210 protein-coding genes, 5 pseudogenes and 1 riboswitch (1 of these 216 cut by a window edge) are annotated in these 227,471 nt (G+C 73.5%); of the genes and pseudogenes, 117 read left to right on the forward strand and 98 right to left on the reverse strand.

Annotated features, from left to right (window positions below; translation table 11 throughout):
• The 3 genes in view from ACWIX7_RS19810 to ppk2 are tightly spaced (at most 46 nt apart) and all read right to left on the reverse strand, a layout consistent with a single transcriptional unit that may run on beyond the window.
• Positions 1-469, reverse strand: the beginning of a protein-coding gene (locus tag ACWIX7_RS19810) for a GMC family oxidoreductase (protein WP_448618122.1). The gene continues 1,154 nt to the left of window position 1, outside the view; only the first 469 of its 1,623 coding nucleotides appear in the window; the start codon lies at positions 467-469; the stop codon falls past the left edge of the window.
• Positions 466-1,977: an aldehyde dehydrogenase family protein gene (locus ACWIX7_RS19815; protein ID WP_448618123.1), complete on the reverse strand. Its 1,512-nt coding sequence runs from the start codon at positions 1,975-1,977 to the stop codon at positions 466-468. The genes ACWIX7_RS19810 and ACWIX7_RS19815 overlap by 4 nt, the downstream gene beginning before the upstream one ends.
• 46 nt (positions 1,978-2,023) lie before the next feature.
• Positions 2,024-2,956, reverse strand: coding sequence for a polyphosphate kinase 2 (gene ppk2 / locus ACWIX7_RS19820; protein WP_448618124.1), 933 nt, complete (start codon positions 2,954-2,956; stop codon positions 2,024-2,026).
• A gap of 41 nt (positions 2,957-2,997) precedes the next feature.
• On the opposite strand from ppk2, the gene ACWIX7_RS19825 reads away from it, so the two are divergent.
• Positions 2,998-5,982 carry a sacsin N-terminal ATP-binding-like domain-containing protein gene (locus tag ACWIX7_RS19825; RefSeq protein ID WP_448618125.1) on the forward strand — a complete coding sequence of 995 codons (2,985 nt, stop codon included), beginning with the start codon at positions 2,998-3,000 and terminating at the stop codon, positions 5,980-5,982.
• A gap of 82 nt (positions 5,983-6,064) precedes the next feature.
• Here ACWIX7_RS19825 and ACWIX7_RS19830 read toward each other — a convergent pair whose 3' ends face one another.
• Complete coding sequence (locus ACWIX7_RS19830; RefSeq protein WP_448618126.1) at positions 6,065-6,430, reverse strand: hypothetical protein; 366 nt, start codon at positions 6,428-6,430, stop codon at positions 6,065-6,067.
• A 209-nt stretch (positions 6,431-6,639) separates the two neighbouring features.
• Entirely contained in the window at positions 6,640-6,933 is a 294-nt protein-coding gene (locus ACWIX7_RS19835; RefSeq protein ID WP_448618127.1) for a hypothetical protein, read from the reverse strand.
• Between the two features lie 228 nt (positions 6,934-7,161).
• On the opposite strand from ACWIX7_RS19835, the gene ACWIX7_RS19840 reads away from it, so the two are divergent.
• From ACWIX7_RS19840 to ACWIX7_RS19870, 7 genes are all read left to right on the forward strand, one after another.
• Complete coding sequence (locus ACWIX7_RS19840) at positions 7,162-7,527, forward strand: STAS domain-containing protein (protein ID WP_448618128.1); 366 nt, start codon at positions 7,162-7,164, stop codon at positions 7,525-7,527.
• Positions 7,528-7,900: 373 nt separating this feature from the next.
• Entirely contained in the window at positions 7,901-8,689 is a 789-nt protein-coding gene (locus ACWIX7_RS19845) for an ABC transporter ATP-binding protein (protein WP_448618129.1), read from the forward strand.
• Positions 8,677-9,543 carry an ABC transporter ATP-binding protein gene (locus tag ACWIX7_RS19850; RefSeq protein WP_448618130.1) on the forward strand — a complete coding sequence of 289 codons (867 nt, stop codon included), beginning with the start codon at positions 8,677-8,679 and terminating at the stop codon, positions 9,541-9,543. The genes ACWIX7_RS19845 and ACWIX7_RS19850 overlap by 13 nt, the downstream gene beginning before the upstream one ends.
• Positions 9,540-10,430 (forward strand): branched-chain amino acid ABC transporter permease, encoded by an 891-nt coding sequence (locus tag ACWIX7_RS19855; protein WP_448618131.1) that lies wholly within the window; start codon positions 9,540-9,542, stop codon positions 10,428-10,430. The genes ACWIX7_RS19850 and ACWIX7_RS19855 overlap by 4 nt, the downstream gene beginning before the upstream one ends.
• Positions 10,423-11,676 (forward strand): branched-chain amino acid ABC transporter permease, encoded by a 1,254-nt coding sequence (locus ACWIX7_RS19860; RefSeq protein ID WP_448618132.1) that lies wholly within the window; start codon positions 10,423-10,425, stop codon positions 11,674-11,676. The genes ACWIX7_RS19855 and ACWIX7_RS19860 overlap by 8 nt, the downstream gene beginning before the upstream one ends.
• Positions 11,673-12,923 (forward strand): ABC transporter substrate-binding protein, encoded by a 1,251-nt coding sequence (locus ACWIX7_RS19865; RefSeq protein WP_448618133.1) that lies wholly within the window; start codon positions 11,673-11,675, stop codon positions 12,921-12,923. The genes ACWIX7_RS19860 and ACWIX7_RS19865 overlap by 4 nt, the downstream gene beginning before the upstream one ends.
• Positions 12,924-13,182: 259 nt before the next feature.
• Positions 13,183-13,491 carry a hypothetical protein gene (locus ACWIX7_RS19870; protein WP_448618134.1) on the forward strand — a complete coding sequence of 103 codons (309 nt, stop codon included), beginning with the start codon at positions 13,183-13,185 and terminating at the stop codon, positions 13,489-13,491.
• Between the two features lie 15 nt (positions 13,492-13,506).
• Here the strand turns inward: ACWIX7_RS19870 and ACWIX7_RS19875 are convergent, their stop codons facing one another.
• A complete protein-coding gene (locus ACWIX7_RS19875) occupies positions 13,507-14,661 on the reverse strand; it encodes an MFS transporter (RefSeq protein WP_448618135.1) in 1,155 nt (384 codons plus the stop codon).
• Between the two features lie 121 nt (positions 14,662-14,782).
• On the opposite strand from ACWIX7_RS19875, the gene ACWIX7_RS19880 reads away from it, so the two are divergent.
• On the forward strand, positions 14,783-15,994 hold the full coding sequence (locus tag ACWIX7_RS19880; RefSeq protein ID WP_448618136.1) for an acetyl-CoA C-acetyltransferase: 1,212 nt from the start codon (positions 14,783-14,785) through the stop codon (positions 15,992-15,994).
• A gap of 153 nt (positions 15,995-16,147) precedes the next feature.
• Positions 16,148-16,918 (forward strand): 3-oxoacyl-ACP reductase FabG, encoded by a 771-nt coding sequence (fabG, locus tag ACWIX7_RS19885; RefSeq protein ID WP_448618137.1) that lies wholly within the window; start codon positions 16,148-16,150, stop codon positions 16,916-16,918.
• Positions 16,919-16,923: 5 nt separating this feature from the next.
• Here the strand turns inward: fabG and ACWIX7_RS19890 are convergent, their stop codons facing one another.
• From ACWIX7_RS19890 to ACWIX7_RS19905, 4 genes are all read right to left on the reverse strand, one after another.
• Positions 16,924-18,279 carry a DUF2254 domain-containing protein gene (locus ACWIX7_RS19890; RefSeq protein ID WP_448618138.1) on the reverse strand — a complete coding sequence of 452 codons (1,356 nt, stop codon included), beginning with the start codon at positions 18,277-18,279 and terminating at the stop codon, positions 16,924-16,926.
• A gap of 10 nt (positions 18,280-18,289) precedes the next feature.
• On the reverse strand, positions 18,290-19,060 hold the full coding sequence (locus ACWIX7_RS19895) for a DUF1206 domain-containing protein (protein WP_448618139.1): 771 nt from the start codon (positions 19,058-19,060) through the stop codon (positions 18,290-18,292).
• Between the two features lie 177 nt (positions 19,061-19,237).
• On the reverse strand, positions 19,238-20,077 hold the full coding sequence (locus tag ACWIX7_RS19900) for a DUF1206 domain-containing protein (protein ID WP_448618140.1): 840 nt from the start codon (positions 20,075-20,077) through the stop codon (positions 19,238-19,240).
• Positions 20,078-20,297: 220 nt separating this feature from the next.
• Positions 20,298-21,206, reverse strand: coding sequence for a DUF1206 domain-containing protein (locus ACWIX7_RS19905; RefSeq protein WP_448618141.1), 909 nt, complete (start codon positions 21,204-21,206; stop codon positions 20,298-20,300).
• 60 nt (positions 21,207-21,266) lie between these two features.
• On the opposite strand from ACWIX7_RS19905, the gene ACWIX7_RS19910 reads away from it, so the two are divergent.
• The 4 genes from ACWIX7_RS19910 to ACWIX7_RS19925 all read left to right on the forward strand — a co-directional run bounded on the left by ACWIX7_RS19910 (position 21,267) and on the right by ACWIX7_RS19925 (position 25,242).
• Entirely contained in the window at positions 21,267-21,890 is a 624-nt protein-coding gene (locus tag ACWIX7_RS19910) for a hypothetical protein (protein ID WP_448618142.1), read from the forward strand.
• Positions 21,891-21,963: 73 nt separating this feature from the next.
• On the forward strand, positions 21,964-23,589 hold the full coding sequence (locus ACWIX7_RS19915; protein ID WP_448618143.1) for an SIR2 family protein: 1,626 nt from the start codon (positions 21,964-21,966) through the stop codon (positions 23,587-23,589).
• A 116-nt stretch (positions 23,590-23,705) separates the two neighbouring features.
• Positions 23,706-24,941 carry a cytochrome P450 gene (locus ACWIX7_RS19920; RefSeq protein ID WP_448618144.1) on the forward strand — a complete coding sequence of 412 codons (1,236 nt, stop codon included), beginning with the start codon at positions 23,706-23,708 and terminating at the stop codon, positions 24,939-24,941.
• Between the two features lie 100 nt (positions 24,942-25,041).
• Positions 25,042-25,242, forward strand: a complete 201-nt coding sequence (locus ACWIX7_RS19925; protein ID WP_448618145.1) for a hypothetical protein — start codon at positions 25,042-25,044, stop codon at positions 25,240-25,242.
• Between the two features lie 64 nt (positions 25,243-25,306).
• Here the strand turns inward: ACWIX7_RS19925 and ACWIX7_RS19930 are convergent, their stop codons facing one another.
• From ACWIX7_RS19930 to larA, 3 genes are all read right to left on the reverse strand, one after another.
• Positions 25,307-27,625 (reverse strand): HelD family protein, encoded by a 2,319-nt coding sequence (locus tag ACWIX7_RS19930; RefSeq protein ID WP_448618146.1) that lies wholly within the window; start codon positions 27,623-27,625, stop codon positions 25,307-25,309.
• A gap of 113 nt (positions 27,626-27,738) precedes the next feature.
• On the reverse strand, positions 27,739-28,461 hold the full coding sequence (locus tag ACWIX7_RS19935) for an alpha/beta fold hydrolase (RefSeq protein WP_448618147.1): 723 nt from the start codon (positions 28,459-28,461) through the stop codon (positions 27,739-27,741).
• 29 nt (positions 28,462-28,490) lie between these two features.
• Entirely contained in the window at positions 28,491-29,774 is a 1,284-nt protein-coding gene (gene larA, locus ACWIX7_RS19940; RefSeq protein WP_448618148.1) for a nickel-dependent lactate racemase, read from the reverse strand.
• A 167-nt stretch (positions 29,775-29,941) separates the two neighbouring features.
• Here larA and ACWIX7_RS19945 point away from each other — a divergent pair, with 167 nt between their 5' ends.
• From ACWIX7_RS19945 to ACWIX7_RS19960, 4 genes are all read left to right on the forward strand, one after another.
• A complete protein-coding gene (locus tag ACWIX7_RS19945; protein WP_448618149.1) occupies positions 29,942-30,751 on the forward strand; it encodes an ATPase in 810 nt (269 codons plus the stop codon).
• A complete protein-coding gene (larB, locus tag ACWIX7_RS19950) occupies positions 30,748-31,458 on the forward strand; it encodes a nickel pincer cofactor biosynthesis protein LarB (protein ID WP_448618150.1) in 711 nt (236 codons plus the stop codon). The genes ACWIX7_RS19945 and larB overlap by 4 nt, the downstream gene beginning before the upstream one ends.
• Positions 31,455-32,636, forward strand: coding sequence for a nickel pincer cofactor biosynthesis protein LarC (gene larC / locus ACWIX7_RS19955; RefSeq protein WP_448618151.1), 1,182 nt, complete (start codon positions 31,455-31,457; stop codon positions 32,634-32,636). Before larB ends, larC begins: the two co-directional genes overlap by 4 nt.
• Positions 32,637-32,728: 92 nt before the next feature.
• On the forward strand, positions 32,729-32,896 hold the full coding sequence (locus tag ACWIX7_RS19960) for a hypothetical protein (RefSeq protein ID WP_448618152.1): 168 nt from the start codon (positions 32,729-32,731) through the stop codon (positions 32,894-32,896).
• On the opposite strand, the pseudogene ACWIX7_RS19965 reads toward ACWIX7_RS19960, so the two are convergent.
• Positions 32,893-33,782, reverse strand: a pseudogene (locus ACWIX7_RS19965) (IS5 family transposase). The gene ACWIX7_RS19960 and the pseudogene ACWIX7_RS19965 overlap by 4 nt on opposite strands.
• Positions 33,783-33,948: 166 nt before the next feature.
• Positions 33,949-34,686, reverse strand: coding sequence for a hemerythrin domain-containing protein (locus ACWIX7_RS19970; protein WP_448618153.1), 738 nt, complete (start codon positions 34,684-34,686; stop codon positions 33,949-33,951).
• 156 nt (positions 34,687-34,842) lie between these two features.
• On the opposite strand from ACWIX7_RS19970, the gene ACWIX7_RS19975 reads away from it, so the two are divergent.
• From ACWIX7_RS19975 to ACWIX7_RS19995, 5 genes are all read left to right on the forward strand, one after another.
• A complete protein-coding gene (locus tag ACWIX7_RS19975; RefSeq protein WP_448618154.1) occupies positions 34,843-35,637 on the forward strand; it encodes an alpha/beta fold hydrolase in 795 nt (264 codons plus the stop codon).
• 7 nt (positions 35,638-35,644) lie between these two features.
• Positions 35,645-37,918, forward strand: a complete 2,274-nt coding sequence (locus ACWIX7_RS19980) for a SpoIIE family protein phosphatase (RefSeq protein ID WP_448618155.1) — start codon at positions 35,645-35,647, stop codon at positions 37,916-37,918.
• Between the two features lie 74 nt (positions 37,919-37,992).
• A complete protein-coding gene (locus ACWIX7_RS19985; RefSeq protein WP_448618156.1) occupies positions 37,993-38,355 on the forward strand; it encodes a hypothetical protein in 363 nt (120 codons plus the stop codon).
• Positions 38,356-38,445: 90 nt separating this feature from the next.
• The gene (locus tag ACWIX7_RS19990; protein WP_448618157.1) at positions 38,446-39,612 is read left to right on the forward strand and encodes an acyl-CoA dehydrogenase family protein; all 1,167 of its coding nucleotides are present in this window, start codon (positions 38,446-38,448) and stop codon (positions 39,610-39,612) included.
• Entirely contained in the window at positions 39,609-40,694 is a 1,086-nt protein-coding gene (locus tag ACWIX7_RS19995; RefSeq protein WP_448618158.1) for an acyl-CoA dehydrogenase family protein, read from the forward strand. The genes ACWIX7_RS19990 and ACWIX7_RS19995 overlap by 4 nt, the downstream gene beginning before the upstream one ends.
• Before the next feature lie 203 nt (positions 40,695-40,897).
• On the opposite strand, the gene ACWIX7_RS20000 is transcribed toward ACWIX7_RS19995, so the two are convergent.
• Both ACWIX7_RS20000 and ACWIX7_RS20005 read right to left on the reverse strand, forming a co-directional pair.
• A complete protein-coding gene (locus ACWIX7_RS20000; RefSeq protein WP_448618159.1) occupies positions 40,898-41,518 on the reverse strand; it encodes a hypothetical protein in 621 nt (206 codons plus the stop codon).
• A gap of 112 nt (positions 41,519-41,630) precedes the next feature.
• Positions 41,631-42,251, reverse strand: coding sequence for an antibiotic biosynthesis monooxygenase (locus ACWIX7_RS20005; protein ID WP_448618160.1), 621 nt, complete (start codon positions 42,249-42,251; stop codon positions 41,631-41,633).
• Between the two features lie 399 nt (positions 42,252-42,650).
• Between ACWIX7_RS20005 and ACWIX7_RS20010 the strand changes: the two genes are divergently transcribed.
• Together ACWIX7_RS20010 and ACWIX7_RS20015 are read left to right on the forward strand one after the other, a co-directional pair.
• A complete protein-coding gene (locus ACWIX7_RS20010) occupies positions 42,651-44,117 on the forward strand; it encodes an aldehyde dehydrogenase family protein (RefSeq protein ID WP_448618161.1) in 1,467 nt (488 codons plus the stop codon).
• 33 nt (positions 44,118-44,150) lie between these two features.
• Entirely contained in the window at positions 44,151-45,794 is a 1,644-nt protein-coding gene (locus ACWIX7_RS20015; RefSeq protein ID WP_448618162.1) for an APC family permease, read from the forward strand.
• 312 nt (positions 45,795-46,106) lie between these two features.
• Here ACWIX7_RS20015 and ACWIX7_RS20020 read toward each other — a convergent pair whose 3' ends face one another.
• Positions 46,107-47,228, reverse strand: a complete 1,122-nt coding sequence (locus ACWIX7_RS20020; protein ID WP_448618163.1) for a methylenetetrahydrofolate reductase — start codon at positions 47,226-47,228, stop codon at positions 46,107-46,109.
• A 74-nt stretch (positions 47,229-47,302) separates the two neighbouring features.
• Positions 47,303-48,394: an S-(hydroxymethyl)mycothiol dehydrogenase gene (locus ACWIX7_RS20025; protein ID WP_448618164.1), complete on the reverse strand. Its 1,092-nt coding sequence runs from the start codon at positions 48,392-48,394 to the stop codon at positions 47,303-47,305.
• A 240-nt stretch (positions 48,395-48,634) separates the two neighbouring features.
• Between ACWIX7_RS20025 and glyA the strand changes: the two genes are divergently transcribed.
• The 9 genes from glyA (at position 48,635) to folP (ending at position 60,089) form a co-directional block, all read left to right on the forward strand.
• Positions 48,635-49,963, forward strand: a complete 1,329-nt coding sequence (gene glyA / locus ACWIX7_RS20030) for a serine hydroxymethyltransferase (RefSeq protein ID WP_448618165.1) — start codon at positions 48,635-48,637, stop codon at positions 49,961-49,963.
• Positions 49,960-51,192 (forward strand): sarcosine oxidase subunit beta family protein, encoded by a 1,233-nt coding sequence (locus tag ACWIX7_RS20035; protein ID WP_448618166.1) that lies wholly within the window; start codon positions 49,960-49,962, stop codon positions 51,190-51,192. The genes glyA and ACWIX7_RS20035 overlap by 4 nt, the downstream gene beginning before the upstream one ends.
• Before the next feature lie 15 nt (positions 51,193-51,207).
• Positions 51,208-51,519 carry a sarcosine oxidase subunit delta gene (locus tag ACWIX7_RS20040; RefSeq protein ID WP_448618167.1) on the forward strand — a complete coding sequence of 104 codons (312 nt, stop codon included), beginning with the start codon at positions 51,208-51,210 and terminating at the stop codon, positions 51,517-51,519.
• On the forward strand, positions 51,516-54,386 hold the full coding sequence (locus ACWIX7_RS20045) for a 2Fe-2S iron-sulfur cluster-binding protein (RefSeq protein ID WP_448618168.1): 2,871 nt from the start codon (positions 51,516-51,518) through the stop codon (positions 54,384-54,386). Before ACWIX7_RS20040 ends, ACWIX7_RS20045 begins: the two co-directional genes overlap by 4 nt.
• The gene (locus ACWIX7_RS20050; RefSeq protein ID WP_448618169.1) at positions 54,379-54,963 is read left to right on the forward strand and encodes a sarcosine oxidase subunit gamma; all 585 of its coding nucleotides are present in this window, start codon (positions 54,379-54,381) and stop codon (positions 54,961-54,963) included. The genes ACWIX7_RS20045 and ACWIX7_RS20050 overlap by 8 nt, the downstream gene beginning before the upstream one ends.
• 52 nt (positions 54,964-55,015) lie before the next feature.
• Positions 55,016-57,484 carry a GcvT family protein gene (locus ACWIX7_RS20055; protein WP_448618170.1) on the forward strand — a complete coding sequence of 823 codons (2,469 nt, stop codon included), beginning with the start codon at positions 55,016-55,018 and terminating at the stop codon, positions 57,482-57,484.
• Positions 57,485-57,578: 94 nt separating this feature from the next.
• Entirely contained in the window at positions 57,579-58,199 is a 621-nt protein-coding gene (locus ACWIX7_RS20060; RefSeq protein ID WP_448618171.1) for a cyclodeaminase/cyclohydrolase family protein, read from the forward strand.
• Positions 58,196-59,035: a bifunctional 5,10-methylenetetrahydrofolate dehydrogenase/5,10-methenyltetrahydrofolate cyclohydrolase gene (locus tag ACWIX7_RS20065; RefSeq protein WP_448618172.1), complete on the forward strand. Its 840-nt coding sequence runs from the start codon at positions 58,196-58,198 to the stop codon at positions 59,033-59,035. The genes ACWIX7_RS20060 and ACWIX7_RS20065 overlap by 4 nt, the downstream gene beginning before the upstream one ends.
• 181 nt (positions 59,036-59,216) lie before the next feature.
• Positions 59,217-60,089, forward strand: coding sequence for a dihydropteroate synthase (gene folP, locus ACWIX7_RS20070; protein ID WP_448618173.1), 873 nt, complete (start codon positions 59,217-59,219; stop codon positions 60,087-60,089).
• 154 nt (positions 60,090-60,243) lie between these two features.
• On the opposite strand, the gene ACWIX7_RS20075 is transcribed toward folP, so the two are convergent.
• On the reverse strand, positions 60,244-60,912 hold the full coding sequence (locus ACWIX7_RS20075; RefSeq protein ID WP_448618174.1) for a GntR family transcriptional regulator: 669 nt from the start codon (positions 60,910-60,912) through the stop codon (positions 60,244-60,246).
• Between the two features lie 144 nt (positions 60,913-61,056).
• On the opposite strand from ACWIX7_RS20075, the gene ACWIX7_RS20080 reads away from it, so the two are divergent.
• The 6 genes from ACWIX7_RS20080 to ppsA all read left to right on the forward strand — a co-directional run bounded on the left by ACWIX7_RS20080 (position 61,057) and on the right by ppsA (position 70,537).
• Positions 61,057-62,430 carry an L-serine ammonia-lyase gene (locus ACWIX7_RS20080; protein WP_448618175.1) on the forward strand — a complete coding sequence of 458 codons (1,374 nt, stop codon included), beginning with the start codon at positions 61,057-61,059 and terminating at the stop codon, positions 62,428-62,430.
• A gap of 10 nt (positions 62,431-62,440) precedes the next feature.
• Positions 62,441-63,289 carry a formyltetrahydrofolate deformylase gene (gene purU / locus ACWIX7_RS20085; RefSeq protein ID WP_448618176.1) on the forward strand — a complete coding sequence of 283 codons (849 nt, stop codon included), beginning with the start codon at positions 62,441-62,443 and terminating at the stop codon, positions 63,287-63,289.
• A gap of 19 nt (positions 63,290-63,308) precedes the next feature.
• Positions 63,309-64,682: a bifunctional folylpolyglutamate synthase/dihydrofolate synthase gene (locus tag ACWIX7_RS20090; RefSeq protein WP_448618177.1), complete on the forward strand. Its 1,374-nt coding sequence runs from the start codon at positions 63,309-63,311 to the stop codon at positions 64,680-64,682.
• Entirely contained in the window at positions 64,679-66,556 is a 1,878-nt protein-coding gene (gene pabB, locus ACWIX7_RS20095; RefSeq protein ID WP_448618178.1) for an aminodeoxychorismate synthase component I, read from the forward strand. Before ACWIX7_RS20090 ends, pabB begins: the two co-directional genes overlap by 4 nt.
• 688 nt (positions 66,557-67,244) lie before the next feature.
• Positions 67,245-68,102 carry a pyruvate, water dikinase regulatory protein gene (locus ACWIX7_RS20100; RefSeq protein WP_448618179.1) on the forward strand — a complete coding sequence of 286 codons (858 nt, stop codon included), beginning with the start codon at positions 67,245-67,247 and terminating at the stop codon, positions 68,100-68,102.
• A gap of 2 nt (positions 68,103-68,104) precedes the next feature.
• The gene (ppsA, locus tag ACWIX7_RS20105) at positions 68,105-70,537 is read left to right on the forward strand and encodes a phosphoenolpyruvate synthase (protein ID WP_448618180.1); all 2,433 of its coding nucleotides are present in this window, start codon (positions 68,105-68,107) and stop codon (positions 70,535-70,537) included.
• Positions 70,538-70,679: 142 nt separating this feature from the next.
• On the opposite strand, the gene ACWIX7_RS20110 is transcribed toward ppsA, so the two are convergent.
• Complete coding sequence (locus ACWIX7_RS20110) at positions 70,680-70,910, reverse strand: tyrosine-type recombinase/integrase (protein WP_448622172.1); 231 nt, start codon at positions 70,908-70,910, stop codon at positions 70,680-70,682.
• A gap of 727 nt (positions 70,911-71,637) precedes the next feature.
• Between ACWIX7_RS20110 and ACWIX7_RS20115 the strand changes: the two genes are divergently transcribed.
• Positions 71,638-73,476, forward strand: coding sequence for a BCCT family transporter (locus ACWIX7_RS20115; protein ID WP_448618181.1), 1,839 nt, complete (start codon positions 71,638-71,640; stop codon positions 73,474-73,476).
• 804 nt (positions 73,477-74,280) lie between these two features.
• On the opposite strand, the gene ACWIX7_RS20120 is transcribed toward ACWIX7_RS20115, so the two are convergent.
• Both ACWIX7_RS20120 and ACWIX7_RS20125 read right to left on the reverse strand, forming a co-directional pair.
• The gene (locus ACWIX7_RS20120; protein WP_448618182.1) at positions 74,281-75,453 is read right to left on the reverse strand and encodes an NAD(P)/FAD-dependent oxidoreductase; all 1,173 of its coding nucleotides are present in this window, start codon (positions 75,451-75,453) and stop codon (positions 74,281-74,283) included.
• Positions 75,450-75,770, reverse strand: a complete 321-nt coding sequence (locus ACWIX7_RS20125; RefSeq protein ID WP_448618183.1) for a bifunctional 3-phenylpropionate/cinnamic acid dioxygenase ferredoxin subunit — start codon at positions 75,768-75,770, stop codon at positions 75,450-75,452. Before ACWIX7_RS20125 ends, ACWIX7_RS20120 begins: the two co-directional genes overlap by 4 nt.
• Positions 75,771-75,901: 131 nt before the next feature.
• Between ACWIX7_RS20125 and ACWIX7_RS20130 the strand changes: the two genes are divergently transcribed.
• The 4 genes from ACWIX7_RS20130 (at position 75,902) to ACWIX7_RS20145 (ending at position 79,892) form a co-directional block, all read left to right on the forward strand.
• Positions 75,902-76,693: an IclR family transcriptional regulator gene (locus tag ACWIX7_RS20130; protein ID WP_448618184.1), complete on the forward strand. Its 792-nt coding sequence runs from the start codon at positions 75,902-75,904 to the stop codon at positions 76,691-76,693.
• A gap of 357 nt (positions 76,694-77,050) precedes the next feature.
• Entirely contained in the window at positions 77,051-78,172 is a 1,122-nt protein-coding gene (locus ACWIX7_RS20135) for an aromatic ring-hydroxylating oxygenase subunit alpha (protein WP_448618185.1), read from the forward strand.
• Between the two features lie 363 nt (positions 78,173-78,535).
• Entirely contained in the window at positions 78,536-79,048 is a 513-nt protein-coding gene (locus ACWIX7_RS20140) for a universal stress protein (RefSeq protein WP_448618186.1), read from the forward strand.
• Between the two features lie 103 nt (positions 79,049-79,151).
• Positions 79,152-79,892 carry an alanyl-tRNA editing protein gene (locus ACWIX7_RS20145; RefSeq protein ID WP_448618187.1) on the forward strand — a complete coding sequence of 247 codons (741 nt, stop codon included), beginning with the start codon at positions 79,152-79,154 and terminating at the stop codon, positions 79,890-79,892.
• A gap of 56 nt (positions 79,893-79,948) precedes the next feature.
• Here the strand turns inward: ACWIX7_RS20145 and sbnA are convergent, their stop codons facing one another.
• The 3 genes from sbnA to ACWIX7_RS20160 all read right to left on the reverse strand — a co-directional run bounded on the left by sbnA (position 79,949) and on the right by ACWIX7_RS20160 (position 82,779).
• On the reverse strand, positions 79,949-81,010 hold the full coding sequence (gene sbnA, locus ACWIX7_RS20150) for a 2,3-diaminopropionate biosynthesis protein SbnA (protein WP_448618188.1): 1,062 nt from the start codon (positions 81,008-81,010) through the stop codon (positions 79,949-79,951).
• Positions 81,011-81,330: 320 nt separating this feature from the next.
• On the reverse strand, positions 81,331-82,098 hold the full coding sequence (locus ACWIX7_RS20155) for a hypothetical protein (RefSeq protein WP_448618189.1): 768 nt from the start codon (positions 82,096-82,098) through the stop codon (positions 81,331-81,333).
• A gap of 126 nt (positions 82,099-82,224) precedes the next feature.
• Positions 82,225-82,779 (reverse strand): hypothetical protein, encoded by a 555-nt coding sequence (locus ACWIX7_RS20160; protein ID WP_448618190.1) that lies wholly within the window; start codon positions 82,777-82,779, stop codon positions 82,225-82,227.
• Between the two features lie 24 nt (positions 82,780-82,803).
• Here ACWIX7_RS20160 and ACWIX7_RS20165 point away from each other — a divergent pair, with 24 nt between their 5' ends.
• Entirely contained in the window at positions 82,804-83,187 is a 384-nt protein-coding gene (locus ACWIX7_RS20165) for a hypothetical protein (RefSeq protein ID WP_448618191.1), read from the forward strand.
• Between the two features lie 418 nt (positions 83,188-83,605).
• A complete protein-coding gene (locus tag ACWIX7_RS20170; protein WP_448618192.1) occupies positions 83,606-84,337 on the forward strand; it encodes an excalibur calcium-binding domain-containing protein in 732 nt (243 codons plus the stop codon).
• A 42-nt stretch (positions 84,338-84,379) separates the two neighbouring features.
• Here the strand turns inward: ACWIX7_RS20170 and ACWIX7_RS20175 are convergent, their stop codons facing one another.
• Positions 84,380-85,435, reverse strand: a complete 1,056-nt coding sequence (locus tag ACWIX7_RS20175) for a hypothetical protein (protein ID WP_448618193.1) — start codon at positions 85,433-85,435, stop codon at positions 84,380-84,382.
• Between the two features lie 74 nt (positions 85,436-85,509).
• On the opposite strand from ACWIX7_RS20175, the gene ACWIX7_RS20180 reads away from it, so the two are divergent.
• Entirely contained in the window at positions 85,510-86,766 is a 1,257-nt protein-coding gene (locus ACWIX7_RS20180) for an IS110 family transposase (protein WP_448617358.1), read from the forward strand.
• Positions 86,767-86,790: 24 nt separating this feature from the next.
• On the opposite strand, the gene ACWIX7_RS20185 is transcribed toward ACWIX7_RS20180, so the two are convergent.
• Genes ACWIX7_RS20185 through ACWIX7_RS20195 form a run of 3 tightly spaced genes read right to left on the reverse strand, consistent with a single transcriptional unit; the run spans position 86,791 to position 88,452 of the window.
• Positions 86,791-86,958 carry a hypothetical protein gene (locus tag ACWIX7_RS20185; RefSeq protein ID WP_448618194.1) on the reverse strand — a complete coding sequence of 56 codons (168 nt, stop codon included), beginning with the start codon at positions 86,956-86,958 and terminating at the stop codon, positions 86,791-86,793.
• Entirely contained in the window at positions 86,955-87,992 is a 1,038-nt protein-coding gene (locus ACWIX7_RS20190; protein ID WP_448618195.1) for a glutathione S-transferase family protein, read from the reverse strand. Before ACWIX7_RS20190 ends, ACWIX7_RS20185 begins: the two co-directional genes overlap by 4 nt.
• Before the next feature lie 37 nt (positions 87,993-88,029).
• Positions 88,030-88,452 carry a DUF1810 domain-containing protein gene (locus ACWIX7_RS20195; RefSeq protein ID WP_448618196.1) on the reverse strand — a complete coding sequence of 141 codons (423 nt, stop codon included), beginning with the start codon at positions 88,450-88,452 and terminating at the stop codon, positions 88,030-88,032.
• Positions 88,453-88,562: 110 nt separating this feature from the next.
• On the opposite strand from ACWIX7_RS20195, the gene ACWIX7_RS20200 reads away from it, so the two are divergent.
• Positions 88,563-90,017 carry an AAA family ATPase gene (locus ACWIX7_RS20200; RefSeq protein ID WP_448618197.1) on the forward strand — a complete coding sequence of 485 codons (1,455 nt, stop codon included), beginning with the start codon at positions 88,563-88,565 and terminating at the stop codon, positions 90,015-90,017.
• Between the two features lie 6 nt (positions 90,018-90,023).
• Here the strand turns inward: ACWIX7_RS20200 and ACWIX7_RS20205 are convergent, their stop codons facing one another.
• Positions 90,024-91,904 carry a S9 family peptidase gene (locus tag ACWIX7_RS20205; RefSeq protein ID WP_448618198.1) on the reverse strand — a complete coding sequence of 627 codons (1,881 nt, stop codon included), beginning with the start codon at positions 91,902-91,904 and terminating at the stop codon, positions 90,024-90,026.
• Between the two features lie 437 nt (positions 91,905-92,341).
• On the opposite strand from ACWIX7_RS20205, the gene ACWIX7_RS20210 reads away from it, so the two are divergent.
• On the forward strand, positions 92,342-93,553 hold the full coding sequence (locus ACWIX7_RS20210) for a CaiB/BaiF CoA transferase family protein (RefSeq protein ID WP_448618199.1): 1,212 nt from the start codon (positions 92,342-92,344) through the stop codon (positions 93,551-93,553).
• Here ACWIX7_RS20210 and ACWIX7_RS20215 read toward each other — a convergent pair.
• From ACWIX7_RS20215 to ACWIX7_RS20225, 3 genes are read right to left on the reverse strand one after another with little or no spacing between them, the layout of a single operon-like run.
• Positions 93,525-94,805, reverse strand: coding sequence for an MFS transporter (locus ACWIX7_RS20215; RefSeq protein WP_448618200.1), 1,281 nt, complete (start codon positions 94,803-94,805; stop codon positions 93,525-93,527). The genes ACWIX7_RS20210 and ACWIX7_RS20215 overlap by 29 nt on opposite strands.
• A 16-nt stretch (positions 94,806-94,821) precedes the next feature.
• Entirely contained in the window at positions 94,822-95,580 is a 759-nt protein-coding gene (locus tag ACWIX7_RS20220) for an SDR family NAD(P)-dependent oxidoreductase (RefSeq protein WP_448618201.1), read from the reverse strand.
• A gap of 28 nt (positions 95,581-95,608) precedes the next feature.
• Positions 95,609-96,370 (reverse strand): GntR family transcriptional regulator, encoded by a 762-nt coding sequence (locus ACWIX7_RS20225; protein ID WP_448618202.1) that lies wholly within the window; start codon positions 96,368-96,370, stop codon positions 95,609-95,611.
• Positions 96,371-96,545: 175 nt separating this feature from the next.
• Between ACWIX7_RS20225 and ACWIX7_RS20230 the strand changes: the two genes are divergently transcribed.
• The 8 genes from ACWIX7_RS20230 to ACWIX7_RS20265 are packed head-to-tail and all read left to right on the forward strand — an operon-like array spanning position 96,546 to position 106,320.
• Positions 96,546-97,553: a TAXI family TRAP transporter solute-binding subunit gene (locus ACWIX7_RS20230; protein ID WP_448618203.1), complete on the forward strand. Its 1,008-nt coding sequence runs from the start codon at positions 96,546-96,548 to the stop codon at positions 97,551-97,553.
• Positions 97,554-97,585: 32 nt separating this feature from the next.
• Positions 97,586-98,161, forward strand: a complete 576-nt coding sequence (locus ACWIX7_RS20235) for a hypothetical protein (RefSeq protein WP_448618204.1) — start codon at positions 97,586-97,588, stop codon at positions 98,159-98,161.
• Positions 98,158-100,422, forward strand: coding sequence for a TRAP transporter permease (locus tag ACWIX7_RS20240; RefSeq protein WP_448618205.1), 2,265 nt, complete (start codon positions 98,158-98,160; stop codon positions 100,420-100,422). Before ACWIX7_RS20235 ends, ACWIX7_RS20240 begins: the two co-directional genes overlap by 4 nt.
• Positions 100,419-101,270, forward strand: coding sequence for a DUF6282 family protein (locus ACWIX7_RS20245; RefSeq protein WP_448618206.1), 852 nt, complete (start codon positions 100,419-100,421; stop codon positions 101,268-101,270). Before ACWIX7_RS20240 ends, ACWIX7_RS20245 begins: the two co-directional genes overlap by 4 nt.
• Entirely contained in the window at positions 101,267-103,438 is a 2,172-nt protein-coding gene (locus ACWIX7_RS20250; protein WP_448618207.1) for an Ldh family oxidoreductase, read from the forward strand. Before ACWIX7_RS20245 ends, ACWIX7_RS20250 begins: the two co-directional genes overlap by 4 nt.
• Positions 103,431-104,765 carry an MFS transporter gene (locus ACWIX7_RS20255; protein ID WP_448618208.1) on the forward strand — a complete coding sequence of 445 codons (1,335 nt, stop codon included), beginning with the start codon at positions 103,431-103,433 and terminating at the stop codon, positions 104,763-104,765. The genes ACWIX7_RS20250 and ACWIX7_RS20255 overlap by 8 nt, the downstream gene beginning before the upstream one ends.
• On the forward strand, positions 104,762-105,445 hold the full coding sequence (locus ACWIX7_RS20260; RefSeq protein ID WP_448618209.1) for an RraA family protein: 684 nt from the start codon (positions 104,762-104,764) through the stop codon (positions 105,443-105,445). Before ACWIX7_RS20255 ends, ACWIX7_RS20260 begins: the two co-directional genes overlap by 4 nt.
• Positions 105,442-106,320 carry a DUF1932 domain-containing protein gene (locus tag ACWIX7_RS20265; protein ID WP_448618210.1) on the forward strand — a complete coding sequence of 293 codons (879 nt, stop codon included), beginning with the start codon at positions 105,442-105,444 and terminating at the stop codon, positions 106,318-106,320. The genes ACWIX7_RS20260 and ACWIX7_RS20265 overlap by 4 nt, the downstream gene beginning before the upstream one ends.
• 136 nt (positions 106,321-106,456) lie before the next feature.
• Here ACWIX7_RS20265 and ACWIX7_RS20270 read toward each other — a convergent pair.
• The 3 genes and pseudogenes from ACWIX7_RS20270 to ACWIX7_RS20280 form a co-directional block, all read right to left on the reverse strand.
• Positions 106,457-106,726: pseudogene (locus ACWIX7_RS20270) on the reverse strand (rolling circle replication-associated protein); the annotation flags it as partial.
• 700 nt (positions 106,727-107,426) lie between these two features.
• Positions 107,427-108,371: a GTP pyrophosphokinase gene (locus tag ACWIX7_RS20275; protein WP_448622173.1), complete on the reverse strand. Its 945-nt coding sequence runs from the start codon at positions 108,369-108,371 to the stop codon at positions 107,427-107,429.
• Between the two features lie 702 nt (positions 108,372-109,073).
• Positions 109,074-109,736 (reverse strand): DUF222 domain-containing protein, encoded by a 663-nt coding sequence (locus tag ACWIX7_RS20280; RefSeq protein WP_448622174.1) that lies wholly within the window; start codon positions 109,734-109,736, stop codon positions 109,074-109,076.
• Positions 109,737-110,272: 536 nt separating this feature from the next.
• On the opposite strand from ACWIX7_RS20280, the gene ACWIX7_RS20285 reads away from it, so the two are divergent.
• The 5 genes from ACWIX7_RS20285 (at position 110,273) to ACWIX7_RS20305 (ending at position 113,275) form a co-directional block, all read left to right on the forward strand.
• On the forward strand, positions 110,273-110,710 hold the full coding sequence (locus tag ACWIX7_RS20285) for a hypothetical protein (RefSeq protein ID WP_448618211.1): 438 nt from the start codon (positions 110,273-110,275) through the stop codon (positions 110,708-110,710).
• A gap of 92 nt (positions 110,711-110,802) precedes the next feature.
• A complete protein-coding gene (locus ACWIX7_RS20290) occupies positions 110,803-111,498 on the forward strand; it encodes an MBL fold metallo-hydrolase (protein WP_448618212.1) in 696 nt (231 codons plus the stop codon).
• 164 nt (positions 111,499-111,662) lie between these two features.
• Complete coding sequence (locus tag ACWIX7_RS20295; RefSeq protein WP_448618213.1) at positions 111,663-111,998, forward strand: hypothetical protein; 336 nt, start codon at positions 111,663-111,665, stop codon at positions 111,996-111,998.
• The gene (locus ACWIX7_RS20300; protein ID WP_448618214.1) at positions 111,988-112,863 is read left to right on the forward strand and encodes a sigma-70 family RNA polymerase sigma factor; all 876 of its coding nucleotides are present in this window, start codon (positions 111,988-111,990) and stop codon (positions 112,861-112,863) included. Before ACWIX7_RS20295 ends, ACWIX7_RS20300 begins: the two co-directional genes overlap by 11 nt.
• A gap of 40 nt (positions 112,864-112,903) precedes the next feature.
• Complete coding sequence (locus tag ACWIX7_RS20305; protein ID WP_448618215.1) at positions 112,904-113,275, forward strand: DoxX family protein; 372 nt, start codon at positions 112,904-112,906, stop codon at positions 113,273-113,275.
• 54 nt (positions 113,276-113,329) lie between these two features.
• On the opposite strand, the gene ACWIX7_RS20310 is transcribed toward ACWIX7_RS20305, so the two are convergent.
• On the reverse strand, positions 113,330-114,556 hold the full coding sequence (locus ACWIX7_RS20310) for an MFS transporter (RefSeq protein WP_448618216.1): 1,227 nt from the start codon (positions 114,554-114,556) through the stop codon (positions 113,330-113,332).
• A 24-nt stretch (positions 114,557-114,580) separates the two neighbouring features.
• On the reverse strand, positions 114,581-115,792 hold the full coding sequence (lhgO, locus tag ACWIX7_RS20315; protein ID WP_448618217.1) for an L-2-hydroxyglutarate oxidase: 1,212 nt from the start codon (positions 115,790-115,792) through the stop codon (positions 114,581-114,583).
• Between the two features lie 142 nt (positions 115,793-115,934).
• Here lhgO and ACWIX7_RS20320 point away from each other — a divergent pair, with 142 nt between their 5' ends.
• The 4 genes from ACWIX7_RS20320 (at position 115,935) to ACWIX7_RS20335 (ending at position 119,340) form a co-directional block, all read left to right on the forward strand.
• A complete protein-coding gene (locus tag ACWIX7_RS20320) occupies positions 115,935-116,822 on the forward strand; it encodes a dihydrodipicolinate synthase family protein (RefSeq protein WP_448618218.1) in 888 nt (295 codons plus the stop codon).
• Between the two features lie 72 nt (positions 116,823-116,894).
• Positions 116,895-117,749: a fumarylacetoacetate hydrolase family protein gene (locus ACWIX7_RS20325; RefSeq protein ID WP_448618219.1), complete on the forward strand. Its 855-nt coding sequence runs from the start codon at positions 116,895-116,897 to the stop codon at positions 117,747-117,749.
• Between the two features lie 29 nt (positions 117,750-117,778).
• Positions 117,779-118,567, forward strand: a complete 789-nt coding sequence (locus tag ACWIX7_RS20330; protein WP_448618220.1) for an SDR family oxidoreductase — start codon at positions 117,779-117,781, stop codon at positions 118,565-118,567.
• Positions 118,567-119,340, forward strand: a complete 774-nt coding sequence (locus ACWIX7_RS20335; RefSeq protein WP_448618221.1) for a fumarylacetoacetate hydrolase family protein — start codon at positions 118,567-118,569, stop codon at positions 119,338-119,340. The genes ACWIX7_RS20330 and ACWIX7_RS20335 overlap by 1 nt, the downstream gene beginning before the upstream one ends.
• Positions 119,341-119,512: 172 nt before the next feature.
• Here the strand turns inward: ACWIX7_RS20335 and ACWIX7_RS20340 are convergent, their stop codons facing one another.
• Entirely contained in the window at positions 119,513-120,187 is a 675-nt protein-coding gene (locus ACWIX7_RS20340) for a TetR/AcrR family transcriptional regulator (RefSeq protein ID WP_448618222.1), read from the reverse strand.
• Between the two features lie 93 nt (positions 120,188-120,280).
• Between ACWIX7_RS20340 and ACWIX7_RS20345 the strand changes: the two genes are divergently transcribed.
• The 7 genes and pseudogenes from ACWIX7_RS20345 to ACWIX7_RS20375 all read left to right on the forward strand — a co-directional run bounded on the left by ACWIX7_RS20345 (position 120,281) and on the right by ACWIX7_RS20375 (position 128,959).
• Complete coding sequence (locus tag ACWIX7_RS20345; RefSeq protein WP_448618223.1) at positions 120,281-122,425, forward strand: acetate--CoA ligase family protein; 2,145 nt, start codon at positions 120,281-120,283, stop codon at positions 122,423-122,425.
• 51 nt (positions 122,426-122,476) lie between these two features.
• Positions 122,477-123,214, forward strand: a complete 738-nt coding sequence (locus ACWIX7_RS20350; protein WP_448618224.1) for an enoyl-CoA hydratase-related protein — start codon at positions 122,477-122,479, stop codon at positions 123,212-123,214.
• Positions 123,215-123,277: 63 nt separating this feature from the next.
• Positions 123,278-124,432: an acyl-CoA dehydrogenase family protein gene (locus ACWIX7_RS20355; RefSeq protein WP_448618225.1), complete on the forward strand. Its 1,155-nt coding sequence runs from the start codon at positions 123,278-123,280 to the stop codon at positions 124,430-124,432.
• Positions 124,429-125,493: an acyl-CoA dehydrogenase family protein gene (locus ACWIX7_RS20360; RefSeq protein WP_448618226.1), complete on the forward strand. Its 1,065-nt coding sequence runs from the start codon at positions 124,429-124,431 to the stop codon at positions 125,491-125,493. The genes ACWIX7_RS20355 and ACWIX7_RS20360 overlap by 4 nt, the downstream gene beginning before the upstream one ends.
• A pseudogene (locus ACWIX7_RS20365) lies at positions 125,490-126,905 on the forward strand (UGSC family (seleno)protein). Before ACWIX7_RS20360 ends, ACWIX7_RS20365 begins: the two are co-directional and overlap by 4 nt.
• Complete coding sequence (locus ACWIX7_RS20370; RefSeq protein WP_448618227.1) at positions 126,902-127,930, forward strand: hypothetical protein; 1,029 nt, start codon at positions 126,902-126,904, stop codon at positions 127,928-127,930. Before ACWIX7_RS20365 ends, ACWIX7_RS20370 begins: the two are co-directional and overlap by 4 nt.
• A 24-nt stretch (positions 127,931-127,954) precedes the next feature.
• On the forward strand, positions 127,955-128,959 hold the full coding sequence (locus ACWIX7_RS20375) for a hypothetical protein (RefSeq protein WP_448618228.1): 1,005 nt from the start codon (positions 127,955-127,957) through the stop codon (positions 128,957-128,959).
• A gap of 268 nt (positions 128,960-129,227) precedes the next feature.
• Here the strand turns inward: ACWIX7_RS20375 and ACWIX7_RS20380 are convergent, their stop codons facing one another.
• The 3 genes from ACWIX7_RS20380 to ACWIX7_RS20390 all read right to left on the reverse strand — a co-directional run bounded on the left by ACWIX7_RS20380 (position 129,228) and on the right by ACWIX7_RS20390 (position 131,681).
• Entirely contained in the window at positions 129,228-130,328 is a 1,101-nt protein-coding gene (locus tag ACWIX7_RS20380; RefSeq protein ID WP_448618229.1) for a transglycosylase domain-containing protein, read from the reverse strand.
• A gap of 68 nt (positions 130,329-130,396) precedes the next feature.
• On the reverse strand, positions 130,397-131,257 hold the full coding sequence (locus ACWIX7_RS20385) for a class F sortase (RefSeq protein WP_448618230.1): 861 nt from the start codon (positions 131,255-131,257) through the stop codon (positions 130,397-130,399).
• 10 nt (positions 131,258-131,267) lie between these two features.
• The gene (locus ACWIX7_RS20390) at positions 131,268-131,681 is read right to left on the reverse strand and encodes an excalibur calcium-binding domain-containing protein (protein ID WP_448618231.1); all 414 of its coding nucleotides are present in this window, start codon (positions 131,679-131,681) and stop codon (positions 131,268-131,270) included.
• Positions 131,682-131,847: 166 nt separating this feature from the next.
• Here ACWIX7_RS20390 and ACWIX7_RS20395 point away from each other — a divergent pair, with 166 nt between their 5' ends.
• On the forward strand, positions 131,848-132,432 hold the full coding sequence (locus tag ACWIX7_RS20395) for a TIGR03086 family metal-binding protein (protein ID WP_448618232.1): 585 nt from the start codon (positions 131,848-131,850) through the stop codon (positions 132,430-132,432).
• An 88-nt stretch (positions 132,433-132,520) separates the two neighbouring features.
• On the opposite strand, the gene ACWIX7_RS20400 is transcribed toward ACWIX7_RS20395, so the two are convergent.
• Positions 132,521-133,303 carry an alpha/beta fold hydrolase gene (locus ACWIX7_RS20400; protein WP_448618233.1) on the reverse strand — a complete coding sequence of 261 codons (783 nt, stop codon included), beginning with the start codon at positions 133,301-133,303 and terminating at the stop codon, positions 132,521-132,523.
• A gap of 105 nt (positions 133,304-133,408) precedes the next feature.
• Here ACWIX7_RS20400 and ACWIX7_RS20405 point away from each other — a divergent pair, with 105 nt between their 5' ends.
• Positions 133,409-133,789, forward strand: a complete 381-nt coding sequence (locus ACWIX7_RS20405) for a hypothetical protein (protein WP_091218309.1) — start codon at positions 133,409-133,411, stop codon at positions 133,787-133,789.
• A gap of 161 nt (positions 133,790-133,950) precedes the next feature.
• Here ACWIX7_RS20405 and ACWIX7_RS20410 read toward each other — a convergent pair whose 3' ends face one another.
• Positions 133,951-135,066, reverse strand: coding sequence for a YncE family protein (locus ACWIX7_RS20410; RefSeq protein ID WP_448618234.1), 1,116 nt, complete (start codon positions 135,064-135,066; stop codon positions 133,951-133,953).
• 224 nt (positions 135,067-135,290) lie between these two features.
• Here ACWIX7_RS20410 and ACWIX7_RS20415 point away from each other — a divergent pair, with 224 nt between their 5' ends.
• Complete coding sequence (locus tag ACWIX7_RS20415) at positions 135,291-136,658, forward strand: DUF4407 domain-containing protein (RefSeq protein WP_448618235.1); 1,368 nt, start codon at positions 135,291-135,293, stop codon at positions 136,656-136,658.
• Positions 136,659-136,837: 179 nt separating this feature from the next.
• Here the strand turns inward: ACWIX7_RS20415 and ACWIX7_RS20420 are convergent, their stop codons facing one another.
• Positions 136,838-137,119: a type II toxin-antitoxin system Phd/YefM family antitoxin gene (locus tag ACWIX7_RS20420; RefSeq protein WP_448618236.1), complete on the reverse strand. Its 282-nt coding sequence runs from the start codon at positions 137,117-137,119 to the stop codon at positions 136,838-136,840.
• Positions 137,120-137,537: 418 nt separating this feature from the next.
• Between ACWIX7_RS20420 and ACWIX7_RS20425 the strand changes: the two genes are divergently transcribed.
• The gene (locus ACWIX7_RS20425) at positions 137,538-138,197 is read left to right on the forward strand and encodes a hypothetical protein (RefSeq protein ID WP_448618237.1); all 660 of its coding nucleotides are present in this window, start codon (positions 137,538-137,540) and stop codon (positions 138,195-138,197) included.
• Positions 138,198-138,206: 9 nt separating this feature from the next.
• On the opposite strand, the gene ACWIX7_RS20430 is transcribed toward ACWIX7_RS20425, so the two are convergent.
• Positions 138,207-138,638 carry a helix-turn-helix domain-containing protein gene (locus ACWIX7_RS20430; protein WP_448618238.1) on the reverse strand — a complete coding sequence of 144 codons (432 nt, stop codon included), beginning with the start codon at positions 138,636-138,638 and terminating at the stop codon, positions 138,207-138,209.
• A gap of 1,208 nt (positions 138,639-139,846) precedes the next feature.
• Between ACWIX7_RS20430 and ACWIX7_RS20435 the strand changes: the two genes are divergently transcribed.
• A complete protein-coding gene (locus ACWIX7_RS20435) occupies positions 139,847-140,293 on the forward strand; it encodes a hypothetical protein (protein ID WP_448618239.1) in 447 nt (148 codons plus the stop codon).
• Between the two features lie 7 nt (positions 140,294-140,300).
• Here the strand turns inward: ACWIX7_RS20435 and ACWIX7_RS20440 are convergent, their stop codons facing one another.
• From ACWIX7_RS20440 to ACWIX7_RS20490, 11 genes are all read right to left on the reverse strand, one after another.
• Positions 140,301-140,597 (reverse strand): hypothetical protein, encoded by a 297-nt coding sequence (locus ACWIX7_RS20440; RefSeq protein WP_448618240.1) that lies wholly within the window; start codon positions 140,595-140,597, stop codon positions 140,301-140,303.
• 8 nt (positions 140,598-140,605) lie between these two features.
• Complete coding sequence (locus ACWIX7_RS20445; protein WP_448618241.1) at positions 140,606-141,439, reverse strand: ATP-binding protein; 834 nt, start codon at positions 141,437-141,439, stop codon at positions 140,606-140,608.
• A gap of 157 nt (positions 141,440-141,596) precedes the next feature.
• Complete coding sequence (locus ACWIX7_RS20450; protein ID WP_448618242.1) at positions 141,597-142,679, reverse strand: CapA family protein; 1,083 nt, start codon at positions 142,677-142,679, stop codon at positions 141,597-141,599.
• A gap of 10 nt (positions 142,680-142,689) precedes the next feature.
• Positions 142,690-144,033: an ABC1 kinase family protein gene (locus tag ACWIX7_RS20455; protein WP_448618243.1), complete on the reverse strand. Its 1,344-nt coding sequence runs from the start codon at positions 144,031-144,033 to the stop codon at positions 142,690-142,692.
• Between the two features lie 63 nt (positions 144,034-144,096).
• A complete protein-coding gene (locus tag ACWIX7_RS20460) occupies positions 144,097-144,525 on the reverse strand; it encodes a DUF3237 domain-containing protein (protein ID WP_448618244.1) in 429 nt (142 codons plus the stop codon).
• Between the two features lie 88 nt (positions 144,526-144,613).
• Entirely contained in the window at positions 144,614-145,039 is a 426-nt protein-coding gene (locus tag ACWIX7_RS20465; protein ID WP_448618245.1) for a type II toxin-antitoxin system VapC family toxin, read from the reverse strand.
• Positions 145,036-145,293 carry a type II toxin-antitoxin system Phd/YefM family antitoxin gene (locus ACWIX7_RS20470; protein WP_448618246.1) on the reverse strand — a complete coding sequence of 86 codons (258 nt, stop codon included), beginning with the start codon at positions 145,291-145,293 and terminating at the stop codon, positions 145,036-145,038. Before ACWIX7_RS20470 ends, ACWIX7_RS20465 begins: the two co-directional genes overlap by 4 nt.
• A 52-nt stretch (positions 145,294-145,345) precedes the next feature.
• Positions 145,346-146,890, reverse strand: coding sequence for an acyl-CoA synthetase (locus tag ACWIX7_RS20475; protein ID WP_448618247.1), 1,545 nt, complete (start codon positions 146,888-146,890; stop codon positions 145,346-145,348).
• A 180-nt stretch (positions 146,891-147,070) separates the two neighbouring features.
• Positions 147,071-147,343 carry a hypothetical protein gene (locus ACWIX7_RS20480; protein ID WP_448618248.1) on the reverse strand — a complete coding sequence of 91 codons (273 nt, stop codon included), beginning with the start codon at positions 147,341-147,343 and terminating at the stop codon, positions 147,071-147,073.
• A gap of 649 nt (positions 147,344-147,992) precedes the next feature.
• Complete coding sequence (locus ACWIX7_RS20485; RefSeq protein ID WP_448618249.1) at positions 147,993-149,231, reverse strand: polyhydroxyalkanoate depolymerase; 1,239 nt, start codon at positions 149,229-149,231, stop codon at positions 147,993-147,995.
• Positions 149,232-149,520: 289 nt separating this feature from the next.
• Positions 149,521-150,144, reverse strand: coding sequence for a hypothetical protein (locus ACWIX7_RS20490; RefSeq protein WP_448618250.1), 624 nt, complete (start codon positions 150,142-150,144; stop codon positions 149,521-149,523).
• A gap of 519 nt (positions 150,145-150,663) precedes the next feature.
• Here ACWIX7_RS20490 and ACWIX7_RS20495 point away from each other — a divergent pair.
• From ACWIX7_RS20495 to ACWIX7_RS20505, 3 genes are all read left to right on the forward strand, one after another.
• Entirely contained in the window at positions 150,664-151,869 is a 1,206-nt protein-coding gene (locus ACWIX7_RS20495) for a hypothetical protein (protein WP_448618251.1), read from the forward strand.
• 54 nt (positions 151,870-151,923) lie between these two features.
• On the forward strand, positions 151,924-152,130 hold the full coding sequence (locus ACWIX7_RS20500; protein WP_448618252.1) for a hypothetical protein: 207 nt from the start codon (positions 151,924-151,926) through the stop codon (positions 152,128-152,130).
• 461 nt (positions 152,131-152,591) lie between these two features.
• Positions 152,592-153,854 (forward strand): hypothetical protein, encoded by a 1,263-nt coding sequence (locus tag ACWIX7_RS20505; protein ID WP_448618253.1) that lies wholly within the window; start codon positions 152,592-152,594, stop codon positions 153,852-153,854.
• Between the two features lie 408 nt (positions 153,855-154,262).
• Here ACWIX7_RS20505 and ACWIX7_RS20510 read toward each other — a convergent pair whose 3' ends face one another.
• The 9 genes from ACWIX7_RS20510 to ACWIX7_RS20550 all read right to left on the reverse strand — a co-directional run bounded on the left by ACWIX7_RS20510 (position 154,263) and on the right by ACWIX7_RS20550 (position 170,127).
• Positions 154,263-155,555: a Fic family protein gene (locus ACWIX7_RS20510; protein WP_448618254.1), complete on the reverse strand. Its 1,293-nt coding sequence runs from the start codon at positions 155,553-155,555 to the stop codon at positions 154,263-154,265.
• Positions 155,556-155,727: 172 nt separating this feature from the next.
• The gene (locus ACWIX7_RS20515) at positions 155,728-157,683 is read right to left on the reverse strand and encodes an AarF/UbiB family protein (RefSeq protein ID WP_448618255.1); all 1,956 of its coding nucleotides are present in this window, start codon (positions 157,681-157,683) and stop codon (positions 155,728-155,730) included.
• Between the two features lie 353 nt (positions 157,684-158,036).
• Positions 158,037-158,447: a restriction endonuclease gene (locus ACWIX7_RS20520; RefSeq protein WP_448618256.1), complete on the reverse strand. Its 411-nt coding sequence runs from the start codon at positions 158,445-158,447 to the stop codon at positions 158,037-158,039.
• Between the two features lie 5 nt (positions 158,448-158,452).
• Complete coding sequence (locus tag ACWIX7_RS20525) at positions 158,453-158,932, reverse strand: winged helix-turn-helix domain-containing protein (RefSeq protein WP_448618257.1); 480 nt, start codon at positions 158,930-158,932, stop codon at positions 158,453-158,455.
• Entirely contained in the window at positions 158,910-159,635 is a 726-nt protein-coding gene (locus ACWIX7_RS20530; protein WP_448618258.1) for a M48 family metallopeptidase, read from the reverse strand. Before ACWIX7_RS20530 ends, ACWIX7_RS20525 begins: the two co-directional genes overlap by 23 nt.
• A complete protein-coding gene (locus ACWIX7_RS20535) occupies positions 159,622-162,735 on the reverse strand; it encodes a type I restriction endonuclease subunit R (RefSeq protein ID WP_448618259.1) in 3,114 nt (1,037 codons plus the stop codon). The genes ACWIX7_RS20530 and ACWIX7_RS20535 overlap by 14 nt, the downstream gene beginning before the upstream one ends.
• Positions 162,732-163,976, reverse strand: coding sequence for a restriction endonuclease subunit S (locus ACWIX7_RS20540; RefSeq protein ID WP_448618260.1), 1,245 nt, complete (start codon positions 163,974-163,976; stop codon positions 162,732-162,734). The genes ACWIX7_RS20535 and ACWIX7_RS20540 overlap by 4 nt, the downstream gene beginning before the upstream one ends.
• The gene (locus ACWIX7_RS20545; RefSeq protein WP_448618261.1) at positions 163,973-166,426 is read right to left on the reverse strand and encodes a type I restriction-modification system subunit M; all 2,454 of its coding nucleotides are present in this window, start codon (positions 166,424-166,426) and stop codon (positions 163,973-163,975) included. The genes ACWIX7_RS20540 and ACWIX7_RS20545 overlap by 4 nt, the downstream gene beginning before the upstream one ends.
• A 584-nt stretch (positions 166,427-167,010) precedes the next feature.
• Positions 167,011-170,127, reverse strand: a complete 3,117-nt coding sequence (locus ACWIX7_RS20550) for a DUF3427 domain-containing protein (protein ID WP_448618262.1) — start codon at positions 170,125-170,127, stop codon at positions 167,011-167,013.
• Positions 170,128-170,234: 107 nt separating this feature from the next.
• Between ACWIX7_RS20550 and ACWIX7_RS20555 the strand changes: the two genes are divergently transcribed.
• The 4 genes from ACWIX7_RS20555 (at position 170,235) to ACWIX7_RS20570 (ending at position 176,225) form a co-directional block, all read left to right on the forward strand.
• On the forward strand, positions 170,235-171,125 hold the full coding sequence (locus ACWIX7_RS20555; protein ID WP_448618263.1) for a GIY-YIG nuclease family protein: 891 nt from the start codon (positions 170,235-170,237) through the stop codon (positions 171,123-171,125).
• A gap of 136 nt (positions 171,126-171,261) precedes the next feature.
• Entirely contained in the window at positions 171,262-171,831 is a 570-nt protein-coding gene (locus ACWIX7_RS20560) for a C-terminal helicase domain-containing protein (RefSeq protein WP_448618264.1), read from the forward strand.
• A 4-nt stretch (positions 171,832-171,835) separates the two neighbouring features.
• Positions 171,836-173,359: a hypothetical protein gene (locus ACWIX7_RS20565; RefSeq protein ID WP_448618265.1), complete on the forward strand. Its 1,524-nt coding sequence runs from the start codon at positions 171,836-171,838 to the stop codon at positions 173,357-173,359.
• Between the two features lie 58 nt (positions 173,360-173,417).
• The gene (locus ACWIX7_RS20570; RefSeq protein WP_448618266.1) at positions 173,418-176,225 is read left to right on the forward strand and encodes a hypothetical protein; all 2,808 of its coding nucleotides are present in this window, start codon (positions 173,418-173,420) and stop codon (positions 176,223-176,225) included.
• Between the two features lie 52 nt (positions 176,226-176,277).
• On the opposite strand, the gene ACWIX7_RS20575 is transcribed toward ACWIX7_RS20570, so the two are convergent.
• Both ACWIX7_RS20575 and ACWIX7_RS20580 read right to left on the reverse strand, forming a co-directional pair.
• Complete coding sequence (locus ACWIX7_RS20575; protein WP_448618267.1) at positions 176,278-176,937, reverse strand: HD domain-containing protein; 660 nt, start codon at positions 176,935-176,937, stop codon at positions 176,278-176,280.
• A 174-nt stretch (positions 176,938-177,111) separates the two neighbouring features.
• On the reverse strand, positions 177,112-177,531 hold the full coding sequence (locus tag ACWIX7_RS20580; RefSeq protein WP_448618268.1) for a DUF898 family protein: 420 nt from the start codon (positions 177,529-177,531) through the stop codon (positions 177,112-177,114).
• Between the two features lie 216 nt (positions 177,532-177,747).
• Between ACWIX7_RS20580 and ACWIX7_RS20585 the strand changes: the two genes are divergently transcribed.
• Positions 177,748-178,428 carry an NUDIX domain-containing protein gene (locus ACWIX7_RS20585; RefSeq protein ID WP_448618269.1) on the forward strand — a complete coding sequence of 227 codons (681 nt, stop codon included), beginning with the start codon at positions 177,748-177,750 and terminating at the stop codon, positions 178,426-178,428.
• Positions 178,429-178,535: 107 nt separating this feature from the next.
• Positions 178,536-179,177, forward strand: coding sequence for a hypothetical protein (locus ACWIX7_RS20590; protein ID WP_448618270.1), 642 nt, complete (start codon positions 178,536-178,538; stop codon positions 179,175-179,177).
• Between the two features lie 328 nt (positions 179,178-179,505).
• Here the strand turns inward: ACWIX7_RS20590 and ACWIX7_RS20595 are convergent, their stop codons facing one another.
• Both ACWIX7_RS20595 and ACWIX7_RS20600 read right to left on the reverse strand, forming a co-directional pair.
• Complete coding sequence (locus ACWIX7_RS20595) at positions 179,506-179,910, reverse strand: type II toxin-antitoxin system VapC family toxin (protein WP_448618271.1); 405 nt, start codon at positions 179,908-179,910, stop codon at positions 179,506-179,508.
• Positions 179,907-180,188 (reverse strand): type II toxin-antitoxin system Phd/YefM family antitoxin, encoded by a 282-nt coding sequence (locus tag ACWIX7_RS20600; RefSeq protein WP_448618272.1) that lies wholly within the window; start codon positions 180,186-180,188, stop codon positions 179,907-179,909. Before ACWIX7_RS20600 ends, ACWIX7_RS20595 begins: the two co-directional genes overlap by 4 nt.
• Before the next feature lie 386 nt (positions 180,189-180,574).
• On the opposite strand from ACWIX7_RS20600, the gene ACWIX7_RS20605 reads away from it, so the two are divergent.
• From ACWIX7_RS20605 to ACWIX7_RS20615, 3 genes are all read left to right on the forward strand, one after another.
• Positions 180,575-181,579 (forward strand): DUF3048 domain-containing protein, encoded by a 1,005-nt coding sequence (locus tag ACWIX7_RS20605; RefSeq protein ID WP_448618273.1) that lies wholly within the window; start codon positions 180,575-180,577, stop codon positions 181,577-181,579.
• 80 nt (positions 181,580-181,659) lie between these two features.
• Entirely contained in the window at positions 181,660-182,094 is a 435-nt protein-coding gene (locus ACWIX7_RS20610) for a ribbon-helix-helix protein, CopG family (protein WP_448618274.1), read from the forward strand.
• Positions 182,091-182,459 carry a DUF5615 family PIN-like protein gene (locus ACWIX7_RS20615; protein ID WP_448618275.1) on the forward strand — a complete coding sequence of 123 codons (369 nt, stop codon included), beginning with the start codon at positions 182,091-182,093 and terminating at the stop codon, positions 182,457-182,459. The genes ACWIX7_RS20610 and ACWIX7_RS20615 overlap by 4 nt, the downstream gene beginning before the upstream one ends.
• Positions 182,460-182,461: 2 nt before the next feature.
• Here ACWIX7_RS20615 and ACWIX7_RS20620 read toward each other — a convergent pair.
• Positions 182,462-182,674: pseudogene (locus ACWIX7_RS20620) on the reverse strand (phosphorothioated DNA-binding restriction endonuclease); the annotation flags it as partial.
• Positions 182,675-182,848: 174 nt separating this feature from the next.
• On the opposite strand from ACWIX7_RS20620, the gene ACWIX7_RS20625 reads away from it, so the two are divergent.
• Positions 182,849-183,124 (forward strand): type II toxin-antitoxin system Phd/YefM family antitoxin, encoded by a 276-nt coding sequence (locus tag ACWIX7_RS20625; RefSeq protein ID WP_448618276.1) that lies wholly within the window; start codon positions 182,849-182,851, stop codon positions 183,122-183,124.
• Positions 183,121-183,384, forward strand: a complete 264-nt coding sequence (locus ACWIX7_RS20630; protein WP_446768045.1) for a type II toxin-antitoxin system RelE family toxin — start codon at positions 183,121-183,123, stop codon at positions 183,382-183,384. Before ACWIX7_RS20625 ends, ACWIX7_RS20630 begins: the two co-directional genes overlap by 4 nt.
• Before the next feature lie 35 nt (positions 183,385-183,419).
• On the opposite strand, the gene ACWIX7_RS20635 is transcribed toward ACWIX7_RS20630, so the two are convergent.
• Entirely contained in the window at positions 183,420-184,088 is a 669-nt protein-coding gene (locus tag ACWIX7_RS20635) for an HD domain-containing protein (protein ID WP_448618277.1), read from the reverse strand.
• A gap of 346 nt (positions 184,089-184,434) precedes the next feature.
• Here ACWIX7_RS20635 and ACWIX7_RS20640 point away from each other — a divergent pair, with 346 nt between their 5' ends.
• The 5 genes from ACWIX7_RS20640 (at position 184,435) to ACWIX7_RS20660 (ending at position 186,512) form a co-directional block, all read left to right on the forward strand.
• The gene (locus tag ACWIX7_RS20640) at positions 184,435-185,004 is read left to right on the forward strand and encodes an HNH endonuclease (protein WP_448618278.1); all 570 of its coding nucleotides are present in this window, start codon (positions 184,435-184,437) and stop codon (positions 185,002-185,004) included.
• Positions 185,005-185,041: 37 nt separating this feature from the next.
• A complete protein-coding gene (locus tag ACWIX7_RS20645; protein ID WP_448618279.1) occupies positions 185,042-185,248 on the forward strand; it encodes a ribbon-helix-helix domain-containing protein in 207 nt (68 codons plus the stop codon).
• Entirely contained in the window at positions 185,245-185,616 is a 372-nt protein-coding gene (locus ACWIX7_RS20650; RefSeq protein WP_448618280.1) for a type II toxin-antitoxin system death-on-curing family toxin, read from the forward strand. Before ACWIX7_RS20645 ends, ACWIX7_RS20650 begins: the two co-directional genes overlap by 4 nt.
• 264 nt (positions 185,617-185,880) lie before the next feature.
• Positions 185,881-186,117, forward strand: coding sequence for a FitA-like ribbon-helix-helix domain-containing protein (locus tag ACWIX7_RS20655; protein ID WP_091216553.1), 237 nt, complete (start codon positions 185,881-185,883; stop codon positions 186,115-186,117).
• Complete coding sequence (locus tag ACWIX7_RS20660) at positions 186,114-186,512, forward strand: type II toxin-antitoxin system VapC family toxin (RefSeq protein ID WP_448618281.1); 399 nt, start codon at positions 186,114-186,116, stop codon at positions 186,510-186,512. Before ACWIX7_RS20655 ends, ACWIX7_RS20660 begins: the two co-directional genes overlap by 4 nt.
• Before the next feature lie 200 nt (positions 186,513-186,712).
• On the opposite strand, the gene ACWIX7_RS20665 is transcribed toward ACWIX7_RS20660, so the two are convergent.
• Positions 186,713-187,240, reverse strand: coding sequence for a hypothetical protein (locus ACWIX7_RS20665; RefSeq protein WP_448618282.1), 528 nt, complete (start codon positions 187,238-187,240; stop codon positions 186,713-186,715).
• Between the two features lie 297 nt (positions 187,241-187,537).
• Between ACWIX7_RS20665 and ACWIX7_RS20670 the strand changes: the two genes are divergently transcribed.
• Both ACWIX7_RS20670 and ACWIX7_RS20675 read left to right on the forward strand, forming a co-directional pair.
• Positions 187,538-187,795, forward strand: coding sequence for a hypothetical protein (locus tag ACWIX7_RS20670; RefSeq protein WP_448618283.1), 258 nt, complete (start codon positions 187,538-187,540; stop codon positions 187,793-187,795).
• Between the two features lie 3 nt (positions 187,796-187,798).
• Positions 187,799-188,110: a type II toxin-antitoxin system PemK/MazF family toxin gene (locus ACWIX7_RS20675; RefSeq protein WP_448618284.1), complete on the forward strand. Its 312-nt coding sequence runs from the start codon at positions 187,799-187,801 to the stop codon at positions 188,108-188,110.
• Between the two features lie 134 nt (positions 188,111-188,244).
• Here ACWIX7_RS20675 and ACWIX7_RS20680 read toward each other — a convergent pair whose 3' ends face one another.
• Positions 188,245-188,661: a cupin domain-containing protein gene (locus ACWIX7_RS20680; protein ID WP_448618285.1), complete on the reverse strand. Its 417-nt coding sequence runs from the start codon at positions 188,659-188,661 to the stop codon at positions 188,245-188,247.
• Positions 188,662-188,837: 176 nt separating this feature from the next.
• Positions 188,838-189,434, reverse strand: coding sequence for a hypothetical protein (locus tag ACWIX7_RS20685; RefSeq protein ID WP_448618286.1), 597 nt, complete (start codon positions 189,432-189,434; stop codon positions 188,838-188,840).
• A gap of 118 nt (positions 189,435-189,552) precedes the next feature.
• On the opposite strand from ACWIX7_RS20685, the gene ACWIX7_RS20690 reads away from it, so the two are divergent.
• Positions 189,553-190,053, forward strand: coding sequence for a hypothetical protein (locus ACWIX7_RS20690; RefSeq protein WP_448618287.1), 501 nt, complete (start codon positions 189,553-189,555; stop codon positions 190,051-190,053).
• The gene (locus tag ACWIX7_RS20695) at positions 190,050-190,466 is read left to right on the forward strand and encodes a type II toxin-antitoxin system VapC family toxin (protein ID WP_448618288.1); all 417 of its coding nucleotides are present in this window, start codon (positions 190,050-190,052) and stop codon (positions 190,464-190,466) included. Before ACWIX7_RS20690 ends, ACWIX7_RS20695 begins: the two co-directional genes overlap by 4 nt.
• Before the next feature lie 31 nt (positions 190,467-190,497).
• Here the strand turns inward: ACWIX7_RS20695 and ACWIX7_RS20700 are convergent, their stop codons facing one another.
• The 4 genes from ACWIX7_RS20700 to ACWIX7_RS20715 all read right to left on the reverse strand — a co-directional run bounded on the left by ACWIX7_RS20700 (position 190,498) and on the right by ACWIX7_RS20715 (position 192,826).
• Positions 190,498-191,538, reverse strand: coding sequence for an NAD(P)-dependent alcohol dehydrogenase (locus tag ACWIX7_RS20700; protein ID WP_448618289.1), 1,041 nt, complete (start codon positions 191,536-191,538; stop codon positions 190,498-190,500).
• 194 nt (positions 191,539-191,732) lie between these two features.
• Entirely contained in the window at positions 191,733-192,119 is a 387-nt protein-coding gene (locus tag ACWIX7_RS20705; protein ID WP_448618290.1) for a type II toxin-antitoxin system VapC family toxin, read from the reverse strand.
• Positions 192,120-192,121: 2 nt separating this feature from the next.
• The gene (locus ACWIX7_RS20710; RefSeq protein WP_448622175.1) at positions 192,122-192,343 is read right to left on the reverse strand and encodes a FitA-like ribbon-helix-helix domain-containing protein; all 222 of its coding nucleotides are present in this window, start codon (positions 192,341-192,343) and stop codon (positions 192,122-192,124) included.
• A gap of 141 nt (positions 192,344-192,484) precedes the next feature.
• Positions 192,485-192,826, reverse strand: coding sequence for a darcynin family protein (locus ACWIX7_RS20715; RefSeq protein WP_448618291.1), 342 nt, complete (start codon positions 192,824-192,826; stop codon positions 192,485-192,487).
• A 39-nt stretch (positions 192,827-192,865) separates the two neighbouring features.
• Between ACWIX7_RS20715 and ACWIX7_RS20720 the strand changes: the two genes are divergently transcribed.
• From ACWIX7_RS20720 to ACWIX7_RS20735, 4 genes are all read left to right on the forward strand, one after another.
• Positions 192,866-193,453, forward strand: a complete 588-nt coding sequence (locus ACWIX7_RS20720; RefSeq protein ID WP_448618292.1) for a TetR/AcrR family transcriptional regulator — start codon at positions 192,866-192,868, stop codon at positions 193,451-193,453.
• Positions 193,454-193,493: 40 nt separating this feature from the next.
• A complete protein-coding gene (locus ACWIX7_RS20725; RefSeq protein WP_448618293.1) occupies positions 193,494-194,183 on the forward strand; it encodes a hypothetical protein in 690 nt (229 codons plus the stop codon).
• Between the two features lie 119 nt (positions 194,184-194,302).
• Positions 194,303-197,551, forward strand: a complete 3,249-nt coding sequence (locus ACWIX7_RS20730; protein WP_448618294.1) for a TM0106 family RecB-like putative nuclease — start codon at positions 194,303-194,305, stop codon at positions 197,549-197,551.
• 505 nt (positions 197,552-198,056) lie between these two features.
• Complete coding sequence (locus ACWIX7_RS20735; RefSeq protein WP_448618295.1) at positions 198,057-198,443, forward strand: hypothetical protein; 387 nt, start codon at positions 198,057-198,059, stop codon at positions 198,441-198,443.
• A gap of 39 nt (positions 198,444-198,482) precedes the next feature.
• On the opposite strand, the gene ACWIX7_RS20740 is transcribed toward ACWIX7_RS20735, so the two are convergent.
• On the reverse strand, positions 198,483-199,001 hold the full coding sequence (locus ACWIX7_RS20740; RefSeq protein WP_448618296.1) for an HAD domain-containing protein: 519 nt from the start codon (positions 198,999-199,001) through the stop codon (positions 198,483-198,485).
• 170 nt (positions 199,002-199,171) lie between these two features.
• Between ACWIX7_RS20740 and ACWIX7_RS20745 the strand changes: the two genes are divergently transcribed.
• Entirely contained in the window at positions 199,172-199,456 is a 285-nt protein-coding gene (locus ACWIX7_RS20745; protein ID WP_448618297.1) for a DUF3303 domain-containing protein, read from the forward strand.
• A 370-nt stretch (positions 199,457-199,826) separates the two neighbouring features.
• Here the strand turns inward: ACWIX7_RS20745 and ACWIX7_RS20750 are convergent, their stop codons facing one another.
• The 4 genes from ACWIX7_RS20750 to ACWIX7_RS20765 form a co-directional block, all read right to left on the reverse strand.
• Positions 199,827-200,678 (reverse strand): carbohydrate kinase family protein, encoded by an 852-nt coding sequence (locus ACWIX7_RS20750; protein ID WP_448618298.1) that lies wholly within the window; start codon positions 200,676-200,678, stop codon positions 199,827-199,829.
• Between the two features lie 392 nt (positions 200,679-201,070).
• Positions 201,071-202,471 (reverse strand): ADP-ribosylglycohydrolase family protein, encoded by a 1,401-nt coding sequence (locus tag ACWIX7_RS20755; RefSeq protein ID WP_448618299.1) that lies wholly within the window; start codon positions 202,469-202,471, stop codon positions 201,071-201,073.
• Positions 202,472-202,505: 34 nt separating this feature from the next.
• Positions 202,506-202,742: a hypothetical protein gene (locus ACWIX7_RS20760; RefSeq protein WP_448618300.1), complete on the reverse strand. Its 237-nt coding sequence runs from the start codon at positions 202,740-202,742 to the stop codon at positions 202,506-202,508.
• Positions 202,739-203,140: a hypothetical protein gene (locus ACWIX7_RS20765; protein WP_448618301.1), complete on the reverse strand. Its 402-nt coding sequence runs from the start codon at positions 203,138-203,140 to the stop codon at positions 202,739-202,741. Before ACWIX7_RS20765 ends, ACWIX7_RS20760 begins: the two co-directional genes overlap by 4 nt.
• Before the next feature lie 186 nt (positions 203,141-203,326).
• On the opposite strand from ACWIX7_RS20765, the gene ACWIX7_RS20770 reads away from it, so the two are divergent.
• Positions 203,327-203,695, forward strand: a complete 369-nt coding sequence (locus tag ACWIX7_RS20770) for a hypothetical protein (protein ID WP_448618302.1) — start codon at positions 203,327-203,329, stop codon at positions 203,693-203,695.
• Between the two features lie 78 nt (positions 203,696-203,773).
• On the opposite strand, the gene ACWIX7_RS20775 is transcribed toward ACWIX7_RS20770, so the two are convergent.
• The gene (locus tag ACWIX7_RS20775; protein ID WP_448618303.1) at positions 203,774-204,304 is read right to left on the reverse strand and encodes a C40 family peptidase; all 531 of its coding nucleotides are present in this window, start codon (positions 204,302-204,304) and stop codon (positions 203,774-203,776) included.
• Positions 204,305-204,316: 12 nt separating this feature from the next.
• A riboswitch (cyclic di-AMP (ydaO/yuaA leader) is annotated at positions 204,317-204,443 on the reverse strand.
• 352 nt (positions 204,444-204,795) lie between these two features.
• Here ACWIX7_RS20775 and ACWIX7_RS20780 point away from each other — a divergent pair.
• The 3 genes from ACWIX7_RS20780 (at position 204,796) to ACWIX7_RS20790 (ending at position 206,271) form a co-directional block, all read left to right on the forward strand.
• Positions 204,796-204,966: a hypothetical protein gene (locus ACWIX7_RS20780; RefSeq protein WP_175479507.1), complete on the forward strand. Its 171-nt coding sequence runs from the start codon at positions 204,796-204,798 to the stop codon at positions 204,964-204,966.
• 71 nt (positions 204,967-205,037) lie between these two features.
• Positions 205,038-205,994 (forward strand): D-2-hydroxyacid dehydrogenase family protein, encoded by a 957-nt coding sequence (locus ACWIX7_RS20785; RefSeq protein ID WP_448618304.1) that lies wholly within the window; start codon positions 205,038-205,040, stop codon positions 205,992-205,994.
• 49 nt (positions 205,995-206,043) lie between these two features.
• Positions 206,044-206,271, forward strand: a complete 228-nt coding sequence (locus ACWIX7_RS20790) for a hypothetical protein (RefSeq protein WP_448618305.1) — start codon at positions 206,044-206,046, stop codon at positions 206,269-206,271.
• Positions 206,272-206,282: 11 nt separating this feature from the next.
• Here ACWIX7_RS20790 and ACWIX7_RS20795 read toward each other — a convergent pair whose 3' ends face one another.
• A complete protein-coding gene (locus ACWIX7_RS20795; protein ID WP_448618306.1) occupies positions 206,283-207,182 on the reverse strand; it encodes an SMP-30/gluconolactonase/LRE family protein in 900 nt (299 codons plus the stop codon).
• Positions 207,183-207,359: 177 nt separating this feature from the next.
• On the opposite strand from ACWIX7_RS20795, the gene ACWIX7_RS20800 reads away from it, so the two are divergent.
• Positions 207,360-208,328, forward strand: a complete 969-nt coding sequence (locus ACWIX7_RS20800) for a TIGR03557 family F420-dependent LLM class oxidoreductase (RefSeq protein ID WP_448618307.1) — start codon at positions 207,360-207,362, stop codon at positions 208,326-208,328.
• A 96-nt stretch (positions 208,329-208,424) separates the two neighbouring features.
• Here the strand turns inward: ACWIX7_RS20800 and ACWIX7_RS20805 are convergent, their stop codons facing one another.
• A complete protein-coding gene (locus tag ACWIX7_RS20805; RefSeq protein ID WP_448618308.1) occupies positions 208,425-208,790 on the reverse strand; it encodes an STAS domain-containing protein in 366 nt (121 codons plus the stop codon).
• Positions 208,791-209,050: 260 nt separating this feature from the next.
• Positions 209,051-209,176 carry a hypothetical protein gene (locus ACWIX7_RS20810; protein ID WP_448618309.1) on the reverse strand — a complete coding sequence of 42 codons (126 nt, stop codon included), beginning with the start codon at positions 209,174-209,176 and terminating at the stop codon, positions 209,051-209,053.
• Between the two features lie 475 nt (positions 209,177-209,651).
• Between ACWIX7_RS20810 and ACWIX7_RS20815 the strand changes: the two genes are divergently transcribed.
• Positions 209,652-210,008 carry a cupin domain-containing protein gene (locus tag ACWIX7_RS20815; RefSeq protein ID WP_448618310.1) on the forward strand — a complete coding sequence of 119 codons (357 nt, stop codon included), beginning with the start codon at positions 209,652-209,654 and terminating at the stop codon, positions 210,006-210,008.
• An 87-nt stretch (positions 210,009-210,095) separates the two neighbouring features.
• Here the strand turns inward: ACWIX7_RS20815 and ACWIX7_RS20820 are convergent, their stop codons facing one another.
• The 3 genes from ACWIX7_RS20820 to ACWIX7_RS20830 all read right to left on the reverse strand — a co-directional run bounded on the left by ACWIX7_RS20820 (position 210,096) and on the right by ACWIX7_RS20830 (position 213,266).
• Entirely contained in the window at positions 210,096-211,253 is a 1,158-nt protein-coding gene (locus ACWIX7_RS20820) for an RtcB family protein (RefSeq protein WP_448618311.1), read from the reverse strand.
• A gap of 82 nt (positions 211,254-211,335) precedes the next feature.
• Entirely contained in the window at positions 211,336-212,832 is a 1,497-nt protein-coding gene (locus ACWIX7_RS20825; protein ID WP_448618312.1) for a serine/threonine protein kinase, read from the reverse strand.
• Positions 212,833-212,834: 2 nt separating this feature from the next.
• Complete coding sequence (locus ACWIX7_RS20830) at positions 212,835-213,266, reverse strand: ATP-binding protein (RefSeq protein WP_448618313.1); 432 nt, start codon at positions 213,264-213,266, stop codon at positions 212,835-212,837.
• A 74-nt stretch (positions 213,267-213,340) separates the two neighbouring features.
• On the opposite strand from ACWIX7_RS20830, the gene ACWIX7_RS20835 reads away from it, so the two are divergent.
• Both ACWIX7_RS20835 and ACWIX7_RS20840 read left to right on the forward strand, forming a co-directional pair.
• Positions 213,341-213,691, forward strand: a complete 351-nt coding sequence (locus tag ACWIX7_RS20835; protein ID WP_448618314.1) for an STAS domain-containing protein — start codon at positions 213,341-213,343, stop codon at positions 213,689-213,691.
• A gap of 19 nt (positions 213,692-213,710) precedes the next feature.
• Positions 213,711-215,921 (forward strand): SpoIIE family protein phosphatase, encoded by a 2,211-nt coding sequence (locus tag ACWIX7_RS20840; RefSeq protein ID WP_448618315.1) that lies wholly within the window; start codon positions 213,711-213,713, stop codon positions 215,919-215,921.
• Positions 215,922-216,115: 194 nt separating this feature from the next.
• Here ACWIX7_RS20840 and ACWIX7_RS20845 read toward each other — a convergent pair whose 3' ends face one another.
• The 5 genes from ACWIX7_RS20845 to ACWIX7_RS20865 all read right to left on the reverse strand — a co-directional run bounded on the left by ACWIX7_RS20845 (position 216,116) and on the right by ACWIX7_RS20865 (position 220,549).
• Positions 216,116-216,286, reverse strand: coding sequence for a hypothetical protein (locus ACWIX7_RS20845; protein ID WP_448618316.1), 171 nt, complete (start codon positions 216,284-216,286; stop codon positions 216,116-216,118).
• Positions 216,287-216,413: 127 nt separating this feature from the next.
• Positions 216,414-218,081, reverse strand: coding sequence for a GAP1-N2 domain-containing protein (locus tag ACWIX7_RS20850; RefSeq protein ID WP_448618317.1), 1,668 nt, complete (start codon positions 218,079-218,081; stop codon positions 216,414-216,416).
• Positions 218,078-219,247: a TRAFAC clade GTPase domain-containing protein gene (locus ACWIX7_RS20855; protein WP_448618318.1), complete on the reverse strand. Its 1,170-nt coding sequence runs from the start codon at positions 219,245-219,247 to the stop codon at positions 218,078-218,080. Before ACWIX7_RS20855 ends, ACWIX7_RS20850 begins: the two co-directional genes overlap by 4 nt.
• A 2-nt stretch (positions 219,248-219,249) precedes the next feature.
• Positions 219,250-219,387, reverse strand: coding sequence for a hypothetical protein (locus ACWIX7_RS20860; protein WP_448618319.1), 138 nt, complete (start codon positions 219,385-219,387; stop codon positions 219,250-219,252).
• Between the two features lie 58 nt (positions 219,388-219,445).
• A complete protein-coding gene (locus ACWIX7_RS20865; protein WP_448618320.1) occupies positions 219,446-220,549 on the reverse strand; it encodes a serine/threonine-protein kinase in 1,104 nt (367 codons plus the stop codon).
• A 204-nt stretch (positions 220,550-220,753) separates the two neighbouring features.
• Between ACWIX7_RS20865 and ACWIX7_RS20870 the strand changes: the two genes are divergently transcribed.
• On the forward strand, positions 220,754-220,900 hold the full coding sequence (locus ACWIX7_RS20870) for a hypothetical protein (protein WP_448618321.1): 147 nt from the start codon (positions 220,754-220,756) through the stop codon (positions 220,898-220,900).
• Positions 220,897-221,244 (forward strand): annotated as a pseudogene (locus ACWIX7_RS20875) (type II toxin-antitoxin system VapC family toxin); the annotation flags it as partial. The gene ACWIX7_RS20870 and the pseudogene ACWIX7_RS20875, both read left to right, overlap by 4 nt.
• Positions 221,245-221,325: 81 nt before the next feature.
• On the opposite strand, the gene ACWIX7_RS20880 reads toward ACWIX7_RS20875, so the two are convergent.
• Positions 221,326-227,391 carry a DUF4011 domain-containing protein gene (locus tag ACWIX7_RS20880; RefSeq protein ID WP_448618322.1) on the reverse strand — a complete coding sequence of 2,022 codons (6,066 nt, stop codon included), beginning with the start codon at positions 227,389-227,391 and terminating at the stop codon, positions 221,326-221,328.
• Between the last annotated feature and the right edge of the window lie 80 nt (positions 227,392-227,471).

Here is a 227,471-nt window from a genome sequence, read left to right on the forward strand (position 1 = left end):
GCGACCGCGGGTCCTCCACCCGCAGCGGCCCGCCGACGCCGTGGAAGCGGTCGGCACCGCGGGCGTTGTCCTCCATCCGGCGGAACAGCGGCAGCACGTGCTCGTAGGACCACGACGGGTCGCCGGTCAGCTCGGCCCACTCGTCGTAGTCGCACGAGCTCCCCCGGACGTAGATCATCGCGTTGATCGACGACGACCCGCCCAGCAGCTTGCCCCGCGGCCAGAACAGCCGCCGTCCGCCCAGGCCCGGCTGGGGCTCGGTCGTGTAGTTCCAGTCCCGCCGGGTGCGCCAGACCTTGTACAGCGCGGCCGGGACCTGCACCTCCAGGAGGTCGTCGGAGCCGCCGGCCTCCAGCAGCAGCACCCGCAGCGCCGGGTCCTCGGAGAGCCGCCCGGCCAGCGCGCAGCCGGCCGAACCCGCGCCGACGACGACGACGTCGAACTCCTCGCCGCCCACGGAGGCGGTCACCTGTGCCGCCCGTGCACGAGGCTCACGACCCGGGCGAGGGCGTCGGCGGCCGCGGCCGGCCGGGCGAAGCTCATCAGGTCCACCGGCAGCCCGAAGCGCCGGCGGGTGATGGCCTTGGCGCGGGTGAACTCGCGCAGCCCGTCCTCGCCGTGGATCCGGCCGAAGCCGCTCTCGCCCACGCCGCCGAAGGGCAGCGCCGGCACCGAGGCGAAGGTGAGCACCGAGTTCACCGACGTCATCCCGCTCCTCATCCGGCGGGCGAGGTCCATGGCCCGGGCCCTCGACCGGGAGAAGACCGCGCCGGCCAGGCCGTGGGCGTTGGCGTTGGTGCGCTCCAGCGCCTCCTCGGCGTCGCGCACCCGGGTGATGGTCAGCGTCGGGCCGAAGGTCTCCTCGCGCACCGCCGCAGAGGTCTCGGGGACGTCGAGCAGCACCGTCGGCGCCACCATGCGGCCCTCGACCGTGCCCCCGGCCGCGACCCGGCCGCCCGCCGCGACCGCGTCGTCCACGTGCCGGCGGACGACGTCGGTCTGCGAGGCCATCGTCATCGGGCCGTACGCGGCCCCGCCGTCGGTGCCCGGGCGCAGCCCGCGCACCTTCTCGGTCACCTCGGCGACGAAGGCGTCGTACACCCGCTCGGTGGCGTAGACCCGCTCGATGCCGATGCAGGTCTGCCCGGCGTTGCTCATCGCGCCCCACACGGCGGCGTCGGCCGCGGCGGCCACGTCGGCATCGTCGTCGACGATCATCGCGTCCTTGCCGCCGAGCTCCATGAGGACCGGCGTGAGGGTCTCGGCGCACGCGGCCATGACCCTCCGGCCGGTGGGAGCCGAGCCGGTGAAGGCCAGCTTGCCCACACCCGCGCGGCACAGTGCCGCGCCGGTCTCCCCGAGGCCGGTGACGACCTGCAGGGCGTCCGGGACGTCGGGGACGGCGGCCCGCCAGGCGTCGGCCAGCCACGTGCCCACGGCCGGCGTGTGCTCGGAGGGCTTGAAGACGACGGCGTTGCCGGCTGCCAGCGCGTAGGCGATCGAGCCCATCGGCGTGAACACCGGGTAGTTCCACGGGCCGATCACGCCGACGACGCCGAGCGGCTGGTACTCCAGCCACGCCGCGTGGTTGGCCGCCAGCAGGCCCGGGCTGACCCGGCGCGGGCCGAGCACCTTGCGGGCGTGGGTGGCGGCCCAGGCGAGGTGGTCGACGGTGAGGGTGATCTCGAGGATCGCGTCGGCGTGCGGCTTGCCGTTCTCCCGGTGCACCAGGTCGGCCAGCTCGTGCACCCGGCGGGCGAGGTAGCCGCGGTAGGCCGCCAGCCGCGTCCGGCGCCCGTCGAAGCCGTGGTCGGCCCACGTCGCGGCGGCGGCGCGGGCACGGTCCACCGCCGCGCGGACGTCGTCCTCCCCGTGCACGGGGAACACACCGACGACCGCGCCCGTGGCGGGCGCGGTCGACTCGAACGTCTCGGCGGCGGGGCTCCCGGCGCCGCCCCTCTGCTCCGCGAGCGACATGGGACGCAGGTTACCCGCCGGTAGCTGCCGCGGACGGCGACGACCGTCAGCGGGCCGAGGCCAGCTCCTCCCGCTCGAGCGCCTCGCGGTCGGACTCCAGGACGTCGGCCGCGGCCACGACGATGTTGGGGTCCGGTCGGCCGACGACCGCCTCGTCCTTGCCCTCGTAGGGCATGGAGTACAGGACGTGGCGCAGCGCCTCCAGCCGGGCCCGCTTCTTGTCGTTGCTCTTGATCACCGTCCAGGGCGCGTGGTCGGTGTCCGTGGCGGCGAACATCGCCTCCTTCGCCGCGGTGTAGTCGTCCCAGTGGTCCAGCGAGGCCAGGTCGGTGGGCGAGAGCTTCCACTGCCGCACGGGGTCGATCCGCCGGACGATGAAGCGGGTGCGCTGTTCGCGCCGGGACACCGAGAACCAGAACTTCACCAGCCGGATGCCGCTGTCGACGAGCATCCGCTCGAACTCCGGCGCCTGGCGCATGAACCGCTGGTACTGCTCGTCGGTGCAGAAGCCCATCACCCGTTCCACGCCGGCGCGGTTGTACCAGGACCGGTCGAACAGGGCGATCTCCCCGGCGGCCGGGAGGTACTGCACGTAGCGCTGGAAGTACCACTGGGTCTGCTCGCGCTCCGACGGCTTGTCCAGCGCGATCACCCTGGTGCCGCGGGGGTTGAGGTGCTCGGTGAAGCGCTTGATCGTGCCGCCCTTGCCCGCGGCGTCGCGCCCCTCGAAGAGGACCACCAGCTGCTGGCCGGTCTCCTTCACCCAGCCCTGCAGCCGCAGCAGCTGGATCTGCAGCCGGCGCTTCTCCCGCTCGTACTCCTTGCGCGGCAGCCGCTCGCTGTACGGGTAGCCCTCCCGCCAGGTCTCCACCCGCCTGCCGTCCGGGCCGAACAGCTCGCCGTCGTCGTCCCAGTCCTCGTCGGAGTCGTCGTCGGGGAGGGCCTGCAACCGGTACTGGGACACGTCGATCTCGGACACGCACTCGGGGTACCCCACTGGGCCGCTGCCATGCTGGCCGGGTGTCCGACCCCTTCGACACCGCCGAGCTGCGCCGGCGGGTGCTCGCGGCCTGGGCCGGCTCCCCGGCCCGCTTCCGCGAGGACGCCAACGCCGAGGAGGACCTCGTCCGCGGCGGCTACCGCGACCGGCTGCTGGTCGAGCTGGCGCAGAACGCGGCCGACGCCGCCGCCCGGGCCGGCGTGCCGGGCCGGCTGCGGCTCGAGCTGGCCGAGGACGGCGCCGGGGGAGAGGTGCTGCGGGCGGCCAACACCGGCGCCCCGCTCGACGCCGCCGGGGTGCAGGGCCTGGCGACGCTGCGCGCGTCGGCCAAGCGCGACGCGCCGTCGGCCGTCGGCCGCTTCGGGGTCGGCTTCGCCGCGGTGCTCGCGGTCACCGACGAGCCGGCGGTGCACTCCACCACCGGCGGGGTCGCGTTCAGCGCCGACCGCACCCGCGCCGAGGTCGCCGGCATCGGCGCGCTGACCGACGAGGTGGCCCGCCGGGACGGCGCGGTGCCGGTGCTGCGGCTGCCCTGGCCGGCCGAGGGGACCCCGCCCGAGGGCTTCGCCACCGAGGTGGTGCTGCCGCTGCGCGCCGGGTCGCGGGCCGCCGTCCGGGCCGCGCTCGAGGAGCTCGAGGCCGAGCTGCTGCTCGCACTGCCCGGCCTCGCCGGGATCGACGTCGTCCTCGACGGCACGGTGCGGTCCCTGGGGGTGCGGTACACGGACGCGCGGGCGCAGCTGACCGACGGCGACCGGACGACGACCTGGCGGCTCGAGCGGCGGGACGGCCTGCTGCCGGAGGAGCTGCTCGCCGGCCGGCCGGTCGAGGAGCGGCAGCGCCGCGCCTGGTCGCTCACCTGGGCGGTGCCGCTGGACGACGACGGCCGCCCGGTGCCCCTGCCGCTGCCGCAGCGGGTGCACGGCCCGACGCCCAGCGACGAGCCGCTGACCCTGCCCGTCCGGCTGATCGCCCCCTTCCCGCTGGGGCCCGACCGGCGCCACGTGCTGCCCGGGCCGGTCACCGACGCGCTGGTGGCCGAGACGGCCGGCGCCTACGCCGACCTGCTCGCGGGGCTGGCCGACGACGCTGCCGTGCTCGCGCTGGTGCCGCGCGTCGGGCTGGCCGGCGCCGAGCTGGACGCCGCCCTGTGCACCGCGGCGCTGGAGCGGCTGCGCGAGGCGGCGTGGCTGCCGGTGGCCGGGGCGGAGGGCGACCGCCAGCCGCCCGGCCGGGCCGCGGCGCTCGCCGAGCCGACCGAGGAGCGGGTGGCCGCGCTGACCGGCGTCCTGCCCGGGCTGCTGCCGGCGGCCTGGGCCGGCCGCGGCGACCTGCCCGCGCTCGCCGCGCTCGGGGTGCGCCGGGTCGGCACCGCCGAGGCGGTGGAGGCGGTCCGCGGGGTCGCCCGGCCGCCGGCGTGGTGGGCGCGGCTCTACGCCGCCCTGGACGGCGCCGAGCGCGAGGAGCTGGCCGCGCTGCCGGTGCCGCTCGCCGACGGCCGCACCGCGCACGGGCCGTCGGGGGTGCTGCTGCCCGACGCGGGGCTGCCGGTGGCGCGACTGGGTCCGCTCGGGCTGCGGGTGGCCGATCCGGACGCCGTCGCCCCGCCCGCCGCCCGCCGGCTGCTGGAGCGGCTCGGCGCCCGCCCCGCGACCGCCGCCGCGGTGCTCGACGACCCGCAGGTGCGGACGGCGGTCGAGGCCTCGGTCGACGCCGCCGACGACGGCTGGGACACCGACCGCGACCCGGGCGCGTTCGCCGACGCCGTCCTGGCGCTGGTCGCCGCGGCCGGTCCCGCGCCCGGGGAGCTGCCGTGGCTGGCCGAGCTGGCGCTGCCCGACGCCGACGGCGGCTGGACGCCGGCGGGGGAGCTGGTGCTGCCCGGGTCGCGCTTCGCCGCCGCGCTGGCCGACGGGGCACTGGGGACGCTGGACCCCGCGGTGGACGCCGACCCGGACGTGCTGCGCGCCGTGGGCGTGCTCGACGGCTTCGCGCTGGTGTCCGCCGAGGACCCCGACGACCTCGACGTCGACGGGGCCCAGGACTGGGCCGACGCCGTCCTCGACCGGCTGCCCGCCGATGCGCCCGCGCCGTCCTGGCCGCCGCTGACCGCGGTCCGGGACCTGGAACTGGTCGCCGACTGGACCCGGGCGCTGCCGCTGCTGGCCGAGCTGCCCGCGCAGGCGTGGGCCGACGTCGTCCTCGACGGCGTGCCCGTGCCCGGCTACCTGCGCTGGTGGCTGGCGACCCACCCGGTGCTCGACGGGCGGCGTCCGGACCGGCTGCGGCACCCGGCCGCGGCGGAGCTGCGGGGACTGTACGAACCGGCCGACGCCGCGCCTGCGCTGCTCGACCTGCTGCGGCCACCGGCCTCGGTGGAGGACGTCCTGGCCGACGTCGACGGCGCGCTGGACCTGCTCGACCGGCTCGGCGACCCGCGCCGGACCGTCGCCCCGGCGGTGCTGCGCACCGTGCACGCCCGGCTCGCCGCGGCGCTGGACGGCGTCGACGTGGACCCGCCGGACCGGGTGCGCGTGGCCCCGGACCGCGTGGTGCCCGCCGCGGAGGCCGTCGTCCTCGACGCGCCGTGGTCCCTGCCACTGGTCGACTCCGCACTCGTGCCCGCGGGCGGGGCGCCCGGGCCGGTCGCCGACCTGCTGGACCTGCCGCTGGCCGGCGAGGTGGTCCGGGCGCGGGTGGAGAGCCGCCCGGCGCGCACCGTGCGCTGGGCCGACGTCCCGGGGGCGGGGCTGGCCGCCGCTCGGCTGGGCGTGACCGAGCTGTCCGGCGAGGTCGCCGTCCACGAGCCGCTGCGGGCCGGTGGCCGGGCGGTGCCGTGGTGGCCGGGGAACGGGGTCGACCACGTCGACGGCACACCGGACGCGCTCGGGCGGGCGCTGGCCTGGCGGTCGGAGGCGTGGCCGCTGCGCCAGGCGCTGGCCGAGGCGTTCGCGCACCCCGACCGCGCCGCCGCGCTCGCCGCCGAGGACGCCGTCGGCCCGTGAGGTGGGACCGACGGCGCCTCCCGTCGGCCCCTTGCAGGGTCCCGCCGCGAGCTCGCGAGTGGCGGGGGGCGGGGGGCCTCTTTCACTGGCCCCAGCGCGGGATGGCGTGCGCGCCCGGTGCGTGCCCGTGCGCCGACGGTCGGCCGCTGCGCCCGCCGGCCGCGGCGGGCCCCGGGAGGTGCCCGGCCGCGGCGTAGCAGCGGTGCAGTGACAGCCACTGCTCGGCGGTCAGGTCGGCGGCGCGGGTGGTGGGGCGCAGGCCCTCCGACCGCAGCCACCGGGCGCCGGCCGTGCCGGGCAGGACGGCGCGCAGCGCGGCGCCGAGGGCAGCGCCGGGGCGGGCGAGGACCGCGTGCGCCAGGCGGTCGAGGTCGGCCGCCTCGGCCTCGGGGAGGGCGGCGCGGGCGGTGGCGGGTGCGCCGTCGAGGGCGCGGTGCGGGCGTGACAAGGCAGACCTCCGGAGGAGGGCAGGGCTGCGCGACCGGCAGCCGGGGGACAGCGGGGAGGAGGCGCCGGCGCAGGAGGACGGCGCGGACGGCGGGGAGCACGTGCTCGACCCGCGGGGCGTCACGAGGGACGGGTCAGGACCGCATGGGGACGACGCTACGGACGCGCCGCGGCGCCGTCGACCGGATTACCGGAGCGCCGCCGACCGGCTCACCGGCCGGCTCCGCGCTCCGCCTTGCGTCGCTGGTGGGCCTCCCAGCGGGCGCGGTCGCGGGCCCGGGCGTCCTTCGTCCTCTCCCGGCGCTCGGCGCGCCGACGGGCCCGGGCGAGCTCGCGCTGCTCGAAGGAGGGGTGCTGCTCCCAGCCGCTGGACAGCACCGCGACGCCCCAGAGGCACAGGCCGACGATGACCAGGAAGGAGGCGAGGATCGGGTCGAGCAGCAGGAAGGCGGCGATCGAGCCGACCAGCCAGACCCCACCCCACCCGATCAGTCGCCGCGCCACGCCGTCCAGTATCCCCGTCCGGGAGCGGACCGGGTCGCCCCACCCGGTGGGGTCCGGGGTCGCCGGACCCCGACTCCCCGGCAGGCCTTGATATCGGTGTCGGAGATCCCTACCGTCGGGGATAGCGGTTCAACAGTCAGCCGCGGCACCTGATGCCGGACTCCGCGTCGTGCCACGGCTGTCGTCGTGGTCCTCCGCACGGGTTCGCCTACCTCTGAGAGGCGCACCGTGACCGCTGCTCCCGTTCCCGACCTGGTCTCCATCGACGTGACCGGTTCCACCGACACCGGCGTCCTGCTCACCGTCACCGGCGAGGTCGACTCGTCCACCGCTCCGCAGCTGCGCGAGGTCCTGGACACCGCCTTCGCCGACGGCGTCCGGACGCTCACGGTCGACCTCGACGCCGTGACGTTCCTGGACTCCGCCGGCCTCTGCGTGCTCGCCGGCGCGCACCGCCGCGCGACCGAGGCCGGCGTCGCCCTCCGGGTGATCGTCTCCAGCCGGGCGGTCGTCCGGCCGCTGCAGATCACCGGCCTCTACGACCTGCTCGCCGTCGAGCAGCCCGCGTCCAGCGCAGGAGTCGGCGCGGCCTGAGAGAGGACCCCCTGCCCCCACCACTCGCAGGCTCGCGGCGGGGCCCTGCAGGGAGGCCGTCCAGCACGTCACCAGGCTCGCGGCGGGGCCCGGAACGAGACCGCCGAGTCCACTGAGCACCCCAGGGACCCGCTCTGCGGCGGGTCCCTGGTGCTGTCCGGAAGTTGCGATGCGCAACCCATTTGCTGTGGTGGGGAGCCCGTCGCGAGCCGAGGTCACCTGCTGATCACGATCTGCGTGGTCAGTGCACGGATCGGCGCGCCGTGCCCTTACAGTGTCCGGCCATGTGCCCTGCATCACAGACCGATGCCGTTCCGCGGCGCGCTGACCGGCCGCTGCCGGCCGCCTCGCTCGGAACCGCGGAGCGGCCCGCATGCTGAGCATCGACTCGCTGCGGGTGACCTACGGCGGCGCCGTCGAAGCCGTGCGCGGCGTGACCATGGAGGTCCCCGACGGCAAGGTCGTCGCGGTCCTCGGCAGCAACGGCGCCGGCAAGAGCACGCTGCTCCGGACCATCTCCGGGACGCTGCGGCTGCACCGTGGCCGCGTGGACGAGGGCTCGGTGCAGTTCGACGGCGACGTCCTCACCGGCCGCGACCCCGGGCAGATCGTCCGCCGGGGCGTGGTCCAGGTACCGGAGGGCCGGCGGATCTTCGGCCGGCTCACCGTCGAGGAGAACCTGCGCGCCGGCGGGATGGGCAACCGGGACCGCGCCGCCAAGGCCGCCGCGCACGCCCGGGTGCACGACCTGTTCCCCGTGCTGGCCGAGCGCAGCGGCCAGCGGGCGGGGCTGCTCTCCGGCGGTGAGCAGCAGATGCTGGCCATCGGCCGGGCGCTCATGGCCAGCCCCAGGCTGCTGCTGCTCGACGAGCCCTCGCTGGGGCTGGCCCCGCGGGTGATCGGCCAGATCGGCGAGGTCGTCGCCGAGATCAACCGGCAGGGCACCTCGGTGCTGCTGGTCGAGCAGAACGCCACGATGGCGCTGGGCGTGGCCGACCTGGCCTACGTCCTCGACGTCGGCCGGGTGTCCCTGTCCGGGCCGGCCGAGGAGCTGGCCCGCACCGACGAGGTGCAGCGGCTCTACCTCGGCCACGGCGACCCGGCGGCCTCCGGGCCGGTCGGCCGCCACTCGCGCCGCACGCTCTCGCGGTGGACGGCGTGACCGCGGCCGCGACCGAGACCCGGCCCGACGTCCCGCCGGTCGAGGTCGAGCACGTCAGCGTCCGCTTCGGGGCCATCCAGGCGCTCAACGACGTCTCCTTCACCGTCGCGCCGGGGACCATCCACGCGGTCATCGGGCCCAACGGCGCCGGCAAGTCGACGATGTTCAACGTCCTCTCCGGCGTCTACAAGGCCGCCTCCGGGGAGGTTCGGTTCGGCGACGTTCGGCTCGACCGGATGCGCCCGTTCCAGATCGCCGGGTTCGGCGTGGCCCGCGCGTTCCAGAACATCGCCCTCTCCGGCGCCCAGTCGGTGGCCGAGAACCTCATGCTCGGCCGCCACCACCTCACCAAGGCCGGGTTCCTCTCCTCCGGGCTGCGGCTGCCCCGCGCCACCCGGGAGGGGAAGGTCCACGGCGAGCGGATCCGGGAGATCGCCGAGTTCCTCGACCTCGGCGACAAGCTGCAGACCCCCGTCGGCGTGCTGTCCTACGGCGACCAGAAGCGGGTCGAGGTGGCCCGGGCGCTGTGCACCGAGCCGCGCCTGCTGCTGCTCGACGAGCCGGTGGCCGGGATGAACGCCGAGGAGACCAGCCGGATGGCCGAGGCCATCCGGGAGATCCGCTCGGCGCTGGGCATCTCGATCGTCCTCGTCGAACACGACATGGGGATGGTCATGGCCCTGGCCGACCGGGTCACCGTCCTGGACTTCGGACGCCGGATCGCCGACGGGACCCCGGCCCAGGTGCAGGCCGACCCCGAGGTCATCCGCGCCTACCTGGGCTCCGGCGACGACCAGGGGCCGGCCGAGGCCGCTGCCCACCACACCACCGAGACGCCAGGGACGACCTCGTGACCCAGTTCCTCTCGCTCCTGCTCAACGGGTTGTCGCTCGGCGCCATCTACGCGCTGATCGCGCTCGGCTTCGTGATCATCTTCAAGGCCAGCGAGGTCGTGAGCTTCACCCACGGCTCGCTGCTGCTGCTCGGCGCGTACTCGATCGCGCGGCTGTCCGAGCCGCTGGGCTTCCTCGGCGCGGTGCTCGTCGGCCTGGTGATCACCGCGCTGGCCGCGTTCCTCATCGAGCGCTTCATCATCAACCGCCTGCGCGGCGCGCCCGTGATCAGCCTGGCGATCGTCACCATCGGCGTCGACATCATCCTGCTGACCGAGCTGATCCGGCGGATCGGCCCGGACATCCTCAACGTGCCGCACCCGTGGGGCGGGGAGTCGGTCCGCATCGGCGGCATCGGGATCACCCAGAACCGGCTGATCGCCATGGTCGTCGCCGGCGTCCTGATCGTGCTGTTCTTCGTGGCCTTCAAGTACTCGAGCTGGGGCGTCGCCATGCGTGCCTCGGCCGAGGACGGCGAGACTGCGGCGCTGATGGGCATCCGGCAGGGCCGGGTCTCCGCGCTGGCCTGGGTCGTCGCCGGCGTCCTCGCCGGGGTGGCCGCGCTGTTCCTGGTCGGCAGCCCGACCCCGGGCGTCAGCTCGGCGGTGTACGCCACGGCGCTGCGGGCCTTCCCGGCGGCCATCCTCGGGGGCCTGGACTCCACCGGCGGCGCGCTGGTGGGCGGACTGCTCATCGGGCTCGCGGAGTCCTTCGCCGCCGGCTACCAGGAGAACCTGCTGTTCCTCGGCCGCGGCTTCGGCGAGGTCGTCCCCTACGTCGTGATGATCGCCGTCCTGCTCGTCCGGCCCTCGGGGCTCTTCGGCACCAAGGAGCTGACCCGTGTCTGAGCAGACCGTCTCCCGACCGTCGGGGGCCTCCCGCGCGGGGTCGTCCACACCGGCCCGGCAGGCCCCGGCCCGCCGTCGTCCCGGCACCGTGGCCAAGTGGGTGCTGATCGCCGCGCTGCTGGTGTTCCTGCTGGTCTTCCCGCTGTACTTCGACGAGTTCTGGTTGCGCACCGGCTTCGCGGTGTTCGGCGCCGCCATCGGCGCCATCGGCCTGAACCTGCTCGTGGGCACCACCGGCCAGCTGTCCCTGGCACACGCCTTCTTCCTCGCCGTCGGCGCGGTCAGCTACACCTACATCTCGGGGGAGTCCGGCGGGCTCGGCACCCGGGCCGCACTGCAGGGGCTGGGCCTGCCGCCGGTCGTCGGCATGGTCGTCGGCGTCCTGCTCGCCGGGCTGGCCGGGCTCATCTTCAGCCCGATCGCGGCGCGGCTGCGGGGCATCTACCTCGGTGTCGCCTCGCTGGGGCTGGTCTTCATCGGCGTCCACGTGATCAACACCTGGACGCCGGTGACCGGCGGCTTCAACGGCCGCGCGGCACCGGAGTTCTCGTTGTTCGGCTTCACCTTCGGCAACAGCGACCCGCAGCTGTGGGTGCTGGGCGTGCCGTTCCGGGAGGCCGAGCGGCTGTGGTACCTCGGGCTGGTCCTGGCGCTGGCCGCCTACGTCTTCGCCCGCAACCTGCTGCGCAGCCGGCCCGGCCGGGCGCTGCAGACGCTGCGCGACAGCGAGGTCGCCGCGTCGGTCATGGGCGTCAACGTGCAGGCCTACAAGGCCCGGGTGTTCCTGGTCAGCTCGATGTACGCGGGCCTGTCCGGGGTGCTCTACGCGCTGTCCATCGGCAGCATCGCCCCCGAGTCCTTCACGCTCGTCGTCTCCATCCAGTACCTGGCGATGATCGTGCTGGGCGGGCTGGGCTCGGTGGGCGGCGCGGCGCTGGGCGCGCTGTTCGTCACGGCGCTCCCGCTGCTGTTCCAGCAGTACGCCGACGTGCTGCCGCTGGTCAGCGCACCGGGCCAGGGCGGCATCTCCGCCGGCTTCGCCGCCCGGTTCCTCTACGGCGCCGCGATCATCCTCATCGTCCTGTTCGAGCCCGCCGGCCTGGCCGGCATCGCGCAGCGCCTCACCCAACGCTTCCGCCGGGGCCGTGCGCCCGCCCACGGTGGAGTGACCACCCCACCCCCGGAGCAACCCGGCTCCGCACCGACCCCCTCCGTCCGTCCATCGCAAGGGAGCGACACCAGATGAGAACAGGCAAGGCACTGCGCACGACCACCGCGGTCGCCGCGGCCGTCGTCGTGGCGACCGCCGGCTGCAGCACCAGGGCACCGGAGTCCAGCGGCGGCGGCGGAGGAGGGGGGGAGGGCGGCTCGGGTGGGGAGGTCCTGACCGACGTCGGCATCGAGGGGACGACGATCACCCTCGGCGTCCTCACCGACCTGACGGGCGTGTTCGCCGCGCTCGGCCAGGACATCACCAACGCCAACACGCTGTTCTGGCAGGACAACCAGGTCTGCGACACCTACAGCGTCGAGCTCGACGTCCAGGACACCACCTACGTCCCGCAGACCGGCGTGCAGCTCTACAGCGGCATGGAGCCGAACATCCTGGCGATGCAGCAGACGATCGGCTCGCCGATCAACACCGCGCTGGCCCCCGAGTACGAGTCCGACCAGATCGTCAACTTCCCGTCGGCGTGGGCACGCACGCTCACCGAGATCCCCGGCACCGGGGTCGTGGGCGCCACCTACGACGTCGAGCTGGCCAACGGCTACTCCTACCTGTTCGACCAGGGCCTGCTGCAGGACGGCGACACCGTCGGCCACATCTACTTCGAGGGCGAGTACGGCGAGAACGGCCTGGCCGGCAGCGAGGCGGTGGCCGAGGAGCGCGGGCTGACGATCATCCCCGCGCAGATCAAGTCGGCCGACCAGGACATGACCGCGCAGATCACCCAGTTCGCCGCGGCCGGGGTCGACGCCATCGCCCTGACCGTCGCGCCGACGCAGACCGCCTCGGCGGCCGGCGTGGCGGCGGCCCAGGGGCTCAACGTGCCGATCATCGGCAGCAACCCCGTGTTCGCGCCGGGCCTGCTGCAGGGTCCGGCCGCGCAGGCGCTCAAGGACAACCTGTACGTGGCCAGCCCGGTGTCGGCCTTCGACGCCCAGCCGGAGCTGCTCGCGCAGTACCAGGAGGCCTACCCGAACGTGCAGCCGAGCCTCGGCGTGCTCGTCGGCTACGGCATGAGCGCGATCATGAAGCAGGTCCTCGACGCGGCGTGCGAGAACGGCGACCTCACCCGCGCGGGCGTGGTCAACGCCTTCAACGAGCTGCAGGACGTCGACACCGGCGGCCTCGTCGTCCCGATCGACGGCTTCGAGACCGGACGCTCGCCCAGCCTGCAGAGCTTCATCCTGCGGCCGGCCGACGTCCCGGGTGGCGCCACGGTCGTCCAGGAGGCGTTCGAGGGCGAGTTCGCGGCGGGCCTGCGCTGACCCTGCGGTGAGCCCCCGGCGGCGCCCCCTCCTCCGGGAGGGGGCGCCGTCGCGCGATGGGAGCCGATGGCGGCCGAGCACGAGCACCCGGGGTGACGAGGCCGCGGTGCTCCCGCATAGGCCGTCCACGCAGCGGAGTGGACGCGCCGGGGTCGCCCACCCCGGCGCTGCCGCCGGACGACGCGGTGCGGCGCCGGACTACCTTGGGCCTCCCGCTTGGCGGGACCCGGGCGGGTCGCTGACCAGAGCGGAGTCCGCCATGACCCATGGGCTCGTCATGGACGTCCCGGCACCGATCGAGTTCTACGACGCCCTGCACGCCGAGGTGGCGCGGCGCAGCACCGGCGGGATCGACGGCCTGCTGCTGCACGTCGGCCGGGTGACGACCGGCGGCTTCCAGGTCCTGGAGATCTGGGAGTCCAAGGAGCAGTGCGACCGCTTCTTCGCCGAGGTCGTCGAACCCGCGAGCGCCTCCGTGTCGGGCGGCCAGGCGCCGCCCGGCCAGCCGGTGGTGGAGGAGTTCGAGCCGCGTGGCCTGGTCATCCCCAGCGCTGCCATCGCCGTCTGACCGCCGTCCGGTGCCTCAGAGCCGGCCGCGGTACGCGACCGGCAGGAGTCGGACGGCGAGCAGCCCGGTGAGTGCCGCGGCGACACCCAGCGGCACCCAGGCCGGCGTCGAGCGGACTGCGGTGGCCATGAGGAACGGGACGGCGAAGCCCAGGTAGGCGCAGGCCAGGAAGACCGACGTCAGCTCGCCCCGGCGGGTGGGCGCGGCCAGCCGGCCGGTCACCGTGAGCCCGGCCGCCAGGCACAGGCCGCCGCCGGACCCCAGCAGGGGGGCCGCGGCCAGCAGCCACGGCCAGACGCCGGTGGCCACGAACAGCGCCGCGGTCGCGTAGCCCGCCGCGCCGAGGGCGGCGCCCGTGACGGCGGTCCACGACCCCAGCCGGCGCTGCAGCCCGGCGACGAGCGTCCCCGCGCCGAGCGTCACGCCGGCGAGGACGCCGGTCACGGCGACCCCACCGGCCGGCAGCTCGCCGAGCAGCGGGACGGCGGAGATGACCGACGACGGGAACGCGTAGACGCAGACCGCGACCGGGACCAGCACGCTCGCTGCGAGACCCAGGCTGCCCGGCGGCAGCAGCGGGACGGCGGGGTCGCCGTCGTCCCGCTGTCGGCCGGGCCGCAGGACGACGGTCTCCGGCACCCGCACCGCCAGCGCCAGCCCCACGCCCACCAGCACCGTGTGCAGCAGGTAGGGCAGCACCGTGGGCGCCGGTGCGAACTGGCCCAGCAGCCCGCTGGTGAGCGGTCCGAGCGAGAAGCCCGCGGTCATCGCGACCGCGGCCCGCCGCCCTCCGGCCCCCTCCCCGGAGGCGGCCGACAGCTCGGCGACCCAGGCGCTCGCGACGCTGAACACCACGCCGCTGACCACGCCCTGCAGGAACCGGGCGGTGAACAGCAGCGCCAGCGACCCGCCGGCCGCGGCGAAGGCCAGCGACGCCAGCCCGGCGAGGACGACGCCGGGGAGGGCGACGCGGCGGCGGCCCAGCCGGTCCGAGAGGGGGCCGGCCAGGAACAGCGCCGGGACCAGACCCGCGGCGTAGCAGCCGAACAGCGCGGTCAGCACCTCGGCGGAGAGGCCGAGCCGCTCCTGGTAGACCAGCAGCAGGGGCGTCGGGACGTTCGTGCCGGCCGCGACCGCGAACAACGTGAACACCGCTCGCCTCCAGGCCACCGCGGCAGGCTACGGAGCGCGCGCCGACTCCGCGCGCGACGTGCGGAGAGGCCGCCGCGACACCGCCGTCCGCCCGGGGCAGACTCACGGGTGCCGACGGCGACGACCAGAGGAGGACCCCGTGCGCGATGCGGTCATCTGTGAGCCCCTGCGGACCCCGGTGGGCGGCTTCGGCGGCTCCCTGCGCGACGTGCCGGTGCAGGACCTGGCCTCGACGGTCATCCGGGCGGTGATGGAGCGCACCGGGCTGCCGCCGGAGTCGGTGGACGACGTGCTGCTGGGGCACTGCTACCCGACGATGGAGGCCCCGGCGCTGGGCCGGGTGGCGGCGCTGGACGCCGGGCTGCCGGTGACCGCCGCGGGCCTGCAGATCGACCGCCGCTGCGGCTCGGGTCTGCAGGCGGTGGTGTACGCGGCGATGCAGGTGCAGACCGGCACGTCGGAGGTCGTGCTGGCCGGGGGTGCGGAGTCGATGAGCAACGCGCCGTTCTACTCCACGGCCATGCGCTGGGGGGTCAAGGCCGGTCCCGGCGTGCTGCTGCAGGACGGGCTGGCCCGCGGCCGGGTGACCGCCGGCGGCCAGAACCACCCGGTGCCCGGCGGGATGCTGGAGACCGCGGAGAACCTGCGCCGCGAGTACCGGATCGGCCGCGAGGAGCAGGACGAGTACGCCGTGCGCAGCCACCAGCGCGCCGCCGCGGCGGCCGAGGCCGGCCGGTTCGCCGAGGAGATCGTGCCGGTGACGGTCAAGCAGCGGAAGGGCGAGGTGGTCGTCGACCGCGACGAGCACATCCGGCCCGACTCGACGGTGGAGACGCTGGCGAAGCTGCGCCCGATCATGGGCAAGGACGACCCGGAGGCCACGGTGACCGCGGGCAACGCCAGCGGGCAGAACGACGGCGCGGCGGTGTGCGTGGTCACCAGCCCGGGGAAGGCCGCGGAGCTGGGCCTGCGGCCGCTGGCGCGGCTGGTGTCCTGGGCGGTGGCCGGGGTGCCGCCCAAGACCATGGGCATCGGGCCGGTGCCGGCGACGGCCAAGGCGCTGGCGCTGGCCGACGTGAAGCTGGCCGAGGTGGACCTGATCGAGCTCAACGAGGCCTTCGCCAGCCAGGTGCTGGCCGTCACCCGGGAGTGGGGCTTCACCGACGCGGACTTCGAGCGGACCAACGTCAACGGCTCGGGCATCTCCCTGGGCCACCCGGTGGGTGCCACCGGCGGGCGGATCCTGGCCACCCTGACCCGGGAGATGGCCCGCCGCGACGCCCGCTACGGGCTGGAGACGATGTGCATCGGCGGCGGGCAGGGCCTGGCCGCCCTGTTCGAGCGCGTCTGAGACAGGACCCCTGCTCCCCGCCGGAGAAGGACCCCGTCCTCCTCATCCCTCGCAAGCTCGGGACGAGCCTCGGAACGGGGCCGGCGGCGGGCCCCTGCAGGGGCCGCGGTGGGGAGGGTCCGACCCGTCATCTCCGACCAGAGGAGCTGCCGCATGTCCGAGTCCCGTCCCAGCGACCAGCGCGTCGCGATCGTCACCGGCGCGGCGCGTGGCATCGGCGCCGCCATCGCGCAGCGGCTGGCGCAGGACGGCTTCGCCGTGGCGGTGGTCGACCTCGACGAGTCCGCGACCGCCGCAACGGTCCAGGCGATCGAGGCCGCCGGCGGCCGCGCCCTGGGGGTCGGGGCCGACGTCGGGGGCGCCGACCAGGTGCAGGCCGCCGTCGAGCGGGTCGTCGCCGAGCTCGGCCCGCCGGTGGTTCTGGTCAACAACGCCGGGCTCACCCGCGACAACCTGCTGTTCAAGATGACCGACGCCGACTGGGACCTCGTCATGCACGTGCACCTGCGCGGTTCGTTCCTCATGACCCGCGCGGTGCAGCAGCACATGGTGCAGGCCGGCTGGGGTCGGGTGGTCAACCTGTCGAGCACCTCGGCGCTGGGCAACCGCGGGCAGGCCAACTACGCCACCGCCAAGGCCGGGCTGCAGGGCTTCACCAAGACGCTGGCGATCGAGCTGGGCAAGTTCGGCGTCACCGCCAACGCGATCGCCCCCGGCTTCATCCAGACCGAGATGACCAAGGCGACCGCCGAGCGCATCGGCCGCGACTGGGAGGAGTACGTGGCCGAGCGGGCCGCGGCGATCCCGGTGCAGCGCGCCGGCACACCTGCGGACATCGCGCACACCGTCTCGTTCCTGGTCAGCGAGGGAGCCGGGTTCGTCTCCGGTCAGGTCGTCTACGTCGCCGGGGGCCCCCGCGGCTGAGCGCGTCAGCCCGCCGGTCGCAGCCACTTCCCGGCCAGGGCCTCGTCCACCGTCCGGGCCCACCGCTGCACGTCCTCGGGAGTGCGCCCGGCCGGCGGGCTGCTGCGGCTCTGCTCGACCAGGGCGTCCCGTTCCCGCCGGAGGGCCTCCTGCTGCAGCGGCGTGCGAGCGCGCCACGCCACCTCGGCCAGCAGTGCGAACAACCGGTCGACGACGGTGAGGTCCTCCCGGCCGTAGTAGCGGACCTGGGTGACCCCGAGGTCCAGCAGCTCGGAGAAGGTCCACGACCGGAGGAGGAGCCGTTCGGCGCCGTCCTCGTCGGTCAGCCGACGGTGCCAGGTGTCCCGCACGGCCGCATCGCCCAGCAGTGCCGAGACGTGCGACAGCGCGTGCCCGGCGGTCGTCGGGTCGTTGATGCCGGGGGAGAGCGCCCGGGCGGCGATGTCCACCAGCTTGCGCAGCCCGTAGCTGGGATCGACCACGTCGGTCCGCTCGTGGCCCAGGTCGACCGCGCGCTGCAGCGCCTCCTCCAGCTCCTCCACCGGGACCGCATCGCCGGCACCCTGCGGCCAGGCCCAGGCCATCGGGGTACCGGTGACGACCGGGTCGCCGGGACGCCGGTCGAGCAGCAGCACGGCGCCAGAGCCGGTGACCGCCTCGAGCAGCGGGCCCTCGAACACCTGCACCAGGAAGCCGCTCGACCGCGCGCACAGCGGGCGAGCGGTGTCGGGGACCTCCGGGAGCGGGCGGTCGGGCTGCCGGCCCTCCTGGCGCTCCTGCAGCCGCGCCCGGGTGCGGGCGGACTCCGAGTGGACGTCGCGCATCATCGTCTCGACCCGCAGCTGACGGGTCTGGTGGCTGAGGAACGTCACGAGCGCCGCGACCGAGGCCAGCGTGAGCACGAACGCGACGGTCACCGAGAGGCGCGGCACGAAGGAACTGCCCTGGGCCTCGTCGGCCGACCGTACGGTGCGCAGCACGACGAGGGCGTAGACGAAGGTGCCGAGGAGCGTGCCCAGGCAGACCTGCACCACCCGGTCCCGCACGAACGTCTGCAGCAGCCGCGGTGAGTACTGGCTGCTGGCCAGCTGCAGGGTGACGATCGTCAGCGAGAACAGGAGGGTCGTCGCCGAGATGAGCGACGAGGCGATCGCCGAGAGGAGGGTGCGGGCGGCCGACGGACCACCGGTGAACACGAACTGGATCGGGTCCTGACCGAAGGCCAGCGCCTGGTCCAGCTCGGTGAGCCCGATGCCGAGCCCCACGGCAGCGACGAGCGCCGCCGCGGGCAGCGGCCACAGCGCCCCGGTGGCTGCTCCCCACACCGCCTGTAGGCGTCCCCCGCGCGGTCTCGACGTCACGGGGGTCCTCTCAGGACGACGGGTCGCGGTCGGGGTAGCGGGCGCGGGCCAGCGCGTACACGCCGAAGGCGCCGAACCCGGTGGCGACCGCGCCCAGCAGCCAGGGGCCCGCGCCGACCGACGCGATGGCGGTCATCGCGCCGTCCAGGCCGGTGGCGGAGGAGACGTCGGCGGTGACGGCCGCCCGCGACAGCAGCACGCCGACCAGCCCGAACGCGACGCCCTTGGCGACGTAGCCGACCCGCCCGACCGCCTCGATCAGCGGCTCCCAGCGGTCGGGGGCGGTGGGCAGGTCGATGTCCTTCATGAAGCCGCCGGTCAGCCCGCGCACCAGCGTGTACAGCCCGACGGCGACCACCCCGGCGGCGACGGCGAGGACCAGCGCCGGTCCGCCCGAGACCTCCAGCGTCTCGCCGGTGAGCTCACGGAAGCGCTCGTCCGCCTCGTACTCCAGGCCGAGGGCGAACAGCAGCGCGGTCGCGCCGAGCACGGCGTAGACGGCGGCCTTGGCCACGCACTTCGCGCAGACGAACGCCGTCCGGACGACGTGCCGCCGGTCGAGCAGCCCGGGCCACCACCGCAGCACCTCGCCGCCCTGCCACAGCGCCAGCGCCAGCATGCCCAGCCCGATCAGCCAGAGCAGCACCGTGCCGCCGGGCGTACCGGCGACCGCCTGCAGCGCGCCGGTCTGGTCGGCGTCGGTGCGGCTGATGCCGCGGGCCAGCTGCACCGCCAGCCAGCCGATCAGCAGGTGCAGGACGCCGTAGGCGACCAACCCCACCCGGGCGACCGCCTCGAGCAGCGGGTGGTCGGTGACCTCGCGGGCGTTCTCGACCAGCCGGTGGATCCGGCCCCCCTGCTGGGTCCCGCCGCGGGCCCCGTTCCGAGGCTCGTCCCGAGCGTGCGAGGGATGAGGGGGACGGGGTCCTTCTCCGGTGGGGGGCAGGGGGGGCCTCCATCAGGTGCGCTCGGGATAGCGGGCGCGGACGAGGCAGTAGGCGCCGAAGGCGGCGATGCCGACGGCGACCAGGGTGAGCAGCACCTTGCCGAAGGGGGCGCCCAGGATGGTGCGCAGCGCGCCGTCGAGGCCCGTGGCCCGGGCCGCGTCGAAGGTGACGGCGGCGTACACCAGCAGCGCACCGACCACGCCGAGGGCGACGCCCTTGGCGGGGAAGCCGGCCTGTCCGAGGCGGGTGACCAGGCGCCTGGTCTGCGTCGAGGCCTGACCGAGGTCGACCTCCTCGAGGAACCGCTTCGACACGCCCTTGTGCACGAGGTAGACGCCGACCCCGATGACGACGAGGCCGACCAGCGCCACGAGCCAGCGCCCGGCCGGCCAGCCGAAGACCCCGGCGGCCTGTTGCTGACCCCCGCCGCCCCCACCGCTGCCGGTGGCGGTGCGGACCGCCAGGACGGCGAGCGCGGCGTAGAGGACCGCCTTGGCGATCGCCTTGCCGGTCTTCTCGAGGGCCTTCTTCCGCGCGTCCCCGGACGACGACAGCCGGCTGCGCCAGCGCAGCACCTCGGCCGCCTGCCAGGCCGCCAGGGCGACCAGCCCGACGGCCAGCAGCCACAGCAGCGGCCGGCCCAGCGGCTGCTCGGCCAGCGTGGCCAGCGCGCCGGCCTGGTCGGCGGACTCGCCGTTGCCCCCGCCCCACGCCAGCTGCAGGGCCAGCCAGGCGAGCAACAGGTGGACGACGCCGTAGGCGATCAGCCCGATGCGCGCGAGGTGCTCGAGGGCGTCGCTGTCGCCCGCCCGGCCCGCGGCTCCCGCCGCCCGCCCCGTCATCCCGCCCATGGCCGGCTCCTCCCGCCCCGCGGCACCCCCGTGGGGGTGATCAGGGTGGCACAGCGGGGCCCCCGCCGCCGGGCGTGCCGTCCCGCTGCTGCGGCGGGACCGGCGATCTCGCACGGACGGGGAGACCGGAGCCGGACGGGATCGGCGATCTCGCCGCCGCGGCCACCCTTCAGGGGCCCGCGCCGAGCGTGCGAGGCGTGAGGGGAAGGGTGGTCCTCCCTCAGCCGACGGGGTGCCGGGCGCGGGTCAGGCAGTACACCGCGAAGGCGGCCAGCCCGACCGCCACCCCGGCCAGCACCCAGGCGCCGTGCGGCTGGGCGGCCACCGCCCGCAGCGCGCCGTCCAGACCGGTGGCCCGCGCCGGGTCGAAGGTCGCCGCCGCCCAGGCCACCATCGCGCCGACCAGCACCAGGGCCACGCCCTTGAGCACGAAGCCAGCCTGGCTGGCCCGGTGCGCCACGGTGCAGAACGCGGGGGAGACGGTGGAGAGGTCGATCTCGTCGAGGAAGTCCGACCGCAGGCCCTTGCGCACGTGGTAGACGCCGATGGCGACGACGACCCCGCCGACGGCGACGACCAGCAGCTGGCCGCCGGGCCAGGCGAGCACGCCGCGCACCGCCCGGGTGTCCGCGGCGGGATCGCTGCCGCCGCCGAGGGCGACCCGGGCAGCCGAGACGGCGAGGAAGCCGTAGGCCAGCGCCGTCCCCACGGTCTTGACCGCCTGGACGACCGCGCGGCGCCGGTCGGGGCCGGGCGCGGGCAGCCGGCGGTGGTGGCGGAGGACCTCGACGGCCTGCCAGACGCACAGCCCGGCGAGACCCGCGGTCAGCAGCCACAGCAACAGCGGACCGGCGAGGGAGCCCGCGACCAGCGCCATCGCCCCGCCCTGGTCGACGGCGGCGCCGCCGCGGTCAGGCGGCTGCGACCGTCCGGCCTGCCAGGCCAGCTGCAGCGCCAGCCAGGCGACCAGCAGGTGCAGCAGCGCGTAGCCGACCAGGCCGACCCGGGCCACCGCGCGCAGTGCCGTGCTGTGGGCGGCCCGGTGCGCCAGTGGCGCACCCGCCGTCCGATCCGCCTCGGTCGCCACTCCGCTCGCTCCCCGCTCCGCCGGCCGCGCCGCTGCGGCCACACCTCGCAGGGTGACACGGCCCGCGCCGGGACGCCCGGACGGTGGGGGACACTCTGGAGCGTGGCGAGCGGTGCAGCGATGACGGCGGTGGAGCGGACGAGTCCGGAGCAGGCCCGGCGGGCGTGGCCCCGGTGGCTGGCCGGTGGGGTCGCGCTGCTGGTCGTCGCAGCGGTCGCGGTCTCCTGGGCCGACGGCGGTGCGCGGCTGGTGCTGGGCGTGGCCGGCGCGCTGGTCGCCTGGCGCGGTGGGCAGCTGGCGGCCGGGAGCGGCTCCCGGGCGCAGGGGTGGGCGGCCGCCGCCGGAGGCGTGCTGGCGATCGCGCTCGCCTCCGTCTCCGCGGGGCTGGCGAGCTGGGCGCTGCTCCTCGCCGTCCCGGCCGGACTCCTCGTCGGCGCGCTGACCCTGCTCGGCCGCGGCGGGGCGGTGCGCCGCAGCGGTCAGGCCGCCCTCGTCTGGTGGGCGCTGGTCACCGGCCTCCTGGTGGTCACCGGGCTGGTCACCGGCTGGGCGCGCGCGGCCGGCGGCGCCACCGTCGTCGGGGCGCTCGGCCTGGGCCTGCTCGGCGTCGTCCTGCTCGTCGGCTCCTCGAGCCTGCGCGCGATCGCCGCCCAGCCGGCACCCGTCCGGCCCGCGGCCTGCGCCGGGTGCGCCTGTGGCGCCGGGGGCTGCGGCATCCCGCGCTGAGCGCCCGACCCGGCCGGGCGACGCCCGGTCCGGTACCGGTTCACCCCCGGCCCGGCGGGGCACCCCTCCAGCCGTGAGCGGACACGTCTTCGTCGTCGGGGCGGACCTCCGGCGGCTGGTGTGCGACGACGTCCTCGTGCCCACCGACCGGTCGCTGCGGGTCACGCCCGAGTGGCGCCGGCTGCTGCCCGACGACCTCGTGGGCAGGGAGGACCGCGACGGCGTCTGCCTCGACCTGGGCTGGGACGGCGACGAGCGGGTGCTCGAGGTCCCCGGCCGCGGCCCCGGCGAGCCCGGGCGGCAGCTGTGGCTGGTCGACACCGTCGACGAGCGCGAGCGCGACCCCGAGGACGCGCTGCGCTGGCTGGTCGACGGCGCCCGGGAGGCGCTGGCCGCCGTCGTCCGGCGGGAGGTGCCGACCCCGGTGCACGGCCGGGCCCGCCGGCTGGTCGCGCTGCCGGCGCTCGGGACCGGCTGGGGCGGGGCGGCCGGGCAGCGCGGCACGCTGCTGCAGCGGCTGCTGCCGGTCCTGCGCGAGGCCGCGGACGCGCACGACGTCGACGTCGCGCTGGTGCTGCGCGGGCCCAGCGACCTGGCGGCGGCGCAACGGGTCCGCCGGGCCGAGGCGGGCAGCTGGGACCTGCCCGGGCACCTGGGGGAGCTGGCCGAGGACCTCGGCGAGCGGGCGGGCCGCGGGCAGCTGGCCGTCTTCGTCGGCGCGGGGGTCAGCGCCGCGGCGGGCCTGCCCACCTGGGAGCAGCTGCTCGACGAGCTGGCCGAGCGGTCGGGGCTGGACGACGCCCTGCGGGCCGGGCTGTCCCGGCTGCCGGCCCAGGACGCCGCTGCGCTGCTGGCCCGCGAGCTCGGCCGCGAGCAGCTGGAGACCTTCGTCAAGGAGCGGTTCGGGCCTGGGCACTACGCGCTGGCGCACGCGCTGATCGCCGACCTGCCGGTGCAGGAGTTCGTCACCACCAACTACGACCCGCTGGTCGAGCTCGCCGCCGCCGACATCGGCCGTGACCTCGCGGTGCTGCCCTTCGACGAGGCCGCCCCCGGCCGGCCGTGGCTGCTCAAGCTGCACGGCGACGCCGCGCACCCCGAGAGCGTCGTGCTCACCCGGGAGGAGTACCTGCAGTTCGGCGACACCCGCGCGGCCCTGGCCGGGGTGCTGCACTCCCTGCTGCTCACCCGGCACGTGCTCTTCGTCGGCACCTCGATGCAGGACGACGACCTGATCCGCATCGCCCACCAGGTGCGCAGCGCCACCCGGGCCCCCGGCGCGGGGCCCCGGCAGCGCAGCGGCACCGTGCTTGCGCTGCTGGAGGACCCGGCCCGCGCGCGGCTGTGGGAGCAGGACGTGCAGACGGTGGCGATCGCGCCGGCCGGCACCCCACCGGCCGAGGCCGCCCGCCTGCTGGAGGTGCTGCTGGACTGCATCGGCTGCCTGTCCACCCCGCCGACCGGCTACCTGCTCGACCCGGCCTACCGGGGGATGCTCTCCGACGAGGAACGCGCCCTGGCCGAGGCGCTGCAGCAGGTGGAGCGCACGGTCCCCGAGGGGGCGTCGTCGTCGGCGGTCGGCGAGGTCACCGCGCTGCTGCGCCGGCTGGGCTCGCAGGTGTGCACGCCCGGCGAGCCGCCGTCGGACGAGGCCAGCGCCCCGCGCGACGACCGCCTGCAGCAGCAGCGCCCCGGCTGACAGAGGACCTCTCTGCCCCCCACCGCTCGCAGGCTCGCGGCGGGCCCCTGCAGAGAGGCCGCCGTCTCGATGAGCCAACTGTGTACGGAGCTGCGGGCCTGGGCACACGGGCCCCCGTGCGCCGACCCCGACTCGAGAACAGCCCGCTCCTGATCGCCAAGGGCTACGGCTGGCTGCCCGACGCCCGGCGGGCGCGGGGCCGCCGCACCGTCGCCGCCCGGCTCGGCGGCCTGCCCGTCCTCGGCATCGAGGGCCCCGACGCGGCCCGGTTCCTCTACGACGAGGACCACGTGCGCCGCTCGCACGCCATCCCCGGGCCGGTGCAGGGCACGCTGTTCGGCAAGGGCGCCGTGCACACCCTCGACGGCGAGGCGCACCGCACCCGCAAGGCGATGTTCGTGGGTCTGCTGATGGACGACGACCGGGTCGCCACCCTGGTCGACGCCGCCACCGCCGCCTGGGACACCGCGGTGCCCGGCTGGGCGCGCCGCGGGGAGGTCGTGCTCTTCGACGAGGCCGCCGAGGTGCTCACCCGCGCGGTGTGCGACTGGGCCGGCGTCCCGCTGTCCGCCGACGAGCTGCCCTCGGTGGCCCGGGACCTGACCGCGATGGTCGACGGGTTCGCCACCGCCGGACCCCGGCACTGGCGGGCCCGCCGGGCGCGCGGCCGCCGCGAGGCGTGGGTGGCCCGGTTGGTGGAGGACGTGCGCAGCGGCGCGGCGACGGTGCCCCACGGCTCGGTCGTCGACGTCGTCGCCCGGCACCGCGACGCCGATGGCGAGCGGCTCGACCCGCACACCGCGGCGGTCGAGGTGATCAACGTGATCCGGCCGACCGTGGCGATCAGCTGGTTCCTCGCCTTCTCCGGGCACGCGCTGGTCCGCTGGCCGCAGCACCGGGACCGGCTGGCCTCGGGCGAGCCCCCGTTCGCCGAGGCGTGGGCGCACGAACTGCGCCGCTTCTACCCGTTCGCGCCGTTCATCGGCGGGCGCGCGCCGCGCGAGGTCGAGTGGGACGGCGAGCGGGTGCCGAAGCACTCGATGGTGCTGCTGGACCTCTACGGGCAGGACCACGACCCGGAGCTGTGGGGCGACCCGTACGCCTTCCGGCCCGAGCGGTTCCTCGGTCGCGAGATCGGTGCGTTCGAGCTGGTGCCGCAGGGCGCCGGCGACCCGCGCACCAACCACCGCTGCCCGGGCGAGCAGGTCACCGTCGCGGTCCTGGCGGCGCTGGCGGTACGGCTGGCCCGCCTGGAGGCCGACGTCCCGCCGCAGGACCTGTCCATCTCGCTGCGGCGCATCCCGGCCAGGCCGGCCAGTGGCGTGGTGCTGCGGGTCCGCAAGACCGAGTGAACCGGGCCGATCGCACAGCGTCACCGGCGCACCGGGGACGGCCGCGGGGTGTCACTGCCGCGTGGTGTCATCGCAGGGCCGTACGGACGAGGGAGGCGACATGGGCGGGTGGCTGGCGCCGCTGGTGGGCGTGGTCGGGCTGCTGACGCTCGTCGCCGGCGTGGTCTGGGCCGAGCTCGACATGAACACCATGGGCGGTGTGCCGCTGGTCGGCGTCGGCGGCGTCCTGCTCGTGGCCGCGGCCGTCGTGGCCGCCTGCGTCGAGGGCGCGGCCCGCCGCCGGCACGCCGTCCCGCACTGAGGGAGGGCCCTCCTGCGCCCCCACCTGCTCAGTTTCACAGCGGGGCCCTGCAGGAGGGCCGACGTCAGGTCGAGGCCAGGCGGGCGAGCTCCGCGGGCAGGTCGCGGGGGGTGAGGACGCCGAGCCGCTGGGTGGCCCGGGTGAGCGCCACGTAGAGGTCGTTGTGGCCGCGCACGCCCTCGTCGAGGACCCGCTGCGGGTCGACGACGAGCACCGCGTCGAACTCCAGGCCCTTGGCCTCGCCCGGCGTGAGCACCACCGGCCCCCGCGACGAGTCGGCCTCGGGACCGCAGGACACGCCGTCCACCCGGGCCGCGACCGCGGCGGCGAGCTCGGCGGCCCGGCCGGCCGGCGCGATCACGGCGGTGGTGCCCTCCTGCCGGGCCCACTCCTCGACCACCTCGGCGGCCCGCGCGGCCAGCCCGGCCTCGCCGGTCACCTCCGCCCAGGGCTGCGCGGTGCCGGGCCGGACCGAGCGCGGCGCGCCGGCCCCGGTGCCGCCCGCGGCGAGGACGTCGGCGGCGACGGCCATGATCTCGGCGGGCGTCCGGTAGTTGACCGTCAGCTCCTCCAGCCGCCAGGCGTCGCCGACGTGCGGGCGCAGCGCCTCGTCCCAGGCGGCGGCGCCGGCGAGCGTCCCGGTCTGGGCGAGGTCGCCGACGGCGGTCATCGACCGGGTGGGGCAGCGGCGCACCAGCAGCCGCCAGGCCATGGGGGAGAGCTCCTGGGCCTCGTCGACGACGACGTGCCCGAAGGTCCAGGTGCGGTCGGCGGCGGCGCGCTCGGCGGTGGTGCGGGTGTCGCGCGCCCGCTGCCGCTCGGCCAGCTCCTCGGCGCCGATGAGGTCGCCGGCGCTGAGCACCTCGGCCTCCAGGTGCTCGTCCTCCAGGTCGATGGAGCGCGAGCCGTGCAGCACGTCGAGGGTCTCCTGCGCCTCGGCCAGCCGGCGCCGGCGGTCCCGCTCGGCGCGGGCCCGCTGCGCGCTGTCGTCGAAGCCGAGCAGCTCCTCGGCCTCCTCGAGCAGCGGGACGTCGGCCGGCGTCCACGCGCTGCCCTTCGGGCGGTGCAGCAGCGCGCGCGTCGCGTCGTCCCACCCCGGGGTGGCGGCGGCGACGCGGGCCGGGTCGGCGAACAGCTCGGTGAGCAGCCGCTCGGGGGTGAGCACCGGCCACAGGTCGTCGATGAGCAGCCGGACGGCGGGCTCCTCGGCGACCTCGCGGCGCAGCGCGGCGGTGTCCTCGCGGTCGAACAGGTCGGCGCCGCCGTCGATGCCCGTCCCGATGCGCTCGGCGTAGCGCCGGGTGAGCAGGTCGACCACGCGGCGGGCGAACAGCGGCCGGGCCAGGTTGTGCAGCCGCTCGGCCTTGCGCGCGGCGTTCTGCGCCCGCCTGACGTCGATCGGCCGCAGCCGCAGCGCGAACCCGTCGACGGTCACCTCGAGGGGGCCGCCGGGCACCACCTGCCGGTCGGCGACGGCGCGCTCGAGCACCTCGACCATCTCCAGCCGGCCCTTGACCGCGGCGGCCTGCGGCGACTCGGTGCCGCGGGCGTCGAGGCCGGGGTGCAGCTGGCCCAGCCCGGCCAGCAGCACGCCGGTCTCGCCGAGGGAGGGCAGCACGTCGGCGATGTAGCGCAGGAACGTCGGCGTGGGGCCGACCACGAGCAGGCCGCGGCGGGCCAGCCGCTCGCGGTACGTGTAGAGCAGGTACGCCGCGCGGTGCAGCGCGACGGCCGTCTTGCCGGTGCCCGGCCCGCCCTGGACGACGAGGACGCCGCGGTCGTCGGCGCGGATGATGCGGTCCTGCTCGGCCTGGATGGTGCGCACGATGTCGGTCATCCGGCCGGTGCGCGCGGTGTCGAGGGCGGCCATGAGCGCGGCCTCGCCGGTCAGGGCCGACCCGGCGACCCCGTCGGTGAGCACGCCGCCATCGAGGACCTCGTCGTCGAGCCGGACGACGGTGCGCCCGCGGGTCCGGATGTGCCGGCGCCGCGAGACGCCCAGCGGGTGCACCGGGGTGGCGGTGTAGAACGGCCGCGCCGCGGGCGCCCGCCAGTCGACCAGCGCGGGGTCGCCCCCCGCGTCGTCGGCGGCCAGCCCGATCCGGCCGATGTAGAGCGGGCCGTCGTCGGTGCGGTCGATCCGTCCCACGCACAGGCCCGCCTCGGCCGCGTCCAGGGCGGTGACCCGCTCGGTCTGGAAGCGGACGGTGGCGTCGCGCTCCTGCAGCGCCTGCGGGTCCACCGCGGGCCAGGAGATGGCCTGCTTCAGCCGCCGCTCGGCCAGGTCGCGGGCGGCGTCCAGGCGGCCGTAGAGCTCCCGGACGTACTGCTGCTCGGTCTCGATCTCGGGGTGGGGTACGACCTCGGGCTGCGTCGTCGGCACTGCGCGTCTCTCTGTCGGAACTCTTCTGCGGGAACAGACGAACGTCCATGGTGCCCGCGCATTCCCGGTGCTGCGTCCAGGCGCCGCCGTGCGGTCGGCCACGGACCCGGCCCTCAGGGGACGGGTGGCGCGGGCAGGGAGCCGGCCAGCCGGTCGGCGAGCTCCCCCGGGCGGCTGAGCGCCACGAGGTGGCCGCCGGGCAGCTCCTCGACCGGCAGGCCCAGGCGCTCGGCGGCCACCCGCCGCTGGAAGGCCAGGGGGAAGAACCGGTCGTCCCGGCCGGCCAGCACCCGGGTCGGCACGTCCGGCCAGGCGGGCAGCGGCCACGGCTCGGTGAACGGCGTCCCCGACTGGGCGAAGGGCACGGGTGCGGTGGCCGCGACCGGGGGCGGGACGTCGTGCAGGAACGCGTCGTCGTCGTCCAGCGGCCAGCCGTGCGCCCGCGCCGCCTCCGCCCGGGCCTGCTCGTGTCCGGTCGTCGTCCACCACTCGCCGCCGGTCTCGCCCGGCCGCGGGACCATCGCGTTCAGCAGGACCAGCAGGTCGACCCGCGTCCGGGCGCAGACCAGGGGCGCGGTGAGGCCGCCCATCGACTGGCCGACGACGACCAGCGGCCCGCCGGAGCAGCCCGCGGCCGCGTCCAGCACGGTCTGCGCGTACCGCTCGAGGCCGGCGCTGTCGTCGCCGGCAGGCAGGTCCACGGCGACGGCCGCGTGGCCACGCCGTTCCAGCTCGGGGACCAGCCGGTGCCAGTACCAGGCCCGGCCGCCCGCTCCCGGGACGAGGACGAACGTCGCGCGCACGTCCTCCTGACCGGCGGCGGGGTCGGAACTCATCGCCCCCCGCGCTCGCCCCCCGCGCTCGTTCAGCCCGCCAGGTAGGGGATGGTCTGCGGCCCCTCGGGGAGGTAGCAGACGCGCGCCCCCGGACCGTGCCGCTCCACCGCCTCGGCGATCGAGGCGGCCAGGTCCGCGGTGGGGGTCAGGTGGGCGGCGCGCACCGCGTCGGGGCCCAGGCCGTCGCAGTACAGCTGGACGTCGGCCTTGCCGAGGATGCGGGCCAGGATCTGCACCTGCCACTGGTCGGGCACGCTGAACCCCTCCGAGGAGATCAGCTCGATCAGCCCCGCCGGATCGTCGGCCGCGCCGAGCACCTCGGCGAAGGAGCCGTGGTCGGGCAGGCCGTCGGCGCACTCCGCGGCCACCAGGACGCTGCCGCCCGTGCGCACCACGCGCTCGGCAGCGGCCATCCCCTTCACCGCCTGGTAGAGGTTCTGGTCCAGCGGGAAGCCGGAGTTGGTCGTGACGACGACGTCCATCGGCTCGGGCACGGCCCGCATGGCGGCGGCGCGGGCCAGCTCGCAGGCGCGGGCGTGCATCTGGAACAGCTCGCCGCAGACGACGTGGGTGATCCGCTTGGCGCGGTCGAGCAGCACGTCGAGGGCCAGGTGGGGCGGGGCGAGCGCCGCGCACGCCCGGATGTCGCGGTGCACCGGGTTGTCCTCGACGACGCCCCAGGTCGCCAGCGGGCTCCCGATGCGGGTGGCGTCGTGCAGCACCATCACGGTGTCGATCCCGGCCAGGCCGGGGGCCACCATCTTCGGCCCGCCGCTGAAGCCGGCGAAGAAGTGCGGTTCGACGAACCCGGTGGTGATGCGCAGGTCGGCCTCGACCCACAGGGTGTTCAGCTCCAGCGGCACGCCGTCGCCGGCGGTGCCGAGTGAGGTGAGCGAGCTGCGGTCCCGCGCGTCGTGGTTCACGACCCGGCACCGGGACAGCACGTCGTCGCCGAGCATCTCGCGCAGCTCCTCCGCGGTGTTGCCCCGGTGCGTGCCGGTGGCCACGAGGACCACGACCTCGCACCCCGGCGCGGCGGCGTCGATCTCCTCCAGCAGGGCGTGCAGCACCGGCCGGCGCGGCTGGGCCCGGGTGCCGTCGCAGACGGAGACCGCGACGGTCATCCCGGGGCGCACCTGCTCGCGCAGCGGGGGCACCCCGATGGGGTCGCGCAGGGCCTCCCGCAGGCCGGTCGCCGGGTCCTCGAGCGCCGGGTCGTCCTGCGGGGTGATCACCAGGGCCCCGTCCTGCAGCGGGACGTCGATCGCGCCACGGCCGTAGGCGAGGGACACGGTCGGGGGTGCAGCCGTCATCGGACCGTCCTCCATCTGCCGGCGGGACGTCGGCCGGCCGGGCGGCGACCGACGACGGCAGCCTAGCCACGGCCGCACCGGGGCGGCGGGCCGCGGACGGGTCCGCCCGCCGCGGATGCCGCAGGATGGGACGGCGGCCCGTCGGTCGCACGAGGAGAGGACCTGACATGAGGGCGCGGCTGCTGGACCTGCTCGCCGGCCTGCCGTACCGGGCGGTCGCCTGCAGCGGCGGCGTCGACAGCCTGACCCTGGCCGCGGCCGCGCACCGGGCCGCGCCGGACACCACGCTGGTCGTGCACAGCGTGACGCCGGCCGTCCCGGCAGCGGCCACGGCCCGGGTGCTCGGGACGGCGGCGGCGGAGGGCTGGGACCTGCGCACGGTGCGGTCGCGGGAGTTCGAGGACGAGGGTTACCTCGCCAACCCGCGGAACCGGTGCTACGTCTGCAAGTCCCACCTCTACGACGCGATGGGCGACCTGGTGGCCGTGGTCGGGGGCGGGCACGTCCTGCTCAGCGGCGCCAACGCCGACGACCTCGGGGAGTTCCGTCCCGGGCTGCAGGCCGCGGCCGAGGCCGGGGTGCGGCACCCCTTCGTCGAGGTCGGGGCGACCAAGGCCGACGTCCGGGCGCTGGCCCGGGAGCTGGGCCTTCCCCACGCGGACCTGCCGGCCTCGCCGTGCCTGGCCAGCCGGCTGTACACCGGGACGGCCGTGACACCCGCGCGGCTGCACGCCGTCGAGGTGGGCGAGGCGCTGCTCACCGCCCGCACCGGGGTGGCGGTGGTGCGCTGCCGGCTGCGGCAGGACGACGTGCGCATCGAGGTCGGTGCCGCCGACCGGGACCGCGTTCCCCCGGACGTCGTCTCCGCGGTGCTGGCCGCCATGCGCGCCGTCGAGCCGGGCATCCGCACCGCGGCCCTCGACGACGAGCCCTACCGCCCGGGGCGCGCGTTCACCCTGACCCCGGTGCCGCGGTGACCGACCCCGTCCCCGTCGACCGGGGGTACGTGGACCTCGGGTTCGCCCGCGTCGACACCGACCGGAGGGCCCGCACCGGGGACCCGGAGGTCGTCTACGCCGCCGGCAAGACCACCGAGGAGGTGGTCGCCATCGTCGCGGCGCTGCGCGCGGACGCCCCCGACCGGCCGGCGCTGGTGACCCGAGCGGTGCCGGAGACCGTCTCGGCGCTGGCCGCCCGCTGGCCCGACGCGCTGGTCGTGCGGTCCACGGTCGCGGTCGGGCCGCTGCCCCGGCCGGCCGGGCTGGTCGCCGTGGTCAGCGCCGGCACCTCGGACGAGCCGGTGGCGAGCGAGGCGGCCACCACGCTGCGCGTGCACGGTGCCGGCGTCGTCCGGGTGACCGACGTCGGGGTCGCCGGCCTGCACCGCGTCCTCGACGCCCGGCCGGTGCTCCGGGACGCCGACGTGGTGGTCGTGGTCGCCGGGATGGAGGGCGCCCTGCCGAGCGTCGTCGGCGGGCTGGTCGGGACGCCGGTCGTCGCGGTGCCGACCAGCGTCGGCTACGGCGCCAGCTTCGGCGGGCTGTCCGCGCTGCTGGGGATGCTGAACTCCTGCGCGCCCGGGGTGGTCGTCTGCAACATCGACAACGGGTTCGGCGCCGGGGTCTTCGCCGCCCGGGTGGCCCGGGCCGTCGCCGCCGGTCGCTCCGGCGAGCCGCCGGCGTGAGCCGGGTCGGCTGGCTGGACCTGGGCAGCGGCGTCTCCGGCGACATGCTCCTCGGGGCGCTGGTCGGGGCCGGGGTCCCGCTGGCCACGCTGTCCGCGGCCCTGGAGCCGCTCGGGTTGCCGATCACCCTGCGTCGCGAGGACGTCCGGCGCGGCGGGCTGGCCGCCGTCCGGGTGCACGTCGACGTGCCGGCCGAGGACCAGCCGCACCGGACGTGGGCCGACGTGCGGGGACTGCTGGACCGGCTGGCCGAGCCGCTGCGGTCGTCGGCGTCCGACGTCTTCGCCGCACTCGCCCGCGCGGAGGCCGCCGTGCACGGCGTCCCCGCCGACGACGTCCACTTCCACGAGGTGGGCGCCCTGGACGCGGTCGCCGACGTGGTGGGGGTGTGCGCCGGCGTGGCCGCCCTCGGCCTGGACCGGCTGGTCGCCTCCCCGATCGCCCTGGGCGGCGGGTACGTGCGGACGGCGCACGGCCGGCTGCCCGTCCCCGGCCCGGCCGTCCTGGCGCTGCTGGCCGACGCGGCGGCGCCGGGTTCCGGCGGAGGGGCCGACGAGGAGCTGGCGACGCCCACGGGGGTGGCGCTGGTGACCTCCCTGGCGTCGGGGTACGGCCCCCTGCCGCCGATGCGGCCCACGGGGACCGGCACGGGCGCCGGCGGCCGGGACCCCGCCGACCGGCCGAACGTGGTGCGGCTGGTGCTGGGGGAGGCCCTCGCGGCGGACTCCCCGCACGAGGTGGCGGTGCTGGAGGCCAACGTGGACGACCTCGACCCACGGGCCTGGCCGACGGTCCTCGCCGACCTGCTGGCCGCCGGGGCGCTCGACGCCTGGCTCACGCCGGTGCTGATGAAGAAGGGGCGCCCGGCGCACGTGGTCAGCGCGCTGGCCGAGCCGGTCGCCGTCCCGGCCGTGCGCGCCGTGCTGTTCCGGGAGACCACCACGCTGGGGATCCGTGAGTCCGGGGTGGCCCGCCAGGTGCTGGCCCGCCGGTTCCGGACGGTGGACGTGGGCGGCCAGCCGGTGGCCGTCAAGCTCGGCCTCGGGCCCGACGGCGAGGTCCTCAACGCCGTGCCGGAGTGGGAGGACGTCGTCCGGGCGGCCGCGGCGCTGGACCGGCCGGTGAAGGCGGTCCTGGCGCAGGCCCTGGGGCTGGCGCAGGCGCTGGCCACCGACTGACCGTCCCGAGCTGGTGGACGACGGCAACCCGGATGTCACCTGCGTGACACGCCGACTGCCTAGCGTGAGGACTGCGACCCCAGGAGGTGCCCATGAGTCCGACCACCACCGAGACCCGGACCGACCCCCGGCTCCGGCGCAGCCCACGCGCCCGCAGCCACCCGCGCATCGACCGCAGCGCGTGGACCTGCGCCAACTGCCAGCAGGAGACCCTGCCGCCGCGCAAGCGCTGCGCGGACTGCGGCACGTCCCGCTACTAGGGCCTGTCCTGCGGATCTTCGCGGAGCCAGAGGACGATGGCGGTGATGGTCAGGATGGCCCGGTAGTAGGCGGCTCGTTTGGCGTAGCGGGTGGCCAGGGCGCGGAACTGCTTGAGGCGGGCGAAGCAGCGTTCGACGACGTTGCGGCCGGCGTAGATGGCCGGGTCGAAGGCCGGTGGCCGCCCGCCTGCGGAGCCTTTGGCCTGGCGGTGGGCGATCTGGTCGGCCTTCTGCGGGCAGGTGAAGGCGATGCCGCGGGCGCGCAGCGCCGCGCGGGTGGAGGGGTGGGCGTAGGCCTTGTCGGCCACCACCCGGTCCGGGCGCTTGCGCGGTCGGCCAGGACCGACACGAGCGACCGACACCTGGTCCAGCAGCGGCAGCAGCTGCGGGTTGTCCCCGGCCTGGCCGGCGGTCAGGCCGATGGCCATCGGCAGCCCGCGGCCGTCGACGGCCAGGTGCAGCTTGGAGGTCAGCCCGCCGCGGGACCGCCCGAGGGCCTCGCCGTCGACGGCCAGACCCTCGATCCAGGCGGCGCACACGCCCCCTTTTTCCGGGCTCCGGTGGCGTGCTGGTGAGCTCGCACGGAGCTGGAGTCAACGTGAAAGGTCCACTCCACCGCGCCGACCGCGTCGTCTCTGACGATCACCTCGGCCAGGATCCGGTCCCAGGTGCCGTCGGCGGTCCACTTGCGCAGCCGCTCGTGGGCGGTTTTCCAGGGGCCGTAGCGTTCGGGCAGGTCCCGCCATGGCGCGCCGGTGCGGGCCTGCCACAGGATCGCGTTGATCACCTGGCGGTGGTCCCGCCATCGCCCGCCCCGGCCACCGGTTGCCGGCAGCAGGGGCTCGATCCGCGCCCACGCCGCGTCGGTCAGCTCACCGCGACCCACCATCGCGCCAGCATTCTCGCGGACCAGTCAGGTGATCCGCAGGACACGCCCTAGAAGGACCACCCTTCCCCCCACGCCTCGCAGGCTCGGCGCGGGTCCCTGAAGGGTGGCCGCTCCAGCACCTCACCAGGCTCGGGCCGAGCCTCGGGAGGGGGCCGGCCCCTCGTCAGGCGGCGGGCGGTTCCCCGCGCAGCCGGACGACGGTCGCGCGGTGGCGGCGCCGGCCGACCAGCCGCCAGGCCAGCCGCGTGGACGCCGGCAGCCCGGCGAGCAGCCGCGCCCGGTCGGCCGCGCACGCGTCCTCGAGCGCCAGGCCGAGCACCAGCGAGCGCTCGCGCCGCGACAGCGGGCAGCGTGCCGTCCGGGTGACCTCCGCCCACGCCGCGGGGGTGAGGTGCGCGGCCAGCAGCGGCAGCAGTTCCTGTTCCTCCTCGGCGGTCTGCGCGTCGACCGCGTCGGCGAGGTCCAGGCAGGCCAGCGCGAACGCGTCGCGCGCCTTGTCCGAGGCGGCGACCGCCCACTGCCGCGCGGCGGTGGACAGGCCGCGCAGCCGGGAGTCGAGGCCGGCGACGCGGGCGGTCCACCGCTCCACCCGCGGCCCGGCGGACGGCGCCGCGCGCAGCAGCGCCGGCCACAGCAGCTCGCGCTCGACGGCGTGGTGGTGCAGCAGCAGGCGGGCGATCAGGTCGGCGTGCCGGGTCAGGTCCCGGGTGCGGTCGGCGTCGTCGGCGAGCGCCCGCGTGGACAGCTCGGCCAGCAGCCGCAGCTCGCGGCGCACCACCCGGTGCAGCACCAGTTCCGAGGCGACCGCGCGCGAGGTCGGGACGTCGTCCGAGCGCTCTCCCGCCCGCCCGGCCGGGGCCGTGCGGGCGGAGGAGCGGCGGAGCGCCGCGGCAGCGGGCATGGGGCACCTCCGGAGCTGGGGTCCGGGACGTCGCCAGCGTAGGGACGGCGGCTCCCCGCGCGACAGGGCTCTCGGTCCCTGTCGCGTCCCGGCGCCGGGCCACGACTCGCGGGCGGGGGAGGGACAGGAGGGCCCTGCGGCGGTTACGTTGCCGCGGTGAGCGTGATCGCCCGGAACCGGGTCCGCGTGAGCGGGGTGGACGACGGGCGGCCGATGGTCTTCGCGCACGGGTTCGGGTGCGACCAGGAGATGTGGCGCCTCGTCGCCCCGGAGTTCGCGGTCGACCACCGCGTCGTCCTGTTCGACCACGTCGGGTCGGGCCGGTCGGACCTGTCGGCCTACGACCCGGTCAAGTACGGGTCGCTGGAGGGGTACGCCGCCGACGTCGTGGAGATCTGCCACGAGCTGGCCCTGGACGACGTCGTCTTCGTCGGTCACTCGGTGAGCGCGATGATGGGCGTGCTGGCCGCGGCCAGCGCCCCGGAGCTGTTCGGCGCGCTGGTCATGGTCGGGCCCAACCCGCGCTACGTCGACGACGGCGACTACACCGGCGGCTTCTCGCGGGAGGACATCGCCGCGCTGCTGGAGTCCCTCGACAGCAACCACCTCGGCTGGTCGGCTGCGTTGGCGCCGGTCATCATGGGCAACCCCGACCGGCCCGAGCTCACCGCCGAGCTGACCAACAGCTTCTGCCGCACCGACCCCGACATCGCCCGGCAGTTCGCCCGCGTCACCTTCCTCTCCGACAACCGCGCCGACCTGCCCGGTGTCCGGGTGCCCACGCTGGTGCTGCAGTGCACCGACGACGCCATCGCCCCCGAGGTGGTCGGCCGGTACGTGCACGCCCAGGTGCCCCGCAGCGTCTTCACCCAGTTGGCGGCCACCGGGCACTGCCCGCACCTGTCGGCACCGGGAGAGACGACCGCCGCGATCCGCGCCTTCCTCGGATAGCGCGGCCATGGACGAGCCGCGGCGACCGGACCCCCGCGAGGGTCCTGCCGGGCTGCGCCGGCTGCTGGAGGACGACCCGGCCGACCTGTACGAGAACGCCCCGTGCGGCTACTTCTCCGCACTCCCCGACGGGCAGCTGGTCAAGGCCAACCACACCTTCTGCGAGTGGACCGGACGGCCGATCGGCCAGCTGATCGGACTGCGCTTCCAGGAGCTGCTGAGCATCGGCGGCCGGGTGTTCTACGAGACCCACCTGGCGCCGCTGCTGCGGATGCAGGGGATGGTGCGGGAGGTCGCGCTCGACGTCGTCCGCGCCGACGGGTCGCTGCTGCCGTGCCTGCTCAACGCCGTCGAGGTGCGCGACGACAAGGGCGCGCCGCTGCTGCTCCGGGCGACGGTGTTCGAGGCGACGTCCCGGCGCCGGTACGAGCGGGCGCTGCTGGCGGCACAGCGTGCGGCGGCGGAGTCCGAGCGCCGCGCGCACACGCTGCAGCAGGTCGTCTCGGAGGTGTCGGCGGCGTCCTCGGCGCGCGACGTGGCCGAGGTGATCGTGCGGCGCAGCCGGGAGGCGGTCGGCGCCAGCGGTGCGGCACTGTGGCTGGCCGGCGAGCGGCGGGCCAACCGGCGGGCCGAGCCGTCGATGCCGCCGCTGGAGCTCGCCGCCGCCGACGGGATCGCCCCCGAGCTGCTGGAGGCGATGGAGGCCGCGGCGTTCGGCGGCGCGGAGCTCGTGCGCGACGGCGGGGTGCACACGGTCCCGCTGGGTGCGGGGCTGCGGTCGGTGTGGCCGGGGCTGGCCGCCGCGATGGAGGAGGCCGGTCAGGAGGCGCTGGTCGTCGTCCCGGTGGACGCCGACGCCCGCCACCTCGGCGCGCTGGTGCTGCTGCTCGGGGTGACGGGGGACACCGGGCTGATCGAGCTCACCCCGCCGGGCGAGCGGGGTCAACTGGTCCAGGCCGACGCCGACCTGCTGGCCACCGTCGGCCGCCAGGCGGGCCAGGCGATCGAGCGGGTGCGGCTGTTCGAGGAGACCGCGCGGCACGCGGAGCGCTCGGCGTTCCTGCTCGACGCGGCCCGGCTGATGGCCTCGGCCGGGGACGTCACCGAGACCGCGGAGCGGCTGGCCGAGCTGGCGGTACCGCGGCTGGCCGACGTGTGCGTCATCGACCTGGCGGGCGAGCACGGCCTGGTCCGGGCGGCCGCCCGGCACGGCGACCCGTCGCGGCAGGACCTGGCCGCCGCGCTGCAGGAGCGGCACCTGCCGCACCACGAGTCACCGCACCCGGCCGTGCAGGCCGTGGAGCTGGGCCGGACGGTGTGGATCCGCGAGGTGACCGACCGGTGGCTCGCGGAGATCACCGCTGACGACGAACACCTGGGGCTCGTCCGTGCCCTGGAGCTGGTCAGCCTCGTCTGCGTGCCCCTGCTGGCCGACGGGCGCGTCCTCGGCGTCCTCAGCCTGGGCAGCGACCGACGGCGCGGGCCGTTCACGCCGGCCGACGTCGAGGTGGCCGAGCAGCTGGCGCTGCAGGTGTCGCAGGTGGTGGACAAGGCGCAGCGCCTGGAGCTGGAGACCCGGACGTCGCACACGCTGCAGGCCAACCTGCTGCCGCCGGCGCCGCCACCGGTGCCCGGGCTGGCGGTCGCCGTCCGGTACCTGCCGGCCAGCCGTGGTGCCGACGTGGGCGGCGACTTCTACGACGTCGTCCCCCTGCCGGGCGGGCAGGTGGCGCTGGCGGTGGGCGACGTCGTCGGGCACGACATCCGCGCCGCGGCGGTGATGGGCCAGCTGCGCAGCGTCTACCGGGCGCTGCTGGCCGACCGGCCGCCGCCGAGCGCGGTCATCGACCGGCTGCAGGCGGGCTGGTCGCTGCTGGGCCTGCAGCTCATGGCCACCGCCCTCTTCGCGGTGCTCGACCCGGGCAGCGGCCGGCTGCGGGTCGCCTCCGCCGGGCACCTGGCGCCGCTGCTGGTCGCCGGCGGGACGGCGGAGCTGCTCGACGTGCGACCCAGCCGGATGCTCGGTGCGCCCGCGGCGCCGGGCCCCGCGGTGGAGTGGGCGGGGGTGCTCACCCCGGGGGCGACGCTGCTGCTCTACACCGACGGGCTGGTGGAGAGCCGGGAGTCCGACCTCGACCGGGGCCTGGCCGCGCTGCGGGAGGCGGCGGTGCGGGCCGACACGACCGACCCCGACGAGCTGTGCGACCGGCTGCTGGCCGAGCTGGCGGGCGGGGTGCGCGCCGACGACGTGGCCCTGCTGGCCATCACTCGCTGCCCCTGACCCCGACGGCCCTGGCGGAGGCTGCTCCGGCGGGCCACCATCGGTGCAGGGCACGTGCGGCGCGGGAGGCGGCCATGGAGCGTCGACCCAACCCGGTGACCGAGTCGATCGACGGGGCCACCGGCGACATCACGATGTCCGGCGACGCGATGCGGTGGTCGCCGGAGCTGGCCGACGGCCAGGTGCGTCCGGGGGGTGCGCCCGGTGCCCTCCCCGGGGTGGACGTCGCGGCCGGCTTCGGCGCGCTGCTCGGTCTCGACGGCCCGGGGGTGCGGCGGCTGGTGTCCGGTGCGGTGACCTCGCTGGCGACCGTGGCCGGGGACGTCGTCGCCGAGCTGCGCCAGCTCACCCGCGGTCCCGAGGAGGGCGAGCCGGACGAGGGCCAGGAGGACGACGGCGACCCGCCCGACGTCCTCCCGCCGGCGTCCCCCGGCTGACCGGGGCACCCGGACGCCGGCGCGCTGCCCACGCCGCTGCCCTGTACAACCAGGGGGGCACAGCCACACCGACGTGGGGAGTCGCACCGCATGAGCAGCTCGTTGACCCTGGTGCCCGCGCCGCCGTCCGAGGCCGCCGAGGAGGTCCGCACCCAGGTGCGGGAGTTCCTGGCCGAGGAGCTGGCCGCGGGCACCTTCACCACGCACGTCGACACGTGGTTGTCCGGTGTCGACCCGGCGTTCTCCCGCAAGCTGGGCGAGCGCGGCTGGCTGGGGATGACCTGGCCGAAGGAGTACGGCGGGCACGAGCGCTCGGCGATGGAGCGCTACGCGGTGACCGAGGAGCTGCTCGCCGCCGGCGCGCCGGTGGCGGCGCACTGGATCGCCGACCGGCAGTCCGGGCCGAACCTGCTGCGCTACGGCACCGAGGCGCAGCGACAGGCGATCCTGCCGCGGATCGCCGCGGGGGAGTGCTACTTCGTCATCGGCATGAGCGAGCCGGACTCCGGCTCCGACCTCGCCTCCATCCGCACCCGCGCCGCGCGCAACGGCGACGGGGACTGGGTGGTCAACGGCGCCAAGGTGTGGACGAGCAACGCCCACCACTCGCACTACGCGATCGTGCTGGTGCGCACCGGCCCGCCCGGGGAGGGGCCGCGCGGCAAGCACCAGGGCCTGACCCAGCTGCTGGTCGACCTGTCGCTGCCGGGCATCGGCATCAACCCGATCCGCATCCTCGACGGTGGCCACCACTTCAACGAGGTGGTGTTCGACGACGTCGTCGTCCCCGGCGACATGCTGCTCGGGGAGGAGGGTGCCGGCTGGCACCAGGTGACCGCGGAGCTGGCCTTCGAGCGGTCCGGGCCGGAGCGGTTCCTGTCGACCTACCCGCTGCTCGCGGAGTTCGGCCGGCGCGCCTGCGACACCGGTGACCGCGCGCAGCTGGCCACCCTCGGCCGGCTCTCGGCGCGGCTGCTGGCGCTGCGCCAGCTGTCGCTGCGGATCGCGGCGGCGCTGGACCGCGGCGAGCTGCCCGACATCCCGGCGGCGCTGGTCAAGGACGTGGGGACGACGTTCGAGGCCGACGTGGCCGACGAGATCCGGCGGGTGGTCGAGGTGACGCCGTCGCTGGACGCGCCGGACCCGCTGGGGCGGGCGCTGGCCGAGGCGCAGCTGCACGCGCCGGGCTACACGCTGCGGGGCGGGACCAACGAGATCCTGCGGGGGATCGTGGCGCGCGGGCTGGGGTTGCGATGAGCGACCAGGACCTGGTGGTCGAGACCGTCCGGGACATCCTCGCCGGCCACGAGCCGTTCGTCCTCACCGCGGACACCGCGTGGGACGCCGGGCTGTGGGGCGACCTGGCCGAGGCCGGGCTGACCGGGGTGGGGCTGCCCGAGGAGGCCGGCGGTTCCGGCGGCGAGCTGGCCGACGCGGTGGCCGTCGTCCGCACGCTGGCCGCCGGCGCGGGTGCGGTGCCGGTGGCCGAGCAGTTGCTGGCCGCGGGTCCCGCGCTGCTGGCCGCCGACCTGGACCTCCCCGACCCGGCGCAGCCGTTGACGCTGGCGCTCGCCAGCGCGGTGCACGCCGAGCCGTCGGACGACGGCGACGGGCCGGGGCGCTGGACGCTGACCGGCACCGCGACCGACGTGGCGTGGGCGAGGGTCGCGGAGCACGTCGCCGTCCTGGCGCAGCCGCCCGAGGGCATCGAGGGCGCGGTGCTCGCGCTGGTGGACGCCGAGGGGCTGGCGACCAGCGACGCGCGCAACCTGGCCGGGGAGCCGCGCGGGTCGCTGGTGCTCGGGGGCACCGCGGCGTCCGGCGCGCTGCTGACCTCCGTGCAGGCCGGCGAGGTGCGGGCCCGCTACGCGCTGGCGCGGGCGGTGCAGCTGGCGGCGGCGCTGGAGCAGGTGCTCGCGTGGACCGTGCAGTACGCCGGCGAGCGCCACCAGTTCGGCCGGCCGCTGGGCAGGTTCCAGGCGGTGCAGATGGAGCTGGCGCAGATGGCCGGCGAGGTCACCGCGGTGACCGCACTGGTCGACGCCGCCGTCCAGACCCTCCATCGCGCCACTGCCCCGCCCACCCGGGACGTCGTCCTGGCCGCGGCAGCGGCGAAGGTGCGCGCCGGTGCGGCGGTGGAGGTCGTGGCCCGGCTCGCCCACCAGGTGCACGGCGCGATCGGGTTCACCCAGGAGTACCGGCTGCACCACCTCACCCGGCGGCTGTGGTCGTGGCGCGACGAGGCCGGCTCCGAGCTGACCTGGTCGCAGGTGCTGGGCGTGGGCCTGCTCGCCCAGGGCGGCGACGGGCTGTGGCCGGCGCTGACCCGGGTGGTGTGAGAGCGGACCATGTCGCCCCGCGCTCCCCGCGGGTGCCGATCCACGCTCGTCCCGGGCGGGAGGCGAGGAGACGTGATCCCCGCAACCTCCACCGCTGCTTCCTCCTGGAAGCAGCGGTGGAGGTTGCGGGAGGAGACCTCAGGCAGGGGGACCTGGGCCGCCTTCCGTGGGCCGGCCGGTCGACTCGGCAGACCCGGCCGTGCTCACGCCGTCTCGGGGACCCGCAGGTGGGCGAGGACGAGCTCGAACTCGGCGACCTCGCTGATCTCGCTGTCCACGGCGGCGGCGAACTCCTCGTCGACGGCCGTGGCGTCGGTCCGGGAACGCTCCAGCGTCAGGCGGTCGGCGTAGGTGACCGAGCCGGCGGCCCGGCCCTCCCGGGGGTCGACGAGCAGGCTGGCGCTGCAGAAGCCGTCGAGCTCCTCGAGCCGCGGCAGCAGGCCCGTCCGGTAGGCCTCGAGGGCCTGCGCCAGCCGGCTGGGGTCGGTCCGGGTCCAGGTGACCCGGGTGCACGCCCCGTCGGGCGCCTCGTGCACCCGGTGCACGACGGCGATCTCCCACGAGTGCAGCTCCACCGACCCGCCGAGGACCTCGGCGAAGCGGGCCCGCAGCGGCCGCAACTGCTCGCCGGTGCCGGCCATGGCGGCCTCGTCCTTCCAGGACGTGGTGGCGATGCAGCGCCCGGAATCGCGGTCGGCGAGCATCGACAGGCCCACGTAGCCGGGCAGTCCCTCGACGGCGGGCATGACCCGGTCCCGCAGGAAGGCGATGCCCTCGTCGATGGCCGTCGGGTCGCCGTGGACGGTGGTGGTGCGTGCGTGCACGTGCTCTCTCCTCTCCCGGCGGGCGGGCCGGGGCGGTCCCGGCCGGCTCCGCCACTCGGCGCCGTCCAGGGCACCGCCCTGAGCTGGCGAAGGGCGGGGAGGACGGGGTCCTTCAGGCGGTCTCGGGTACCCGCAGGTGGGCGAGGACCAGGTCGAACTCCCGGACGTCGGTGACGGCCAGGCCCATCCTGGTCACGAACTCGTCGCGCAGCGCGCGGGCGCTCTCGCGGTTCTCGACCATGTCCTCCCGGCTGTCGTAGGTGACTGCCGAGACGGCCATGCCCTCGGCCGGGTGGGTCATCAGGCTGACGCTGCAGAAGCCGGCGAGGTCGTCGAGTCGCGGCATGAGGCTCATCCGGAAGGCGTCGATGGCGCGCTCCATGCCATCGGGCTCGCCGCGGATCCACGTCACGCGGGCGCAGGCGCCGTGGTGGGCCTCGTGCCGGCGGTGCATGGCCGACACCTCCCACTCCTGCACCTCGTACTCGCCGCCGAAGACCTGCACCGCCCGGTCCCGCATCGACCGCACCCCCTCGGCGCTGGCCTGCATCGCCTCCCGGTCGCGCCAGGACGTCGTGACGATGCACATCCCGGAGTCCCGGTCGGCGAGCAGGGACAGCCCGACGCAGCCGTCCATGCCGCGGACGGCGGGCATCAACTCGTCGCGGACGAAGTCGATCCCCGCGTCCATCGACTGCGGGTTGCCACGGATGGTGGTCGAGCGTGCGTACACGGCGCCGTTCCTCTCCAGGACGCAGCGGTTCCAGGACGGCGGTGCTCCTGCGGCATCGCCGCGGCGCCCAGGGTCCTCGCGGCGGCAGCAGGTGGCAACGACCTGGTGCGCCCTGCGCTGACGGCACCCCGCACGACGCCGCCCGTTCAGCCGTCGGTCCGCGCGGTCACCCCGGGAGCGGGTCCCGAGCGCACGTGGCCGCTCGCCGGTCGGCCACCACCCCGGACCGGGCACCTCACGGAGGAGGTCGTCATCCCCGGTTCCTCGCCGTGACCGGCGATCGGCCAGGCTGGTGGCACTGCGGGACCCGTTTCGACGGGACCTCGACGCGGGCCGGGACGCCCCGCCAGCTGTCCCGGACCACGACGGTCGCACACACCGCGACAGGTAGGGAGTGTCATGGCCAACCTCTTCATCGGCGGCACCTGGCGGCCGGGGTCCTCGTCGGACCAGCGCGAGGTCGTCAACCCGTTCGACCAGAGCGTCGTCGCGAAGGTCGACGAGGCGACCGTCGAGGACGTCGCCGCCGCCGTCGGTGCCGCCCGGGCGGCCTTCGACGCGGGCGGGTGGTCGGGCACCCCGGCGGCCGAGCGCGGTGCCTTGCTGCGCCGCGTCGCCGACCTCCTGGTGCGGGACCGGGAGGACATCGCCCGGCTGGAGACCCTGGACACCGGCAAGACCGTCGGCGAGAGCCGCCAGGACGTCGACGACGTGGCCGCGGTGTTCCGCTACTACGCGGACCTCGCGGACGAGGACCCCGGCCGCCTGGTCGACGCCGGCCGCCCCGACGTGGTCAGCCGCGTCGTCTACGAGCCCGTGGGCGTGTGCTCGCTCATCACGCCGTGGAACTACCCGCTCCTGCAGGTGTCCTGGAAGGTCGCACCGGCGCTCGCGGCCGGCAACACGATCGTCGTGAAGCCCAGCGAGGTCACCCCGCTGACCACCATCCGGCTCACCGAGCTGCTGGAGGAGGCCGGCGTCCTGGCGGGCGTGGTCAACCTCGTCCTCGGTGGCCGCGAGGTGGGGGCGGCGATGGTCGAGCACCCCGACGTGGACCTGGTGTCGTTCACCGGCGGCCTCAGCACCGGGCAGTCGATCCTGCGGGCGGCGGCCGAGACGGTGAAGAAGGTGACCGTCGAGCTGGGCGGCAAGAACCCCAACATCGTCTTCGCCGACGTCGACCTCGACACCGCCGTCGACAACGCCCTGACGGCGGTCTTCCTGCACGCTGGTCAAGTGTGCTCCGCCGGCACCCGGCTCATCGTGCAGGACGAGATCCACGACGAGTTCGTCGCGGCCGTGGCCGAGCGCGCCCAGCGCATCCGCCTCGGCAACGGGTTCGACCCGGCGACGGAGAGCGGCCCCCTCGTCTCCGAGCAGCACCGGGCGGGCGTGGAGGAGTACGTCGCGGCCGGGGTCCGTGAGGGCGCCCGGCTGGTCACCGGTGGGCGACGTCCCGAGGAGCCGGAGCTCGCCGGTGGGTTCTTCTACCTGCCGACGGTGTTCGCCGACTGCCGCCGCGACATGCGGATCGTCCAGGAGGAGTCCTTCGGGCCCGTCCTCACCGTGGAGCGGTTCTCGACGGAGGAGGAGGCGATCGCGCTCGGCAACGACACCGACTACGGGCTCGCCGGGGCGGTCTGGACCGCCGACACCGCCCGGGCCGAGCGGGTCGCCCGAGCCCTCCGGCACGGGACGGTCTGGATCAACGACTTCGGCCCCTACCTGCCGCAGGCGGAGTGGGGCGGGTTCGGACGGTCGGGCAACGGGCGCGAGCTCGGACCGTCGGGCCTCGCCGAGTACCGCGAGGCCAAGCACATCTGGCACAACACCGCACCTGCGCCAGCTCGCTGGTTCAAGGGCTGACCTCATCCCCAACCCCCAACCGGACGGACGCCCGTGAGCGCGCACTCCACGCAGGACGGCGACTCCCACCTCGCCGAGTTCGGCTACAAGCAGGAGCTCGACCGCAGCATCGGCAAGTTCTCCAGCTTCGCGGCCGGCGTCAGCTACATCTCGATCCTGACCGGCACGTTCCAGCTGTTCTACTTCGGCTACGGCGCCGGCGGCCCGGCCTACCTGTGGTCCTGGCCGATGGTCTTCCTCGGTCAGCTGATGGTGGCGCTGTGCTTCGCCGAGCTGGCCGCGAAGTACCCGGTGGCGGGGTCGCTCTACAACTGGACCAAGCGGCTGGGCAGCCGGACCACCTCGTGGATGACCGGCTGGATGATGCTCACGGCCTCGATCGTGACGCTCTCGGCGACCGTCCTCGCCTACCAGATCACGCTGCCCCAGCTGTGGTCGGGCTTCCAGATCGTCGGTGACGGCACGGGGACCTACGACTTCGCGGTCAACGCCGTGATCCTCGGCAGCGCCCTCATCCTGTTCACCACCGTGGTGAACGCCTACGGCGTGAAGCTCATGGCGCGGATCAACAGCGCCGGCGTGCTCATCGAGCTGGTCGCGGCCGTGCTGATCATCGTGATCCTGGCCGTGGCGATGACCCGCAGCCCGGTCGAGGTCCTCACCGACACCGCCGGTATGGGCGAGGGCCGGGACCTGGGTTACCTGAGCGCCTTCCTCGTCGCCTCGCTGGCCTCGGCCTACGTGATGTACGGCTTCGACACCGCCAGCTCGCTGGGCGAGGAGACGATCGACCCGCGGCGCACCGCCCCGAAGGCCATCGTCCGCGCGGTCATCGCGTCGTTCGTCCTCGGCGGCCTGATCCTGCTCTTCGGCCTCATGGCGGTGCAGGACCTGGACGACCCGCAGCTGTCGTCGAGCACCGGCGGGCTGCAGTACGTGCTGCTCCAGGTCGCGGGGACCGGGCTGGGCAAGGTGTTCCTGCTCTGCATCATGATCGCCATCACCGTGTGCTGCCTGGCGGTCCACACCGCGACGATCCGCATGGTGTTCGCGATGGCGCGCGACAACGGCCTGCCGTTCAGCACCCGGCTGGCGAAGGTCCACCCCAGGCGCAAGACGCCGGTCGTCCCCGCGGTCGTCACCGGGGTCCTGTCCATCGGGATCCTGCTGATCAACATCCGCCAGCCGCAGATCTTCACGGTCCTCACCAGCATCGCGATCATCATGGTCTACCTGGCCTACCTGCTGGTCACCGTGCCGATGCTGCTCAGCCGGCTGCGGGGTCGCTGGCCGGTCCCCGGTGGTCGCAGCGACGAGGGACACTTCTCGCTCGGCCGCTGGGGTCTGCCGGTCAACGTCCTGGCGGTGCTGTGGGGAGGGGGCATGGCGCTGAACCTGGCCTGGCCACGGCGGGAGGTCTACAACGCCACCGGGCCGTACCACTGGTACCTGCAGTGGGGGGCCTTCGCCTTCATCGGCGCCATCGCGCTGGTCGGGCTGGCGTACTACCTGCTGCGGGCCCGCCACAGCGGCGGCGTGCTGCCCGAGCACGCCGCTGGTACGGCGCCGGGTGCACCGGCCCGGTCGGGTCTCGAGACCGGGATCCGGGCTGCCCGCCTCGGCGATCCCGATGAGGACCCGGGGCGCGCCGACGTCCCGGTCGGCGGCATCCGCTGAGGAAGGACCACCCTTCTCCCACACCTCGCTGGCTGGGCGCGGGACCCTGGCGGGACCCTGGAGGTGGCCGTTGCAGTCCGTCCCCGGGCTCCCGGCGATCCCCTGGACGGGCCCCGCCCTCGTCGGGGGACCTCGATCGAGGGGCGATCAGCACGGTGCGGTCCGTCCCGCTGATCAGCAGGCCGTTGCCGGGCGGATGGCGGCCGCCTTCCGGCGAGGCGAGGAGCGTGGTGCCTCCGTGCTCCACTTCGGGCCCGCGCATGCCGTTCCTCCCCGGTCGTGCCGTCAGCTCGTCGACGGCGGCGTACCTCGTTACCTCGGGTCCACCCCGGACAGCCGGGCCAGCCACTCCTGCCGCCACGCCTCCGTCCTCGCCACCTCGTTGAACGTGAAGAAGTGGAACCCCTGCAGGTTGTGCTCGGGCCGGCCGAGGGCGGGTGCGAGGCCCTCCACGAGACGGTCCGGCCGGTAGCCGTGGGGCAGGAAGAAGCGCCAGAACATGCTCTGCTGCTTCACGAGGAACCGGGCCGACTGGCCGAGCCCGAGCCCGGCCGAGATGCGCACCAGCTTCTGGCGGGTCACTGCGCCGGGGAGCCCGATCCGGATCGGCAGGTCGACGTCCCACAGATGGACCTGTCGTGCCCATGCCGTCGTCGTCGAGGGGTGGAAGCACAGCTGGGTGATGACGTGGGTCGCGTACGGGGCCTTCCGCTCGAGGGCGCGCTCGATCAGCTCTGCGCTGATGTGTCCGTGCCCCTCGGGGTAGCCGCCGATGCCCACGTCCCGGAAGTGGTGGCCAACGGTCTCCAGCTCCTCGAGCAGGGAGAGTGCGTCGGGGAACCTCCCCGCGGGCTCAGCGGCATCGCCCCCGATGACGAACACGCTGTCCACACCGGCGGTACGCAGGCGGGCCACGATGTCGGCCAGGTGGGCCCGGTCCCGGATCAGGCGGGCGGCCAGGTGGGGCGTGGCGATGAACCCGTGACCCCGCAACCGCTCGGCCAACTCGATGGTCGGCGTCAGGCCCTTGGCCTCGGTCACCGTCACGGTGAGGGGCACGGTCCGGGGGACGTGCTCGACGACCGAGTCCTCGGCGCCCCGCAGCGGCAGGACCTCGTAGCTCGCCTCCCGCAACGCCCGCTCCAGCACACCCGGGGATCGCCGCCGCGTCGGCCGGCCCCCGACCGTGGGCGGTGACCCTGTTCCCCCGGGCGCCCGGCCTGGGCTCTCAACGGACACGGCACACCTCCGCGGCGATGGTCGTGTCGTCGCCGTGGCCGGTCCGGACGACCGTGTCACCGGCAGGGTCAGCAGACACGAGCGGATGGAGTTCAGGATGGTCGGCTCGTCGCTGTAGGACCGCCCGGTGGCGCCCGGGCCGCCGCAGAACAGCGTGTCCCCGGTGACGACGGTCTTGTCGATGCGGGCGGTCACGCGTCCTCCTCGCCGGCGCTCCGTCGTGCCCGTTCCCCGCGGTGCTGCGCTCATCGGTGGGCTCGCGAGCTCGGTCACTTGTCCAGCACCACGACCGAGCGCAGCACCTCACCCCGGCGCAGGTTGTCGAAGGCCTCCTCGACGTCGTCCAGGCCGATGGCCTCGCTGACGAAGTCCTCGAGCGGGAAGCGGCCCTGCCGGTAGAGGGCGGTCAGCATCGGGAAGTCCCGGGAGGGCAGGCAGTCGCCGTACCAGGAGGACTTGATCGCCCCGCCCCGGCCGAAGACCTCGATCAGCGGCAGCGTGATCTGCATGTCGGGTGCGGGGACGCCGACCAGCACCACCCGGCCGGCCAGGTCGCGGGCGTAGAAGGCCTGCTCGAACACCGCCGGGTGGCCGACCGCGTCGATGGCGACGTCCACGCCGAAGCCGTTGGTGTGGGACTTGATCGCCTCGACCGCGTCGGTCTCCCGCGGGTTGACGGTGTGGGTGGCGCCGAACCGGCGGGCCCACTCCAGCTTCCGGTCGTCGATGTCGACGGCGACGATCGTGGTCGCCCCGGCCAGCCTCGCCCCGGCGATCGCGGCATCGCCCACGCCGCCGCAGCCGAACACCGCCACCGACTCCCCACGCCGGACGCCGCCGGTGTTGATCGCCGCCCCGACGCCGGCCATGACGCCGCAGCCCAGCAGCCCGGCGGCGGTGGCCGGGGCCTCGGGGTCGACCTTGGTGCACTGCCCGGAGTGCACCAGGGTCTTCTCGGCGAACGCGCCGATGCCCAACGCCGCCGACAGCTCGGTGCCGTCGGTGAGGGTCATCTTCTGCGCGGCGTTGTGGGTGGCGAAGCAGTACTGCAGCTCGCCCCGGGCGCACGCCCGGCACTGCCCGCAGACGGCCCGCCAGTTCAGGATCACGAAGTCCCCGACCGCGACGTTGGTGACACCCTCCCCGACCGCGGAGACCACCCCGGCGGCCTCGTGGCCGAGCAGGAACGGGTACTCGTCGTTGATGTTGCCCTCGCGGTAGTGCAGGTCGGTGGCGCAGACCCCGCACGCCTGCACGTCGATGACGGCCTCGCCGGGGCCTGGGTCGGGGACGACGATCGTCTCGACCGTGACCGGGGCTCCCTTGCTGCGGGCGACGACGCCCTTCACCTCGTAGGCCATGGTGGTTCTCCTCTCGGGGATGTGCGGACCGGACGTACCGGGATCTCCACGGGTCGTGGCCCCGTCCCGGGCACCGCTTCGTGGTCACGAGGGGTGGGGAGGACGGGGATCTTCTGCGAGCGGTTGGGGCAGAGAGGTCCTTTCCCGGCGCCCCTTGACCCCGCCCGGAGCTCACCCTACGGTGTTGCACGACTGATATACCAGTTTTCGGCTTCATCTCATGACAGAAGGGACTGCGGCATGGTCGTCCAGGTCGACGGAGCGCTCCAGGCGCCGGCCATCTCGGACCGGGTTCTCAACCGATCGCTGGCGGACACCGACCCTGCGGTCTTCGACGCGATCACCGCCGAGCTGACCCGGCAGCAGACCACGCTGGAGATGATCGCCAGCGAGAACTTCGCTCCGGTGGCCGTCATGCAGGCCCAGGGCTCGGTGCTGACCAACAAGTACGCCGAGGGCTACCCGGGCCGGCGCTACTACGGCGGCTGCGAGCACGTCGACGTCGTCGAACAGCTGGCCATCGACCGGCTGAAGGCGCTGTTCGGTGCGGAGTACGCCAACGTGCAGCCGCACTCGGGTGCGCAGGCCAACGCCGCGGCGATGTCCGCCCTGCTGCAGCCCGGCGACACGATCCTGGGACTCGACCTGGCCCACGGGGGCCACCTGACCCACGGGATGAAGCTCAACTTCTCCGGGAAGCTCTACGACGTGGCCGCGTACCACGTCGGCCGTGAGGACCACCGGGTCGACATGGCCGAGGTGGAGAAGCTGGCGCTGGAGCGGCGGCCGAAGCTCATCGTGGCCGGCTGGTCGGCCTACCCCCGCCACCTGGACTTCGCGGAGTTCCGGCGGATCGCGGACGAGGTCGGCGCGTACCTCATGGTGGACATGGCGCACTTCGCCGGCCTCGTCGCCGCCGGGCTGCACCCCTCTCCGGTGCCGCACGCGCACGTGGTCACCTCGACCACCCACAAGACCCTGGGCGGCCCCCGCGGCGGCGTCATCCTCGCCACCGCCGACCTCGCGAAGAAGTTCAACTCCTCGGTGTTCCCCGGCCAGCAGGGCGGGCCCCTGGAACACGTGATCGCCGCCAAGGCGGTGGCCTTCAAGCTCGCCGGCGAGCCGGCCTTCCACGAGCGGCAGGAGCGCACCCTCGCCGGTGCCCGGATCCTCGCCGAGCGCCTGCTGGCCGCCGACTGCCGCGAGGCCGGCATCGACGTGGTCAGCGGTGGCACCGACGTCCACCTCGTCCTCGTGGACCTGCGTGAGTCGCCGCTGGACGGCAAGCAGGCCGAGGACCGGCTGCACTCCATCGGCATCACCGTCAACCGCAACACGGTGCCGTTCGACCCCCGGCCGCCGATGGTGAGCTCCGGGGTGCGCATCGGCACCCCGGCGCTGGCCGCGCGGGGCTTCGATCTCGACGACTTCGCCGAGGTGGCCGACGTGATCGCCGCCGCGCTGCGCCCCTCGGTCGGCGAGGAGCTGCTCGCCGAGCTCCGCACGCGGGTCACCCGGCTGGCCGACCGCCACCCGCTCTACCCCGACCTGACGGAGGTCCCCCGATGAGCCCCCGCACCCCCGGCGCCGACCTGCCCGAGCACCCGGACTTCCTCTGGCGGGACCCCGAGCCGAAGCGCTCCTACGACGTGGTGATCGTCGGCGGTGGCGGGCACGGCCTGGCCACCGCGCACTACCTGGCCAAGAACCACGGCATCACGAACGTGGCGGTGCTGGAGAAGGGCTGGCTGGCCGGCGGCAACATGGCCCGCAACACCACGATCATCCGGTCGAACTACCTGTGGGACGAGAGCTCCGCCATCTACGAGCACTCGCTCAAGCTGTGGGAGGGGCTCGAGGAGGATCTCGGCTACCCGATCCTGTTCAGCCAGCGCGGCGTGCTCAACCTCGCGCACACGCTGCAGGACGTCCGCGACAGCGTGCGCCGGGTGGAGGCCAACAAGCTCAACGGCGTCGACGCCGAGTGGGTCGAGCCCGACGAGGTCCGCAAGATCTGCCCGATCGTCAACACCTCGGCCGACATCCGCTACCCGGTGCTCGGGGCCACCTACCAGCCGCGCGCCGGCATCGCCAAGCACGACTACGTCGCCTGGGGCTTCGCCCGCCGCGCCGACGAGGCCGGCATCGACCTCATCCAGGACTGCGAGGTCACCGGCTTCACCACCGACGGCGACCGGGTCACCGGCGTGCAGACCACCCGGGGCACCATCGCCGCGGGCACGGTCGCCCTCTGCGCGGCCGGGCACACCTCCGTGCTGACCGACATGCTCGGCTTCCGCGTCCCGGTGCAGAGCCACCCGCTGCAGGCGCTGGTCTCCGAGCTGCTCGAGCCGGTGCACCCCACGGTGGTCATGTCCAACGCCGTCCACGTGTACGTCTCCCAGGCGCACAAGGGCGAGCTGGTCATGGGCGCCGGCGTCGACTCCTACAACGGCTACGGCCAGCGGGGCGCCTTCCACATCATCGAGCGCCAGATGGCCGCCGCCGTGGAGCTGTTCCCCGTCTTCGCCCGGGCGCACCTGCTGCGCACCTGGGGCGGGATCGTCGACACCAGCCCCGACGCCTCCCCGATCGTGGGCCGGACGCCGTACGAGAACGTCTACCTCAACTGCGGCTGGGGCACCGGCGGGTTCAAGGCCACCCCCGGCATCGGCTCGTGCCTGGCGCACACCATCGCGACCGGCGAGCCGCACCCGTACGTGGCGCCGTTCACCCTCGACCGCTTCGTCACCGGCGCGCTCGTCGACGAGCACGGCGCCGCCGCCGTGGCCCACTGACCCAGGGAGTCCCCCGTGCAACTCATCGAATGCCCGTGGTGCGGCCCCCGCGAGGAGGTCGAGTTCCACTACGGCGGCCAGGCCCACGTCCCCTACCCGGACAGCCCCGCCGAGCTCTCCGACGAGGAGTGGGCCCACTACGTCTTCTTCCGCGCCAACCCCAAGGGTCGCTTCGCCGAGCGCTGGAACCACAGCGCCGGCTGCCGCCGCTGGTTCAACGCGATCCGCGACACCACCACCTACCGCTTCGAGCGCGTCTACCGCCTCGATGACCCGAAGCCGCTCGCGACCGAGCTCGCGAGGTCACGCAGGAGCACAGCCCCATGACGAGCCCGTTCCGCATCCCCGAGGGCGGCCGCATCGACCGCGCCACCACCGTCGAGTTCACCTTCGACGGGCAGACCCTCACCGGGCACCCCGGCGACACCCTGGCCTCGGCGCTGCTAGCCAACGGCCGCCACCAGGTCGCCACGAGCATCAAGCTCGGCCGACCGCGCGGCATCGCCGCCGCCTGGGCCGAGGACCCCGGCAGCCTGGTGCAGATCGAGGAACCCTTCCCCGAGCCGATGCTGCTGGCCACCACGGTCGAGCTGTACGACGGCCTGGCCGCCCACGGCCTGCCGGGCCAGGGCCGCCTGGCCGACGTCCCCGACTCCGCCCGCTACGACGCGGTCCACCACCACGTCGACGTGCTGGTCGTGGGCGCCGGCCCCGCCGGGCTGGCCGCCGCGCTCACCGCCGCCCGGGCCGGTGCCCGCGTCGCGCTCGTCGACGAGCAGTCCGAGGCCGGCGGCTCGCTGCTCTCGGGCACCGAGCGGCTCGACGACGCCCCGGCGCTGCAGTGGGTCGCCGCGGCGGTCGCCGAGCTGGCCGGCCACCCGGAGGTGCTGCACCTGCAGCGCACCACCGCCTTCGGCAGCTACGACGACGGTTTCGTCCTGGCACTGGAGCGGCGCACCGACCACCTCGGCGCCGCCGCGCCCAAGCACGTCTCCCGCCAGCGGGTGTGGCGCATCCGGGCGCGGTCGATCGTCGTCGCGACGGGGGCGCACGAGCGCCCGGTCGTCTTCGCCGACAACGACCGCCCGGGGATCATGCTCGCCGGCGCCGCCCGGACGTTCCTGCACCGCTACGGCGTGCTGCCCGGCCGCGAGGCCGTCGTGTTCACCACGAACGACAGCGCCTACGACGCCGCCCTCGACCTGCACCGCGCGGGCGTGCACGTGCAGGCGGTGGTCGACGCCCGGCCGGAGGGGTCACCGCAGCGCCGCGAGGAGTGCGCGCACGCCGGCATCCGCGTCCTGTCCGGGGCCGTCGTGACCGGCACGCAGGGCGTGGAGCGGGTCACGCACGCCCTCGTCGCCCCGTTCGCGGACGGCGAGGTCGGCGCCAGCAGCGCGATCGCCTGCGACCTGCTCCTGGTCAGCGGGGGCTGGAACCCCGCGGTGCACCTGTTCAGCCAGGCCCGCGGCCGGCTCCGCTACGACGAGGCCCTCGGCGCGTTCCTCCCCGGGGAGGCGCTCGACGGCCTGACCGTCACCGGCTCGGCCGCCGGCGTGTTCGACCTGGCCGGGTGCCTGGCCGACGGGCAGCGCGGAGCGCGCGCCGCGCTGACCGCGCTGGTGATCCCGCCGGAAGGGGAGGACCGGCTGCCCGCCACCCCCGACCCCGTCGTCCCGACCGCGCCGCTGGTGCTGTGGCGGGTGCCGGACACCTCCGGCGCCGACGGCAGCACCTCATTCGTCGACCTGCAGCGCGACGCGACGGTCGCCGACATCGCCCGCGCGGTCGGCGCCGGCCTGCGCTCCATCGAGCACGTCAAGCGCTACACGACGATCGGGACGGCGCACGACCAGGGCAAGACCTCCGGCATCCTCACCTCCGGGATCACCGCCGAGCTGCTCGGGATCCCGGTGCAGGCCACCGGGACCACCACGTTCCGGCCGCCCTACACCCCGGTCGCCTTCGCCGCCCTGGCCGGCCGCGACCGCGGCCGGCTCTTCGACCCCGAGCGGATCACGGCCCTGCACGAGTGGCACGTGGCGGCCGGGGCGGTGTTCGAGGACGTCGGCCAGTGGAAGCGGCCCCGCTACTACCCGCGGCCCGGCGAGGACATGGAGACCGCGGTCCTGCGGGAGTGCGCCGCGGCCCGGACCGGCGTCGGGATCCTCGACGGCTCCACCCTCGGCAAGATCGACGTCCAGGGCCCGGACGCCGCCGTCCTCCTCGACCGGCTCTACACGAACATGATGAGCAGCCTGAAGGTCGGCTCCGTCCGCTACGGCGTGATGTGCGGCGTCGACGGCATGGTCATCGACGACGGCACCGTGCTGCGCCTGGCCGAGGACCGCTTCCTCGTCCTCACCACCACCGGCGGCGCGGCGAAGATCCTCGACTGGATGGAGGAGTGGGCCCAGACCGAGTGGCCGGACCTGCGGGTCCACTGCACCTCGGTCACCGAGCAGTGGGTCACCTTCCCCGTCGTGGGTCCCCGCTCCCGGGACGTCGTCGGCGCGGTCTTCCCCCAGGTGGACGTCTCGAACGAGGCCTTCCCGTTCATGACCTGGCGGGACACCACCCTCGACGGGGTGCCGGTCCGGCTGGCCCGGATCAGCTTCTCCGGCGAGCTGGCCTACGAGGTCTACGTCAACCCGTGGTACGCGGTCGCGGTGTGGCAGCGGCTGCTCGAGGCCGGCCGTCCGTACGGCATCACGCCGTACGGCACCGAGACCATGCACGTCCTCCGGGCGGAGAAGGGCTACCCGATCATCGGGCAGGACACCGACGGCACCGTCACCCCGCACGACCTGGGCATGGCGTGGGCGGTCTCGAAGAAGAAGCCCGACTTCGTCGGCAAGCGCTCCTTCGCCCGGCAGGCCAACCAGGACCCGCTGCGCAAGCAGCTGGTCGGACTGCTGCCCGTGGACCGGCAGACCGTGCTGCCGGAGGGGTCGCAGATCGTCGACTTCCTCGCCGACGGCCAGCTGCCGCCCCCGCCGGTCCCGATGCTCGGCCACATCACCTCCAGCTACCGCAGCGCCGAGCTCGCCCGTCCCTTCGCCCTGGCCCTGGTCAAGGGCGGCCGGGAGCGGATCGGCGACACCGTCCACGTCCCCGTCAACGGCACCCTCGTCCCGGTCGAGGTGACCGGCTCGGTGCTGGTCGATCCCGAAGGAGCCCGTCGCGATGGCTGAGCTGCTGCGCACCCACCCGCTCGAGGGGTGGCGCACCGCCTTCGAGCGTCTGCCCGACACCGTCGGCATCACGGTCGAGCCGTACGTCGCGATGGTCGACGTCCGGCTCGGCACCGTCGGCGCCGAGGCGTCGGCGGCGCTGGGCGTCGACCTGCCGACGGCTCCCAACACCTGGGTGCCGGCCGGGACGGGGCGGGCCGTCTGGCTCGGCCCCGACGAGTGGCTGCTCAGCAGCACCACGGAGACGCCGGAAGAGCTGGAGGCCCGCTTCCGCGCCGCCGTCCTCGAGCTGGGCGGTTCCGCGACGGACGTCTCCGCCCAGCGGATCGGCCTCCGGCTGACCGGTGCGCGGGTGCGCGACGTCCTGGCCAGGGGCTGCTCGATCGACCTGCACCCACGGGTGTTCGGCCGGGGCAGCAGTGCGCAGACGATGCTCGGCCAGGCCGGCGTCGTGCTGCTGGCCCTGTCCGACGCCGCCGACGACTTCGTCGTCCTGGTCCGGTCGTCCTTCGCCGGCTACCTCGCCGACTGGCTGCTCGACGCGGCCCTCGAGTTCACCACCACCCACGACAGCTGACCGACCCTCGTCCGCAGTCCCCGGATCCACCGGCACGTCAGGAGCGAAAGCAATGTCCACCACCCCTCGTGTGGTCATCATCGGAGCGGGGATCGTCGGGGCCAACCTGGCCGACGAGCTGACCGCCCGTGGCTGGGACCGCGTCACCGTGGTCGACCAGGGACCCCTCCCGCTGACCGGGGGCTCCACCTCGCACGCGCCGGGGCTGGTCTTCCAGACCAACGCCTCCAAGACCATGACGGCGTTCGCCAGCTACACCGTGGAGAAGCTCAAGGGCATCGACGTCGACGGCGCCTGGTGCTTCAACCAGGTCGGCGGCCTGGAGGTCGCCACCACGCCGGAGCGGCTCGCCGACCTGCACCGCAAGCAGGGCTGGGCCACCTCCTGGGGCGTCGAGTCGCGGGTGGTCGACGTGGACGAGTGCGTGCGGCTGCACCCGCTGGTCGACCGCGACCGCATCCTCGGTGGCCTGCACATCCCGAGCGACGGCCTGGCCAAGGCGTCCCGGGCGGTGGTCGCGCTGGCCCGCCGTGCCGAGGCGCGGGGCGCCCGTTTCCAGGGCTCGACCCGCGTGACCGGCATCGAGCAGACCGGCGGCCGGGTCACCGGCGTCCGGACCCCGGACGGCGTCATCCCTGCCGACATCGTGGTCTCCTGCGCCGGCTTCTGGGGTCAGGAGCTCGGTGCGATGGTCGGGATGGACGTCCCCCTGCTGCCGCTGGCCCACCAGTTCGTCTGGACCGGCCAGGTCCCGGACCTGGTCGGCCGCAACGACGAGCTCAGCGAGGCGAGCCTGCCGATCCTCCGGCACCAGGACCAGGACCTGTACTACCGGGAGCGCGTCGACCGCCTCGGGATCGGGTCCTACGCCCACCGGCCGATGCCGGTCGACCTGCGCGAGCTGCCGCAGGGGGACGGCGTGCGGGAGTCGTCGATGCCCTCGATGCTGCCCTTCACCGATGAGGACTTCGCGCCGGCCTGGGAGCAGAGCCAGCTGCTGCTGCCCTCGCTGCGCTCCTCGAAGATCGACAACGGCTTCAACGGGGTCTTCTCGTTCACGCCGGACGGCGGCCCGCTGGTCGGGGAGGCGCGGGACGTGGCGGGCTTCTGGATCGCCGAGGCGGTCTGGGTGACGCACTCGGCCGGGGTGGCCCGGTCGGTGGCCCAGCTGCTCGTCGAGGGCCGCTCGGAGGTCGACCTGCACGGCTGCGACGTCCACCGCTTCGAGGACGTCCAGCTCGCGCCGGAGTACGTCAGCGAGACCTCGCAGCAGAACTTCGTCGAGATCTACGACGTCATCCACCCGCTGCAGCCCCGGCTGTCCCCGCGCGACCTGCGGGTCAGCCCCTTCCACGCCCGGCAGCAGGAGCTCGGCGCGGTCTTCCTCGAGGCCGGCGGCTGGGAACGGCCGCACTGGTACGAGGCCAACGCGCACCTGGTCGACGAGCTGCCCGCGGAGTGGGTGCCGCCGGAGCGCGACGCGTGGACCGCGCAGTTCTGGTCCCCGATCGCGGCGGCCGAGGCGTGGAAGACCCGCACCGCCGTGGCGATGTACGACATGACGCCGCTCAAGCGGCTCGAGGTCAGCGGCCCCGGCGCCCTCGACCTGCTCCAGCGGCTGACGACGGGGCAGATGGACAAGTCCGTCGGGTCGGTGACCTACACGCTCGCCCTCGACGAGGCCGGCGGCATCCGCAGCGACCTCACCGTCGCCCGGCTGGGCGAGCAGCTGTTCCAGATCGGCGCCAACGGTCCCCTCGACCTGGACCACCTCCAGCGCCAGGCGCCGGCGGACGGCAGCGTGCAGATCCGGGACACCACCGGCGGCACGTGCTGCATCGGCCTGTGGGGCCCACGGGCCCGCGACCTCGTGCAGCGGCTCAGCGCCGACGACTTCTCCAACGACGGGCTCAAGTACTTCCGCGCCAAGCGGGCCCGGATCGGAGGGGTGCCGGTCACGGCGATGCGGCTGTCCTACGTCGGCGAGCTCGGCTGGGAGCTCTACACCAGCGCCGACAACGGCCAGCGGCTGTGGGACGTGCTGTGGCGCGCCGGCCAGGACCTCGGCGTGATCGCGGCAGGCCGGGCCGCCTTCAACAGCCTCCGGCTGGAGAAGGGCTACCGGGCCTGGGGCCACGACATGACCACCGAGCACAACCCCTACGAGGCCGGGCTCGGGTTCGCCGTCCGCAAGCAGAAGCAGGCCGACTTCGTCGGGCGGCAGGCTCTCGCCGGGATCGGGGACGACACGGTGGACCGGCGGCTGTCCTGCCTGACGATCGACGACGGCCGCAGCGTCGTCCTCGGCCACGAGCCCGTCTTCGTCGACGGCCACCCGGCCGGCTACGTGACCAGCGCGGCCTTCGGGCACACCGTCGGCCGGCCGATCGCCTACGCCTGGCTGCCGGCCTCGGCGACCGTCGGGACGAGCGTCGAGATCGGGTACTTCGGCAGTCGCATCCCCGCGACCGTCGCCGCCGAGCCGCTCGTCGACCCGGACATGACCCGCCTCCGCGGCTAGCCCGTTCCACAACCTCCGCCGGATCGGCGGGCGACCCCGGCCACGCCCGGGGCCGCCCGCCGGCCCGCGGCCGCGCCCACCCCCGGAGGGACCCATGCGCACCGACACCATCGAGACGTTCCTGGAGCAGCTCGCCGCCAGGGTGCCCGCCCCGGGAGGAGGGGCCACCGCCGCGCTGCACGCGGCCCAGGCCGCCGCCCTGGTGGCGATGGTCGCCCGCTACAGCGACTCGGCGAAGTACGCCGACCACGCCGAGGAGATCGCCACCATCTCGACCACAGCCGACCGGCTGCGCCAGAACGCGCTGGGCCTGGCCGAGGAGGACGCCGCGGCCTTCACCGCGGTCACCGAGGCCTACAGGCTCCCGAAGGGGACCCCTGACGAGGCCGCAGCCCGGTCGGACGCCATCGCGAGGGCCCTGGTCGCCGCCGCCCACGTGCCGGCGATCGTCGTCGCCGTCGCTGAGCAGGTGGTGGGCCTGGCCGAGCAGCTGCTGCCGATCGGCAACCGCAACGTGATCAGCGACGTCGCCGCCGCCGCGGAGGCGGCCCGGGCCGCGGCCACCACCGCGCGGGTCAACGTGGAGGTCAACCTCGGCGGCATCAAGGACCCGGGGACCTGGGGAGAGCTCGCTGCGGTCGTCGACACCGTGGACGACCTGGTCCTGCGCGCGGAGAAGGTCACCGCCGCCGTCCGGGACGGGCTGGTCCGATGACCGCGACGTTGAGCGGGACCGAGCTGGCCGCCGGCATCCGCGCCGAGGTCGCCGCCGCGGCCGCGGACCTGACCGCCGCCGGGACACCGCCCCGGCTGGCCGTGGTCGTCGCGACCGCGGACGAGTCCAGCGCCTGGTACGTCCGCTCCATCGCCCGCGCCGCGGAGAGGACCGGCATCGCCTGCTCGGTGGTCGACCTCGGGGAGACGGCGACGCCGGACCGCATCCGCGCCGAGCTGGTCGCGCTCAGCGCCGATCCCGCGGTGCACGGCATCATCCTGCAGACACCGCTGCCTGCCGACGCGGTCGTCGAGGACCTCGCCGCGTCGATCGACCCGGCCAAGGACGTCGACGGCGCCAACCCACTCAGCCTGGGGCGGCTGGCCGCGGGCCTGCCCGCCTTCGCGCCGGCGACCGCCGAGGCCGTGCTCGCGCTCCTGGACTCCCACGGGATCCCGCTGTCCGGGGCGCACGCCGTCGTCGTCGGGCGCTCCACCGTCGTGGGCAAGCCCGCGGCGCATCTGCTGCTGCAGCGGGACGCCACCGTGACCGTCTGCCACAGCCGCACCAAGGACCTGGCCGCGGTCACCCGGACCGCGGACGTGCTCGTCGCCGCCGTCGGGCGACCGGAGCTCATCACGGCCGAGCACGTCGCCGAGGACGCGGTGGTCGTCGACGTCGGGACCAACCCGACGCCCGACGGCGGCCTGGTCGGGGACGTCGACGCCGGCTCGGTCACCGGGCGCGTCGCCGGACTGACCCCGGTCCCCGGCGGCGTCGGCCCGGTCACGACCGCACTGCTCCTGCAGCACACGATCACGTCCGCGCGCGGCTGAGGGAGGACCCCCTCCTCCCGCCCCTCGCACGCTCGGCGGTGCGTTGCAGGGGGCCGCCCTGCCCCCCGCCACTCGCACGCCCACGGCGGGGACCTGCCGGGGCCCGGGGCCACCGGTGCCGAGAGCCCCGGGCGGCCGTGAACCCGCCCACCTCCCGGACCACACGGATCGGAGCAGCCAGATGACCGGCACGGCGTTGGCCGACCGCCCGGCCGCCACCACCGGCACCTCGACGCACGCCCTCGGTCGGGCCCTCGCGGCGAGGCGGCCCCTGGTCTGCGGCATCCTCAACGTGACCCCCGACTCCTTCTCCGACGGGGGGCGCTTCGACAGCCTCGACCGCGCTGTGGAGCACGGGTGCGCTCTGGCTGCCGAAGGGGCCGACCTCATCGACATCGGCGGGGAGTCGACCCGACCCGGCTCGCGCCCGCCGACCCTCGCCGAGGAGCTGGACCGCGTCGTCCCGGTCGTCGAGGCCCTGGTCCGGCAGGTCCCCGTACCGTTGTCCGTGGACACCTCGCGGCCCGACGTCATGGGGGCAGCCGTGGCGGCCGGCGCGAGCATGGTCAACGACGTCCGGGCACTGCGGTCGCCGGGTGCCCTGGAGGCCGCCGCGGAGCTGGGCGTGCCGGTGTGCCTCATGCACATGCAGCGCTCGCCGGAGACCATGCAGCAGGACCCGCGCTACCGGGACGTCGTCGTGGAGGTGCGCACCTTCCTGGCCCAGCGGATGCGTGCCTGCCTCGACGCCGGCGTCCGGCAGGAGCACCTGGTGGTGGACCCGGGGTTCGGGTTCGGCAAGACGCTGACCCACAACGTCGCGCTGCTGGCGTCGCTCGACGCGTTCACCGGTCTGGGGGTCCCGGTCATGGTGGGGCTGTCCCGCAAGTCGGTGCTCGGGCAGCTGACCGGGCGGACCGTGGGGGACCGGCTGCCCGGCTCCCTGGCCGCGGCGCTCGTCGCGGTCCAGCGAGGCGCCTCCGTGCTCCGCGTGCACGACGTCGCGGCCACGCGGGACGTCCTCGCTGTCCTGGACGCCGTCGGCCCGGTGTGAACAAGGACCCCTCTGCTGCCCCCACCGCTCAGGAGCTCACGGCGGGACCCAGCAGAGGGGCCGACAGGCAGTGACGGTCTGCGCGGATGGGCAGCAACCGCGCGAGACGGGGGCGTTGCGTTCGGTTCGACGCGCTGCGAGCGAGGGCCTCCTCTCAGATCACTGCGCGGATCGCCCGCTCGAAGCCCAGGACGTGCTCACGGGCGAGGGCGTCGGCCCGATCGGCGTCGCCGGCGGCGATCGCGCGGAGCAGCTCCACGTGCTCCCCTACGTGCTCGTCGACCGTGGGCAGCCGGTCCAGGAACAGGCAGAAGATCCGCGTCGCCAGGTTGTCGTAGCGGATCAGGACGTCCTCCAGGTGGGGGTTGCCGGCTGCCCGGTACATGGCCCGGTGCACGGCGAGGTCCCAGCGCATCAACTCGGTCCGGTCGATCTGGGCGACGTCCAGGTACTGGATGCGCGAGGCCAGGTCCTCGAGCTCGGCATGCGCCGTGCGGACGGCCCGCTCGGCGGCACGGCGGGCCGCCAACGGCTCGAGCTGGGCGCGGATGTCGGAGATGTGCGCCAGATCGGAGATGTCCATCCCGGTCGCGAAGGTCCCCCGCCGCGGGTAGGACACCACGAGCCGGTCGCCCTCCAGACGCTTCAGCGCCTCGCGGACCGGGGTGCGGCCCACGCCGAGGTCCTTGGCCAGTTCGTCGTCGTCGATCGGATCGCCCGGACGGATGTCGAGCATGATCAGCCGGTCCCGGATCGCCACGTAGGCCTTGTCCGCCAGGGACGCGACAGCGGACGAGTCGAGATCCAGAGGAGCAGCGGTCACGAGCAGATCGTAGAGGTTGTCGGCCACCGGGCCTTGCCTCTTGAGAGGGATCGACATACTTTTACCGTACATCTGATATACCAACTGTGTACCTGGTTCGACGGTTGGTGTTGGAACGCATCGGCGGGGGAGAGGGAGGCACGGGTGACCATCAGCGCCTTCGACCTGTTCAAGGTCGGCATCGGGCCGTCGAGCTCGCACACCGTGGGCCCCATGCGGGCCGCCGCCACCTTCGTCTCGCGCCTCGCCGAGGAGGGGCTGCTCGAGCGGGTGGCCGGCGTCCGGTGCGAGCTGTTCGGGTCGCTCGGCGCCACCGGGCACGGCCACGGCAGCGTCAAGGCCGTCGTCCTCGGCCTCGAGGGCGAGCAGCCCGACGTGGTCGACCCGGTCGCCGCCGGACCACGGGTCGACGCCGTCCGCCGCGAGGGCAAGCTGGCCCTGGCCGGCGAGCACCCCATCGCGTTCTCGGTGGACGAGGACGTCGTGCTGCACCGACGCAAGCGGCTGGAGTTCCACAGCAACGGCATGCTGTTCCGGGCGCTGGATGCGGGGGGCGACGAGGTCGACCGGCGCGAGTACTACTCGGTGGGCGGCGGGTTCGTCCTCGACGAGGACGACGCCGGCAACCCGGCCATCATCGAGGACCCCACACCCGTCCGGTACCCGTTCCGGACCGGTGAGGAGCTGCTGGCCCGGACGCGGGAGACGGGCCTGCGGATCAGCGATGTGATGCTGGCCAACGAGCTGTCCTGGCGGAGCGAGGCCGAGGTGCGTGCGGGCCTGCTGCAGGTCTGGTCGGTGATGCAGGAGTGCGTGGAGCGCGGCACCCGGACCACCGGCGTCCTGCCCGGGGGGCTGAAGGTCCGCCGGCGCGCGGCCGCGCTGCGTGCCCAGCTGGAGGTCCGTCCGGACGAGGCCGACCCGCTCCGCGCGATGGATTGGGTCACCCTCTACGCGCTGGCGGTCAACGAGGAGAACGCGGCCGGCGGGCGGGTGGTGACCGCGCCGACCAACGGGGCAGCCGGCATCGTGCCGGCCGTCCTGCACTACTACCGGGACTTCGTCGACTCCTACTCCGAGGACGGCGTGGTGCGGTTCCTGCTCACCGCCGCAGCGGTCGGGCTGCTGTTCAAGGAGAACGCCTCCATCTCCGGCGCCGAGGTCGGCTGCCAGGGCGAGGTGGGGTCGGCCTGCTCGATGGCCGCCGCCGGTCTGGCCGAGGTGATCGGGGGAACGCCGGAGCAGGTGGAGAACGCCGCCGAGATCGGCATCGAGCACAACCTCGGCCTCACCTGCGACCCCGTCGGCGGGCTGGTGCAGATCCCCTGCATCGAGCGCAACGCCGTCGGCTCGGTCAAGGCCATCACCGCCGCCCGGATGGCCGTGCGCGGCGACGGCCGCCACCACGTCCCGCTGGACAAGGCGATCAAGACCATGCGCGAGACCGGCGCGGACATGAAGGACAAGTACAAGGAGACCGCCCGTGGCGGGCTGGCGCTCAACATCGTCGAGTGCTGAGGAGGCACCCGTGTCCCACCCGTACACCCTCACGCTCAGCTGCCAGGAGCGCCCGGGCATCGTGCACGCGGTCAGCTCGTTCCTCTTCGAGCACGGCTGCGACATCGTCGAGCACCAGCAGTTCGACGACGCCGTCCGCGGCCAGCTGTTCCTGCGGACCGCGTTCGTCTGCTCGGAGGAGACCGACGCCGACCGCCTGTCGGCGGACTTCCAGGCGGTGGCCGACGAGTTCGGCATGTCCTACCAGGTCACCGGCGGCCAGCCGCAGCGGGTGCTCGTCATGGTGTCCAAGCTGGGGCACTGCCTCAACGACCTCATCTTCCGCTGGCGGTCCGGCACTCTCGGCGCCGACCTCGTCGCCGTGGTGTCCAACCACGAGGACCTGCGCCCGATGGCGGAGGCGGCCGGGCTGCGGTTCCACCACGTACCGGTGACGGCGGCCACGAAGCGGGAGGCCGAGGCGCGGCTGCTCGAACTGGTCGACGAGCACCGGGCCGACCTGGTGGTGCTGGCCCGGTACATGCAGGTCCTCTCCGACGAGGCCTGCGCCGCCCTGCACGGCCGGGCGATCAACATCCACCACTCGTTCCTGCCCGGCTTCAAGGGCGCCAAGCCCTACCACCAGGCCTTCGACCGCGGCGTGAAGCTGGTCGGCGCGACCGCCCACTACGTGACCCCCGACCTCGACGAGGGACCGATCATCGAACAGGAGGTCATCCGCATCGACCACACCTACGACCCGCGCGCACTCGCCACGGTCGGCCAGGACGCCGAGGCGCTGGCGCTGTCGCGCGCGGTCCGGTGGCACGGCGAACGGCGGGTGCTCCTCAACGGGCACAGCACGGTCGTCTTCCGGTGACCCGGTCGCTGGAGGTCTGATGTCGACCGGGACGGCGGAACTGCCGCCGTCCGCCGGCGCACCCTCGTCCAGGGCCGCGCTCGACCGCGTCCGCCGGTACCTGTTCGCGGAGCTCGGGCCGCAGCGGGGCCCGGCGGGGGTGGGGCTCGCCCGCCCGCGGGCCCTGTTCGGGGCGCTGGGGGATCCGCAGGACCGCTTCCGCGCCGTGCACGTCGCGGGCACCGCGGGGAAGGGGTCGGTGAGCACCTTCGTGGCGAGCCTGCTCCGGGCCCACGGGTTCCGGGTCGGCGCTCACCTGTCGCCGCACACCTACTCCGTCCTCGAGCGGTTCCAGGTCGACGGCGCTCCCGCCGGAGCCGACCTCGTCGACGCGGAGCTGGAACGGATCCGGCCAGCAGTCGAGGCGGTGGAGCAGGCCGGCCACGGTCGGCCGTCCTTCTTCGAGGTCACCAACGCCATCGCGTTCGGCCTGTTCGCCGACCGGGTCGACTACGGGGTCGTCGAGACCGGGCTCGGGGGACTGCTCGACTCCACCAACACGATCTCCCGGGCGGACAAGCTCGCGGTGATCACCCCGATCGGCCTGGACCACCAGGACGTCCTCGGGGCCACCGTCCGCGAGATCGCGGCGCAGAAGGCCGGCGTCCTCCCCGTCGGCGGCCGTGCGGTCGCGGCCCGCCAACGGAGCGCCGAGGTGGAGGACGTGCTCAGCGAAGAGGCGACCCGTCGGGGCTGTGACCTCCGGTGGGTGGACCTCGGCCCCCCGGCGGTGCGGTCCTGGACCGGACCGGGCGGCACCGAGCTGCACCTACGCGGCCAGCCGTCCCTGTCCCTGGGGCTCACGGGGCGGCACCAGGCCGGCAACGCCCATCTGGCGCTGTGCGCCGTCGAGGCGCTGGCTGCGCGGGACGGATGGTCCCTGGACCCGGATGCCGTCTGGCTGGGGATGCGCAGCGCCACGCTGCCCGGTCGGTTCGAACGCCTCGTGATCGCCGGCCGGCCCGCGGTGCTCGACGGAGCGCACAACCCGATGAAACTCGCAGCGCTGGTGGCGACCCTGCAGGACGTCCATCCCGGCGCCCGGTTCCCGTGGGTGCTGGCCGTCAAGCAGGACAGGGACCTCCAGGCCGCCGTGCGGGTCATCGCTCCCGCGGCATCGTTGGTGGTCGCCACCCGGTTCGCCACCGGAGACGGTGACCATCCCGCCGGCACGTCCGTACCCGCCGAGCAGATCGCCGTGGCGGCAGGGGAGTGCGGGGTCGAGGCCGTGGTGGAGGAGGACCCGGCGTGCGCGGTGGCCCGCGCCGCGCAACGCGCCGACGCCGGGCTGCCGGTCGTGGTGAGTGGCTCGTTCCACCTGCTCGCCGCCGTGCGCCCGGGGACGACACGGTGAGATCCGGCAGCCGGCCCGGGGTGCCGTGGGCTCGCTTCGACGACCTCCGCGCCGGGACCGCCGTCCAGTGTCCACCGCCGCGCCGGGTGTTGATCGCCGAGCGGCCCGAGGAGGTCCTCGGCGTCCTGACCGAGGTCGAGCGAGCCACCGATGCCGGACAGTGGGCCTTCGGATACGTCGCCTACGAGGCTGCTGCCGGGCTGGACCCACGGCTCGCCGTGCACCGATCCATGCCCATGGGCATGCCGCTGGTCTGGTTCGGGGTCTGCGACCAGCCGGTTCCCGTGTCTCCGCTGGAGGCGGCCGGGCCGGCCGGCGCCGGCCGGGGCGGGGCGGCCCGGTGGCAACCCACGTGGACACCGGCCGGGCATGCCGACGGCGTCCGGCAGGTCCAGGAGCGGATCGCCAACGGGGACACGTTCCAGTGCAACCTGACCGTCCGGATGTCCGGTCGCGTGTCAGGGGATCCCTTCGCCCTGTACCGGGACCTGGCCCTGGGTCAGCGCGGAGCCCACAGCGCCTATCTCGACCTCGGCCGCTTCGCCGTGGCCAGTGCCAGCCCCGAGCTGTTCTTCGAGCGCCGTGGCGACGCGGTGCTGCTCCGCCCCATGAAGGGCACGGCGCAGCGGGGACGGGACCGGGACGAGGACCGGCGCCTGGCCCACCGGCTGCAGTCCAGCCCCAAGGAGCGGGCGGAGAACGTCATGATCGTCGACCTCATGCGCAACGACATCGGCCGGATCGCCGAGATCGGCAGCGTCGACGTGCCGGCGCTCTTCACCGTCGAGCGCTACGAGACCGTGCTCCAGCTCACCTCCGACGTCACGGCTCGACTCCCGCCCGGAACCGGCCTGGTCGAGCTGTTCCGGGCACTCTTCCCCTGCGGCTCGGTCACGGGAGCGCCCAAGGCGAGCTCCATGGAGATCATCCGGTCCCTGGAACCCGACCCGCGCGGCGTCTACTGCGGAGCCATCGGCCTGGTGGGTCCACCGGACGCGCCGGTCCGGGCGCGGTTCAGCGTGGCCATCCGGACGGCCGTGGTGGACAGGTCCTCGGGAGAGGCCGTGTACGGCACCGGCGGTGGCATCACCTGGGGCTCGGAGGCGTCGGCTGAGCATGCCGAGCTCCTCGCCAAGGCCGCGGTCCTGTCCGCGCGGCCCCGGGAGTTCGAGCTGCTGGAGACGATGCGGCACGACCCTGAGTGCGGTCTGCGCAACCGGGAACGTCATCTGCACCGCCTGGCAGCCTCGGCCGAGCACCTGGGGTTCCGGTTCGATCTGCCGACGGCGCGACGCGTCCTGGCCGTGCGGCTGGCGGGAGAGCCGGCGGCACGCGTCCGGATCCGCCTCCGGCGCGACGGGATGCTCGCCGTCGACGTCGAGGCGCTCCCTGCGCCCTCGGCCGGCCCGGTGCTGCTCGCGGTCGACGACGATCCGGTCGATCCCCGGGAGACCTGGCTCTACCACAAGACGAGCCTGCGGGAGCCGTACGACCGGCGCCGCGAGCGGCGACCCGACGTCGACGACGTGATCATGGTCAACACGAGGGGAGAGCTCACCGAGGTGACCCGGGCCTCCCTCGCAGTGGAGCTCGACGGGTGCTGGTGGACGCCTCCACTGGAGGCCGGGTGCCTTCCCGGCGTCGAGCGCGCGCGGCTGCTCGAGATGGACAGGCTGCAGGAACGGGTGCTGCGCGTGGCCGACCTCGAGCGGGCGGAGGGGGTGGCGGTGCTCAGCTCGCTGCGAGGATGGCGTGCCGCAGAGTTGAGCGGCGTTCGTCGCAAGGCGGTGCCCATCCGAGGCCGGAAGGAGCCGGTACGGACCTCCCCCGGGGCGGGGAGCCTGGCGCCTGCGGCACTCGTCGGCAGCGGATGAGGCGCTGGGATCCCTCACGGCGGACAGGCATGTCGACGTACAGCTGTGCGTGGGTCGAAGTGACGCAACCGAACCCGCATGGCGACCTCTGAAGGCTGTCGGCCAGCGGCTCGGCGACACCCGGTTCGACCACCACTGGCGTCGGTCGGGGGTCATCGGCGACATCCGGGGTGCTTCCGTACAGCTCCTGACGTGCGCCGACGTACCAGGGCGGACGGCCTGGAACCGGCGGCCGACAGCTGGTGATCGGAGGACGTGAGCGGGAGTGACTCCGCGCCATGACCAGGCATCCGCGACCGCGATGGAGCCTCGGCCGGCGCAGCGATGGACCACGTCAGCGTGCGCGTCGGTTGTGGAGGACTGGCCACTCCAGCGTTCGAGGGCATGGCGTCCCGACTCGAGGCGGCAAGCTCCCGGGGGCCCTTGACCCTAGTCGGCAGTCTGCACTACGTTGTTATGCAACTGATATAACAGTCTTCCGTTGTAGTCATGGCGGCAAGGGATCCCGCTGCGCGAGCACACCTGCTGACCGTGTGCTCGTGGCTGGAAGGCTCCGCTCTCGCTGATTTTCGAGCACGCAGTCATCGGCGCGAGCCGACGCACGACAGAGGGGAGTCCGCCCGTGCCGTGGTCGCCGTCGCCCGCTTCAGACCCAGCGTGTCGCCCGGACCGCGATGCGGACGCGGTGGTGCCGGTCTTCTTCCTGTCCGACAGCACGGGGATCAGCGCCGAGACGATGGGCAACGCGCTGCTCATCCAGTTCCCCGACGTCCGCTTCGAACGCACCCTGATCCCGTTCATCTCCACGGTCGAGCAGGCCCGGGAGGTGGTGGCCCAGCTCGACGCGGCGATGGCGGGCCCGGTGCCCCCGCTGGTGTTCACCACCGCGGCCGTGGACGAGGTGCGCGAGGAGCTCCTGAAGACGAAGGCCCCGATCATCGACTTCTTCGGCATCCACATGAGCCGGGTGGAGGAGCAGCTGGGGGCCCGTGGGCTGCGCGAGGCCCGGCGACTGCACGGCGTCGGCGACGTCCGGCGCTACAACAGCCGGATGGCGGCGATCGAGTTCGCCATCGAGCACGACGACGGCCTGAGCCCCCGCGGGTTGGACCGGGCCGACGTGGTCCTGCTGGCGCCGTCGCGGTGCGGGAAGACCCCGACCGCGATGTACCTGGCCCTGCAGCACGGCCTGTTCGTGGCCAACTACCCCCTGGTCGACGAGGACCTGGAGAGCATCGACCTGCCGCGCCCGGTCCGGGACCTCGCGGACCGGTGCTTCGGGCTGACCACCACCGTGGCTCGGCTCAGCCGCGTGCGCCAGGAGCGACGCCCGGACTCGCGGTACGCCTCGGAGGAGCAGTGCCGCTTCGAGCTGCGGCGGGCGACGGCGATCTACGACAGGCACCACCTGCCCACGGTGGACACCTCGGCGGCATCCGTCGAGGAGATCGCCACCGTGGTCATCCAGACCCTGGCCCGGCAGCGGCGCAGTTCCGGCGCGCTGCCGACCTCCGGCCACGACCTCCGGCGAGATGGGACCACCTGACCATGAGCACCGACACCGCACCCGAGGTACCGGCCCGCAGCACGGCGGGAGGCACGGCCGGCGACGCCGACAACGTCCGGTGGTTCGCCGAGCTGGGGCTGGGCGACCTGGAGGTGGTCGGCGGGAAGAACGCCTCCCTGGGGGAGATGATCTCGAACCTGGCCGACGCCGGGGTGAGCGTCCCCGACGGCTTCGCCACCACGGCGGCGGCCTACCAGCGCTTCCTCGGCGACACCGGCCTGGCCGCCTCGATCGCCGAGCGGCTACGCGCGTTGGACACCGACGACGTGCGGGCGCTGTCCGCGGCCGGCCGGGAGATCCGCCGGGCGGTCGTCGAGCAGCCCTTCCCGCCGGCCCTGGAGGCCGACATCCGGGCGGCCTACGACCGGCTGGCCGGGGACGACGCGGAGACCTCCGTCGCGGTGCGCTCCAGCGCCACGGCCGAGGACCTGCCCGACGCCTCCTTCGCCGGACAGCAGGAGACGTTCCTCAACGTGCGGGGCATCGACGCGGTGCTGCAGGCGGTCCGGGAGGTCTACGCCTCTCTCTACAACGACCGGGCGATCGCCTACCGGGTGCACCACGGCTTCGACCACGAGGCGGTGTCGCTGTCGGCCGGTGTGCAGCGGATGGTGCGCTCCGACGTCGGGGCCTCCGGGGTGGTGTTCACCATGGACACCGAGTCCGGTTTCCGCGACGCGGTGTTCGTGACGTCGGCCTACGGCCTGGGCGAGGGCGTCGTGCAGGGCGCGGTCAACCCCGACGAGTTCTACGTCTACAAGCCGGCGCTGCGGGCCGGGCGCCCGGCGATCCTCAAGCGGGGCGTGGGGGAGAAGGCCACCAAGATGGTCTACACCGAGCACGCCGAGGTCGGCCGGACGACCGCATTCGTCGACGTCGACCCCGCCGAGCGCCGGCGGCTGTCCCTCACCGACGACGAGGTCACCGAACTGGCCCGGCAGGCCTGCCGGATCGAGGAGCACTACGGCCGGCCCATGGACATCGAGTGGGGCAAGGACGGTCTGACCGGGCAGATCCTCATCCTGCAGGCGCGCCCGGAGACCGTGCAGTCCCGCTCCGGCAACAGCACCGAGCGCTACCGGCTCACCGGCACCGGGGACGTCCTGGTCGAGGGCCGGGCGATCGGGCAGAGGATCGGCGCGGGTGCGGTCCGGGTGCTCACCGACATCGACGAGATGGACCAGTTCACGGCCGGCGATGTGCTGGTGGCGGACATGACCGACCCGGACTGGGAACCGATCATGAAGCGCGCCTCGGCCATCGTGACCAACCGCGGCGGGCGGACCTGCCACGCGGCGATCATCGCCCGCGAACTCGGTATCCCCGCCGTCGTCGGCACCGGCACCGCCACCCGGGTGCTGACCGACGGCGACCCGGTGACCGTCTCCTGCGCCGAGGGCGACACCGGCCTCGTCTACGCCGGCCAGGTGGGCTTCGAGGTGGAGGAGACCCGGCTGGACGCGATGCCGGACATCCCCACCAAGATCATGATGAACGTCGGGACCCCGGAGCAGGCCTTCGCCTTCTCCCGGCTGCCGCACGCCGGGGTGGGCCTGGCCCGGCTGGAGTTCGTCATCAACCGGCAGATCGGCATCCACCCGCGGGCGCTGCTGGACCTCGAGGACCTCGACGCGGCCCTGCGGGCGCGGGTCGAGGAGCGGATCGCGGCCTATCCCTCGGCGCGGGACTTCTTCGTCCAGCGGGTCGCCGAGGGGATCTCCATGATCGCGGCGGCGTTCGCGCCCGAGCCGGTGATCGTGCGGATGAGCGACTTCAAGTCCAACGAGTACGCCAACCTGCTCGGCGGCGAGCGCTACGAGCCGCACGAGGAGAACCCGATGATCGGCTACCGCGGGGCGTCGCGGTACCTGTCGGCCGGCTTCGCCGACTGCTTCGCCATGGAGTGCGAGGCGCTGCGCTACGTCCGCGACGAGATGGGTCTGACCAACGTCAAGATCATGATCCCGTTCGTCCGGACCGTCGCGGAGATCGAGGGCGTCGTGCGCCTGCTCGCCGAGCACGGCCTGCGCCGCGGGGAGAACGACCTGTCGGTGGTGATGATGTGCGAGCTGCCCTCCAACGCGCTGCTGGCCGGGGACTTCCTCGACCACGTCGACGGGTTCTCCATCGGCTCCAACGACATGACGCAGCTGACGCTGGGGCTCGACCGCGACTCCGCCCTGGTCGCCGGGGGTTTCGACGAGCGGGACCCGGCGGTGCTCGCCCTGCTGGAGATGGCGATCAGGGCGTGCCTGGAGCGCGGGAAGTACGTCGGCATCTGTGGCCAGGGCCCCAGCGACCACCCCGACCTGGCCCAGTGGCTCGTGCAGCAGGGGATCGAGTCGATGTCGCTCAACCCCGACACCGTCGTCGACACCTGGCTCCACCTCGCCAAGACCGCCCGCGAGACCTGACGCATGGCAGCCCGGGGAAGGCGCCTCGGCCACCTGTTCACGAGCGTGGTCGAGCGTGGCTTCGACCGTCGGTGTGGTGATCTGCCCGGCGCGACGACGTACAGCGGGCCGGCACAGCAGCGCGGCCGGAGTGCAGCAACGGTCACCACCGGAGCGCCTCATCGAGCCGGTCTGCCGCCTCACGCTGCTGAGCGGGACCGACTTGGCTGTAGATGTCCGCCGTGATCGCGTAGGACGAGTGGCCCAGGTGCTCCTGCATGACTTTCGTGTGGGTTCCGGCCGCCAGCAGCAAGCTCGCCGTGGAGTGCCGCAGCGTGTTCAAGTGGACGTCGCGGAGCGAGCCTCCTTGGTCGCTGCCCGCTGGGCTGCTGATGCCGTTGCCCCTCGCGCTCTCGCCGTCGAGCGCGGCACTCGGAGCTCCCGCTGGTCCCCATGCTGGCGACTCGGCGGACGCTCCTCCAGGAACTCGTCACCACGAATCACGGAACCCGGCGATGCATGCGGTGTGTCCCTCCTGGTCTTGCCATCTCCGGTGCGGACGCGGACCAGCCGGCAGGGTCCGAGCGGGGCACCCGGTGACGAGGTGGAGGTTCGGTGCTGCCGAGAGGTCCCCGGTGACGAGAGCGCAGCCCTGCCCCCCGCCCTGGTCGCCGTCTTCCGGGCCTCGTTCGCCGCCATCACCGCGGGCTCATCGGCCGTACCCACGGCATGGTCACCCCACCGCTGAGCAACACGGTGAGGACTACATCCACCTTGGCGGGACGTCACCCGTCTCGCGGGGACAACGAGTGGGCTGGCTGGCCGTGAGCGACTGTTCACCACGTCAGGTACTTGTGACGCAGGGTCGTATCACGGCGAGACTGTGTAGAGAATCACGTCTGGCCCTTGTTCTGCCGCGGGCCTTCTGGTTCCCTCATGCGAAGTCGGTCTCGGATGACGCAACACGATAGGGGAGTGTCATGGAGCAACCGCGCAGCGAGCACGCCTCGCCCACCCGCCAGCCGAGCTCGTCGGAAGCCGTTGGGGCTGATCCGACGGCTGGCACTGGAGCCGGTGGGTCGGGGACGGGGCCCTCAGCCATCAGGGCCACGGATGTGTCAGTGACGGGGACTCACCCGGCTCTCGCCGAGCCGCCCCCCTGCATCGCCGACCGCCACGCAGCCGTGGACCGGGTGCTGTTCGCCGTCGCGGCGGTCATGGCGCTGGGCTTCGTCGCCTGGGGCTTCGTCACTCCCACGGGCCTGGGCACCGTGAGTGGTTCGGTCCTCGGCTGGGTCACCGGCAACCTCGGCTGGCTGTTCGTGCTGCTGGCGTCGTCGTTCGTGGTCTTCGTCATCTGGCTGGCGGCCGGCAAGTACGGGCGCATCCCGCTGGGCCGCGACGACGAGCGGCCGCAGTTCCGCACCATCTCGTGGATCGCGATGATGTTCAGCGCCGGCATGGGCATCGGCCTGATGTTCTACGGGGTCGCCGAGCCGCTGTCGCACTACGTCTCCCCACCGCCGCTGACGGCCGAGGCCGAGTCGTCGCAGGCCATCGAGACGGCGATGGCGACCACGCTGTTCCACTGGACGCTGCACCCGTGGGCGCTGTACGCCGTGGTCGGCCTGGCGATCGCCTACGGCACCTTCCGCCGCGGCCGCCGGCAGCTGATCAGCTCGGTCTTCGTCCCGCTGCTCGGGGAGCGGCGGGCCACCGGCCCGGCCGGCCGGGTCATCGACGTCCTGGCCATCTTCGCGACGCTGTTCGGCTCGGCGGCCTCCCTCGGCCTGGGGGCGCTGCAGATCGGCAGCGGGGTGGAGATCCTCGGCTGGGCCGGGGACGTCGGCAACGGCGTTCTGGTCGCGATCATCGCGGTGCTGACCGCCGCCTTCGTCGCCTCGGCCGTGTCCGGCATCGAGCGGGGGATCCAGTGGCTGTCCAACACCAACATGGTGCTCGCGCTGGTGCTGGCGGTGTTCGTCTTCGTGGCCGGCCCGACGATCTTCATCCTCAACCTGATCCCCGACGCGGTCGGCAGCTACTTCTCCGACCTCGGCGAGATGGCCGCGCGCACGGAGGCCACCGGCGGTGACCCGATGGCCACCTGGCTGCGCGGCTGGACGGTCTTCTACTGGGCCTGGTGGATCAGCTGGACGCCGTTCGTCGGGTTGTTCATCGCCCGGATCAGCCGCGGCCGGACCATCCGGCAGTTCGTCACCGGCGTGCTGCTGGTGCCCAGCCTGGTCAGCCTGCTGTGGTTCGCCGTGTTCGGCGGGGCGGGGATCGCCGCCCAGCGCGACGGTGCCGACGTCGCCGGTCAGGGCACCACGGAGGGGCAGCTGTTCGCCGTCCTGGGGCAGTACCCGCTGGCCACCCCCGCGACCGTGCTCGTCATGGTCCTCGTGGCGATCTTCTTCGTGTCCGGTGCGGACGCGGCCTCGATCGTCATGGGGTCGCTCTCGCAGCGCGGCACCCTGGAACCGAGCCGCTCGGTCGTCGTCTTCTGGGGCGTGGTGATGGGCTCGGTCGCAGCCATCATGTTGCTCCTGGGCGAGGAGGGTGCGGCGCTGACCGGGCTGCAGAACCTGACGATCATCGCGGCACTGCCCTTCGCGCTGGTCATGGCGGCGATGGCCGTGAGTCTGGTCAAGGACCTCCGCCGCGATCCCATCGTGCTGCGCGGGACCTACGCCAGCGTGGCGATCGAGCAGGCCGTCGTCGACGGCATCAGCCGGCACGGCGAGGACTTCGTCATCGTCGTGGAGAGGACCCCGAGCCCATCAGCGGACGCTGCAGCCGTGGCGCCACAGACGTCCTCGGCGAGCCCGCAGGCGCATGGCCAGCTGTCGGTCAGCCCGGGAGGCAACTTCGTGTCGTCGGCAGGGGACACGTCCGTCTCCGCGCAGAGCCAGCCCAAGGCCGAGGCCATCGGCCGACCGCAGGATCCGCGCGCCTAGGGTCTCGGCCGACGGGTGAAGGCCTCCCGGCGGTGGAGCGGCGTGCCGCTCCACCGCCGGGAGGCCTCTCCGTGTCCCGGAGGCGGTGCCGACCGAGGCACGTGAGGAGCCAGCCGGCCGCCCGGGTGGTGGTGTGCGACCTCGGGGTGAGGTGGGCGGGTCAGCGTTCCCGAGGGCGGCCGCGGCAGGGCTGTCACAGCGGCCCTCGAAGCGATGTGACGAATCCGTCAGAGGGTCCCCGAGGAGGGTCTCCTGGAGTCGCACCGGAGGTCGGACCGGGCTGATGCCGGCGCCACGAGGCATGGCCGTCCGTGAGGATCGCCGGGGGCGGGGTGGGATGCCGGTGCGCCGGCCCGCCTCGTGCGGGGAAGCGGTCGCGCGGCTGTTCGCCGATCGTGTGCTCGTCGCCTCGGGGCCGACGAGCCGCTCCCCTGACAGCTACCTACGGGCACCGGTTCGCCGGGCCGGGAAGGCCGGTAGCGGCGCACCCGCCGGGAGGGCGGGTTCGGCCAGGTCGGCCGCGGTGCATCAACCGGCCGGGCAGCGCGGGAGGCGCCGGCGAGCAGCTCGAGGTCACTGCCGGCCACGTGTGTGCGTTGCGGGAGGTTGGCCACTCCCGCGGACGACGAGCAGAGGTGCCTGCACCAGACGCTGCCGGGCCCGACCGGCGCACCGGATGGTGCGGACGTCCGCAGGACGCAGTCGAGCACCCTCGGACCGCCGTCACCACGTCGACGACGGTCCGAGGGTGCTCGAGTTGCGGTCGTGGGCCGCCTCGCCGCTGCGTGCGCAGGCGGCCGAGGGTCAGGACGCGGCCGGCACGGCCGCGCGCAGCTGCCGGCGCCACCGGGTGAAGAGGCGGGGCTGGTTCATCCCGAGGACGGCCACGGGGTGCCCGTCGCGCTCGTAGACGACGAGGAAGCTGCGGTCGGCACAGCTGCCCTCCACCACTCGGGCGACATCGCCCTCGCGGCGCGATCCCGCGAACTGGATGCGGGCGCCGTACTGGTCCGACCAGAAGTAGGGCACCGGCGTCGGCGCCGGCTCCCCGGCGCCCAGAAGCGTGGCGACCGCGGTGGCCGGTTGCTCGAGCGCGTTGGTCCAGTGCTCGATGCGCACGTGCCGCTCCGCGGAGGCCGACCACGCCGCGGCGCAGTCGCCGACCGCGACCACGCCCGGGATGTGCGTGGCCCCGCGCGCGTCGGTGAGGACGCCGTTGCCGAGGGCCACGCCGGAGTGGGCCAACCACTCGATGTTCGGTGTGGCGCCGATCCCCACGACCACCACGTCGGCGGGCAGGCGGGTGCCGTCGCTCAGTTCGACGGCCTCGACCCTGCCGGTGCCGACCAGTCCGGCGACCCCGGTCCCGGTCAGCAGGCGGGTGCCGTGGTCGGCGTGCAACTCCGCGCAGACCGCGCCCATGTCGGCGCCCAACGGGCCGGCGAGCGGGACGGGCTGGGTCTCGACGACCGTGACATCCAGCCCGAGCTTGCGGGCCGTGGAGGCGACCTCTGCCCCGATGAAGCCGGCGCCGATCACGACGAGACGTCCGCCGGCGGCCAGGTCCTCCCGCAGCCCGATCGCGTCGTCCAGCGACCGCAGCACGTGCACGCCGTCGAGCCCGTCGCTGCCGGGCAGGCGTCGGGCGCGGGCGCCCGTGGCGAGGACGACGCCGTCGGCGCGGACCTCGCTGCCGTCTTCCAGCAGCACCGACCGGCTGAGGTGGTCCAGGCCGACCGCCGTGGTGCCCAGCCGCCACTCGAGGCCGAGGTCCTCGTCGTCAGGCGCGCCCAGGGCGATGTCCTCCAGCGAGGCCGTGCCGACCAGGAACTCCTTGGACAGCGGCGGCCGGTCGTAGGGGGCGTGCACCTCGTCGCCGATGACGACGATGCGGCCGTCGTAGGACTGGTCGCGGAGCGCGCGGGCAGCGGAGAGGCCGGCCAGGGAGGCCCCGACCACGGCGATCGTGGAGCTCACGCGACGCCCTCCGCGGTGGTCCCCGGCTGCACGTAGACCATGCCGTCCTGAACGACGACCCGGTGCGTGCGGACCGGTGTCTTGGCCGGCGGGCCGGAGACCTTCCCGGTCCGCAGGTCGAAGCACGAGGCGTGCAGGGGGCACTCCACCGCGCAGCCGTCGAGCCAGCCGTCGGCCAGCGAGGCATCCTGGTGGGTGCACGTGTCGTCGATCGCGTAGAACTCGCCGTCGACGTTGAAGACCGCGATGGGCTCGTCGGCCTCGACTCGGGTCGCCTCGCCGGGCGGCAGCGCGGTCGTGGGACAGACCGGGATCATGGACGCTCCTGGCTGACTGGCGTTGCGTGCTCCGCAACGATGTGCCGATAGCGCAACAAGCATGACCGGGCGCCGCGGTGGCGTCAAGAGCGGCGGCCCGGCTCGCGCGGTCGGCCGCCTACGCTGAGGTCATGAGTGGGCCGCAGGGTGGGAACGGGGAGCGGAGCTCGGTCGCTGCGGTCCAGTCCGTGGACCGGGCGCTGAGCGTCCTCGAGATCCTCGCGGCGCACGGGGAGGCCGGCGTCACCGAGGTGGCCGCCGAGCTGGGGGTGCACAAGTCCACGGCCTTCCGGTTGGTCGCCGTGCTGGAGAGCCGGGGCTTCGTCGAGCAGCTGGCCGATCGGGGCAAGTACCGGCTGGGCTTCGGTGTCGTGCGCCTGGCCGGTGCCGCCGCCGCGCAGCTGGACATCGCCCGGGAGGGGCGCCGGGTCTGCGAGGCGCTGGCCGCCGATCTCGAGGAGACGGTCAACATCGCCATCCTCGACAGCGACCGTGCGGTGAACGTCAGCCAGGCCCGCGGGCCGGCGGCGCTCAGCACGCACAACTGGGTGGGGCAGAGCACCCCCCTGCACGCCACCTCGAGCGGCAAGGTGCTCCTGGCCCACGCAACCGACGCCGTCCGCAAGGGGGTGCTCTCCCGCGACCTGCCGCGCTACACCGCCGGGACGATCACCGACCCGGAGGTGTTGCAGCAGCACCTCGACCTGATCATCGAGCAGGGCTGGGGTGCCACCGCCGAGGAGTACGAGGTGGGGCTCAACGCCGTCGCCGCGCCCGTCCGGGGCGCCGACGGGGACGTGGTCGCGGCGCTCAGCGTCTCGGGGCCGTCGTTCCGCATGGGGGTGGAGGAGTTCCCGCGGCTCGCCCGGCGGGTGGTGGCGGGCGCCGAGGAGATGAGCCGGCGGCTGGGCTTCTTCGGCTGACCCCGCCGAGGCCCAGCGGCGTCGCCGCCCGCAGTGACCGAGACGTCGCGCTGACCTCGCGACGACTCCCTCCTTCGCGATGTGTGCGAACGGGACGGCGTCGGAAGCGCGCTGAGTGCACCCATCACGGGCACGGTGGGGGTCGGGCGGCGCCTCGTCCGGTCCGTACGCCCTGAGCAGATCCGGGACAGCTCTGGATGCCCGGGTTGTTGCGCTATGCGCGAACCGCTGAGTAATGTGCAACACCTCGGTCGTCCTGAGTTGTTGGCAGACGACGACCGTGGTCGACACAGAGCCGCGTTGCCCGACTCCCGGCGTGTCCCCGCCCAGCGCCGGATGGAACCCCCGAGGTGCCGAATGACCACCACCGACCTGCCCGCGAGCCTCATCTCCACGCTGCCAGGCCAGTACTACACAGACCCGGCCATCTTCGCCCTCGAGCAGACCCGGGTCTTCGAGACCATGTGGTTCTGCGCGGTGCGGTCGGCGGACCTGCCGACGCCCGGGAAGTTCCGGAAGGTCCAGGTCGGCCGCGAGAGCGTGCTGGTCGTCCGCGGCCGCGACGGTCAGCTGCGGGCCTTCCTCAACATCTGTCGGCACCGCGGTGCGCAGATCTGCACCGACGATTCCGGTGAGGTCAAGCGGGCCTTCCAGTGCCCCTACCACGCCTGGACCTACGATCTCTCGGGCAAGCTGGTCGCGGCCCCGAACCTGACCAAGATGCCCGACATCGACCGCGTCCAGTACGGCCTGGTGCCGGTGCACCTGCGGGAGTGGCTCGGGTACGCCTGGGTCTCCCTGGCCGACGAGCCCCCGTCCTTCGAGGACGACGTCATGGGCGACATCGCCGACCGCCTCGGGAGCCTGGACGCCATCGACCACTACGAGCTGGACTCCCTCACGGTCGGCCGCCGCATCACCTACGACGTGAAGGCCAACTGGAAGCTCATCATCGAGAACTTCATGGAGTGCTACCACTGCGCGACGATCCACCCCGAGCTCACCGAGGTGCTCCCGGAGTTCGCCGACGGCTACGCCGCGCAGTTCTTCGTCGGGCACGGTGCGGAGTTCGGTGAGGACGTCCAGGGCTTCACCGTCGACGGCAGCGAGGGCTTCGACAAGCTCCCCGGCGTCGACGAGGACCACGACCGCCGCTACTACGCCATCACCGTCCGGCCGACGGTCTTCGTCAACCTGGTGCCCGACCACGTGATCTTCCACCGCATGTTCCCGGTGTCGGCCGACCGGACGATCGTCGAGTGCGACTGGCTGTACACCCGCGAGGTGGTGGAGTCCGGGAAGGACGTGTCCCGGTCGGTGGAGCTCTTCCACCGGGTCAACGAGCAGGACTTCGAGGCCTGTGAGCGGACCCAGCCGGCCATGTCGTCCCGGGCCTACGCCAACGGCGGTGTCCTGGTGCCGTCCGAGCACCACATCGGGGAGTTCCACGACTGGCTGACGCAGCGCCTGACGGACTGAAGGAGGACCCCGTCCCCGTCCCATCCTCAGCGAGCTCGGGGTGGGACCGGGACGGGCCACGCCGGGGCCGGGAGGACGCTCGTCCTCCCGGCCTCGACGTGTCTTCCGACGGTCGAGTCCGGCCACTCGCGGGGCGCGAACCGGGCACGGTCCCCACACGCTCGACGTGGGTGGCAACCCGACGTCCCGCCGGATGGACGCGACCCAGCTCAGGACCGGTCGGTCGCCCGCACCGGCGCGCGGGAACGGCCGGCGCGCCTGTCGTGGTGTGACGGAGGAGCTGGTCGCGGGCGGATCGACGGTCGTGGACGACGCGGACCTCGGCCACGGGAGGTGGCGCGGCGACGACGATAGGTTGCGTCCATGACCGAGCAGATCGACGTGGAGTTCGACGACGAGGGCGTGACCCGGGTGGCCGACGTCCCCGGTGGGGTCCTGGTCGGGCACGACGGGTCGGCATGCGCGCAGGAGGCGCTGCAGTGGGCCGCCCGCCTGGCCGCCCGCGCCGGCTTCCCGCTGCACGTGCTGCGCGCCTGGAAGATCACCACGGCCCCGCTGCCGGCGACCTGGGCGCCGGGCTACATCCCCCCGTTCGAGGACTTCGAGCAGGCGGTGCGGGCCGACCTGGAGGCAGACGTGGCCGCCGCCGGCCTGGGCCCCGCGCTGTCGGTCACCTGTCACGTCACCCACGGCACCGCCGTGCGCGGGCTGGTCGAGTCGGCGGTGCGGGCCGACCTCCTCGTGGTCGGTGCCCGCGGCCGCGGCGGCTTCACCGAGCTGCTGCTCGGCTCGGTCAGCGACCAGGTCGTGCGCCACGCCCCCTGCCCGGTCACGGTCGTCCGGACCGGTACCGGAGCGGCCCACACCGGGTCCTGACCACCCGGGACGGGCCGGGACGGGGGGGTGACGTGGGGTCGCCGTCCCTGGTGCGGGGTGCCGACGGTGGCCGCCGTCCGCCCGGAACGGGCAGCATGCCGGGGTGACCACCGCCGGCGACCACCACGGGCACACCCACCGCCTCGACCTGACCGACGCCAGCGTCCGGGAGTGGGACGCGACGGTCGTCGCGGCCGACCCCGAGCAGGGCATCGTCCTCGACCGGAGCGCCTTCTACCCCGGGGGCGGCGGGCAGCCGCCGGACGAGGGCGTGCTGCTGTGGGGCGGCGTCCGCACCCGCATCGCCGGCACCCGCAAGGGCGACGAGCTGTACCTGATCCCGGTGGAGGGCGATCCGCTGCCGCCCCCGGGCGCCGCCGTCCGCGGGGCGCTCGACGACGAGCGGCGGACGGCGCTCATGCGGACGCACTCGGGGCTGCACGTGCTCACCGGCGTCGTCCTGCGCGACTTCGGCGCGAAGGTCACCGGCGGCAACATGGAGCCGCTGACCGCGCGCATGGACTTCGACCTGGCCGAGGTGCCGGCCGACTTCAAGGACCGCGTGGCCGAGGCGGTCAACGCCGAGATCGCCGCGGACCGGCGCATCGAGGTGCGGACGCTGCCGCGTGCGGAGGCCTACGCGATCCCCGACCTGATCCGGACGGCGACCGACCTGCTGCCGCCCGACATCGAGGAGGTCCGGATCGTCGACATCGTCGGCCTGGACCTGCAGGCCGACGGCGGCACGCACGTGGCCTCGACGGCGATGGTCGGCCGGGTCGAGGTGGTCAAGATGGAGAACAAGGGCCGCGGCTTTCGCCGGCTGCGCATCCGCATCGTCTGACGTGCCGGTCCCGGGCCGGGAGCGGTCCAGCTCCCGGCCCGGGGACCGGGTGGTGCTCAGGCGACGTTCGACGCCACCGCGGCGTCGATGGGGACCCGCGGCACGGGGATCGGCGGCAGTGCCGCGGTCGCGGGGGCCGCGTCCAGGTCCAGCGACCGCAGCACGTCGTCGCCGTAGATGTCCTGCACCCAGTTGGGCTGGTAGACGGTGTCGAGGTACCGCTCACCCAGGTCCGGGGCGATGGTGACCGCGGTGAGCTCCCGCCCGCCGTTCTCCAGGTGGCGGGCCAGCCAGCTCGTGGCCCCGCTGACCACGGTGCCGGTCGAGCCGCCGAACAGGAAGCCGCGCCGGGCCAGCCGGTGGCAGGCGCGGACGGTGTCCGCCTCCTCCACCATCACCAGCTCGTCGACGTAGGACTCGTTGAGCAGCGGCGGGCGGACGCCCATGCCCAGGCCGGGGATCATCCGCGTGCTCGCCGGACCGCCGAACGACACCGAGCCGACCACGTCGACGGCGACGATGCGCACCGAGGGGCGGTGCTCGCGGAACCACCGGGCGCAGCCCATCAGGGTGCCGGTGGTGCCGGCCCCGACGAACAGGACGTCCAGGTCCGGGAACTGCCGGTCGATCGCCGGCGCGGTCTGGCGGTAGTGCGCCTGCCAGTTGTTCTGGTTCTCGTACTGGTTGAGCCACACGTACCGGGGGTCGGCGGCACACCGAGCCCTCACGTAGTCCATCCGCGCACCGAGGAGGCCGCGGGCCGGGTCGGCCACCTCGGTGACCACGTGCACCTCGGCGCCGAGCGCCTCCATCAGCAGCCTGGTCTGCAGGTTGCAGCGGGGGTCGGTCACGCACAGGAACCCGTAGCCCTTGCTCGCCGCGATCATGCTCAGCGCGACGCCGAGGTTGCCCGACGAGGACTCGACGATGACCGACCCCGGCTGCAGCCGACCCTCGCGCTCGGCGGCCGCCACCATCCCGCTCGCGGCCTTGAGCTTCACCGACCCGGCGAAGTTGAACCCCTCGACCTTGAGGAACAGCGGGTGTCCGATCACCGACCGCAGGTCGATGAACAGGTCGTGCTGGTTGTACTCGTGCGGCTGGGAGATGACGGTCACGATCGGTTCTCATCTCGTCGGCGCGGAACTGCGGTGTCCCGCGCGGCCCGTGGGTGGATCCCCTGGAGACAAGAGTCCGGTGTGGCGCCGCTTGATACGACCGTGCCGACCCCCGGATCGACCCGGCGTTCCCCCACGGTCGGAGTGGGGTCATCCCCCCCCCGAGCGGACAGCCCCGACCTCGCGGTCACGCCGCGTACCCGGCCGGGCAGCGAGGCGCGGCTCGACCCCACTGGTGACCCGGGAGGCGTGCCGACGGTCGGCCGCGGAGCTGGACGGGACCGTCGGCGTCACCGTCCTCGACGGCGCGTTCGACCCGGTCAGGCCCGAGGCGCCGCCCACTCCGGGGTCTGCCTGCCGAGGGCGACGGCGTGCGCCAGCCGGAGGCTGCCGCTGAGCCAGACCAGGACGTCGTGCAGCCGCAGCCGGGTGAGCGGGACGCCCCCGGTCGCGGTCAGCAGTCCGGACGCCACGGTCTCGAGCGCGCCGAACGCCTCGGCGTTGGCCAGCAGCTCCCGGTGCACGACCGCCTCCGGGCCGCTGTCGCCCTCCTCGACATGGGGCAGCAACTGACGGCGGGTGGTGCTGCCGACCAGCGGCACGAGGTCCGGACGCCGGTGGTGCAGCGCCGCGGAGAGGTGCTCACGGTGCCGCCCGGGGCCGTGACCGCCGATGCCCCGCAGACCGGCGCCCACCGTGCCCGGCTCCTCCAGCACCGACAGCTCCCCGGGCGGGAGCTCCCAGAACCTCCGCCCGTCCGCCCGCACGGCCACGGCGTCGGCCAGTGGTCCGACCTCGTCGAGCGCGGAGCGGACCGCGGCCCAGCCCACCGGGTCGAGGCGGCCGTGCAGCCCCTCGGCGACCAGGACGTCGTCGTCGCCCAGCGGTCCGGCGACCGGCGGGCGGCAGTCGAAGCGCTCGTACCCGAAGGCCGGGACCCGCACCCACCGGCCCTGCGGGAGGCTCGGGGAGCGGAACCACAGCGGCCGCCGTCCCCGCGCGTACCCGAGCACCGCCGCGAGGGCGGTGTCCCAGGGGACCGGGTCCGGTCCGGCGCTGGGCAGCGACAGGGGCGGTCCGGCAGCCACCTCCCCAGCCTGCTCGACGTCGAGCCGGCCCGCGCCGTCGAGGGACCGACGCGCCGACGGTGTGGCGCGGTCCCGCGGACGTCCCGGCGGTCGGGTCGACCGTGCGCCGGCGTCTCGACTCCCGCCTCACCCGGTCGGCGGCCCCCACGTCGTGGGCTCGACGACCGGGACCACCCGCCCGCCGGCGGCCAGGTGCAGGCTCCACCTGCTCTCGATGGCGTCGTCGAGGACGGTGTGCAGCCCCGTGGCCCACTCGTCGTCCTCAGCGGTGACCACGGCGTGGCCGGGGCGGCACAGCGCCATCGCCAGGTGGGTGATGTCACGGGTGTGCTCCACCACGGCCTCGTGCAGGTGCACCAGCCCGCGCAGCGTGGGCAGGTCCGGCACCCGTGGTACGTCGTCCACCGGCATGACCACCGGCAGCGTGGTGCCGTCCTCGTGCAGCCACGACAGCCAGAGGCTGCGGGCGGCGAAGACCGGCGGGTCGAGCAGGTCGGCCCAGCGCTGGGTCAGCTCGGCGGCCGAGCGGCCGAGCGGACGGGGATCCGGGCGAGCGGGGGAGTCGTCATGCCCGGGACCCTGGTCGCGGCCACCGTCGGTGCGGTCCGCCGTCCACAGGAGGGCGCCCGTCCACACGGCCGACGACGCCGTCGGCCGGACGCTGCTAGTGGCTCCGACCACGGGCTCACGGGTGAGGATGTGGGCGTGGGCAAGCAGGCGAAGCAGCGGAGACAGCCTCCGGCGGACTCGGACGAGTCGTCGGTGGGCGACGCGATCCCGTGGCCGTCCGCGATCATCCCGGGTCGGTGGGTGGACGCCGAGGGCACCGCCTGGCGTCTCCGCGGCGGGGACGTGCCGGAGAAGCGCGTGGAGCACCTGTTGCGTTCGCCCGACGTCGCGGTCCTGCACTTCCACGGGCCGCACGCGCCGACGGAGGTGGCCGTGCCCGACCGCGAGGAACGGTGGCAGCGCGTCCGCCCGTACCACCGGGGAACGGTGCAGGAGCCTGGCGACCACACGAGCTTCGCCGTCGCCGAGTTCAAGGACGACCGGCGCCGCTACATGCTCGTCATCGAGGAGAGCTGCTGACCCATCCGGGCGGTCACCCGATTGAGCGCAGCGAGCCCGGAACCGGACCTGTCGATGGAGGGGGTGGCCGCGACTCGGGGACGACGCGATACGCGGCACGTCTGGCTCGTGACGACCAGTGGGTTCTCCCGACCGGCAGTCGACCTCGCGTGCCGTGGAGGCGGCGCCCTCAGCGACCGTCACGCGCTCGCGGGCTGGATGGCGGGCGCTCCGCCGACCGTCGGCAGTCCTCTCCATCGGGCCTCGGGAATGCCGCGATCCGGCCTCATCCGGATCTCTCGCACCATTCGGCCCTGATCGGATCAGCCGGCACACCTTGGGCGCGGCGCGCACGTACGGTGCCGCTGCACTGCTGAGGTCTCGCCCGCGCGGACGGCGCCTCGGAAGACGGCACTTCTCACTTCGGGGGACCGCGACGATGCCGACCGACCCGGGCATGCAGCCCACGCAGACCATGCAGATGCCCGTCCAACCGTCACCTGATCAGTCGCTTCGGCGCTCCCGTAGGGGGCTGCGCTGGGCGATCCCGCTGCTTGCCTTCCTGCTGGGGGCCTGCGTCGGTGGCGCCGATGACACGACCGACCCCACGTCGACACCGCAGTACATGACGCTGCAGAGCGAGCTAGAGACTGCGCAGGACGAGGTCGCGGGGGTCCAGGCGCAGATCGAGCAGATCACGGCGGAGGCCGAGGCCCGGGTCCAGCAGCAGATGGCCGGCGTCGAGGCGCGCAGCGCGGAGCTCGACCAGCGCGAGCAGGCCTTGATCTCTCGCGAAAACGCTCCGCGCAACGCCGAGGCTGCTGGATCGTCGCTCGGGAGCACGGGTACCGCATCGGCTCCCACCGACCGCGATTGCTCGGACTTCAACACCCAGGCCGAGGCCCAGGCGGCCTTCGACGCAGTCCCTGGCGATCCCGAGCGACTGGACGCCGACAACGACGGCATCGCTTGCGAGGACTCGGTGAGCAGTTCAGGCTCGGCCTCGTCCGGGTCAGCGCCGGTACGCGCGCCGGATGCGCAGGCTCCGGCGAGCACGTACTACGACAACTGCTCCGCGGCGCGCGCCGCCGGCGCCGCCCCTGTCAGCGTCGGCGACCCCGGCTACGGCCGGCACCTCGACCGCGACGGTGACGGGGTCGGCTGCGAGTGACCGCAGGGGCCGGTCCGGAGGACGTCCGGATCGGCCCCTACGTCAGTCTTCGGACCCGCCGTCGTCGGGGAGGACCTCGATGCCCGAGTCCGGCGCCAGGCCGGTGAGGGCGTCCATCACCTCGACGGTGCCGATGCCCCACATCTTCGACAGCACCCACGTGCGCTCGCCGTCGAGGAAGGGCTCGTCGAGGAACCACCGCCTCAGGTTCTCCTCCGCCCTCGGGTAGCGGGAGACGAACGCGGCGGTGAGCTCGTCGCCGGTCAGCCGTCCCGCGACGGGCAGGAACTTCGACCGCCGCATCACCCCGGCCATCGCCTCGGGTGTCACCCCCGCCGCGTGCAGCTGGTGCATGAGCAGCAGCAGCGCCCGCCGCTTGGGGAGGAAGGCGCTGGTGCCCGACGGCCCGGCGACTGCGTAGCGGGTCAGGTCGCGGCCGTCGCCGGACCCCGAGGCCGCCGCGCGGGTGGCCTCTTCGCGGCGGCGCAGTCCGACGGTGTACTCGGCGGCCTCCGGCAGCGGGATCAGCTGCTGCAGGTCGACCACCAGCCGCTCGCCCACCCGGTACGGCGTCATCCGGATGCAGGTGACGTCGAGGTCGTAGACGTCGTTGAGCCACAACACGGTCGTGGTGATCTGGGTGTCGAACCCGGCCGACACCAGCACGACCCGCACCCGCCGCTCGAGCACGGCGTCCTCACCGCCGACGTCCTCCAGCCACTCGGCGAGCACCTCGCGCGCCCGGTCGGCGTCGGGGGAGTCCACCGCCCGCAGGTGCCGGCCCAGCGTGGCCGCGAGCTGGTCGAACGTCATCGCCGAGACCATCGCGGCGTACCGGAGGGCCTGTAGCTCCATGTGACCGCCGTCCTCTGTGCGCTTGAGCTCGACGACGACGAGCTGCCCCGCGCGGTCGACGCACAGCAGGTCGATCCGGCGCTTGACGTCGAAGTCCTGGGTGTCCCCTGTCGGGGAGTGCCGTTCCGGGCTGAAAATGGTGCGCGGCCGCCCGTCGACGTCGTGGTGGCTTGGTCGTTCGAGGCCGGTCTGAAGTCGGGCGCCGGGAGCTGCGCTGTGGGCCGTTGCGTGTGCTTCGAGCACGAGGATCAGATTCGCCCTTCCCTGCAGCTCCCACGGGTGGCCGCCTCCGGATCAGGGTCAAGGGGGCGAGGGCGATGCGGGTCGACACCGACGAGCCCGAGATCATCGAGCGGGTCGCCGCTCTCGACGTGGCCAAGGCCGAGGTGGTGTGCTGCGCCCGGGTGCCCGGCCCGGGCCGGCAGCGGATGCAGGAGGTCCGCACCGTCTCCACGATGACCGCCGCACTGCTGGGGCTGGGCGACTGGCTGGCCGAGCTCGGGGTGAGCCGAGTGGTGATGGAGGCGACCAGCGACTACTGGCGGGCGCCGTTCTACCTGCTGGAGGACCGCTTCGAGACCTGGCTGGTCAACGCGCACGACGTCAAGCACCTGCCGGGCCGGCCGAAGACCGACCGGCTGGATGCGGTCTGGCTGTGCAAGGTCGCCGAGCGGCAGATGCTGCGGCCGAGCTTCGTGCCGCCGCCGCAGATCCGGGCCCTGCGCGATCTGACCCGCTACCGGGTCGATCTGCTGGCCGTGCGCACCGCGGAGAAGCAGCGGGTGGACAAGCTGCTCGAGGACGCGCTGATCAAGCTGACGGCCGTGGTGAGCGATCCGTTCGGGGCCTCCGGGCGGGCGATCATGGCCGCGCTCATCGCCGGCGAGCGGGATCCGGTGGTGCTGGCGAACCTGGCCCGCGGCAGCCTGCGGTCCAAGACCGCTCGCCTGACCGAGGCGCTGACCGGGCGGTTCACCGACCACCACGCCTTCCTGCTGGCCCAGATGCTGCACCGGGTCGATGCGGTCACCGCCGACATCGCCACGGTGCAGGCCCGCATCGAGGCCCAGGTCGGCGAGTTGGCATCCGCGGTCGCCAAGCTGGATGCGATTCCCGGCGTGGGGCCGGTCGCCGCGCAGATGATCCTGGCCGAGATCGGTACGGACATGACCCGCTTCCCGACCCCGGCGCACCTGGCCTCGTGGGCTCGATTCGCGCCAGGAGTCAACGAATCCGCCGGCCGCCCCACGGGCAAAGCAGGCAGCGGCAAGGGCAACCGCTACCTGGCCCGGGTGCTCGGCGAGGCCGCCGTCAGCGCCGCCCGCACCGACACCTTCCTCGGCGAGCGCTATCGGCGGATCGCCCGACGTCGCGGCAAGAAGCGGGCCATCGTCGCGATCGGCCGCTCGATCCTGGTCATCATCTGGGCGCTGCTCTCCGACGAGCAGGCCCAGTTCACCGACCTTGGTCCGGACTACTACGCCGCGCGCAACAACCCCGAGCGCAAGGCCCGTCATCACATCCGCGAACTGCAGGCCCTCGGCTACTCGGTCACCCTCAACCCCGCAGCCTGATCCACATCCCGGGAGATTTTCGGATCAGTCGCCGAACTCCTCGGCCACTACGAGCAGGTCGTCGCCGAGGACGTCGATGCGGTCGCGGATCGCCGCCTGCAGGTCCGCGCGCTCCCACACGCCCTCGGCCGCGAACGTCGTCGCCGGGACGTCGGCGAAGGCGCGGTCGGACGTCAGCTCGACGAGGGTCACCGGTGACCGAGGCCGCCGGGGCCGTGGTCGGCCGGCACGCGCTCGTCCGCAGGAGGGGGCGGGGGCGGCGTGCCGTCGCCGAACGGCGACCCGCCGAGCTCCTCGCGGCCGTGCGGGGTCAGCCAGTTCGACGTGTCGGGGCCCTGCGGGATGACCTGCGTCGGGTTGATGTCGGCGTGGACGACGTAGTAGTGCTCCTTGATCTGCGGGAAGTCGGTCGTGTCGCCGAACCCCGGGGTCTGGAACAGGTCGCGCGCGTAGGCCCACAGGGCCGGCATGTCGGTCAGCTTCTGCCGGTTGGCCTTGAAGTGGCCGTGGTAGACGGGGTCGAAGCGGGCCAGCGTGGTGAACAGCCGGACGTCGGCCTCGGTGATCGACTCGCCCATCAGGTACCGCTGCCCCGACAGCCGCTCCTCGAGCCAGTCCAGCGCCGTCCACAGCCGGTCGTACGCCTCGTCGTACGCCGGTTGCGAGCCGGCGAAGCCACACCGGTACACCCCGTTGTTGACCTCGGTGTAGACGCGCTGCATGACCTCGTCCATCTCGTCACGCAGCTTCTCCGGGTAGAGGTCGGGCGCGCCGTCGCGGTGGAACGCCGTCCACTCGGTGGAGAGGTCCAGCGTCATCTGCAGGAAGTCGTTGGTGACGACCTGCTTGGTGGGGACGTCGACCAGCGCCGGCACCGTGATGCCGCGGTCGTAGTCGGGGAAGCGGGCGAGGAAGGCCTCCTGCAGCCGCTCGTAGCGCAGGACCGGATCGCGGCCGCCGGGGTCGAGGTCGAAGGTCCAGGACCGCTCGTCGTGGGTCGGCCCGCACATGCCCATGGAGATCGCGTCCTCCAGGCCGAGCAGCCGGCGCACGATGACCGCCCGGTTCGCCCACGGGCAGGCCCGCGCGACGACGAGCCGGTAGCGCCCGGCCTCCACCGGCCACCCGCTGGAACCGTCGGCGGTGATCCGGTCGGGGATGTAGTTGGTGTCCCGCGTGAACTCCGCGGAGGTGACGTAGCCCGAGCCGCTGTTCTCTGCACTCACGCCACCCAGCGTCGACGACTCCACGGCGTTCCGCTCGTCAGAGCCGAGTGGTGGTCGCCTCGTCCCGCCGGCCGGCGTAGTAGCGCTCCAGCACCTCGCCGAACACCGGCTCGTCGGGCGCGGCCGCCTCGAACAGCGTCATCGACGAGCGCAGCTTGAGCGCGTCCACCGACCCGAGCACCCGCTCCGGGTCGTCCCCGGGCAGCTCCAGCAGCGCCCGCGCGCTCTCGACCAGCCGCGGGCCCAGCACCGGGTGCGCCAGGTACGCCCGGGCCTCGTCCAGGCCGCTGACCGCGTACCGCTGCGCTGTCGGGCTGTGCCCGAGCCCGGCCACCTGCGGGAACACGAACCACATCCAGTGACCGCGCTTGGCGCCGGCCCGCAGCTCGCGCAGCGCCTGCTCGTACACGCCGCCCTGGGCCCGCACGAACCGCTCCAGGTCGAACGGGTCCTCGCTCACCCGGGCAGGCTCCGCCGCGCCGCCGTCGCGGGCAAGTGCAACGCGCTGGTCTGCCCGTGGTCGAGCTGCCAGGCTGCGGCCGACGACGTGGGCGGACGGGGAGGTCCGGGGTGCCGAGCTGGTACGTGGCGAGCGGACCTGGAGTCGACGGGCCGGCGCCGGACGACCGCGGCCTCGAGCTGGCCGACCTCGGCAAGCTCGCCCGCCGCGGCCTGCGCGCGGTGACCAGGGCCGCCCGGGCCGACGAGCAGGTCACCTTCTCCTCGCTCCTGCGCGGGCACCTCGGTGCCGCCGCGGACGGCGACGTCGCGGAGGAGACCTGGCCCGGCTACGAGCACGTCAACGTCCAGGCCGGCCTCGACGCGTGGCTGACCGCGGACGGGCGCAGCAGCGAGACCGTCGGCGTCCTCAACTTCCGCCACCAGCACTTCGGCCTGGCCGAACTGCTCACCACGGGCGACCAGCCGCACCCGTTCGGCCTGCGGCCGGGCAACGCCGCGACGGTCAACCTGCCCAGCGGCCCGGACGGCGCCACCCGCGCCTGCCTGCGGTGCGCCCTGGTGCTGACGACCGAGGGGGACGTGCGGACGGCGCTGCTGGTGCGCGGCGCCGAGCCGGAGTCCGGGTTGACGCGCGTCTCGGTGCAGGCCCTGTCGTCCGACCCCGGGGCTGCGCGGGCCGCGGTCCGCGGCATCCGCGCCGCCGCCGACCGGGAGAACGTCTTCCGCGGCCAGGTGCTCTCCTTCGACCAGGAGGTGTTCGGCCACGGGCAGACGCTGCTGCAGTTCCACCGGCGGCCGCAGCTGGAGTCCGGTCAGCTGGTCCTCCCCGTGGGGACGCTCGCCGAGATCGAGCGCCAGGTCGTGGACGTCGCCCGGCACAAGGCGCGGCTGCTGGCCGCCGGGCAGCACCTCAAGCGGGGGCTGCTGCTGTACGGGCCGCCCGGCGCGGGCAAGACGCACACGGTGCGCTTCCTGGTCAGCCGGCTGCCCGGCACCACCGTCGTCCAGCTGACCGGCGGGGCGCTGCACCTGATCGCCGAGGCGTGCTCGGTGGCCCGGGCGCTGCAGCCGGCCATGGTCGTGGTCGAGGACGTCGACCTGATCGCCGAGGACCGCGGCATGCACCCCGGCCGCCACCCGCTGCTGTTCCAGCTGCTCAACGAGATGGACGGGCTGGCCGAGGACGCCGACGTCGTCTTCCTGCTGACCACCAACCGCGCCGACCTGCTCGAGCCGGCGCTGGCCGCGCGACCCGGCCGGGTGGACCAGGCCGTCGAGCTGACCCTGCCCGACCGCGACGCCCGCCGGGCGCTGTTCGACCTCTACCGGGGCGACCTCGCGATGGACCGCTCCGGGCTGGACGAGGTGCTCGACCGGACCGACGGGGTCACCGCGTCGTTCCTCAAGGAGCTCATCCGCCGGGCGGCACTGTTCGCCGCCGAGCGGACCGACGACGGCGCGCTCGACGTCTCGGCCGCCGACCTGACCGCGGCGCTGGACGAGCTGCTCGACACCCGCAACGCGATGACCCGCACCCTGCTGGGCGCCGGGGACCGCGGCTGACCCGGGCTACGCCCTGCGGGCGCCGTCCAGCGCGGCGGTGAGGAACCCGAGCAGCGTGCGGATCAACCGCTTGCGGGAGTGCGCCCGGCGGTAGTCGTGGCCCTCACCGGGCAGCTCCAGGTACTCGACCGGCCGGTCGAGCGCCCGCAGCGCGGCCACGATCCGGTGCGCCTCGCCGATCGGCACGTTGGTGTCGTGCTCGCCGTGCACCACCAGCAGCGGGACGTCGATGAGGTTGGCCGAGGCCAGCGGCGAGATGTCCTCGAGCAGCGCGCGGTCGCGCTCGGGGTGGCCGTACTTGGACACCGCCGCCGCGGCGATCCACGGCTCGCTGTCCCGGTAGAAGGTCACCAGGTCGGACATGCCGCAGACGTCCACGCCGGCGGCGAACACCCCCGGCGAGAACGCCAGGGAGGCCAGCGTCAGGTAGCCCCCGTAGGAGCGCCCGGTCACCGCCATCCGGTCCGGGTCGGCGACCCCGGTGGCGACGAGGTGGTCGGCCGCGGCGAGGACGTCGGCGAACGCCGCGTAGCGCCCGGTGAGGTCGTCGGCGTGCACGAACTCCCGCCCGAAACCGGACGAGCCGCGGATGTTCGGCGCGAACACCGTGATGCCGGCGGCGGCCAGGGCCTGGTGCTGGGGCGCGAAGACGGGCCGCTCCTGCGCCTCCGGGCCGCCGTGCAGGTACAGCGCCACCGGCCCGGGCTCCTTGAGGTGGCCCGGCGCCCGGTACAGCCAGCCGGTCAGCGGCAGCCCGTCACGCCCGGGGAAGGTCTCCAGCCGGGGGACGACGAGCCGCTGCCGGGGGAGGGGCGGTGCGGAGGTGACCCGGGTCCAGGCGTGCGTCGTGGTGTCCAGGTGCCACAGCTCCCGCGGGCGGGTGGGCCCCTGCACGCCGAGCACCACGCTGGAGCCGTCGCGGCTGAGCACCGGGTCGGCGGCGACCAGCCCGGGCAGCCCGGTGATCGGGGTGCGCCCGCCCGTGGCGGTGTCCATCAGCTCCAGTTCGCTGCGGCCGGCGACGTTCCACACCAGCAGCAGCAGCCGGCCGGCGTCGTCGGCGTCGACGAACTCCAGCTCGGCGTCGTCGCGCGCCGCGAGGGTCCGCGGCTCGCCGCGCCAGCCGTTGGGGCCGAACGGGACACCGATCAGCTGCCGGCGGGGCAGCCCCACGTCGGAGGCGAGGTACACGTAGACCGGCCCGGAGTGGTCCTCGGGCGCCGGCCGGATCAGCGCGACGTCGGTGGAGCCGGTCGCGCCGTGCGGCAGCACGCTGAGGGCCTCGTCGGTGAGCCGGTCGACGACGACGACGAACTGCTGCCCACGCGAGCCGTCGCGGATCACGATGAAGCGCTCCTCCAGCGACACGTCCAGCACGTGGATCAGCTCGCCCTCGGCCAGCGGGTCGAGCCGGCCGGTCGCGGGATCGGCGAGGTAGCAGCACGTCGGCGCGCCCTCCGTCGCGCCGGGGAAGGTGACGACGAAGCGGTGCCCGCTGCGCGTCCACGGCCCCAGCTCGGCGTGGGTCTCGGCGTCGCCGGCGACCCGGCGGGCGTCGGAGCCGTCCGGCCGCACCACCCACACCGCGGTCCGGACGCCGCCGTCGGTGGCCACCTCGACGGTCAGCCAGCCGCTGTCGGCGGCCCACCGCACCTTGGTCACCGGGTCGTCGGAGAGCTTGATGTGCTGCGCCGCGGGCTGCTGTCCGTCGAGCACGATGTCCTGGATGTAGACCTGCGGGACGCCGGAGCGGTCGCTGATGAACGCGGACCGCGCGGCGTCGGGGGTCATGTTGGGGCCCCAGCTGCCCCAGGCGTCGACGAGCGCGTCGCCCAGCGCGGCCGCCGTCTCCACCTGTGCCGGGGCCGCGGCCAGCTCCGTCGTCACCGTGACAGGTCCTCCACCTTCTGCAGCCACGTCTCCAGCAGCGCCGGCTGCAAGCGCGCGTCCACCCCGGTCGTCGTGCGTATGGCGTCCGGCCCGCGCAGCATGCCCTGCACCGTCCCGGACCGGGACGGCTCCAGTCGTCCGGCCGCCGGATCGCTCCCGCCTCCGTTGCCGCCCACGGTACGGCGCACTCCGCCGGGATCCCCGTCGGCGGGCCACGGGTGTCACTCCCGGCACGCTCTCCCCTTGCTCCCAGCTGTGAGCAGGGGGAGAGGTCGCCAGAGGAGTCGCGGCCCCGCGAGGACAGCTGCTCGGGGTCGAGCACGCGGTGCGTGTCGCACCGCGGCGCCCGGGCCCGCGACGGCGCCCGGGTGCGACCGGCACCACGCTCCTCTGACAGGCTGCGACGACCGTCGCCGACCCGAGGAGGACACGCCGTGCCGCCGTCGCCGGGCCCGCTCGCGGGGCTGATCGTCGTGGAACTGACGTCGACGTTCCTCGGCCCGTACTGCGCGGTGCTCATGGCGCAGATGGGGGCGAGGGTGGTCAAGGTCGAGCCGCCGGGGGGCGACATCATCCGCGGCGTCGGCGACGAGAACGGCTCCGGGCTCGGTCCGGCGTTCCTGACGTTCAACCGCGGCAAGGAGTCCGTCGTCCTCGACCTGACGACGCCGGCCGGGCGCGCGGCCCTCGACCGACTGGTCGACGAGGCTGACGTCGTCCTGCACAACATGCGGCCGCGGGCCGCCGCCCGTCTCGGCGTCGACGCCGAGACGGTCCTGACCCGCAACCCGCAGGTCGTCCACTGCGCCGCCGTCGGCTACGGCTCCGCCGGCCCGTACCGCGACGAACCGGCCTACGACGACGTCGTCCAGGGCGTCTCGGGCCTGGCCGCCGTCCAGGGCGGCACCGGGGAGCCGCAGTACGTGCGCACCCAGGTGGTCGACAAGACCGTCGGGGTCATGGCCCTGGCCGCCGTCCTCGCCGCCCTCCACGAGCGGTCGGTCTCCGGCCGTGGACAGGCCGTCGAGGTGCCGATGTTCGAGTCCATGGCGGGCTTCCTGCTCATGGAGCAGCAGGGCGCCCGGGTGTACGCCGGCCGCACCGACGGCACCGGCTACGCCCGCACGGCCTCGCCCTACCGCCGGCCGCACCGCACCGCCGACGGCGTGATCGCGGTGCTGCTCTACACCGACGCGCACTGGCGCGAGTTCTTCCGGCTGGTCGACCGGCCCGACCTCGCCGACGACCCGGAGCTGGCCACCATCCGCGGGCGGACCCGCCGCATCGACGAGCTGTACCGGCTGGTCGACGACGAGCTCGCCCGCCGTCCCACCGCGCACTGGCTGCGGGTGCTGCGCGAGCGGCACGTCCCGGCGATGCCGGTGAACACCGTCGACGACCTCTTCGACGACGAGCACCTGGCCGCGGTCGGCTTCTTCGAGCAGGTCGAGCACCCGACCGAGGGGGTGCTCGTGCACGCCCGGCTGCCGTGGACGTTCGGGCGCAGCGGCGCCCCCGTGCTCCCGGGCGCGCCCGCGCTGGGCCAGCACACGGAGGCGACGCTGCGCCGGCTCGGCCTCGACGACGCCGTGCGCGCCGCCGGGACCGCCCGGCCGGTCACCGGCGAGCGGCCCCCTCCGGGGTGAGGGCGGCGGCCCGCTCGGCCGACAGGATCAGCGCGGCCGCGGCGAGCGTGCAGGCCGCGACCGCCCCGAACGCCACGCCGTACCCGGCCGTCCCGATCAGCGCGCCGGCCGCGACCGGGGCGACCACCCGGCCCAGCTGACCGGCCACGGCCTGGCCGCCGGAGACCGACGCGAAGACGGCGGCGGGCACGTAGCTGCCCAGCAGTGCCGGGCGGGCGATGTGGATGACGCCGAACCCCGCTCCGAAGAGCAGCACGAACAGCACCGTCGACACCGGCTGGGGCAGGGCGAACAGCAGCCCGACGCCGACCGCCTGACCGGCGATCAGGGACGCGCTGACCGGACCGGTGCCCAGCCGCCCGGCCAGCGCGGTGAACGCCACCCGCCCGGCCACCGACAGCGCGCCGAGCGCGCCGGCCGCCATCGCGGCCAGCGGCGGGGGCGCGCCCCGTTCGAGCAGGTGGGCGACCAGGTGCACGGCGACGGCGGTGTTGGCCAGCATCTCCAGCGCCGTGGCCAGGGTCAGCCGGCGCACCGCGGGGTCCCTCCAGGGGTCGACCGGTGCGGCGGGCGGGGCCGCCGCCGACGGCCCGGGACCGGGTCCGGCAGCGGGCTCGGGGGACACCGCGTCGCCGTCCGGGGCGAGGCCGAGGTCGGCCGGCGAGCGCCGCAGCAGCAGTGCCTGGGGCACCGCGCAGAGCGCGACCAGGCCGGCCAGCACCAGCAGGGCGCCGCGCCACCCGAGCGCGTCGATGAGCGCCTGCGACGTCGGCAGGAAGACGGTGGAGGCGAAGCCGGCGACCACGGTGAGGGTGAGCAGCGCCGCCCGCCGGTCGCGGCGGAACCACGTGTTGATGACCGCGTAGGCCGGCTCGTAGAGGACGGCCGCGCAGGCCAGCCCGATGCCGGTGAACACCAGGTACAGCTGAGGCAGGCTGCGCACCTGCGACCAGCCGACGACGCACGCCGCGCCGAGCAGGCTGCCCGTGGTCATCAGCCAGCGGGCCCCGTGCCGGTCCAGCCAGCGGCCCACGCCGACGGCCGCCGCCCCGGTGACCGCCATGGCCAGGGTCAGCGCGCCGGACAGCTGCGCGGTGCTGGCGTCGAGGTCGCGCCGCATCGGCACGAGGAAGACCGCGAAGAAGTAGAAGAGCACCCCGTAGGCGACCGTCTCGGTGACCGCCAGCGCCCACACCATCCGCCAGCCGGGGAAGTCCCGGCGCCGCCGGGCGGCCAGCTCCTCCGTGGACATCGCGGTCAGCGGGACCTCACGAGCCGCGTCGGGCGACCCTGCCGGAGCCGGCCTGGTCGACCGGGTAGACGAGGACGTCGGCGACGACGACGTGCGGCGGCCGGTCGGCGATCCAGATGACGACGTCGGCGACGTCCTCGGGCGCCAGCGGCGTCATCCCCTCGTAGACGGCCCTCGCCGGTGCCTCGTCGCCGGCGAAGCGGACGAGGGAGAACTCGGTCTCCACCATGCCGGGGTCGACCTGGCTGACCCGCACCCCGCTGCCGAGGACGTCCATCCGCATGCCGCGGGTGATCCGCTCGACCGCGGCCTTGGTCGCGCAGTACACCGCGCCACCGGGGTAGACCTCGCGCCCGGCGTTGGAGCCGATGTTGATGACGTGCCCGGCGCCGCGCTCGACCATCCCGGGCAGCACGCAGGCCGAGACGTTGAGCAGGCCGCGGACGTTGGTGTCCAGCATCCGGTCCCAGTCCTCGGGGTCGTCGGTGTGGATCGGTCCGCGGCCGGCGGCCAGCCCGGCGTTGTTGACCAGCACGTCGATCGGCAGCCACTGCGCGGGCAGCGAGGCCAGGGCGGCCGACACCTGGGCGCGGTCCCGGACGTCGAGGGTCAGCGGCAGGACGGCGTCCCCGTGCCGCGCGCGCAGGTCCGCCAGCCGCTCGGTGCGACGGGCGGCGGCGACCACCCGGTCGCCGCCGGCCAGGAAGGCCTCGGCGCAGGCCCGGCCGATGCCGCTCGAGGCTCCGGTCACCAGCACGATCCGTCCAGCGCTCACAGGGTCTCCGTTGCTCGGGGGATGGGCTTCAGCCGCCGGCCCGCGGGAGGCGGGCCGGGGTGCCGGCCCGGGAGCCCGACGGCGCCCGGGTGCGGCGGAAGGCGACCGGCTCGGGGCCGGCGTCGCCGACGAGCTGGGTCTGCAGGTAGGAGTCGCGGGACCGCTCGACGTGCACCCGCATCGCCGTCGCCGCCTGCTCGGACCGGCCGGTCGCGATCAGCTCGGCGACCTCCCGGTGCTCGGCCCACGCGCGCGGGGCGATGCTGCCGACCAGCGGCGCGACGAACCAGCGGCTGCGCTGGGAGAGCTGCTCGCCGAACTCCAGCAGCAGGTGGTTGCGCGCGCAGAGCAGCACGGTGCGGTGGAAGCGCGCGGTGTGACCGGCCATCTGCTGGGTGGGGACGCCGCGCGCCCAGTCGGCGTCGGCCTCGTCGCAGATGGCGAGCAGCGCCGCGGCGTCCTCGGGCGTGCAGCGCTGGGCGGCCAGCTCGGCGGCCGAGCGCTCGACCAGTGCACGGGCCTCGAAGAACTCCTCGACCTGCTGCCGGGTCGGCTGGTTGACGAAGGCCCCGTGGCGCGGCCGCAGCGTGATCCAGCCGTCGCGGTGCAGCCGCTGCAGGGCCTCGCGCACCGGCCCGCGGCTCACCCCGAGCTCGGCGGCGAGGCGCTCCTCGACGAGGTGGTCACCGGGCGCGAGCGTGCGGGAGATGAGCAGTTCCTGCAGCCGCCCGTACACGTGCTCGCGCAGGGGGACGGCGTGGATGTGGTCGGCGCCGGACACCTGCGTCATCGACCTCCCGCCTCGGTGTGCGCCGGAAGCGTGGCACAAATCGTAAACAGTAGACAAGCGCGGATGTGAGCTGCTTCACTCGGCGACCGACCGCACGGCTCCACCCCGAGCCCGTCCGGACGAGGAGGAGCCCGACCCGGGGAGCCGACGACCGCACCCACCAGGAAGGCCAACGATGACCTCCACCCCGATCCCCGCCCGGCCGGCCCGCCGGCTGCCCGGCACGGCCCTGGCCGCGACCCTCCTGCTCACCGCCTGCGGCGGCGGGGACAGCGGCGGCGGGGGCGGCGGGGGCGGCGAGGGTGCGCAGCCCGGCGGCACCCTGACCTTCGCCACGGGCGGCACCGGCGGCGTCTACTACCCGTACGGCGGCGGCATGGCGAACCTGCTCAGCTCGCAGCTGGACGGCACCGTGGTGACGGTCCAGGAGACCAACGCGTCGGTCGACAACATGCAGCTGCTGGCCTCCGGGCAGGCGCAGCTGGCCTTCGGCCTCGGCGACGTGGTCTCCGACGCGGCCAACGGCGAGAACACCTTCTCCGAGCCGCTGCCGATCTGCTCGCTCGGCAACATCTACAACAACTTCACCCACGTCTTCACGACCGCCGACACCGGCATCGCCTCGATCGAGGACGTGCGCGGCAAGCGGGTGTCGGTCGGTGCCGTGGGCTCGGCGTCCGAGGTCACCGCCGACCGCATCCTGCAGGCGGCCGGCATCGACCCGCAGGCCGACATCGAGCGCGCCCAGCTCGGCGTCGCCGAGACCGTCGCGGCCATCCAGGACGGCACCGTCGACGTCGGCTTCTGGTCCGGCGGTCTGCCCACCGGCGCGATCGTCGACCTGGCCAGCACCGACGAGCTGGTGCTCATCCCGACCGCCGACTACGTCGACGAGATGGCCCAGCAGTACGGCGACTACTACTTCGCCGAGGAGATCCCGGCCGACACCTACGAGGGCCAGACCGAGCCCTCCCCGCAGGTGGTGTCCCCGAACATCCTGGTCGTCCGGGAGGACATGGACCAGCAGCTGCAGCAGGACATCACCCGCACGATCTTCGAGAACAAGCAGCAGCTGCTCACCGTCCACCCGGCGGCCGAGGAGCTGGACCCCGCCACGGCCGACGAGGTCGCCTTCATCGAGACCTGCCCCGGCGCGAAGGCCTACTTCGACTCGGTGGGCTGACCGGCAGACGCCGCAGCGAGGGAGGACCGGTCGTGGTCGCACCGTCGGGGGCCGGGGCTCGCGCCGCGGGCCCCGGCGGTGCGCCCGCCCGCCGCCGGACGCTGCGGTGGCTCGCCGCCGTCGTGCTGGGAGGCGCCGCCGTGCTGGTCGGGGCGGGGGCCGCCGCGACGACGGCGGCACCAGCCGGCGGCGAGGGCCGCGCGGTCGTCGTCCGGACGCCGGACGGCGACGTGCTCGCCCGGGTCCCGCTGACCGGGGACCGGTTCGCCGTCGGCTACCGCAACAGCGTCTACACCACCCTGGCCGAGGAGCGGTACCGCGTCCTCCCGGACGGCCGCTTCACCCTCGTCGAGATCGCCGCCGACCAGGTGGCGGTGCTCGAGGAGTACTACGCCGTCCCCGGTGCCCCCCGGCCGGCACCGCCGGGCGACCGCCGCGGGCACGTGGCCGAGCCCGACCCCGACCGGCCCGCCGTCTTCGACGTCCTGAACATCGCCGCCACCGACCTGGGCGAGCGCACCCTGTACGTCCCGGGCGCCGCCCCCGTCCCGATCTGGCGGCTCGTGAGGGGGGAGGACCCCACCGTGCTACTGGAGACCGAGCGATGAAGCTGAAGCTGCCGGGCCGCGCCCGGACCCAGACGGCCGAGGACGAGCAGGCCCGCGCCGAGCACCTGCGGCACGACGGCGTCCACAAGGCCGCCCACCACGCCGCGCACCGGCAGGGCGGCATCGTGGACGTCGCCACCCTCGACAGGCGCCCCGACGCCGAACCGCTCGACGATCCCGACCGGATCGACGAGGAGGCGCTGATCGCCGAGTTCGAGGCCGAGAAGCCCGCGCGCCACCTCACCGGCTGGCCGAGCTGGGTCACCTCGGTCGTCGGGGTCGGGCTGTCCCTGTTCGCCCTCTACTGGGTGTTCAACCCGATGCCACGGCAGGTGTACCTGCCGATGTTCCTCTCCGTCGGCCTGTTCCTGACCTTCCTCACCTACCGCGGCTGGCCGCGGTCGGAGAAGGCCAGGAAGGCCGGCAAGCGGGACTCCCCGAACGTCCTCGACTGGGCACTGGCGCTGGTCTCGCTGGTGCCCGGCCTCTACATGGTGGCCGACTGGCAGGGCTTCTTCCGGCGGGCGATCCTGCCCACCGACACCGACCTGATCATCGGCACGCTGCTGATCCTGCTGTGCCTGGAGGCCGCCCGGCGCACCGTCGGCGTCCTGGTCCCGGTCGTCGTCCTGCTCTTCATCGCCTCGGCGTACTGGGGCTCGTTCCTGCCGTCGCCGTTCACCACCGCCAACTTCGGCTGGCCGCGGCTGGTCGGGCACAACGTCATGGGCACCCAGGGCATCTTCGGCACGCCGCTGGAGGTCGCCGCGACCTACATCATCCTGTTCACCATCTACGGCGCCGTCCTGGCCGCGTCCGGCGCCACCCGGTTCTTCATCGACCTGTCCTTCGCCGCGTTCGGGCAGTCCCCGGCCGGACCGGGCCGGACGGTGACGCTGTCGGGCTTCCTGCTCGGCACGGTGTCCGGCTCGGGCGTCGCGACCACCGTGACCCTCGGTGGCATCTCCTGGCCGCTGCTGAAGCGGGCCGGCTACCCGGCCGAGGCCGGCGGTGGCGTGCTGGCGGCCGCCGGCATCGGCGCGATCATGTCGCCGCCCACGCTGGGCGCGGCGGCGTTCATCATCGCCGAGCTGCTGCAGGTCTCCTACCTCGAGGTGCTGATCTGGGCGACGATCCCGACGATCCTGTACTACCTCGGGATCATCCTGGCGATCGAGATGGACGCCCGGCGGCACAAGACGCACACCGTCGCCATCGAGACCCAGTCGCCGTGGAAGCTGCTGCTCCGCTTCGGTTACCACTTCTCGTCGCTGGCCGCGATCGTCTTCTTCCTGGTGCTGGGCTACACGCCCTTCCGCGCGGTCGTCTACGCCACCGTGCTGGCCTTCCTGCTCAGCTTCCTCGAGCGGCGGTCGTGGATGACGCCCCGGCGGATCTGGTCGGCGCTGGCGCAGGGCGCGACCGGTGCGCTCTCGGTCATCCCGGTCATGGCCGTCGCCGGCATCATCGTCGGCGTCATGACCCTGACCGGGCTGGCCCTGCGGCTGGCCGGGATCATCGTCGACTTCTCCAACGGCAACGTCGTCCTCACCGCGCTGTTCTCCGCGGCGGTCGTCGTCCTGCTGGGGCTGGCGGTGCCGGTGACGGCGAGCTTCATCATCTCGTTCGTCGTCATCTCGCCGGCGCTGCAGCAGGTGGGCGTCGAGCCGTTCGCCGCGGCGATGTTCATCTTCTACTACGCGGTGCTCAGCGAGGTCTCCCCGCCGACGGCGCTCTCCCCGTTCGCCGCCGCGGCGATCACCGGCGGCAAGCCGGTGAAGACGATGTGGCTGACGTGGAAGTACACGCTGCCGGCGTTCCTCGTGCCGTTCATCTTCGTGCTCTCCCCGCGCGGCGTCGGGCTGCTGTTCGAGGGGGGCACCGAGACGGTGGCGATCGCCTTCGTCACCTCCGTCTTCGCCGTCGCCTCGCTGGCCGTGGTCACCGGCGCCTGGCTGTTCGGGCCGGCACGGGTCCCCGAGCGGCTGCTGTTCCTGGTCGCCGCGATCGCGCTGCTGGTCATGACGCCGACGTTCATCGCCGTCGGCGCGGCCTTCCTCGTCGCCGGCGTGCTCGTGCACCTGCTCACCCGCCGCCGGAACCGGGCGGACGGCGGGAGCGGTGCGGACGCCGGGACCCCGGCCGCCCAGGACACCCAGGACACCCAGGACACCCTGGTGGCACCGTCGCCGCCACCGCCGCCGTCGTCCCCCGTCGGCAGCACCGCGGCGCCGGTGGACCGGCCGCGGACGGAGCGGTGAGCCCCCGGCTCATCAGCGGCGTCGCCGACCTGCACGTGCACGGGGCCCCGAGCCTCGTGCCGCGGCACGGCCTGGACCACGAGGTCGTCGGCGCGCACGCGCAGGTCGGGGTCGACCTCGCCGTCCTCAAGGCGCACGAGGGGTCGACGGCGGAGCGTGCCGTGCTGGCCCGGGAGCGGGCGGGGACCGACGGCGTCCAGGTCCTGGGCGGCATCGTGCTCAACTCGCCGGTCGGCGGGGCCAACCCCGACGCGGTGGAGGTCGCCGCCCGGCTCGGCGGGCGCGTGGTGTGGATGCCGACGGTCTCCGCTCCCGCGCACGTCGCGTCGGCGGCCCGCCCCGAGCTGTCGGTGCACCGGACGCTGTCCTTCCGGCAGGTCGACGTCCTGGGCGAGGACGGCGCGCTGCTGCCCGCGTGGCAGGAGGTGCTCGACGTGGTCGCCGCAGCCGACCTGGTGCTGGCCTCGGGCCACCTGAGCTGCGCGGAGGCGCTGGTGCTCTTCCGCGCCGCCCGCGCCGCCGGGGTGCGCCGGATGCTGCTCAACCACCCGCGCATGCCGTTCCTGCAGTGGGACGACGCCGCCGCGCCGGAGCTCGCCCGGCTCGGCGTGGTGCTCGAGCTGGGCATCCTCCCCGACCTCCTCACCCCCGACGGGCCGCGGTCGACCACGCTCGGCGAGGTCTACCCGCACGACCAGCTGGCCTTCGGCGGTGACCTCGGCCACGCCGACCACCCGACGATGGCGCAGGCGCTGCCCGGCTGGCTGGCCGAGCTGGAGGCCTGCCTGGGCGAGGCGGGCACCGAGCGGGCGCTCACCACCGTCGGCCGCGAGCTGGTGCTGCGGTGATCCGGGTCGCCCTCCTGCCGGGGGACGGCGTCGGCGCGGAGGTGCTCGACGGGCCGGCGCGGCTGCTGCACCGGCTGGCCGCCGACGGCGCGGTCGAGGTGACCGGGCCGTGGCCGGTCGGGGCCCGGGCCGCGGCGGCGACCGGCGACGTCCTGCCCGCGGAGACGCTCGCTGCCTGCGACGCCGCCGACGCGCTGCTGCTCGGCGCGGTGGGGGAGGACCCGCGGGTGCCGGCCGAGGTGTGCCCGCGCCCGGAGGTCGCCCTGCACCGGCTGCGCGAGCGCTACGACCTGCGCGTCTCGGTCCGCGGCATCCCGTTCCCCGACGGCCGGGAGCTCACCGTCGTCCGCAACCTCGCCGGCGGCTCCTACGGCGGCGCCGACGACCACCTGTTCCGGCCCGACGGCAGCGAGGCCGCCGACGTGCTGCGGCTGACCCGGGAGCGGGTGGCCGAGGTCGTGCACCTGGCCTGCGACGAGCTCGAGCGGCGGGGCGGGGGACGGCTGGTGTCGGTGGACAAGGCCAACCTCTACGCCACCGGCCGGCTGTGGCGGCAGGTCGCCACCGAGGTCACCCGCGAGCGCGGCGTGGCCGCCGAGCACCGCTACGTCGACCGGGCGGCCTACGAGCTGGGCGCCGGGGCCGAGGTCCCCGACGTCCTGGTGACCGAGGGGCTGCTCGGCGACGTCCTGTCCGACCTCGCGGCGGGCCGGGCCGGGTCGCCGGCGCTGTGCGGCTCGGCCTCGGTGCACCCGGGGGAGCCGGTGCGCGGCCGGTGCGTCGGGCTCTTCGAGCCGGCGCACGGCTCGGCGCCGCGGCGGGCACTGCGCGACCAGGCCGACCCGCTCGGGGGCTTCCTCGCGCTGGCCGCCCTGCTCCGGCACTTCCCGGCCACCCGGGAGCTCGGCGAGCGGGTGCGGGCGGCGGTCGACACCGTGCTGCGGTCGGGCCCGTGGACCTACGACCTGGCCCCCGAGGGGACACCGCCGGCGTCGACCACCGCGGTCGCCGACGCGGTGCTGGCCGCCTTCGACGCCGGCGAGGCGGCGACCGCCCCCGGGCCCGCAGCCGTCGTCGAGGAGCCCGACGTCCACGTGCCGGCCGACGTCCTCGAGACGTGGACGGTCGACGTGCTCGAGGCCGTCGGCGTCCGGCCGGCCCACGCCCGCGACGTCGCCCACGTGCTCGGCTACGCCGACCTGTCGGGCATCGACTCGCACGGCATCGCCCGGCTGCCGGCCTACGTCGCCGCGATCGGCAGCGGCGTCATCGCGGTCGACGCGGAGCCGAGCGTGCACTCCGACGGCGGCGCGGTGGCGCTGGTCGACGGCCACGACCTGCTCGGCCACCCGGTCACCACGCTCGCGTTCGACGAGGCGGTCTCGCGGGCGCGGCGGTACGGCGTCGGCTGGGTCGACGTGCGCAGGAGCAGCCACCACGGCGCCAGCGGCTCCTACGTGTACGACGCGGCGCGGCTAGGGCTGGTCGGGCTGGCCGCGACCAACACCGGGCCGATCGTCGCGCCCACCGGGGCCGCTGGCCCGTACCTCGGCACCAACCCGCTGGCGTTGGGGATGCCGGTGGCCGGCGAGGAGCCGTTGGTCTTCGACATGGCGACCTCCGCGGTCGCCGGGGGCAAGTTCGAGATCGCCCTGCGCCGGGGCAGGCCGGTGCCGCTCGGCTGGGGCCTCACGCCGGACGGGCAGCACACCACCGACCCCGGCGCGGTCTACCCGGGCAAGGGCGCGCTGCTGCCGCTGGGCAGCGACCGCGAGCGGTCCAGTCACAAGGGCTACGGGCTGGGTCTCCTGGTCGAGCTCCTCACCGCGGTCCTGGCCGGGGGGCCGACGGGGCCCGGGGTGGGCAACCTGACGTTCCGGTCCGGCGCCCGGCCGCCGGACACCAGCCACCTGGTGGTGGTCCTCGACCCGGCGCGGCTGGGCGACCCGGCGGCCATCAGCAGCGGGGCCGCCCGGCTGCTCGCCGGGCTGCGGGCGCTGGCACCGGTGGACCCCGACCTGCCGGTGCGGACGCCGGGACAGCGGGCCGCCGCCGAGCGGGCGCTGCGCCGGGCGCACGGGATCCCGCTGGACGCCGAGACGCACCGGGCGCTGCAGGCGCTGGCCGGGCAGGTGGGCCGCCCGCTGGGAGGAGCCGCGCGTGGCTGACCCGCCCGGGGAGGCCGACGGCGACCCGGTCGAACCCGGCCGGCGCCGCGCGGCCGGGGTCCGGCGCGCCCGGTCCCCGGCAGCGGTGGGCGCCGTGCTCCGGGCGGTGGCCGTCTCGGTGCTCGGCGTGCTGCCGGCCTTCCTCGTCGGTGCGCTGGCGGTGCAGATCCGGGCCGACCTCGACGTCGGCCTCGGCCTGTTCGGGCTCGCCGCGGCGACCCTCTTCACCGTCTCCGGCGGCCTGGCCCGCCCCGGCGGCCGGCTGGTGCAGCGGCTCGGGTCGCGCCGGGGCGCCGCCCTGGCCGCGGCGCTCGCCACGACCTCGCTCACCGTCATCGCCCTCGCCGGCTCGCCGGCCGCGCTGGTGGCCGGGCTGGCTGTCGGCGGCCTGGGCAACGCCGTCGCCCAGCCGTCGGCCAACGCGGTGGTCTCCGAGCTGGTCACCGAGCACCGGCTCGGCGTCGCCTTCGGCATCAAGCAGTCCTCGATCCCCGCAGCGACGCTGCTCGGCGGCCTGGCCGTCCCCGGGGTGGCACTGGTCTTCGGCTGGCGGTGGGCGGTCGCCGGCGCCGTCGGTCTCGCCGTCGTCCTGCTGCTGGCCTCGCTGGCCGGCGGCCGGGACGCCGGGCGGGGGGCCGGCTCGGCGCGCGCTCCCGCCGCCCGGGCGCCGGACCGGGGACTGCCCCGCGGCGGGCTGGTGGTGCTCACCCTCGGCGGGTTCCTCGGCTCGGCCGCGGCCACCCCGACCGGGATCTTCCTCGTCGACTCAGCGGTCGCCGCGGGGATGGGCGCGGGCGCGGCCGGGCTGCTGTTCGCGGCCTGCTCGGTGCTGGGGCTCGTCGTCCGGATCGGCTTCGGGTGGTGGGTCGACCGGCACCCCGGGCGCAGCGCCTACCTGTTCATCGCCAACCTGCTCGCACTCGGCACCCTCGGCTACGCCCTGCTGGCCACGGGCTCGGTGCCGGCCTCCGTCGCCGGCGGGGTGCTGGCCTACGGCGCCGGCTGGGCGTGGACCGGTCTGTTCCACTTCACCGTCATCCGCGACAACCGGGGCGCCGCCGCGTCGGTCACCGGCTTCGTGCAGACCGGGCTGTCGCTGGGCGCCGCCACCGGGCCGCTGCTGTTCGGCCTCGTCGCCCAGGCCTCCTACTCCGCCGCCTGGCTCACGACCGCCGCCCTCAGCCTCGCCGCGGCCGTCACGGTCCGGGTCAGCCGCCGGATGGTGCGCCGCTCGCGCGGGCTCCCGGTGAGCGGGCGGCGGCGGCCGCTCCGCCCCGACCGCACGCACCCGCCCGCCCCGTCCCCCGAGGAGGAGATGCACCGATGAGCACCTGCCGGCTGCACCCGCGCGGCCCGAGCCCCGACCCGGCCCTGGTGGACCGGTGCCGGGCACTGCCGACGAGCACCCTGTCCGACAGCATGGAGCGCACCGGCGGCGTCTGCGGAGTGCACCCGGTGCCCGGTGGGCGCTGGCCGCGGGGCGCCGGCCCCGCGCTGACCGTGCGCACCCGCCCCGGCGACAACCTCGTCGTCCACCGGGCCCTCGACCTCGCCGAGCCCGGCGACGTGCTCGTCGTCGACGCCGGCGGCGCCCTGGACCGGGCCGTGCTCGGCGAGCTCATGGCCCGCTGGGCGGCCGCCCGGGGGCTGGCCGCGCTGGTCGTCGACGGAGCCGTCCGGGACGTCGAGGGGCCGGCCGCGGGCCCGCTGCCGGTCTGCGCCCGGGGCGTCAACCACCTCGATCCCTACAAGGTCGGTCCGGGGGAGATCGGCGGCCCGGTGCACGCCGGCGGCACGGTCGTCCGCTCCGGGGACGTCGTGGTCGCGGACGCCGACGGAGTCGTGGTGGTGCCGCGCGAGCGCCTCGCCGAGGTGGTCGCGGCGGGCGAGCGGCAGCTGCGCGCGGAGGAGGCCGTCCTCGCCGACATCGCGGCCGGCACCTGGGACCGGTCGTGGGTGCTCGCCGCGCTGACCGAGGTTCCGGTCGGCGGGGAGGTGCGCCCGTGACCCGGTGGGGGCTGGTCGGCTTCGGCGAGGCCGGCCGGGTCATCGGCGGCGCGCTGGCGGCCTCCGGGGCCGACCTGGCGGTGCACGACCGCCTGCTCGGCGACCCGGACCGCGGCCAGGAGCTGGCCGAGGCGGTCCGCGCGACCGGGGCGCGGCAGGTCGCCGACGTCGCGGGGCTCGCCGACCGCGACGTGGTCCTGTCGCTGGTCACCCCGGCCACCGCGCTGGCCGCGGCCGAGGGGTTCGCGGCCGCCGCCCGGGACGGCGTCCTCTACGTCGACCTGAACTCCACCGCGCCGCAGGTCAAGGAGGCGGTGGCCGCCGCGCTGCCCGCCGCCCGCGTCGTCGACGGGGTGATGACCGGCGGCGGCATCCGGCTCGACGGCCGCCGCATCCCGATCTCGCTGGCCGGGCCGGACGCCGACGAGGCAGCCCGGCTGCTGTGCGGCGCCGGCCTCAGCGCGGCCGTCGTCGGCGATCGCGTGGGCGCCGCCGCGGCGCTGAAGATGCTGCGCAGCGTCGTGGTCAAGGGCCTCGAGGGACTCTGGACCGAGGCGCTCCTGGCGGCGGCGGAGCTCGACGTGGTGGAGCCGCTGCTCGCCATGGTCGAGGAGACGCTGGACCGCTGGCCGACCCGCGACTTCGCCACGATGCTCGTCACCACACACGTGGGGCACGCCGGCCGCCGGCAGGTCGAGGCGCGGATGGTGCGCGACACCGTGGCCGGCACGGGGGTGGAACCGCTGATGTCGGCCGCGCTCGTGGCCCGCCAGGAACGCACCGCGCGCGGGCTGGAGCAGGCCGGACGGCGGCCGGGGGAGGTGCCGGCGACCCTGGCCGAGGCGCTGGAGGTGCTGCGCGCCCTGCCCGGCTGAGCCACGGCCTCCCGTCCGTCGGTCCACGTCTGCCGGTGCAGCAGAGGCTCCTGACCGGCGCTTCCGGGCTGCCGCCCGCCACCCGCGCCTCGTCGCGGGCCGTGGAACCAGCGGGCAGCTGACCAAGCAGCTTGATGTGGACGAACCCGTGCGGCCACGCTTGCTCGACTAGGCGGCGCGGTACAAACCGGCCGACCGCGAAGTGCACATGCAGTCCGTGGTCGGTCTTGTGCCACTCCGACACCCACACGTACGGGAACGGGCCGCCGCCCAGCAGGTCGCGGAGCGAGCGGAAGAACGCGCCCACATCCTGGCGTAGCTGCAGCGGATCGTGACAGCCCTCACCGCGGTAGGTGAGCGTGCCGAGCCGAATGAGCCGGTTGTGCGCGCAGTACCGGCGCACCATGCGACCCGCCCGGCGAGCCGCCTCCTCCCGCGACCGCTGCGGATCACCACCGCCAGGTGCGCGCTGTACCGGCACCGAGTAGCGGAACGAACCATCGGCCTCCCCGGCACCGGGATACAGGGTCAGCGACCACCCGGCAGGGCTGGACGACGGCAGCACAGAAGACGACGAAACAGGGGCATCCACGAAGGCCTCCGAGGCATCCGATCAGCAACAGTGATCGGCCCCGCGCCTACGCCCTCGTAATCGTCTACTGCTTCCGCATCAGCAGCCTGCCGCCCACGCAACACTCATGACGATGGCCCGCGGGAATTGGGGCCTTACTCCGGCCGTGAGAGCGTGGGCTACACGGACCGTTTATCCGCGAACGCCGGGCAGCTTGACCCGGACCCCACGCGACTGTCAACGACGACGCCACACGCGCAACAGGAGTAACGCGGCGTCGCCGTCTTCCCCTGCGGCGCAGTCTCCGGCCCGTCCTCCACCGGTCAAGAGTCCGCTTCGCCGCTTCGCGCCCTTGACCGCCTCCCCCCGGCCTGCATCGGCGCCTATTGGAAGGACGCCTTCGTGTGGGAACCCTACGCAGGCGCGACGACGCCGCCCGAGCTACCCAGAACGACGACCCGAGTTATGTTGCTACTTCAAGTCAAGTGCGCGGCTGCGCCGCGCCTCCCCTGGGCCGAGGCGGGGCCGCCGCACACTATTCAGACTTCGGAGCATAGGACCCCACAGGAATTCCGGCGGCCTTCAACTGCTCATGACGCCGCCTTATGGAAGGTTCAAACCACTCAGCCGAATCCTCGTCCTCGGCCCAGTGGTGGCGACGAATGTAATTTTCGCCCATAGACGCCATCACTGTGTCGTCCAGGCGCGTCAACTGCCCTTGACGGCGACCCCAGAGTGCACGGCTGACGGCGTCATCGTCGTACCTAGAGATGCACTCATCCAGTTGAGCTAGATTCTCGAAGCCCATGTTCCTAAGCGTCTTGACCTGCCACGCGTAGCTGATGTCCCTCATGCGCATGTCTGGACCGAAACGCCGGTCCAAGTAGTTCTGCAACGAATCGGGCGTGAGCTCAACGTCCTTGAGGCGCCCCTCATCGATGGACTTCCTCGCCTCGACTCGTAGCTCTTCATGTGAGTCCGAGATCGCTTGGAACTCACGGTCCCCGATCTCGATCATGCCGGCTAGGGCAAGGAATCGACGCCTGATGGTGGCCGGAAGGACGTCCACGGACTTGTACTGAATGTCGTGCTCAATCTCGGCCCATGCATGCTGCAGGATCGTCCGTACCTGAATTTCCGCGCGCAGGCTTCTGAACGGCGCGTACTCCGGCAACTGCAGGCGGTCCTCCTTCAGCTGGACGATGTAGTGAACACTCTCATAGCCAAGACGTTCCTCCCCGCGGAGGAAAGCAGACCTGTTGGCTTTCTCTTGCACAAGAAACTGCGCACTGATGACTTGCCCCACTTCCTCGACATTCTTGAGAAAGAAGGTGATTACCCGACAGCCGGCCAGATCGGTGATCTGTGAGAGGGGATCCGGATACTTCGGCTTCTCCGCATCCGTCTCTAGAGCCCTGACGGCCTTGCGCCCGAAGCTAACTACCTCTTTTGCCCGCTTCTCGATCGAGTGAACGGTGATGCCGCGCGCACTCTACGCCTTCTCCAAGAGGTTGCCAACCGTCAAGGCCATGTCGGCGTAAGTGCCGCGCATCCGCCCATAAGACTCTTCGGCGTCTTTCCGATGGGCCTCGAAGTCGAACGCGCTCGACTCGGCCCCGTTTGCACCTTCCGCCGAAGCGTTGTCGCCCTCGACCGATGATTTATTGCCCACTTGCGCCCCCCGTCCTACGACACCCTGGGTGAATCGTAGATGTGGCCACTTGGAACGCGGACGGAACCGTCACGTGGCGCCCGGCCACGACGGCGACATGCGGCTGCTTGCCTCTGCTCGTTCGGGCGTTGCCCCGTCCTGTGCCGCAGGACTGGCTGTTGGGGGAAGTCGCCTGCCGTCCAACCGGTGGGTCTGGTTGGCAACTGGCGAGGTTGGCGCAGTCGGTGGGCCCGCCGCAGTCGTGCGGGATGACGTGGTCGCGGTCGGCCCAGCCGACCCGCTGAGCGCAGTTGGGGAACCGGCAGGCCCGGTCCCGGGTGGTGACGAAGGCGTGCTGGGCGGCGGTGGGGGGGGGGGGGGGGGAGGCGTCGGTCGCTGCCGGCTTCTGCAGCACCGGGCAGCCGCAGCCGCCGTCGGGGCGAGTGGGGCAGCCGCGGCGGGCCAGCCGCTGAAGTTGTTCCGGAGTGGTGGTGGCCAGCAGCCGGCCGTCGGCGTCGGTGACCGCGCAGGTCAACGATCCGCCCTCGGTGCGCGCAGCCCCAGCGCGCCGAGGCGGGTCAGCAGCTCGCGGACGTGCGCGGCGGTGATCAGCAACCCGTTGTTCGATCCCGGCGCGTCCGAAACGCCTTCGAGGGCATCAAGGGCGGCGGTGACCGTCAGGTGGGCGGTGCGGCCCGGTAGGCCGGAGTCGGCGGGACGGCGGATGAGCAGGGAGAAGACCTCGGCGCGGAGCTGACCGATGGGCCGCGCATCGCCGTCGGCCTTGGCCATCGTCGCCAGCTGATTGATCAGGTCGTAGGTCTCGGCGGCCTCCTCGGCAGGCAGCTCGGCGGCCAGGGTCGCCATGCCCTCCAGCGGCGAGCAGTACGTGCGCACGTCGGCCTGCCGCTTCGCCTCCTCGCGGCGGGCATCGACCGCGGCTGCGTCGCGCTCCAGCAGCAGCGCCAGCGCCCGGGCCCGCAGCCGCCCGGTGGACAGCTGCGTGGCCTCGGGCAGCAGCTGGGCCTCGATGGCCCGGGCGACCGCCGGGGCGGTGTGCTGCAGCACGTCGACCAGCACCTTGGCGCGGGGCTCGTCCAGCGTGCCGGCGGCCAGCGCCGCCCAGGTGGCCGGCAGCTGCTCCCGGTAGGTCCACGCCCGGCGCGCCAGGTTCGCCGCGGCCGGCGGCCGCAGTTGAGCACCACCGCCAGCTCAGACGTGAAGAATTGCGACACCCCGGGCAGCTCCGGCTCCGGCGCCCACGACCCCCGCCTGGCGCCGGGCCGGTCCGGCGGCGGGTCCAGGGTGTCGGGAGTGTCGTCGGCCAGGCCGAGCACCAGCTCGGCCTCATAGGCCGCCGCCATCGCCCGCACGGCGACCACCCGCTGCAGCTCGGCGGCCTCCTGTTCCCGGGACAGCAGCGCCACGGGCAGGTGCGGCAGGTCGGCCGACCGGGCGAGCGCCCAGTCGACCAGCACGCCCTCCATGGGCGAGACCTGACCGGTGAGCTGCGGCACGGACCGAACACACGTACGAGGTACGACAGTTCTCGACCGCCGACCAGGGGGTCTGCGCCCCGTTCGCACACGCCAGCGGGTCGAGGTCACCGCCGCTGAGGCGACCGCCCGCCGTCACCCCGCGACCGGCCGCGGACACCGCCGACCGGAACTGTCAGACCGTCCGGGCAAGGTGGCGGTGGCATGCCACACGCACTCCGGGGAGGGAATGCCGTGATCCTCGAACCCCGGGCCGCCGACCTCGACCTCGCCGACCTGGAGACCGCCTTGCTGCGCGCCGCGGTCGGCGACTACTCCGCCGAGGCGGCGGTCCTCCTGCTGGCCAACGCCGGCCACTGGCTGCCGCAGCTGCAGGCCGCGGGCCTGGTCAGCCTGCTCGACGACGTCGACGGCGAGGGGCTCTGGGCACAGGTCGCCTGGCCCGAGGTCGACGCCGCCCTGCGCGCCGGCACGATCGGCGGCAGCGGGAGCCAGCTGCGCCTGCTGCGCGCCGCCGCCTCGCTCGCCGACGGGCAGCCGGTCGACCTGAGCGACCTCGCCGCCGGCCTCGACCGCGCCGCCCTCGCGCTGCTGCTGGCCGCCGTCGCCCACGCGGGGGGCAGCCACGGCGACGACCAGCCGCCGCTGGCCGCCTGGCCCGTGCGCGGCTGACCCTGGCGCGCGGCAATCCCCTCACAGCGAACACCGTCTCCTCAGAGCGAACACGGGCGCGGGACACACCGTGCGCCGGTCAGGATCAGCACGTGGACGTCGTCGAGGTGGTCCCGGGCCTGCACCTGCTGCGGCTGCCCGTCGCCAACGCGTGGCTGTGGCGCGACGCCAGCGGCGCCACGCTGGTCGACACCGGTCCGCCCGGCAGCGGCCCGGCGGTCGCCGCAGCCCTGCGGTCCCTCGGTCTGGGCCGGGAGGACGTGCACCGCGTCGTGCTGACCCACTGCCACGACGACCACGCCGGCTCCGCGGCGGAGGTCGCGTCCTGGGCCGGCGCGGAGGTCGTCGTGGGGCGTGCGGACGCCCCGGTCGTGCGCGGCGACGTCCCCGGACCCCCGCCGTCCTTCACCGAAGCCGAGCGGGCGCTGCACGCCGTCGTCGCCGCCGACCTGGAGCAGGCACCGGCCTGCAGGGTGGACCGGGAGGTCGACGACGGGGACGTCCTGGAGTTCGCCGGCGGTGCGGTGGTGCTCGGCCTGCCGGGCCACACCCCGGGCAGCATCGCCCTGCACCTGCCGGAGCACGGGGTGCTGATCACCGGAGACACCGTCGCCGAGTACCAGGAACAGGCGATCCTCGGGCCCTTCAGCACCGATCGCGCCCAGGCGTGGGCGGACCTGCAGCGGCTCGCCACGCTGGACGTCGCGGTCGCCTGCCCCGGCCACGGGGACCCGATCGAGCCCGACGCCGCGGCGGCACTCCGCCGGGCCACCGACCCCTTCGCCTGAACGCCGCGGACTCCTGCGACTGCGCCTCCTGCGTGAACCGAGCGTCTGGTGCCATCTCGGGACAGCTCGAGGGCTCGCCGTCAGACCCGGAGCGGGGTCACCTCCTCCTGCCCAGCTGCGTCGAGTAGGCGGTGACCCCGACCGGAAGAGGAGTGCCGACGGTGATGACCCGACGGATGATCCACTTCGAGACGTCGACGGACGAGGGTGTCGTGCGGACGCGCGGGGCGTTGTCACGGGCGTTCGAAGCGCTGGCAGAGCAACGTCCGGCCGGAGTCGGCCTGACGTACCGGCAGGTCCGGGTCAGTCGCCGCTTCGTCGCTCTGATGGACCTCCCTGACGACGAGGCCGACCCCCTGCTGCAGGTGGACGCCGCGTGGGTCCGCCCCAGGATCATCGGCGACCGTGTCCCCGGCGGGTACCCGCGCCCGACGGTCGTCGAGCACGTCGGGGGCTGCTCCTCCCTGCCCGACAGGACGTCCGATCCCCATGCGTCGTGACCGCGCATCGGGACTCGGGGACCGGACGGCCGTCTTCGAGCGCGAGCGTGCGCACCTGCGTTCTGTGGCCTTCCGCCTCCTCGGCTCCGACTCCGACGCCGAGGACGCGGTCCAGGAGACCTGGATCAGGTACGAGCGCACGGACACCTCTGACGTCCGCAACGTGCCGGCCTGGCTGACGACCGTGGTGACCAGGGTGTGCATCGACTTCCTTCGCCGCCATCGAGAGGTGCCGCACGAATCGGCTGACCTCCTCGGCGGCTCCGGTCCCACCCACGAGGAACCCGAGGCCCTGGTCCTGCTCGCCAGCGAGCTCGCGGGAGCCTTCACGATCGTCCTGGAGGAGCTCACCCCTTGGCAGCGCGTGGCGCTCACCCTGCACGACGCCTTCGGGTACCCGTTCCAGGAGGTGGCCCACGTCCTCGGCACGAGCGAGGGGTATGCCAAGAAGCTGGCCAGCGGGGCGCGGCGACGCGTCCGGGGACGGGTCGGGCCGCCTGCCGGTGGCACCGCGGAGGCGCGTCGTGTGGTGGAGGCGTTCCTCGTCGCGGCACAGCAGGGCGACACCGACGGGCTGCTCCGGCTCCTCGCTCCCGGCGTCGTCCGGACGGCTGACGCGCAGGCCGTCCCCGACAGCGCGCCACTGCGGATCGAGGGTGCTCCGGCAGTCGTCGCGGAGACCCGCGCCCTGCGGGCCAACGCCCAGCACGCACGTCTGACCTCCGTCGACGGTCGGCCGGCCATCGCCGTACGCACCGACCAGGGCCTGCAGGCGGTGCTGGTCTTCTCCCTGATCGGCGGGCGGATAGCCGGCTACGACGTGATCGCCCACCCGCGGCGCCTCGCACGGCTTCGGCTCGCTTGATCCCGCGTGACGCCCTCGCTGAGACCCGAGGAGCAGGATCGTGTTCACCGGTTACGTCGTGGTCGTCGTCGTCACGGCCTTGGCCAACGTCGGCATCGCCATCGCGGACTACGCGAGAGCGGACTTCGTCCTCGCGAACTCGGCCGAGGTCGGCGTGCCACGGTCGTGGCTGCCGCTCCTGGCCACGGTGAAGGTCGCCGGGGCCGGGGGGCTCGTCGTCGGTCTCCTGGCCGCTCCCCAGCTCGGCATCGCCGCGGCCGTCGGCCTCGTCGCCTTCTACGTCGGCGCCATCGCCGCGCACCTGCGGGCCCGTGTCCTGTACAACCTCGCGTTCCCCGGTCTCTACCTCGCCCTGGCCATCGCCTCACTCGTGCTGGCCCTCGAGCACGCCGACGAGGCGCTCCTGACGTAGCCGGGCCCGCACGAGCGCGGTGAGCGTCGGCGATCTCCGCGACCGTGCGGGCGCTCAGGCCCGCGCAGCCGCCCGGCGCTGCCGGTGCGCGGCCACCAGCGCGGGGCGCTCGCGCAGCAGCAGGTGCCGGCCGAGCACGACGACCAGCCCCGCGACGACGGCGAGGGCGGCGGTCGCGGTCCAGGCGACGGCGTAGGAGCTCACCGAGAGCAACCCGCCGAAGGCCAGCGGGCCGGCTGCTGCGCCCAGGCCCATGCCGCCCTGGGTGATCGACGTCGCCTGGGCGGCCATGCCGTGGTGCATCCGGGTGACGGCGTAGGTCGACAGCCCGGCCCACGCCCAGCCGGTGCAGTAGCCGACCACCGCGCCGACGGCGATGAGCGCCTCGACGCCGGTGCCGAGCAGCGCGTAGGACAGCCCGCCCACCGACATCTGCGCCGCGACGACGAGCAGCCAGCGGGTGCGCACGCGGTCGGCCAGCCACCCGACGAGCACCCGGGTCAGCGCACCCAGCCCGCTGGCCACCGCGGCGAGCACGCCGGCCGTCGCGGGGGCGATGCCGCCGGCGACGGCGGTGCTGACCGCGAAGGAGCCCAGCGCGTTCCCGGTGCCGGCACCGAGCGCCAGCCCGGCGGCGAGCACGTACAGCGGCGCGCGACGGAACGGCCCGGCCGCCTCCGACGGCGGTGACGACGACCCGGCCGACCCCAGCCGCCGCGGACCCGGCACGGACAGGACCACGAGCAGCGCCAGGACCGCACCCAGGCCGAACGCCGTCCGCCAGCCCAGCGGGATGGCCACCAGCGGGACCGCCACGCCGGCCAGCAGCGTCGACAGCGGGATCGCCGCCTGCTTGAGGCCGTAGGCGAGGCCCTGCCGGCCGGCGGACACCGAGCGCGCGATGAGGTCGTTGCTCGCCGGCTGCCCGATGCCGTTGCCCCACCCGGCGACGACGAGCGCGGCGACGAGGACGGCGGTGTCGCGAGCGGCCAGCGCGACGGCGAGCATCGTGAGCGCCGCGGTGAGCCCGGAGAGCCGCACGACCCGGACGGTGCCCAGCTTCCGCACCAGCGTCCCGGCGGAGAGGGCCGACACCGCCGAGGTGGCGAAGAACGCGGCCACCAGCACGCCGAGCAGGGACGGGCCGACGCCGAGGTCGGCGCGCACCTGCACCCAGAGCACGCCGACGAGGTAGGCCGGGAGCACGCCCGCGGTGGTCACCGTGACCGCCGCGGTCGCCGCGCGGCCCGGGCCCGCGGGCCGGCCCCGGCCGGTGCTCACGAGGCCCTGCTCACGAGGCGCTGCTCACGGCCGGTCGTCCTCGGCGAGCAGCACGCCGACGAGGTGCTCGGCGATCGCCAGCGACGACGTGGCGGCGGGGGAGGGCGCGTTGCGCACGGCCACCACGGCGCCCCGCCGGGTGATGCGGAAGTCGTCGACCAGGCTGCCGTCGGACTCCAGCGCCTGCGCCCGGATCCCCGCGGCCGCCGGCACCATGTCGTCGGCGGTCAGCTCGGGCACGTAGCGGCGGGCGGCGGCGGTGTAGGCCTTCTTGGACAGCGACCCGCGCATCTCGGCCAGGCCGGTGCGCCAGTGCTGCCTGGCGAAGCGCCGGAAGCCGGGGAAGCGGGCGATCGCGGCCAGCTCGGCGGGGGAGACGTCGCGCCACCGGTAGCCCTCGCGGGCCAGCGCGAGGACGGCGTTGGGGCCGACCAGCACCTCCCCGTCGAACCGCGGGGTCAGGTGCACCCCCAGGAACGGGTACCGCGGGTCGGGCACCGGGTAGACCAGGCCGTTGACCAGCGACCGCTTCCCGGGCGTGAGCGCGTAGTACTCGCCGCGGAAGGGGACGATCCGCGGGGCGTCGTCGTCCCCGGCCAGGCGGGCCAGCCGGTCGACGTGCAGACCGGCGCAGAGCACCACCCGGTCGGCGACGACCTCCTCGCCGGACGTGCCGGCGACGACGACCTCCCCGTCGGTGGACCGGAACGCGGCCACCTCGAACCCGGTGCGCACGGTCGCGCCGGCGGCGCGGGCGTCGGCGGCGAGCTGCTCGGTGACCGACACGTAGTCGACGATCGCGGTGGTCGGCGAGTGCAGCGCGGCGATGCCGGTGACGTGCGGCTCGAGCCCGCGCAGCTCCGCCCGGTCGATCACCCGGACGCCGGGGACGCCGTTGGCGCGGGCCCGCTCGGCGATCGCGCCCAGCCGCCGCTCCTCGGCGCCGTCGAGCGCCACGAGCACCTTGCCGATCTCGTCGTAGGGCAGCCCGTGCTCGGCGCAGAACTCCTTGAGCAGGGCGACCCCGCGGCGGCACAGCGTCGCCTTGAGCGAGCCGGGCTCGTAGTACAGGCCGGCGTGCACCACGCCGCTGTTGCGGCCGGTCTGGTGGGCGGCGAGCCGGTCCTCCTTCTCCAGGACCGTCACCTCGGCGTCGGGCCGCTCGGCGAGCAGTCGCCGGGCCACCGCCGTCCCGATGATCCCGCCTCCGACCACGGCGTATCGCTGGACCGGCATCGTCCTCCGTCCTCCGGGTGCCTCCGCGTCGCTGCGCGGCACGGGTGGGGCCGTACCACCGGCCGGCGGCTACGGTGACCGGTGTGATCTCCGTCGCCCTCCCGGCTCCAGGCCGCCGTCCCCGTCCGCAGGGTAGTTCCCGGTGACCGCGCTCACGGGTGTGCTGCCGATCACACTCACACCGTTCACCGACGACGGTGAGGTCGACGAGGGCAGCATCGACAGCCTGGTCGAGGACTACCTCGGCGCGGGGGCGCACGGGCTGACCATCCTCGGGATCATGGGCGAGGCCGCCAAGCTGCTCGACGAGGAGCGCGAGCGGGTGCTGCGCCGCTACCTGCGCGCCACCGCCGGCCGGGTGCCGGTCGTCGCCGGGGTCTCGGCGCGGGCCACGAAGATGGCGCTGGACTACGCCCGCCGCGCCGAGGACGCCGGCGCCGCCGCCGTCATGCTCGCCCCGCCGGACAACACCCGGAACCTCGACCTGGTCTTCGAGCACTTCCGGCTGGTCGCCGAGGCGGTGTCGGTACCGGTCGTGGTGCAGGACGAGCCGGTGAACACCGGGGTCGTCATGCCCGCGCCCTTCCTCGTGCGGCTGCTCGACGAGATCGAGGGGTGCCGCTACCTCAAGCTCGAGGAGACGCCGACGCTGCCCAAGATCACCGCGGTGAAGCAGCGGGCCAAGGAGCCGGTGGGCGTCTTCGGCGGGCTCGGCGGGCTCTACCTGTACGAGGAGCTGCTCCGCGGCGCGGACGGCATCATGACCGGCTTCGGCTTCCCGCAGGTGCTGGTCGGCACCTACGAGCGGTTCGTCGCCGGCGACCGGGCCGGTGCGCAGGAGTTCTTCTTCCGGTACCTGCCGCTGATCCGCTACGAGGCCCAGCTCGGCGTCGGCGGGGTGACCATCCGCAAGCAGGTCTTCGCCCGCCGCGGCGCGATCGCCTCGCCGCACGCCCGCTTCCCGGCCCCGCCGGTCGACGAGCTGACCCTCGCCGAGCTCGACGACCTCATCGCCGCCGTCGGCCTGTAGCCCCTCATCCCACCCACCGCTCCGGCGGCGCGCTGCCGCGCGCCCGAGGCCCGCCCGCGAGAGGACACGCCCGTGCGACTGACGACCCTGCGACTCGACGGCGCGGAGCCGGGGGCGCTGGTGCGCCCCGGCGGCGCCGTGCCGCTGCCCGCGCTCAACGCGCGCCTGCGCACCGACTGGCCGGAGACGGTGCAGGAGCTCCTCGAGCGCGGCCGGGTCGAGGAGCTGCGCGACTGGGTGGCCGGCCAGGACACCGCCCGGCTCGACGAGCTCGCGCTGCCGCAGGAGCAGCTGGCGTACGCGCCGCTCTACCGCCGGCCGCGCAAGATCTGGGGCATCGGCCTCAACTACGTCGAGCACGCCGCGGACCTCTCGGAGAAGGCGCCCTCGACCGAGCCGGCCAGCTTCCTCAAGCCCGACACCGCGATCATCGGCCCCGGCGACCCGATCCGGATCCCGCCGCAGTCGCAGCGCACCACCGCCGAGGGCGAGCTCGGCGTGGTCATCGGCCGCGAGTGCAAGGACGTCGACGAGGCCGATGCCCCCTCGGTGGTCGCCGGCTTCACCACGATCGTCGACATGACCGCCGAGGACATCCTCGAGAAGAACCCGCGCTACCTCACCCGCTCGAAGAGCTTCGACACCTTCTTCAGCTTCGGGCCGGAGCTGGTGACCGTCGACGAGGTGGACGACGTCGACGCGCTCGAGGTCGCGACGATCCACAACGGCCAGGTGCACCGGCGCAACGTCGTCTCGAACATGACCTTCCGGCCCTGGTGGCTCGTCGCCTTCCACTCGCGGGTCATGACCCTGCTGCCCGGCGACGTCATCTCGACCGGCACACCGGGAGCGGTGCACATCCGCTCCGGCGACACCGCCGGCGTGCAGATCACCGGTTTCCGCGAGCTCACCAACCCCGTGGCCTGAGGGCCCCCGATCCGACGGAGCGCATCCCGATGGACCTCGAACTGACCGGGCGGGTCGCCCTGGTCACCGCCGCCTCCAAGGGCCTGGGCCGCGCCACCGCGACCCAGCTGGCCGCCGAGGGCGCGCGGGTGATGATCTCCAGTCGCGGCGCCGACCAGCTGGCGCGGACCGCGCAGGAGATCGCCGACGCCACCGGCGCGCAGGTCGAGCACTGCCCGGCCGACGTGGCCGACGCCGCCGACCTCGACCGGCTGCTGCGCGAGACCCAGGAGCGGCTCGGCGGCATCGACGTCCTGGTGAACAACGCCGGTGGGCCGCCGCCGGGCGGCTTCGACGCCCTCGACGACGCGACGTGGCAGCAGGCCTTCGAGCTGAACCTGCTGTCCACCGTGCGGCTCTTCCGCGGCGTGCTGCCGCACATGCGCGAACAGGGGTGGGGCCGGATCGTCACGGTGGCGTCCTCGTCGATCAAGCAGCCGATCGACAACCTCACGCTGTCCAACACCCTGCGCGTCGGCATCCTCGGGCTGGCCAAGAGCGTCGCGCTCGAGGTGGCCGGGGAGGGCGTGCTGGTCAACACGATCGGCCCGGGCCGCATCGCCACCGACCGCGTCGCCTCCCTCGATGCCGGGCGTGCCGAGAAGACCGGCCAGTCGGTCGAGGAGGTCCGCGCCCAGAGCGAGGCCGGCATCCCGATGGGCCGCTACGGCACCCCGGAGGAGTTCGCCAAGGTGGCGGCCTTCCTCGCCTCGGGCGCGAACACCTACGTCACCGGCCAGGCCTTCCTGGTCGACGGCGGCCTGGTCCGGGCCATCTGATGCGCCTGGTCCGCTACACCGCTGCCGGGAGTCCGGCGTCCTACGGCCTGGTGGAGGGGGACGGCGGCGACGCCGTCGTCGTCCGCCTCGACGGGGACCCGTTCGACGGCGTCCGGACGACGGGGGAGCGCACCCCGCTCGCCGACGTGCGGCTGCTGGCCCCCGTCGAGCCGAGCAAGGTGCTGTGCCTCGGCCGCAACTACGCCGAGCACGCCAAGGAGCTGGGCAACGAGGTGCCGGAGATCCCGGTGGTGTTCGCCAAGTTCTCCACGTCGGTCGTCGGGCCGGACGCCGAGGTGCCCTATCCGCCGGACACCGAGAACCTGCACTTCGAGGGCGAGCTGGCGGTCGTCATCGGCCGCGAGTGCACGCGGGTGCCGACCGAGGAGGTGGCCGACGTCGTCCTCGGCTACACGGTCGCCAACGACCTGACGCTGCGGGACATGCAGCGGGCGGAGAAGCAGTGGACCCGCGCGAAGGGCTTCGACCGGTCCTGCCCGCTGGGGCCCTGGGTGGAGACCGACGTCGACCCGTCGGCGCTGTCGCTGCGGACGACGGTGAACGGTGAGGTGCGCCAGGACGGCACCACCGCGGACATGCTGCTCGACGTCGCGGCGTGCGTGTCCTGGGTCAGCCAGACGATCACCCTGCTGCCCGGGGACGTCGTCCTGACCGGCACCCCGGCAGGCGTCGGGCCGCTGCAGGCCGGCGACGAGGTGACGGTGAGCATCGAGGGCATCGGGTCGCTGTCCACCCGCATCGTCGGAGGCTGAGCCGGTCTGGGTGACTCCCGGGAGAGTCAGCCCCTGCTTACACGTGGAAGCAGGGGTCGACTTCCACGGGAACAGTTCGGATCGTCCGGGAGTGGTGCCCCGGCATCCTCTCCCCCTGCCCCGCATGGTGGGCAGGGGGAGAGCGTCGGCAGGACAGGTGGGTGCGGCTCGGTCAGGTGTGCACCGGGAGACCCAGCGCCTGGGCCCACAGCCGGGTCAGCGTGGCGACGAGCCGCTCCTCCTCGAAGTCGCCGTCGAGCACCAGCCAGTAGTGCACCGCGCCGTTGACCATGGCGACCAGCGCGTGGGCGGCGTACTCGGCGTCGAGGTCGGCGGCGACCAGGCCGCCGCCCTGCAGCTGCTCGATGCTGTGCCGGACGCGGCCGACGTTGCGCTCCCGGGCCGCCTGCCGCTGCGCGCGGACCTCCGGGTCGAAGGTGGTCACCTGCTCGAAGAGCGCCATGAGCGCGGTGTTCTGCCGGTACATGGCGACGAACCGGCGGTTGGCCTGGTCGATGCGGTGCACCGCCACCTCGGCGGGGGAGCCGTCCGGCGGACCGGCCTCGCCGCGGGTCGCCATCGAGGCGTAGAGGTCGTCCATCGTCTCGGCCACCAGCGCCCGGAAGACGGCGGTCTTGGAGCCGAAGTACGTGTAGAAGCTGCCGTGCGCGACGCCGGCCGCCGCCGAGATGTCGGTGACGCGGGCCGCCAGGAAGCCGTCGCGCTCGAACACCTCGCGGGCCGCGGCGAGCAGCCGGGCCCGCATCCGGCGGCCGCGCTCGGTGGTCGGCAGGGCCGGTGGCCCGGTCGTCCCGGCGTCGCCGGCGGTCGGGTCGGCAGCGGGCACGCGCACCTCCGGCGGCACTCGTTGACATTGACGTCGACGTCAACTTAGCTGCGATCAGCCCACCTGTCGTCCTCCAGAGGAGGCGCTACCCCGATGACCGCGCCGACGCCGCCCCCGCAGGACGACGGGCTGCAGGCGCTGCTGCGGCCGCGCGGGATCGCGCTGCTCGGCATCTCGGGCCGGTCGGAGAACATCATGTCCCGCCCGCTGCGCTACCTGGTCGAGCACGGCTACGAGGGCGGCGTCCACCCGGTCAACCCGAACCACTCCGAGCTCGTGGGCCGGCGCTGCTACCCGACGCTGGCCGACGTCCCGGGCCCGGTCGACCTGGTGCTCGTGCTGGTCGCCGCCGACCGGGTCGAGGACGCGATCCGGCAGGCCGCCGCAGTGGGCGCCCGGGCGGCGGTCGTCTACGCCTCCGGGTTCGCCGAGGTCGGTCCCGAGGGGGTGGCGCTGCAGCAGCGGCTGGCCGCGGTGGCGCGGGAGACCGGCGTCCGCGTCGTCGGGCCGAACTGCCAGGGCTTCCTCTACGCGCCCACCGGCGTGGTGGCCACCTTCACCGCCGCCGCCGACCGGCCGCTGACCTCCGGCAGCGGCGTCGCGTACGTCGGGCAGAGCGGTGCGGTCGGCGGCTCGGTGCTCGACCTCGCCACCGACATGGGGCTGGGCCTGGCGGCGTGGTTCAGCACCGGCAACCAGGCCGACCTCGACCTGACCGAGGTCTCGCTGCACCTGCTGGCCGACCCGACGGTGCGGGTGCTGATGCTCTACGTGGAGGCCACGGGCGACGGCGCGGCCTACGCCGAGCTGGCCCGCCGCGCGCAGCAGGCCGGCAAGCACCTGGTCGTGCTGCGCTCGGGGCGCTCCAGTGCCGGGCGCCGCGCGGTGGCCAGCCACACCGGCTCGATGCTCGGTGACGACGTCGCCTTCGTGCTGACCTCCCGGCGGTACGGCGTGGTGCTGGTCGACGACATCGACGAGCTGCTCGCCGTCGCCGCGGTCCTGGCCGCCGGGAAGCCGGCGGAGGGGTCGCGGGTCGCCGTCGTCACCACCTCCGGCGGGGCCGGCAGCCTGGCCGCCGACCAGTGCGAGGACGTCGGCCTGCAGCTGCCCGAGCTGTCGGCGGCGACCCAGGCGCGGCTGCGCCCGCTGATCCCGCCCTTCGGCGCGCTGGCCAACCCGGTGGACGTCACCGCGCAGCTGTTCAACCGGGGCGCGCACGCCTTCGGCGACGTCTGCCGGACCATCGCCGAGGACGACGCGGTGGACGTCGTCGCCGTCCTCGTGACCATGGTCGTCGGCGACGCCGGCGCCCGGCTGGCCGAGGACCTCGTCGCCACGGCCGCCAAGCTGTCCTGCCCGCTGCTGGTCGGCTGGATCGCCGGCCAGGAGCTGACCGTCGAGGGCCGCCGGGTGTTCCGCGAGGCCGGCGTCCCGGTGTTCGGCTCGGTCGGCGACCTGGCCCGGGTCGCCGCGCGGCTGGCCCCGCCGCGGCACCGCGGCACCCCGCCGGCGTTGCCGCCGGTGCCCGAGGTCCCGGCCGCGGAGGTGCGCGCGCTGCTCGAGGCCCCGGTGGTGGACGGCGCCGCGCTGCTGCAGGCGATCGGCATCGCCCAGCCGTCGTCCACGCTGGTGACCACACCGGAGGCGGCCCGCGCGGCGGTCGCGGCGCTGCCCGGCCCGGGCGTGCTCAAGCTCGCCGCCGCGGACCTGGCGCACAAGAGCGAGGTCGGCGGGGTGCGGGTGGGCGTGGGTCCCGACGAGGCGGCGGGCGTCTTCACCGCGCTGCTCGACGCCGCGCGGGCGCACCACGTCCCCGGGGTCGAGGGCGTGCTGGTCCAGGAGCTGGTCCCGCCGGGCACCGAGCTGGTCCTCGCGGCGACCGCCGGGCGCGACGGGTTCCCGCCCGTGGTGACCGTCGGCCTCGGCGGGGTGACCACCGAGCTCTACCGCGACCTCGCCTCGGCGCTGGCGCCGGTGACGCCGGAGGAGGCGTGGGCGATGCTGCGCAGCCTGCGCGCCTGGCCGCTGCTGGCCGGCTTCCGCGGCGCCGAGCCCGCCGACGTGCCGGCCGCGGTCGACGCCCTCGTCCGGCTGTCGCGGGCCGCGCTGGCCGCGGGCGACCGGCTGGCCGAGTTCGAGGTCAACCCGCTCATCGTCGCACCGCGCGGCCGGGGCGCCACCGCCGTCGACGTCCTGGTCCGCACCACCGGCTCGCGGGAGCCGGTGGGCGAGTAGGCATCCTCAGCGGCACACCCCGGACCCCAGCAGAGAGGCAGGACACCCCCCGTGGGACAGATCCAGTTGGAGCGGCACGGCGGCGTCGCCGTGTTCACGGTCGACAACCCCGAGGTCAAGAACGGGCTCACCCCGGAGATGGGGCTGCAGCTGTCGGAGCTGTGCGACGAGGTGGACGCCGACCCGGCGATCGGCGCGGCCGTCGTCCGCGGAGCCGGCGGCACGTTCTGCTCCGGCGCCGACCGCCGGCGCTGGACGCCGGGCAGCGACCAGGCCGAGGACAAGACGTACAAGGAGCTCGGCGCGGTCTACACCGCCTTCCGCCGCGTGGGCACGCTGCAGGTGCCGACGATCGCCGCCGTCCGCGGCGCCGCGGTCGGCGCGGGGATCAACCTGGCGTTCTCCACCGACCTGCGCATCGTGTCCGAGAGCGCCCGGCTGCTGGCCGGCTTCCTGCGCATCGGCCTGCACCCCGGCGGCGGCTACTTCACGATCAGTTCCCGGACGGCGGGCCGCGAGGCCACCGCCGCGATGGGCCTGTTCAGCGAGGAGATCGACGGCGTGCGCGCCGCGGAGATCGGCCTGGCCTGGAAGGCGGTGCCCGACGACCAGGTCGAGGACCTCGCCCTCGAGCTGGCCGGCCGCGCGGCCAAGGACCCGGAGCTGGCCCGGGAGGCGACCCGCTCCTTCCGCACCGAGGCCGGCCCGCCCGGGATCGGCTGGGAGGCCGCCCTGCACTTCGAGCGGGCCACCCAGATGTGGTCCCAGCGGCGGCGCGAGACCGCCTGACCCGACCCCCCGCCGGGCCGGCGACGGCGCCGGCCCGGCGGGGCCCAACCCAGGAGGCACGCCGTGCAGTTCGCCCCCACCGCGCTCAGCCCCGCCGAGGAGGCGCTGCGCACCGAGGTGCGCGCGTTCCTCGCTGCCGAGCTGCCCGCGGGCTCCCGGCCCGCGCTCGGCTTCGCCGGCCGGCACGACCCGGCGTTCTCCCGCACGCTGGCCGAGCGCGGCTGGGTCGGCATGGCGATCCCGCCGGAGTACGGCGGGCACGGGCGCAGCGCCGTCGACCGCTTCGTCGTCGCCGAGGAGCTGCTCGCCGCCGGGGCGCCCATCGGGGCGCACTTCGTCGCCGACCGGCAGACCGCGCCGGCGCTGCTGCACTACGGCACCGAGGGCCAGCGTCAGCGGTTCCTGCCCGGCATCGCGGCGGGGGAGGTCTACTTCTCCCTCGGCATGAGCGAGCCGGACTCCGGGTCCGACCTCGCCTCGGTGCGCACCCGCGCCACCCGGGTCGAGGGCGGCTGGACCGTCACCGGCACCAAGGTGTGGACCAGCGAGGCCCACCGCAACCACTTCTTCGCCGTCCTCTGCCGGACCTCGCCGATGGAGGGGGGCCGCAAGCACGCCGGCCTGTCCCAGCTGATCGTCGACCTGTCCGCGCCGGGGGTGCGCATCTCGCCGATCCCGTACCTCGACGGCAGCCACCACTTCAACGAGGTGGCGCTGGAGGAGGTGTTCGTCCCCGACGACATGGTCCTCGGCGAGCTCGGCAGCGGCTGGCAGCAGGTGACCAGCGAGCTGGCCTACGAGCGCAGCGGCCCCGACCGCTGGCTGTCGACCTTCCCGGTGCTGCGCGAGTGGCTGCGCGAGCGCGCCGGCGTGAGCCATGTCGAAGCAGCCGTCTCCGACGGGGAGGCCGCCGTCCTCGGCCGGCTGGCCGCCCGGGCCCGCGCCATCCGGCACCTGTCGCTGTCGGTCGCCCGCCTGCTCGACGCCGGGGCGGCGCCGGCGGTCGAGGCCGCGCTGGTCAAGGAGGTCGGCACCCGCTTCGAGCAGGACCTCGTCGAGGCCCTGCGGGACGCCGCCGAGACCGAGCTCGACCAGGGCTCCGGCTCGCTGTTCCGGTCGCTGCTCGCCGAGGCGGTGCTGACCTCGCCGTCGTACACGCTGCGCGGCGGCACCACCGAGGTCCTCCGCTCCGTCGCCGCGAAGGGACTGGCCGCATGAGTGACGACCGCACCATGCTCACCGAGGTCGCGACCAGCCTGTTCCGCGACCTGTGCACCCCCGAGGACGTCGTCGCCGCCGAGGCGACCGGCTGGAGCGAGCGGCTCTGGGACGCGCTGGCCGAGTCCGGCTTCCCGTCCGTGTCGGTGCCCGAGGAGGCCGGCGGCTCCGGCGGGGACGTCGCCGACGCCTGCGCGCTGCTGACCGTCGCCGGCCGGTTCGCCGCCCCGGTGCCGCTCGCCGAGACCGGGCTGCTCGCCGGCTGGGCGCTGGCCGCCGCGGGGCTCGAGCTGCCCGACGGCCCGCTGTCGGTGGCGGTCGGCCGGCCCGAGGACACCATCCGGCTCACCGGCCGGCGCCTCTCCGCGCGGCTGTCCCGGGTGCCCTGGGGCGGGCGCAGCACCCGGGTGGTCGCCTTCGCCGAGAGCGGCGGGCGGTGCGTCGTCGTCTCGGCGCCCACTGCGGCCGCGAGCGTCACGCCCGGCCGCAACCTCGCCGCCGAGCCGCGCGACACCCTCGTGTGGGACGACGTCGAGCTGCCCGAGGACGCGGTGGCGCCCGCGCCGGACGGGGTGGACCCCGCGGCGCTGCGGCTGCGCGGGGCACTCGCCCGTTCGGCGCAGATCGCCGGCGCGCTGGTCCGCGTGACCGAGCTGAGCGTGCGCTACACCGGCGAGCGCCAGCAGTTCGGCCGCCCGATCGCCCGCTTCCAGGCGGTGCAGGCGCACCTGGTGACGATCGCGGAGGAGGCCCAGCTGGCCGGGCTCGCGGCGGAGGTCGCCGCGCTGAACGCCCGGCCGGACCCCTCGTTCGACGACGTCGCCGCGGCCAAGGCGGCGGCCGGCGAGGCCGCGACGGTCGCCGCCCGGGCGGCCCACCAGGCGCACGGCGCGATCGGCATGACCAAGGAGTACGAGCTCGGCCAGCTCACCCGGCGGCTGTGGTCGTGGCGCGACGAGTTCGGCGGCGAGCGGTACTGGAGCCGGGAGCTGGGCCGCCGGCTGGCCGCCGAGAGCGCCGACGCGCTGTGGCCGAGCATCTCGAGGGGGCTGCTGGCGTGAGCACCGACTGGGACGTCGCCGTCGTCGGCGCGGGCACCGCGGGCCTGGTCGCCGCCCGGGTCGCCGCCGAGCGCGGGCTGCGGGTCGTGGCCTACGAGCGGATGAGCCCCGGCGGGCAGCTGGTCGACCTGACCACGCTGCACGACCACCCCGGCGGGACCGGGCCCGAGCTGGTGTCGGCGCTGACCGCGGCCGCCGAGGGCGCCGGCGTCCGTCTGGTGCACGCGGAGGTCACCCGCGTGCACCCCGGGTCGCCGGCCCGGCTGGAGACCACCGACGGTGAGGTGACCGCCGGCGCGGTCGTGGTCGCGGCCGGGTTGTCCGCCGGGCGGCTCGGGCTGCCGGGGGAGTCGTCGCTCGTCGGCCGTGGCATCTCGACCTGCGCGGGGTGCGACGGGCCGCTGTTCCGCGGCCGCCCGGTCGCCGTCGTCGGCGACGACGAGTGGACGGCGGAGGAGGCGCTCGAACTGGCCGGCCACGCGTCGGCGGTGACCGTGCTGGTGCCGGGGGAGCCGCGGTGGTCGGCAGCGCGGGCGGCGCGGCTGGCGGCCGACGAACGGGTCGAGGTGGTGCCCGGCGCGACCGTGACCGCGCTGAGCGGCGAGGGCGTGCTGTCGGGGGTCGTCGTCCGCACCGCCGACGGCGAGCGGGAGCTGGCGGTCGCGGGGGTGTTCCCGTTCGTCGGGCGGCGCGGTCCGGAGGGGCTGGTGGCGGGGCTGGCCGCCGACGCGGAGGGCCGGCTCGTCCCGGGGGACGGCGTCCTCGTGGCCGGCGACGCGCGCGCCGGGGCGGAGCAGTGGCTGGCCGCCGCCGAGGCCGACGGTCGGACCGCCGGCGAGGCCGCGGTCGCGGCACTGGCAGCGGGCACGGGATCGCTGCGCGTCGTGGACCCGACGTACGGCGTGCTCCCCGACGACGACGCCGGGCCGCTGGAGGCCGCCGACAGCACGGCGACGTGGACCGACGTCGCGCTGTTCACCAACTCCAAGCCGAACGCGACCGAGCTGCTGCGCGGGTTGGGCGCGCGGCTGCAGGCGCACTGGGGGCTGCCGGAGCTGGGCTTCGCGGCCAAGGACAGCGCCTCGGTCCCGGCCGACCCGGACCAGATCGACTGGCTGTCGCAGCGCTTCAAGATGGTGCTGGTGGCGGTCGGCGACTAGGGCTCGTGCTCGTCGTGGAGTCTCCACGACTCGGTGGAACTGGAGCGGCGCGGCGTCGTGGCACCCCTGGTGGTGACCGAGACGTTCCTGCCGCTGGTGCAGGCGCAGGCCCAGGCGCGCCGGGTGCAGCCGCGCCTCCTGGTGGTGCCGCACCCGGTGGGCGGGTTGAACGAGGGAGAGCTGGCCGGGCGGATCGAGGGCGCGGCGGCCGAGCTGCTGCGGATGGCCGCCGAGGCGAGGGGTCCGTCGTGAGTGCCGTGCTGGACCTGCCCGGGGTCACCGAGGAGAGCTGGCAGGAGGAGGCGTACCGCCGTGGCTGGGGCGACGGCCTGCCGCTGGTGGCCCCGACGCCGGCGCGGGTGGCGGCCGCGTTGGCCGCGCTCGACGGCGTCGACCTGGAGCTGGGGCCGCTGCCGCCGTCCGGGCTGGTGCCGACCCGCGAGAGCTTCGCCGCCAACGCCGTGATGGCCGGCTGCTGGCCGGCGGACCTGCCGGTGGTGCTCGCCGCCGTCCGCGCGCTGCAGGCGCCCGGGTACAACCTGCACGGCGTGCTGGCCACGACGCACCCGTGCGCGCCGATGGTCGTCGTGAACGGCCCGGTGCGCGCGGAGCTGGGCATCAACTCCGGCGCGAACTGCCTGGGCCAGGGCACCCGGGCCAACGCGGTCATCGGCCGGGCGGTGCAGCTGGTCACCACGCACGTCGGCGGGGCGCGGCCGGGTGTCATGGACCGGGCGACGCAGGGCGGGCCGGCGAAGTACACCTTCTGCTTCGGCGAGAACGAGGAGGAGAGCCCCTTCCCGCCGTTCTCGGTGCGCCGCGGCTTCGCTCCGGGGGAGTCGGTGGTGACGGTCGCGGCGACGGAGGGGCCGCACAACGTCAACGACCACGGCGGGACGACGGCCGAGGACCTGCTGCTCACCATCGCCGGGACCATGGCCCAGCCGGGGTCGAACAACGTGTACGTGAAGGGTCCGCACTTCCTGGTGCTGGGTCCGGAGCACGCGGCGACGTTCGTCCGCGACGGGTGGACGGCGGAGGCGGTCCGCGACGCGCTGTGGGAGCGTGCGCGGATCCCGGTGTCGAGGGTGTCGGAGGCCAACCAGCGGCAGTTCGAGGACTGGGGCGTGGTGCCCGACGGCGACGCCTACACGGTGAGCACCGGCCCGGAGATGCTGCACGTGGTCGTGGCCGGGGGAGCGGGGAAGCACTCGGCGTGGATCCCGTCGTTCGGGGCGACGGCGGCGGTGTCGCGCGCCGTGCCCTCGCGTCCGTGAACCGTGCCCTCGCGTCGGTGACCCGTGCCTGACCGGCCGCTGGTCGGGCCGGACGCCGACCTCGCCGCGGTGTCGACCGAGCTGCTCGCCGCCGGGCACGGCGACGGGCTGCCGGTGGTGCCACCCACTGCCGACCGGCTCGCGGCGATGGTGGACGGCCTCGCCGCGCCGGACGCCGTCCTCGGGCAGGTGCCGCCGCTGTGCGGCGAGCTGACCGTGCGGGCGGTCGCCTGGTACGCGGTGCTGGCCGGGTGCCGGCCCGCCGAGCTGCCGGTCGTGGTGGCCGCGGTGCGGGCGGCGCTGGAGCCGCGGTTCAACCTGCTGGGCATCGCGACGACGACCGGGTCGCCCGCGGTGGCGGTGCTGGTGCACGGCCCGGTCGCGGCGTCCCTCGGGCTGACGCCGGCCGGCGGATTGGGCCCGGGATCGCGGGCGAACGCCTGCGTCGGGCGGGCGGTGTCGCTGGCGCTGGCCGGCATCGACGGTGCGCGGGCCGGGCTGACCGACATGGCGACGATCGGCTGGCCGGGCAAGTACACGTGCTGCACTGCGTCGCTCCCGGGACCCTTCCCGCCCCTGGCGGACGGCGACGCGGTGACCGTCGTCGGGGCGAGCGGAGTGCTCGAGGTGCTGCCGGCGTCGGGCTACCGGACGCCGGCCGAGGTCCTCGCGCCGGCCGCCGCGGCCCTGGCCGGGGTGGCGCTGGCCGCCGGCGACCCGGGCTGCTTCCGCGACGGCGAGCAGTTCCTGCTGCTGCCACCGGAGCCGGCCGGGTTCCTGCACGGCCACGGGTGGGGCCCGGAGGAGGTGTCGGGGTTCCTGTTCGCGGAGGGCAACGCGGTGCTCGCCGCCGGGGCCGCGCGGCTGGCCGGGGTGTCGTCCGCTTACGGGGCCGGCGACCTGCGGGTGGCGGCCTCGGCCGACGGCCTCCGGGTCGTGGCCACCGGCGGGCCGGGCGTCAAGATGGCGCTGCTGCCGACGTGGATGGGCGGCACCCGCTCGGTCACCGCCGCCGTCCGTCCGCTCTGACGCCGCTCAGGCGGCGATGAGGACCCCGACGGCGTCGTCGACCCCGGCACCGGTGGCATCGACGACGATGACGGCATCGACGACCCGACCGGCAGCGACACCCCCGGCGACCCGGACGACGGGAGCTGACCCCCGGGCGCCTGATGTCCCCTCCGCGAGCCTCAGCCCTTGCTCACAGGTGGAAGCAGGGGCTGAGGTTCGGACAAGGGGTGGTGTCCTCTGCAAGGTCAGCCCCTGCCCCGCACTGTGGGCAGCGGGAGAAGCCGCGTCAGGCGGTGCCCTCGGCGGCGATCAGGTCGGTGACCGCCTGCGGCCGGGTCGAGCAGTCGTCGCCGGAGGGAGGCTGGTCGCTGGCCAGGCCGGTCACCCCGGCGTCCTCGACCGGCTGGAACCCGAGGCGCTCGATGTGTCGCGGCACCCGCTTCTGCGCGTTGATCACGTGCGAACGGGAGAGCCAGCCCTGGCCGTCGGCGACGTCGAAGTCCAGGCCGCCGCCGGACGCGCGCTGCACGTGGCCGGGGGAGGGCAGCAGCCCGACGAGTTGCACGGCCTGGTCCACCGGCAGGTCCTGCGGCGGGCGGTCGAAGTAGTACCAGCTGGCCGCGCAGACCCCGTACAGGGACGGCCCGAACTGGGCGTAGTTGACGTAGAGCTCGAGCATCCGCCGGTCGTCGACGGCCAGGGCCAGCTCCGCGGACAGCCCGGCCTCGACCGCCTTGCGCCAGGCGCTCATCTCCTGGTTGAGGAAGAGGTTCTTGGCGACCTGCTGCGGGATGGTGGAGCCCGACGGGTCTTCCTCACCGGAGAGGTGCGCCTGTGCGCGGGCGAGGATCTCGCCCCAGGTGAAGGCGCCGGCGCGGTAGGGCAGCTTGGCGTCCTCGTGCGCGATGACCGCGGCGAGGAAGTTGCGCGAGACGTGCTCGACCGGCACCGACTGCTGGATCGCGCCGTCCGGGTTGGCCGCCATGAACGCCGTCGTCGGCGGGTCGACCCAGCGCAGCGACACCATCACCAGCGCCTGGACGACGAAGCCGACCGCGAGCACCTTGCCCACCCGCCGGGCGAGCAGCCGGCGGGAGCGGGAGCGGGGCCGGTCAGGCCGCTCGTCGCGGTCCCGTCGTCCGCCGGCGGGGCGCGGCTCGTCGCGGTCGCGGCGGCGCCGCCGGCGCCCGGGCCGCTCTTCCGGCGCCGGACCGTAGCCGTCGTACCCGTACCGGTCGGCGACGTCGTCCCACGGGGAGCGCGGCGGGACCGGGACCGAGCCGTCGTCGTACCCGGACCAGTCGTCCGAGGGCCGGTCGGCGGTCGTAGAGCCACGGGTCCGGCGGCGGCGGACGGCGGGCCAGCGATCCGGTGAGCCGTACGGCATGGGGCGGTGTTCTCCCTGGGGGGCGCGAACCGTCATGGTACGGCGCCGGAGCGTGAGGACCGGGGAGCTCAGCCTGTGAGGTGCGCGAAGACGACGACGTTGTCCACGTAGTCACCGGTGTCCTCGTCGAAGGCGCCACCGCAGGTGATCAGCCGCAGGCCGGCGTGGTCGAGGTCGCCGTAGACGGCGTCGCTGGGGAAGGCGTCCTTGGCGTGCTCCTCGACCCGGTCGACGAGGAAGACGGCGGTGCTCCCGTCGGCGCGGTCGACCTCCACGGTGTCGCCGGGCAGCAGCTCGTCGAGACCGGCGAACGCCCCGGGCTCGCCGGCCCAGTCGACGTGTCCGGCCAGGACGGCGGGCCCGAGCTGGCCGGGGGTGGGACTGCGGTCGTACCAGCCGACCGGGTAGGCGCCCGGCGGGACCTCCATGGATCCGTCCCGCCGCAGCCCCAGTTCCATGACGTCGGAGGTCACGCCCAGCGCGCGGATGCGGACCGTGGTGGGCGGGCTCGCCGGCAGCTGGCGGACGACGGCCATCGGCGCGACGGCGGCGGCCGCCCGGGCCGGCTGCTCCGGCGGCAGGTCGGCGGGCGCGGCGACCACCCGGTGCACCGGCGCCTCGGTTGGGGACGGGCTGAACGCGAGGAGGCCCGCGCCGGTCACGGCCAGGACGACGGACGTGGCCGCCCAGGCGCGGGCGGCGCGCGGTCGCCGACGGCGGTGGCGGCCGTAGCGGGTGACCCGGGGCGGCCGGGCGAGCAGCGCGCCGACGTCCGCGGGCACCAGCGGCGGCGGATAGGCGCCGACGATCCGGACCTCACCGTCGGGGTCGTCGCGCAGCCGGATGGCGACCGTGCCGGTGCCGGGCGCGGCTCCGCCCGCCCCGGTCGGGTGCGGACCGGGACGGGCGGAGGACGGACGCTGCGGCACGGCCCGCCGGTCAGGCGGAGGTGCGGGCGCTGCGGCGGGCCGCGACGGCCGCGCCACCGGCGGCGGCCAGCGCCGCGCCGCCGAGGACGTAGGGCAGGACGCCGCCGTCCTCGCTCGCGCTGCCGTCACCGGCGGCGACGGCGCCGACCGGCCGGGTGGAGACCTGCGAGCCACCGGTGCTGGCCTGTCCGCTGGTCGACGAGGCGGGCGCGTACTGCTGGTCCTCGCAGGCGATGCCGTCGTTGTCGGCGTCCAGGCGCTCGGGGTCGCCCGGGACCGCGTCGAAGGCGGCCTGGGCCTCGGCCTGGCTGGCGAAGTCGGGGCAGTCGCGGTCCGGGGCAGCGTTCGCGGTGCCGGCGAAGCCGAGGCTGAGGACGGCGGTGACGAGGACACCGGCGGCGGCGGTGGTGGTGGGGCGGCGCATGGGATCTCCCGGGAACGGCGGTGGGGTGACCACCATCACCCATGCGTGACCGGTTGACCACGGACCGACAACACCGAGGCACCCACTATCCGTTCGTCGGATCATGCCAGTGCGACACGCGCCAACGCGCCGGTGACTTCCGGGGCGCCGGCCGGTCAGTCCTCACATGGAGACGACACGGCTGGACCTCGGCCCGCAGGCGACGGAGCTGGCCCGGGTGGTGGCCGGCATCCGCGACGACCAGCTCGGCGACCCGACGCCGTGCGACGGCACCCCGGTCGCGGGGCTGCTCGCCCACGTCGTGGGCCTGACCACGGCCTTCCGCATGGCCGCGGAGAAGACGCCGGTGTCCGGAGGGCCGTCGGCGTTGCCGGACGACCTCCCGCCCGACTGGCGCACCCGGATCCCCGCCCAGCTCGACGCGCTGGTGGAGGCGTGGCAGCAGCCATCCGCATGGGAGGGGACCGCGGAGGCCGGCGGCGTGGTCATGCCCGCGCCGGTCGCGGCGGTCGTGACGCTCGACGAGGTGCTCGTGCACGGCTGGGACCTCGCCGTCGCCACCGGGCAGCACTACACGGTCGACCCGGCATCGGTGGCGGCGTGCACCGAGTTCGCCGCCCAGGCCGCCGCCCAGGGGCCCACACCCGGGTTGTTCGGCGCGCCGGTGCCCGTGCCCGACGACGCCCCGCCGCTGGACCGGCTGCTCGGCCTCACCGGCCGCGACCCCGCTTGGCGTCCACCCGAGCGTTGATCGAGGGCTTGTCGCCGGGGACACAGTTCGACACGCCGCGCGGTCCGGCGACGAGCCCATGATCAACAGCAGGCGGGCGCTGCCCAGGTCAGGGCAGCTCGCGCGCCAGGCGCTCGATCGGGCTGGACCAGGCACCCGGCGTCGTCCACACGAAGCTGTGCGCGCCGGGCAGGGCGCAGAACCGGCCGTCCGGCGCCAGGGCGGCGAGCTCGCGCGCCCACGCTTGCGTGCACAGGCGGTCCTGGTCCCCGCGCAGCACGAGCACCGGCACCTGCACCTGCGGGACGACGTCCTCGAGGGCGTCGGCGAGGTGCGCCGCGAGGGCGTGCCGGACCCGGCGCAGTCCGGCGCGCTGCCGCTCGGAGGTGTGCTGCGCGTCGAGGCTCGGCGGCTCCAGTGCGTGGTTGCGGCGCCAGGCCAGCAGCACCCGGCGCAGGCTGCGGAAGCGGGGGTCGATCGTGGGGCTGGCCAGGACCAGCGCCCGCACGCCCCGAGGACGGCGGACCGCCACCCGCGCCGCCACCTGCGTGCCGCTGGAGTGCCCGGCGAGCACGACGCCGCCGAGCCCGCTGGCGTCGAGCCACTGCACCACGGCGTCGGTGAACTGGCCGACGTCCAGCGGGTGCGGCGGCTCGCCGCTGCCCGAGAAGCCGGGTAGCTCGACCAGGTGGGCGCGGGTCCAGGCGCCGAGCTCGCGGAGCGCGGGCTGGAGGTAGTCGGCCACGGCCAGGCCGGGGACGACGACCACCTCGGGGAGTCCCTCGCGTGGCGTGCCCACCGTGCGGCTGCGCATCACGCCCCAGCTGGTGCGGCGGTGGGCGAGCTCGACGTCGGGAGGCAGGTGTGGACCCGCACCGGGGTCGGCAGCCATGGCGCGACGGTAGCCACCGGCGTCGGCTGCGCGGGGACGGCGTTGCTGGTTGACTCCCGGCAGACGGTGAGCCGAGCCGTCCGGGTCGGCCCGCAGGGGTGTGCCATGGCGACGACGGTCGCGGGGATGTCGAAGCAGCAGCTGGCGAGAGCGCTGGGTGCCACGGGAGCGGCCTTCGGGCTGACCAGCATCGTCGCGCCGAGGGTGGTCGCCGGGACCTACGGCGTCCCCGTCACCCCGGCGGGGCTGCAGCTGCAGCGGCTGTTCGGCAGCCGGGCGCTGGCGATCTCGGTCCTGGCGCTGACCGCGCGCACCGACGAGGAGGTCGACCGCGGGCTGGCCGTGGTGGCCGGCATGAACGCGATCGACGCGCTGACCGCGCTGGCGGCGGCTGCGCAGGCCGGACGGGCGACCACGCTGCGGGCGGTCGCCAGCTCGCTCGCCTACGGGGCGGCCGCGCTGGTCGTCCGGTCGATGAAGGGCTGAACCGCTCGGGACGCGCACCCGTCCCCCGGACGGCGGGGGCACCACGCCCCGCTGTCTCCCCTTGAGTTGATCATGGGGGCGTTGCAGCCGACACGCGCGGACACGCCGTGCGCAGCGGCAACAACCCCATGATCAACCTGGGAGAGCGTCGCGCGGTCACATCAGCCGACGAGGAAGGCCGTGGCCTGCGGTCCGTCGCCGTCCACGCACGAGCCGGTGGCCACGAGGCCGGCGTCCCCGTCGAGCGGGGCGACGTCGCCCAGCACGGCGGCGCCGGCGCACAGCGACACCACCGACTCCCGCCCGCCGCTGGCCAGGTCGATCGTGACCAGCTCGGCGGGGAAGGAGAGGTCCGCCGTCGGCACCCACGCCGTGCCGCCGTCGGGGGAGACGACGACGTCCAGGGCGGAGTCGCCCACGCCGTCCAGCTCCACCGAGGTCGCGACCGCGCCGTCCACCACGGTGACCAGCCGGCCGAGCCGGCGGCCGTCGTCGACGTGGGCGGTGGCGACCACGGTGCCGTCGGCGGTCACGTCGACGGCGGCCGGGATGCCGACCGGGGCGTCGGGCGCGAGGTCGAGCGGTTCGCCCACCGGCCGCAGGTCGGCGCCGTAGGCGGTGAGCAGGGCCCGCCCGCCGCTGTCGACGAGTGCGGCCAGGCCGCCGTCCGGGCGGGCCGCGAGCGCGGTGACCGTGCCCTCGGGGACGACAGGCGCGGTGCGGGACACGACGCCTGCGGCGAGGTCGACGGCGAGCAGCTGCGCGGGGCCGGCGTCGGGCAGGGTGAGCGCGGCGAAGAGCGTGCGGCCGTCGAGGGAGAGGGCGGTGGCGGCCCGCTCGGGACGCACGCCGAGGGCGGTCACGGTGGCCTGCCCGTCGGGCCGGACGGTGAGCAGCTGGTACCCGGTGGTCGGGCTGGTGTTGGCGACGAGGAACGCGCCGTCGGCCAGGACGGTGAGCTCGGCGTCGTCCCCGACCGCGGGCAGCTCGAGCAGCGTCGTGGCCATCGGGCCGTCCCCGCCCGAGCCGACCCGCACCAGCCAGCCACGCGTGTCGCCGTCGCTCAGCAGGGCGACCGGATCGCCGCCGGGGGGAGCGGCGAGGTCGAGCAGCCGGGCGTCGCCGCCGACGGCCGCGTCGAGGTCGACGGTGCCGAGCAGGACCGGGCCGCCGTCGGGTCCGGAGCGCTGGGAGGGGCCCGCGTCGCCGTCGCTGGTGCAGGCGGCGGCCGCCAGGACGACGGCGAGGGCCGCGGCGGTGCGGCGGACACGGGGCATGTCGGCTCCGGGGTCGGGAGACGCGAGCGTCCGCCGAGGCCGTGACCGCGGCAACTCGGGCGGGCGGTTCCTGTCGCGGCTGGGGCGGGTGTGACTGGCTCGTCCATGCGCGCCGGATGGGTGCCGATGAGCCGGGGGAGACGACGGACTGATCTCTACCCCCGTCGTCGCGGGAGTGGCTCGGTATGGCGGCATGGCAGCAACGACTCGGTGATGGCCTGGCAGTGCTCGGAGGCGCCCGCCCCGACGTGCTGGACGCCGCGCCCGGTGCACGGCCGCGGTTCGTGGCGCTGGGCGGCGTCCTGTTGAGCACCGGTGGCCTGGCCGTCGTCTCGATGGCGTTCGCCGTGGCGATGGCGCTGGGCGTGTGGTGGCCGCTGGCACTGCTGGTCGGCCTGGGCTGGGGCGCGGTCGTGGTCAACCTCGACCGGATGCTGCTGGTCGGGATGGCGCACGACGCCTCGCTGAAGCGGAACCTGGTGCTCGCCGTCCCCCGGGTGGGGCTGGCGCTGATCCTGGGCGCGGTGATCGCGACCCCGCTGACCCTGCAGGTGTTCTCCTCGGAGATCGACACCGAGGTCAAGGCGATGCAGGCCGAGGCGGCCGACGCCTACCGGGAGTCGCTGGAGACCGACGCGCGTTTCGCCGGGCTTCCCGCGCTGCGGGAGGAGGTGGCGCTGCAGGAGTCGATCGTGGCCTCCGGGGGTGTCGCGGACCCGCAGCTGGCGGTCGTGCACGGCGACGCGACGGCGGCCCAGCAGGCCTACGACGCGGCCCTGGCCACCCAGCGCGAGCTCGAGGCCAAGGCGCAGTGCGAGCTGGACGGCACCTGCGGCACCGGGGACGCCGGCACCGGTCAGGCGTACGTCGAGGCGCGTGCGGCTGCGGACGCGCAGGCCGCGGTGGTGGCCTCGGCGCGGTCGGCGCTGGACGCGGCGACGGCGACCGCCTCAGCGGCGGAGGGGCGGGCCGCGGAGCTGGCGTCGGCGTCGCTGGAGTCCGACCGGGCCGAGCTGGAACGGCTGACCGCGGAGCAGACCCGGCTGCAGACGGCGTTCGACGCGACCAACGAGGAGTCCGCGGGGATCCTGGCGCGGCTGGAGGCGCTGGACCGGCTGGGCGACCGCAACGCGACCCTGGCCGCCGCGCAGGTGATGCTGTCGCTGCTGTTCATGAGCATCGAGATCCTGCCGGTGCTGATGAAGCTGCTGCTGAACTTCGCCCCGCCCTCGGCCTACGACAAGCTCGCCGCGCTGCGGGACTCCGGCGACGTGCAGATCGAGGAGCTGCAGAAGGAGTCGCGGCTGACCGTGGCCGCGGCCCGCGAGGAGATGCTCGTGATGGCCGAGCGGGAGCGGATCGACCGGCAGAAGCAGGCGATCACCGCCCGGCGGGAGGCCGCGGAGGCGGCTGCCGCGGCCGAGCGGGCGGCCGCCGTCCGCGCGGCTGAGCGGGCAGCCGCGGCGGCCGAGGCGCCCGCGCCGTCCGCGGGAGAGACGCTGCGGCCCTGGGACACCGGCCCGATGCGCCTGGCCCGCACCGTGCTCGGCGCCCGCCGCCGCCCGTCCGACCGCATCCCGACGGCGGTCTGAGCGCGAAACCCGAACTGACGGTGCCCCGGCCGCCACGGGGCGGCCGGGGCACCGTCGTCCGGACCGGGACCCGCGCCGCGTCGCAGAGCGGGCGCGCGGGGTCGGACCCGCCGGGGCTGAGGTGTCCAGTCCCCGACCCTCCCGGGCGCTGAAGACGTTGGTGTCCAGCAGGCCGCGACTCAGCTGATGGCCCCGAATTCGTCGGTGTCCCCGGTGAGGGCCCGCAGGGCCTCCCGGAGTGCGGGGTCGGCCTGGGCCCTGGCCAGTTGCGCGGCGAACACCGCCTCGGGCATCCAGTGCGAGCGCTGCTCCCGGATCGGGCCCAGCTCGGAGACGGGCTCGCCGTTCACCGTCACCTCCACGACCTCGCCGGCGGCGACCCGCCGGAGGACGCCGACCGTGTCATCGCGCAGCTCTCCCGACGTCACCGGCAGTGCCAGGACCATGGGCGGCTTTAGCACTCGGGATGGTCCTCGACCGACTGCGGCTCGTCGCGCTGACGGAAGCCAGCGATCCTGGAACCGGACTGCCATCGCCCAACCGAGCGGCTGCGCGGCTACTTGCGCGATGGGCCCCTGTCTCACAGCGACGCCGCAGCGGTCTCCAGGCCTACAACTCCTGGTCAGCCAGTCGAAGCACCTCGACGCGGCCACCGCTCTGCCCGGTACCTGACTCTGTCGGCACTGCCACGCGGGAGCCGACCCCAACGTCCGGACGCACGTGCCGTTCGAGTGAGCGCCATGAAAGGCGAAGGTGCGAGCCTCGGACCGCTTAGAGTCATCACGCTCCGCAGCGTCGCCAACGGCCCCGGTGAGCAGCGCCACCGCCGACTTGACCTGACGACTCCGCATCCCCGCGGGATGGAGGCAGTGATCCCCTGTGCCCGTCTCGATCTGGATTGCGGCATCCCTGGGCGCAGTCTCTACCTGGGCCCAACTCTACGTTCGCTTCTCAGAGCGTCGTCCGTTCGAGTCGCTGAAGACAGCGACCCTCTTCGTCTTCATAGGCCTCTTCGCAAGCGTCATCTCAGGTGCTCTGGCCTCCGTTCCTCTGCTGCCGGTGGGCGGCGAGGTAGCCGGCGCGACCGTGGGGCTGGGAACTTCGGTGCCGTTCTCCCAGGCTCCGGGAGGCTCCCTCAGAACAAGGAACGCCAAAGCCACCACGGAGATCACCAAGGCTTTGAACGGCCTCTGGGAAATTGCTGCCCTCATGTCGAACAGGCTGAGTGGGCTGCTCGCTGCGGCCAAGACCCGCCGAGTCGACGACGTGGTCCGGAGGATCAACGCGCTCACCCAGGGTGACGAATACCCACCCTTTGAGCGGGTCAGTTCCGCCCTGAAGTCTCTCACCAACAACCAAACGGGCAAGGAGAAAGAGAACTACAAGGGGCGTCTAGCGGCCGCATATCGTAGGTGCCAGAGCGATAAGGAACCGCTCAAGGTGTTGATCGAACTGGCCTATGACATGCATCAGGAGGGACTGATTCTGGATCTGGTTCGCGAGAACGCGCAACCTGATCCGGGAACCAGTCCCTCCTGACCCGACCGTTCAGATTCCGTGACTGACGCGGGCCGCCCGCGCCGCACGAGCAGCAGCGGATAAGGCTCGAACCCCTGCATCTCGATTCGACTGCTCGTCCTCTGCCGCGAGTTCGGTGGCGAACCTGATGTGGAAGTGACCCTCCAGGGCTGCAGCAAGGCCAGCCAGTGTCTTGAGCGTCAGGTTCTGATCACCAGAGAGGATCTGACTGACGCGGCCCTCCGACACGCCCATCTTCGCCGCCAGCTCCTGCTGGGAGACTCCGCGACTTCGCATGAAGTGCTCGACGCCATCCACGATCTGGTTCGACAGGTGGTCTCGCTCGAACGCCGCTCGCCCCTCGAAGGAGTCGGGGATCTCCGCGGGACCGCTGTCGACTTCGAGGTAGGCGCGTCGCAGCTGCTCGAGCTGCTGCTCGTCACGCCGCCCTCTGCGGGGCATCGTCAACTCCTCGGCTCAGTTCCCCCTGCGGGTCTGCATTCTCTTCCGAGAGGACCACGGGTTGGCTGCCACTGTGGCAGTGGTCAGCGGTGCTGGAGGGCGAGCCCTCGCCGTTGTCTCTCCAAGCGGGTAGGTGCAGGTGTTCCTGCAACAGCAGTCGTAGCCCTGGTCGTCCCGTCGCCCGCGGCTCTGCATCGCAAGCTGCGGGATCGCCGCCGGCGTCCTCCATCGAAGCGGTAGCGGGCGTGTCGGCCACGACTGACAGCGACCTCGGCGATCGAGTGTCATCACGAAGGCAGGTCCAGGCGCCTACCGCTCCTGACCAGTAGCGGTGGCACTGCGTCATCCCCTCTGTTCCTCGAACGTCCCAGGCGCGGACGGCGCTGACCGGCACATGACGGCGCGGTCCTGTCCAGCCGAGGACAGACCCGACAACGTCGTGACGGCGCAGCCCGTCCACGATCCCGTATGGCCCGTGGAGAAGGGACTGTGCGATGCACTGCCGCCACAGGTGCACGACAGTGGGACTCTGCGTCACCGGAGTGACGAATGCACCCAGCGGGCCTGTCTTGGGGTCGATCGGGCGGCGCACCGCGTGACCGCCGCCGGCTTCCTCGGGGCCCTCGTCGGTATCGGTCCGCCACTCAGACCAGAGTGCGATGAACTCACTCGAATGCGCCCATGACCTGAGGTACGACTCGATCGCTCTGAGGGACTCGGCGTGCTCCCAGTTCCGACCGGTCGAGCCCGTCTGCTCGGTGACGAGCGCCAAGGGCTCCGCAGGAGGGAGAGGTGCGGCATCGACGACTACGTCGGAGCTGCTCCTGGATTGCCGCTGCAGGCGTCCCAGGAGGGAGCGAGGGGAGCGCACGGTTCCTCCAGAAGCCAGGATCGGACGTCAACCCTGAGTTTAGCTACAACTCATCTTTAGTTACAACTACAGCGTCGGGCAGCGCGACACTCGGAGTCCTCACAGGGGGATGGGCCACTGATGACCGCCCCTCCGGTCACCCATGCTGGCGCCGCAGGCGCAGCTCCGAGCACGCGCCTGGGCCGCTGCGCGTTCGAGACCGACACCTGCACCACTGACAGCCCCACGTCGGCCGGGACAGCGCGCACGACGCCACGCTCAAGCAGAACGGGCGAGCGGCCGATACTCGTCGTACGCCCGTCCTAACCTGCAGTGCGGACCCGGGGAGGGGGACGCAGTGAGCACAGCCGTCTGGGCCTTCATCGGGGTGGTGGCCGGCGGGCTGCTCACGGTCGCGGCCCAGGCCACCGCCGAGTCCCTCAAGGCCCGTGCCGCGGCACGGGCACGGCACGAACAGCGCGAGCGCGCGACGCGCCAGTTCCAGCGCGACACGCTGATCGAGCTGCAGGCCGCCATGGCCGACTACCGGGCGGCGCTGTGCCGGGACAAGACCCAGCTGCTGCCCCTGCGGAGCACGGAGCAGCAGCTCTCGGCCGCCCGGGCGAGGTACCAGATGCTCGTGCACCGCGTGTCGTCGTCCGCCGCCCGGGAGGCCGCGCTGGCGTGGGAGGCGGCCGCACTGCCCTGGTTCCAGGGCGACGACTCCGGCACCGCCGCGGCGGAGTCCGAGGCGTGGGAGACGGCGATGCGGGTGACGGGCGAGGCCGTCCGCGCCACGGACTGAGTGCCGCTCAGGCGGTCCGCAGGCGCTCCGCGACCCCGTGGTCCCGGGCCGCCTCGAGCAGGTACTCGCCGAACTCCCGGGTGACGTGCTCGGCGCGCAGCAGCGCGGCCCCGCCGTCGACGAGCACTCGGGTGACGAGCTCGTCGGCGAAGGACGGGGTCCCTGCCACCATGCGGCGGAAGTCCACCACGATGGTGGCGCCGGCCATGCGGTCCGCGAGGCCGTCGACGAGGGCACGGGCGCGCTCGCGGCCGCCGCTCAGCTGCGGGACCTCGATCGGTGGGAGGACAGCGGGCACGGTCATCGACCTCCTCACAGGCTCAGGCGCACGTGGGCGAGCGTACCGGGATAGGGCGCGGGGAGATCGCTCAGCTCGGGGTCCAGGTGACCGTGCCGGAAGGTGCCGCTGGCCGCTCCGCTGATGAGCGTCACGCTGCCACGGTGCTCGCCGGTGATGCCGATGACCCGGCTGATCCCGCGTCCGCGGCCCGGGCGGCCGATCGAGGTCACGTGCACCTGGGCCGCGCGCACGATCGCCGTCCGGTCGTCGGGCACGGGGAACACCGCGGCGAGTCGCTCACGCAGACCGATCCCGCTGTCACCCACGGCGAACGAGATGTCCCCCCTGTTCTCGTATCGCTGGAGTGCCACGTAGCCGTGCGACCGCGTGCTGTGCTCCAGGACGTTCCGGGCCATCTCGTCGAGTGCTGCGTACAGCGGCTGGATGAGCCCGGGGTGGTCGTCGACGTAGGTCTGCACGAGGGCGGCGGCGACGGTGTCCAGCCCGGCCTCCCCGTCGAACCGGCGCAGCTCGACGAGACGGTGGCCGAGCCGGCGCTCCCGCACCTGGGGCAGGTCGTGCACCACGTCGAGTCCGGTGAGCTGCTCGCCGAGCCGCATCCGGGTGAGGTAGTTGGCGACGTCGCCGCCCTCGGGCTTGCGGAAGCGGACGGGGCGGTGCAGCAGGGTCGCCCGCTCGGCGATGACGGCGAGGCTCACCAGTCCGGCCGGGTCGATGAACTTCAGACCGGTCAGGTCGATCTCGACGGATCCGGTGCCCGCAGGGCGCAGGTGTCCGCCGATCTCGTCGTACGTCAACACGCCGTTGGTGCAGACCGTGATGTCGACGCAATCGGTCCTGGTCATCTCCGATACATCATCGACGAGGGTCTGACAGTCAGCGAGTGACGGCGTCGTCCTCGTCCGTGACCAGTGGTGTTGTCGCTCGGCCGCGCTGCGTCAGGACCGGACGCCCAAGTTCCGGGAGGTGTCGGCCGGCGCCCCGCGGGCCGCCGGAGACCGGTCAGGACGGCGCGTCGCCGAGCCCGGCGCAGGAGCGGAGCGCGGCGAAGTCCGCCCTCGCCCGATCGGCGTCGGGGCCGGTGCGGGGCTGCGGCAGGCCGGCGTCGTCGATCCGCGCCGGGACGAAGTCGGCCTGGAGCACGCGCCCGTCGTCGACGGTCAGGTTCAGGACCCCGGTCGTGACGGCGGCCGGGTAGTTCGACCGCCACCAGACGAAGTTGCCGAGGCCGTAGGCGACGTAGGTGTCCCCGAGCCAGCCGGCGCCCTGCAGCGCGTGGGCGTGCGTCCCCACGAGGACGTCCGCGCCGGCCTGCGACAGCTGCTCGGCGAGGTCGCGCTGCAGCCGCGAGGGACAGCTCGACCGCTCCTCACCCCAGTGCAGGTACACCACGACCGTGTCGGCCTGCTGGCGAGCCGACCGGACGGCCTGCAGCAGCCGGTCGGTGTCGAAGGCCGAGGCCACGCCCGCCCGGCCGGGACCGGCCGAGTACCGCCGCAGGGTCGAGTCGGGGACCTGGTCGGCTGCCAGCACCGCGATGCGCTCACCGCGGATCGTCGTCAGGTACGGGGCGAAGGCGGCGTCGTCGTCGGCACCGATCCCGACGACCGGGAAGTCCTGCTGCCGGGCGGCCTCCAGCGAGTCGGTGAGGCCGACCGGCCCGAAGTCGACGCCGTGGTTGTTGGCCATGCTCACCACGTCGACGCCGGCGGTCCGGAGGGCGTCGAACACCGACGGCGGCGCACGGAAGGTGAAGGACTTGGCCTCGGCGGTGCCGCGGTCGGTCACGGCGGTCTCGAGGTTCACCATGGTGAGGTCGGCGCCGTCCAGCAGCGGGGCCACGGGGGCGAGCGCGGTCTCGGGCTGCCGGAACCGCCCCTCGAGGCGCCCCGCGGTGTGCACGTCCCCGGCGAAGGCGAGGGTGACCGGACCCTCCGGCGGCGGGGTGGACGGGGTGGGAGCCGGAGCGGAGGTGGACGGCGGCACGGTAGCCGCGCCCGGTGTGCGACCGGTGCTGTCGCCCGCTGCGCCCATCGAGCAGCCGGCGAGCGCCAGGGCCACCAACGGGACGAGGTACCTCGCCACGGCGCCGACCCTAGCGAGACCCGGCCGTGTCGGTGCTCCCGCCGTAGCCGGGCAGCCACCGCCGGAGCTCGGCGTCGACGGCCACGGTGGCGTCCAGCGAGCAGAGGACACCGGCCAGCCCCGCGGCCACGCGCTGGAGCAGCAGGTGGCGCGGCGGGATGGTCAGCTGGCGCCGGGTGCGGGCTGCGGCGCTGAACGGGTCGGAGGCGAGCCGGGTCTGCTCCTGCAGCCACGCCCGGGTGCAGCGGAAGGCCGGGCTGCACAGCGGCTGGAGGTAGGGGTCCAGCAGCGCGAGCAGGGCCTGGACGGGCACCTGGTCCGCGCGCAAGAGTCCGGCAGAGGCGGCGATGCGGTGCAGGGCCGCGGCATCGCCGTCCCGCCCGGCCGCGAGCAGCGGGCCGAGCCGGGCCGGCCAGCCGTGCGGCAGAACCTCGGTCGCCCCGAAGTCGAGGACGGCGAGCCGCCCGTCGGGCAGCAGCCGGAAGTTGCCGGGGTGCGGGTCGCCGTGCAGCCGGCGGGCGCGCACCGGGGCGGAGGCGAGCAGGCGGACCAGGAGCTGACCGGCGTGGTCCCGGTCGTCCCGGGTGCCGTCGGCGATGACCCGCGACAGGGGAGTGCCGTCGACCCAGCGGGTGACCAGGACCTGGCCTGCGACGGCCAGCACGTCGGGGACGGCGATGTCCGGGTCGTCACGGTAGGCGTCAGCGAACGCGGTCTGGGCCTCGGCCTCCCGGGCGTAGTCGACCTCCTCGACCAGCCGGTCGCGCAATTCGGCGAACAGCTGCCGGGCATCGAGACCGGGCGCGGCCGCCTGCACGACCGGCGTCAGCGTCTGCAGCACACCCAGGTCGGCCACGAGGGCCTCGCCCGCACCCGGGTACTGGACCTTGACCGCCACCGGGGTGCCGTCGGACCAGGTGGCGCGGTGCACCTGCCCCACGCTGGCCGCCGCGACCGGCCGGTCGTCGAGGTCGCGGAACAGCCGCCGCCAGTCGGGTCCGAACGACGCCGCCAGCTGTCGGTGCACCAGGTCGGCCGGCATGGCCGGCGCCGCCTCCTGCAGCTTCACCAGCGCCTCGCGGTAGGGGCCGACCAGCTGGTCGGGCAGCGCGGCCTCCATCGCCGACATTGCCTGGCCGACCTTCATGGCGCCGCCCTTGAGCTGGCCGAGGACGGCGAACAGCTGCTCGGCGGTGCGCTGCTGCACCTGCGCGGCGACCACCTCGGCCGGGCGGCCCCCGATCCGCTTGCCGAGCCCCAGCGCGGTGCGCCCGGCGTAGGCGGCGGGCAGCGCGGCGAGCCGGGCCGTCCGGGCCAGGCGGCCCCGCGGCGGCCGGCCGTCCTCGGAGGTCACCGGCGGACGGTAGCGCCCCCGACGACGGCGTCGCCTGCTCCCGCGGACCTCAGGCGCGGGCCGTCAGCGCAGCTCGTACCACTCGTAGTCGATCGTGAGGTCCTCGTGGACGATCCCCTTGCCGACCGCCTGGACCCGGTTGAGCCACGCGTAGCGCTCGTCGCCGGTCTCGAAGCGCGGGGTCACGTAGATGGTCTTCGGCAGGTCCAGGCCGTCCGAGGCGTCCATCCGGCCGTGGACCTGGCCGAAGACGATCGCACCGTCGGAGGTGCGCCACGTCGACCGGATGTCGAGCGTCGCCGTGCCCTCGGGTCCGACGAGGAACCAGTCGCCGGAGGCGGTCCCCACCATCTCGCCGCTGAAGCGGTCCCCAACGAACTTCGCGCTCTCGTGCTCGAAGATCAACCGCGTCCCGGCCGGCCCGATGCCGACCTCGATCGGCGGCTTCAGCTGGACCCGCATCGTGCACAGCGGCACCAGTTCGATGGCCATCGTGCCTCCCCCGTCCTCCGAGTGGAGGCGCGAGGCTATCGCCGCGCAGCAGGCGCGACCCGGGTCTTCCGACCCCGACTGGGGGGAATCAGGACTGCGTGTCGAGAACCTGAAGCCCCTCCCGCTGCCAGGCCTCGAGCAGGTCTCGATCACCGGCCAGTGCGACAGTCGACGTGCTGGTGACCCGCAGCGCTGCAGCGCAGTGGACGGCGTCATAGCCGCGGAGGGCGTGAGTGCGCGCCAGAGCCCCTGCCGCGCGCACGAGGTCGTCGTCCACGTCGAGGACATCCATCTGGACCCAGACGGACTCGAGCTCGGCCAGTGCTCTGTCGTGCGCGTCGGCTGTCAGGCGACCAAGCCGGGACGCGCGGGCGAGCGCGGCGGAGGCCTCGGCGAACGTCATCCGGACGGTCGCCACGGTCTCGGCCTGGAGAAAGACCCGGAGGGAGATGTCGGTCCCGGGCTCCTCGACGAGCAGCGGCACCACTGCCGACGTGTCGAAGTAGGCGATCACCTGCGCTGTTCGGCGACCAGGTCGCTGACCGTTCCGGAGGCCTTGACCGGCCGGGGCGCCGAGCGCTTGCGCTGCCGGGCCGGTTGCACGAGCCCCTCCGCGATCAGCCGCTCCAATGGGCTGGGCTCGTCGACCGGGACGATGCGGGCGACCGGGCGGCCGTGGTCGGTGACGGTGACGGTGCGCCCGGCGCGCACCTCGGCCAGGTACCGGCTCAACCCGTCGCGCAGTTCCCGGATGCCGACCGAGTCCACTCGGACCTCCTTGTGGCCACTTCTTGAGACGACATCGTAGCCACATCGGACGTCAGTGGACGGCGCGCTCCTGCCCGGCCCAGTAGGGCTCGCGCAGTGCCCGCTTGAGCACCTTGCCGGCCGCGGAGACCGGCAGCGCGTCGACGACGTCCATCGACCTCGGCACCTTGTAGCCGGCGATCCGGTCGGCGCAGAAGGCGCGCAGCTCCTCCAGGGTGACGGCGGCGCCGGCCGCCGGGACGACGACGGCGTGCACGCGCTCGCCCCAGGTGTCGTCGGGGACGCCGATGACCGCGCAGGTGGCCACCGCCGGGTGCTGGGCGAGGACGTTCTCCACCTCGATCGAGTACACGTTCTCCCCGCCGGAGATGATCATGTCCTTGAGGCGGTCGGTGAGGTACACGTAGCCCTCGTCGTCCATCCGGCCGGCGTCGCCGGTGTGCATCCAGCCGCCCCGCAGCGCCTCCGCGGTCTCCTCCGGCCGGTTCCAGTAGCCGAGCATCACGTGGCCGCCGCGGACGACGATCTCCCCGACCTCGCCGCGGGGCAGCTCGACGTCGTCCGCGCCGACGACGCGGACCTCGGCGTGCGGAGCCGCGCGGCCGACGGAGCGCCGGTGCCTGGGGTCCTCGTGGTCGTCGGGCGTGAGGAGGGTCGCTATGGGGCCGAGTTCGGTCATGCCGTAGGCCTGCATGAACCGCGCGTTGGGCAGCGCCTTCACCGCCCGGCCGAGCAGCGCGTCGGACATGGGGGAGGCCCCGTACATGACCCGCCGGACGCTGGTCAGGTCGAACTCGTCGACCCGGGGGGAGTCGACCACCAGCTGGATCATCGTGGGGACGAGCAGCACGTCGGTGATGCCGTGCTCGCGGACGGCGGTCAGCACGGCCACGGGGTCGAACACCGGGATCATCACCTGCGTGCCGCCGACCACGCCGCCGGTGACCCAGCTGGAGAAGGCGGCGGCGTGGAACATCGGCGCGGCGTGCAGGAGCACGCCGCCGGGCTGGAACTGCTCGGTGGCCAGCGCGCCCATGGCCGACGTCAGCAGGTTGTCGTGGCTGAGCATCACGCCCTTGGACCGGCCGGTGGTGCCTCCGGTGTAGAAGACGCCGGCGAGCTGGTCGCCGCCGCGGCGGGCGTCCTCGACCGGGTCGGAGGTCTCCACCAGGTGTTCGAAGGCGAGCATGCCGTCGGGGGTCGAGCCGTCGCCTGCGTGGACGACGTGCCGGAGCCACGGGTGGCCCGCCCGGATGCCGTCGACGCACGCCGCGAAGACGTCGTCGACGACGAGGACCCGGGCGTCGACCTCGGCGAGCGAGTCAGCGATCTCGGGGACGCTCCACCGGATGTTGACCGGGACGACGACGCCGCCGGCCCACAGCGTCGCGGCGAGGAACTCGTGGTAGCGGTCAGAATTGAGGGACAGGATGGCCGCGCGCTCGCCGTCCCGGACCCCGAGCTGCCGGAGGGCGGCGGCCAGCCGGGCGATCCGGTCGACCGACTCGGCGTGGGTCCGGGTGCGGCCGGCGCAGACGGTGGCGATCTCGTGCGGGCCTTGCTGAACGTGGCGGTGCAGCCCCTGGGTGAGGTACACGGCGACCTCCCGGTGGGATGTGAGGTACATCACGCTGGCTACCGAGGTCAGGGCGTGCCAGGGACTCAGGTCCCGCCGCCCCAGCATCTCCGCCGTGATCGTGGAATCGTCGCTTGCCCGTCCGGAGTGTCCCTCCTCGTATCGCGACGTCGGCAGCCTCGAACGCGGCGCGGCGGGTGTTCAGGCCTCGTAGTCGAAGAGGCGCACCTCCGAGTAGTCCCCACTGCAGGAGTACTGGAAGCTGTAGCTGCCGGAATCACGCAGGGAAAACGTCAGGGTCCCCTTGTAGTGTCCCGGCGAATCTATGGCCAGGAGGGAATCCCTAACCGGCACATCCCTGTACCCAGACACCAACAGGCATGAAGTCCGTGGGCTGCGGAGATCTACCTCGCCGAATGCCTCGAACTCCACAGACGCCAACTGCGCCTCATGATCGACCGTGACCGTATACACGTGGGCGTAGTAGTCGTCGGAGTAGATGGACCTGTCGTTGATCCGGTACTCAGCGACAGGACTCGGGGTCGTCGGATCGCTCGGGGGAGGATCCGAGGGCGCCGGTGCACTGGGCGCCGGCGCTGTGGCCGTCGCCGTCGCGCTCTGAGTGGGTGAGGGTTCCGGCTGCCCATGCGGCAGCGAGGTGGAGCCGTCGAACCAGCCGTTCAGCGGACCCAGGGCAGCCAGGGGCAGCGCAAGGACTGCTGCAATGGCACCGATCTTGCCCCAGTTCCACCCATCTCCATGACCTGGCATGTCGGCAGCTGGTCCCCCGTCGCTTCGAGCATCCAGAAACCTCGCTCATGATGGTAAGAGCCAGTCCCCCTGATTCCAGGAACGACGTAGCGCGGCGTGCCGGCGACGGGGCTGGGCGTGATGTCCGCGTGGTGGCGTCGCATTCCATGGCGACGTCGGGCGGCACGGAGTTCCTCGCTGGGGCAGCTCTCGGGCTGAGGTCGGGCTGAAGCACGGCCTAGGGTGAGCGGCGGTGTGCGTAGACGGATGACCTGCGGTTACCCGGTCCGAGGATCATCGACGTGCCGCCGTCCCTGAGATCCGCGTCGCCAGGGGCGGACGGCTCTGCGGCCGTCCGCCCCTCGCGGCAGCCCTAGGAGGCCGTCCGCTCCCGGTCTCGGGCGGAGGCGATGAACTCCCGGACGACGGGGTAGACCTCGGCCTCCCAGCGGGACCCGCTGAAGACGCCGTAGTGGCCCACCTTCTCCTGCAGGTGGTGGCGCTTGCGCTCCTCGGGGATCCCGGTGCACAGCCGGTGGGCGGCTTCGGTCTGGCCGGGGGAGCAGATGTCGTCGTTCGCGCCCTCCACGGTGAGCAGCGCGGCGTTCCGGATGGCGCCGGGGTCGACCCGCTGTCCCCGCCAGGTGAAGCGGCCACGGGGGAGCTCGTGCTGCTGGAAGACGCGGCCGACGGTCTCCAGGTAGAACTCGGCCGGGACGTCCATGACCGCGCCGTACTCGTCGTAGAAGGCGCGGGTGGTCGCGGCCCGGACCGCGTTGCCGGTGACCAGGTCGCGGTACAGGCGCGCATGCGCGGTGAGGTGCCGCCGGGGGTTCATCGACATGAAGGCCGTCAGCTGGAGGACGCCGGGGTAGACCCGCCGTCCGGCGCCCGGGTACCGGCTCGGGACGGTGTCGACGACCCGGCGCTCGAACCAGGAGAGCGGCTTGTCGGCAGCTGACGTGTTGACCCGGTTGGGGTTGATGCGGGTGTCGATGGGGCCGGCCATGAGGGTGACGCTGGCGGGCTCGGCGGGGTCGCCCGCCTCGGCGAGCAGGGCGACGGCGGCGAGCACCAGCGGCGCGGGCTGGCAGACGGCCAGGAGGTGGGTGTCGGGGCCGAGGTGGCGCAGCGCCTGCATGACGTGGTCGATGTACTCGTCCAGCCCGAAGGGCCCGTGCTCGGCGGGGACATCACGCGCGTTGTGCCAGTCGATGACGTAGACGTCGTGGTCGGACAGGAGCGTCTTGATCGTCGGCCGGATCAGCGTCGTGAAGTGGCCGGACATGGGGCCGACGACGAGCACGCGGGGCTGGTCGCCCACCGAGGGCTTGGTGAAGTGCAGCAGGGTGCCGAAGGGCGTCCTCAGGGCCGGGCGCTCGAAGACGTCCGCCTCGCGGTCGCCGACCGGCACGGTGGTGATGCCGAAGGCCGGACGGCGGTGGGTGGGACGCGCGTTGGCGAGGATGTCGCAGGCGGCCACCATGTGACGGACGGCCGGCGTGCGGCCCAGCGGGGCCGGCAGACCCTGCAGCGCGCGGGCGGTCCACTCGGACGCCGCGACGACGGGCGCTCCCATCCGGCGGTTCATCTCGTAAGCGCTGTAGAGCATCGGCCTGCCTGTCGCTGGGTTGCGGTTTGTCAAGTGACCTAGGTCACCGGTTGGGAACGTTAACCCCTGTGAACGACGGCCGCGCGGAGGGGCCTCGGCTCGGCGACGTGGCGGGCACGTGTCGCGGCACTGGTGTCCCTTGCGCAACAGCCGTCACTCCGGTCCCAGCTGTGGCTCGGGGCGTCGAGGTGGAGTCGGCGCTCGGCGCCGGTGTGGCCGGAGTCTGACCCACCTCGCGAGAGCGCCCCGACGACCACGGCCGCCGGGGCGCTCTGCGTTGTGCAGACTCCTACACCGCCTCGGGGACGTGCAGGTGGGCGAGGACGAGGTCCATCTCGGCGATGTCCACGATCTTGGCGCCCATGGCCTGCGCGAACTGGTTGCGGAGCGTCCTGGCGTGCTTGCGCACCAGCCCCGCGGCATCACGGTTCTCGAAGCTGGTGACGCTGACCGTCCGGCCAAGGCGCCGGTCGACCAGCATGCTGACGCTGCAGAAGCCGGGCAGCTCCTGCAGCTTGGGCAGCAGGTTGTCCCGGTAGGCGTCGAGCAGGTCGTCGAGGTGACTCGGGGTGATGCGGGCCCAGGTGACCTGCGCGCCGGCGCCGTCCCCGGCCGGGCGCTCCCGGTGGAGGACCGCGATCTCCCACTCCTGGACGTCGGCGTGCTCGCCGCCGAGGGCGTGCAGGAGGCGGTGCTGGACGGTGCGGTCCTCCGCGGCGGTGGCGCGCATGGCCTGCTGGTCGACCCAGGAGGTCGCGACGATGCAACGGCCGCTCTCGCGGTCCGTGAGCATCGACAGGCCGACGCAGCCGTCAGCCCGCTTGACCGACGGCATCACCTCGTCGCGCACGTACGCGATGCCGGCGTCGAGGTTGCTGGGGTTGCCGCGGATGCTGGTGGATCGGGCGTACATGCCACCTCCGTTCGGGCGGCGCCCCGGCGGCATCGCCTCGCGGTCAGCTTCGCGGCCGCCGATCGGCGAGGCAATGGCAGAAGTGAGGCACGTGCCGATCCCAGAGCGGTGCGCCGGGCGAGGGGACGGTGGCGCCGACCAGGGCGGTCAGTGGACGGCGCGCTCTTGGCCGGCCCAGTAGGGCTCGCGCAGGGCCCGCTTGAGTTGGCCGATTGAAGCGTCACCTCAATCGTCTGCAGCTGGGCGGGCACGGCCGGTGGGACGGGAACGGGCGGCGCGGCGAGCACGGGCTGTGCGACGAGCGTCGTCGCAGCGGCGACGACGCCCAGCACGACGGCACCGCGGCTGCTGTGTGCGGACATGGCTGCATCCGAGCGGACACGCGGGCGGGGTGGGGCAGGGGTGCGGGCGTCAGGGTCCTCGCAACCGTCTCGCGCCGTCCATCGTGCCGTTGACGGTTCGTGAGGCGTCGGTTGCGCCGTGCCCCACGGTCATGGGCGGCCAGAACGAGTGACCTCTGTGGACGAGGAGACGGAGGGGGGTCACGGTGATCGCGCCAGTCCCGCACCCGTGTCGCGCAGTCCCCGATGGGAGGAGGGCAGGTGTGATGCGGGAATGACCGACAGCACCATCTTCCTCGCGGTCGACGGTTCGCTCACCGCCCTGCGCGGGGCGAACTACGACAGCGAGGACGTCCTCCAGCAGGCCCTCGCGCAGTTCCCAGAGATGATCGCCGGCGTCGGCACGGCCGGGGAGAGCGCGAAGCTGCTATTGGTGCGGCGGGAGATGCCGGTGGCGGCCGCAGAGGGAATCGGCCTCTCACTCGACCACCTGTTCATCGACCAGTCCGGCGTGCCGGTCCTGGTCGAGGTCAAGCGCGCCTCGGACACCAGGGCCCGCAGGGAGGTGGTCGCGCAGATGCTCGACTACGCGGCCAACGGTGTGACGACGTGGCAGAACGACCTGCGGGACGTGGTCGCCCAGGCCGCTGGCAAGACCGAGCCGGCCACTTACCTGCAAGAGCAGCTGGGGATCGAGGACGTCGAGGCGTTCTGGGCCACGGTCGAGGACAACCTGCGGGTGGGCAAGATCCGGCTCATCTTCCTGGCCGACCGCCTGGCTCCCGGGCTCGTGCGGATCATCGAGTTCCTCAACGAGCAGATGCGCGACGTCGAGGTGCTGGGTATCGAACTACCGAAGTACACGGCTCCTGCGGGGCAGGTCGTGTACGTGCCGCGAGTGGTTGGGCGGACGGCGGCCGCGGTGGAGACGAAGCAGCGTCGGGCCAAGGGCGCGCCGTGGTCCGAGCAGACCCTGGTCGACGCGGCAGCGGCGGCTCGGACGCCCGAGGAGGTCGATCTGGTTCGGCGTCTGATTCAGGACGTCAAGACGCGGGGCGGCCGGTTCTCCTGGGGGAGCGGCAGGACGGCCGCGGTCACCGGTCGGTACGTCGTTGACGGGGTGGACACGCCGGTGTGGAACGTCAATGTGGGGGACGGGACGACGGCCGGCTCGCTCTACTACCTCCTCCCCGACTACTCGACGAGGCACCAGGGCGACCGCCTCGAGGCCTTCGCGGACGCTGTGGCGCAGACGGGCGAGCTGAAGGACAGGGTCGAGCAGGTGCGGGCCCAAGGGTGGAGCGGCTGGCCGTCCCTACCGCTGGCTCGTGCGGCAGCCATGGCCGAGGAGGCCCTCCTGCCGTTCAAGGTGGCCATCGGGTAGCGACGACTCCGACATCAGGGCGAGGCGGTCCACTCGCTGCAACGCGGCAGCGGGGTGCGCCCGCCCGAGCACCGTGCCGCGCTGCTCGTCGCGGCCCGGCGGACCCTGGCGCCGGCCGTGGCGTCCCGCACGCCGGACTGGGAACTCGCGCTGGCCGACCTGCAGCCCGCTCCGTCCGCTGGTTCGGGCGCGGGCACCCCGATCGCGCTGCAGTTCGACGTCGAGAGGGCCGGAACCGCCGCGCCGGCGCGGCCGATGTAGCGGTGCGGCTGCGCCCGGTCGTGCCCGGCCGCACACTTCTCCTGACCTTCGACGGGACCCGCTGCATCTCTGCCTCTCGGGTCGAGGAGGACTGCGCACCCCAGCAGGACGCGCTCGAGCTGACCTGGTTCTCACCCCTCGAGGCGCGGAGCCGGCCGTGCTGGCCGAGCGGATGAACGGGCAGAGCACCTTGCCGCTGCAGGCCCCGGCTCACCTCGCGTCTGACCGCCGCCATCTCCCCGTGTGGGTCGACACAGCAGCGGCGCTCGGGGCCCGTGGGGCACATGCGCCCAGTCCGGAGGACTGCTCCGAGCAGGTTGCGTCACAGTGGCGTTCCGCTCGGTCAGGATGCATCGCAACGCGCGCAAGCCGCCAGTGAGTGTCTGGCCGGTGTCTGTGAAGAGCCCGACTCGTCTGCCTCCTTCGCAGGGCGTCCCCTACCCGCGTTCGAGGAGCCCACCGTGGATGCCGAAATCCAGCTGATCAGTGACGGCGATGGCCTGGCGGTCATCGGAAGCCCGACCGCGGTCGATCTCTTCCTCGCCGCTGAGCGGCTGGCGTCGCAGGATCTCGGACTGCCTCGTCTCGGAGCCGCTTTCAAGGCCGGCGCCCAGGTCGCCCAGGTGTATCCCGAGATCGCGGAGATGGCGGGTCGCTGGGTGGAGCTGACCAAGGACTCCGCGCACCTGGTCAAGGGCCTGACGAAGAGTTCGACGTCCGGAGTGAGCACCGGTGTGGTGAAGGCCGGAAAGGGCAACGGCCGGTTCGGCGCGTTCGTCGAGTTGGCGAAGGAGCCCGTGTCTCAGCTGTCCAAGAACCCGGCTGTTCTGTCCGGTGCGCCGGTGCTCATGGCGCAGCTAGCGATGCAGCAGACCATGGACGAGATCACCGACTATCTCGCCACGATCGACGCCAAGCTCGACGACGTGCTCCGCGCACAGGAGGACGCCGTCCTCGCGGACATGATCGGCGTCGGCTTCGACATCGACGAGGCGACGACCCTGCGCGAGCACGGCGGCCGGGTCAACGAGGTCACGTGGTCGAAGGTTCAGGGGTCGTCGGCGACGATCGCGCGCACCCAGGCGTACGCACTGCGCCAGCTCGACGCGCTCGCCGAGAAGCTGGAGCGCCACACGAGCGTTGGCGACCTCGCCGAGACGGCCAAGAAGGCCGAGGCCAAGACCCAGGACTGGCTCGCCGTCCTGGCTCGCTGCTTCCAGCTGCAGGACGCGATTGCCGTGATCGAACTCGACCGGGTGCTGGACGTGGCCCCGGACGATCTAGACGGGCACCGCCTCGGACTGAAGGCCGTCCGGCAGAAGCGGCTGGAGACCATCGCGCAGGCCACCGGGCAGCTGCTGGCCCGCATGGACGCGGCAGCGGGCACGGCCAACGCGAAGGTGCTGCTGAACCCCCTCCAGTCGCCGGCCATCGTGCGGGCGAGGCAGCACGTCGCGATCGCCGTCACCGACTTCCACGGGCGGTTGGGGCTCGAGTCGGACGGGCGGCAGTCGGTGGAGGCGCGGGCCTGGACGTCGGCCGCCACGGAGTTCCGGGACAAGGTGCTGGAGACGGGAGCGGAGGGCGTCGACGCTTCCTGGCGCCTGGGGAACGAGACCTTCGGCCGGGCGAAGTCGGTCACGGGCAAGCTCTCCAGCGGGATCGCCGGCCGCGCGGCGCGCTGGCGGGGGAACGGCGAGGAGCCCGCGCAGGGGGCCGAGTAAGCGACGTCGCCTGTCCGAGTGACGCTTCTGCTACCGGGGCTCGCGCCCACCGATTCGTGTCGGAGGCGTCCGCTTTCCCGAGGGCCGGCAGAGGCGGGCTGCCGGGCGACGGCGATCGGGAGGCACGGAGTTGTGCAGCGCGGCGGGGAGTGAGTGGCGCCGCACGTAGAGCCGCACGTAGATACGACGGAGGCGCTGTAGTTCGTCTTCGACAGCGGCTTGCAGCACGAGCGCGAGTACCTGGAGTGGCTGAGGGCCGAAGGCACGACGGGCGAGGAAATCGAGACGGCCTTCGACGCCGAGGGACGATGCCGCGCGGAGGCGCAGACCGTCGAGGCGATGCGCTGCGGCGTCGACAGACCGGGTGCTTCTCAACCGCGTGCGACGTGGGGTCCGCGAGGTTGCAGCTCAGGGTCGTGGTGGCGCAGGAACGGAACGGTTGGGAGCGGAGATGCGCGTGTCCCAGCGCGTGCTGGCCAGTTGCCGCTCGGCATGGGTGACGACCGAGAACACGTCCGTGGCGGTGTAACCGGTTGTTCCGCGTTCGACGGAGCGGCGGGTGAGGATGCCGGCATCCGCGAGCTCCTCGAGGGCGGCCCGTGCAGCGGGGAACGAGACGCCCAATCGTCGCTGGGCCGTGCGGGTGGTCATGATGGGCACCTCAGGCAAGGTGCGCAGGATGCGCGAGGTCGCCGAGTCAGCACGAGGTGTCTCGCGTCGTCCCCGTGCGGCACGGTGTTCCGCCAGCTTCGCCTCCCACTCCGTCTGCAGCTCGCTGATCTGCGTGGCGAACAGACTCGCCTGTTCGGCTGCCACCGTCGTCGCGTGCAGGAACAGGTCCAGCCAGGCAGCCACGCCGTCGGCTGCCTGGTCCGACTCCGGCGGACCCACGTACCGGTAGGACGTGAGCCCTTGGACGTATCGATCGCGGAGTGTGGCCAGTACGAGGCTCACCGGCAGGACCGCCGACGGCGTGAGCCCGCGGCGTGTGAGCACCGTGTGGATCAGGGCACGACCGACACGCCCGTTCCCGTCCGTGAACGGATGGATGGTCTCGAACTGGGCGTGCACGATCCCGGCCTGGACGAGCGGCGCATGGACGGAGCCGTTCACGTAGTCGACGAGGTCCGCCATCAGGCCGGGGACCAGCTCCGGTGGTGGTGGGACGAACTCGGCGGACAGCGGATGCCAGGACGAGCCACCGATCCAGTTCTGGACGCGCCGGAGACCGTGGTGGCGCTCGTCGGGCAGAAGGGCCCGGTGCAAGGCCTCCACATCGGCAACGGTGACGGCGTCCACGCGAGCGAGCTCGTCGCTCGCCCTGCGCAGGACCGTGATGTTGTTGGCCACGAGGCGTGCCTGGTCGCTGAACCCGCGTACGTCTTCGTCCTGGGCGAGCTCGGCGAGTGCCACTTGCTGGGGTGACGGGGCGATGCCTTCGATGAGGGAACTGGCGATTGCCTCGGAGCGCAGGAGGAAGCGGGCGAGCCCTTCCAGCGCCCGCGCTCCTCGTCCCCTGTCCAGCTCTCGAACCGCTCGTTCGGCCACCGTCGCGGCGTGATTGGCCTCGCGGGACATGCGCAGGGGGCGGGCGGTGACGCCGTCAGGCTCGTACGTGCGATAGGGGCCGGACAGCCGGTCGGCGCGCGGGACCATGGTCACGTCCGAGTGTTCCCAGACTTCGTCCAGCCAGCGGGCCATGCGGGAAAACCTTTCATGACAGGGTCCGTCATTAAAGTTTGACACGCGATCCTTTGGTCGACGGTGTCGCGATTCAAGGATGTGCCGGCCCGCGGGCGACGATCACGGCACCGAGCTCGACGTCGTCCCGCCTGCCATCGAGGCGAGCCCGGTCAGCTCGGCCTGGGGCGTGTCAGTTCTCGTCCAGCGTGCGCACGGCCGTACGGAACGCGGCGGCGGACGTGTCGACCGCGGCCAGGGCATCGTCCGTGAGCTCCTGTCGGAGGCCGCGGGCGGCGTGCCCGTGGGGGATCAGGTCGCGGAGCAGCTCCGGTGCGCGGTCGAGGTGCGGGGTGCCGGGGGCGAGGAACGTGCGCTCGGGATCGAGCAGCCGGGCGACGTCGTCCCGGCTCCAAATGAGCGAATCCCCGATGCCGTTGGCGCTGCCCGCGGCCAGCACCTCGTCCACGAGCCACCGCAGGTCGTCGTCGGCCGACGGCTCCTGCAGCACGGAGCCGTGGCCGCCCTCGGAGAGCAGCGAAAGCATCCACTCGACGACCGCGCGGGATTCGGCCAACGTCTCGGACCCGATCCGCCCGGGGCCGAGGTCGAGCTCGGCGAGGGCCGCGGTGATGCGGGCGCGGGCGTCGGGGGGAGGGATGTCGCGCACGTGGACGTCCGGGTCGTCGTCCTCGACCAGCAGCTCGATCACCGACGCGAGCGGGGACTGGACGACGTACCCGTCGGTGGCGACGGCGCCGGCCTCGTTGTCGATGCGGACGACGGCGGTCAGGGGGTGGCCGCCGGGCACGGTGACGCCCACGAGCAGCTCGTCGGCGTCCCGGAACACCGTGCTGACCTCGACCGCCCGGTCGACCGGTGCGGTGCGGTCGAGCTCGGCGAGCCATCGGGGGAGCACGTGCCCGCGGTCGGCGATCTCGCGGCGCACCCGCCGGCGCAGGCCGGCGTCGACGGCGACGGTGGCGCCGAGGGGGTCGGAGGCGCGGCGGGTCTGCCCCTGCATCCAACGGCGGGTGAACCGGTACTCCGGGGTGCGCAGCGGCTGAAGGTAGGTGTCGAGCAGGTCGAGCAGGGCCTGTGGGGTCACCTTGTCGGGCTCGAGGAGGTGCCCAGCGGCGATGCGGTGCAGGGTCGCGGCGTCGCCGTCCCGGCCGGCGGCGAGCAGGGGGCCGAGCCGGTCGGGCCAGCCCTGCGGCATGGCCTGGGTGGAGCCGAAGTCGAGGACGGCGAGCCGTCTGTCGTCGAGGAGGCGGAAGTTGCCGGGATGGGGGTCGCCGTGCACGCGGTGGGCCCTTGCCGGTCCCGAGGCGAGGAGGCGGACGAGGAGCTGGCCGGCGCGGTCGCGGTCGTCCTGGCTGCCCTTGGCGATGACCTGCGAGAGGGGAGTGCCGTCGACCCATTCGCTGACCAGCACCTGGCCCTGGACCCTGAGCACGTTCGGGACGCAGATGTCGGGGTCGCCGCGGTAGCCGTCAGTGAAGGCCCGCTGCGCCGCGGCTTCCCGCTGGTAGTCGGCCTCCTCGGTGAGCCGTTCGCGCAGCTCGGCGAACAGCTGCCGGAGGTCGAGGCTGGGCGATGCCGCCTTCAGGATCGGAGACAGGACCTGGAGGGTGTCGAGGTCGGCTACGAGCGCCTCGGCGGCGCCGGGGTACTGGACCTTGACGGCCACCGGCGTGCCGTCGCGCCAGGTGGCGCGGTGCACCTGGCCGATGCTGGCCGCGGCGACAGGGTGGTCGTCGAAGTTCTCGAGGACGTGGCGCCAGTCCCGGCCGAGCGAGCGGTCCAGCTGCTCGTGGACCCGCGCCGTGGGCATGGCCGGCGCCGCCTCCTGCAGCCGGACCAGCGTCTCGCGGTAGGGGCCGGCCAGCTGCTCGGGCAGCGCGGACTCCATGGCCGACAGCGCCTGGCCGACCTTCATCGCGCCACCCTTGAGGTGGCCGAGCGTGGCGAACAACTGCTCGGCGGTGCGCTGCTGCACCTGCGCCGCGACGGCCTCCGCGGGGCGGCCGCCGATCCGCTTGCCCAGCCCGACGGCGGTGCGCCCGGCGAACGCGGCCGGCAGCGCGACGATCCGCGCCGTCCGCGCCAGACGGCCCCGCGGCGGCCGGCCGTCGTCCGCGAAGCCCATCTGAGGACGGTAGTCCCGCGTGCCGCCAAGGCACGACAGCGCGCTAGCGATTGACTCGGTCAGGCCTGTGCACTGGCCGCCCTCAATACCGGGCCCGTTGCGAAAGCAACTCGTCGCTGGGGAAAGTAGCTTGGACGTGCAGGCGGGAGGCGACTGCCTAGGATGCCATCGACCCGGTAATCAGCGGGTTCGGGGTTCGAGTCCCTGATGGCGCACCCAGTAGGTCTGTCCTTGCTGGTCACACGCGAGGCTAGCCATGGCCGCCGCAGTTCAGCGGCGTTGAGGCAGAAAACGCACGTCAAACTCGCCAAGCCGCGAGCGGGCTCGGGACGCTGGCTAGCGGACCGGGCCGCCTACAGGTCGGCGAAGAACTCGGGAACGACGACTGGCCGGGACTCGACGCCGAGGCCGTGCTCGTAGAGCAGGTCGCAGAGAGCTTCGCCGTCGATGAGGTCGATCGGCGCGCCCCCTCGTCGAGCCTCGTCCCTCGCTCGGGCGGTGAAGACGCTCGTGGTGATGCAGAAGCCCTTGTCGCCGCGGTGAGCCATGGCGCCACGGAACTCACGAATCTTGTTCGGCTGGATGGGGTGATCGATCTTGTACCGATTGGCCTGGACGAAGACCGGGAAGCTGAGCAGCGAGACCTGGAGAACGCCAGTGCCATCGAGCCCCTCGTCGTCTGAGTATCGGCTGACGTCGACATCGCGACAGCCGAGGGACCGCAGCAATCGCTCGCACAGGCGCTCGAAGCTGTCCGGGGGCATCGAGGTCAGGACCTGAACCAGCTTGAGCGCCAGGACTCGCTGGCCTGCTCGGCGAGGTCGTCGCTATCGCGGTCAGCCACGGAAGGTTCCTCGGGTAGCGACTTACGACGGCGCCAAGCCTCGCTCCGAGCCGTTTGGTTGGCGGCGACGACTGCCTCATGGCCTTGTGCGAGCAGCTCGCGGCCCCGACTCGTGATCGACCACACGCCCCGGTCGGAGTTGTCTAAGCCGCCCATGAGTTTGAGTGAGCTGAGGGCCCACCCGACGCGATCAAGGGCAACGCTTCGCCCCTCGTGCTTGCCGCCGGGGCAAGTCAAAGCAAGCTGATCGTCGCTCAGGCGCGTCTCCTGGACGACCTTTTTCTTGACCTCGGATCGCCCTAGGGCGCCGTCAGCTCGTGAGATCCCCGTCAGAGCGGGAAGCAGAAAGTTCTCGTACGTAGGGAGCGCGTGCTCGCCCAACTCAGTTCCAGTCCTCGTAAGCAAGGGTGGACTCGTTAAGCTCGTCGCGACGAGAACGCCAATCCGGCAAGTGCTTATCCATCAAGTCGACAAACCGTTCGTTATGGGTCCGCTCGTGGAAGTGAACGAGTTCGTGAACCACGACATACTCCAAGAATCGTGGATGCTTCTTCGCGAGTTCGGGATTGAGCCAGATCGTCCCCGAACGAGCGATGCAAGTACCCCACTTGGTCTTCATGCGACGCACTACGACGCTGGGCGCCTCCACTCCGATGACTCGAGCCCACTTCTCGAACAAGGCAGGCAACGCCGCCCTGAGTTCACGGCGATACCAGCGGTCGAGAACACCGAGCCGCTCCTCGGGCGCTGCTCCAGCCGACGCAACCACCCATAGCGTGCTCCCGCTCATCTCGACGCGGTGGTGGCCGCTAGTACGTGACACATCGAGCAAGTAACGCTGGCCCCAGACGAAGTGGCTCTCACCCGACAGCATCTCGCGCTTCGTTTCGCGGTCTGCTGCGAGAAGTTCCTTGCGTTGGCGTCTAATCCAGGGCAGGCGCTCAACGACGGCACGCCGGATGGCGTCCTCATCCATACGATCCGGCGCAGCGACGCGCACTCGGCCTAAGGGCGGGTACACGGAGATGTGCAGGTTTTTGATGTCCTTGTAGACGACCTCGACTGCAAGATCGCCCACCTCGAGATGTGCAGCGTTAGCGATACTCATGATTCTCCTTGAGCAGTGCCAGCAACGCGGTCACAACACCAGGGTCCGTGTCGGGCGGCATCGCATCCGCGATGGCCAGTTCTAGCGCCCGTTCCTTGATCAAGGAGGTAGTCCAGCCGTGCTCCTTGCTGCTCTCGATGACGTCGTGAAGCCCTTCGGTGTCGATGCCATATGGTAGGCAGAAGTTCACAAGGGCACGCTTGCCTGGAGTATTCGCCCACTTCGGGAAGGGCGTCGTTGCCTCACCTGTGCCGATCTTCTTGACCAGGTCGATCAACTGATTGAGGAAGGCCTCATAGTCCAGGGAATCTTGCCGCTTCTCGGCAATTAGCGCATCGAGCAGCCTGGACATTTCATCGTAATAGCGCGGATCGGTAGCTCGCTTATTTACGATAGTCCTGCGAACGTTGTTGAGGATCGTTGCGGCCACCGCCCTCCGATCAGCTCTCACTCGAGCGGGGAGCGTGTTCACCGCGCCGAGTCCAAGTTCGACGATCGTGTGGACGAGACCCTCCTCCAAATCAGCAATAGTCTCGGAAGGATCGGCTTGTATGTAGCTGTCGAGGAGCTGGCGCATGGCCGGCTCGTATTTCTTGAGGTCGATGTTCTCGTCAGCAGCGAGTTGAACGCCCTCACTGAGCGATACGAAGTCGGCGACCTCCTTCTTGATCGCCTCGGCTTCGGCCGCCGTGTAGCCGGCCTCGGCCATATCATTTGCGAGGGCAGCGTACGCACGAGCGAGCGCGCCGACCGCCTTGTACAAGTCCGCTCGTTTCGGCTCGTTGACTAGCAGCAGAATCTTGTCGCCGTCGTCGCCGCCGCAAAAGTACTGAAGGAAGTCGGCGATTTCTCTTGGCGGAGCGACCGGCTCGCACAGCAACCGGATTTTGTCCAGCGCGTCATCGAGGTCCTGTCGCCCCTCTTTGATGCGGTCCTTCAGCAGGCCCTTCACGTCCTCCTGCGAGTAACCATCGAATGCGCCCGACGTGTAGTCAGTGATGGCTGCTTGTATCGACTTGAACAGGTCCCGATAGTCGACAATGTAGCCATAGACCTTATCGTCGCCGTCCAAGCGGTTCACGCGACAGATCGCCTGAAACAGCCCGTGGTCTTTCATCTTCTTGTCGATGTAGAGGTATGTCGCACTCGGCGCATCGAAGCCTGTCAGCAGCTTATCGACGACAATGAGTAGCCGCATCTCGCCGGGCTTTTCGATGAACGCCTGCTTCACGTCCTCCTCAAACTCGTCAATACGCTTGACGGCTTCGTCAGCCGGGACACCGAAGTGGTCCGAGAGCATCTGCCGATAGATGTTGTACTTGGCGATTTCCTCAGTGTCGCCCTCGCCAGCGTCTTCCTTGGAGATAAGCGTTGGATTCGGAACGTAGCTCGTAACAATCGCCAACTTGCTCTTGAGCGTCGTGGAGCTGAACGCCTCATAGAACTTGCACGCCTGATAGACGTTGTCGCACACAAGCATGGCGTTGCCCGTGCCGTCCATTAGGCGCGGTTGGCGCGCCATGTCCATAAGGATGTCAGCAACGATCTGATTAGTTCGCGGCTGCGACGAGAAGACCTTTTGCATGGTGCCCCAACGGCGCTTCAGTTGGGCTTTGGCCATGTCGGTCATTCCAGCTGTATTTGCGTCGAACCAAGCGTCTACCCTGTCGGGTCGCACCAAGTCCTGATCGATTCTTCGCGCTTGGTAGCGAAGGTCAAGCACGACGCCGTCCCGGACAGCCTCGTCGAACTTATACGTATGGATAAAGCTGCCGAACTTGGCGATGGTCGATTCCTCGTCCGCCTTGAGCAGAGGCGTACCGGTGAAACCGATGAACATCGCCGAGGGCATCAAATCCTTCATAGCGTCGTGCAGCTTGCCGCTCTGGGTCCGGTGCGCTTCGTCGACGAACACGAACAAGTTGCCCTTTACAGAGAAGTCGGCCGGCAGGCGCTTGTTGAGATCAGCGATGAAGTCCTCACTGACGTCGTCGTTGCCGTCGTCCACATCTGAGGTGTCGTCGCCGTGAAATTTGTGCACAAGCGAGCAGATCAGCCAGGGCTGCGTCGCGTTGAGTTGACCGATTAAGTCCGCGCCAGACTTGGTGCGGTAGACCCCCAGACCGACCCCGTTGAAGTCGCCCTCGATCTGCTTATCCAGTTCGTCGCGGTCTGTTATCACAAGAACACGGGCGTTGTCTTCGTGCTCTCTAATCCATTGGGCAAGCCAGACCATCGTGAGCGATTTGCCCGAGCCCTGGGTGTGCCAGACAATGCCGCCCTCTCGGGAGCCAATGCGCGCCTGTGCGGCTTTGACGCCAAAGTACTGGTTGTGCCGGGCTGTCTTCTTTGTGCCACGGTCGAAGACGATGAAGTCGTGGATCAGCTCAAGAAGCCGGTCCTTGTTACACATCTGCACGAGCGCGCGGTCCAAAATCTCGCTCACGCCTCGGCCAAGCTTGCTGGTCTCCGGCTCCTTCCACTTCATCCAGTATTTTTCGCCGGCTCCAATGACACCGTAACGCAGCCCCTCCCAGTCATTGCCTGCGAAGAGAAGCTGGTTCGTGGTGAAAAACGGTCGGATGAAGTGCGCGTTTTGGTTCCCGATGTTCTGCCTGATGCCGTCACCGACGCTGATTGTCGACCGCTTGAATTCAATGATTCCCAAGGCGATGCCGTTAACGTACAGAACGACATCCGGACGCTTGTTGTGATTCCCGGTAATGGAGACTTCTTCCGCAACGGCGAAGTCGTTTGTTTCCGGGGCGTCCCAGTTGATGAGCATTACGGTCTCGTTTGCACTGCTGACGTCCGTCTTCACCTCGACGCCGTAACGCAGCAATCTGTAGACCTTCAGGTTCACGTCGTACAGAGAAGCGCCAGCAGGAAGCGCCGCCGCACGTGAAAACTCGAAGATGGCGCGAGTGACTAGGGCCTCCTCGTACCCGCGCTTGAGCAGATTGGCCCTCAGTTCATCCTCGCGAATGTTCTTATTGTCTTGGTCGTCGAGGTTGCCCGCGTATCGATAGCCCAGGCGCTTCACGAACGTTTCATGGATGACGCGCCGTTGCGTTGCGCGCTCCAGCTGGTTGAGTGTCATGCGGCCACCTCGGCAATCGGCAGCCGCGTACGGCCGGTCAGAAGCTCTTGCATCATGCCCTTCTTGACGGCGCGCGCCGACTCAAGACGCCGTATCAGGGCGTCGATCTCGGCATCTACGTCTTGTAGAACGAGGACTATCCGAAGCTGTTCCTCACGATCTGGCAGGGTGACGCGTACACGGCCAAGAGAACCACCGTTGGTAAGTGCGCGCGTAGTGTACGACGCCGAAGACACAACCTGCTTTCGGACTTCCTGAAGGTGGAAGACCAACGCAAGGAAGGTTGGGTCGAAGTGCGGGGACTTTGGCCGCCCGCGAAGCACAAAGCCACTGAACGATGCTCTTGGGATGTCGTCGACGAGAACAGCAGCCGTGCCGATCTCGTCCACGGTTTCCGATGTTCGCGTGAAGAACAGGTCGCCACGCTGTGCCGAGAAGCGCTTGATCTCGTCAGAGCTGAGGCTGACTAAACCTTTGACACGGTCGGATGTGATGATGGGCGACTTCATCACATCCATGAAGTTGACTATGGGGGTTCCGTGCCCGAAGTATTCGCTTGCCTTATTTAGACCGTTCTTAAACTCGAGTAGGTCGCGAACCATGTGATCCTGCCAAGGGTCGGCGCAACCAGGGAGACGAGTGCGACCCGTCAGAAGTTGTTGCCTCATGCCCTGACGAATGCCGCGCTTCTTTGTAATTAGCCTCTCCAGTGAAGCTATGAGATCGTCGGCGTCAGCGAGAACGGCGGCAACTTCTTCCTGTTCCGAAATCGTTGGTGGAAGAAGAATCGGGATCGAGCGGAGCTGCTTGCCGTTGAGCGAGGGCAGCGCTCCGACAGCAACAAGCGTACTGAGTTTGAAGTTCCTAAGAGCGAAGTGAACAAACCGCGCGTCCGCACGCTCGGGATCAACTACAAACGCCGCCATGTTGTTATCGATACAACTCGGAATAGCGAGCAGCCGCTTGCGATCCAGGTATACAGCGGCGCCAACCTTGGCGAACACGATGGCGTTCGGCGGGAAGGCGGTGGCGCCAAGCGCGGCGCGCACTCGCTCGGAGATGTAGTTGTTAGCCGTCGTCATGAATATCTCGTTGCCAACGAGATTCATGTCCGACACCTTGTAGTAGGGGTAGTCGCCGCTTCGATGGCCCTGATAGCGAGTCGGGAAGCCCGAGCCGCCCTTGAAGTATCCGATCTCGCCGGCCGTCGTAGGTTGCCAAGCCGAGGGTGTGGCGCTCACGGCTTCAGACCCATCGCGACCAAGTGCCCGTCGACTTTGGCACTCAACGCAGTCATGCGCGCTTCAATGTCCTGAACGGTCAGTTCGTAACGCGCGGCTAACACGGCCAAGCGAGCCACGAGCTTGTGTGTTAGTGAACTCAGCTCAGCGTCAATGCCCTGCGCGAGCGTCACGCCCCACTTGTCATCGATGACCAGGGAGCGGACTTCGTCCTCCGTGAGTTTTCCGTATCGAGCGAGGGTCATCTCATCGAGCTTGGCCTGAGCCACTCTGACGGCCTTCTTGGCTGCCGCCTCTGCCTTGAATAAGGCCATGACTCGCTCAAGCGCGGCGATCTCTTCCTCGTCACCGTCATCACCGATTTCTTGAAGCCGGGCCTTGGCTGAGCTGTCGGTGACCGCGTCCTTGCCCTCGTCCACGGCATCCCATAGGAGGCCCTCTTCGACGGCGTGTTCCTCGACGTACTCAGCGATCGCCTGCCCCGCCATTTCGGCTTCCAACCTCAGTGACAGCAGGCGGTCGCGCTCGTCTGCGAAGAATCGCGCAACTATGTATTCGGGGGGCACGAGGTCCATCACCCATCGCTTCGTGCGAGCCCCGGTGCCGAACTTAAGGTGAATGCTCTCGTACTTTGGCTTGCCGTTGTTGTCCGTGCCGACTATGCGCGCCGCGCGGGGGCGAGAGGCCTCGACCCAACCCTCACTCATCACCAGCACGACATCGTCGTGCATCGTGGTGTTCCAGTAACTCATCAATTGCTCGTACACGCCATACTCGTCCAGAAGGGGACGAGGCCGAAAGATGTCGAGCAAACTTTCCCCGAGGTCGGTGATCAGGACTGCCGACTTCGTCGTCGCGTGGATTTGCTCCAGGGTGCCGCGGTGGCCCGTCCACCACTTATCAACGACATCATGCGTCTCTGATGCATAGGTGAGGTACTCCGCTGACGCCGATACAACGAACTGGATGTCACTCTTAGGAACCTGAAGTTCCGAGTAGCCGTCTCGAAGTTGCCGGAACAATGCGCCGCGCAGACTCGGGAAGGCGTCCCAGTACGGCTGCAACGCATCGAGGTCCGGGTTGGGTATGCCGCCTTGCAGATGACCGTTCAGGTCTTGGATGTCTTCGGGGTCCGACGAGTCGACGTAGCGCGGGATGTTGAGGTTGTAGTCGTTCTTCGAGTTTGCGATTTCGCTAACTGGAACGACACGCGAGTAGCGAGGAAACTCAGCTTGTTTCACAAAGGCGTCGACAATCTTATGCATGTCGCGCGGGCGAAGGCGATTCTTATTGCCGTCTTTGATGAAGCCCTGAGAGGCGTCGATCATAAAGATTCCAGTGCGGCCAGCGGCGTCCTTCTTATCCAGGACGAGGATGCAGGCCGGAATACCCGTGCCGTAGAACAGGTTTGGCGGTAGCCCAATCACGGCCTTGATCAATCCGCGCTTGATAAGCAGCTTTCGGATTGTCGCCTCGGCGTTTCCTCTGAAAAGAACGCCGTGTGGGAGAACGATGGCTGCGCGCCCAGTCGACTTCAGGGATTTCACCATGTGTAGCAAGAACGCATAGTCGCCGTTCTTTGCTGGCGGCGGCGCGTAGCCATCAAACCGGCCGTAGTCGTTCTCGACGCCGTTCTTCCAGGTCTTCACCGAAAACGGAGGATTGGCGACGAGCAGGTCGAAGGTGTCGAGTTGTTCGTCAGTCCTAAAGCGGGGGTTTGCGAGCGTGTTTCCTTGCAGAATCGTGCTGGTCTCGTTGCCGTGCAGGATCATGTTCATCTTGGCCAACGCCCACGTAGCGTTGTCCATCTCTTGACCGTAGATCGTTAGACCTTTGGGGGAGGCGTCGGCGACCTTGATAAGCAACGAGCCGGAGCCACAGGTTGGGTCGTACACCGTTGTCGACTTTGGCGTGTTGTCTGGTATCTGCAGCAGCTGAGCCATTACACGCGAAACTTCAGCAGGCGTGTAGAACTGCCCCTTGCTTTTGCCCGACTCGGTGGCGAAGTGCCGCATCAGGTACTCGTATGCGTCGCCCAGTAGGTCGTCGCCTTCGGCCTTAGACGCAGTGAAGTCAATGCCTTCAAAGATGCCGATGAGGTTTGACAGCAGGTCCTGCCGGGCCTTGCCGTCGCCGAGCTTGTTGGGATCGTTGAAGTCGGCGTTGTTGATTACACCCTGCAAGTCGTTCGCATCCGCCAGCTTGCGGATGGCCTTGTTCATCTGGTCGCCGATGTCAGCCTTGCCCTTGAGTGCCACGAGGTCGCTGAAGGAGCCGCCGGCGGGAACCTTGATGAGACTTCTGCTACTAGCCGCGGCCTTATCGGAGACGTACTTGACGAAGAGCAACGTCAAGACATAGTCCTTGTACTGGCTCGCGTCCATGCCGCCGCGCAGTTCATCCGCGCTCTTCCAAAGCGAGCTGTAAAGGTCCGACTTCTTCAGTGCCAACGTGATCTCACCTCTCTGTGCTTCCTTGCGGTCCGTGGCGGTCGCCTCTCGCCACAAGTGCGTTCACCCTAGACGGCTCACACGCGAGCCCGAGGTGTCGACACGGCCGGCGGTAGAGACCCCCTGACGTCAGGTTGGGTGCGCCTGGCCCACTCGGCGCCGCTGCATCACGCGTCGACCGCCGGAGCGCCACGACCTCCCGTGGTCGCCGCAGTGCGGCTCGACCGGAGACCCGAGGGCCGTCGACGTAGTGGAGTCAGCGGGCTACTTCAGTCATTTCGCTCAGTGATCCGTAGGGTTGACGCCTGCTCTTGCGGCGAATGCGGTCCACATGCGGCTGTCTCCAAATTGTCACCGTGGCACTCGTTTTGACATATGGCTGCGGTGCTAGCTTCGCCGCAGTGGCTAAGAAAAGCCTGGTCAGAGCCAGTGGAGCTACAGGGACTCGAACCCTGGGCCTCTTCCATGCGATGGAAGAGGTGGGGGTGTACCATAGGGTCGCAGGAAGAGCAAGGCAAAGTAGCGTGGCAACTTCGCCTCTTTGGACGTTACCTATTGAGTGACTTCCATTCGCGGCCATAAGATCATGCGACCTTGGCGGCGTGGAAAACGTCGGCAGGTAAGGCGTGCTCCAGTTGCCAGAGAACCCGCATAGGCCGCTCGCCGGTGTGCGACACGTAGGTCATCGGTCCGGCGTAGAGGTACGGGGGCGTGCCGAGCGTCCCGTCCGCGGTCTTGGTCTCGCGTACGAACAGGTGCACGGAGGTGCCCATATCGCGGTGGTGCACGTAGCGCTGGCCTGTCGCTGAACGTTCGGCTGTTGAGTTCTGCGACTCCCACTGGAACAGCGTCGGCGAGATGGCGTGGTCTGCGTACATCGTGGTGGGGGAGAAGTGCGCCTCGGTCTTCACCAGCGTCACGAAGAGGACGTCCGCCTGGTCGCCGGGCACCCAGCGCACACCCGAGCCCCACGTGCCGTTCAGGTCGTCTATGCCGAACGCGGCCAGCGCCTCGTCGCGGCTGTATCGGGCGTGCACGTGCAACGGGCGGTCCCCGCCAAGCTCCAGGGCCGGCGTCACCCGGTGAATGCGGTCGTGTAGGACGCCGCTCACCTCGATCAACTCCCGAGCTCGGCCGGGGTTGGCCAGCAGACGCTGGAGGCTGGCCTCCACGCCGCTGAACGGGCTGCGAGAACCCCAGAGTGAGAAGTGCAGCATCGCGGCCAGGCGACGGATGCGCTCCGAACCGTCGACTCCAGTGCCGGCGTTCGCTGCATCGAGCAGTTCCCGCACCTTCTGGAGTCGCTCCAGGTCGTCGATGTGCAACATGCGACCGAACGCCCCGCGCAGCGTCGCGTCGTCCGGACCGGGCACCGAGTCGTCCCAGCCGGCGGCGCGCTTGAGATCGAGCCAACTGCGGCCGTTGCCGCGGTAGAGGTCCTCGAGTTCGACGCCGGTCTCCACGAGGAAGTCGGCGAGCGAGGGCGACTGCGCGGCAGCGGCCTCCGCGACCAGTCCCTTCCACGAGACGTTGAGCGACTGCTTGATGTTGTCGAGGACGATCCGCTGCGCCACTCGATCCAGTTCGACGTGGCAGCCGGCCGGCAGCGTGGGGAAGCCCAGCTCGACGACGCGCTGCACACCGCGCCGTGAGGTCCCGGTCAGCGCCCGGAAACGGAGGTCGAAGCGGAACTCCTTGCGCTGCGCGCCGATGAAGTCGAGGACGGTCAGGCAGGCCTTGTCCTCCGACAAGCGCAGCCCGCGGCCCAGTTGCTGCAGGAAGACGGTCGCGCTCTCGGACGGCCGCAGGAAGAGCACGGTGTCGACTGCCGGGACGTCGAGGCCCTCGTTGAACAGGTCGACCGCGAAGAGGACGTTCACCGTGCGATCCCGGAGGGCCGTCAGCGCGGCTGCCCGTTCTTCACGGGACGTCGTCGAGGTGACCGCCAAGCTCGGGATGCCCGCAGCGCTGAAGCGCTCAGCCATGTACTGCACGTGCTGGATGCTCACGCAGAAGCCCAGGGCGCGCATCTGCTGCGGGTCCGCCACCTTGTCGTGGACCGCCTGCAGGACCAGCCGGACGCGCTTGTCGTTGCCGGTGTAGACGTTGGTCAGCTCGCCGACGTCATACCCTCGGCCGCGTCGCCACCGCAGCTGGTCGAGTGCCACGTCGTCGTGGATGCCGAAGTACTGGAACGGCGCGAGCAGCCCCTGCTCCAGCGCCTCCCACAGCCGAAGTTCGACCGCTGTCCGGCCGTCGAACCAGCGCCGGACGTCGGCACCGTCGGTGCGCTCCGGCGTCGCTGTCAGGCCCAGTAGGAGCTTCGGCTGCAGGTGCTCCAACAGCCGGCGGTACGTGGCTGCCTCGGCGTGGTGGAACTCGTCAACGATCACCATGTCGAAGTGGCGCGGGTCGAGCTGAGCCAGGTCGAGCTGGGTCAGCGACTGCACCGATCCGAAGACGTGCCGCCACTCCCGCGGTCGCTGGCCGCCGACGAACAGCTCGCCGAAGTCGCCGTGGCGGAGCACCTGCCGGAACGTCGACAGGCTCTGGAGCAGCAGTTCTTCGCGGTGGGCGATGAACAGCACCCGCTCGACAGCCGCGGCCGTGCGCAGCCGCCGGTAGTCGAGGGCGGAGACGACCGTCTTCCCGGTTCCGGTCGCCATCACGACGAGGTTGCGCCAGCGGTCGTGGACCTCTCGCTCGGCGTGAAGCTCGTCGAGGATTTCCTGCTGGTATCCGAACGGGCGGACGTCGAGGGTCGCGATCTCGATGGGCAGGTCGCTCGGGCCGCCGCGCTCGGCAGCGATGGCTTGGCGCAGCCGGTCGCCGTCCCGGCTCGGGTCGTAGCTCTCGAAGGACGGATCCGCCCAGTAGCTGTCGAACGTCTCGGCGAAGGTCGTCAGGAGGTGAGACTGTTCGACGTTCGACAGACGCACGTTCCACTCGAGGCCGTCGATGAGCGCCGTCCGGGAGAGGTTCGAGCTGCCGACGTAGGCCGTCGACATGCCGGTGTCCCGGTGGAACAGCCACGCCTTGGCGTGCAGTCGCGTCGTCCGTGTCTCGTAGGAGACCTTGACCTCGCCGCCGAGCTCGACCAGCCGGTCGAGGGCGCGCTGGTCGGTCGCGCCCATGTAGGTGGTGGTGATGACGCGCAGCCGGACACCGCGCTCGCAGAGGTCGATGAGAGCGTCTTCGAGGACGCGCAGCCCGTGCCACTTGATGAAGGCGCAAAGCAGATCGACCCGATCGGCGGATGCCAGCTCTCGGGTGACCTCGTAACCGATCCGCGGCTGCCCACGGCCGTTGACCAGTAGTGCGCTCGTGGAGAGCGGAACGGCCGGTCGCTCAGGGAACGACGCGGGACCAGGGACGCCGCTCGGTGGGGCGATCGCCAGGAGAGTGCGGGCTGGATCCGCGACGGCGTCCTCCATGCCGGCCACATCCGGCGACAGGTCGCTGATGGCCGCGACGATCCGGTTGGCCAGCTCGACCTGCCGGCTGATGGCCGATGCGTCGCTTCCGCCAGCGGCCCGCAGCGCCCGGCTCGCGAGCTCGGTGATGTGTCGGGTCAGGGACTCGTGCGCATCTGCAGGGTCGAGCGTGCCGAGCTGGATGAGCTCGCGGGCCGCTACGGACAGGTCCTTGTTGAGCCGATCGGTGACCAGGTGCTCGTACAGCCCTGTGGGCAGCCGTTCCACCCGGATGACGCTAGACAGCTCATCCGCAACGCTTGGTAGCGACAGGCCAAGATTCGCGATAGTCGTGTGCTTCCATCCAGGGCGTGCCACTCGAAACACCGCGAGGTGTGTCCATCCGCATCTACCTCGTCGACGGCAAACCACAGGGGCTTCGTGTGGTCGATCGTGCGGGCTGGACCGGGACCTGCCTTGCCTTTGCCCGAGCCGACTACGGGGAGGCCCGTCTCCGAGACGAGATGCGGCGCTCTGGCGCCTACGTGCTGACCGGCCCTGAGGAGAACGGCAAGCGCCCCACCCGCGTCTACGTGGGTGAGGGAGATGAAGTCCGCAGCCGACTTGACAGCCACCACCGCGAGAAGGACTTCTGGACTCACGGGTACGTCCTGACCACCAAGGACGATTCCCTAAATAAGGCACATGTGCGATACCTCGAGGCGCGTCTGCTGCACCTCGCGGCCGACGCAGATGCGGCGGTCCGCGAGAACGGCACCTTGCCCCCCGTCCCGCGCCTCGGGGAGTCAGAGGAGGCGGACCTGGAGTGGTACCTCGACACAGCGTTGACACTCCTGCCTCTCGTTAGCGTCACGCTGTTCGACGTCGTCAAGGACCGGCCCGTGCCTGCCGGCGGGGCGACGGACTCGAACGACGAGTCCCCGCTCGAAGGAACCGAGTACTTCCTCCGAGCCGATCTGACTGATGCCACCGGGCGAGATGACTCACGTGGGTTCGCTGTACTCGCCGGGGCATTGGGTCGAGCGGAGACCAAGGTCATGACGTCGAGCTACAAGGACAAGCGGAACCGCCTGCTCGTGGAGGGAGTGCTGGCCTCTCACGGCGACCGACAGTTGCGGCTCACCAAGACGTACGTCTTCGACAGTCCCTCCCAAGCTGCCAGCGTCCTGTCCGGTGGAAGCAAGAACGGCCGCGATGCCTGGCGAGACTCGCAGGGACGATCGCTGAAGCAGAATCAAGAGCGTGTCACTGGCAGCCCAGGTTGATGCTCGGTCGGTGCGGGAGGCCCCGGAGCGGCGTCGTGCGTGACAGCCTCCTCGAGGCTCTGCACGCTGTACCACGGGGGAACGTTGTCGCACTCATCGCTGCCCGCCGTCGTCCGCTCGACCGAGGGCTGACGCCGTGTACCGACTCGACGGACGGCTGGTTTTCAGCCCCAGTGACCTGACCCGGCACATCGCGGTCGAGGGCTGGGCGAGTGGGCTCGCCGTCCGGTTTGTCGAGCACACACGGCCTGCGGCGGCTGCGTCGGACGACGAGGCGGCGGCGGTGGCCGGGCTGTGGCGGTCGCTGCAGGGCGTTGGCTGGGTCGACGCGGCGGGGGAGCGGTCGGTCATCGGCGCGGACGACGTGCTGGTGGTCGCGCCGTACAACAACCAGGTCGCTCGCATCCGGAGCCTGCTGCCTGACGGCGCCCGGGTCGGCACCGTGGACAAGTTCCAGGGCCAGGAGGCGCCGGTCGTCGTCTGCTCGATGACGTCGACCTCGGCCGAGGACGCGCCCCGCGGGGTCTCCTTCCTCTACGACCTGCACCGGCTCAACGTGGCGGTGTCGCGCGCCAAGGCCTTGGCCGTCGTCGTGATGAGCGAGGAACTGCTCGACGCCGCCGTGCGGACGCCGGAGCAGCTGCGCCAGGTCAACGCCCTCTGCCGGCTTGTGGAGATGGCCGGCACGACCCTGCGAGGGGACTAACTCGATGGCATCAGGTGTGACCACCGCCGCGGGGCCGGTGCTCGGGCCGGCCTGGTCGAACAAGGCCTCGCGAGTGGTGCAGGGTCGGTTCCCGCTCGGCGTCGAGCGGTTCATCATGGCGAAGGTCAACGACCTGGTACCTGGGGTTACCACGGTGACCTTGAACGCCCGGTACTACGCACTGCACGGCTACGTGGCCCACACAGGCCAGCGGGACGGGATCACCGACTCGGAGCTCATCACCCGCCTGCGCAGGGCAGAGGTCGTCCTCGGCGCAGTCTCCGCGCACCACCTGAACGTCGACCCCGATGCGCACCGCGCCTATTCGCAGCCGCACGGGTACAACAAGATCGTCTCGGCGCTCCGTCGCGACGGTGCGGTCAACGTGGAGGCACTCTCCGCACGAGGCGCGTACGCGACCGCCCGTCAGGGCTTCCTCGCGGCCTACCGGGGCAGCGAGATGCTCCTCGACGTCCTGGCTCCCGGAGCGCGACTGCGTCCGGGGGAGAACTGCGACGGCACCGCCCTCACGGAGGCCCTCGGTGACCTGGACGGTCTGGTGGGCCGGCCGAGCCTCACCGAGGCCGATCTGGAGGCCCACGTCGATCTCTGCCTGTGCCGCATGTCTGCACCCACCGCCACCGACGGGGCGTGGCTGTCCCGGACGTTCGCCGCTCCGGACTGCGACCGGCCCAGCGATCGACGACGCCGACAGACGCTGCAGATGATCCACCGCGCCGTGACGCTCACGGAGATCGACGGCATGACCCGCGACCTCTCGCGGTTCATCTGCTACTCCGATCAGGCCCACGACGACCCCGTCCTGGCCCGGCTGCCCCTCGTCCAGGACTGGCGCGGCCTGATGCTGCGCAACCAGTCGACCAGCGCCTGGCGACGACTGTGGGCCTGGCTGGTCGATGCCGTCGACGCGCTCAGCACCCGCCGCCTCGTCGCAGATCGCCTCGCCGACGAGCTCCCGTCCGGAACGGTCCAGCAGTGGCTGTCGCAGTTGCCGCCCACGGCGACCCCGTCAGGGCGCGTGACCCACGCCGAGCGGCTGCCGGAGCTCGACGGTACCGAGCACGACGTCGAGCGGTGGCTGGCGGTCCTCGCTCTCGGAGCCCGCCGCTCCGGAGAGCTGCGGGGCCGAGAATTCGACGGCTTTACCAACCGCGTCCCCACGGACGTCCACGAGGAGTTGGCGCCGGCCTGGCTGGCCCAGCAGCTGACCAACTGGACGGAACGCTCGCTCCGCGACTTCGCCCGTCACCTGACCCAGGTGCTCGTGAACCGATCCCAGCGTCTGGCTCTGGCCAAGGCCCGTCCGAACCCGCGTACCGGGGTGCTTGAAATGCCCACCCGACTCCTGACCCGGGACGAGTACTTGTTCACCCAGGGCCGCGAGGGACGCGGTCCGGCGTCCCTGCGGCTGGACCAGCTCGCTCAGATCCTGGCCGGCATGGGACTGCTCGACCGTGTCGGGGACCAATGGACGCCGGGCACCCGAAGCGACCTCCTCGAGGACTGACGTGGACCTTCTCCCCGCACGGCCCGATGAGGCCGCTCCCGACTCCGCTGTAGACCCCGTGGTCGCCAACATCGCATCCCCGATCGCCCAGCTCTACGCGGAGGAACGTCACCGGGACCTCCAGGCGCGCGAGGCCGTCTTCACCACGTACAACGCCGACCTGGGCTTCTTCGAGCGCACGGTGCTGGGGGTGGCCCAGGCGAGCGGAGCCCGGATCACCGTGGTGGCCGACGGGAGGGTCAACGAGCACGATCCACGTGCCGTCCGGAACGCCGGCGTCCGCTACGTCCCAGGCATCGCCGTGACGGCCAGCGGTGCCGCGTTCCACCCCAAGGTGAACGTCGTGGTCGGCAACCAGCGGGCCGTGGTGCTCATCGGCTCCGGGAACCTAACCGCATCCGGCTGGCACCACAACGCCGAGACGTGGACCGTGGTGACTGCTGATCGGGAGCGCTGTCCGCGGATCGTCCGGGACGTGGGCGACTGGCTGCGCCGGCTCCCCGACACAGGGGTCAGCGGCGTGGTCGTGACGCAGGAAGCCGCCCTCCGCATGCGTGCGGCGGCCGAGGGGCTGGACTCCCTGGCGGCCCAGGCGCCAGCGGCCGACGGAGAGGACGAGCGGCACCGGCTCGTGCACTCGCTGGACCGTCCGATCCTCGAGCAGCTCCCGGAGCCGGGGGCCGCGGTGCAGGTCCTGGAGCTGTACGCGCCGTTCCACGACCCGCAGGGGAGTGCGATCCGCGCCCTGGTCGAGCGGTATCGGCCGGCGCAGGTGCGACTCGCCGTCCAGAGCGATGGGCGGACCGTCTGGGTCCCCGGCGCCGTGTCCGACGTGGTCGAGGACCTGCGCGCCCGCTTCGCCTTCGGGTTCACTCTCGTCGAGGACCGGGACGAGCGTTACCGGCACGGGAAGCTCGTCCAGGCCACCCTGGGGAACGGCTACCGGTGGACGTTGACCGGGAGCCCGAACCTGTCGGTCGTGGCCCTGCTGCGGACCGCGCGGCAGGGCGGGAACGTCGAGGTCGGCGTAATCACCACCGATCCGCCGTCGCTCTTCCCGGCCGGCGTGGAGATCGATCTCCGGGACGCCACGCACGGGGAGATCGCGCCGGGCCCCGGGGACACCACGGACGGTGGCGCTGTCACCACCGTGCTGCTCCTCGCGGCCGTGCTGCGCGACGGGCTGCTGCGCGTGACGCTCGCACGGCCCGCGCGCTCAGAAGTCACCATCGTGGCCAGCCACAGCACCGACTACGACGTCTGGTCGCCCGTCGGCCGGGTTCCCGCTGGAGTGACGACGGCGGAGTTCCCCGTTCCCCCGGGCATGGGATCCGCCGACCGCGTGCGTGCGCAGTGGGAGGGTCCTGACGGCATCGTGGACGGACTCGTCACCTTCGTCATCGACCCCGCACGGGTGAGCGTCACCGCTGCCGACGTCCTCAGTGGACGACGCCGCGCGGACCACACCCCGACGCAGCTCGCCGTCGACGCCCGCTTCCTCGACATGTGGGTCGACCACATCACGCAGGTGTCCACCGCGGTCTCCACCGTCACCCTGCCCCGGGTCTCCGGGACGTCGGCGGCAGCCGAGGACGAGCCGGATCACGGTGCGCGGCTCGCCGACGAGGACGCCTGGCTCCGTTACACCGACGACGCCAAGCGACACCTCGGTCGACGGGTGGTCGACTTCGCGCTCGGCGGCTTCCCGCGGCTCACGAACCCCGAGCGCACCGGGGCGGTCTTGGAGCTGGCGACGCCGACCGACGCACTGGTGGACGAACGGGCGGCCGCGCTGGAGGGGGACGACGCCGACCAGGTTAACGAGGAGACCGATCCCTTCGCCGCGGACGGGGAAGCGCCTGGCGAGGGAACGACGCCCTCCGGAGCACCATCCGGGGACGTCGCCACCGGTGCAGAGGAAGCGGCCATCCGGCGGGTCCGCGAGGCGCGACATCGCCGTCGCATCCGCGAGCGGCTTCGGGGCCTCGTCGGCCAGGCGCCACTCCTGCACCCGCTCGCCCGTCAGTCCGTGGCACTCCTCGTGATCGTCGCTCAGCAGTCCGACGTCTTCGACAGCCCGAACGGCGAGGAGGGCTACAGCGGCACCCTGTCCGAGGCGCTGCGCAACCTGGAGCACCTCGACGCCTACGGGGGAAGCGACATCCCCGAACGGCTCCTCGATCCCTTGGCCTCAACCGCGGCAGTCGGTGTCTTCCTCCTGCACGAGGTGCTGCCGACCGGCATCCGCACGTCCGAGGTCATCTCCTATCGAGCCGTCCTCGACGCCGTCGGCCACCTCCTGCCGTATGCCAGCCAGGAACAGGTCGCCGGATTCGTCGGGCCGATGCGCAACCGGCACGGCTTCCCGATCGACCCCGAGGAGGTCATGCGGATCGCCGCCCTAGCCGTCCAGGACGATCCGCTGCTCACCGCGAGGGAGCAGCTGGAGAGGAACCGGCCGAGATGGGACGTGCACGCCCACGGCGCCCGGCTCCTGCACGTGCACAGCGCTCGAGGGGTGCCGTTCAGCCTGGCGTCCGAAGCGCTCGAACTGCTCGGCACGGTCGACAACGCTCCGGCTGAGGCGGCCTGCTGGGCGTCCAACGATCGCGGGGACTGGTGCCTGCTGGCACGCGAGAGAGAGGACGTGTGGCGGGCGGAGCCGCAGCCGTCTGGGCGTGTTCGGTGGATGCACTATGTCCTACGCCCCCTCATGGGCCCGGTGGCTCTGCGGGATGCCGATGCGGCCATGCGAACCCGGCAGCAGCACGGCCCTCTGCTGACGCCGATCCCGGAGGCGATCGCTGCCTTCGTCAGGTGTGGTGCTGACATCTCCGCCGGACCGCCGGCCGACTGCAGGGACTGAATTCCGGTCACGCGTGTTCGTGTCCCCGGCCGGCGGTGGTCAGCGTCGAGGACTACGGCTGGTCGAGCGGGATGTCCTCCCGTGGGGCACCTGCTGCGGCGAGCAGTTCATCGACGGCGCGGTGTAGTGCGTTGACGGCCGAACTGCCCGACAGCCGCTCCGTGACCGCCCGCTCGACGCTCGTGTAGTACCAGACCAGCTCGTCGCGGCTCGCGTTGAACGTCGCCCAGAAAACCTGCCCGTACCGGCGGACGTCAGCGGCGATGCGCAGCCCGTTGTGCGTTTTGTCCGCCGCCGTCACCAGGAGTGCGTCGAGCGCCTTGTGTGCGAGGCCGGCAACGTACGGGCGCTTGCGCTCGGCCCACGTCCCACTGCGGTTGCCGTCGGCGTCGAGGCCGTCCGAGCACGCCCGCACGATGTCGGCCACAGCGTCCCCGAACGTCGACCGGATCTCGGCCAGCACGGCGCCGCCGGTCCCGGCCGGTGCGTCCTCGACGGCGTCGTGCAGCAGTGCGGCGATCGCCTGGTCCTCGCTGCCGCCGTGCTCCATCACCAGCGCGCTGACGCTCATCAGGTGCGTCATGTACGGCACCCGCGAACCCTTGCGCAGCTGCTGCCGGTGGTGCTGCGACGCGAACAGCAGCGCCTCGTCGAAGCGCTGGCTCAACGGCCCGCAGCCCAGCTCGCGGCGGTCCTCCAGAGTCGCGGTCATTCCCTCTCCTTCCTCGTCAGGACGGCAGCGCCGATCGACTCGACGTCCGCCCGCACGGTGGTCCTCCGGGACGCCGCGCGGATCGCAGCGTCCTGCTGGTACAGGTCATCGCCCCTGGCGTCCCATCCCGGCTCGGGCGCCCAGTAGCGGACGACCGCGACCCCGGCGGTCGGCTCAGTGCTGTGCGTACGGGGCCGGCGCGGAGCCCGGCATCGGCAGCCCGCCGACCTGCTGCACCGGGATGGCCGGGCGGACGTCGGTCAGCGGCAGCGGGGTGCGGCTGCGGTCGAAGTCGGTGTGCTCCCACTTCCACTCGGCGATCCGCGGGCCGACCCAGAACAGGTAGATGCCGAACGTGATGAAGCTCAGCAGCAGCCACTTGATCCAGTTGCCGAACAGCCCGACGGCCGAGCCGGTGAAGACCAGCGGGAAGCCGTCGATGTAGCTGTGCTTGGCCCGCCACCGCTCCTTGAGGACCAGCGCGAACGGGTAGCAGATGCCGAAGGTGCAGACGGTGATGAGGACGCCGAGGAGGGCGGTCCCCACGTAGGTGGCGGCACCGCCGTCGCAGCGGAACCTGCCGGACCTGGACATGACGTACTCCCGTGGAGAGACGGTGATGGACCCCACGTCCATCGGCAGGACGCCGACTCGGCGGAAACCGGCTCGTCCCCAATCGCACCGTCGGCCTCATCGGGCTCCCGCGAGTCGGTCGGACTCGGTCTGGTCGGTCACCACGGGACCTCCTCGCGGTTAGCTCATCCTTGCGCTAACCCAAGGTTAGACGGATTCTGCGCTAATGTCCACTCCGTGTACCGCGACAGTTCGGACAAGCGCCTCGTCGACTACCCGCGGCCGTCGGTCGCCGTCGACACGGCTGTCCTGACCGTCCCGGACGCCGACCCTCGGCTCTCGGTGCTGCTCGTCCGCCGGGCGGGTGAGACGCGCACGGAGGAGTGGGCGCTGCCCGGCACGTTCCTGCACGAGGGGGAGATCCTCGCCGGCGCCGTCCAGCGGTCACTGCGGGAGAAGGCCGGCCTGACACCGGAGGTCGCTCCGCGCCAACTGCACGTCTTCGACGACCCGGACCGTGACAACCGCGGTTGGGTGCTGTCCGTCGCGCACGTCGCCGCGCTCCCCTGGCGAGCGGTCGCACCGGTGCTCGGGGCGCGGCCCGAGGGCGTGGTCGCGCGGCCGGTCGACGAGGTGCGCGGGCTGCTGTTCGACCACGACGAGATCGTCCGGCGGGCCGCGGCCGACATGCGGGCCGCCTACCGGGAACGACCGGACCCGGACCGGTTGCTCGACGAGCCGTTCACGATGCGCGAGCTGTTCCGCCTGCACGACGCCGTCGCCGGTGGGCTCGGCCACTCGGCCGACACCTTTCGCCGGGCGATGCTGCCGATGCTCGAGGAGACGCAGCGGAGGTCGGAGGGGACGGTCGGCAAGCCGGCCCAGCTCTACCGCCGGACGTCCGTATCGGCCGGCTGACCCGACGGGCATCGGCCGTCCGTCGGCGCCCGGGCACTCCTGTCGGTGGCGCGTGCCACCATCCGCGCCCGGCCGTCACAGGGACGGTCAGCGAGACGGGGAGTGGCATGACGGAACCGGTCGGCGTCCAGGTGGGGCGTGTCTGCCCCGGGTGCGGGCGGGAGGACTCGGTCCCGCTGCGTTGGGGTCTGCCCGCGGTCGAGGACTTCCGGCTCGCCGAGCGCGGCCTGGTCGCGCTCGGCGGCTGCCTGGTGCCGGGGGAGGAGCCGGTTCTCTCCTGCCGCTCGTGCGGGCTCGAGTGGGGGCGCGAGGGTGGCCCGACCGCTGACGAGCAGGCGTTGGCGGATCTGCTGGGCGTCCGGTACGCCGACGTCGTCCGCGCCCTCGGTAGCGGGTGGCGACGGGAGAACCCCGCCGTCGACGACGGGTTGGAGTGGTTCGTCAGCGGTGAGCCGGCTCAGGTCGCCGTCGGCGTCGACGACCTCGGGTTCGTGCTGGCCCGCCCGCTGACCTCGTGGGGCGAGCAACGCGCAGATCTCCAGCCGACGGACGGGGGCCGGTTCGGCCGGGACGACCTCCTGTGGTCGCCCGACGTCATCGCCGAGGTGGCGGAGGCCATCGCCGCACGCCGGCGCCGGTCGTTCCGCTGGTGCCGCACCTGCCGCCGGGCGCACGCACCCGAGTCGTTCGTCGGTGTCGCGAGTGCCTGTCGACCGTGTGCATCGGCCTTCTTCGACATCGAGGCATGACACCGTTGGTCCTCCGCCTCACCAAGTCGACGGAGGGCTGGAGAAGGGCATGGAGTTCGTCGTGGACGGTGCACGTCACACCTTCGACGCCGCCACGGTGCGGTCGGCTCTCCGCGGCATGAGTCCCGACGACGTGTTCCGACGACGTGTTCGAACACCGGGTGGACGTCGACGGCGTGCGCCGGCCGCCGAAACGGCTGTTCCCCTGGCGACCGGCCTCGACCGCGTCGCGTTCACCTCGCACACCGCGCTGCGGCAGCTCCGGTGTCTCACGACGGGCGCCCGGGCACCTCGCGCCGGCGGAGGGGGGGCCTGCCCGGCGCACCCGTCAGGACGGCGACGTCACGGGGAGACCCACCTCGGTCGCCGCGGCGGCCAGCTCGGAGTCGTAGGTGACGAAGTCGGTCAGCTCCGATCCGAAGGGCTCGGCCGTGGCCAGGTGGAGGGCGTCCAGCGAGCCGAGCTCGCGGAGCCGGTAGCCCTTCGCTCTGGCCAGGACCGCACGGCTGAGGTCGAGGACGTACAGGCCGCGCAGCGCCTGCCCGACGACGTACGGCACCCGCTGGTGGTCCACGCCGGCGCGCAGCAGCGCGCGGCTGATCTCCAGCTCGGCCAGCTCGCTCGTCGCCAGCTCGGTGCCGGAGGGGAGCCGGCCGCGCCAGCTCCGCAGTGCCTCCGACTCGGCCTCGCACTTGACGAACTTCACCAACGCGCTGGTGTCGAAGTAGATCAACGTCCGCGCTGGTGGCGCCGGTCGGCGACCACCAGCTCCGACAGGCTGTCGAGCCCGGGAGCGAGGTCGGGGATCAACTCCGGCATGCCCTGGTCGACCGGTGCGGTCGCCTCCCCGGAGGCCACCAGGTCGTGCAGCGAGCCCGGGCGCTCGACCTCGGGCACCATGCGCAGGATCGGGCGGCCGCGATCGGTCACGACGACGGTCACCCCGGCCCGGACGCGCGCCACCGCCCTGGACGGGTTCTGGTTCAGCTCCCGCAGACCGATCGTCTCCATGCCGGAAATGTACCTACATGACCTAGGTACCTCAACAGGAGTGCGGCCGAAGCCGTTCCCACGCGCGGCCGGCGGTGTCGCCAGGTCGGCGCGTCGGCCCCCGGCCGCCTGCTGGGCTTCGAGACGTCCGGCTGCTTCGCGGATGGTGGTGCCGCGTTCGGTGGGCCCTGCCGATGGCCAAGGGGCAGCGCCGCCGAGCCAGGAAGTCCTACATGCCCAGGTCCACCGCATCCCGGCCCCCCTCCGGAGGGAGGCAGAGCACCCGGCCCACGAGAGGCGCCCGGTCCGCGAAGGGCGGCCGAGCCAGGAGCGGACGGACGGCGAAGGGCCGCCGCCGGTCGAGGCCCGGACGTGGTCTTCGAGCGGCCCTGCTCATCGTGGTGCTGGTGACCGCCGGCGTGGTGGTCACGTGGCCGGCGGCGGAGAAGCACCTGTCCGCCGTGCCGTACCTGGACTCGATCATCGCCGCGGTGACGCGGCCGTCCGCGCCTGCCTGGCCGCTGACCGGGGTCCCGGCCGACGCGGTCGCCGACCGCCCGGCGCTCGCGGTGAAGATCGAGAACTCCGCCGACGCCCGCCCGCAGACCGGGCTGGCCGCCGCGGACGTGGTGTGGGAGCAGGTCGTCGAGGGCGGCATCACCCGGTTCGTCTCCGTCTACCACTCCGAGCTCCCGCCCGAGATCGGCCCGGTGCGGTCGATCCGGCCGATGGACCCCGCGATCGCCGCGCCGCTGGACGGGCTGCTCGCGTTCTCCGGTGGCGTGCCGACCTACATCAGCGCCGCCCAGGACGCGGGGCTGCAGGCGGTCAGCCAGGACTCCGGGGCCGACGGCTTCCACCGGACGACGACCCGCGCGGCGCCGCACAACGTCTACGCGGTGCCGCAGACCCTCGTCGGCCAGGCCGACGCCGCCCACCGAGCCGCACCCGGCGCCCAGTTCGACCACTCCGCGGCCGGCAAACACCCCACCGCCGTCGCCGCGGGGCAACCGACGACCACCCTGGAGCTCACGTTGTCCGGGGTCAGCCATCCCCGGTGGACCTGGAACCCTGCGGACGGGCGCTGGCTGCGCAGCGAGGGGAGTACCCCGGCGGTCGAGGCGGACGGCCGGCGGATCGGCGCCACCAACGTCGTCGTCCTGCGCGTCGACGTCGTCGCGACCGAGGCCCGGGACCCGGCCGGCAACCCCGTCCCGGAGACCATCCTGACCGGCACTGGCCGGGCCCTCGTCGCCTCGGGCGGGCACACGGTCGAGGCCACCTGGTCCAAGCCGGGGACCAACGACCGGGTGACGCTGACCGGAGCGGGCGGCGATCCGGTGACCCTGGCGCCCGGGACCACCTGGGTCGAGCTGGTCCCCAACGGCGGCGGTGCAGTCGCCACCGGTTGACCACGGAGGGACGACGACGTGGGACTGGCACCGCTGCATCGGCCACGAGGAAGATGGCCGGTCGCGACTACCATGTAGTCATGGGTAGTCCCCGCTCGGTCCGCCTGTCCGATGACGTCCTCCGCCGACTCGCGGACCTGGCCGGACGGCGGGGCGCCTCGGTCTCGTCGACCATCGAGCGGCTGCTCGACGAGGCGCTGCGCCGGGAGGCCCATCCCGGGATCACCTTCCGCGACGGCCCGAGTGGCCGGCGGGCCGGTCTGGTTGGTGGCCCGGACGTCGACGAGGTGATCCGGACCCTCCGGGCTGTCCAGGACGAAGGCCCCGAGGACGTCGTCGCCGCGGTCGCCGAGATGACGTCGTTGACGGAGGCGCAGGTGCGGACGGCAGTCGCCTACTACGCCGACCACCGGGACGAGGTCGACGCGAGGATCGCCGCCAACGACCGGGCCGCCGAGGAGCTGGAGACAGCCTGGCGGCGCCAGCAGGAGGTCCTGGCCGGCCCCAGCCGGTGAAGCTGCTGCTCGACGAGATGTACCCACGGCGACTCGCCGAGCAGCTGCGTGCGGAGGGGCACGACGTCGTCGCCGTCGTCGAACTGCCCGACCTCGTCGGCCGGGAGGATGCCGAGGTGGCGCGCTGGGTCCGCGAGCACGGCCGCGTCGTCGTCACCGAGAACGTCGCCGACTACGCGCCTCTGGACGTCGACGAGCACGCCGGCCTGCTGCTGGTCAACGCGCGTCGCTGGCCGCGCACCCCGAGCGGCCTGCCGCGGTTGCTCACGGCCCTCCGCGCCTGGCTCGACGCGCGAACCGGTGGAGACCGCAGCGAGCGAGGCGCCCACCTCGTCGATTGGCTCTGGGAGCCTCACCGGAGATGACGTCAGCCGGCCAGCGCCGTCCCCTGGAAGACCTGCTCACGGTGCCAGGCCACGTGCCGCTCGGCCGGTGGGGGAGTGCCCGGACGTGGCCGCAGCCGCCGCCCGTGCACGTCGTACAGGGCGCGGCCCTGCGGCGTGCGGGCGGAGAAGCGCTGGGACACCACGACGGCCAGGTCGTCGTCCAGCCCGAGCATCCCTTGGTCGAACAGCCTGTGGCTCCCGCTTGGCACGTTGGGCCGTGTCATACGCACATGACGTCACGTGCGTATGACACGGCGGGTCTCGTCCCTGCTGACCGTCCTGCGCAGCGGGACGCAGGCCCGGTTGCTCGCCGCGCTGCTGTTGCAGCCGACGCGCGATGCCGGCATGACAGAGTGTACGATTTGTACATGTCCGACCTGAGCGAGCGCAGTGTGTCCGAGGCGCGCAAGGACCTCGCCGCAGTCGTCGACCAGGCCCGCGCGACGCACCAGCCGGTCTACCTGAGTCGCCGCGGTCGGCGGGTGGCGGCCGTCATCGCCGCGGATGACCTCGAACGCCTGCAGACGCTCGCCGAGGACATGTCCGACATCCTCGATGCCGAAGCGGCACGTGCCGACCTCCGGAACACGGCAGCCGAGCCGGTGCCCTGGGAGCAGGTGAAGGCCGACCTGGGTCTGGCGTGACCTACGAGGTACGGCTCGCGCCTGCGGCCGTCCGTCAATTGCGCAAGCTGGACCCGCCGGGCCGCCGGCGGGTCCAGGCGGCCATCGACCTCTTGGCCGAGGAGCCCCGTCCCCCCGGGGCGCGGCAGCTCGTCGGCGGCGCCGGAGAGTGGCGGGTGCGGACCGGCGACTTCCGCATCATCTACGACATCCGCGATGGAGAGCTGCTCGTCCTCGTCATCAAGGTCGGTCACCGGAGAGACGTCTACGAGCGGCGATGACCCAAGGCGGCGACTGTGGTGAGGCCGGCGCCCGCTCAGTCGCGACCAGGCATCTCCATCGGGACGGCGGACCGCTCCCTTCCTGCGGCGGCGAGCAACTCGTCGACGGCTCGGTGCAGGGCATCGGCGATCGAGCTGCCCCGCAGCCGCTCAGCCACCGCCCGTTCCACGCTCGTGTAATACCAGAGCAGCTCGTCGCGGCTCGCGTTGAACGTCGACCAGAAGCCCTGCCCGTACCGGCGGACGTCGGCGGCGATGCACAGCCCGTTGTGCGTCTTGTCCGCCGCCGTCACCAGGAGTGCGTCGAGCGCCTTGTGGGCGAGGCCGGCAACGTAGTCCCGCTTCCGCTCGGCCCACGTGCCGCTGCGGTTGCCGTCGGCGTCCAGGCCGTCGGAGCACGCCTGCACGATGTCGGCGACGGCGTTCCCGAATCGGAGGCGGATGTCGACGAGCGCCGCAGCACCCGTACCCGGTGCAGCGTCCTCGACCGCGTCGTGCAGCAGTGCGGCGATCGCCTGGTCCTCGCTGCCGCCGTGCTCCATCACCAGCGCGCTGACGCTCATCAAGTGGGTCATGTAAGGCACGCGCGAGCCCTTGCGCAGTTGCTCCCGGTGGTGCCGCGACGCGTACAGCAGCGCCTCGTCGAAACGCTTGGTCAAGGGTCCGCAGCCCAGCTCGCAGCGGGTCTCCAGAGTTGCAGTCACGCGTTTCCCCTCGTCTCAGCACGGCGGCGACGATCGCGTCGACGTCCGCCGGTCCAGTCGTCGCTCGGGACGATGCGTTGACGACGGCCGCCTGCGCGTACACGTCGCTCCTGGCGTCCCATCTCGACTCTCGCACCCACTGGCGGACGACCTCGCCGGCAGCGCGATGTGACGCCGCTGGATGGCATGCCACCGCCTCGTGCCTCCTGAAGCACTCGCGACTGCCGACCGGAATGTCTACCTGCCCAACTGGGCCGACCGCTCCAGGCAGCGCCACATCGGCGTCAGATTCACTCGATCGTGCGACGTAACTCCAGTCCTCCCTCGCCGAGGACGTTGAGCGGGCATGGGCGCACCCATCGTGGGACCGGGGATGGCTGCCGGCGATCTCGTCGGTGTGGTGCTCCGGAGCCTCCTGGTGGAGATCCTCGCGACCCCGTGGCTGGCCGGTCTCCTGGCGGTGCTGGCGATCGGAAAGCTGGTCCAGCTCGGTCGCGCGGTGGTGCACGGAGGGCACGGGCGGGACCCTCGCCGCACCTTCCCCCGGGCCGACAAGGTCCGACTCCTCGAGCGGGCAGGCCACCGGTGCGAGCACCACTCCTGGCTGCTCGGTCGGTGCCGGGAGACCGAGGCGCTCCAGGCCGACCACGTCCACCCGCACAGCCGTGGCGGGGCGACCGACGTCACGAACGGCCAAGCGCTGTGCAGGCGTCACAACAGGAGGAAGGCGGCTCCGGTGCCGTGGGGATGGGAGCTGGGTCGCCTGGAGCGGCGCAGGCGAGCCTACTTCCCACCGGGTTCCGTTGCGGCCGTCGTCCGCCATGGACCGCGCGTCCGCTCGACGGGTGAGAGGCAGCCGGCCGGCGCGGTGTCCGGGACGAGGGTGCTGCAGCACGTGCCCGCCGACACGGACTGAAGCGCCGAGCGAGGTACCACCTCGGTACCATCATGGCATGGCGATGACCCTGCGGACCGACGACGAGCTGGATCGGGCGCTCACGGCCCTTGCTGCCGCAGAAGGGACGTCCCGGCAGGAGATCATCCGCCGGGCCGTCCTCGAACGGTACGAGCGGAGCGGCCACGCTGCGCGGGTCCAGGAGAGTTCCGGTCGGCTCATCGACAGGTGGGGTGACGTGCTGCACCGCCTGGGCACGGTGTGAGCGAGGTCGAGTACCTCGACCTCGATGACCTCCTCGGCCTCGTCCGGGCGCTGCAGACCGGCCCGGTGCGCGACGTCGGCCTGCTGGACTCGGCCGCTGCGCGACCCCGGACGATCGTCTTCGGGCAGGAGGCCTACCCGATGCTGCCACTCAAGGCCGCCGCGCTGCTCCACTCGCTCGCGCGGAACCACCCCCTGGTCGACGGCAACGAGCGGCTCGGCTGGCTGGCCACCGTCGTGTTCCTCGACCTCAACGGCACCCAACCGGACCTGAGTGACGATGCGGCCTTCCAGCTCGTCATGGACGTAGCCGCTGGCGAGGCCGAGGTCGAGGAGATCGCCGAACGGCTGCGGGTCGCTCCGCGCTGACACCACTGGAGCACTCCCCTCGGACAGCTCCTGGGCACTGCCACGCCGACGTCCACCGCGGCCGCGGGGTGACCCGTGCGGACCGCGCCCAGCACCCACCCCGGTCATGCCTCCCGCAGCGGGTTGACGGTGTCCATCGGGACGTCCCGGTCGAGGGTCCAGACGCCATCGGCCCGGAGTCGGATGGAGGCCTCTGCCGGCTCGACGCCGACGATGGCTGCAGAGCCAGCAGCAATCGGCTGCTGGCGCTGCTAATCTGCATGCGTGCCCGTGTCGATGACCATCCGCGACGTCCCTGACGAGACCCGCGACGAGCTGGCTGCCCGCGCGGCCCGCGCCGGTCAGTCGTTGCAGGAGTACGTCCGCGCCCAGTTGACCGAGCTGGCCCGGCGGCCCAGCCCCGCCGACCTCTGGGACCGGGTGCAGCACCGGGTACGGACGACGGGCACCAGGCTGCCGGCGGCGGAGATCCTCGACCTGCGTGACCACGACCGCACGTGACCATCGTCGTCGACTCCTCTGCGGTGGTCGCCGCGTTGGTGGACGACGGCCCCGACGGCACGTGGGCGCGCGACGGCCTCCGGGGCGACGTCCTGACGGCGCCGGCCCACCTGTACGTCGAGGTGTCGAACATGCTCCGGCGCGCGGTCCTCGCCCGGCGACTCGGGCGGGATGCCGCCGCCCTGGCGCACCGCGACCTCGTGCAGCTGCCCGTGACGACCTTTCCCTTCGAGCCGTTAGGCAACCGGGTGTGGGAGCTGCACCCCACGGTGACCGCCTACGACGCCACCTTCGTCACCCTCGCCGAGGAGCTGGACGCGCCGCTGTGGACCCTCGACCGGAGGCTCGCCGACGCACCGGGTCCGCGGTGCACCTTCCGAACACCTGACCGCTGAGCCGCGACGGGACGCTGCCGGGCGTCGATCGGACCGGTGGATCGATCCCCGGGGACGACGACGGCGCGGCCGCGCCCCGCAGGGGAACTCAACCGACGGATGTGTACGACAGACAGTCGGAGACGGTGGGTCCGGGCGGCACCGAGGTCTGGCAGGCGCGCATCAGCCGGGCGGCCAGTGGACGGCGAGGCCGACCCCGGTCAGTTCGTCACGGGGGCGATGGCCACGTCGGCAACCGGCGCAGGGTCGGCCGCCGGTTCCGCCGGAGCAGGCGTGACCGTCTGGGTGATCGTGACGGTCCGGCAGACCTCCGCGGTGCAGGACTGGGCGTAGACGTCGATGGTCGTCGGCAGGGGCAGGAAGACCCGCAATGCCCCGACGGAGGTCGCGGTCCAGGCCGAGGGGCTGCTGGAGCACTGCACGGCCGTGTCGAGGGAGAAGAAGTCGCGCGCGATGTCCAGGTCCTGGACCTGTGCGACGCTGCCGAAGACCCCCGCCTCGATGGGGGTGTCGCAGGCCACCGTGCCGCTGAGCACCAGGGTCCCGGGTGCGCTGCCGATCTCCACCGAGTCCAGCGTCACCTCGATGGGCTGGGCCTGGGTGGGTGTGGGGGAGGGGACGGCGGCGAGTGCGGACGGTGCCGCGAGCGCCGTCGTCGCGACGACCCCGCACAGCACGAGGGCGCCCCGGGCCAGAGCCGGACCACGGCGAGTTGTTCCTGACGACATCGCTGCCTCCGAGGGGACACACGGGCGGGGAAGCGGCACGACGTCCATCCCTGGGGCGAGTGGGCGCTCGCCGACCTCGTCGTGCCCGTGCGCCGCGGCTGCGGAGCGGCGAGCGGCAGGGTGCTCGCCCCTGATGCGCTCCGTCAAATCACACCGGTGACCGACCGTCAGGTGCCGGCTGCGCCGGGATCCACAGTCATGGGGTTTCGACGGAGGGTCACCCGGCGGAGGGCCATGCCCGCGGAAGTGCGCCGTAGCAACTTGACCGACTAATCTGTACGACAAATAGTCGTACACATGAAGGAGAGTCCGGTCGGCACCGAGGTCTGGCAGGCGCGCATCAGCCGGGACCTGGCGGCCCAACTGCAGGCGGATTCCGAGGTCCTCGGACTCTCCGGTCGGACCGAGATCGTCAAGGCAGCGCTGCAACTGCTGCACCAGCGGGCCGCAGAGGAGCGCATGGTGCGCAGCGTGGAGGAGTTCTACGGCGACGAGGAGCCACCCCTGCCCATCGGCGTGGCGGCGGACGAGCCGGACGACGCGGACGCGTCCTGACCCGTGGCCCTGCCCGAACCGCTGCGCGGTGAGGTGTGGGACGTCGCGTTCCCCGGTTTCGGCGTGCACCCGGCCGTCGTCCTCAGCGTCAACGCCCTCAACAGCAGGCTCGGCCACGTCGTCGTCCTGCCGGTCACGGGGACCAGCGGGCCGTCGCTCACGCACATCCCGCTGGGCGCCGACGCCGGTCGCTGCGTCGACGTCACCGGCGTCCAGGCCGTGGCTCGCGGCCGATGCCGTCGGCGCCGCGGGCTGCTCGCGCCGAGCGAGATGACCCGCATCGAAGGGCAGCTGCGGGTCTACTTCGGACTGTGACCGCTCGGCGTCCCCGCCTCCGCCTCGTCCAGCAGGGCGCCGCCGGCCCCGCTGTCGGCGAACCACCGGTCGCCGCCCGGGGTGTGGTCGTACGGGTGCGTCCCGGGCTTCCGCCGTCCCACGGCGCTCGGGGGTCAGGTCAGCCCGGGCAGGTTGACCACGATCGCCTCCTGGCTGCTACGGGCGATGACCACCACAGCCTCCTCGTCGGTCGGGTTCTCCTCGCGGTGCGGGGTGTGCGGCGGGACGAAGACGTAGTCACCGGGCCCGGTGGCCAGCCGGACCTCCTCGCCGTCCTCCGCGAAGACGAAGACCGGGTGGCCGCGCAGCACGTGGATGGCGGTCTCGGAGTCGCCGTGGTGGTGGTCGCCGGACGACGTCCGCGGGGCGACGTGCGTCTGGCCCATCCACACCCGCCGGGATCCGACCGTCTTGGCCGACACCGCCTCCAGCCTCGTCATGCCGCTGGTCTGCCCGGTGTCACCGGTGAGCTCGTCGGCCCGGATGTGCCGCAGCGGCTGGTGCCAGCCGTCCATGGGTTCCTCGGTCATGACGGTCAGCCGACCGCGCCGGTGCCCGGGCGTCAAGCGCCCTGCGGGATCGACGCCTGCGGAGCTCAGCGGCGGTATCGCTGCGGTCCCCAGGACGTCGACTCCGCGACCAGGCGTCCCCCGCAGATGGTCACCGTGGTGAGTCCCCTCGGCGGCTGAGCCCTCTCACCGGGTCGTCAGTCGGGGCTGTCGGGTTCGCCGAGCAACGCGGACGCGACGAGCTCGTCGTACTCGTCGAGCGGGAGGTCGAGGGCGTGGCGCACGCGCAGCCGCGCCATGAGCAGACCGGCGGCGTCCTCAGCTGCGCGGTCGTCCCCGGCCTCGACGTCGTCGATCGCCCGCCGCGCCCCCATGGTCAGCCAGCGGTGCGCCTCGCGGAGGTCGCCCGCCAGCTCGTGGTTCTCGCCGAGGAAGAGGTAGACGTCCCCGTCGACCGGGCACTCGCGGCGCAGCTCCTCGGCGATCCGGCGTGCGGCTCCGGTGTCGCCCACCCGGAGCAGTCCGCCGTGCAGGTAGCAGCGGACGTCGGGCGGCACGTGCTGTCCGGTCGCGACAGCCCGGCGGAAGAGGGCCACCGCCCCCTCGGGGTCCCCGGCCTCGGTGAGGTGCTCGCCGGCGCTCACCAGCAGGGAGGCGGGGGAGACGTCCTGGTCGTCCGGACGGGCCTCCCCCGCCCAGGCGGCGAGCTTCTCGGCCGTCGCGCGGTGCTGCTCCGGCGTGCGGGCTCGGGCGTACAGCTCCTCGACCTGGTCGCTGGTGAGCGGTCTGCGCACGACGGTCACCGTATGACCGGACCGGCGAGCCACGGAACCGGCGACGGCTGGCGTGGTGACGCGTGAGGGCACCTGCCGTAGCGGCGGAGTCTCTCCTCGCACGGATAGCCTGGTGATCGTGAGCACCGCCGAGAGCTGGGACCTGGTCGTCCCGGAGGACGCCGCGGAGCTGCTCGCCCAGTTTCGTCGTCACGGTGTGCGCCCCGGCACGCGGCTGTGGGTCGTGGAGCCGGCAGGTGACGTCCCCGGCGACCCGGACGAGTGGCATCGAACCGTCTCCGCGTTGCTCACCGCTGTTGCGGTCATCAGTTCGGCCACCGGCGAGGTCGCCGAAGCGCTGCGGGCGGCCATCGGTCCCCAGCTGGGAGAGATCACCAGAGCCCGCCATGCGATCGTCCACGGCCGAGAACTCGACGACGCAGAGCGGAACGCCCTGGCGACCGTCGCACGTGCGCTGGAGGACGCGCTCCGACACGCTGGCCGGATCACTGCCCAGCCCGCGACGGCGGAGGCTGAGCGGCCGCGGCGCCGGCTGCGCTTCACCGGCCTGATCGAGGGCCCACCTGACCTCGCGACCCGCACGGACGAGTACCTCGCGCGGGGCTTCGGTCGCGATTGACCCTCGTCGACTCCAACGTCCTGGTCGCGCTCATCAGCCGCACGGACGACAAGCACACAATGGCGACAGAGTGGGTGGAAGGCGTCACCGACGTGCTGCTGGTCCCGCCGACTGTCATCGCCGAGGTCTGCTGCCTGGTCGGTGAGCGAAAGGGCGATCGACGAGCCGAAGCGGAGTTCCTCCGTTCCTTCGACGACGAGGACGGGCTGCGGCTGGCCGAGCTCGTGCCCGATGACCTGCGACGTGTGGCCGAGCTGGTCGAGTGGTACGCCGATCTGGGTCTCGGCGCCACCGACGCGTCAGTCGTCGCGATCGCCGAACGACTCGGTGTCGAGCGCGTGGCCACGTTAGACCGCCGCCACTTCGCGGTCGTCGTCCCGAGCCACGTCAGCGGACTGACTCTGCTGCCCTAGCCTCGCCAGCCGGACCTGGCTGTCTCCCGGATCAGTACCCGGGAACGACGACGGCGCGGCCGCGGACCGCCCCCTCGTGCAGCCGGCGGTAGGCCTCGGGCGCCTCGTCGAGCGAGTACTCCTCCACCTCGACGTGCACCGCGCCGGCCCGGGCGAGGTCGAGCACCTCCATCAGCTCCGTCCGCGTGCCCCAGTACGGCGCCCGCACCGACGCCCCCATCGGCGTGGAGAAGAAGCCGGTCGGCAGCCGCCCGCCGCCGATCCCGACGATCTGCACGACGCCGTCCATCGCGACCGTCTTCCGCGCGATCTCCACGGTCGGCGCGGCGCCGACGAAGTCGAACACCGCCTGCGCGCCCACCCCGCCGGTCAGCGAGCGGATCGCCTCGATCGCCGACGGGTCCGACCGCAGGACGTGGTGCGCCCCCACCTCCGACGCCAGCGCCAGCTTCTCCTCGCTGATGTCGAGCGCGACGACGGCGGCGCCGGTGACCGCGCGCAGCACCTGGATGCCGACGTGCCCCAGACCGCCGGCACCGATCACCACGGCGGTGCTGCCCGCGGGCAGCGCGTCGAGGCTGGAGACGATCGCGTGGTACGGCGTCAGGCCGGCGTCGGTGAGCGAGACGGCCTCCACCGGGTCGAGGTCGCCGAGCGGGACCAGGTGCCGGACGTCGTCCACGACCAGGTACTCGGCCAGTGCGCCCGGGGCGCCCAGCCCCGGTGGCTGGATGCCCAGTGACGCCGCCCGCGGGCAGTAGTTCTCCGCACCCCGCGCGCACGCGGAGCACAGCCCGCACCCCCAGGGGCCGTAGACGGCGACCGGGTCGCCCACCGCGACGCCGGTGACGCCCTCGCCGAGCGCGTCGACGATCCCCGTGCCCTCGTGCCCGAGCGTCAGCGGCAGCCCGTAGGCGTACTTGTCGGCGGGCAGGTCCATGACGAACCAGTCCGAGTGGCACAGCCCGGCGGCGGTCACCCGCAGCCGGACCTGCCCCGGTCCCGGTTCCGGGGTCGGGACCTCCACCACCTCGGGTCCGCCGCCGATGGTCCGGTACTGCACCGCTCGCATGCGCGCTCCTCGGGACCCCGGGTCGTGCCGCTCGACGGTGCGCTGGGTTCCCTCCGGGCCGGCTTCGCACTCATGCAGCCCCCGTCTCAACGGGTTGCTCCGGTGTCGGCGACTCGGGCAGCTCACGGAGCCGGCGGACGGGACCATCGTGTCGCTGCTGCCGGACCGCACCCTCACCGGGGACGGGGGCACGGTCAGCCGATCACCGACACCGGGCACCGCAGGCCCGGCGCACGGGACAGCCGGCGGTCGCCGGTGACCACGGTGGCGCCCAGCAGCTCGGCGAGTGCGACGTACGTGCCGTCGTAGGCGCTGACCACGTCGCGGAGCTCGAGGACGCGGTCGAGGAGCGGTTCGTGCCCGTGCCGGGTGATCGCCAGGTCACCCAGGTCACGGATCGAGGACCGTGCCTCCTCGACCGTCAACCGGCCGGCCAGCACCCAACGCCGGACGGCGGAGGTCACCTCCACGTCGAGCAGGTGAGGGGCGTGGGCCGCCTCCGATCGCAGCGCCTCCCGGGCGGCGTCGCCCTCCTCGCTGTCGACCAGGAGGGCGGCCACCACGACCGAGGCGTCGACCACGATCAACGCTCGGGGCGTTCAGCCCGGATGGTCTCCACGACGTCGGCCATCGAGATGTCCAGCCGCCGCGACGCCGACCTCGCCAGGACCTCCTCGATCGGTGGCCGGGCGGCGACCTTCTCCAGCTCGCGGAGCACGTACTCGGACAGCGAGACGCCGGCGGCCTGGGCGCGTCGGCGCAGCTCCGCGTGCACGCCCTCCGGCACGTTGCGGACCTGCAGCATCTTGCTCACGGGCCGAGGCTACATGCGATCCGCATGTGCGGCGTCGGTCCTGGAGGGCGGTGAACAACCGGTGGCGCTCGGCCGGGGCAGCGCTGATCGCCGGCCGGGCCCGCCCCTGGCTGCTCCGCGCGGAGCAGTGGTTCAGCCCTCGGGGCGCGCATGGTCGCGGAAGCCCTCCTCGATCCCCACGAGCACCCGGTCGAGCCGGAACAGGGGAGTGGCGAACAGGGACGTGTCCCTGAGCGCCTCGACCAACCGGTTCCACTCCCGGAGGTCGTCGGTCTCGGCGACCAGGACGTCGGAGGACTCCGCGCTGAACGCCTCGACGTCGACCCACCGGACGCGGACCGCCGGGTGCGCCGCGAGCACCGGTGCGACCTCGCGCTCGACCAGTTGGTCCCGTTCCTCGCGGGTCTTGAACAGCCAGGCCGGCAGGGCGGTGAGGTGGACGAAGGCCAGGTGGTGCAGTCCGGAGTCGGTCATGCGGCGAACCGTAGATGTAGCGATCGCTACACTCAAGGGGTGCCCCGCCCCCTCGATGTCCGGCGCCGCGAGGAGCTGCTCGCCCGCGCGCTGCCCTACCTCGCCGAGCACGGCCTGGCCGGCCTCTCGCTGCGCCCGCTCGCCGCGGCCCTCGGGACCAGTGACCGGATGCTGCTGCACCACTTCGGCGACAAGGAGTCCCTGGTGGGGCGCCTGCTGGAGTGGTCGCGCCCGGACGTCGCGGCGCTGACGCGCGAGGAGGGGGACGTGGCTTCGCTCGCCGGCCGGCTGTGGGCCGACCTGACCGGCGGGGGACCGCAGCGACCGCGCGTGCGGGTCCTGCTCGAGGTCATGGCCCTGGCGCTCACGCGGCCCGGCAGCTACCGGTCGTACGCGGTGGCTGCCGTGCACGACTGGGTCGCTCCGATCGCCGAGGCACTGGTCCGGGACCTGGGCGAGGACCCCGCATCGGCCGAGGCCCGCGCCACCCTGCTCGTCAGCGGATTGCGCGGGCTGGCGCTGGACCGGTTCGTCACCAGGGACGACGCCCGCACCGACGGAGCCGCGGCCCTGCTGATCGCGGCCGCGACACGACCGCCCGAGGCTCCGCACGACGACCGTCGCTGAGGACGCCTGGATCCCGTCCTGTCCCCTTACCCTCGGGTGGGTGCGGCAGCTCGATCGCGCTGTTCCTTCCCCACCGCGCCGGCGACGCCGGTGGGAGGTGGCCATAGCCACCGCCGCCGCGGCGCTGGCCGTGAGCGCCCTGGTGGCCCTGGCGACAGCGGACGACGGCCGTCCTCCGAGCGCGAGCCCGAGCGCTGCGGCCACGAGCAGCAGTGCGGCCTCGACGCAGGCGTCGCCGTCGTCCCCGTCCCCCGTCGAGGAGTCGGCGCCGGCCCCGCCGCAGACGGTCGAGGGCCTCATCGCGGACCTGACGGCGCGACCGGACGCTGCCGGACCGGCCGGCCCGCAGCTGCGGGACGGGCTGGAGGGGCTCGTGTCGGGGGACGAGGCCGTGCGCCAGCGGTCGGCCCAGCAGGTGCTGCCGATCGTGATCAGTGGTGAGGCGCTCGACCCCCGGTACGCCACCGCGAGCCGGCTGGCCCTGTTCCGCACGATGACCGGTCCGACGCCGGCACCCTCGGCGCCGACCGGATCCCCCACGTGCCTGGAGGTCCGGCAGGGGACGCCTCCCGAGGAGGTGCTGGCATACGTGCGTCAGGTCCTCGACCGGTTGCCGGCCTGGCAGGCCGACGGGTTCCCGGCCGACGAGAGCGCACGCCTGCAGGCGGCGATCACCCCCGTGGCGGCTGGGCAGGCCACCATCGAGCTCCGTCCGTGCCCGGGCCGGTGACCCCTTCGGCGCGGGAGGTCCCGGAACGGCGTCGTCCGTGACAGGGTCCCCGAGGCCCTGCACCACGCACCACGGGGGAACGTTGTCGCACTCATCCCTGCCCGCCGAGGGCTGACGCCGTGTACCGCGTCGACGGGCGGCTGGTCCTCAGCCCCAGTGACCTGACCCGGCACCAGGAGTGCCACCACCTCACCGCGCTCAACCTGCAGGTGGCCGACGGCCGGCTGCAGCCCCCGGCGGAGGGGGTGAGCGACCAGACGGTGCTCGTCGCCGACCTCGGCATCGCGCACGAGCTCAGCTACCTGGAGTACCTGGAGGAGCAGGGGCTCGAGGTGGCCCGGCTCCAGGGCAGCCGGAACGAAGCCGCCACGATCGAGGCGATGCGCGCCGGCGTCGACGTCGTCCACCAGGCGACGCTGTTCGACGGCACCTGGGGCGGACAGGCCGACTTCCTCCTGAGGACGGCGGAGCCGTCCGACCTGGGCGACTGGTCCTACGAGGTCGCCGACGCCAAGCTCGCCCGCCGCGTCAAGGTGCCGGCGCTCCTGCAGATGGCCACCTACGCCGACCGGCTCGCCGTCCTCCAGAGCCGCACACCCGAGCGGATCCACGTCGTCACCGGCGACGGGGCCCAACGTCCGTGGCGGCTGGTCGACGTCGCCGCCTACGCCCGCCGCGCCCGCGCCCGGCTGCAGGGCTTCGTCGCCGACGTCCCGGTCACCGGACCGGTGCCCATCGCGCACTGCGACCAGTGCACCTGGCAGCCGCGCTGCACCGCCGAGCTCCGGGAGAACGACGACCTCAGCCTCGTCGCCGGCATGCGCCGAGACCAGCGCGCCGCCCTGCTGGCCGCCGGCATCGCCACCCTCACGCAGCTCGCCGACGCCCCGGACCACACGCTCAAGGCCGCCGGTCTCGGCCGGTCCGCGCGCACGCGACTACGCGACCAGGCCCGCGAGCAGCTGCGTGGCCGCCAGGTCGACCGGCCGACGCGCACGCTGCTGCCGCCGCTGCTGGCCCAGGGGCTGCTGCGGCTCCCCGAGCCCAGCCCCGGCGACCTCTACCTCGACTTCGAGGGCGACCCGCTGTCCGGCGACGGCCAGGGGCTGGAGTACCTGGCCGGCCTCGGCGACCGCGCCGGCCGTTTCACCGCCCTGTGGGCCCACGACAGCGCCGGGGAACGCCGCATGGTCGAGGAGCTCGTCGACCGCGTCGTCCAGGCCTGGCGCGCCGACCCCGGCATGCACGTCTACCACTACGCCGCCTACGAGGTCAGCGCGCTCAAGCGGCTCACCGGGCGGGACGGCGTCCGCGAGGCCGAGCTCGACCAGCTGCTGCGCGCCGGGCGGTTCGTCGACCTGCTGCCCGTCGTCCGCCAGTCGATGCGGATCAGCAAGGAGTCCTACTCGATCAAGAAGGTCGAGGCGTTCTACGGGCGCGAGCACACCGGCGACGTCGCCGACGCGATGTCCAGCGTCGTCGAGTACGAGAAGTGGCTGATCGACCGCGACCCGGCCCGCCTGCAGGCCATCGAGGACTACAACCGCGACGACGTCGACTCCACCCGCGAGCTGCACGACTGGCTCGAGACCCAGCGGACCGAGCTGGCGGAGCGATACGGCGTCCTGCCCCGACCGTCGGCCGCCGAGGTCGCCGCCCCGGCGCCGCGGTCGGACGCCGAGGCCGCGGAGTTCGCGCTCGTCGAGCAGCTCCGGGACGCCGGCCACCCCCTCCTCGGTGACCTGGTGCAGTGGCACCGCCGCGAGGCCCGGCCCGGCTGGTGGGAGTTCTTCTCCCGCAGCGAACTGGAGGACGAGCAGCTCGTCGAGGACCGCACCGCCCTCGGCGGCATCTCCGGCGGGTTCGAGGTCGGCACCGACAAGCGCAGCAAGCTCTACGAGTTCTACTTCCCGCCGCAGGACACCAAGCTGTCGGTCGGCGCCCGGGTCGTCGACGTCGACACCCGCGTGCGCATGGGGGAGGTCCGCGAGATCGACGCCGTGGCCGGCCGGGTCGTGGTCAAGAGCACCAAGCCGCCGGCGTCGGCCCGCGGGATGGGTCCCGAGGGCCCGCTCGACGACAAGGCCATGCGCGAGTCGATCGCCGCGACCGCGGACGCCGTCCTGGCCGGGCGGTCCTGCCTCGGGCAGCGGCTGCTCGACCGCGTCGTCCCCGCGGACACCCGCCGCCTTCCGGGGGAGGAGGCCGGCGACGCCGTCGTCCGGCTCGGCCGGGCGCTGGACGGCGAGGTGCTCGCCGTGCAGGGCCCGCCCGGCAGCGGCAAGACGCGGGCGGCGTCCCGGCTGATCCGCGCGCTGCTCGACGCCGGCAAGAAGGTGGGCGTCACGGCGACGTCCCACGCGGTCATCGGCAACGTGCTGAGCGCCGTCGGCCGGCCGGCGCTGCAGAAGTGCGAGGAGCACCAGGCGTGCGGGGCGCCGGGCGTCGAGTGGTCCAAGGACGGCAACGACGTGGCCTCGCGGCTGCTGGACGGCTCCGCGTCGCTGGTCGGTGGGACGGCGTGGTTCTGGTGCCGTCCGGACCTGGCCGAGGCGGTCGACGTCCTGGTGGTGGACGAGGCGGGCCAGTTCTCGCTGGCCAACGCGGTCGCCGTGGCGCGGTCGGCCCGCTCGCTGGTGCTGCTCGGGGACCCGCAGCAGCTGGCGCAGCCGACGCAGGCCGTGCACCCGGGGGAGTCGGGGCTCTCGGCGCTCGAGCACCTGCTCGACGGGCACCTGACCGTGCCCGAGGACCGCGGCGTCTTCCTCGACCGCACCTACCGGATGCACCCGGCGCTGACCGCGTTCGTCTCCGACCTGGCCTACGAGGGACGGCTGGAGTCGGCGGCCGATCGCGAGCGGATCGCGGTGGACGGCTGGGCCAGCGGGCTGGCCGTCCGGTTCGTCGAGCACGCGCAGCCGTCGATGGCGGCGTCCCCGGACGAGGCGGCGGCGGTGGCCGAGCTGTGGCACTCGCTGCAGGGCGTCGGCTGGACCGACGCCGCGGGGGAGCGGTCCACCATCGGTCCGGACGACGTGCTGGTCGTCGCGCCGTACAACAACCAGGTCGCGCTGATCCGGCGGGCGCTGCCGCACGGCGCGCGGGTCGGCACCGTGGACAAGTTCCAGGGCCAGGAGGCGCCGGTCGTCGTCTACTCGATGACGTCCACCTCGGCCGAGGACGCGCCCCGCGGCGTCTCGTTCCTCTACGACCTGCACCGGCTCAACGTGGCCGTCTCGCGCGCCAAGGCGCTGGCCGTCGTGGTGATGAGCGAGGAACTGCTCGACGCTGCGGTGCGGACGCCGGAGCAACTGCGCCAGGTGAACGCGCTGTGCCGGCTCGTCGAGATGGCCACCGTCGTCCGCTGACCCGCGCTCACCCGCTGCCCACAGTGCGGGGCAGGGGACGAGGCCGCGGAGGCAACACCTTCCCGGCGGACCTCCGCCGCTGCTCACAGGTGGAAGCAGCGGCGGAGGTCAGCAGAAGGGCTGTTCGGCGGCCGCGGCTCGCCGCTCGTCATCGTCCGAGCCGCCGCGGGTGTCGCTGCTCGCTGTGCGAGGAGGCCAGCGTCCGCGGCGGTCAGCTCCCACCAGCCGAGAGCGGCCGCCGACCACGCTGAGACCTCCGAGCTGGATGGTGGACGGCGTAGCGACCGGGGACCCACCGGGGCGATGACGCGTAGGCTCCCCGCCTCACACGGGTCGTGGAACGACAGCGGGGGGCGTCCGTGGTCACTGCCGAGTCGCCCGGGAGTCCATCCACATGGCCGACAAGAGCTCTTCCCCCTCTGACCGACACCGGCACGCCCACCGCCCAGCGCCGAGGCATCGCCGCAGGCGCCTGCTCCTGATCGCAGTCGGCGTCCTCGTGGCCGTGATCGCTGCCGTGCTCGTCCTCTCCTCGTGGGACCGGTCCGACGACGCGGCCGCCGATCAGGCCGTCGCGCCCGCTCCCGCCGCTGCGAGCACGTCCCCGACCCCTGCCAGCCCGCCCGCCGCGACACCGGCTCCGACGACCGAGCAGACGACGCCCACGTCGGACGTGCCTGTCGAGTTTGCCGACGCGATGCGCCAGACCGGCATCCCGCTGGACCCCCACACGGGCTGGGTCGTCGCCCAGGGGATCTGCGTCCGGCTGGGGCAACCGTCGTACGACCAGTTCAGGTTGTCCGAGGGCGTCGAGAGGTTGTTCCCCTCGGTCTCCGACGAGCAGGCCCACGAGTTCGTGGCCATGGTCGCCGAGTCGGTGTGCCTAAAGTAATCCCACCCCGGTGCTGCGGCGCCGGGCCCCCAGCACGCCTCACAGCCAGGCCTCGATCGCGTCCAGCTGCTCGTGCGTCAGCCCGACGTACAGGTCCGGCGCGACCACCAGTACGTGCGGGTTCGCCGCCAACCAGTCCCCGGTGTCGGCGGCCTGCATCGCCAGGTCGTCGTCGACCCAGATGATCCGCCGGTCCGGCTCGGACTCGGCGACGGCCCGAGCAGCGGTCAGCTTCCACCAGCCGGAGCTGCCGCCGAACACGCCGGAGAACCCGATCGGGGCCGAGTCGGCGCGGGCGTGGGTCACCAGGCCGCGGGGGAGTCCCATCGGCTCGGCCAGCAGCCGGTCGGCGTCCGTCGTCCAGGTGGTCAGCCACTGGATCTCCACCCGGCCGGACTCGTGCAGCTTCCGCAGCCGCGCCGTGATCGTCGGGTCCCAGGTCAGCACGTAGCCGTTGAACGTGCCTCGCTCCCAGCCGGCGGGCAGGTCGGCGCGCGCCGCGTTGAGCACGCCGTCGACGTCCAGCAGCAGGATGGGGACGTCGCTGGTCGAGGCCATGTCCCCATCCTGGCGCCCGAGCACCTCCGCCGTACCAGAGCCCGTGTCCGTATCAGATCCCCGCGTCGGGTCATCTGCATGTCAGCTGCCGGGTGTCGAGCGTCGTCGTCCTCATCGCGCCGGCACTCCGACGCCCGGGAGCCTCCTGGGGTTCGAAGGGGGAGATCGGCATGAAGTACGTCGTCAGCTGGCGCGAGCGGCCGACCGGCTCCGCCGCGGAGTTCGAAGCGGCACGGAAGCGGGTCGTCGAAGCCTTCTCGACGTTGGAGAAGCCCGAGAGCCTCACCATCCACCACTTCGTCGCCCGGATCGGGCTCGACGGGTACGCCGTCGTCGAGACGGACGAGCCGGCCGACCTGCAGTACCTCGCCACGGCGTACGAGCCCGCCAGCTTCACGGTCCGGCCGGTGATCGACGTGGTGGCCGCCGTCGCTGCCGGGACGCGCTACAACTGACCGCGCGTGATCCGGGAGGACGGCGGCGGTCCTCCGCGCGCCTTCCGGGATCGGCGCAGGGACCTCCGAGTCTGGTGACGGAGGTGGCGGCTTTCTGGCTTCGGCTCGTGTCAGTGACGCCTGCGCGGCGACCCGACCAGCCCGGGTCGAGCAATGAACGCGTGGCGTCAGCTCCTGGTGGTGGTTCTCGTCCGCAGGCGTCCGGCGAGCGCCCCGACGTCGTTGAGGTCTCCCACGGCAACCGCCATCACGAGGTCGTACGCCTCGTCGTTCGACAGGGTCAGCCGGTACCCGTCGAGGCCGTAGAAGGTCGGTGAGCCGCAGCGTCATGGCCATGAACCACCGGTATCAGTACTGATACCATGGGTGGTCACGGCGGCGGCTGTCCTCCGACCACACCGGCGACCACGGCGGCCGCTGCATGACCGGCCCGGACGGCGTCCGGCACGGGGATCCCGGCGCGCCAGCCGGTCAGCACTCCGGCCACGAACGCGTCCCCGCAGCCGGTCGTGTCCCGCGGCCGTCCCTCCGGCAGCGGCTCGACCGGTACCTCCTCCGTGCCTGCCCGCGTTCCCACCCGGGTCGGCCGCGCCCCGGCGTGCACGAACACCAGTGCCGGCGCCCACGCCGGCAGGTCGCCGTCCAGACCGATCACCGCGGCCTCGGCGGCGTTGCCGAACAGCACGTCGGGCCGCAGCCCGACGAGCAGGTCGACGTACGCGCCGACCCCGTGGCGCTCGATGCGGGGTGCAGCGGCGACGTCCACGCTGACCGGCACCCCGACGTCGTGCGCGGCCGACGCCGCGGTGCGCAGCGCCTCGGGGAAGCGCAGCAGGTCGTAGCCGTCCAGGTGGACGACGGCGGCGTCGGCGGACCACTCCGGGCGGACGTCGGCCGCCTCCAGCCCGCCCTCCCCGCGGTCGGTGAGCAGCGTCCGCTCGCCGTCCGGGTGCACCAGCACCGTCGACAGCGGCGCCCGCCCGCGGCGCACCACCGCGACCTCGACGCCGCGCTCGGCGAGGTCGGCCAGCAGCCCGTCGGCGAGCGGATCAGCACCGGCCCAGCCCGCCAACCGGGCCGGCACCCCGAGGCGGGCCACGCCGGCCGTCACGTTCGCCGGCGCGCCGCCCGCCGTCGTCGTCCGCATGACCCGCTGCTGACCACGGACCACCAGGGGCGCGGACAGCTCGAGCAGCTGGTCGGCCACCAGCTTGCCCAGCACGACGATCGGGCCTGAGCCGGCCGGACGAGGCCATGAGGGTGCGTCTCCCGGGACCACGACGGCAGCATGGCCGGTCCTCACGGCCACGGTGCGGCTGTTGCGTGGCCCTGCCACGCGTCGCCGGGACCAGTTCGAGGTCAGAAGACCTGCGCGATCGTGTGGACGACGAGCCCCCCAGCCCGCCGACGACCCGTCCGTCGACGTGCGACGGTCTGCCTCTGACGTGCTGCTGATGGACTCACCGATCGGCCATCGGCATCCCATGTGCACCACTGGAGCCAGCGGTCGGCGTGCGTTCCCGCCGCGGCCGGCTTCGCCACGGGGATCGGTACCTCGATGCACCCATCCGTGCGATCACCCGCTGCCGCTCGACGACCTCGGGGGCACGTCGCTCACCCGCCGCCCCGCTCGAGCCGGGCGAGCGCGGCGGTGAAGCTGTCGTTCCAGAGGCCCAGGTGCGGCCACCGCTCGACCACGTACGTCGTCGCTTCCTGTGCCGTCATCCCCTCCTCGCGGACCAGCCAGGCGCGCAGCACCAGCCCGGTGCGCGAGGCACCGCCGTGGCAGTGCACGAGGAGTCGGTGGCCCTCGGCGCGCAGCGCGGCCATGTCGTCGAGGACGTCGGCCAGCATCACGTCGAGGTCGGCGTTGTGGTCGCTGTCGGCGATGTAGGCCATGCGGTGCAGCGCGTGGGTGAACGGTTCCCCCAGCCGGCACAGGGAGATGACGGCGAAGTCCTCGTCGCTGTAGCGGGCGCCGTCGAGGTTGCCCGCCCAGATGCCCGGCAGCACCTCCTGCGGACCGATCCGCGGGATCACCCCCGGGTCGTAGCTCTGCTGCGCGCCGCCGTCCAGCGCGGCCGCCAGCTGCTGCAGGTCGGCCAGCCGCCACACCTGCTCCCCGTGCCCGGGGATGCGCCCGTGGACGACGGACGACCAGCGCATCGGGATGCCGCCCATCCCGTGCACCGCGCCGGCCAGCCCGCCGGCGACCGCGGCGACGGTGTCGGTGTCACCGCCCAGGTCGACGACCAGGCGCAGCACCTCGGCGAACGACGTCCCGCGCCGCAGTGCCCACACCGCCTGACCGAGCGTCGGCCACACCGCGCCGTTGGGCATGCCGGGCTCCGGCGTCCAGTCCGGCGCGAGCACCGCCGCGTACCGCTCGCGGTGCTCCTCGGCCACCGCCTCGAGCGCCGTGGGGACGGCGGCCAGCGGGTCGCCGCCGTCGAGCGCCACCCGCACCAGTTCGTGGAAGACCGCGCAGCCCTCGCCGGCGGCCGGGTCGCCGTGGGTCAGCGCCGATATGCGCCGGGCGGCGTCCGTGGTCGCCTCGCGTCCCTCGCGGGCGAACCGGATGGCGGCCGGCGTGGTGCGCATCAGCGACCCGTTGCCGGCGGCCCGCCCGGTGCGGCGGAAGTGCTCGGCCGCGGCGCTGTCCCAGGGCAGGCCGGAGCCGAGGACGGCGCGGGTCTGGTCGCCGATGTCCGGCGGGCCCGCCTCCGCCCAGCGCAGGAAGCGGTCGAACAGGTCGGCCTCGTCCAGCCCGCCGCGCTCGACCAGGGACGTCGCGACGAGCAGCGCCATCTGCGTGTCGTCGGTGAACTCGCCGGGTGCCCGGCCGAGCGCCCCGCCGCCGCACATCTCGGTGTGCGCGCCGCGGGCCGGGGTGGGGAAGCGGGCGGAGAACTGCCCGGGCGGGCCGAACTCGAAGGGTGCGCCGAGCGCGTCGCCGACGGCCGAGCCGACCAGCGCGCCGGCGGCGCGGTGCGAGCGGTGCATGCGCGGGGTCACGCGAGCATCGTGCACACGCCCCGCGTCCCCGCCGTCAGGCACTGACCTCCTCGTGCGTGTTCACGCCGGGGATGCGCCGCACCGACCCCCACCCGAAGCGGGCCCACACCACCAGCAACGCGGCGCCGACGAGCGATCCGAGCGTGTCGCGGAAGAGGTCGCCGTTGGTGTCGTCGTTGTCCTCGGAGAGCTGGGTCCCGAACCAGGCGTCCGACCGCCACTCGAACAGCTCCCACAGCGCCCCGACGGCGATGCCGAGGGCCGCGGTCACGACGCCGATGCCGACGTAGTGCCGCAGGTGCGTCTCGTCCCGGGGTCCGGGACGACGTCCAGCCGGGCGAGGCCGATGTAGACCACCGGCGCCGTGAGCATCGGGAGCGTGAAGTGCACCAGGTCGTCGAAGCGGACGAACGCGTCGTAGAGGCCGAGCGTCTCGCCGAACCCCTGCAGCGCCATGCCGAGGGCCAGGGACAGGTCGTAGAGCCGGGGCAGGTTCACCAGTCGCGAGACGAGCGTGATGCTGCCCAGCGCGGTCAGGAGCGCCGCCGACCCCCACTGCCCGTCCGCCGCGTACACCGCGGCCCCGGCGAACACGATCAGCCGGAGGACGTCGATGCCGTCCCTGATCCACGGCGTCCAGTCACCCAGCAGCAGCGTTCGCCCATCCACCTCGCCGACCTACCCTCCGGACACGTCGCACGCTCGCCGTTCGCGACCCTGCGTCACCGGGTTCCGCCGTCACCCACGCGACCGGGGGACGACCGCGTCCAGGGCGCGCGCACGGCGACCTCCCGGTGCTGCACTGTCCCAGGCCGGCGCACAGCCGCCGGAGGCACCGCAGGACAGGAGCACGCCGTGACCGATCGCGAGCTCGGGCCGACCACCGCGAACAGCAGCCGCACGGCCCGCTGCAGCAGCCATGCCGCCGGTCACGGGGTCCACCCCACCCGCGTGCTGTTGTGCGACGACAGCCCGGACGACGCGTGGACGCCGGTCGTCGTCATGGGCGCCGTAGGCGACGTGCTCACCGTCGCCTGCGGCGCCGAGCTCCGGCGCTACCGCAACCACGACACCGGCCGCCTGGTGGACCTGGTCGACACCACCGGCCCCGACGCGCTGGTGAACGAACGGTACGGCCTGCTCTTCCTGCGGACCTGGCCGCAGGACGCCGCCTCGGTGTTCTCGCTGCAGCCGGCCGACCAGCCGCCGCACCCCTGCGGCTGACCGGCCGTCGAGACCGCCGATCCCGCACGGCCACAGCGTCGTGTCGTGCGGGATCGGCGGTCTCGTCGCGCGGATGGGTCAGGCGACCCGACGGGCGCCCGCGTAGCTCGGCATGGAGTCGAGCTTCATGACCTGCACCGGCTTGCTGGAGTTCAGGGCGTGCACGATCTGGCCGTTGCCGACGTACATCGCCACGTGCGAGACCGGGCTGTAGAAGAACACCAGGTCACCGGGCTGCAGGTTGCCCTTCGACACCGGGGCGCCGAACGTCGACTGCGCCTTGGACGTGCGCGGGAGGGAGATGCCGGCCGCCTTGTAGGAGAAGCTGGTCAGCCCCGAGCAGTCGAAGGAGTTCGGGCCGGTGGCGCCGTACACGTACCGGTCACCCACCTGGGCGAGCGCGGTGTTGACGGCGGTCTGCGCGGCGCTGCTGGCCGCGGCGGTCGGCGCTGCGGTCACGGCCGGGGCGGCGGCGACGGCCGCACCGGTCGCGCCACCCACAGCGGCCGAGGCCGGAGCGGGGGCGAGGGCGATCCCGGCGCCGGCGATGGCGGCGACGGCGACACCACGGAACGAGCGACGAGCGAAGGACGTGCGGGCAGTCGTCATCGACGACGGTTCTCCTGTTCTCCACGACCGCCTACCGGGTTAGCTGACGGGTTCGGACGGGGGAGTCGCCCGGCGCGACGAGGTCGCGCTTCACCCCAGTGCTGCGGTGGGTCCCCGGCCTGCGCAGCGGTCATCGACCGGTGCACGGTTCGGCGGCGTCCGTCGGGTGTCGCAAGGTCAGCGACGCGGGCCCTCCGGACGGCGACAGACGCTAGGTGGGCCCTAAGGCCCTGTCCAAAGTGAGGACGGGGGGCCCGGACGGCGGTCGGCGCGGGCCGCGACACGCCGGGCTGACCACCGTGAACGCCGTCGACGACCTACGGACACGCCGGGGGGAAAGTCCTGGTCAGAGCGTTATGAAAAAGTTGCCTCGGAAGCGGAGAGCCGATGCGCACAGTGTGTGGTCAGGTGCTCAGAGCTGTGGCGGCGTCGTGGTTGGTCCGGGTGTTCCCCGGGCACGATCAGGGGCAACCGACCCAAGGAGGAACACCATGGCCGGCATGTTGAGGAAGGTCCTGGCCTCGGGGATCGCGGCGAAGGTCATCCAGGAGGCCCGCAAGCCGCAGAACCAGGCCAAGATCAAGGAGTTCATCGCCAAGATGGGCGAGCAGAACAAGAAGCAGGGCGGCGGCCGGGGCTACGGCCGCGGTCCGGTGCGCTGAGCGCCGGCAGCTGACCGCACGGCGACCCCCCGCTCGCACCGGGCGGGGGGTCGCCGTCATGCTCGGGGACCGTGCTGCGCATCGCCGTCCTCGACGACTTCCAGTCCGTCTCCGGTGAGTTCGCCGACTGGTCGCGGCTGCCCGAGGAGGCCGAGGTCGTCGCCTTCGCCGACCACCTCGACGACGAGGACGCCGTCGCCGACCGGCTGGTCGGGTTCGACGTCGTCGTCGCCATGCGCGAGCGCACCCCGTTCCCGCGCAGCCTCCTCGCACGGCTGCCGCGGCTGCGGCTGCTCGTGACCACCGGCGCCCGCAACGCCGCCATCGACGTCGCCGCGGCCGCCGAGCGCGGCGTGACCGTCTGCGGCACCGGTGCCCACCCCACCGGCACGGCCGAGCTGACCTGGGCGCTGGTCCTCGCCGTGGCGCGGCACGTCCCCGAGGAGGACGCCGGGGTACGGGCGGGCGGCTGGCAGCGCACCGTCGGCACCGACCTCGCCGGCGCCCGGCTCGGCGTCGTCGGCCTCGGCCGGCTCGGCACCCGCGTCGCCCGCATCGGCCAGGCATTCGGCATGGACGTCGTCGCCTGGAGCCAGAACCTGACCGACGAGCGCGCCGCCGAGGCCGGCGTGCGCCGCGTCGACCGCGACGAGCTGTTCGCCACCGCCGACGTCGTCACCGTCCACCTGGTGCTCTCCGAGCGCACCCGCGGTCTGGTCGGCCGCGACGAGCTCGCCCGGATGAAGCGCAGCGCGATCCTGGTCAACACCTCGCGCGGCCCCATCATCGACGAGGCCGCGCTGCTCGAGGTGCTGTCCGAGGGCCACCTCGCCGGAGTCGGCCTCGACGTCTACGACCGCGAGCCGCTGCCCGCCGACGCAGCCCTGCGCACCGCGCCGCGCACCGTGCTCACCCCCCACCTGGGCTACGTCACCCGGGACACCTACCGCGTCTTCTACGGCGACGCCGTCGAGGACGTCGCCGCCTTCCTGCGCGGGGAACCGGTCCGCGTCCTCGCGCCCGCGTGACCCGTGCCCGGTCCGGGTACGGACCGGGCCCGGCACGAGGAGGCCTGCGATGACCGAGGGCAACATGACCGGCCGCCCCTACGGCGGCGCCAACGAGCGACCCGACGACGACGTCCTGCCCGGCGAGCGGCCGGAGAAGGACCTGGTCGGACCGCCGTCGCAGCAGGAGGAGCCGCGGGCGGCGCGGGACGGCGAGATGTCGACCAACCCGGGGGAGACCGGCAGCGGCGTCCCGGACACCGACCACCCGCTCGGGGGCCGGCAGGGCAGCAGCTGACCCGGCGGGGGCTACGGCCGCCCGGCGTGCGGGACGCCGACCTCGGTCGCCACCAGCACCGCCTCGCGCGCCGGCGCCCGGTTGTGCTCGTAGAAGTCCGGCGCGCAGCACATCAGCAGCGTGCGGCCGTCCTCCCCGCCGAGCATGCAGGCGAAGACGCCGAGCCCCTCGGGCGCGGCGACCTCGTCGACGATCGCGCCGCCCTGCGCGACCCGCACCACCCGGCCGCCGACCGCGTCGGCCGCCCACACGTGTCCCTCGGCGTCCAGCGCGCAGCCGTCCGGCGCCACCGTGAGCTGGCCGAGCACCTCCTCGGTGGTCCGGCCGGTCACCTCCGGCCCGAGCGGCGCCCACACGCGCCGGTTGGTCAGCGCGCCGTCGGCGTCGAGGTCGAAGGCGGTGTACCGGTTGCCGAGGGTCTCGCCGACGACGAGCGTGCCGCCGTCCGGGGGGACCACCATGCCGTTGGGGAACTGCAACCCCTCCGCGGCGACCGACACCGTGCCGTCGAGGTCGATGCGCTTCAGTGACGCGGTCCGCGCGTCCCCGCCGCCCATCAGGTCGAAGCCGAAGTCGCCGACGAACACCTGCCCCGCGTCGGTGACCACCAGGTCGTTGAGGTGCCCCCCGCAGTGCTCGGTCAGGTCGGCGTGCGTCGACAGGGTCCCGTCGGCGTACCGCAGCACGCGGTGGTCCTTCATCGACACGACCACCAGGGACCCGTCGGGCAGCCAACCCAGCCCCGAGGGCTGACCCTCCACCTCGACGACGACGGCCTCCGCGCCGTCCGGCGTCACCCGGCTGACCGTGCGCCGGTAGAAGTCCGACACCCACCAGGTGCCCTCGTGCCAACGCGGGCCCTCGAAGAACCCGCCACCCTCCAGGACCGTCCTGAGCTGCTGCTCCGCCATGACCCGGACAGTAGGTGACGCCGGTCACGCACCGACGGCACGGTCGGGACGGGGGCCGCGCGGGTGCCGGCGGCCGTCCTGCGCCTGACCGGACCGGGCGGTCCGGCGCGTCGTTTCCGCAGCTGACCGGCCGGGCAGGCCCTCGCGGACCCGCACCCGACAGTGAGGACGACGACCATGCAGGTCGGCTACAAGCTCGCGACCGAGGCCTTCGGACCGGAGGACCTGGTCCGCCAGACGATCCGCGCCGAACAGGCGGGCTTCGACTTCGTCGAGATGAGCGACCACTTCCACCCGTGGCTCGACGTCCAGGGCCACAGCTCGTTCACCTGGTCGGTGCTGGGGGCGATGGCGGCCAGGACCGAGCGGATCGGCCTGGCCACCGGCGTGACGTGCCCGATGATCCGCTACCACCCGGCCGTGATCGCCCAGGCCGCGGCGACGGTGCAGATCCTCTCCGGCAACCGCTTCACCCTCGGCATCGGCTCCGGTGAGCGGCTCAACGAGCACGTGGTGGGCGCCGGCTGGCCGGCGGTGCGGAAACGGCACGAGATGCTCCGCGAGGCGCTGGAGATCATCCGGCTGCTGTGGCAGGGCGGCTACCGGTCCTACGACGGCAGGTACCTGCAGCTGGAGGACGCCCGCCTCTTCGACCTGCCCGACCAGCTGCCGGTGATCGCGGTGGCCTCCGGTGGGCACAACGCCTCGGCCATCGCCGCCGAGCTCGGCGACGGGCTGTTCGCCACGGAGCCGCGCAGCGACCTGGTCGAGGCCTACACCGGCGCCGGGGGGACGGGGCCGCGGTACGCCGAGGTGCCGATGGCGTGGGCGGCGGACGAGGACTCCGCCGTCCAGGCCGCCCTGGAGACCAGCCGCTGGGCGCTCACCGGCTGGAAGGTGATGAGCGAGCTGCCCAACCCGGTCAACTTCGACGCGGCCAGCGCCACGGTGAAGCCCGAGGACATCCGGCAGCAGTTCTCCGTCGGCCCCGACCTCGACGCGCACGTGCAGCACGCGCAGCCCTACGTCGACGCCGGTTTCGACCACGTGGTGCTGCAGAACACCGGTCCCGACCCCGACGGCTTCCTGGAGGTCTGCGAACGCGAGCTCATCGACCGGGTGCGCGCGCTGACCCCGTCGTCCTGAGGAAGGACCCCGTCCTCCTCACCACTCGCAAGCTCGCGGCGAGCCCCTGGACGGGGCCGGGCCGACGCCCCTCGCGGGGACGTCGGCCGGTGCCGCTCAGGCGGCGTCGACGGGCGAGTGGTCGGCCCGGGGGTCCAGCAGGCCCACCATGCCGGTCAGTCGCAGCAGCCGGACGGTGAACGGCGACGGATCGACCAGCCGCAGCGTGCAGCCGCGGTCCTCAGCCAGAGCGGCGCCCGCGGCGAGCACCCGCAGGCCCTCGGCGTCGCAGAACGTGATGCCCGCGGCGTCCACGGTCCAGGTGCGGTGACCGGTCACGCTGAGCGCGTGCAGCGCGTCGCCGAGCCGGTGGGCGACGAGGCGGTCGAGCTCACCGGCGGCGGTCACGCGGCCGGTCTGCAGGTCGATGGACAGGAGCAGCGGACGCTCGAACGAGCGCTGCGGGCTGACACGGGCGCGCATGGTGTTCCCCTCCCGGGGACTCCAGCCGGCGGCTGAGCACCGGACGACGTCCCCACGGACGTGGGAGTCCGGGCCAGCTCTTCGACCCGGTCTCGACGTTAACAGCACAGCCCCGTTCTGGCTGGTGCTCGATGAAGTGGTGCACCACTGTTCCGTGTCGACACGCCGGGCTCGGTGCCGGGATGCCGAGGTCGGTCGGGCCTCCAGACGTCGACCGGCCGGCGTCCGCGGGGTGCGGACACCGGCCGGTGCGGCGCGGGTCAGGCCCCGTCGTTGCGGGGCAGGTAGGGCGCGCCCGGGTTGAAGACCACGAGGGTGTACCGGTCGAACCGGCGGATCCAGGACCTGATCGTGCGAGCGGTCCGCGTGGTGCTGCGGGATGACATGGGTGTCCTCCTGTCGTCCTCCGGACGTGCGTCGTCCGGAGGTGGCGGTCCGTGGGGTGGCTGACCGGCCGGCCCGGCGCTGGGCGGCGGCGCGTCGGCGCGCACACGTGCTTCCGCACGGGGGCCGGCGCGGTAGCGGGTCAGCTGCGCTCGGCGTCGTCGCGGGGCGCGGTCACCGGCGCGTGCGAGCGCCAGCACCCGGTGGAACGTGCACGCAGGGGTCCCCGTTCCGCGACTCCGGTCACGCATGCAGGTCCGCCGCAACACGCCGAGGTCGAGCGCTGAGCGACCTCCGTGCCGCCGCTGGGCCGTGGTGTTCCTCCACGGACGTCTCCCCCTGCTCCGCATGCGGAGCAGGGGGAGGCCGCCCGGGACCGTCGGTTCCTGACCGCCCGCTCGGCCGGTGGACACCGGCCACTGGTGCACACCTGGTGAGCCACGCTTGCACGCCCTTGGTCGGGGTAGCCCGTAGTCCGTGAGCGAGACGACGAGCGGCCGCGTCAGCAAGGTCGGGGCGGCGGACGTGCACGCCGGCCAGATGGGGCAGCGGTACCTGGCTGCGGGCTCCCGGGTCGCCATGCGGCTGTGGGCCGCGGAAGAGCCGACCCAGGGCAAGCCCGAGGCGGCCCGGGACTACGAGACGGTGGGGTACGTCGTCACCGGTCGGGCCCGGCTGCGCGCAGGGGACCAGACGCTGGACCTCGGGCCGGGGGACTCCTGGGTGGTGCCGGCCGGGGTGAGCCACACGTACGAGATCGTCGAGGCGTTCACCGCGGTGGAGGCGACGGCCCCGCCCGCGCAGGAAGCCGGCCGGGACGCCCCGTCCTCCTGAGCGGCTCCGCGCCGGGTGGTGTGGCAGGGGAGCACCCCAGGGGCCCCGCCGCGAGCCTGCAAGGGGTGGGGGGCCGGGGGTCCTTCTTCAGTCGCCCTTGACGTTGACGACCTGGCGCAGGGTGTGCCGGACCTCCACCAGGTCGGCGGCGTCGGCCATGACGACGTCGATCGGCTTGTAGGCATCGGGGTGCTCGTCGAGGAAGGCGTCCGAGCGGCCCCAGGCGATGCCCTTCATCCGCCGGTCGAGGTCGGCGCGGGTGAACATCCGCCGCGCGGCACCCCGCGAGTGGTTGCGCCCGGCGCCGTGCGGCGCCGAGGTCAGCGACTCCACGTTGCCCCTGCCGACGACGACGTAGGACGCCGCGCCCATCGAGCCGGGGATCAGCCCCCACTGGCCGGCCCGCGCGGAGATCGCGCCCTTGCGCGAGAGCCACACCTCGGTGCCGTAGTGGGTCTCCCGCTCGGTGTAGTTGTGGTGGCACTGCACGACCTGCGCGCGGTGCACCTCCTCGGTGACGAAGCGCGACACCTGCTCGGCGAGGCGGTCCATCATCTCCTCGCGGTTGAGCGCGGCGAACCGCTGCGCCCAGTGCAGCGCCTCGACGTAGGCGTCGAACTCGGGCGTCCCCTCCTCGAGGTAGGCCAGGTCGCGGTCGGGCAGGTCCATGTCGCGGCAGCGGTCCTGCGCCACCCGGATGTGCTTGGACGCCAGCCGGTTGCCCACGCCGCGCGAACCGGAGTGCAGGAACAGCCACACCCGGTCGTCCTCGTCGAGGCAGACCTCGATGAAGTGGTTGCCCGAGCCGAGCGAGCCCAGTTGCAGTGGCCAGTTGTGCGCGACGCCGTCGGCCTGCGCCACGCCCGGGAGGTCGCGCAGCTCCTCGACCCGCGCCGCCGCCGTCTCGCGCAGCTTCTTGTTGTAGCGGCCGGCCGACAGCGGGATGGCCCGCGAGATCTGCTCGTGCAGCGTCGCCAGGTTGCGGCCGCGGACGTCGTCCCCGGTGAACTGGGTGCGCACGGCCATCATCCCGCAGCCGATGTCGACCCCCACGGCCGCCGGGATGATCGCCCGGTCGGTCGGGATGACCGAGCCGACGGTCGCCCCGAGCCCGAGGTGCGCGTCGGGCATCAGCGCCACGTGCGGGTGGATGAACGGCATCGAGGCGGTGCGCTCGGCCTGCACGCGCGTGGTCGGCTCGAGGATCGACGCCCAGTTGAGCAGCCGGTCGCTGATCTTCTCCATGGCCCTCTCGTCCCGGGTCGGTGGCGCGACGGTGGCGCAGGACCGCCCCGCCGTCGATCCCCGCACTACCCGATCGAGGAGCTCAGTCGTCGTCCTTCCCGTTGCCCCGGCCGCGGCCCCGGCCGCGCTCCTTCTCGTCGTCCTCCCCGTCCCCGGTCGCGGTCCGGGGTGCCGGCGCAGGAGCCGCCGTCGTCGGCGGGGGAGGCGGCGGGGGGACCGCGTGGGTGACGGTCACCGTCGTCCCGACCGGGAGGTCGCCGGCCGGCGCGAGCGCGAGGACCTGCCCGGCGGGGACGTCGGCCCGCTCGACCGCCACCAGCGCGACCGGCAGGTCCAGGCCGGTGAGCCACGCCTGCACCTCGGCCACCGGCTGACCGACGTGCCTGGCCGGGTCCACCCGGACGTAGGGGCCGGAGGGCCGCGGGGCGACCGGCGTCGGCGCCGCGGACGTGGTGGGGGTGGCCGCGCGCGGCGCCGCCGTGGGGACGTCCCGGGTCCCGAGCACCAGCCCGGTGACGACGAGCACCGTGGCCACCAGCCCGACCAGCACCGGCACCACCAGCCGGCGCAGGCGGCCGCGGTCGTCGGGCTCCTCGTCCTCGTCGCCGTCGAGCGCGGGCAGCGCCGGGGGGACGGCGGCGGCCGCGACCGGGTTCGCCGGCAGCGGGGCGGTGGTCGACTGCGGCACGGGGGCGATGGGCAGCACGCGGGTCGCCGTCCGCTCGTCGGCCGGCTCCGGCGCGCGGCCCGCGACGGCGTCGGCCACCGCTGCGACCAGCGCGGCGCCGTCCGGGATCCGCGCGGCCGGATCGGTGGCGAGGGTGCGCTCGACCAGCTCGCGGACCGGCGCGGGCACGTCGGCCGACAGCGGCGCGGGCGTCTCCGAGACCCGCCGCATCGCGACCTCGACCGGGTCGGGCCCGTCGAAGGGACGGCGCCCGGCGAGGCACTCGTAGGCGACCGTGCCCCACGAGTAGACGTCGACGGCGGGCGTGGCCTTCTGTCCCTGCACCAGCTCGGGCGCCAGGTACTGCGCGGTCCCGACGACGTGGCCGGTGCGGGTGACGGTGGCGTTCGCGGCCGACCAGGCGATGCCGAAGTCGGTCATCTTCACGGTGCAGTCGGTGCGGACCAGCAGGTTGGCCGGCTTGACGTCGCGGTGCACGACCCCGGCGGCGTGCGCGGCGGCCAGCCCGGCGGCGACCTGCCCCAGCAGGTCCAGCGTCCGCTCCGGGGTCAGCCGGCCCTCGCGCGCCAGCACCGCCGACAGCGGCTCGCCGTCCACCAGCTCCATGACCAGGTAGACCAGCCGGTCGCCGCCGGGGGAGACGGGCTCTCCCTCGCCGTAGTCGTGCAGGACGGCGATGTTCGGGTGGGTCAGCCCGGCCGACAGGCGGGCCTCGGTGCGGAACCGGGTCAGGAAGACCGGGTCGCCGGTGAACTGGCTCTTGAGCACCTTGACCGCGACGTCGCGGCCGAGCACCCGGTCCTGCCCGCGCCAGACCTCGCCCATGCCCCCGGTGGCGATCAGCGACCGGAGCTCGTAGCGGTCCTGGAGGACGTCTTCCGTGGCCGCCATGCTCAGACGGGGTCGACCAGGCGCAGCGGCGGGTGCGGCGCCAGGCGCTTCTCCAGCGTGACGCGGTGCCGCCCGTCGGACTCGTGCCGGAAGTCCAGCCGGTCGACCAGCGCCTGCATGAGCAGCAGGCCGCGGCCCTCGTCCAGCGGCGAGTGGTCGTCCCGCTCCGAGAGCGCGGCGGGGTCGAAGCCCTCGCCGCTGTCCACCACGCTGATCCGGCACAGCCGGTCGTCGATGGCGACCTCGACCTCGTACTCGGCGTGCTCCCCGGCGTGCTGGACGACGTTGGCGCAGGCCTCGGTGAGCGCCAGCGCGATCTCGTCGACCACCGTCCGCTCGATGCGCAGGTGCTCCAGCGCCTGCCGGCACAGCCCGCGGATGAACGGGACGCTGCCGGTGTCCACCGGGAGGTGGACCGTGAACGCGATGTCCACGCCGGGTTCCCCCCTCCCGCCCGCAGGCATCTAGGCTGCTCAGGTTCCACGTCGTCGATGGAGAGGACCGATCCGTGCAGTTCGACGTCGAGCGGACGACGGTCCTCGGACGGCCGGCGCTGAGCGTACGCGGAGAGCTGGACCTGGCGACCGCCCCGCGCCTCGCGGAGGCGGCGGAGTCACAGCTGTCCCAGCAGCCGCAGTCCCTGGTCGTCGACCTGACCGACACGACGTTCCTCGACAGCTCCGGTGCCCGGGAGCTGGTGCGCATCGCCCGCCGCGCCGCTGCGGAGAGCGTCGCGCTCGAGGTCGTCTGCCCCCGCGCCAACCGGCCGGTGCGGCTGGTGGTCGACCTGCTGGAGCTGCGGGCGGTCGTGCCGATCGTCGAGTCGCCCAGCCTGACGGAGAACGAGGTCGGTCCGTAGTCCGTAGGGTCGGACGGCGATGACGCTGACCGCGAGCACAGCCCGGCCTGATGTCGACGAGGACGCCCTGCAGCGCTGCGCCGACGAGCCGATCGCCGTCCCGGGTGCGATCCAGCCGCACGGCGCGCTGCTGGCCGTCACCGAGCCCGACCTCGCCGTCGTCGTCGCCTCGGCCAACGCCACCGACGTCCTGGGCCCGACCCCGGCGTCCCTCGCCGACGTGCTCGGCCCCGCCGACCTCGACCGGCTGCGCGCCGGCCTGGCCGGGGACCCTCCCGAGGTCACCCCGCTGCGGGTGACCGTCGCCGGCGCCGAGGTTGACCTCGTCGTCCACCGCGCCGACGGCCTGCTGCTCACCGAGTGGGAGCCGCTGGCCGGCGCCGAGCAGGCCGGCGCCGTCTGGCACGCCCGGCTGGCGTCGGTGCTGCAGCGGCTGTCGGCCAGCCGGACCCTCGACGAGCTGACCGCCTCCCTGGCCCGCGACGTCCGGGCGCTCACCGGCTTCGACCGGGTGATGGTCTACCGCTTCGACCCCGAGTGGAACGGCGAGGTGGTCGCCGAGGACCGCCGCGCGGACCTCGAGCCCTTCCTCGGCCTCCACTACCCGGCCAGCGACATCCCCGCCCAGGCCCGCGCGCTCTACGCGACCAACTGGCTGCGGCTGATCCCCGACGCGACCTACCGGCGGGTGCCGCTGGAGCCGGCCAGCAACCCGGTCACCGGGCGCCCGCTGGACCTCTCCGGCGCGGTGCTGCGCAGCGTCTCGCCGGTGCACCTGGAGTACCTGGCCAACATGGGCGTGCTCGCCTCGATGTCGGTGTCGCTCATCGACCGCGGCCGGCTGTGGGGGCTCATCTCGTGCCACTCCTACAGCGGCCCGCACCGCCCCTCCTACGCCGACCGCGTGGCCGCGGAGTTCCTCGGCCGCACCGCCTCGCTGCTGCTGCACACCACGGTCGAGGACGGCGATCAGGGCCGCGTGGTGGCGGTGGCGCAGCGGCAGGCCGAGCTGGTGGCCGCGCTCGGCCGCACCCCGCGGACCCCGGCGCAGGCCCTCACCGAGGGGACGCCGACCGTGCTGGACCTGCTGCCCGCCGCCGGCGCCGCCGTCCGCCTCGATGGTCGGCTGCACCTGCTCGGCAGCACCCCGCCCGCCGAGCGGGTGCCCGGGCTGGTCACCGCGCTGCTCGACCAGGGCCGCCCGGCCACCGACGCGCTCGGCAGCGTGGTGCCCGGGGCGGTCGACGTCGCCGACACCGCCAGCGGCCTGCTCGCGGTCGAGGTCGGCGGCGGGCGCGGCGACTTCCTGGCCTGGTTCCGGCCGGAGACCCTGCGCGAGGTCACCTGGGGCGGCAACCCGCACACGCCCAAGACGGTCGAGACCGGGACCGGGCCGCGGTTGTCCCCGCGCCGCTCGTTCGCCGCGTGGCGCGAGACGGTGCGGGGGACGGCGACGCCGTGGCGTGCGCACGAGGTCGAGGCCGCGCAGGCGCTGGCCGCGCACCTGACCGAGTCGGCGCTGCTGCGCGCCGCGGAGGACGACCGGCTGGCCGCCGCGCTGCAGCGCACCCTGCTGCTCGGAGCACTGCCGGAGGTGCCCGGTGTCGCGCTGGCCGCCCGCTACCGGCCCAGCGCCGCGGACGTCGTCGGCGGCGACTGGTACGACCTGGTGCCGCTGCCCAGCGGCCGGCTGGCCATCGTGCTGGGGGACGTCGCCGGGCACGGCCTGGCCGCCGCCTCGGTCACCGCCCAGCTGCGGCACGCGCTGCGCGCCCACCTGCTCCGCGACCGCGGCCCGGCCGCCGCGCTGCAGGGGCTGGGCGAGCTGATCGCCGCGCTGCTGCCCGGGGAGCTGGCCACCGCGGTCGTCGTCGAGCTCGACCCGGAGACCGGGGAGGTCGCGGTCGCCAACGCCGGCCACCTGCCGGTGCTGCACGCGGCGGCCGACGGGGTGCGGCTGCTGTCCGAGGGGCGCGGACCGGCGCTGGGACTGCTCGACGAGGTCGACTACGCCGAGACCCGGCTCCGGCTGGCCGGGCCGGACCGGCTGCTGCTCTACAGCGACGGGCTGGTGGAGCGCCGCGACGTCCCGCTGCCCGACCGGCTGGACACGCTCTGCGCCGCCGTCGCGGCCGGCCAGGAGCCCGAGGCGCTGCTGGACGAGGTGCTCGCCGCCCTCGACCCGGCCGACACCGACGACGTCACCCTGGTCGGCCTCGGCCGCACCTGAGCCGCGCCGGACCGCTCCCTCCCCGACCCGCGCCGCTGCTCCGCACTGGGAGCAGGGGAGAGGTCAGCACGACCCGGGTGCTCCGAACCCGACGCCTCCGTGGACGGTCAGGCGCTGCTCCGCACCGGGAGCAGGGCGGACGTTCGAGGAGGGCAGTGCCGCCGGGGCCTCCACCTCTCGCGGCGATGGTGTCGCTACCGAGCGCGGCCGTCGGCGTCCGCGCGGCTCGGGACCGGCGGCTGGCGGCGCACGCCGGCGTCGAACCGCTGCGTCCGGTCGCCGGGGTCGTCCTCGCCGTCGGCCGCGTGCCGCCCGAGGGTGGGGAGCGCGAACTCGGCGGTCTCGTCCAGCAGGTGCTTGGCCACGATGAGAGTCCTTCCGTGCGTGGTCAGCACCGAGGCTAGGAGCCGGAGCGGACGTGGCTGGGATGCACCGGGACGGCTGTGCCCAGTGGGACTGCCGGGGCAGCGGAGGTGCCGTCGTCGGGGTCTCTCACCCGTCGCCGCGGCGACGGCGCCGGCGAGGCGGGTCGCCGCCACCACGGCTGCGCGCGAACGACTGCGCCAGCTCCTGCGGCCAACCGTCGTCCACCAGCAGCAGCTCCAGGCGCCGGCCGAGCACCTGGTCGACCTCGTCGGCCGGGAGCTCCGAACCGAACACCACCTCGCGCAGGGCCCAGCCACGCCCGGCGGCGGCCCCGGTCGCGACGGCCGCGGCCAGCTCCTCGACCCCGGCCACGTCCATGCGCAGTGCCGCCCACCGCAGCGCCGGCGGCAGCGCCGAGACCGGGACGGCGTCGCCCAGCCGGGCCAGCCAGCCCGGATCGGCGACCAGCAGGTGCCCCAGCAGCTCGCCGTGCTCCGCCGTCCACCCCCCCGACGACCGCCACTGCGCGAGCAGCGCATCGCCGACGACCTCGCGGCGGGTGGCCAGCAGTGCCAGCTCCCAGGTCTGCCCGGTGAGCCGGAACAGCGGCAGGTCGACGCCCAGGGCCAGCGCCTGCTCGACCAGCAGACCGGCCGCGCGGTCCAGCCGGGTGATCCGGCGCCCACGGCGCACCTCGTCGGCCAGCGCCGCGCACAGGTCGGCCTGCCCGACCCCGGCCACCTCGACGGCCAGCTCGGCCGGGCCCGCGGCGCCGTCGAACACCTCGTCCAGCAGCGCCGCGAGCACCCGGCCGCGCACCAGCTCGGCGACCGCCGGCCACCGGTCGACCGCCGCCCGCAGCGCCGTCTCGACGGCCGGGCTGCCGGCGGCGAGGTCCAGGGCGGCGGCCGCGTTGCCCCCGCGCCCCAGCCAGCGCGGTGCGGCCGACGACTCGAGCACGCTGGCCACCTGGTCGGCCGACAGCCCGGCGGCGTCCTGCTCGGCCCAGGCGTCGGCGAACAGCCACGCGTCCAGGCGGCGCAGGTCGGCCAGCTCGTCGGGCGCGAGCTCGGCCTTGCTCGCGGCCTCGAGCAGCGTGCGGGCGCGCTCGGTGTCGTGTGCCGCGGCCGCCGTCGGGGCGGGCGCGTCGGTGAGCCGCACGCCGACGAGTGCGGTGTCTCCGACGTCCTCCCGGGTGCCGCTGTGCAGCGAGACGCCACTGGTCAGCGCGCGCGGCAGGACGACGAAGAGCACCTCGGCCACCTCGCGGCCCGACGCCGTCCGCACCGGCAGCGCGCAGCTGCCCGAGCCCGCGGCGAGGGTGGCCAGCAACCCGGCCAGCGGCGGGGTGAGCGCGTCCACCTCGTCGGGGGTCAGCGCCGGCGCGGCCCGGTCGGCGAACGCCACCCGCAGCGGTGGCAGGTCGGCGGTGGGGGCCCAGTCCTCGGGGAGGGCGTCGAGGAACCGCCCGGCCCGGCGCAGCGCGAGCACGTCGCGGACGCCCAGCCGGCCGCCCTCGTCCCAGAGCAGGTGCACCAGGTAGTTCCCGGGGCGGCCGAAGCCGTCGGCGCGGGCGGCCACCGCGCGGTAGAGCACCCGACCGGCCCCGCGGGAGAGCACCCCGTAGGCCTCGCCGTCCTCGGGCCGGAAGCCGACCAGCGCGCCGAGCGCCTTGCGGGTGCGGCCGACGTCGGCCGGCCAGTCCGCGGAGTGCGCGTAGACGCCGAACCCGGGCCCCTCCAGCGTGCGGCTCGCCGAGGTGTAGAGCGCCTGCGGGCAGGCCCGGCCGCTCACCGCGACCACTCGCCGCGCAGGCCCGCGCCGTACTCCTCGGGGTCCAGGCCCTCCGCCGAGAGGAAGCCGGAGCGGGCCAGCAGCACCAGCAGCGGGTCGAGCACGCCGACCGGCGCGATCCGCGGGTAGCCGCCGTCCCGGGCGTCGGCGCCGGTGGCCGAGACCGCGTGCACGGTCGGCCGGGGCAGCCGGTGCAGCACCGCCGTCAGCAGGTTCGACCCGCCGCTGACCTCGAGGAAGTCGACCAGCCGGGAGCTGTTGTCCCGCACGTCGGCGAACCAGTGCGCCAGCGGCATCGTCCGCAGGTCGGGGTCGCGCAGGGTCTCGGCCGGGAAGTCCGGCACGCCGCGCAGCTTGTCGGCCTTGCTGAGCACGACGGCGGTGGCCACGTCGTCCACGTGCGCGTCGAGCGGCAGGCTCCGGGCGGCGCGCAGCACGTTCGCCAGGTTGACGACCATCTGCGTGTGCCGGGCCAGGCCCATCGAGTCCTCACCGGGATCGGCCACCGAGCGCAGCCGCGGGAAGACACCGGGGGAGAGGACGACGAGCAGCGAGGTCGCCGCGTAGAGGAACCTGCCGTAGAGCCCCATGTCCTCGCTGCGGTACAGCTGCTCGCCGGAGGCGTCGAAGAAGACCAGGTTGACCGTGCGCTCGGCGCCGTTCCGGCCGGTGCCGCGGAGCACGAGCATGAACGGCTCGGGGGAGCTGCCCTCACCCAGCAGCGGCAGGGTCAGCGGCAGCTGCTGGCGCTGCACCAGGAGCCGGTAGCGGTGGTCGTCGAAGCGGGCGGCGGACTCCTCGTCCATCTCGACGGAGACGCCGAGCGGGGCCAGCGCGCCCTCGTGCAGCAGGTCGATGAGCACGGTCAGGTAGGTGCTCTTCGAGGCGCCGGTCAGCCCGACCAGGCCGATCACGATCGTCGGCCGGTCGAGGTACTCCGGCGGCAGCCGGTGCCCGCGCGGGCAGGTCGGCACCACGTTGGCCGCGGCCGCGCCGGCCGCGTCCCGGGCCGTGGGCACCGGCAGGGGGTCGGTGCGCAGCGGGTCGAGCAGCCGCTGCCAGCGGGTCCGGCGCTCCACCGGTGGCCGGGTGGGCGCACCGGTGGCGTCGCGCCACACCGGCGCGGTCAGGGGCTCCAGGCAGCGGGGGCAGACGCGGCGGCGCATCGTCAGCGGACGAACAGCGCGAAGAAGACGACGGTGGTGACCACCAGGATCGCCAGCAGCACCTGCTGGCGCTCCCGGAACCGCTGGCGACGCGCGTCGAGCCGTTGCTGGGTCAGCGCGCGCTCGTACAACCCGGACACGGTGCTCCTCCTCGAGGGGTTCGGGGCTCAGATGGACACAGTGCTGGAAGACACCGTGCTAGAAGACGACGTGGTACAGGACGGCGAGCAGCAGCCCGGCGAGGACGCCCAGCAGCACCATCACCGCGGCGGCCGCCGCGAAGCCGGACCAGGTGTCGGCGACCGCCCGCTCCAGCCGGGCCAGCTCGTAGCGCGCCGCCTCGGTGACCGCGCCGAGGGAGCGCAGGTCGCGCATCGTCGTCCGCGGGTCGGGGATCTGCGAGGTCTCGCCGAGCCAGCGGGTGCGCTGCTCCACCTGGCGGGCCAGCTGGGCCACGGTCGGGCGGCGCTCGGGGTTGAACCGCAGCGCCTTCTCCACGCTGTCGAGCAGGTTGGCCGGCACCCCGCTCAGGTCCAGCCGGCCGGCCCGCAGCGCCAGGTAGTAGTCGGAGTCGGGCATCGTGTCGTCGGGGTCCACCGGGTGCACCGCGCCGGCCGCGTAGGCGATCACCATGCCCCAGCTGTAGACGTCGCTGGCCTCGGTGAGCACCGCCCCCGCCAGCTGCTCCGGGCTGGCGAACAGCTTCGTGCCGAGCGCCGCCATGCCCGTGGTCGCGGTGCCCGACGGCGGCTCCGGGCCGATGTAGCGGCTGATGCCGAAGTCGACCAGCCACACGTCGTCCCCGGAGATGATGATGTTGCCCGGCTTGACGTCCCGGTGGACGACGCCGGCGGCGTGCACGTCGCGCAGCGCGCGCAGCAACCCGATGGCGATCCGGCGCAGCTCCTCGGCGTTCAGCCCGCCGGAGCGGTGCGCCATGAACTCGTCCAGCGGCGTCCCGGAGACGTACTGCTGCACGTAGTAGGGCGCCTCGGCCTCGAGGTCCTGGTCGACGATGCTGGCCACCCGCGAGCTCTTCACGCGGGCGGCGTTCTCCACCTCCCGGGCCAGCCGCTTGCGGGCCAGGTCCGGCGCACCCTCGGGCAGCCGCTTGATGACGACCAGCGCGCCGTCCGGCCCGGCCGACCCGACGAAGACGTCCGCGCCCTGGCCACCGCGCGGCAGCCGGCACAGCAGGTCGTAGGGACCGATGCGGTCCGGGTCGCCGGGCTCGAGCAGGCCGATCTGGCGGGTCCCGGCCAGGTCGGCGACCGCTCCGGCGGGATCGAGCGCCTCGTCCACGCGGTAGGGCCTCCCATCGAGAGCGAGGATGCCGACGCTAGGCCCTGTTCCTGGGAGCGAGGTGGGAGTCGGCCGCCTCCACATCCATCCGGTGCCGCCAGGGTGCACTCCTCCCCGTGCTGACGACCATCCGGGACATCCCCCATTTCGCCCCGAGGAGGCCGCAGCGGACCGCGCTGCACGCACCGTGCAGTCATCGCCGCTGTGAACGTGCGGGGGCAGCTGACCGCACTCGCGGAGCGACCTGATCCCGACGAGCTGTGGGATCGCGTGGCCGAGCGGGTGCGCACCACCGGCACGCACGTGCCGGCCGAGGCGATCCTCGAGGCGAGGGACGCCGACCGTCGGTGACCCTGGTCGTCGACCCGTCCGTCGTGGTCGCTGCCCTCGTCGACGGGGGCAGCGACGGGGGATGGGCGCGGGCGCTGCTCCGGGGGGAGGACCTCACCGCCCCGCCGCACATGCAGGTGGAGGCGTCCAACGTCCTGCGCCGGGCGGCGCTCGGTGGCCGGCTCGACGCCGGTGTCGCAGCGCTCGCGCACCTGGACCTCACGCGGTTGACCGTCAGGTCGTTCGGCTTCGAGCCGCTGGCGACCCGGATCTGGGAGCTGCACCCGGCGGTGACCGCCTACGACGCCGCATACGTGGCGCTGGCGGAGGAGTTCGCCGTGCCGCTGGCGACGCTGGATCGACGTCTCACCCGGGCCACCGGCCCGACCTGCACCTCGTCCTGCCGGATCGAAGGACCTCGGCCTCCTGCAGCAGGGCAGGTGCGGTCAGCCGGCGGTGAGGACGCCGGACTCCTGCCGCACCAGCCGGCCGGCGTCCAGGGCGCGGGTCAGCGCGGCCTGCAGCAGCGGGATCAAGGACGGCGTCCGGCGGCGGTAGCCGAAGACCTCGGCGGTGCGCACGAACAGCTCGTCCTCGGCCAGCTCGCCCGCCGCCAGGCACAGCGCGGCCATGGCGTTGCCGACCTCCTCCGGCGCGACGTGCTCCAGCGGCCGGTCCGCGGCGGCCGCCTGCCGCCGGAAACCGGTCCAGCCGGCACGGTCCAGCGACTCGGGCCAGGCGAAGTCGCCGTCGACGACGCCGTCGGGCAGCAACCGCAGCAGCGCGTCGCGGCGGGCCTCGCTGACCCGGGACAGCCCGAAGGCGCCCGCCGCGATCCGCACCAGCCGGTCGCGGTGCACCGGGCCCTCGGCCCTGAGCCCGGCGGTCAGCACCCGTCGCACGGTGCGGGCGGCCCGCGGGTCGTCCAGCGAGTCGAGCGCCTTGCGTTCCAGGCCGCCCCTCGGGGTCCAGGGCGAGAACGCCGTCTCGCCCTCCAGCAGCGGAGCGGTGGGCTTCCGCGACGCCCGCCGGGCCGGCCGCGGGGTGGTCGTGGCCTCGACGGCGGGTTCCGCGGGGACCGCCGGGACGGGCTCCGGCGCGGCTCCGGGCTCGGCCACCACGGGTTCGGGCGCGGCCGCCACGCTCTCCACGACCGCCGACGGCGCGGCCCGCAGCGGCACCACCGTGCGGACCTCGGGCGCCGGCGGCTCGGCGGGCGCGGGCAACGGCGGGACGACGGCAGCCGGCTCCGGGTCCGCCACCACGACGGGGACAGCCGCCACCGCCGCCGGCGCGGGGACCGGTACCGCCGCGACGGCGGCGACCAGCCGGTCGAGCACGGCCTCGCGGTCACGCAGCCAGGTCGGCAGCCAGACCCGCTCGACGGCGGGCCAGCCGAGCATCCCCGACAGCACCTCGACCGGAAGGCCGTCGCGGTCGCCGACGGTGCGCCGCCGGGCCCACGCCGGGCCGTCGAGCAGCACGGCCACCACCGGCTCGTCCGGCGTCCCGTTCCGGGCCACCGACAGGTCGACGCGGAACTCCGAGAGGCCGACGTCGGTGCGCACGCTCAGGCCCCGGTCGCGCAGCGCCGCGGCGATCTCCTCGCGGTGCCGGTCCGGGACGGCGACCGGCCGGGCCTCACGCGGCAGCGCGTCGGTGCCGAGCGCGGCCAGGTCGAGGTAGGCCCGCAGGTGCTTCACGCCGACCGACGAGGTCTGCTCGGCGCGCAGCTGCGACGGGTCGAAGGAGGAGACGACGACGACCTGCCGGCGGGCGCGGGTGACCGCCACGTTGAGCCGCCGCTCACCGCCGACCCGGTTGAGCGGGCCGAAGTTCAGCGGCAGCACGCCGCGGTCGTCGACGCTGAAGCCGGTGGAGAACAGCACGACGTCGCGCTCGTCGCCCTGCACGTTCTCCAGGTTCTTGACGAACAGACCCTCGCCGTCGGTGCGGTCCAGCGCCTCGACCAGCCGCTCGTCGCTGGCGTCGCGCAGCAGGCCCTCGATGTAGGCGCGCTGCTGGGCGTTGAAGGTGACCACGCCGATCGAGGGCACCACGTCCGGCGAGGCGTCGAACCGGCGGCGCACCTCGGCCACGACCGCCTTGGCCTCCATCGGGTTGGTGCGCAGCAGCCGGCCGGCGCCGGTGCGGTGGAAGGTGCCGTTGACCCGGACCAGCGAGATGCCGCGGCCGTCGACGTCCGCCGAGGGCCGGCCGTGAGTCGGCGCGGGGAACGACGAGAGCCGGTTGTCGTAGTAGTTGGCGTTGCTGAACGCGATGAGCGACTCGTCCTGGCTGCGGTAGTGCCAGGACAGCCACTGCCGCGGCACCCGCGCCTGCACGCACTCGGAGAGGATCGACTCCTCGTCCTCGACCGAGGTGCCCAGCAGCTCGACCGCGTCGTCCTCCGCGACGCCGTAGGTCGGCTCGGCGAACGACGTCGGCGGCATCTGCCGGCTGTCGCCCACGACGACCGCCGCCCTGGCCCGGCCCAGCGCGCCGACCGCGTCGGCCACCCGGATCTGCGAGGCCTCGTCGAAGACCACCAGGTCGAACAGACCTGCCTGCGCGGGGAAGAACCGGGCCACCGAGTCCGGGCTGACCAGTACGCACGGCATCGCGGTGGTGACCAGCCGGCCGTGGCGGGCCAGCAGCGCGCGCACGCCCAGCCCGCGGCGGGGCTCGGCCAGCCCTCGCTGCAGCGCGCCGACCTCGCCCTCGCCGCCGACGGCGTCCAAGGACCGGGCCTCGAGCAACGAAGCGGGCAGTACCGAGCGCAGGTGTGCGCGCACCGCCCGGGAGGCGGCGGTGAACCGGGTGATCGCCCGCTCGTGCGCGTCGGCGTCGAAGTCGTCGAGGCCGGCGGCGTCGCGGCGCTCGGTGACCGAGGCGCGCGCCAGGCCGCGCTCGAAGGCCCGGACGGCGTCCTCGGCGGGCAGCTCGCCGGTGACCAGCAGCGCCCGCGCCTCGTGCAGACCGGCGGCGCGAAGCGGCTCGAGGGTGTCGACCAGATCGGCCCAGCGGCGCAGCGACATCAGCCCGGTGTGCTCGACGCCGCGCTCGGGCCGGGTCATCTGCCAGCGCAGCACCAGGCCGTCGTCGCCGGCCCACTCGGCCAGCCGCCGCGCGTTGCTGCGGCACACCCTCAGCAGCGCGGTGACCGCGTCGCGCAGCCGGGCGACGGCGGCGCCGGCGGCCGGGTCGGGGCCCTCGCCCTGCACGACCCATCGGCGCAGCGCGACGGCGAACTCGCTGGCGCTGTCGGTGGCGGAGCCGGCCCGCTCCAGCCACTCGACCTGGCCGACCAGCAGCTCCGGCTCGGCCAGCGGGTTCCAGCTGGGCGGCACGACCAGGCCGGGGATCACCGACGCGCGGGCGACGATGCCCTGCGCGGCCGTCTGCAGCCGCCACAGCTGCGCGGTCAGCTCCGGGACGTCGCCGAGCTTGACCTGCACGCCCGGACGCAGCACCGGCTGCAGCCGGTCGCGGACGGCCCGCAGCCCCGCGCGGCGGGCCAGGAAGCGGCCGGCTTGCGCGGTCTGCGCGGCGACGTAGAGGTCGGCCAGGGGCAGCTCCAGCGCGGCCGGGGTGGCCAGCTCCATCCCGGGGTGGACGGCGCCGGAGAACGCCGCGACCTCGCTCAGCACGGTCGTCGTCGCCACGTTCCAGCGCTCGGTGGGCACCTCGTCGAGGACGTCGAGCGTCGTCGCCGGGCCGCAGAGCAGGTGGGCCAGCGCGTCGAGGTCCGCGGGCGTGCGGACCTCGCGCAGCACCCGGGCCAGGTGCGGCTCGCTGGGCAGGTCGCGGACGGCCTGGTCGACGGCGGCGGCGGTCTGCTGGGCGGCGAGCAGGTCGACCTGCGCGGTGTCCACGAACGCCCACGCGTGCCGCGGCGAGGGGCGCACCAGGTCGGCGATGTCGGGCAGCAGCGCCAGTGCTCGGCGCACCGCGGTGAGCGTCTCGGCCGAGGCGGCGGCCACGAACGCGGGCGAGACCGGCAGGCTCGGGACGCCGTCCCGCCGGGCCAGCGTCGCCGTCCGTGCCGTGTAGTACGACAGCCCGGCGGCGTTCTCCGCGTGCAACCGCTCGGCGTAGCGGGCCAGGGTGCGGCGGGCCGAGCGCAGGTCGTCGGAGTCGGCGGTCAGGCCCTCGGCGTCGACGGTGACCGCGTGCTCCAGTGCGGCCTGCACCTGGGCGCGCACTCCTGCGGCCTTGGCCCCCTTGTCGTGCAGGTCGAGCACGAAGGGGCCCATGCCGACGGCCTCGAGCCGCCGCGCGACGACGTCCAGCGCCGCGCGCTTCTCGGCGACGAACAGCACCCTCTTGCCGTCGGCGACCGCGCGGGTGAGCAGGTTGGTGATCGTCTGCGACTTGCCGGTGCCGGGCGGGCCCTCGAGCACGAAGGTGCGGCCGGCGGCGGCCTCGGCGACCGCGCGCAGCTGCGAGGCGTCGGCGGGCACCGGGCACGCGGCGGCCAGCTCGTCGAGGTCGGTGGCGTCCGCGGTGTCGGGGACCGGGTCGACGAACGCCTCCGTGGGCCGGTGCACGAGGTGGTGCACCAGCGGGTTGGCGGTGAGGTCGGCCCAGTGCTCGTCGAGGTCCTTCCAGAGCCGGTACTTGGCGAACTGCAGGACGGCGAGGTCGGCGGTGGCCTCGACCCGGTGCGGCAGCCCCGCGTCGGCCAGCGCCTGGCGCATCGCCTGCAGCGACCGGTCCAGGTCGATGCCCGCGCCGTCCTCGCCGGGCTCGGTCAACCCCGGGACGGCGAGGCCGTGCACCTGCCGCAGCTTCTCCAGCAGGCAGTGGTTCGGGGTGCTCGACCCGGTGTCGTCGAGCGCCAGCCGGTAGACGCCGTTGCGGCTGGTCGGGGTGAGGGTGACCGGCACCAGCACCAGCGGGGAGCGCAGCGGCCGGCCGTCGAGTTCCCACACCAGGCTGCCGAGGGCCAGGTACAGGTTGTTGGCGCCGGTCTCCTCGCGCACCGTCTTGGCCTTGTAGGCCAGGTTGCGCAGCCGCGGCAGGTAGCCGCCCTCGCTGACCTGGGCGTGCACCGCGCGGCGCTCGACGAGCACCTCGGCCAGCTGCGCGTCGGGCAGGTCGCGCGCGGTCGCCAGGCCCCGCTCGCGGTGCACGGCGGCGATCCGGTCGTCGGGCAGCAGCTGGACGGCGGTGCCGCTGTGCAGCAGGTCCTCCAGCACTCCCAGGTGGGACGCCGGCACGGTCAGCGGCAGGCCGGCCCGCTCGCTGTAGTTGATCAGCCGGTTGCGCAGCGAGAGGTCCAGCAGGCTGTTCTTCCACTGCTGCACGCGGGCCGGGATCTCGGGGCGGCCCGGCTGTGCCGATGACCCGCCCGCCCCCGGCGCCCGCTCGACCGGCCGGGCCGGGACGCTGTGCACCGCCGGCCGGTACTCGACGACCTGCACCGCGCCGTCCCGGCCGCGGGTGCGGGCCGGCAGCGGCACGATGCCGTCGCGCCGGGCGCGGTGGACGTCGGTGACGCCCAGGACCCGGTCGAGGTCGCCGGCGCCGGCCAGCCAGGCGCTGTAGGCGGGGGCGTGCAGGTCGGCGCCGGCCGAGCCGCGGCTGGTGAGCAGCGTGGTCTCGACCAGCCGGATCAGCCCGAGGTCGACGAGGTTGACCAGCGGTGCGACGTCGGTGGTGGCGACGCTCTCGGCGCTGCGCTCCTCGCGCCAGTAGCCGAGGAACGCGTGTCCCGTCCCCACCCCGCCGCCGACGCCCTCGGCCACCCACAGCAGCGGCCGGATGCCCGCCTGCTCCAGCGCGGCGGCCAGCGTGACGACGGTGTCCAGGCAGGTGCCGACCCGCCCGTCGAGGACGTCCCCGGGAGTGCGCACCTTCTGCCCGACGTCGGCCCAGGAGGCCGGGGGCTCGGTGTAGCGGATGGCGCGGCGCTGCATCGCCTCGGTGAGCGCGGCGACGATCTCGTCGACCCGCTCGGGGCCGGACTGGTAGCCCTGCACCGACCCGCTGCCGGTGCGCGCCTCGAGCAGGTCGGCGGCCTCGCCGATCAGCGTGGTCACCGACGGGTGGTTGGGCAGCACGTGCGCCGCGAGCATCTCCAGCGCCAGCGGCACGGGGGCGGCCAGCCACTGGTTGGCCGCCAGCACCTGCACCGGGACGGCGGTGCCGCCGACGTCCTCGCCGTCCACGAGCAGGTCGATCTCGATCGAGCCGGGCCGCTGCTCCTCGATCTGCAGCATCGCGGCGGGGTCCATGACCAGGCCGACGTCGCTGAGCACCGTGGTCTGGCCGGCGTCGAGGTCGACGAGCAGCTCGACGGGGCTGCCGATCGGGCCCTCCGCGTCGCGCACGCCCAGCCGCACGGTCGCGCCGTGCACCGCGCCGCCGTGGTTGGTGAACGCCAGGCGGGAGACGACCGGGACGCGGTTGTGGGCCAGCGCGTAGCTGAGCACCGGCGTCGAGGTCACCTGGATCGCGACGGCCGGCCGGGTGCCGGGGCCGGAGGGCCGGACGTGCGTGGTGCTCATGGCGTCCTGTCTACCGGTCCGGACGGAACGGTCCCTCAGGTCGCCGAGGCGTCTGGGACGGGTGTGACGGGCGTGCCGCG

The sequence above is a fragment of the Geodermatophilus sp. URMC 65 genome, from assembly GCF_053502545.1.

Excerpts from the sequence above, each read along its gene's own strand:
- ACWIX7_RS20805 (WP_448618308.1), bottom strand. The coding sequence starts at position 208,790 with ATGCGCGCCCGTGTCAGCCCGCAGCGCTCGTTCGAGCGTCCGCTGCTC.
- ACWIX7_RS20565 (WP_448618265.1), top strand. The coding sequence starts at position 171,836 with ATGGCATCAGGTGTGACCACCGCCGCGGGGCCGGTGCTCGGGCCGGCC.
- ACWIX7_RS20775 (WP_448618303.1), bottom strand. The coding sequence starts at position 204,304 with ATGACGACTGCCCGCACGTCCTTCGCTCGTCGCTCGTTCCGTGGTGTC.
- ACWIX7_RS19815 (WP_448618123.1), bottom strand. The coding sequence starts at position 1,977 with ATGTCGCTCGCGGAGCAGAGGGGCGGCGCCGGGAGCCCCGCCGCCGAG.
- ACWIX7_RS19995 (WP_448618158.1), top strand. The coding sequence starts at position 39,609 with ATGAGCGACCAGGACCTGGTGGTCGAGACCGTCCGGGACATCCTCGCC.
- ACWIX7_RS20215 (WP_448618200.1), bottom strand. The coding sequence starts at position 94,805 with ATGTCCACGGAGGAGCTGGCCGCCCGGCGGCGCCGGGACTTCCCCGGC.
- ACWIX7_RS20170 (WP_448618192.1), top strand. The coding sequence starts at position 83,606 with ATGCCGACCGACCCGGGCATGCAGCCCACGCAGACCATGCAGATGCCC.
- ACWIX7_RS20790 (WP_448618305.1), top strand. The coding sequence starts at position 206,044 with ATGACCGAGGGCAACATGACCGGCCGCCCCTACGGCGGCGCCAACGAG.
- ACWIX7_RS20180 (WP_448617358.1), top strand. The coding sequence starts at position 85,510 with ATGCGGGTCGACACCGACGAGCCCGAGATCATCGAGCGGGTCGCCGCT.
- ACWIX7_RS20090 (WP_448618177.1), top strand. The coding sequence starts at position 63,309 with ATGTCGACCGGGACGGCGGAACTGCCGCCGTCCGCCGGCGCACCCTCG.
- ACWIX7_RS20645 (WP_448618279.1), top strand. The coding sequence starts at position 185,042 with ATGGCGATGACCCTGCGGACCGACGACGAGCTGGATCGGGCGCTCACG.
- ACWIX7_RS20010 (WP_448618161.1), top strand. The coding sequence starts at position 42,651 with ATGGCCAACCTCTTCATCGGCGGCACCTGGCGGCCGGGGTCCTCGTCG.
- ACWIX7_RS20295 (WP_448618213.1), top strand. The coding sequence starts at position 111,663 with ATGACCCGACGGATGATCCACTTCGAGACGTCGACGGACGAGGGTGTC.
- ACWIX7_RS20820 (WP_448618311.1), bottom strand. The coding sequence starts at position 211,253 with ATGGAGAAGATCAGCGACCGGCTGCTCAACTGGGCGTCGATCCTCGAG.
- ACWIX7_RS19985 (WP_448618156.1), top strand. The coding sequence starts at position 37,993 with ATGGAGCGTCGACCCAACCCGGTGACCGAGTCGATCGACGGGGCCACC.
- ACWIX7_RS20225 (WP_448618202.1), bottom strand. The coding sequence starts at position 96,370 with ATGACGCAGGTGTCCGGCGCCGACCACATCCACGCCGTCCCCCTGCGC.
- ACWIX7_RS20490 (WP_448618250.1), bottom strand. The coding sequence starts at position 150,144 with ATGTACGCCCGATCCACCAGCATCCGCGGCAACCCCAGCAACCTCGAC.
- ACWIX7_RS20670 (WP_448618283.1), top strand. The coding sequence starts at position 187,538 with ATGAAGGAGAGTCCGGTCGGCACCGAGGTCTGGCAGGCGCGCATCAGC.
- ACWIX7_RS20535 (WP_448618259.1), bottom strand. The coding sequence starts at position 162,735 with ATGACACTCAACCAGCTGGAGCGCGCAACGCAACGGCGCGTCATCCAT.
- ACWIX7_RS20035 (WP_448618166.1), top strand. The coding sequence starts at position 49,960 with ATGAGCCCCCGCACCCCCGGCGCCGACCTGCCCGAGCACCCGGACTTC.
- ACWIX7_RS20680 (WP_448618285.1), bottom strand. The coding sequence starts at position 188,661 with ATGACCGAGGAACCCATGGACGGCTGGCACCAGCCGCTGCGGCACATC.
- ACWIX7_RS20625 (WP_448618276.1), top strand. The coding sequence starts at position 182,849 with ATGTCCGACCTGAGCGAGCGCAGTGTGTCCGAGGCGCGCAAGGACCTC.
- ACWIX7_RS19960 (WP_448618152.1), top strand. The coding sequence starts at position 32,729 with ATGAGTCCGACCACCACCGAGACCCGGACCGACCCCCGGCTCCGGCGC.
- ACWIX7_RS20045 (WP_448618168.1), top strand. The coding sequence starts at position 51,516 with ATGACGAGCCCGTTCCGCATCCCCGAGGGCGGCCGCATCGACCGCGCC.
- ACWIX7_RS20360 (WP_448618226.1), top strand. The coding sequence starts at position 124,429 with ATGAGTGACGACCGCACCATGCTCACCGAGGTCGCGACCAGCCTGTTC.
- ACWIX7_RS20345 (WP_448618223.1), top strand. The coding sequence starts at position 120,281 with ATGACCGCGCCGACGCCGCCCCCGCAGGACGACGGGCTGCAGGCGCTG.
- ACWIX7_RS19945 (WP_448618149.1), top strand. The coding sequence starts at position 29,942 with ATGAGGGCGCGGCTGCTGGACCTGCTCGCCGGCCTGCCGTACCGGGCG.
- ACWIX7_RS20590 (WP_448618270.1), top strand. The coding sequence starts at position 178,536 with ATGACGGAACCGGTCGGCGTCCAGGTGGGGCGTGTCTGCCCCGGGTGC.
- ppsA (WP_448618180.1), top strand. The coding sequence starts at position 68,105 with ATGAGCACCGACACCGCACCCGAGGTACCGGCCCGCAGCACGGCGGGA.
- ACWIX7_RS19900 (WP_448618140.1), bottom strand. The coding sequence starts at position 20,077 with ATGGGCGGGATGACGGGGCGGGCGGCGGGAGCCGCGGGCCGGGCGGGC.
- ACWIX7_RS20060 (WP_448618171.1), top strand. The coding sequence starts at position 57,579 with ATGCGCACCGACACCATCGAGACGTTCCTGGAGCAGCTCGCCGCCAGG.
- ACWIX7_RS20405 (WP_091218309.1), top strand. The coding sequence starts at position 133,409 with ATGGCGACGACGGTCGCGGGGATGTCGAAGCAGCAGCTGGCGAGAGCG.
- ACWIX7_RS19970 (WP_448618153.1), bottom strand. The coding sequence starts at position 34,686 with ATGCCCGCTGCCGCGGCGCTCCGCCGCTCCTCCGCCCGCACGGCCCCG.
- ACWIX7_RS20800 (WP_448618307.1), top strand. The coding sequence starts at position 207,360 with ATGCAGGTCGGCTACAAGCTCGCGACCGAGGCCTTCGGACCGGAGGAC.
- ACWIX7_RS20515 (WP_448618255.1), bottom strand. The coding sequence starts at position 157,683 with ATGGGCTTCGCGGACGACGGCCGGCCGCCGCGGGGCCGTCTGGCGCGG.
- ACWIX7_RS20140 (WP_448618186.1), top strand. The coding sequence starts at position 78,536 with ATGACCGAGCAGATCGACGTGGAGTTCGACGACGAGGGCGTGACCCGG.
- ACWIX7_RS20880 (WP_448618322.1), bottom strand. The coding sequence starts at position 227,391 with ATGAGCACCACGCACGTCCGGCCCTCCGGCCCCGGCACCCGGCCGGCC.
- ACWIX7_RS19845 (WP_448618129.1), top strand. The coding sequence starts at position 7,901 with ATGCTGAGCATCGACTCGCTGCGGGTGACCTACGGCGGCGCCGTCGAA.
- ACWIX7_RS19865 (WP_448618133.1), top strand. The coding sequence starts at position 11,673 with ATGAGAACAGGCAAGGCACTGCGCACGACCACCGCGGTCGCCGCGGCC.
- ACWIX7_RS19935 (WP_448618147.1), bottom strand. The coding sequence starts at position 28,461 with ATGAGTTCCGACCCCGCCGCCGGTCAGGAGGACGTGCGCGCGACGTTC.
- ACWIX7_RS20125 (WP_448618183.1), bottom strand. The coding sequence starts at position 75,770 with ATGATCCCGGTCTGTCCCACGACCGCGCTGCCGCCCGGCGAGGCGACC.
- fabG (WP_448618137.1), top strand. The coding sequence starts at position 16,148 with ATGTCCGAGTCCCGTCCCAGCGACCAGCGCGTCGCGATCGTCACCGGC.
- folP (WP_448618173.1), top strand. The coding sequence starts at position 59,217 with ATGACCGGCACGGCGTTGGCCGACCGCCCGGCCGCCACCACCGGCACC.
- ACWIX7_RS20745 (WP_448618297.1), top strand. The coding sequence starts at position 199,172 with ATGAAGTACGTCGTCAGCTGGCGCGAGCGGCCGACCGGCTCCGCCGCG.
- ACWIX7_RS20400 (WP_448618233.1), bottom strand. The coding sequence starts at position 133,303 with ATGGCTGCCGACCCCGGTGCGGGTCCACACCTGCCTCCCGACGTCGAG.
- ACWIX7_RS20330 (WP_448618220.1), top strand. The coding sequence starts at position 117,779 with ATGGACCTCGAACTGACCGGGCGGGTCGCCCTGGTCACCGCCGCCTCC.
- ACWIX7_RS20840 (WP_448618315.1), top strand. The coding sequence starts at position 213,711 with ATGACGCTGACCGCGAGCACAGCCCGGCCTGATGTCGACGAGGACGCC.
- ACWIX7_RS20795 (WP_448618306.1), bottom strand. The coding sequence starts at position 207,182 with ATGGCGGAGCAGCAGCTCAGGACGGTCCTGGAGGGTGGCGGGTTCTTC.
- ACWIX7_RS20855 (WP_448618318.1), bottom strand. The coding sequence starts at position 219,247 with ATGCGCCGCCGCGTCTGCCCCCGCTGCCTGGAGCCCCTGACCGCGCCG.
- ACWIX7_RS20640 (WP_448618278.1), top strand. The coding sequence starts at position 184,435 with ATGGGCGCACCCATCGTGGGACCGGGGATGGCTGCCGGCGATCTCGTC.
- ACWIX7_RS20520 (WP_448618256.1), bottom strand. The coding sequence starts at position 158,447 with ATGCCCCCGGACAGCTTCGAGCGCCTGTGCGAGCGATTGCTGCGGTCC.
- ACWIX7_RS20300 (WP_448618214.1), top strand. The coding sequence starts at position 111,988 with ATGCGTCGTGACCGCGCATCGGGACTCGGGGACCGGACGGCCGTCTTC.
- ACWIX7_RS20445 (WP_448618241.1), bottom strand. The coding sequence starts at position 141,439 with ATGACCAGGACCGATTGCGTCGACATCACGGTCTGCACCAACGGCGTG.
- ACWIX7_RS20260 (WP_448618209.1), top strand. The coding sequence starts at position 104,762 with ATGAGCACCTGCCGGCTGCACCCGCGCGGCCCGAGCCCCGACCCGGCC.
- ACWIX7_RS20575 (WP_448618267.1), bottom strand. The coding sequence starts at position 176,937 with ATGACCGCGACTCTGGAGGACCGCCGCGAGCTGGGCTGCGGGCCGTTG.
- ACWIX7_RS20700 (WP_448618289.1), bottom strand. The coding sequence starts at position 191,538 with ATGCGAGCGGTGCAGTACCGGACCATCGGCGGCGGACCCGAGGTGGTG.
- ACWIX7_RS20780 (WP_175479507.1), top strand. The coding sequence starts at position 204,796 with ATGGCCGGCATGTTGAGGAAGGTCCTGGCCTCGGGGATCGCGGCGAAG.
- ACWIX7_RS20130 (WP_448618184.1), top strand. The coding sequence starts at position 75,902 with ATGAGTGGGCCGCAGGGTGGGAACGGGGAGCGGAGCTCGGTCGCTGCG.
- ACWIX7_RS20600 (WP_448618272.1), bottom strand. The coding sequence starts at position 180,188 with ATGGAGACGATCGGTCTGCGGGAGCTGAACCAGAACCCGTCCAGGGCG.
- ACWIX7_RS20430 (WP_448618238.1), bottom strand. The coding sequence starts at position 138,638 with ATGCCCCGCAGAGGGCGGCGTGACGAGCAGCAGCTCGAGCAGCTGCGA.
- ACWIX7_RS20065 (WP_448618172.1), top strand. The coding sequence starts at position 58,196 with ATGACCGCGACGTTGAGCGGGACCGAGCTGGCCGCCGGCATCCGCGCC.
- ACWIX7_RS20580 (WP_448618268.1), bottom strand. The coding sequence starts at position 177,531 with ATGTCCAGGTCCGGCAGGTTCCGCTGCGACGGCGGTGCCGCCACCTAC.
- ACWIX7_RS20530 (WP_448618258.1), bottom strand. The coding sequence starts at position 159,635 with ATGAGTATCGCTAACGCTGCACATCTCGAGGTGGGCGATCTTGCAGTC.
- ACWIX7_RS20825 (WP_448618312.1), bottom strand. The coding sequence starts at position 212,832 with ATGGCGGCCACGGAAGACGTCCTCCAGGACCGCTACGAGCTCCGGTCG.
- ACWIX7_RS20240 (WP_448618205.1), top strand. The coding sequence starts at position 98,158 with ATGAAGCTGAAGCTGCCGGGCCGCGCCCGGACCCAGACGGCCGAGGAC.
- ACWIX7_RS20710 (WP_448622175.1), bottom strand. The coding sequence starts at position 192,343 with ATGCTGCAGGTCCGCAACGTGCCGGAGGGCGTGCACGCGGAGCTGCGC.
- ACWIX7_RS20810 (WP_448618309.1), bottom strand. The coding sequence starts at position 209,176 with ATGTCATCCCGCAGCACCACGCGGACCGCTCGCACGATCAGGTCCTGG.
- ACWIX7_RS19870 (WP_448618134.1), top strand. The coding sequence starts at position 13,183 with ATGACCCATGGGCTCGTCATGGACGTCCCGGCACCGATCGAGTTCTAC.
- ACWIX7_RS20390 (WP_448618231.1), bottom strand. The coding sequence starts at position 131,681 with ATGCGCCGCCCCACCACCACCGCCGCCGCCGGTGTCCTCGTCACCGCC.
- glyA (WP_448618165.1), top strand. The coding sequence starts at position 48,635 with ATGGTCGTCCAGGTCGACGGAGCGCTCCAGGCGCCGGCCATCTCGGAC.
- ACWIX7_RS19925 (WP_448618145.1), top strand. The coding sequence starts at position 25,042 with ATGGGCGGGTGGCTGGCGCCGCTGGTGGGCGTGGTCGGGCTGCTGACG.
- ACWIX7_RS20610 (WP_448618274.1), top strand. The coding sequence starts at position 181,660 with ATGGGTAGTCCCCGCTCGGTCCGCCTGTCCGATGACGTCCTCCGCCGA.
- ACWIX7_RS20230 (WP_448618203.1), top strand. The coding sequence starts at position 96,546 with ATGACCTCCACCCCGATCCCCGCCCGGCCGGCCCGCCGGCTGCCCGGC.
- ACWIX7_RS20050 (WP_448618169.1), top strand. The coding sequence starts at position 54,379 with ATGGCTGAGCTGCTGCGCACCCACCCGCTCGAGGGGTGGCGCACCGCC.
- ACWIX7_RS20740 (WP_448618296.1), bottom strand. The coding sequence starts at position 199,001 with ATGGCCTCGACCAGCGACGTCCCCATCCTGCTGCTGGACGTCGACGGC.
- ACWIX7_RS20335 (WP_448618221.1), top strand. The coding sequence starts at position 118,567 with ATGCGCCTGGTCCGCTACACCGCTGCCGGGAGTCCGGCGTCCTACGGC.
- larA (WP_448618148.1), bottom strand. The coding sequence starts at position 29,774 with ATGACGGCTGCACCCCCGACCGTGTCCCTCGCCTACGGCCGTGGCGCG.
- ACWIX7_RS20440 (WP_448618240.1), bottom strand. The coding sequence starts at position 140,597 with ATGACCGTGCCCGCTGTCCTCCCACCGATCGAGGTCCCGCAGCTGAGC.
- ACWIX7_RS20410 (WP_448618234.1), bottom strand. The coding sequence starts at position 135,066 with ATGCCCCGTGTCCGCCGCACCGCCGCGGCCCTCGCCGTCGTCCTGGCG.
- ACWIX7_RS20055 (WP_448618170.1), top strand. The coding sequence starts at position 55,016 with ATGTCCACCACCCCTCGTGTGGTCATCATCGGAGCGGGGATCGTCGGG.
- ACWIX7_RS20485 (WP_448618249.1), bottom strand. The coding sequence starts at position 149,231 with ATGCTCTACAGCGCTTACGAGATGAACCGCCGGATGGGAGCGCCCGTC.
- ACWIX7_RS20665 (WP_448618282.1), bottom strand. The coding sequence starts at position 187,240 with ATGTCGTCAGGAACAACTCGCCGTGGTCCGGCTCTGGCCCGGGGCGCC.
- ACWIX7_RS20395 (WP_448618232.1), top strand. The coding sequence starts at position 131,848 with ATGGAGACGACACGGCTGGACCTCGGCCCGCAGGCGACGGAGCTGGCC.
- ACWIX7_RS20510 (WP_448618254.1), bottom strand. The coding sequence starts at position 155,555 with ATGGCCCGCTGGCTGGACGAAGTCTGGGAACACTCGGACGTGACCATG.
- ACWIX7_RS19990 (WP_448618157.1), top strand. The coding sequence starts at position 38,446 with ATGAGCAGCTCGTTGACCCTGGTGCCCGCGCCGCCGTCCGAGGCCGCC.
- ACWIX7_RS19980 (WP_448618155.1), top strand. The coding sequence starts at position 35,645 with ATGGACGAGCCGCGGCGACCGGACCCCCGCGAGGGTCCTGCCGGGCTG.
- ACWIX7_RS20460 (WP_448618244.1), bottom strand. The coding sequence starts at position 144,525 with ATGGCCATCGAACTGGTGCCGCTGTGCACGATGCGGGTCCAGCTGAAG.
- ACWIX7_RS20715 (WP_448618291.1), bottom strand. The coding sequence starts at position 192,826 with ATGACCGACTCCGGACTGCACCACCTGGCCTTCGTCCACCTCACCGCC.
- lhgO (WP_448618217.1), bottom strand. The coding sequence starts at position 115,792 with ATGCCGGTCCAGCGATACGCCGTGGTCGGAGGCGGGATCATCGGGACG.
- ACWIX7_RS20380 (WP_448618229.1), bottom strand. The coding sequence starts at position 130,328 with ATGCCGTACGGCTCACCGGATCGCTGGCCCGCCGTCCGCCGCCGCCGG.
- ACWIX7_RS20025 (WP_448618164.1), bottom strand. The coding sequence starts at position 48,394 with ATGGCCTACGAGGTGAAGGGCGTCGTCGCCCGCAGCAAGGGAGCCCCG.
- ACWIX7_RS20135 (WP_448618185.1), top strand. The coding sequence starts at position 77,051 with ATGACCACCACCGACCTGCCCGCGAGCCTCATCTCCACGCTGCCAGGC.